This is a genomic window from Nonomuraea sp. NPDC059023 (genome assembly GCF_042740095.1).
Lineage (GTDB): Bacteria > Actinomycetota > Actinomycetes > Streptosporangiales > Streptosporangiaceae > Nonomuraea.
Genome location: NZ_JBHYIO010000024.1, coordinates 1 through 193,296 on the forward strand (window position 1 = coordinate 1; position 193,296 = coordinate 193,296).

The window sequence follows — 193,296 nt, forward strand, 5'->3', positions numbered from 1 at the left end:
ATCACCTGTCCGGTGATCCGTGAGATCGTCTCGGCCGACAACTGTGTGCCATACACCTGCTCCAGATGGTGGGTGATGTCGCGCACGCTCATGCCGTGCGCGTACAGGCTGATGATCATGTCGTCCAGGCCGCCGGAGACCCGCCCGGCCCGCTTGGGGATCAGCGCCGGCTCGAAACTCCCGGCCCGGTCTCGGGGCACGGCCACCCGGACCGGCCCGACCCCGGTCTGCACCGTTTTGCGGATCTTGCCGTTGCGGGAGTTGCCCGTCCCGTACCCGTCGAAGTCATGCTTGGTGTAGCCCAGATGCGCGCTCAGCTCGGCCTCCAGAGCCCGCTCCAGCACCGCCTTGACCAGCTCGCCCAGCATGCTGCCCTCACCGGTCAGCCGCAGCCCTCCGGCCTCGTCCCGGGAGCGGGCCAGCAGCTCATCCAGCAGCCGGTCACCCATCAACTCCCGGATCGGACGACGGGCCTTCCTCTCCGCCTCCACCCCGGTAGCCGAAAGATCACCTACAGTGGTCGACGTTGCGCCGTCGACACCCTCGATTACAGACACGTCGTTCTCCCCCCGAAGAAGCGGGCCCCCGCCCGCCGATCAATTACTTTCCAGCAAGATCACTTTCCACACCTGGAGAGATACCCCCGCGGCCCTGGACAGCGGGGGTGTCGGTGCGGACATCAGGCTGCGCGTGGCCGGGGTGGCGCGGACGTGGAGTGCGGCCTTGCGAGCCATGGGCGTGCGGGGGAGAGGCGCGGGCCGAGGGCCGGGCGGGGTCGGTGACGGGCCGGGGCGGGGTGGGGTGCCTCAGGTAGCCGTGAGGTTCTGTCGTGCTGCGCCTGCCCGCGCATGCCGTCGTGCTGCGGCCCGGACAGCGGAGGTGTCGGTGCGGGCATCAGGCTGCGCGTGGCCGGGGTGGCGCGGACGTGGAGTGCGGCCTTGCGAGGCGTGGGCGGGGAGTGCGTCGGACGTGGGGTTGGATTCCGGGTGCGGGGTGCGGGGTGCGGGGTGCGGGGTGCGGGGTGCGGGGTGCGGGGTGCCTGGGGGTGGGGCGTCTTACAGGTGGGCGCGGGGGGGGTTGGGGGGGGGGGGGGGGGGGGGGGGGGGGGGGGGGGGGGGGTGGGGGGGGGGGGGGGGGGGGGGGGGGGGGGGGGGGGGGGGGGGGGGGGGGGGGGGGTGCCTGGGGGTGGGGCGTCTTACAGGTGGGCGCGTAAAGCGGTGGTTAACGTAATTTCCGTACGTATACCGATATCGATACGGATATCCCGTCAAGCTGTCCAGTCTTAGTGTCAAGCCGCCACACCCCCCATCCTCCACGCCGGCCCGTCCACACCGGCGGGCCAGCGTGGACGGAACCCTGAAAGGACTGGCGAGTGAGACGCAGATCCGTCCTCGCGGCAGTCGCCGGGCTGGCCGTCACGGCCGCCATGGTGATCAATCCGGCCGCCGCTGCGGCGCCCCCCGGCGTCAACCCCCAAAAGAGCCTGACCGCCTCAGACCCGAAGAGCCTCGCCGCCACCGCGGCCGATCGGGCCGTTGCCAGCGGGCTGGACGAATTACGCAAGGGACCTGATGAGACGTACTGGCGCCGGGCGGTCACGCCTGGCGCCAGTGGCATGTTCTACGTGTCCTACGACCGCACCTACAAGGGCCTGCCGGTGGTCGGCGGCGACGCTGTCGTCGTGACCGACTCGCAGGGCCGGGTGCGTGACACCACCGCGGCCTCCGGCCCCGCGCCGGCCGATCTCGCGGTGCGGCCCGTGGTCAGCGCCGAGCGCGCGATCCGGGTGTCGAAGAGCCGCCTGTCGCGGGTGGACGTCACCGGTACGCCCCGCCTGGTCGTGCTGGCCTGGGGCGAGCGGCCGACGCTGGCCTGGGAGACCGTGGTGGAGGGCGTCGCCGCCCGTAAGCCGAGCAAGCAGCACGTCTTCGTGGACGCCCGCACCGGCAAGGTGGCCGACCACTACGACGAGGTCAAGGCCGGCACCGGCAACGGCTACTACTACCCGAACGTGACCATCGACACGAGCCAGTCCGGCGGCACCTACCGGATGGTCGACACCTCCCGTCCCGGCATCCAGTGCGGCGGTCAGAACGGCCAGCCGTACACCGGACCGGACGACGTCTGGGGCAACGGCTCCGGCACGAACCTGGAGACCGCCTGCGTGGACGCCCTCTACGGCGCCCAGCGCGAGTGGGACATGCTGCGTGACTGGCTCGGCCGCAACGGCATCGACGGCGCCGGCCGCGGCTTCCCGGCGCGTGTCGGCCTGGCCGACGTCAACGCGTACTGGAACGGCAGCTACACCAACTTCGGCCGCTCCCAGGACAACCAGCGCCAGGTCACCCCGATCGACGTGGTCGGCCACGAGTACGGCCACGCCATCTTCCAGACCACGCCCGGCGGCGCCGGTTCCGGCAACGAGAACGGCGGCATCAACGAGGGCACCGGCGACATCTTCGGCGCTCTGACCGAGCACTACGCCAACCACCCGAACGACCCGCCGGACTACGAGGTGGGCGAAGAGGTGAACCTGGTGGGCGACGGCCCGATCAGGTACATGTTCGACCCGTCGCGCGTCGGCGACCCGAACTGCTGGTCCACCGCGATCCCGAACACCGAGGTGCACGCGGCGGCCGGTCCGCTGAACCACTGGTTCTACCTGCTGGCCGAGGGCAACGCGCCCGGCGGCGGCAAGCCGAACAGCCCGATCTGCTCCGGCGGGCCGAGCTCGGTGACCGGCATCGGCATCCAGAAGGCCGGCAAGATCTTCATGGGCGCCCTGGCCCGCAAGACCTCGTCCTGGCGTTACGCCGGCGTCCGTTCGGCCTCGCTGGCCGCGGTGGTGGAGCTGTACGGCGCCAACAGCGTCGAGTGCGCCACGACGAAGGCGGCGTGGAACGCGGTGAGCGTGCCGGTGCAGACCGGCGAGCCGACCTGCCAGCAGCCCGGCCAGGACTTCTCCATCTCCACCAACCCGGCGACGGGGACGGTGCAGCCGGGTCAGACGGCCACGACGACGGTCGGCACCCAGACCACGTCGGGTGCCGCGCAGACGGTCAACCTGACCGCCTCCGGCGTGCCCGCCGGCGCCAACGCCAGCTTCAGCCCGGCGTCGGTGACCAGCGGCAACAACAGCACGCTGACGATCACGACCAGCTCGACGACGCCGCAGGGCGCCCACACCATCACGGTGACGGGCACCGGCCAGACCGCCACGCACACGGCCACCTACCGGCTGACCGTGGGCACCACGACGGTGGATCCGCCGGACATCAGCCTGACGAACGTCAAGGCGCACATCTCGCAGTTCCAGACGATCGCCACCAACAACGGCGGCAACCGCAGGTCGACCGGCGCCGGCTACACCGCCTCGGTCTCCTACGTGGAGCAGAAGCTCCAGGCCGCCGGCTTCGAGGTACGCCGCGTGGCGTGCGGTTCGACCTGTACCTCCGGGGCGGGCCCGAACCTGATCGCCGACTGGCCGGGCGGCGACGCCAACCAGGTCATCATGGCCGGCGCGCACCTCGACGGCGTCTCGGCGGGACCGGGCATCAACGACAACGCCTCCGGCTCGTCGGCGTTGCTGGAGGTCGCGCTGACGCTGGCGGCGACGCGGCCGAACATGCTCAAGCACGTCAGGTTCGGCTGGTGGAGCGACGAGGAGCAGGGTCTCAACGGCTCAGAGGGCTACGTGGCCACGCTGAACCAGACCGAGCGCAACAAGATCCAGGTCTACCACAACTACGACATGGTGGGCTCGCCCAACGGCGGCTACTTCATCAACAACATCAACACCACGGCCGCCCAGCACCTCAAGGCGTTCTACGACCGGCTGAACCTGCAGCCGGAGGAGAACACCGAGGGCGCCAACCGCTCCGACGACGCCACCTTCCGCAACGCGGGCATCGCGACGTCGGGTGTGGCCGCGGGTGCCAGCTACACCAAGACCCAGGCGCAGGCGGCCAAGTGGGGCGGCACGGCCGGACAGGCCTACGACCGCTGCTACCACGCGGCGTGCGACACCTCCGCCAACATCAACGACACGGTCCTCGACCGCGCCTCCGACGCGGTGGCGTGGGCCATCTGGAAGCTCGCGGTGGGCACGGACAACCCGAACCCGCGCGACTTCTCGATCGCGGCCAACCCGTCGTCCGGCACCGTTCTGGCCGGCAATGCGGCGACGACCACGATCAACACGCAGACGACGGCCGGCACCGCGCAGACGGTCAACCTGACCGCCTCGGGCCTGCCCGCCGGCGCCAACGCCACCTTCAACCCCGCCTCGGTCACCTCCGGAGCCAGCTCCACGCTGACGATCACCACCAGCGCGTCGACCCCGACGGGCAACCACTCGGTGACGATCACCGGCACCGGTGAGACCGCGACCCGCACCACGGTGTTCACGCTGAACGTGACGGGCGACACGGGCGGCCGCACGTTCCGCAACGACACCGACTACCAGATCCGCGACTTCACCTACATCCAGAGCCCGATCACCTCCACGGCGACGGGCACGGCGCAGTCCCCGGTGACGGTCACGGCCACCAGCAACCACACCTGCCTGGAGGACCTGGACATCTGGCTGCAAGGCCCCAACGGGGCGTGGCGCCAGATCAGGGCCGCCGGCGGCACCTCCTGCTCGGCCTTCGGCACCCGGACCTGGTCCGTGCCGGTGACCCAGCAGGCGAGCGGCCGGTGGGTGCTGTACATCGAGGACGTCTACGCCCAGGACCAGGGCGTTCTCGACTGGTGGAGCATCAAGGTCTGATGAGTCACCCGGGTCCCGGCCGCTCGGCGGCCGGGACCCCCTCAGCCGCGAGCGCGGACACGACCTCCGTCCGCGAGCGCACTCCGAGTTTGCGCAGGAGGGTCGCCACGTGAGTCTCGACCGTCCTGCGCGACAGGAACAGCACCTCCGCGATCTCCTTGTTGGTACGGCCCAGCGCCACCAGCCTGGCCACCTCCCGCTCCCGCGGCGACAGGACACCTTCGCTCTTGCGCCGCACGGTCGGGATGGCGACGCCGCACTCGCGCAGCGCGTGCCGGCAGCGGGCGGCGTCCCGGGTGGCCCCCAGCGCGGCGAAGCGTTCCGCGGCCTCGGCCAGCGCGGTGGCGGCGGCCGTACGGTCACCCAGGGCGAGATTGGAACCCGCTTCGGCCTCTCCGGCGCGTGCGGCGGCGTAGGGCTGCGGCATGGCGGCGTAGGCGGCGCGGGCCAGCGCGAACCTGGCGGCGGCCGCCTCGTGCCGGCCGGCGGCGGCCTCAAGGGTGCCGCGGGCCAGGTCGAGCGCGGCGGCGCTGGAGGGCGCGCGCCGGCCGACGACTCCTTCGGCGAAGCCGGCGGTCAGGTCCGCCGCCTCCTCGGCCATCCCGCCGCGCAGCAGGGCGTTGACCGCGGGGACCAGCAACTGGTCACCCCAGACCCACAGGCCCTTGCCGCGCAGCCGTTCCACCGCGCGTACCGCCTCGACCACGGCCGGGGCCTCCTCGCCGCGGGCCAGGTGCAGCTCGATGAGGCCGCCGCTGGCGGCCAGCGCGAGCGGCAGGTAGCCGGCGTGGGGTTCGTCGAGGCCGGCGGCGTGCAGGTGGGCGGCGGCCTCGGACCACTCGCCCGAGGCGAGCGCGAGGCGGCCGATGACGAAGTGCGCGTCGAGGGTCGCGACCGGGGTCTCCTCGAACTGCTCGATCGCGGTCGCCGCCCTGGCGCCCAGGCCCTCCCAGCGCCCGGTCAGCCAGGCCAGGCGCAGGTCCACCCCCTCGGCCAGGTTGGTGTGGAAGAAGGCACCGGTCTCCAGGGCGAGCGTGCGGCCCAGGCGGCCGAGGTCGTCGGCCTCGCCGTACAGGCCGAGGGTGGCGGCCAGGTCGTAGAGGTTGCAGTAGGCGCGGGCGACCTGCCTGCGTACGGCGGCCGAGGGGTCGGAGGCCGGCAGGCGGGCGATGAGCTTACTCGCATCGGGGGTGCCCATCGCCATGGCCAGCGCCGCCCTGTTGCCGAGCACGGCCGCGCTCACCTCGGGGTCGTCGGTGGTCGCGACCAGTTCCTCGGCGCGAGCCATCCACTTCTCGTGCACGGCCAGGGGTTCGGTGCCCCACCAGGGCATGGCCAGACCGGCCAGGCCCCTGGCCGCCAGCGCGGGGCGGTCGTCCAGTTCCTCCACGGCGGTCAGGATCACCGGCGGCCCGGTGACCATGTCGCCCATCTGGGCGAACAGGATGAGGCCGAGGGCCAGCCTGGCCTGGCCGCGCAGGTCGCGGGAGAGCGTGTTGTCCGTGAGCACCTGCTTGAGCAGCCGGGTCACGCGGGGCACCGACAGCCCGGCCACGGCCAGGCGGCCCATGGTCAGCACCAGCGCGACGCGTTCCGAGCCGGGCAGTCCCGGGTCGGCGACCATCTCCTCGAGGAGCTGGATCGCCAGTGCCACGTCGCCGAGGGCGGCCGCCTGCTCGGCGGCGGCGGTGCCGTAGCGCAGCCAGGCGTTGGTGTCGCCGGACCTGCGGGCGTGGAAGGTGAGCTGGACCAGCGAGGGCGGGTCCTCGCCTGACAGGGCCCGCACCGCGCGCTCGTGGGCCATTCTGCGGTCGGGGCCGGGGATGGTGTCGTAGACCGCCTCCTGGGCGAGGGCGTGGCGGAAGCCGTACCGGTTGCCGGGGTATTCGTGCAGGACGCCGAGGGCGAGCGCCTCAAGGAGGCCGCCCCCGTCACCGGCGACGGCGGCGAGCTGCGGCTCGCCCGAAGGCAGGCGGAGTACGGCGGCCGCCCGGACGGTGCCGAGCGCGGCGGGGGAGAGCCTGGCCAGCTGCTCGGTCATGGACTCGCGCAGCAGCAACGGCACTCCGGCGTGTTCCAGGGCCTCGGGGCTGCGGTCGTCGCCCAGCGAGCGCACGACCTCCTCGACCAGGAACGGGATGCCGGAGGTGCGTTCGTGCAGGCGGGTGGCGAAGGCGGAGGGCAGGTCGTCGCGGCCGAGCAGGCCCGCGGCCAGCGTGCCGACGTCGCGCGCGTCGAGCGGGCCGAGCGGGATGACGACGGTGGTGGCCTCGGGGGCGTGGCGGTAGGCGGAGCCGAGCGGCAGCCCGGCGGCGGGCAGGTCGCGCCTGCGGTAGGTCATGACCAGCGACAGCCCGTCCGGCGGCCGGCGGCGCAGGAACCGCAGCAGATCCTGGGTGCCGTCGTCGGCCCAGTGCAGGTCCTCGATGACCAGGACGGTCGGCCCGGCGGCGTCCAGCAGGCCGTGCACGGCGCGGAAGAGGCGGTGGCGCTCGGCGTCCGGGTCGGTGAGGGGCGCCGGCGCCACGGGTAACACGTCGCTCAGCTCGGGCAGATGGCCGCGCAGCGCACCCGTGACGGGATTGAGCTTGTCCGGGTACGGCAGGCGCCCCATCAGATCGCGTAACGCCTCGAAGACCGGCCCATAGGGGAACGGCTCGCGCAGCTGATGGCAGTGCCCGAGCAGCAGGCTGCGCCCGGACGCACGGGCGTGGACGGCCGCCGCGTGCACCAGCGTGGTCTTGCCGATGCCCGGCTCGCCCTCCACCAACGCCACGGACGGGGGAGCCGTCATCGCCTCGCGCAGCGACTGAAGCGCGGCGTCCCGCCCGACTAAACCTGGCCAATCGCGCATGAATGACTCCGAACGGCTAGGTGAATCCTCCCGGACGTTATCCACCGCAGCCACGTGGTTCAATCCCGGAACATAACTCCCGGGTTGCGATGCGATGTCAAGTGCCTTCTTCAGCGGTGGCGGCGCTTCCAGCGCACCTTGTGCGGCTTGCGGTGGTTGCCGCCGCCGCGATTCCAGCGCACCCGCTGGTGGCGGGCCTTGCGGTCGCGTCCCGCCTTGCGCTCGGCCGCCTGGGCCTCCTTCAGCCCCGGAGTGAATCCACCGCCGAAGCGTGACATATCCGGATGGGCAAAGCCATGGCTTCGTACCCCCCGCAACGCCGACTCCATCGACCGCACCCAGATCGGGCCCGGCAGCGAGGCTCCCTGGACCGAGCCGTAGTACTGGTCGCCGATCTGGACGCCGCGCAGCGGGTAGCGGTAGGAGCCCCGGATGTCGCCGACGCTGACCGCCGCCGCCAGGTCCGGGGTGTACCCGGCGAACCACGCCGAGGTGTAGCCGTTGTTGGTGCCGGTCTTGCCGGCGGCGGGCCGGCCGATGCTCTGGCCCTTCATCGTGCCCTTGCTGAACACCCCGCTGAGCACGTGGTTGACCGCGTCGGCCACGCGCCGGTCGAGCGCCTGCTCGCAGGAGGGCGGCACCGCGGTCCTGCCGGTGTCGCCGCCGGAGATCTCCAGGATGGCCTGCGGCTCGCAGTAGCGGCCCCTGGCGCCGAAGGCGGCGAACGAGGCGGCCACAGTCACCGGGTCCATCTCGTTGACGCCGAGCGTGAACGTCGGCACCTCGCGCAGCGCCGTCCCGTCGGCTCGGCTGACGCCGAGCGCCTGCGCGGTCCTGACCACGTTGCAGAGGCCGACCTTCTCCTCCAGCATCATGTAGAAGATGTTGACCGACTGCCAGGTGCCGGTCTCCAGGCTGTGCGGGCCGCCCTTGCCCTCGCCGCTGGCGTTGTAGACGCGGGCGTTGCGGTCGTTGACCGCGTTGCCCCGGCAGTCGCGGTAGCCGCTCGCGGGCACCAGCGCGCCGGGCGTCTGGAAGCCCTGGCCGAACCGCCAGCCCTGCTGCAGGGCGGTGGCCAGCGTGAACGCCTTGAACGTCGAGCCCGCCTGGAAGCCCTGCCCGCCGCCGTGCATGACGTCGGCGGGGAGGTTGAAGGTGGTGTTCGGGCCGTTCTTGCGGTTGCCGGGGTTGTTGCCGAAGCGCTTGCTGGCCGCCATCGCCCTGATGCGGCCGTTGCCGGGCTCGACCATGGCCTCGGCGGCCACCTCGGTGTCCTCCGGCCGTACCTGCGCGGAGATCGCGCGCTCGGCGGCGCGCTGCGCCCTCGGGTCGAGCGCGGTGCGGATCGTCAGCCCGCCCCTGGCCATGCGCCGCTGCCGTTCGGCGGGCGTGTTGCCGAAGACCGGGCTGGAGAGCAGTTCCCGCTGCACGTACACGCAGTAGAACGGGTAGGGGCTCTGGGCGCAGCCGCCCGGTTGCGGCGCCAGCTTGAGGCCGAGCCTGGCGCCTTTGGCCGCCGCGGCCTGCGGCCCGGTGATCATCCCGAGCGCGGCCATGCGGTCCAGGACGAGGTCGCGCCGCGCCTTCAGCCGCGCCTGCTGCCTGCGCCCGAGCGAGGGGTCGTTGGCGTACGGCGAGCGTACCGCCCCGGCCAGCGTGGCCGCCTGGGTGAGCGTGAGCTTGGCCGAGGAGGTGGAGAAGAAGCGCTGGGCGGCGGCCTCGACGCCGTAGGCTCCGGCGCCGAAATAGGCGATGTTGAGGTAGCGCTCCAGGATCTCGTCCTTGCGGTACTTCTCCTCCAGCGCGAGCGCGTACCGCAGCTCGGTGATCTTCCTGGCCATGCTGGGCGCCCGTGCCCGGTCGCGCTCGACCTCGCTCTGCGCGTTCTCCACCAGGATGTTCTTCACGAGCTGCTGGGTGAGGGAGGAGCCGCCCTGCCGGATGCCGCCCGCCTGGCTGTTGGTGATCAGTGCCCGGATCGTGCCCTTGACGTCCAGGCCGCCGTGCTCGTAGAAGCGGGCGTCCTCGATGGCCACGATGGCCTGGCGCATGACCGGCGCGACCCCGGCCAGCGGCACCTCGGTCCTGTTGGCGGTGTAGAACTGCGCGAAGACCTCACCGTGCCGGTCGAGGAGCCGCGTCACCTGGGAGAGCGGCTCTTCGCGGGGGGCGGGCGGCAGGTCGGTGAAGGTCGCGGCGAGGTTCTTGGCCGTGAGCCCCGCGCCGCTGACGGCGGGCACGGCCAAGGCGGCCGTGAGCACCCCTCCGAGAGCCCCCACCACCCCCAAAGCGCCGACGGATTTGAGGACAGTCACGAAGGATGATGTACGACCTGGTGATCAGCGGCAAACGCCCGCTTCCAACTCTTTACCGGCGCCTTTGGATGTTCAATCCGAGCATCTTGAACTGCTCGAAAGGCCGGTGATATCCGCGTTCGATGTGGTGTACTCCGCGCAGCGTGGACTGCCCGTCGGCCACCGCCGCCGCCAGCACCGCGGAGAAGCCGGCGCGGATGTCGGGCAGCCGCACGTCGGCGCCCTTGAGCTGCGACACGCCCCGCACGACCGCCGAGTGCTTGGCGTTGGTGTCGTGGTAGCGGCAGGCCGGGCCGCCCAGGCACTGGTCGAACACCTCGATCTCGCAGCCCATCTCCTGCAGCGCGGGCACGTAGACCAGACGGTTCTCGAAGACGGTCTCGTGAAGCACCGACATGCCCTGGCTCTGCGTGAACAGCACCATGAGCGGCGTCTGCCAGTCGGTCATGAACCCCGGATGGGTGTCGGTCTGCACCGCCGCCGAGCGCAGGCCCTCGGGCGGGGCGGTCGCGCACAGGTACTCGTCGTTGATCTGGAACTGGGCGCCCATCCTGGCCAGCGTGGTGATCGCGGTGACCAGGCGGTCCTGCGGGCAGCCGTGCACGCGTACCTCGCCGCCGGTCACCAGCCCGGCCGCCAGGTAGGAGAAGGCCTCGATACGGTCGCCGGCCAGCCACGTCTGGGCGCCGTGCAGGCGCTCGACGCCCTCGATGACGATCCTGCGGTCGGGCGAGAGCTCGATCCTGGCGCCCATCCGCTGCAGGAACAGCGCCAGCTCCACGACCTCCGGCTCCATGGCCGCGTTCTTCAGCACGGTCTTGCCCTCGGCCAGCACCGCCGACATCAGCACCGTCTCGGTGGCGCCGACGCTCGGGTAGGGCAGCACGAGGCGGGTGCCGTTGAGCCGCTTGGCCTTGGCGTAGACGCCGCCCTCCTGGATGTCGACCTCGGCGCCCATCTGGCGCAGCGCGTCGACGTGGAAGTCGATGGGCCGCCGGCCGATCGGGTCGCCGCCGACCAGCGGCACGAACGCCTCTCCGGCCAGGTGCAGCAGCGGGCCGAGCATCAGGATGGGGATGCGGTTGAGCCCGGTGTACTCCTCCGGCACCCTCGGCCGGATCTCCGGCCCCTGCTCGATGCGGATCTCGCCGTCGTCGATCTCCACGTTGATGCCGAGGGCGCGCAGCATGGCGGCGGTGATGCCGACCTCGCCGACCTCGGGCGCGTTGCCGATCGTGCTCTCCCCGGTGCCCAGCATGGCGGCCACCATGTGCTTGGAGACACCGTTCTTGGATCCCCTGACGACGACGTCCCCCCGCAGCGGTCCGGAGGGATCGATCAGCCAGACCTCTTCATCGCTCATCCGGACATTGTCCCGCGTTACCGGAGGCGCTGGTGCGATGTCCGCCTCGGCGTGTTCGGGTAGGTACCGAGATACCATCGAGCGGTTCGGGCATAGTTGCGAGGGAGAGTGGCGTGGTACGGCATGTGCGGCCTTTCGCGGTGACCGTGCTTGTCATGGCGGTCCTGGGGGTTCTGGCCGGTCTGGCCTGGTCGTACGCGGCTCCGCGCGCGGCGATGGCGGTCACCGAGAAGGGCCCCGCGCTGGCCGACCCGTCCACGCAGGCGCTCATCGCCGCCGACGGATGGTTCGCGGCGATCACCGGCGGGCTCGGCCTGCTGTGCGGGGCCGCCGCGTGGTTCCGCAACCGGCGCGAGCAGTTGCCCGTGCTCGCCGGGCTCTGCGCCGGCGGCGTGCTGGCCTCCTTCCTCACGCTGTGGGTCGGCTCCGCCGTCACCATCGGCGTGGTCACCGTGGAGGCGGCGGCGCCCGGCCTGAAGGTGGTGCCGGGGTCGCTGGAGCTCACCGCGCGCGGGGTGCTCGTTGCCTGGCCGCTGCTGGCCGTGGCGCTGTTCGGCCTGCTCGAAGGCATGCACGGCTACCGCGACTCGGCGCTGCGCAAGCCGTACGGGATCTAGAGGGTGGGGCGGCGGGAGCCGTACCCGGTGGCCTGCTCGAAGGCGCGCGCCACGCGCAGGACGCGCGCGTCGGCGAAGGGGCGGCCGACGATCTGCACGCCGACCGGCAGCCCGTCCGGCGTGAAGCCCGCGGGGACGCTGGCGGCGGGCGCGTGCAGGACGCTGATCCAGTACGCCGAGCGCATCCACGACAGGTAGTCGGGCAGCCGGACCCCGTTGATCTCGGCGACGTACGGGTCCTCGACCGGGAAGGGCGGCACCTGGCTGACGGGGGCCAGCAGGACGTCGTAGCGATCCCAGAACGCGGTCATGCGGTGGTAGAGGCCGGTGCGCAGGCGTTCGGCGCGGGCCAGGTCGGCGCCGGTGAGCAGGCGGCCCTGTTCGGCGTTCCAGCGGGTGTTGGGGCCGAGGATGTCCAGGTCGGGGAAGGCCAGCGCGTAGTACCAGGCCCGGTAGATACGGAAGGCGTCGTCGGCGTCGGACAGGTCGAGGTCGACCCGCTCGACACGGGCGCCGAGCTCTTCCAGGATCCGCGGCGCGTTCGCAGTGACCTCGGCGGTACGCGGGTCGACGGGCAGTCCGCCCAGGTCGGGGCTCCAGGCGACCCTCATGTGTTCCACGGACTCGATGGGATCGGTGCGGAAGGGCTCGGTGACCGCGAACGGCGAGCCCGGGTGGAACCCGGAGACGACCTGCAGCATCAGCACGAGGTCGTCGACGGTCCTGGCCATGGGGCCGGGGACGGCGAGAGTGTACCAGGCCGCCTTGTCGGAGATCGCCGGCACCCGGCCGGGCGTCGGCCGCAGCCCCACCACGTTGCAGAACGAGGCCGGATTGCGCAGCGAACCGCCCATGTCCGAGCCGTCGGCCAGCGGGATCATCCCGGCGGCCAGCGCCGCGGCCGCGCCGCCGCTGGAGCCGCCCGCCGACCTGGTCAGGTCGTAGGGGTTGCGGGTGGCGCCGAACACCTCGTTGACGGTGTGGGAGCCGGTGCCGTACTCGGGCGTGTTGGTCTTGCCGATCGTGACCGCCCCGGCCGCCTTGAGCCGCTGCACGATCAGGTCGTCCTTCTCCGGCACGTGGTCGGCGAAGGCGGGCGAGCCGTACGTGGTGCGCAGGCCCGCGGTGTCCACGAGGTCCTTGTGCGCGACGGGCAGCCCGTGCAGCGGCCCGGCGGGCGCGACGGAGTCCAGCGCCCGCGCGGTGTCCATGGCCTGCTCGGCGGCGAGCGTCACGATGGCGTTGACGCGGGGATTGACCTGTTCGATGCGGTCGAGGTGGGCCTGGAGCAGCTCCACGGCGCTGATGTCGCGGGCGCGCAGCAGCCGGGACATCTCGGTGGCCGTCAGATAGTGCAGATCCGTCACAGGGCGATCCTACGAATCCTCCCCCGGGGGGAGGCGCACCCGCCCGTCCGCCGGCATCGTCGGACCATGGTCAAGGCGCCGCTGAAACCCCGCTTCGTCGCGCTGGGCCTCGACTATCTCGTCATCCTGGGCTGGCTCGCCGTCCTCGCGGTGGCCGCGCCGGCCTGGTCGTGACCACCGTGGACGGCGGGCGGCCGGGGCCGGGCCGGGTGCTGGCCCGCAACGCGGTCAAGCTCCTGCCCTGGCAACTCGCCCACATGGCGGTCATCCGGACGGTCCACACCCCCGGCGAGATGGGCGTGACCGTCCTCGCGGCCCTGATCGTCTGCTACGCGATGGTGCTGCTCACGCTGGTGCTCCTGCTCGCGCGCCGTGACCGCGCCGGCCTGCACGACCTGGCCGCTGGTACGCGCGTGGTCAGCCGGTCTTAGCGATCGGAGCTGTCGTGGCCCGGGTCAGCCCGACGAGGTTGCCCGGCGCCGTCTCGATCTGCAGCCCGCGCCGCCCGGCCGAGAAGTAGATCGTCTCGAAGCCGAGCGCCGACTCGTCCACCACGGTCGGCAACTGCCTGCGCTGCCCGAGCGGGCTGATGCCGCCCACCACGTAGCCGGTGACCCGCTCGACCTTGGCCGTGTCGGCCATCGCCGCCCGCTTGCTCCGGAGCGCCGCCGCGAACGCCTTCAGGTCCAGCTTGCCCGCCACCGGCACCACCGCCACCGCCAGCCCGCTCTCCACCTCGGCCACGAGCGTCTTGAAGATCTGCTCGTACGGCAGGCCGAGCGCGTCGGCCGCCTCCTCGCCATAGGCCTGCGCGTTCGCGTCGTGCTCGTACGGATGGAGGGTGAAGTCCGCTCCCGCCTTGGCCAGCGCCACGGTGGCCGGGGTGCCCTGACCGCCGCCTTTGCTCTTCTTGCTCACAACACTTCATCGTACTCAGGATCTACAATGTAAAGGCGTCAGGAACGAAACGCGCGGCCCGGGGTGTGGCCGAAAGCGTGCCGGAAGGCGTCGATGAAGGCGCTGGCCGACGACCAGCCGCACCGGTGGGCCACGGTGGTGACCTGGAGGCCCTCCGCCAGCAGGATCAGGGCGTGGTGCAGGCGGGTCTGTGTACGCCACTGCGGGAAGGTCATGCCGAGTTCCGCACGGCAGAGCCTGGCCAGGGTGCGGTCGCTGGTGCCCGCCGCCGTGGCCAGCTCCGGCAGCGTACGGTCGCCGGCCGGATCGGCCCGGACCATCGCGCAGACCGCGGCCAGGCGGGGGTCGCGCGGCGCGGGCAGGTGCACCGGGTGCTCGGGGGCGGGGGAGCGGCGCAGCCGGTCGAGCAGGACGGCGCGCAGCAGCGGGTCCCCCGGCTCCTCGGAGCAGGCCACGATCAGCTCGCGCAGCAGCGGCGTCACGGCCAGGACAGCGGGTCGCTCCAGGCGCAGCGGGTTCTCGGTGAAGCCGATCAGGCGCAGGTCGGTACGCCCGTAGGCACGATGCTCGTGGACGGTGCCCGCCGGGATCCACAGCGCCCTGTTGCCCGGCGCCACCCAGGTGCCCGCGCCGGTGGTGATGGAGATGACGCCCTCGTAGGGATAGGCGATCTGGTGGTCGTCGTGCCGGTGCGCGTCGATCTCGCCGCCGCCGGGCAGGGGACGGGTCCCGGTGGGGGCCTCCGGCATGTGCCGCACCATCCGGGTGTCTCCTCTTCGGCTGCTTGGCGATTTTCCGGCATATGTTGGCACTTTATCGGAAGCGCGCCACGTGCCCCGGCGGCGACGATCGAGGGGTGCGGATCAACAGGATGGGCGTGCTGGCCGCCGGCCACGCCAGTGTCGACTTCTACCAGGGCGTCGTCCCGGCCATGGTGCCGTTCCTGGTGGCCGAGCGGCACTACGGCTACGTTGCCGCCTCCGGGATCGTGCTGGCCGCCACCCTCCTGTCGTCGGTCGTGCAGCCGGTGTTCGGCGCGATCGCCGACCGGTGGCGGCTGGCGTGGCTGATCCCGGTGAGCATGCTGGTGACCGGGCTCGGGGCGGGGCTGGCGGGCCCGGCCGGTTCGTACCCGCTGACGTGGCTGGCGATCGCCCTGTCCGGGCTGGGTGTGGCGGCCTACCATCCCGAGTCGGCGCGGCTGGCCAGGGCGGCCAGCCAGGGCAGCCATGTGGCGATGAGCTGGTTCTCGCTGGGCGGCAACCTCGGGTTCGCGGTGGCGCCGCTGATGGTCACGCCGTTGCTGGCCTGGGGCGGGCTGGCCGCCTCGCCGTTGCTGGTGGTGCCGGCGGTGCTGGGGTGCCTGGTCACGGTGGTGGCCATGCGGTCGGTCGGGCGGGGTGGCGGCGGGAGCCGTACCCGGGAGGGGGCGCGCGACGACTGGGCGGCCTTCGTGCGGCTGGCGCTGGTGATGGGGTTGCGGTCGGTGGGCTACATCGGGCTGAGCACGTTCGTGGCGCTGTACGTGGGCGGGGGAGCGGCGGGCGCGGTCGCGCTGTTCGTGCAGTTCGCGGGTGGTGCGGCGGGGACGATCCTGGGCGGCCGCCTGGCCACCCGCCACGGGCGGGTGCGGACGCTGCGGCTCGCCTACGCCGCCGCGGTGCCCGCCGTGGCCGGGGTGGTGCTGGTGCCGGGACCGGCCGTGTTCCTGTTCGTGGCGGCGACGGGCCTCGCCCTTTACGTCCCGTTCTCGCTGCACGTCACGCTCGGGCAGGACTACCTGCCCCGCCACGCCGGTACGGCCAGCGGCGTCACCCTGGGCCTGGCGGTCAGTGTGGGCGGCGTGGCCAGCCCGCTGATCGGCGCTCTGGCCGAGGCCACCTCGTTGCGCCTGGCGCTGGCCACGCTCATCGCGATGCCGCTGCTGGCCTGGTTCCTGTCGCGCCCCCTGAAGGAACCGGCGATCGCCCTGCCGTGAGGCGCTCCCGTCCCGCCCTTTCGGTGACGCCGCGCGCCGCTTCGACCAGCCGTGCCGATCCCGGTCATCCACGGTGCGAGTGACCTACGGCCGATCGGCTCCGTGGTGGCGCTGCGGGATGGCCGCCCGCGTGTGGTCCCAGACAGCCGTGGGAGTGGGGCGGCGAGCCTGGCGGGGTCCTGTGGGAGGTTGGGATCCCAGCCCAGGGGAAAAGCTGGGATCCCAGGCCCCCGAGAGGTCCCAGCCCCGGAGGGTGACGGGCTGGGGCCCCGGGTTCGGCGGGGTGTCAGGCTCTGACCGGGCGGCCGGGGAAGGCCGTGGTGACGATCTCGGAGTCCCTGACCACGAAGTCGCCGGCCACGACGACGTGGACGAAACCGGTTGAGCCCCGGGCGGTGTCGGTGTAGCTGGCGCGGTCGGTGACGGTCTCCGGGTCGAAGACGGTGAGGTCGGCGTCGCAGCCCACCTGGACGCGCCCCTTGCGGCGCATCGCCGGCACGCCGGAGCCGACGACGTCGGCGGGCACCAGCGTGCAGCGCCTGATGGCCTCCTGCAGGCCGAGGACGGCGTTCTCGCGCACGAGGCGGCGTAGCGTGCGCCCGTAGGTGCCGGCCGTACGCGGGTGGGTGACGGCGTCGGGGGCCAGGGGCCAGGCGAGCGGGTCGGGCGCGCCCGAGCGCCACAGCAGCGGCACGGCGTCGGTGGCGACGGCGGCGTCGGGGAAGGCGAGCGCCCGCTGGATGTAGTCGAAGGCGGCCGGGTCGTCCTCGTCGAGGAGGTGGACGAACGCGGCGGCTCCCGGGGTGTCGCGGCGGGCGGCGCGCAGGGCCTCCTCGTCGGCCAGGCGGCCTTCGGCGCCGAGCAGGCCGATGGAGTGGGCGGTCAGCCCGCGCCGGTGCAGGATCTCGGGGGCGAGGAAGGCGGCGCCGACGCCGGTCATGCCGGCGCCGTAGGGGTAGGCCTCGGTGGTGACGCGCGAGCCCTCGGCGCGGACCTTCTCCACGAGGCCGAGCACCCGGTCCACATGCCGGATGGAGGTGCTGTTGACGTGGCAGTAGTGCATGTGGGCGCCGGTCTCGGCGGCGGCGCGCACCACTTCCTCGGCGCCGTCGATGGGCGTGGTGGGGTCCTGTTCGACGAGTTCGCGGGCGTGGGTGTAGGTCGGCAGGTTGTGGCGGGCGGCCAGCGCGGCCACGGCGAGGTATTCGGAGGGGTCGACGCGCGGGGCGTAGCCGACGAGGACGCCGATGCCGAGCGCGCCGTCGGCGAGGTCGCCTTCCAGCATGGCGAGGATGCGGTCCACGACGGGGCGGGCCGCGGGGCGCTGCCAGTCCTCGTGGCCGATGTAGGCGAGGAATTCCTCGATGTCGCCACCGGCCTCCAGCCCGAGGAGTACGGCCATGCGGGCGATGCCCCAGGAGGTGGCGAAGCCGTAGTTGAGCGGCCGGCCCTGCTGGGCGGCCTTGTGGTAGGCGGCGGCGACGGGGTAGGCGCCGGCTTCGAGTTCGAGCACGGTGGTGACGCCGTCGAGGGCCTGCAGGCGGTGCCCGGCGACGTCCATGGTGTGACTGTGCAGGTCGATGAAGCCGGGGCAGACGACGAGGCCGCCGAGGTCGACGCGGGTCGTGCCGGTCAGCGGCGTCTGGGAGACGGCGCGGATGACGCCGCCGGTGATGCCGATGTCGCGCACGGCGTCGAGGCCGGTCTCGGGGTCGATGGCCCGGCCGTTGGCGAGGACGAGGTCGTACGCGGTCACGCGGTCTCCTTGGTGCCGAAGGTGAACTGTTCCGGGCGTTGCGGGACGATGACGGCGATCAGCGCGGCCAGCACCGTGGTGGCGATGAGCAGGCCGAAGGCGGCGGTGTAGGAGAACTTGTCGACGAGCAGGCCCATGAGGACGGGGGCGAGCACGCCGGCGACCTGGCCGCCGACGTTGACGACGCCCATGCCGGAGCCGACGACGGCGGGCGGCAGCGCGCGGAACGGCATGCCGAGCACGCCCATGGTGGACAGGCCCGCCACGCCCAGGGCGAGCGTCTGGTAGATGGTGAAGCCGATGGCCGTCTCGGCCCGCAGCATGACCACCAGCAGGAGCGCGGTGAGCAGCAGCAGCGGGATGACGAAGAGCCGGGCGCGGTCGTGGAAGTAGCGGTCGAACAGCCAGCCGCCGATGAACGTGGTCGCGCACATGACCAGGCTGGGAACGGCGCTCATGAAGCCGGTGCTGATGAGCGAGATGCCGCGTTCCTCCAGCAGGTAGCTGGGAACCCAGGTCATCATTCCGTAACCGAGCATGTTGGCGGCGCAGAAGAGCGCGGCGAACTTCCACACCGAGGCCGAGCGCAGCACGAGGGACAGGGGCACGCCCTGCCGTTCGGTGCGGTCGGAGCCGTTGAGGTGGGACGGCAGCGCGGGCGGCAGCATCTTCCACAGCATGAAGCCGATGATCACTCCGGCGAGGGCGGTGACCCAGAAGGTGTGGCGCCAGCCGAGCAGGAGGATGAGCGGGGCCACGATGAGCGGGGCCACGCCGGCGCCGAGCTGGTTGGCGGCCAGCATCGATCCGGCGGCGGTGGCGCGGCTCGCGGGGGTGGTGCGTTCGGCCATGGCCTTGAACGAGGCGCCGGGGAACAGTCCCTGGCCGACGCCGAACAACGCCCTGATGACCAGGAGCGCCGCCAGGCCCCAGGCCAGGCCGGTGAGCGCGGTGAAGATCGACCACAGCACGAGGGAGACCATGAGCTGACGGCGGGCGCCGAAGCGGTCGGCGAGGATGCCGCCGGGCACCTGGCACAGCAGGTACACCAGGGAGAAGACGGTGATGAGCCAGCCTTGCTCGGTCTTGCTGAGGTCGTATTCTGCACCGATGAACGGCAGGGCGACCGCCATCATGACGCGGTCGATGTAGTCGATCACCCACACGCCCATGAGCAGGCCGACGGTGAGCGCGGCGGTCTTGCGTACCTGCGCCGACGTCATGGTGGGGGTGGTCTCGGCGAGTCCCATGCCGTTGGTTCCTCCCGGGCCTCGAAATCGCTTTCCGTAACCCTCCGCCTCCCGCGTGCGTTTGTGCTTCGTGCTGAACCACCAAGTCGTCGGCCACGCGCTGTGCTGGCGTACAAACCGTCCGCATCGTGGACGATACGGGGATGGGCTGCTGGACTCCGTAGACTGGGAGGGTGATTTCCCGTATCGACATGCGCGGTTCCCTGCCGGAGAACCTGCGCGACGTGCTGCCCCGCGCCGAGCTCGACGTCGAGGCCGCCCTGGAGAAGGTGCGGCCCATCTGCGAGGACGTGCGCCATCGTGGGGCGGCAGCCGTACGGGAGCTGACCGCCAGGTTCGACGGTGTCGAGATCGCCTCCACGCGCGTGGCGAAGGAGGAGATCGACCGGGCCCTGGCCGAGCTCGACCCGAGGGTGCGGGCGGCGCTGGAGGAGTCGATCAGGCGGGCCAGGAAGGTCCACCGCGACCAGCGGCGCACCGACACCACCACCGAGGTGGTCCCGGGCGGCACGGTCACCGAGCGCTGGGTGCCGGTCGACCGGGTGGGGCTCTACGTGCCGGGCGGCCGGGCGGTCTATCCGTCGAGCGTGGTCATGAACGTGGTTCCCGCGCAGGAGGCCGGGGTCGCCTCGCTGGCGGTCACCAGCCCGGCGCAGCGTGACTTCGGCGGGCTGCCGCACCCGACGATCCTGGCGGCCTGCGCGCTGCTGGGCGTCGACGAGGTCTACAACGTGGGCGGCGCGCAGGCGGTGGCGATGTTCGCCTATGGCACCGAGGAGTGCGCGCCCGCGACGATGGTCACCGGTCCGGGCAACATCTGGGTGGCGGCGGCCAAGCGGCTGCTGAAGGGCCGCATCGGCATCGACTCCGAGGCCGGCCCGACCGAGATCGCGATCCTGGCCGACTCCACGGCCGACCCGGTGCACGTGGCCGCCGACCTGATCAGCCAGGCCGAGCACGACGTGATCGCCGCCGCCGTGCTGGTCACCGACAGCGTCGAGCTGGCCGAGGCGGTGGAGAAGGAGCTGCCGGGCCAGGTCGAGGCGACCAAGCACAGCGAGCGCATCGCCGAGGCGCTGGGCGGCCGGCAGTCGGGCATCGTGCTGGTGTCGGACGTCGAGGCCGGGCTGAAGGTGGTCGACGCCTACGCGGCCGAGCACCTGGAGATCCACACCGCCGACGCCGCCGCGGTGGCGGCGCGGGTGCGCAACGCGGGTGCCGTCTTCGTGGGCACGTACGCGCCGGTCTCGCTGGGCGACTACCTGGCCGGATCCAACCACGTGCTGCCGACCGGCGGCTGCGCCTGTCACTCCAGTGGGCTGTCGGTGCAGTCGTTCCTGCGCGGCATCCACGTGGTCGACTACACCCGGGAGGCGCTGGCGGGCGCCGCCGCGCACGTGTCGGTGCTGGCCGACGCCGAAGACCTGCCCGCACACGGCGCGGCGGTCCGCGCCCGTTTCGACTGGGAAGTGCCTAACCCGTGAGGCTGGAAGACCTGCCGCTGCGCGACGATCTCCGGGGCAAGACGCCGTACGGCGCGCCCCAGATCGACGTCCCGATCCGGCTCAACACCAACGAGAACCCCTATTCGCCCTCCAAGGCCCTGGTCGACGACCTGGCCGAGGAGGTGCGCAGGAGCGCCTCGACCCTCAACCGCTACCCCGACCGCGACGCCGTGGAGCTGCGCGCGGAGCTGGCCGCCTACCTCGGCCACGGGCTGGGCGGCGAGCAGGTGTGGGCGGCCAACGGCTCCAACGAGGTGCTCCAGCAGATCCTGCAGGCGTTCGGCGGCCACGGCCGCAGCGCGCTGGGCTTCGAGCCGTCCTACTCGATGCACCCGATCATCACCTCGGGCACGAGCACGGAGTGGGTCGACGGGTCGCGTGAGGAGGACTTCACGCTCGATCCGGGCAAGGCGGTGGCCGCGATCGAGGAGCACCGGCCCGACATCGTGTTCCTGACCTCGCCGAACAACCCGACGGGCACCTCGCTGCCGCTGGCGGCGATCCGGGCGGTGCTGGAGGCGGCGCCGGGCATGGTGGTCGTGGACGAGGCCTACGCCGAGTTCGCCCGGGAGGGCACGGCGTCGGCGCTGACGCTGCTGCCGGAGTTTCCCCGGCTGATCGTGACGCGGACGATGTCGAAGGCGTTCGCGATGGCCGGGACGCGGGTCGGGTATCTGGCCGCGCATCCCGTGGTGGTGCAGGCGTTGCTGCTGGTCCGCCTGCCGTACCACCTGTCGACGCTGACGCAGGCGGCGGCGCGTACGGCGCTGCGCCACCGCGAGGAGTTGCTCGGCGGCGTGGCGGCGCTGCGGCGCGAGCGCGATGCCACGGTGGAATGGCTGCGCGGACAGGGGTTGACGGTCGCCGATTCGGACGCCAATTTCGTGTTGTTCGGACGGTTCGCAAATCGTGAGGCGGTGTGGCGAGGGCTCCTGGAGCGGGGAGTGCTCATCCGCGAGGTCGGGCCACCGGAGTGGCTGCGGGTCTCGATCGGCACCGGCGAGGAGATGGCGGCGTTCCGCGCCGCTCTGGAGGGAGTTCTGTGAGCCGTATCGGCCGCGTGGAGAGGGCCACCAAGGAGACGACGGTGCTGGTCGAGGTGGACCTCGACGGCACGGGTCAGGTCGAGGTGTCCACCGGGGTGGGCTTCTACGACCACATGCTCAACCAGCTGGGCAAGCACGGGTTGTTCGACCTGACCGTCAAGACCGAGGGCGACCTCCACATCGACTCCCACCACACGATGGAGGACACGGCGCTGGCTCTGGGCGCGGCGTTCCGGCAGGCGTTGGGCGACAAGTCGGGCATCCGGCGGTTCGGTAACGCGTCGTGCCCGCTGGACGAGGCGCTGGCCAACGTCACGGTCGACCTGTCGGGCCGGCCGTACCTGGTGCACTCCGAGCCGGAGGGCATGGCGCCGATGATCGGCCCCGCGTACGACACGACGATGACCCGGCACATCCTGGAGTCGTTCGTGGCGCAGGCGGCGATCTGCCTGCACGTGCACGTCCCCTACGGCCGCAACGCCCACCACATCGTGGAGGCGCAGTTCAAGGCCCTGGCTCGCGCGCTGCGCGCGGCGAGCGAGCGCGACCCGCGCGCCAGCGGGGTGCCGTCCACCAAGGGCGTCCTATGAGCGAGAACATGATCGCCTATGCGATGGTGTTCATCGGGCTGTTCCTGTTCGGCGGGGTGTTCTCGCTGGTCAAGCAGGGGCTGAAGCTCGGTGCGGTGTTCTGCGCCCTCGGCGGCGTCATGGCGATCACGGCGGGGGTGCTGTGGTGGTGAGCAGGAACGTCGTGGTGCTCGACTACGGCTCGGGCAACCTGCGCTCCGCCGAGCGCGCGCTGGCCAGGACCGGCGCCCAGGTGACGGTGACCGCCGACTACGACACGGCGCTGAACGCCGAAGGGCTGGTCGTGCCCGGTGTGGGCGCGTTCGCGGCGTGCATGGCCGGGCTCAAGGGCGTGCGCGGCGACGAGATCGTCGGGCGCAGGCTCGCCGGCGGCCGTCCGGTGCTGGGCATCTGCGTCGGCATGCAGGTGCTGTTCGCGCGGGGCGTCGAGCACGGCGTGGAGACCGACGGCTGCGGCGAGTGGCCGGGCACCGTCGAGCGGCTGGAGGCTCCGGTGCTGCCGCACATGGGCTGGAACACCGTCAAGGTGCCCGACGGCAGCGTGCTGTTCGCCGGGATCGAGGAGGAGCGCTTCTACTTCGTGCACTCCTACGGCGTACGCGAGTGGGAACTGGTGCCCGGCGACGGCTTCGGCCACCCGCTGGTCACCTGGGCCGAGCACGGCGTGCCGTTCGTGGCCGCCGTGGAGAACGGGCCGCTCATGGCCGCCCAGTTCCACCCGGAGAAGTCCGGGGACGCGGGAGCCGTCCTGCTGAAGAACTGGGTCGGCACCCTGTGAACACGCGGTGAGCAAGGAACGTGCGCGGCGGCGCGCCGTGCGCGAGGCCGAGCGCGCACAGGCGATGCGGCGCAACGAGGTGCGGCAGGCGCGTGCGGCGCGCCGCCGTGCCCGCCTCGGCCGGCTGGTTCCCCGGCCGGTGCGCTTCGCCCGGCAGGGCGGGCTGCTGGCCCGCCGCCACCGCGTCCAGAACGCCGTCGTGGTCGGCGTCTTCCTGCTCGTGCAGCTGCTGGTGTGGCTGATCTGGCGGGCGCCGGCGGTGAGCTTCGGGGTGCTCGTCTTCTCGGTGTTGTTCGTCCCTGTCTTCGTGACCCTTGCCTTCAACCGGAGGATCTGAATGTCGCTTGTGTTGCTCCCGGCCGTGGACGTGGTGGACGGCCAGGCCGTACGCCTGGTCCAGGGTGAGGCGGGAACCGAAACCGGCTACGGCGACCCGCTCGCCGCCGCGCTGGCCTGGCAGGAGGCGGGCGCGGAGTGGATCCACCTGGTGGATCTCGACGCCGCCTTCGGCCGGGGCAGCAACCACGCGCAGATCGCCGAGGTCATCGCCCGGCTGGAGGTGAACGTGGAGCTGTCCGGCGGCATCCGCGACGACGACTCGCTGACGGCGGCGCTGGCCACCGGCTGCCGCCGGGTCAACATCGGCACCGCCGCGCTGGAGAACCCGGAGTGGTGCCGGAAGATCATCGCCGAGCACGGCGACAAGATCGCGGTCGGCCTTGACGTGCGCGGCACCACGATCGCCACGCGGGGCTGGACGCAGGAGGCCGGCGACCTGTGGCAGACGCTCGAACGGCTGGAGGCCGACGGCTGCCCGCGTTACGTGGTCACCGACGTGACCAAGGACGGCACGCTGCGCGGTCCGAACCTGGAGCTGCTGCGCGAGTTCTGCTCGCGCACCGAGCGGCCGGTCGTGGCCAGCGGCGGCGTCTCCAGCCTCGATGACCTGGTGGCGTTGTCCGGCCTGGTGGCGCAGGGTCTGGAGGGCGCCATCGTGGGCAGGGCGCTCTACGCTCGGGCGTTCACGCTGGAGAACGCGCTGGATGCGGTCCGCGTTTAGTTCGTTGGGAGGGGGCGTGATGGGCAGCGTGAGCATGGAAAGAACCGGGACGAGGGTGTTCTCGGGCGGAGTCTGGGAGGAGCGTTACGGCTACGCGAGAGCCGTCGTCGTAGGCGACCGGGTGGTCGTCTCCGGCTGCACGGCCACTGTCGACGGCGAGGTCCAGCACGTCGGCGATCCCTACTGGCAGAGCATGACGGCGATGGGCATCGCCCTGGAGGCGGTCGAGGCGGGTGGGCTGACCCGCGACGACGTCGTCATGGTCCGGTACTACGTGGTCGAGCACCGCCACTTCGACCAGGTCGGATCCGCGATCGCCGAGGTGTTCGGCCGGGTGCGGCCGGCGTGCACGGGCGTGCGGGTGGCCGGTCTGGTCGATCCGCGGATGCTCGTCGAGATCGAGATCGAGGCGCAGAGAGCATGACGGTCGCGGTACGAGTCATCCCGTGTCTGGACGTGGACGCGGGACGCGTGGTCAAGGGCGTCAACTTCGAGAACCTGCGCGACGCGGGCGACCCTGTCGAGCTGGCGCGGCGCTATGACGCCGAGGGCGCCGACGAGCTCACCTTCCTCGACATCACCGCCTCGTCGGGCGAGCGGGAGACGATGCTCGACGTGGTCCGCAGGACCGCCGAGCAGGTGTTCATCCCGCTGACCGTGGGCGGCGGCATCCGCGCGGTCGAGGATGTCAACCGGCTGCTGCGGGCGGGCGCGGACAAGGTGTCGCTGAACACCGCCGCGATCGCCCGTCCCGAACTGCTGACGGAGTGCTCGCGCCGCTTCGGCGCGCAGTGCGTGGTGCTGTCGGTGGACGCGCGGCGTGCTCCCGGTACGGCCAGCGGCTTCGAGGTCACCACCCACGGCGGCCGCAAGGGCACCGGGATCGACGCCGTCGAGTGGGCGGCCCGCGGCGAGGAGCTGGGCGTGGGCGAGATCCTGCTCAACTCGATGGACGGCGACGGCACCCTGGACGGATACGACCTGGAGATGATCCGGGCCGTGCGAGCCGCGGTCCGGGTCCCGGTGATCGCCAGCGGCGGCGCGGGCCGGCTGGAGCACTTCCCGCCGGCGGTCGCGGAGGGCGCCGACGCGGTGCTGGCGGCCTCGGTGTTCCACTTCGGCACGCTGAAGATCTCCGAGGTCAAGGACACTCTGCGGACGGCGGGATACCCCGTCCGGGGATAAAGGGCGGTATGACCGCTGACAATCCGGTGGTGGCGGCGTTCGTCGCCGCCATCAACGAAGGCGACAGGGCGGCGTTCGAGGCGCTTCTGGCCCCGGACGCCACCATGTCCGACGACGGCTCCGACCGCGATCTCGGCCAGTGGACCGAGCGGGAGATCTTCTCGGCCGGAGGCCGTTTCACCGTCGAGTCGCAGGAGCCGGACGGGCTGTCGATGCTCGCCCGGTTCCGCAACGACACGTGGGGCGAGATGAAGACCCGCTGGCGTTTCGTCCTCACCCCGGACGGCTCGAAGATCCAGCGCTTCGAGACCGGTCAGGCCTAGAGCGCGCGCGGGTCCCGGAGACCCGCCCGCGGCTGAAGACGCGTGCGGCGCTAGAAGGCTCGCATGTGGTTGTAGAGCTCGAAGGCGGCGTCGTGTTCGCCGAACGCCGCCGCCTCCGAGCGCTTGACCGCCAGGTACGCGCGGGCGCGCAGCTCGCCCAGGGCGGCCATCAGCACCTCGTCGGCCTCCAGCGCGTCCAGCGCCTCGGTCAGCGTGGCGGGCAGGCGCGGGTAGCGGCCCGGCTCGGTGTCGGGGTCGACGGTGACCGGCTCGCCCGGGTCGAGCTCGCGGCGGATGCCGTCCAGCCCGGCGTGGATGACCGCGCCCAGCGACAGGTACGGATTGGCCGAGGAGTCGGAGGGCTTCAGCTCCAGGTTGGTCTCGCCGCCGGCGCCGAGCGGGGAGCACACGCGGACCGCCGCCTCGCGGTTGTCCGGGCCGTGGACGGCGTAGCCGCTGGACCACATGCGCGGGCCCAGGCGGCGGAAGCTGTTGACGCTGCCGCAGGTGAGCGCGGTCAGGGCGGGCAGGTGGGCGAGCAGGCCGCCGACGAACCAGCCGCGCACGTCGTCGTCGGCGAAGAGGTTGCGGCCCTCGCGCCACAGCGACAGGTGCAGGTGGGCGCCGTTTCCGGCCTGTTCGGCCAGGGGCTTCGGGGCCAGCGAGGCCCACATGCCCATGCGCACGGCCACGCCGCGCACGGTCTCGCGGTAGATGACGTGGTTGTCGGCGGCGCGGAGGGCGGGAGCGTGGCGTACGGACAGTTCTTGCTGGCCGGGGCCGAGTTCCGGGTGGTAGTGCTCGACCTGGAGCCCCTGCTTCTCGAGGGCGTGGACCAGGGTCATCGTGTAGTCGTGGGCGGTGTCGAAGCCGGTGGCGGCGTAGCAGAGCGTGTCGTCGAGGGGGACGAGCCGGTCGGGTCCGCCGTCGGTGTCGGGCCGGCGGTGGCCGAGCGTGAACTCCGGCTCGAAGGCGGCCACCAGCGTGTAGCCCGCACGGTCGAGGGTGGCCACGGCGTCCTTGAGAAAGGTGCGCGGGCAGGCGTCCCACGGACTGCCGTCGGCCTGGCGCAGGTCCGCCATCATCGCGGCGGCGCCGGGCGCGTAGGGGAGCGGCACGAAGGTCGCGGGGTCAGGCACGAGCCTGACCTCGCCGACGGGTCCCAGCTGCTCGACCTCCTGGAGCTGGTCGAGCATGTTCATCGCCATCATGGCCACCGTGTGCCCGATCCCCGTCTCCAGCCGTTCGGCCAGCAGTGACCGCGACGCCGCCTTGCCACGGATGACACCGCCGTGGTCGGCGTAGAGGAACCGGATCAGCTCGATCCCATCGATCTCCGCGCGTTCGAGAATGCGGTTGACGGCGGGATCAGGCTGATGGACCCTGGTGACGCTCTGACGATCTTCCATCCTGTCTGCGTAGCACGAACCGGCAGCTCAAGGAAGCGACTTCCGCAGACGAAGACGTTCCTCAGTTCAGAACGTTGGTAAAGAACACGGCCAGTTGGTTCGCTCCATTGACGATTCCGTCGAACACGCCGTTCACGGCGGCGGCGGCTTGGGCCGGCCGGGTGAACAAGTAGAAGATCACGAACGCCACCGCGACGTATGTGACCACCTTCTTGACCTGCATGGGGGGCCTCCTGCAGTCCATTCCCAGCCGTATATACCCGGATCTGGGCGATCACTGGCATCTTCTGTGAAGATGTTCTTGATCATAACCGGGGGGCGTCTTTCCTACGTCATGGTACGGGCTTTGTCGCCCCGGGGTGCGCCTGCCACGCCGTAATTCCGAGTCGTGAGACGGAGTCCCAGGTAGAGGGGCAGGGCGATGGGAGAGAGCAGGATCGTGAGAAACAGCACCGGGGCCATCAGCAGCGGGTGCAGGCCCCGTTCGCGGCTGTCGAGATAGATCCAGCGGCCCACGAAAAGATCCCAGGCGATGATCTGGGCCCACAGCGCCGCCAGCGCCTCCGGCGAGGCCACCAGGGCCTGGAGCCCGGCCAGGGTGGGCCGCGTCACCACGGGCCAGAACGCGCCCAGCAGAGGCAGTAGCAGGACCAGGTTGACCGCCACCGCGGGCAGCACGATCAGCGGCGAGGCCGCCACCGCCCGGGTCACCCGCCACGCCGGCGCCACGATCATCAGGGCCCAGAACGGCGCGGCCACCACGAAGCTGAGCGTGAACAGGGTCTCGGTCATCGGGACTTCTCCAGGGTGGGCAGGCGCAGCGCGGCGAGGGCGGCGGACACGACGGCCACGGCCAGGGCGGCGGCGACGGTCAGGGTGAGGGCGTCGGGGCGGACGATCGACTGGCCGCGCAGCGCCTGCCAGGTCAGCAGCGCCAGCAGGGCCGTGTAGCCGGCGCCGCCGACGACGATCAGGCGCAGCCGTACCGTGTCGTGGAGTTTGCGGGTCAGGGGCGCGAGCAGGGGGAGGATCTGCAGGGCGTGCATGCCGACGAAATGGGGGACGCGCAGGTCGCCGGCCAGGGTGCTCCAGCCGAGCACGGGCAGGCCGGCGCCGCCGTCGGGCAGGCCGACGCTGTGGGCGCCCATGAGGTCGCCCTCCTGGCCCTCGGCGGGAAACGCCATCAGGCCGCCCAGCGCCAGGCCGATCGTGGAGACGATCAGGCCGGCGCCGATCGCCCGGGCCAGCGGCCGGTCGGCGGGGCGGTCGAGCAGGACGGCGACGGCGGCGGCGATGTTGGCCAGCAGGAGGACGGCGATGGTGACGCCCATGCCGACCCACAGGGTCAAGTCGAGCGGGGTGGCGACGTTGAAGTGGCTGTGCCTGACCCGGGCCGCCTGCGCGAGGATGACCGCCACCTCGGCGGCGCCGGTGACGGCCAGGATGGTCCCGGCCCGGTGACCCCAGCGGCCTTTGCCCTTCCGCAGGGACAGGAGCCAGGCCCAGGTGAAGGAGTAGATGGTGAAGGAGACGGCGAACTTCAGCGGCTTGGCCCACAGGGGCATGCCGTCGAGCGTGCGGTCGTCGATGAGCAGGGCGGCGCCGGTGACGAGCGAGAGCGCGGCCATGGCTAAGCCGAAGATCACGAGTGGGCGGTGCATGGAAGGTCCCCCGGAGCAAGTGGATAGTAATGCTTTCCACTATCTATAGCTAAGCTATCCAACATTGGCAAGAGGAGGATTAAGGCGTGCGGATGGCAGAGCTGAGCGAGACGACCGGGGTTCCCGTGCCGACGATCAAGTACTACCTGCGGGAGGGGCTGCTGGAGCCCGGCCGTCCGGTCGGCCGTAACCAGGCCGAGTACGGGCCGGCGCACGTGAAGCGGCTACGCCTGGTGCGCGCCCTCGTCGAGTACGGCGGGCTCGGCATCGCCGCCATCCGCGACCTCGCCGCGCACCTCGACAACCCGCGTGTCGCCCTGTTCGACCTGATGGGGGAGGCGCAGAAGACCGTCACCACCCACGACCACCCCCGCCCGGGACCTCACCGCGACAAGGCGGAGCGGATCGTGGCCGAGTTGCTGGAGCGCAAGGGGTGGCAGGACGCCGGCCGCAACCCCGCCATCGGCACCCTGGTGGGCGTGCTGGCCGCGCTGGACGAACTCGGCCGCCAGGACATGGTGGCCGCGCTCGGCGACTACGCCGACGCCGCCGAGCGCATCGCCGAGGTGGACATGCGGGTGATGGGCGACGTCGAGGACCGCGAGCAGGCGGTCGAGATCGTCGCCCTCGGCACCCGCCTGGGTGACGCCATCGTGGGCGCCCTGCGGCGGGTGGCCCAGGAGCACATGTCGTCGAAGCGGGCCCCGGGCTCCTAGACGCCGAGGGAGGCGTTGAGGAGGCGGGCCACGGCGTCCTCGTCGCCGGTCAGGTCCACACGGGCGTGCTGCTGGCGGCCGAAGCAGAACAGCAGCAGGTCGCCCGCCCGGCCGGTCACCTCGACCTTGGGCCCTTCCTGCGCCCCGCCCAGCGCGACGCCGCCGCCCAGCCGGTGCAGGACCACGCCCACGGGCGACTTGCGCAGCATGAGGCGGGCCCCCATGGCCAGCCGCTTCCAGATGAGGCGCTCGAAGTCGTCGGGCAGCGGGCGCGGCTCCCATCCGGGCTGGGCCCGGCGGATGTCCTCGTGGTGGACGAAGAACTCCAGCGTGTTGACCGTCTCGTCGAGGAACGGCAGCAGCCCGTAGAAGCCGCCGGGCTTGCGGACCATCCCGACCAGTTCGGGGAAGGGATGCTTGGCCTTCAGCCCGTTCTGCACCGAGGCGGTGTATCCGGCCAGCGGCCTGAGCGCGATGCCCGCCGCCGCGTCCGGGCGGCGTTCCCGCAGAACCAGGTGGGCGGCCAGGTCGTAGGTCGTCCACCCGGTGCACAGGGTGGGCGCGTCGGGGCCGGTCTGGTCGAGCAGATCGCAGATCGCGGAGCGTTCGGCACGGGCGTGAGTCACGGGGCCCAGCCTACCTGTGGGAATAACGGGGTGATCAGCCGTGATAGTCACTATGTAGAAATATCCCCGTTGGGAAGGAATCCCCCCGAGTGGCGAGCAAGGTCACCTCGGCCGTGATGCGTCAAGGACTGGGCGTCCTTGGGGTGGCCATCCGCACGGAGAAGGCGGTGTTCGCGATCGCCGTGCTGGCCAGCGGCCTGTACGGCGGCATGACCGTGGCCTCGGCGTGGGCCCTGGGCTGGGCGACGGAGAACGCCGTCCTGCCCGCCTTCGAGCAGGGCGACATCACCGCGGGGGTGCTCTGGTCGGCCACCCTGCTGATCATGGGCACCGCGCTGCTGAAGTCGATCGGCGTGGCGGGCCGGCGCATCTTCGCCGGTGTCGTCCAGTACCGCATGCAGGCGCGCTCGCGCCGCGACGTCACCAAGCAGTACCTGCGGTTGCCGCTGTCCTGGCACCACCAGCACCCCACCGGCCAGTTGCTGTCGAACGCCAGCGCCGACGCCGAGGCCGCCTGGGCGCCGCTTGCCCCGCTGCCGATGGCGGTGGGCGTGATCGTCATGCTGTTCACGGCCGCGATCGCCATGCTGTTCACCGACCCGGCTCTGGCGCTGGTCGGTTTCCTGATTTTTCCGGCGATAGCCGTACTGAATCTGATTTATCAGCGCAAGCTCAGCCCGCTCGCCACCCGCGCCCAGCAACTGCGCGCCGAGGTCAGCGAGATCGCGCACGAGAGCTTCGACGGCGCGCTCGTCGTCAAGACGCTCGGCCGCGAGGCGCTGGAGACCGAGCGCTTCCAGCGGCGCGCGCACGAGCTGCGCGACGCCAACATCGCGGTCGGGCGGGTGCGCGGCCTGTTCGACCCCATGCTGGAGGCGCTGCCCACGCTCGGCGTACTCGTCGTGCTGGCCGTGGGCGCGATGCGGCTGTCGTCCGGCTCGATCAACTCGGGTGAGCTGGTGCAGGTGGCCTACCTGTTCACGCTGCTGTCCTTCCCGATCAGGGCGCTCGGCTGGGTGCTGGCGGAACTGCCCCGCAGCGTGGTCGGCTGGACGCGGGTGCAGGCCGTGCTCGACGCGAGCGGCTCCATGGAGTACGGCTCCGCCGAACCCGCCGGCACGCGGCCCGCCTCCCTCCAGGTCGACGACGTCTCCTATGCCTACGGCGACAGCGAGGTGCTGCACGGGGTGAGCTTCGACGTGGCGGCCGGCCGTACCGTGGCGCTGGTGGGACCCACCGGGTCGGGCAAGTCCACGCTCACCCAGTTGCTGGTGAGGCTGGTGGACCCGGGCGACGGCGCGGTCCGGCTCGACGGCGAGGACCTGCGCGAGCTCGCCTACGGCGCGATCGCCCGCTCGGCGGCGCTGGTGCCGCAGCAGACGTTCCTGTTCGACGACACCGTGCGCGGCAACGTCGCGCTCGGCCTGGAGGTCACCGACGAGGAGGTGTGGGCGGCGCTGCGGCTGGCGCAGGCGGCCGGCTTCGTCGCGCGGCTGGCCGACGGCCTGGACACCCGCGTCGGCGAGCGCGGCACCACCCTGTCCGGCGGCCAGCGCCAGCGGATCGCGCTGGCCCGCGCGATCGTGCGCAGGCCGCGCCTGCTGATACTCGACGACGCGACCTCCAGCGTGGACCCGCAGGTCGAGGCCAAGATCCTGTACGGCCTGCGCGACTCCGCGGAATCCTCCACCACGGTCGTGGTCGCCTACCGGATGGCCACGATCGCCCTGGCCGACGAGGTGGTCTTCCTGGAGCGCGGCCGCGTCGGGGACCGGGGCACCCACGAGGAGCTCCTGGCCCGCAGCGAGGGCTACCGCAACCTCGTGACCGCCTACGAGCGCGAGGAGATCGAGCGGGCGGCGATCGAGGCCGATGAAGAAGAAGGGGTGAGCGCCTGATGGCTCTGCGGGGAGTGGAGCGCACGGCGCTGGCCACGGTACGGCGGGGGCTGTCCCTGACCCCCGAGTTCCGCAACGGCCTGATCGGCACGATGGCCCTGGCCGTCGTCGCCACCGTCGGCAAGATCATCGTGCCGATCGCGGTGCAGCAGACGATCGACACCGGCCTCAAGGGCGGCAAGCCCGATCTTTCCTACATCTTCGGGGCGGTGGCGCTCTGTGCCGTCGCGGTCATCCTGACGGCCCTGGCCGGATACCTGATGAACGTCCGGCTCTACAAGTCCACCGAGTCCTCCCTGGCGACGCTGCGCGTACGCGGGTTCCGGCACGTGCACGACTTGTCGGTCCTCACCCAGAACACCGAACGCCGCGGCGCCCTGGTCTCCCGCGTCACCAACGACGTCGACCAGATCAGCACCTTCATGCAGTGGGGCGGCCTGATGATCATCGTGGCGCTCGGGCAGTTGCTCGTGGCCACGGTGCTCATGTTCATCTACTCCTGGCAGCTCACCCTCCTGGTGTGGATCTGCTTCATCCCGCTGATGATCGCCCTGCCGCGGTTCCAGCGGCTGCTGTCGCGCGCGTACACCGTGGTGCGCGAACGCACCGGCGACATGCTCGCCGCCGTCAGCGAGTCCGTGGTCGGCGCCGCCGTGATCCGCGCCTACGCCGCCGAGAACCGCACCGCGGAACGCGTCGACACCAGCGTGGACGCCAACCGCTCCGCCCAGATCAGGGCCCAGACGATCGTCGGATTCGTCTTCCCGCTGACGGAGATCGTCGCCGCCCTGGCCATCGCCGGGATCGTCCTGCTCGGCGTCCAGCTCGGCCTGTCCGGCGGCATCTCGGCCGGCAAGCTCGTCGCCTTCCTGTTCCTCGTCACCCTGTTCGTCTCGCCGCTCCAGATCGCCACCGAGGTGCTCAACGAGGCCCAGAACGCCGTCGCCGGCTGGCGGCGCATCCTCGGCGTCCTCGACACCCCGCCCGACGTGGCCGACCCGGGCGAGAAGGGCGCCGAACTGCCCCGCGGCCCCATCTCCGTCAAGTTCGAAGACGTGCACTTCGCCTACCCCGGAGGCGAGCCCGTCCTTCGAGAGGTCACCGTCGAGATCCCGCCGCGCTCGCGCGTGGCGATCGTGGGGGAGACCGGATCGGGCAAGACGACGTTCGCCAAACTCCTGACCCGCCTCATGGACCCCGCCGCGGGCCGCGTCACCATCGACGGCCACGACCTGCGCGAGATCCGCTTCTCGTCGTTGCGCGAGCGCATCGTGATGGTGCCGCAGGACGGCTTCCTGTTCGACGGCACACTCGCCGACAACATCCGGTACGGCCGGCCGTCCGCGACCGACGCCGAGATCGCCCTCGCGCTGACCGAGCTCGGCCTGGCCGACTGGGTGGACGGCCTGCCCGCCGCCCTCGACACCCCCGTCGGGCAGCGCGGCGAGTCGCTGTCGGCCGGCGAACGCCAGCTCGTCGCCCTGGCCCGCGCCTACCTCGCCGACCCCGACCTCCTTCTGCTCGACGAGGCCACCTCCGCCGTCGACCCCGCCACCGAGGTACGGCTGGCCCGCGCCCTGGAGGGCGTCACCAGGGGCCGCACGGCCATCTCCATCGCCCACCGGCTGTCCACGGCGGAGAACGCGGACGAGGTGCTGGTGTTCGACGGGGGCCGGCTGGTGCAGAGGGGGGCGCACGACGACCTGGTCCGCGAGGAGGGCGTCTACGCCGGCCTCCACGCCTCCTGGATCTCCGCCGCCCACTCCTGACCCCCGCTCTCCACCCCCTTCCGCATGTCGACGCCTCCGCTCTCCGGGAACCCGAACTCCGTACCTCGGGATCGGGCCCGACGCGGGAGGGGTGGGGAGTGGGGGAAGAAGCAGGAGGCGGGGCTGGTTGAATGGCGGCATGTCCCTGGAACCCGACATCGCCGCGCGGCTCAAGCGCGGCCCCGACGGGCTGGTGCCCGCGATCGTCCAGCAGTACGACTCCGGCGAGGTGCTCATGCTCGCCTGGATGGACGACGAGGCGCTGCATCGCACGCTCACCACCGGCCGCGCCACCTACTGGTCGCGCAGCCGCCGGGAGTACTGGGTGAAGGGGAACACCTCCGGCCACGTCCAGCACGTGAAGGCGGTGGCGCTCGACTGCGACGGTGACACGGTCCTGCTCAAGGTGGACCAGGTGGGCGCCGCCTGCCACACGGGCGACCGTACCTGCTTCGACGCGGACGCGCTGCTGCCGTGAACAGGGAGACGTGGGTCTGGGCGGCGGCCACCGGGGCGGGCTGCCTGCTGGTGCTGCTGGCGGCGGGCCGCGTCTGGGTGCGCGCCGCGGGCTCGGCCACGGGAACGGGCGGGGTCACCGCCGCAGGGACCGGCGGCGACCTGAGCGGCGGCCTGACCGCGGTGGGGCTGGCGGCGCTGGCCGGTGTGGTGGCGGTGCTGGCCACCAAGGGGGCGATGCGCCGCGTGGTGGGCGCGCTGCTGGGGTTGTGCGGCGCGGGCCTCGGATGGATCACGTTCTCGGCGCTGTCGCAGGGGTCGATCGCCGGGTGGGCGAGGAACGTCCCGGCGCTTCATGGGGTGACGGATCCGGCGTACACGATCGAGATGCTCTGGCCGGTGGTGGCGGGCGTCGGCGCGGCGCTGGTGCTGGTGGGGGGCGTGATGGCGGTGGTACGCGGCGGGCGCTGGACGGCCATGTCCGCCCGCTACGACCGGCGACCCGCGGGGGAGCGGCCTGCGGACGACCGCTCGATGTGGGACGCTCTGGACAGAGGCGACGATCCCACGCGCTGAGTCCCGAAATCTCGGGGGCTCTCGGTGTCGATCGAGGTTCCTGACCTACGCTTCCGTGCAAGGGGCCACGATGACGAAGGGCGCGGCAGCATGACCTACGGCAACCAGGACGGCAGCGGCGGTTACGGCGCGCAGCCGCCCGGCGGGGGATACGGCCAGCAGCCGGGAAACGGCGGCGGCTACGAGCAGCAGCCCGGCAGCGGCGGCGGTTATGGCCAGCAGCCCGGTAGCGGTGGCGGTTATGGCCAGCAACCGGGTAGCGGTGGTGGTTACGGCCAGCAGCCCGGCAGTGGCGGCGGCTACGGTCAGCAGCCCGGCAGCGGGGGCGGGTACGGCCAGCCTCAGCCTGGCAGCGGCGGTTACGGCCAGCCGGATCCCTACGCGCAGCAACAGCCCGGCTACGGCTACGGCCAGCCCTCCGGCGGCTACGGCCAGGCCCAGGAGGCCTACGCCCAGCAGCCGGTCTACGCGCAGCCCGCCTACGGCCAGCCCGCGGGCTACGCCAAGCCTCCGGCCCAGACGAACGCCATGGCCATCACCTCGCTGATCCTCGGCATCGTCGGCCTGTTCCTGTGCGGCCTGACCAGCATCCCGGGCGCGATCTGCGGCCACGTCGCGCTGGCCCAGGTGAAGCGCAACGGCGGTGAGGGGCACGGTCTGGCCGTGGCCGGACTGATCACCTCCTACCTGACGATCGTGGCGTGGGTGATCGGCTGGCTGGTGTTCGGCGGCTTCATCCTGGCGATGTTCGGACTGGCGAGCGCGGCGGGCACGAGCTACTGACACCCTCCTTGCGGTCAGGTCACAAATCATCCTTATGACGGATAATTCCCCATGTGGGGCGTGGTAGGTCGCTATGCTGCGGCGGGCAACTCGCCACAAGCACCACACGAGGAGTCTCCAGTCATGAGCTACGGAAACCAGGGCGGCAGCGGCGGTTACGGTGCCCAGCCCCCCGGTGGGGGATACGGCCAGCAGCCGCCGAGCGGCGGCGGCTACGGCCAGCAGCCTCCCGGCGGAGGCTACGGCGCGCAGCCTCCGAGCGGCGGGGGCTACGGCGAGCAGCCTCCCGGCGGTGGAGGTTATGGCCAGCAACCCCCGAGCGGCGGCGGTTACGGCCAGCCCGGCGGCTACGGGGGCGGGCAGACGCCGCCGGACAACCACCTGGTGGCGGCGATCCTGACCACGATCTTCTGCTGCCTTCCTCTGGGCATCGTCTCGATCGTGAAGTCGTCGCAGGTCAACTCCAAGTGGCAGGCGGGTGACTACCAGGGCGCGATGCTGGCCTCCGAGGAGGCGAAGACCTGGTGGAAGCGCTCGCTGATCGGCGGCATCATCTACTACGTGCTGCTCATCATCGGCCTGATCATCTACTTCGTGATCATCGCGGCCGCCGTGTCCAGCAGCTACTCGTCGTACTAAAGGCGATACTTGACCTCATGAGCGTTGCGAACCTCGAGCGGCGGGCCGCGGACCGTTGGAAGGCCGTGCTCCCGCCGCTCGGCGTCGCCGCGGGCACGGCGGCGGTCTTCGCCTTCGTCGGCGCGGTCGACCCGAACGAGCCGGGGCACTATCCGACCTGCCCGTTCCTGTGGCTGACCGAGAAGGCGTTCGGCACGGGGCTGTTCTGCCCCGGCTGCGGGACCCTGCGGACCATCCACGCGCTGGCCCACCTCGACCCGGTGGCCGCGCTGGGGCTCAACCCGCTCGCCGTCGCGGTCGTGCCGTTCCTGCTGTTCTGGTGGGGCCGGTGGCTGGTGCGGTCCTGGAAGGGGTCGCCCCGGCGGACGACCCTCGCCCATCCCGGCTACATCTGGGCCTTCCTCGCGGTCGTGATCGTCTATTGGGTCGTGCGAAATCTTCCGTTTGGGGCTTTTTTGGCTCCGTAGGCGGGCCCCGATGGTGAGGTGAGCGCGACCGGGCCGATACCATCGCAAGAGCAGGCCGGGAGCGGACGCGAAGCGAACTCTCAGCCGCCCCCAACACTGCCGACCGGAGGGACCCCAGCGCGTGAGTGTGCTCGACGACATCCTCGACGGGGTGCGAGCGGACCTGGCCACACGACAGCAGGCCGTGTCGCTTGACGAGCTCAAGGAACGGGCAGGGCGGGCTCCCACCCCCAGAGACGCCTATGCGGCACTGGGCGGCGACAGGGTGTCGGTGATCGCCGAGGTCAAGCGGTCCAGCCCGTCCAAGGGCGCGCTCGCCGCGATCGCCGACCCGGCCGCGCTCGCCGCCGACTACGAAGCGGGCGGCGCGCACGTCATCAGCGTGCTGACCGAACAGCGCCGCTTCGGCGGCAGCCTCGACGACCTGGCCGCCGTGCGCGCCCGGGTCGACATCCCGATCCTGCGTAAAGACTTCATCCTCACCGCCTACCAGCTGTGGGAGGCCAGGGCCTACGGCGCCGACCTGGCGCTGCTCATGGTCGTCTCCCTGGAGCAGGAGGCGCTGGTGTCGCTGATCGAGCGGGCGGAGTCGATCGGGCTCGCGCCGCTGGTCGAGGTCCACACCGTGGAGGAGACCGAGCGCGCGATCGCGGCCGGAGCCAGGATCATCGGGATCAACGCCCGCGACCTGAAGACGCTGGAGGTCGACCGCGACGTCTTCAGCAAGATCGCGCCGATGATCCCCGACGACATCATCAAGATCGCCGAATCCGGGGTACGCGGCCCGCACGACCTGCTCGCCTACGCGCGCGGCGGCGCCGATGCCGTCCTCGTGGGTGAGAGCCTGGTCACCGGCAAGGACCCGCGCAAGGCCGTGGAGGCGCTCGTGACCGCCGGCGCCCACCCAGCGACGCGCCCCGACCACGGATCAGAGGGATAGCAGTGGCACAAGACGGCTCCATCCTCACGGCCGCCGACCTGGCCGGCAACGGCGCCTACGGCGACGACCCCGACGTGCACGGCAAGTTCGGCATCTTCGGCGGCCGCTACGTGCCCGAGGCGCTCATCCCGGCGCTCGACGAGGTGGCCTCGGTCTACGAGACGGCCAAGAACGACGTGGGGTTCCTGCGCGAGTTCGACCACCTGCTGCGCACGTACGCGGGCCGGCCCACCACGCTGACCGAGGTCCCGCGCTTCGGCGAGCAGGCCGGCGGCGCCCGGATCATCCTCAAGCGCGAGGACCTGACCCACACCGGCGCCCACAAGATCAACAACGTGCTGGGCCAGGCGCTGCTCACCAAGCGCCTGGGCAAGAAGCGGGTCATCGCCGAGACCGGAGCCGGCCAGCACGGCGTGGCCACCGCCACCGCCGCGGCCCTGCTCGGCCTGGAGTGCGTCATCTACATGGGCGCCGTCGACTGCGAGCGCCAGGCGCTCAACGTGGCCAGGATGAAGCTGCTCGGCGCCACCGTGATCCCGGTGACCAACGGCTCGCAGACGCTGAAGGACGCCATCAACGAGGCCTTCCGCGACTGGGTCACGAACGTCGACACCACCCACTACCTCTTCGGCACCGTCGCCGGCCCGCACCCCTTCCCCGAGATCGTGCGCGACTTCGCCCGCATCATCGGCGTGGAGGCGCGCCGCCAGATGCTGGAGCTGACCGGCGCCCTGCCGGACGCCGTCTGCGCCGCCGTCGGCGGCGGCAGCAACGCCATCGGCATCTTCCACGCCTTCATCGGCGACAAGGACGTCGCGCTGCACGGCTACGAGGCGGGCGGCCACGGCCTGGCCAGCGGCGAGCACGCGCTCACGCTGACCGCCGGCTCGGTCGGCGTCCTGCACGGCTCGCGCACCTACGTGCTGCAGGACGACGAGGGCCAGACGATCGAGTCCCACTCGATCTCCGCAGGTCTCGACTACCCGGGTGTCGGCCCGGAGCACGCCTGGCTGAAGGACAGCGGCCGCGCCACCTACCACGGCATCACCGACGCCGAGGCCATGGAGGCGTTCTCGCTGCTGGCCAGGACCGAGGGCATCATTCCGGCGATCGAGTCCTCCCACGCGCTCGCCGGAGCGCTCAAGCTCGGCCGTGAGCTGGGCCCGGAGGCGACCATCCTGGTCAACCTCTCCGGGCGCGGCGACAAGGACATGGGCACCGCCATGAAGTACTTCAACCTCTAGGGTTCACGATCATGACCACTCTTCAGACGGTGTTCGCCAAGGCCAAGGCGGACAACCGGGCGGCGCTCGTCGGCTACCTGCCCGCGGGGTTCCCGTCCAAGGACGGCGCCATCGCCGCCGCCGCGGCCCTGGTCGAGGCGGGCTGCGACGTCATCGAGATCGGCCTGCCGTACTCCGATCCGCTCATGGACGGTCCCACCATCCAGGACGCGGTGCACCGCTCGCTGACCAACGGCACCCGCATCGCCGACGTGTTCCGCACGGTCGAGGGGGTGGCCGCCACCGGCGCCGCCACGCTCGTCATGACCTACTGGAACCCGATCGACCGCTACGGCGCCGAGCGTTTCGCCCGCGACCTGGCCAGTGCGGGCGGGGTGGGCACGATCACGCCCGACCTCACGCCCGAGGAGTCTGGCCCGTGGCGCACCGCCTCGGCGGAGGCGGGCATCGACACCGTCTTCCTGGTGGCGCCCAGTTCCACGGAGGAGCGCATCAAGGCCGTGGTCGAGTGCTGCACCGGCTTCGTCTACGCCGCCTCGCTCATGGGCGTCACAGGCGCCCGCGAGAGCGTGAACGTGGCCGCTGAAGGCCTGGTCGAGCGTACCCGCGCGCACACCGACCTGCCCGTCTGCGTGGGCCTGGGCGTCGGCACCGGCGCGCAGGCGGCCGAGGTGGCCGCCTACGCCGACGGCGTGATCGTCGGCTCCGCCTTCATCCGCCGCCTGCTCGACGCGCCCGACGAGGCCGCGGGCCGCGCCGCCTGCGCCGAGCTGGCGCGCGACATGGCCGCGGGGGTCCGCTCCCACGCCTGATCTCCGGTACGGCGAAGCGCGGCCACCCAGGGTTTCCCAGGGGCCGCGCTTTTCGTTTGTGCGTGCTTTCACCGGAGCCAGGGCGCAAAAGTGCAACAAGGCGCATGGTTTGTCCATAGAAGCGGTCCGGTGATCGCGCCAGGGTGGCGGCACGGACCCTTCGCACGAAAGGACGCACATGCGTCGACGATCCGCCGCGTTAGCCGGGCTCCTCGCGCTCGCCACCCTCACCACCACCCCCGCCCAGGCCACCCCCGCACACCCCTCCGCGCAGACCGCTGCGCACCGAGGCTCGGAGACCACCGAGCCGCGAGGTTCAGAGGCCGGCGAGCCGCGAGGCTCAGGGACCGGCGCACAACGAGCCTCGGAGACCGGCGGGCCGCAAAAGCTCCCACCCGCGGCCTCAGCCGCCCCACCGGAGGGCGCGGGAGCGCGGGAGCCCTCGCCCACCGACGCCCCGCCGGACGTCCGCCTACCGCCCACCGCGCCTCCCACGACCTCGTCCCCCTCTGAGGCGCTGTCCAGCCCCTTGGTGCCGTCGGCGGCCGTCGCGGATCCGGTGACGATCTCCTCGCGGGAGCTGTCCGTCTCCCTGGACCCGGCCTTCCCCCGGGTGCTCGGCTACACCGACCGGGCCGGCGGCGCCACCCTGGGCGGCAGTACCACCGCCCCGGTCGTGGTCCTGAACGGCACGCCGTACCCGGTGACGGGGACGCTCACCGGCACGGACGGGAAGACCGCCCGCTACCGGCTGACCTTCGCCGCGCTCGACGGTGTGGCGCTGGAGGCGTCGGTGGGGGTGCGGGGCCGGACCACGACGTTCAGGATCGACAAGGTGAGCGACACGGCCGCCTTCCGGGTCGGGACGATCGACCTGCCCGGTCATGACCTGGTTTCGGTGGCCAGTGATCAGGCGGGGGCGGCGACGGCGTTCACCCGGCTGGATCCGAACTCGACGCGGACCGCCGACGTGTTCGCCAAGGTCACGGCGCAGACGGCGGCCGAGGCGCAGCCGGTCGGGGCGACCTACGGGATCGTCAACACCGACCGGCTGGCCGCGGCGATCGAGTCGAACTCCACCTACGACCGTCCCTCCGGCCCCACCGACGTGGACCGCGCCCGCTTCTGGCACCAGGCGCGCAAGGGCGCCGACGGTGTGGTCCGGGTGGGTGTGTGGAGCGGGCAGTGGACCTATCGGGCGGCGGGCGCGCCGTTCACGGAGGAGCTGCCCTGGGCGAAGGTGGTCGTGACGCCCGACGCGAACGGCGACGGGACGCTGGACTGGCAGGACGGCGCGATCGCCTTCCGCGGCATCGGCGTCAAGGCGCGGGGCGCCGAGCAGACCAAGGACCGGGTGGCCATCCACATCCCGTTCAACTTCGCCAGCCAGGCGACCCACCCGTTCCTGCGCACGCTGGACGACGTCAAGCGCATCGCCCTGGCCACCGACGGACTGGGCCAGCTGGCGATCCTGAAGGGCTACCAGTCGGAGGGCCACGACTCGGCGCACCCGGACTACGGCGGCAACTACAACAAGCGCGCCGGCGGGCTCAAGGACCTGAACACGCTGCTGAAGACCGGCAGGCGGTGGAACGCCGACTTCGGCGTGCACGTGAACGCCACGGAGGCCTACCCGGTGGCGAAGACGTTCAGCGAGACGCTGGTGAACAAGGACGCCAAGGGCTGGAACTGGCTCGACCAGTCGTACTACATCGACCAGCGCACCGATCTGACCAGCGGCGACCTGGCCAGGCGGTTCGGGCAACTGCGCGAGGAGACCGGCGGCGACCTCGCGCTGCTCTACGTCGACGTGTACTACAGCCACGGCTGGACCGCCGATCGCACGCTGGCCGAACTGCGCCGCCAGGGCTGGCAGGTCTCCACGGAGTGGTCGGACAAGCTGGAGCGCGCCTCGCTGTGGTCGCACTGGGCCACGGACATGAGCTACGGCGGCGCCACCAACAAGGGCCTGAACTCCCAGATCATCCGCTTCATCCGCAACCAGGAGAAGGACGTCTGGAACGCCCACCCGATCCTCGGCAACGCCAGGATCGAGGAGTTCGAGGGCTGGACCGGTGAGGTCGACTGGAACGCCTTCACCCGCAACATCTGGGAGCACAACCTTCCGGCCAAGTTCCTGCAGCACTACCCGATCCTCGACTGGAACGCCGACGAGATCGTCTTCGGCGAGGGCGTGACCGGAACGGCCAGGAACGGCAGGCGCGAGCTGTTCCTCGGCAACAGCAAGATCCTGGACGGCACCACCTACCTGCTGCCGTGGAAGGGCAGATCCTACCACTACAACCCGGCGGGCGGCCCGACCACCTGGGACGCCGACCGGCCGATGCGCCTGTACAAGCTGACCGACCAGGGCCGCGTTCCCGCGGGCACGCTCACCCCGTCCGGCGGCAAGATCACGATCACCGCCGAGCCCGGCGTGCCGTACGTGCTGTATCCCGGTAAGGCCCCCAAGCAGGACACGCCCGAGTGGGGCGAGCGCTCCGGCGTCGCCGATCCCGGCTTCAACGACGACACCCTGCGCGCGTGGGAGCGCACCGGCCAGGTCTCGATCGAGAAGAACGCCAAGGGGCAGCGGGTCGCGCTGCTGGCCGCCGGCCGGCCCGCCGCGATCGGGCAGAACCTCAAGGGCCTGACCCCCGGCCGCACCTACAGCGCCTCGGCCTGGATCGAGGTCGAGCCGGGCAAGACCCGTGAGACCACCCTGGAGGTCGGCGGTCAGGCCACGCGCATCAGCGGTTCCACGGCCAGGAACAACGTCGCGGCCGACGAGAAGCACGGCACCTACTTCCAGCGCGTCAAGGTCGTCTTCACCGCGACCGGGAGCCACGCCAAGCTCCGCCTCGGCGCGGGGAGCGGTGACGGCGCGGTCCGCGTGGACGACGTCCGCCTGGTCACGACCGTCAAGCCCGGTCCGGTCGAGGACTTCGAGAACGTCGACCAGGGCTGGGGACCGTTCGTGAAGGGCGACGCGGGCGGCAGCACCGACCCGCGCACGCACATCGCCCAGAAGCACGCCCCGTTCACGCAGGCCGGATGGAACGGCAAGACCGTGGACGACGTGATCGGCGGCGAGGAGTCGCTCAAGGTCCACGAGGAACGGCAGGGCCTGGTCTACCGGACGGTCCCGCAGACCGCCCGGTTCGAGAACGGCCACGCCTACGAGGTCTCCTTCGCCTACCAGAACGCCCAGCCGGGCACGTACGCCTGGGTGAGCGGCTATGACAAGGGCGGCAGAAGCGTCGAGACCCGGCGCACCGCGATCCCCGAACAGCGCTCCACGACCCGCTTCACCGAACGGGTGGTCGCCGGGTGCGGGGAGGTCTGGGTGGGCCTGCGCTCGCTGCGGCCCGAGCAGGCCGGGGCCGACTTCATCCTCGACGACTTCGCGGTCAAGGACCTCGGCCCCGCCCAGGAGCCGCTGGCCTGCGCCTCGCTGGAGGTCCGGCCCGGCACGGCCACGCTGGAGCCGGGGGTGGCCAACGACGTGACGACGGTCTTCACCAACCTGGAGGACACACCGGCCGGGGTGGGCGTGACGCTGGCCGTACCGGAGGGGTGGCAGGTCGGCGGGCAGGGGACCGGGACCGTGCAGCCCGGCGCCGCGCTCACCACCACCTGGAAGGTGACGCCGCCGCCCGACGCCCCCTACCGGGCCTACGACCTCAGGGCGAGCGCCGTCTACGGCGGCAAGCGGGTCGAGGCGGCGGTCAGCGTGCGGACGCTGCCGCCACCGCCCTCCGGTACGGCCTGGGCCAGCGACCACGACTGGGTCAGCGCCGGCAACGGCTGGGGCCCGGCCGAGCGGGACCAGTCCAACGGCGAGCAGGGCGAGGGCGACGGCCGGCCGCTGACCATCGGCGGCGTCGCCTACGCCAAGGGCCTGGGCGTCCACGCGCCCAGCACGATCCGCTACTACCTGGGCGGACGCTGCACCGGCTTCACCGCCGCCACCGGCGTGGACGACGCGCAGCCCACGCGGGGGTCGGTGCGGTTCACCGTGCTGGCCGACGGGGCGGTCAAGGCGCAGAGCCCGGTCCTGCGCGCCGCCGACGCCGCCCACGAACTGCGCGCCGACCTGACCGGGGCCCGGTACGTGGACCTGGTCGTGGACGACGGCGGCGACGGCAACGGCAACGACCACGGCGACTGGGGAGGGGCCCAGTTCACCTGCGGGTGAACCGCTAGGATCCCCTCCCGGCGTGGAGGAGGGCGTGAGGATGGCGCAGCCGTACCGGCAGTGGATGCACTACCTCACGCCCGGCCCGGCCCACCGCGGTCTCGGCCTGGTCTGCCTGGGCGTCGGTCACCAGGACGGCGCGCTGCCGACCGTGGGCCCGCGCACCATGCAGAACCACGTGGCGGTCGTGGTGACCGAGGGCGGCGGCTGGTTCGCCGAGGCGGGTGGCGCGCCCGTGGAGGTGGCCGCGCCCGCCGTGCTCTGGCTGCGTCCCGGCGTCCGGCACCACTACGCGCCGCACCCGCCCGGCTGGACCGAGTGGTTCGTCGACTTCACCGGCTCGGCCGTCGCCGCCTACACCGAGCTGGGGTTCCTGGGCGACGGGCGGCCGGTGACGCCGCTGACCACGTCAGAGCCGGCCGCCCGCGCCATCGGGCGCATTCTCCAGGCGTGCCGGCGCGGCAGCCCGTACCTGGAGGTGGAGACGTCGGCGGTCGTGCACGAGGTGCTGGTGGCGCTGCGGCACGCCCGCGTGGACGAGGGGCCGGACGGCGTGCTGGAGACGCTCGCCAGGGACGCCTGCCTGCCGATCCCGGTGGCCGAGCACGCCAGGCGGCTGGGGCTGCCGCTGGCCGAGCTGCGGCGGCGGGTACGGCGGCTGACCGGGTGCAGTCCCAAGGACTACGTGCTGACGGTCCGGCTCAACCAGGCCAAGGATCTGCTGGCCGGGACCGATCTACCGGTGGCGGCGGTCGCGCGGCGGGTGGGGTATGACGATCCGGCGTACTTCACCCGGTTGTTCACCCGCCGGACGGGGATGCCGCCGAGTGAATTTCGCGCCCAACGTTTCGGTTAAGTCAGGACTTTTTGTCAAATCAGAGGACAATGGGGGTTCCAGGAGGAGGATCCCTTGCGTCGCTGGTTATCAGGGCCGCTCGCCGCCGTGCTGTCCCTCGCCACGGCCGCCCCGGCCCACTCCGCTCCGCCCGACCCGCCCACGACCCCGCCCACGACCCCGCCCACGACCCCGCCCCCGCTCACGACCCCGACGACTACCCCGTTCCCGCTCAGGACGGCGCCCGATCCCGAGCCGCCGCCCGCCACACCTCGGGCGCCGACCTATGAGCTGCCCTCGCCGGAGGAGTCCGCGACCGGCGCGCCGCAACCGGGCGTTCAGCGCATCCCGCCCAGCCCCGCACAGGTCGCACGCTCCCTGACGCTCGCCTCCGGCGAGCTCGCCGTCGAGGTCGATCCGGGCTTTCCGCGCGTGCTCGGCTATACCGACCGCGCGAGCGGGGCACGACTGGGCGGCAGTACGGCGCTGCCGGCCGTCGTGCTGAACGGCCGGCCGTACCCGGTCACGGTGGCCCTCACCGGCACGGACGGGAAGTCCGCCCGCTACCGGCTGACCTTCGCTGGCCTGGGCGGCGTCGAGCTCGACGCGGCGATCAGCGTGAAACGGCGGGTGGCGACCTTCGCCGTCGTGGCCGTGCGCGACACCCCGGCCTTCCGCGTGGGCACGATCGACCTGCCCGGCCACGACCTGGTGTCGGTGGGCGGCGACCAGCCGGGCGCGGCGACGGCGTTCACCCGCCTGGATCCGAACTCGACGCGGACGGCGGACGTGTTCGCCAAGGTCACGGAGCCGGAGGCGGAACCGATCGGCGCGACCTACGGCATCGTCAACACCGACCGGCTGGCCGCCGCCGTCGAGACCAACTCCGTCTACGACCAGCCCGCCGGCGCCACCGACAAGGACGCCGCCCGCCTGTGGCACCAGGCGCGCAAGGGGGCGGACGGTGTGGTCCGGGTGGGCGTGTGGAGCGGGCAGTGGACCTACCGGGCGGCGGGCGCGCCGTTCACCGAGGAACTGCCCTGGGCGAAGGTGGTCGTGACCCCCGACGCCAACGGCGACGGCACGCTCGACTGGCAGGACGGCGCGATCGCCTTCCGCGACATCGCCGTCACCCCGCCCGGCGCGGGCGAGACGAGCGGGCGCGTGGTGACGCACATCCCGTTCAACTTCAGCAGCCAGGCGACCCACCCGTTCCTGCGCACGCTGGACGACGTCAAACGCATCGCGCTGGCCACCGACGGGCTGGGCCAGCTGGCGATCCTGAAGGGCTACCAGTCGGAGGGCCACGACTCGGCGCACCCGGACTACGGCGGCAACTACAACACCCGCGCCGGCGGCCTCAAGGACCTCAACACCCTGCTGAAGACCGGCAGGCGATGGAACGCCGGCTTCGGCGTCCACGTCAACGCCACCGAGTCCTACCCCGAGGCGAAGACGTTCAGCGAGACCCTGGTGGACAAGAACGTCAAAGGCTGGAACTGGCTCGACCAGTCCTACCGCATCGACCAGCGCCGCGACCTGACCGCGGGAACGCTCGCCGAGCGCTTCCTGCGGCTGCGCGAGGAGACCGACCGCAACCTGTCGGTCCTGTACGTGGACGTCTTCCGGCCGTTCGGCTGGGTCGCCGACCGCACGCTGGGCGAACTGCGCCGCCAGGGCTGGCAGGTGACCACGGAGTGGTCGGACAAGCTGGAACGCTCGTCGCTGTGGGCCCACTGGGCCACCGACCTCAACTACGGCGGCGTCACCAACAAGGGCCTGAACTCCCAGATCATCCGCTTCATCCGCAACCACCAGAAGGACGTCTGGAACGCCCACCCCATCCTCGGCAACGCCCGCATCGTCGAGTTCGAGGGCTGGACCGCCGAGAACGACTGGAACGCCTTCTACCGCAACATCTGGGAGCACAACCTGCCGGTCAAGTTCCTGCAGCGGCAGCCGATCACGAAGTGGACGGACGGGGAGATCCTCTTCGAGAACGGCGTGCGCGGCACCCTCACGAACGGCAGGCGCGAACTGTTCGTCAACGACCGCAAGGTCCTCGACGGAACCGCCTACCTGCTGCCGTGGGAGGGCAGGTCCTACCACTACAACCCGGCGGGCGGCCCGACCAGCTGGGCGGCCGACCGGCCGATGAAGATCTACCGGCTCACCCCGCAGGGCCGGGTCGCCGAGGGCACGCTCACCCCGTCCGGCGGCCGGATCACGATCACCGCCGAGCCCGGCGTGCCGTACGTGCTCTACCCCGGCGATCCGCCCCGGCAGCCCGAGCCCAGGTGGGGCGAGGGCAGCGGCCTGCGCGACCCCGGCTTCAACGGCGAGCGCGCCTGGACCACGACGGGCCCGGTGAGCCTGCGGGTCAACGACCTCGGCCAGCGCCACGCCCACCTCGGCGGCGGCGCGCCGGCCGCGCTGGAGCAGCGCGTCACCGGCCTGCGTCCCGGCCGCCGCTACGCCGCCGAGGCGTTCGTGGAGATCGAGCCGGGCCGCACCCGCGCCGTGACCCTGGAGATCGGCGGGCGGAAGGTCCGGCTGGACAGGTCCACGGCCAAGAACCACATCGCCTCCGACGAGAAGCACGACACCTACTTCCAGCGTGTCCGCGTGCGCTTCACCGCTCCCGCCGGGCCGGTCACGCTGCGGATCGCGGCGGCGGACGGGGAGGGGGCCGTGCTGGTGGACGACGCCCGCGTGGTCGCGACGACCGCGGGGCAGGACGGCTTCGAGGCGCCGGAGGCGGGCTGGGGACCGTTCGTCAAGGGCGACGCGGGCGGCTCCTTCGACGCCCGCACCCACCTGGCGCAGCGGCGCGAGCCGTACACACAGAAGGAGTGGAACGGCAAGGCGGTCGACGACGTGCTGGCCGGAGACTGGTCGCTGAAGGTCCACGAGGAACGGCAGGGCCTGGTCTACCGGACGGTCCCGCAGACCGCCCGGTTCGTGAACGGCCACGCCTACGAGGTCTCCTTCGCCTACCAGAACGCCCTGGCCGACGCCTACACCTGGGTGACCGGATACGACAAGGGCGGCAGAAGCGTCGAGACCCAGCGTACCCCGATCCCCGAGCAGCGCTCCACCACCCGCTTCACCGAACGGATCGTGGCCGGGTGCGGCGACGCCTGGGTGGGCCTGCGCTCGCTGCGCGCCGAGCAGCCGGGCGCCGACTTCATCCTCGACGACTTCGCCGTCAAGGACCTCGGACCCGTCGCCGAGCCCGCCGCCTGCGCCACGCTGGAGGTCAGGCCGGCCGCGCCGAGCGTGGAGCAGGGCGTCGCCAACGAGGTCACCACCGTCTTCACCAACCTGGAGGACGCGCCCGCCCGCGGCGTCGAGGTACGCCTCACCGGGCCGCCCGGCTGGAAGGTCGAGGGGGAGGGGCGCGGCGACGTCGAGCCGGGCGCGGCGCTCACCACTGTGTGGAAGGTCACCCCGCCCGCCGACGCCGCCCACGACAGCTACGAGCTGAAGGCGGTCGCCGCGTACGCGGGCAAGAGCGTGGCGGGCCTCGCGGTCGTCAGGACGCTCCCGCCGCCGCCCACGGCCGACGCCTACGCCGGCGACCTGGAGTGGGTGGCGGCCGGCAACGGCTGGGGGCCGGTCGAGCGTGACCAGTCCAACGGCGACCGGGCCCAGGGCGACGGCTCGCCGCTCACCGTCGGCGGCCGGGTCTTCGCCAAGGGCCTCGGGACGCACGCGCCTGCCAGGATCCGCTACTACCTGGGCGGACGGTGCGCCGCCTTCACCGCCGTCGTCGGCGTCGACGACTCGCAGGCGGCGCCGCGCGGCTCGGTGACCTACACCGTGCTGGCCGACGGGGCGGTCAAGGCGGAGACGCCGGTCCTGCGCGGGCCCGATCCGGCCCACGAGCTGAGCGCCGACGTGCGCGGCGCGCGGTTCGTGGAACTCGTCGCCGGCGACGGCGGCGACGGGATCGGCAACGACCACGCGGACTGGGGCGATGCCCTGTTCCGGTGCGGATGAGGAAGGATTTTGCCTTAGCCGACGCTTATCCAGCCCGTGATCGGATGTCCTGCGAGTACTGTGCGCTGTCGCAGGCGAAGACATGAAGGAGATCACCGTGGCCGCGTCGTCATCGTCACGCAACGTCAGATCGGCGATACCCTGGGTCACGACCGTCGCCCGGTTGGTCCTGGGCGTGGTGCTGATCGTGGCCGGGGGGCTGAAGATCGGCAACCCGTCCGACTCGGTGGTGGCGGTCAAGGCGTACCAGCTGCTGCCCGAGTCGCTGGCCACCATCGTGGGCTACGCGTTGCCGATCGTGGAGATCATCATCGGCATCCTGCTCGTGATCGGCCTGATGACCAGGGTGGTGGCGGTGGTCGGGGCATTGCTCATGCTCGCCTTCGTCTTCGGCATCGCCTGGGCGTGGGCGAAGGGCTACAAGATCGATTGCGGCTGCTTCGGGGGTGGCGGCGAGCTCAAGAAGGGTCAGGAGCCGACGTACCTGATCGACATCCTGCGGGATTTCGGGCTGGTGGTGCTCGGCGTCTGGGCCGCGCGTTTCCCGCCGGGGCGTTTCGCCCTCGACGGGGCCCTCGGACTGCACACGGTGGATGACAAGGAGAACGACTGATGGGCAAGGGCGACCGCGAGAAGTCGGCGCGCGACAGGATCAAGGAGCAGCAGGCCGCCGATCGCAAGCGGGAGCAGCGCCGGCGGATCATCACCTACACCACGGCGGGCGTCGTGGCGGTGGCCGCGCTGGGGGCGGGGGTCCTCTGGAACATGAACCGCTCCAAGTCGGAGGAGACGGGCGCCAACCTCGCGCCGATCACCGTCGCGGCCGACGCGGGCGTCACGATGGGCAACGCCGGGGTCGACAAGCCGGTGATCGACATCTACGAGGACTTCCAGTGCCCGGCCTGCAAGGAGCTGGAGCGGGTCAGCGGGTCCACGTTCAAGAACCTGGCCGCCGAGGGCAAGGCCAAGGTGGTCTACCACCCCATCACGATCTTCAGCGAGGAGCCGACGCGCGGCAACTCCATCCGCGCCGGGGCCGCGGCCCGCTGCGTGAAGGACGGCAAGCAGTGGATGGCCTTCCACGACACCCTCTTCGAGAAGCAGCCGAGCGAGACCGTCGAGGGCTTCAAGATCGACCAGCTCGTCGGGTGGGGCAAGGACGCCGGCATCACCGCGGCCGACTTCGAGCCGTGCGTGACCAAGCAGCAGTACGCCGGTGTCCAGCAGAGCTACAGCGACAAGGTCAACAAGGAGCAAAACTTGACCGGCACGCCCACCGTCAAGCTCAACGGCGTCGAGATGGACAACGAAGTCCTCTTCCGCCCGTCGGAGCTGCGCGAGGCCGTCCTCAACGCAGCCAAGTAGCCCGCCGGTCCGCTACCCTCACCTGACATGCCCCTTGTTGCCTCGATTCCCAGCCCTCCCCAAGGGGTCTGGTATCTCGGCCCGATTCCGATCCGGGCCTACGCACTCTGCATCGTGCTCGGCGTCATCATCGCCGTCTGGATGAGCGAGCGCCGCTGGCGCGCCCGTGGCGGCGCGCCCGGCACCATGATCGACATCGCCGTGCCCGCGGTGATCTTCGGTCTCATCGGTGGCCGGCTCTACCACGTCATCACCGACTGGCAGCTCTACTTCGGCCCCGAAGCCCCCAACGAGCCGTATGAGGCGCTGTTCATCTGGAACGGCGGGCTGGGGATCTGGGGCGCGGTCGCGCTGGGCGCGGTCGGCGTCTGGCTGACCTGCCGCAAACGCGGCATCTCACTGTCGGCCGTGGCCGACACGGTCGCGCCGGGCATCGCCATCGGCCAGGCGATCGGCCGCTGGGGCAACTGGTTCAACCAGGAGCTCTACGGCGGGCCGACCGATCTCCCGTGGGGGCTGGAGATCGACATCAACAAGGACGGCACGGTCGACGGGCTCTACCACCCGACCTTCCTGTACGAGTCCATCTGGAACCTCGTGCTCGCCTTCGTGCTCATCTGGGCGGGCAAACGCTTCACCCTGCGGCACGGGCGGCTGTTCGCGCTCTACGTGGCCGGCTACACCCTCGGGCGCTTCTGGATCGAAGGGCTGCGCATCGACCCCGTCGGCGGCGTGGACCACGCGGTGACGTTCCTGAGCCTGCGCATCAACCAGTGGACCGCGATCGTGCTGTTCGTCGCGGCGCTCGCCTTCTTCTTCGCGACGCGCGGCAAGGACACCGTGGAGTACGTGCTGCCGCGCGACGGCTCAGGGCCGCCGGGTGAGGACGCGTCGGCCGACCCGGCGCACGCGGCCGACCAGGCCGACGACGCCGACAATGCCGACACCGTCCGGGACGCGGACACCGCGGAGAAGCCGGCCGACGACGCGGAGAAGGCGGAGGACGGCGAACCCGCCAAGGCGGACGCCTCCACCACCGGCGACGGACCCGCCGCCGACGCCGCAACCGACGAGCCCGCGAAGCCCGCCGAGCCCGCGAAGACCGCTGAGCCCGCGAAGGCCGAAGAGGCCGCGAAGGCCGAAGAGGCCGAGGCGCCCGTCGCGCAGACCGACGAGCCGGTCAAGGACGACGGGGTCAAGGACGACGCCGTCAAGGATGGCGCGGAAGCCGTACGGGAAGAGGAAAAGAACCCGCGATGAATGATCGCGCGGAGCAGCACCACCAGCATCGCGATGTCACCGGCGGCTGGCTTCGGCCGTCGGTGTTCGGGGCGATGGACGGGCTGGTGTCGAACTTCGCGCTCATCGCCGGTGTCGCGGGCGGAACCGACGACACCAGGGTCATCGCCCTGGCCGGGGTCGCGGGCCTGGCGGCCGGGGCGTTCTCGATGGCCGGCGGCGAATACGTGTCGGTGGCCAGCCAGCGCGAGCTGGCCCTGGCCGAGATCGCCGTCGAACGGCGCGAGCTCGACCGCCACCCCGACGCCGAGCAGCAGGAACTCGCCGACGACTTCGTCTCCAAGGGCGTCGCGCCCGACCTGGCCGCCGAAGTGGCCAGGCAGATCTCGGCCAACCCCGAGCGCGCCCTGGAAGTGCACGCCCAGAACGAACTGGGCATCGGGCCCAAGGACCTGCCCTCGCCCAAGGTGGCGGCGCTGTCGTCGTTCGCCTCGTTCTCGGCGGGGGCGGTGCTGCCGCTGCTGCCGTACCTGCTCGGGGTGACCAGCCTGACGTTGTCGGCGCTCCTGTCCTGCGTGGCGCTGTTCGGGGCGGGCGCGCTCGTCTCGGCCGTGACCGCCCGCAGCTGGTGGTACTCGGGCCTGCGCCAGCTCGTCGTGGGAGCGGTGGCGGCGGGACTGACCTTCGCGCTCGGCAACCTGATCGGAGGAACGGGGCTGTGAGGAGCAGCAGCAGGAAGCGGCGGCGTACCCGGAGTACCCCGTCGTCGGACTGGCAGCTGCCGCTGCTCAGCGACATGGGCCTGCGGCCCGAGCAGCAGCGCCTGCTCGTGATCATCGGCTCGGCGCTCGGCGTCGTGGTCCTGGCCGTGGGGCTGGTGGCCGTCATCGGCTCGCTGGGCACCGGCTACCTGCCCGACCGCGCGGCCACCGCCGCGGCCGGCGGGCCCGGCACCGCCCGGCCGGACTCCTTCCACGGCTGGAGCTCGCCCAAGCTGTTCGAGCCGATCAGCGAGCGGGCCAAGGACGCCAAGCCGCTGACCGAGAAGGAACTGTTCGCCGGAAAGACGCTGGCCGACGAGAAGAAACTCACGCTCAAGCTGGTCGCGCACGAGCTCGGCGCCGACTGCGCGGCCGTGCTGTGGGGCCCCTCCCTGGTCGAGAAGGCCGCCGACGGCGAGTGCACCCAGGCCGCCCGCGCCCTCTACACCAGCTCCGACGGCCGCTACGTGGCCCAGTACACCCTGCTCAACCTGCGCGACGCCAAGGCCGCCGACGAACTGGTCACCGAGCTCAAGGCGGGCTACCGGGGCGGCTGGACCCACGCCCTGCAGAGCGAGAAGGCATCCTTCCCCGGCGGCGGCTACACCGAGGGCGGCGCCTACGCGCTCGGCCACTACCTGGGTGTGGTCTGGATCGGCCGCGCCGACGGCGCCGAGCCCACGCCCAAGGACGACTTCGTCTCGGCCACCCTCACCCTGCGCGGAGCGGAGAAGGCCGTCTACCGCCGCGTCGTCGCGATCACCGGGCAGCAGCCCTCGTGACCCACCGTCCCGCCGGAGCCCGCCGATGATTCCCGCTCGCGTGGCCGCGCCCGTGGCCGTGCTGATCGTGCTCGCCGCCGCCCTGGCCGCCTGGTTCCTCACCCGTGGCGGCCCGGCCCGGCCCGCGACCTTCCGCGGTGAGCCCACCTCGGCCATGTACGCCGCCATCGACTCCCGCCAGAGCGACGCCGCCCCGCTCACCACCGAGGAGGTCTTCCCCCCGGCCACCGCGAAGCTGGGCGAGCTGACCAGGGGCGCGGCCGAACAGCTCGACGACTGCGCCGACGCCCTGGCCGGACCCGAGGCCACCGGCTGCTCGCAGGCCCTGCGCGCCACCTACACCGGCCCGGCGGTCAACGGCCAGTTCGTCATCTTCAACCTGCCCGACGGCCGCGCCGCCGACGCCCTGGTCTCGGCGCTGGGCAAGGAGGGCTTCCTGGAGCAGGCGGTCGCCTTCGATACCGCCCGCAGCTGGGCGCAGGCGCGGGCGCTCGGCCACTACGTGACCGTCAGCTGGGTGGGCCCGGCCGCCGATGGCGCCAGGGTGGACCTCACCCAGTCACAGGTGACCCTGGACACTCTGGCGCGCGTCGTGCAGTCCAGGGTCCTCAAGGCCGTCTGACCCGGCCACCGCGCCCGTTCCAGCCCGGCCGGTACGGCTACCGCCCCCCGCTCCACCGCGGCCGCGTGGGGCTTGACCAGCCACGTCGACAGCCGCACCCGTGGCACCCCGAGCGCCTGGGGTTACCCGCCCACGAGCAGGCCGCGCGTGAAGTCCCCGAGCTCGTGGTCGCCGACGCACAGCAGGTGGGCGCCCGGTGACCGGAAGCGGGCGCCGAGCAGCGGCACGGTCTCGGGGTGGGGGCGACGTGACCGAGCGTGTGTCGAGCCCCGGCCTCTTCGAGCAGGCGTTCGAGCCCTTTCGCGCTCCATTGGGGCGGCATATCGGCCCTGGAATTCCGGGGTTTGGGACACAGGTGTCCGTATACCGGAACAGGTGTGATGTTCGCGATGTGGACCTGGTGGGCACCATTCGGGCAACGTGTTGTAACCTCTAACGCACAACTGCAGCAGGGCCAACGTCGTCCCTCGCCTTTGAAGCACCAAGAGCAAGCGAAGAGACGACGGGAGGGATTCAATGCCTGCTGCCCACCTCGGGTTCCCTGAACCCCAGGGCCTGTACCACCCCGCCAACGAGCATGACGCCTGCGGAGTGGCCATGGTGGCCGACGTCGCAGGGCGACGTGGTCACGGCATCGTGGAGAAGGCCTTGGAGGCGTTGTGCAACCTTGATCACCGGGGGGCCAAGGGTAGCGAGCCGGACACCGGCGACGGAGCCGGGATCCTGACGCAGATCCCCGATGCATTCCTGCGCGCGAACGTGCCGTTCGCGCTGCCCGCGGCGGGCGAGTACGCCGTGGGCACGGCCTTCCTGGCCAGCGACTCCGAGGCGCGCGAGATCGGCGTGCGCATGATCGAGGAGATCGCCGCCGAGGAGGGCCTGACCGTGCTCGGCTGGCGTGACGTGCCGGTCGACCGGGCTCTTCCCGGGCCGAGCGCCCGGGCCGTCATGCCGTTCTTCAAGCAGCTGTTCGTGGCCGGGCCCGATGGGGAGTCCGGGCTGGAGCTGGACCGGCTGGCGTACTGCCTGCGCAAGCGGGCCGAGCACGAGGTGGACGTCTACTTCCCCTCGCTGAGCGCGCGCACGATCGTCTACAAGGGCATGCTCACCCCGGACCAGGTCGAGCCGTTCTTCCCCGACCTGACCGACGAGCGCTTCGAGAGCGCGATCGCGCTGGTGCACTCGCGCTTCTCGACCAACACCTTCCCGAGCTGGCCGCTGGCCCACCCCTACCGGTACGTGGCGCACAACGGCGAGATCAACACGGTCAAGGGCAACCGCAACTGGATGCGGGCGCGCGAGGCGATGCTGGAGTCCGCGCACATCCCAGGCGATATTTCGCGACTTTTCCCCATCTGTGACCCGGACGGGTCCGACACCGCCTCCTTCGACGAGGCCCTGGAGCTCCTCCACATCGGCGGCCGCTCGCTCCCGCACGCGGTCCTCATGATGATCCCGGAGGCGTGGGAGAACCACACCGGGATGGACCCCGCCCGCCGCGCCTTCTACGAGTTCCACTCCTCGATAATGGAGGCCTGGGACGGCCCCGCCTCGATCACCTTCACCGACGGCACGCTGGCCGGAGCCGTCCTCGACCGCAACGGCCTGCGCCCAGGCCGGTTCTGGGTGACCGCCGACGGGCTCGTCGTACTCGCCTCCGAGGCGGGCGTGCTGGACTTCAAGCCCGAGGAGGTCGTCCGCAAGGGACGCCTGCAGCCGGGCCGGATGTTCCTCATCGACACCGCCCGTGGCAAGATCATCGAGGATGACGAGATCAAGGCGGAGCTCGCGGCGGCGCTGCCGTACGAGGAGTGGCTGCACGCCGGGCTCGTCCGCTTCGAGGAGCTGCGCGCCCGCCAGCGCGAGATCCCCACGCACGAGGCGCTGGTCAAGCGGCAGCAGACCTTCGGCTACACCGAGGAAGAGCTGCGGATCATCCTGTCGCCGATGGCCAGGAACGGCGCCGAGCCGATCGGGTCGATGGGCACCGACACACCCGTGGCGGTCCTGAGCGAGAAGCCCCGGCTGCTGTTCGACTACTTCACGCAGCTGTTCGCGCAGGTCACCAACCCGCCGCTGGACGCCATCAGGGAAGAGGTCGTCACCTCGATGGCCAGCGTGCTCGGCCCCGAGGGCAACCTCCTCGACCCCGGGCCGACGAGCTGCCGTCAGCTCGTGCTGCCCTACCCGGTGATCGACAACGACGAGCTCGCGAAGATCATCCACATCAACGACGAGGGCGACCTGCCCGGCTTCCACCCGCACACCATCTCGGGCCTGTACCCGGTGGCGGGCGGCGGCGAGGCGCTGCTCCAGCGGCTGGAGGAGATCCGCGCCGAGGCCTCCCAGGCCATCGAGCAGGGCGCGCGCATCCTCGTGCTGTCCGACCGAGGCTCATCGGCCGAGATGGCGCCGATCCCGTCGCTGATGCTGACCGGCGCGGTGCACCACCACCTCATCCAGGAGAAGACCCGCACCAAGATCGGCCTGGTGGTCGAGACCGGCGAGGCCCGCGAGTGCCACCACATGGCCCTGCTCGTGGGCTACGGCGCCGGCGTCATCAACCCCTACCTGGCCATCGAGACCGTCGAGGATCTGGTCGACACCGGAGTGCTGGCGCTCGACAAGCACAAGGCCGTCCGCAACCTGATCAAGGCGTACGGCAAGGGCGTCATCAAGGTCATGTCCAAGATGGGCGTGTCCACGGTCGCCTCCTACACCGGTGCGCAGATCTTCGAGGCGCTCGGCCTGGGCGCCGAGGTCGTCGACGCCTGCTTCACCGGGACCACCTCGCGGCTCGGCGGCGTCGGCTTCGCCGTACTGGCAGAAGAGGTCGCGCAGCGGCACAAGCGGGCCTACCCGCGCGCCGAGAACGCGCACCGGCGCCTGGAGGTCGGCGGCGAGTACCAGTGGCGGCGCGAGGGCGAGCCGCACCTGTTCAATCCCGAGACGGTCTTCAAGCTGCAGCACGCCACGCGCACGCGGCAGTACGAGATCTTCAAGGAGTACACGAACCTCGTCGACGCGCAGGCCGAGAAGCTGATGACGCTGCGGGGCCTGTTCCGGCTCAAGCCCGGCAACCCGATCCCGATCGAGGAGGTCGAGCCGGTCAGCGAGATCGTCAAGCGGTTCTCCACCGGCGCGATGTCCTACGGCTCCATCTCGCGCGAGGCCCACGAGACGCTCGCGATCGCGATGAACCAGCTCGGCGGCAAGTCCAACACCGGCGAGGGCGGCGAGGAGCCGGACCGGCTCTACGACATCTCCCGCCGCTCGGCGATCAAGCAGGTGGCCTCCGGCCGCTTCGGCGTGACCTCCGAGTACCTGGTCAACGCCGACGACCTGCAGATCAAGATGGCCCAGGGCGCCAAGCCCGGCGAGGGCGGCCAGCTGCCCGGCCACAAGGTCTACCCGTGGATCGCCAAGACGCGCCACTCCACCCCGGGCGTCGGCCTCATCTCGCCGCCGCCGCACCACGACATCTACTCCATCGAGGACCTGGCCCAGCTCATCCACGACCTGAAGAACGCCAACCCGGTCTCCCGGGTGCACGTGAAGCTGGTCGCGGAGGTCGGCGTCGGCACCGTCGCCGCGGGCGTGTCCAAGGCGCACGCCGACGTGGTGCTCATCTCCGGCCACGACGGCGGCACCGGCGCCTCGCCGCTCACCTCGCTGAAGCACGCGGGCGCGCCCTGGGAGCTCGGCCTGGCCGAGACCCAGCAGACGCTCCTGCTCAACGGCCTGCGCGACCGGATCGTGGTGCAGGTCGACGGCCAGCTCAAGACCGGCCGCGACGTGGTGATCGCCGCGCTGCTCGGGGCCGAGGAGTACGGCTTCGCCACCGCCCCGCTGGTCGTGTCCGGCTGCGTGATGATGCGGGTCTGCCACCTCGACACCTGCCCGGTGGGCGTGGCCACGCAGAACCCGGAGCTGCGCAAGCGCTTCACCGGCAAGCCCGAGTTCGTGGTCAACTTCTTCGAGTTCATCGCGCAGGAGATCCGCGAGTACCTGGCCGAGCTGGGCTTCCGCTCGCTCGACGAGGCGATCGGGCAGGTCGGCCTGCTCGACATCACGGCCGCCGAGGACCACTGGAAGGCGAGCGGCCTCGACCTCGCCCCGATCCTGCACCAGGTCGACGTGCCCGCGGGCGACGCCCGGCGCCGGACCAAGTTCCAGGACCACGGTCTGGAGCACGCGCTGGACAACACCCTCATCCAGCTGGCCGAGGGCGCCATCGAGTATGGCGAGCCGGTCAAGCTCGACCTGCCGATCCGCAACGTCAACCGGACCGTCGGCACCATGCTCGGCCACCACGTCACCAAGAAGTGGGGCGGCGACGGCCTGCCCGACGACACGATCGACGTGTCGTTCACCGGTTCGGCCGGGAACTCGTTCGGCGCGTTCATCCCGCGCGGCATCACGCTGCGCCTGACCGGCGACGCCAACGACTACCTGGGCAAGGGCCTGTCGGGTGGCCGCATCACGGTCCGGCCGCACGACGCGGCGCCGCTGGACGGCCACATCATTTCCGGAAATGTCGCCCTTTACGGCGCTACTTCGGGTGAGGCGTTCATCCGGGGCGTCGTGGGCGAGCGGTTCTGCGTACGCAACTCCGGCGCCACCGCGGTCGTCGAAGGCGTCGGCGACCACGGCTGCGAGTACATGACCGGCGGCCGCGCCGTCATCCTCGGCCCCACCGGGCGCAACTTCGCCGCCGGGATGTCCGGCGGCATCGCGTACCTGCTCGACCTCGACCTGAACCGGGTCAACCGGGAGATGGTCGCGATCGAGGAGCCCACCGCCGAGGACGTGGAGTTCCTGCGCGAGACGGTCGAGCGGCACTTCGCCGAGACCGGCTCGTCGGTGGCCGCCGCGCTGCTGGCCACCTGGGATCCGGGACGATTCAGCAAGATCATGCCGACCGACTACAAGCGGGTCCTGCAGGCCGCCGAGGCCGCCCGCATCGAAGGCCGGGACATCGACGAGGCGGTCATGGCCGCCGCGGTTCAGGGATAGGGGGCTTCCATGGCTGACCCGAAGGGTTTCCTCACACACGACAGGGAGCTGCCCGCGCGCCGTCCCGTGGACGTGCGCATCCAGGACTGGAAGGAGGTCTACCACGACTTCCCCGCCGCCAAGCTGAAGCAGCAGGCCGCCCGCTGCATGGACTGCGGCATCCCGTTCTGCCACAACGGCTGCCCGCTGGGCAACCTCATCCCCGAATGGAACGACCTCGTCTACCGCGAGGACTTCCAGGAGGCGATCGAACGCCTGCACGCCACGAACAACTTCCCGGAGTTCACCGGCCGCCTGTGCCCCGCCCCGTGCGAGGCCGCCTGCGTGCTCGGCATCAACTCCGACCCCGTGGCGATCAAGCGGGTCGAGGTCGAGATCATCGACCGGGCCTTCGCCGAGGGCTGGGTCCGTCCCGAGCCGGCGGCGGTGAAGACCGGCCGGCGCGTGGCCGTGGTCGGATCGGGCCCGGCCGGGCTGGCCGCCGCCCAGCAGCTCACCCGCGCCGGGCACGACGTCGTCGTGTTCGAGCGGGCCGATGCCATCGGCGGGCTGCTGCGTTACGGCATCCCCGAGTTCAAGATGGAGAAGCGCCACATCGACCGGCGCCTGGAGCAGATGCGGGCCGAGGGCACCGAGTTCCGCACCTCGGTCAACGCCGGCGTCGACATCACCGCCGCGCAGTTGCGCGCCGAGTTCGACGCCGTCGTCCTGGCCGGCGGCGCCACCCAGTGGCGCGACCTGCCCGTCGAGGGACGCGAGCTGCGCGGCGTCCACCAGGCGATGGAGTACCTGCCCCCCGCCAACCGCGCAGTATCTGATGCGCCCGAGTCCGGCGCGGATGCACACGCAAAGATCAACGCCCGAGGCAAGCACGTCGTGGTCATCGGCGGCGGCGACACCGGCGCGGACTGCATCGGCACCGCCATCCGCCAGGGCGCCGCGTCGGTGACCCAGCTGGAGATCATGCCCCGCCCGCCCGCGTCCAGGGCGGGTTCGCAGCCGTGGCCCACGTTCCCGACGCTGTTCAAGATGGAGAGCGCCCACGAGGAACTGGCCGACGGCGGCGGCGACCGCGTCTACGCCGTCTCCACCTTGGGCTTCGCCGGCGACGCGGAGGGCAACGTCCGGGCGCTGCGGCTGGTCGAGGTCGAGGGCCCGCAGAACGGCTTCAAGCCCATCCCGGGCACCGAGCGGGAGATCCCCGCCGACCTCGTCACGCTGTCCATGGGCTTCACCGGGCCCGAGAAGAGCGTGCTGCTGGAGGAACTGGGCGTCGCTTACGACAAGCGCGGCAACGTGGCGCGTGACGCCTCGTACATGACCTCGGTGGAGGGTGTGTTCTCGGCCGGGGACATCGGGCGGGGACAGTCGCTCATCGTCTGGGCCATCGCCGAGGGCCGCGCCGCCGCCTCCCGGGTGGACGCGTTCCTGACGGGGGAGACGGCGCTGCCGTACCCGATCCTCCCGACGGCCCGCTCGCTCGTCTAACCCCATCACGGTGTACGGCGGGGCGGCCCCACCCGCCCCGCCAAACCCGTCTCCGGCCCGGCCCCCGGCCCGGCCCGGCCCCCGGCCCGACCCGGCCCCGGCCCGACCGGTCCCCGGCCTGTGTCCTCGACCGCCCGGTTTGTCCCAGGCCTCAGGGCCTCGGTCGCTGCCGGGCGTCCGGGTGACACCGGCGGCCTCACCCCCGCTTCTCCGTGCCGCTGCGCGCCGGCCCACCCCGCTCCGTCGGCCGTCCGGTTCCCCGCGCGACCCATCCCGCTCCGCCGGTCCTCCGGTTCCCCGGGACGTTGTGGGCTGCCCGGGGTCAGGCGACCGTGGCCGGGGCGGCGGTCCAGGTGTTGCAGGCTGACGGGGTTTCGGCGGCGAAGCCCTTGTTGAACCAGCGGGCCCGGTTGGCGCGGCTGCCGTGGTCGTTGGTCTTGCTGCCCTTCTCGCCGCCCAGCGACCACGCGATGGCGATCAGCGCGCCCCACTCCGGCACCGAGCGCTTCTGGGCGTCCCACACGCTCCCGATGTAGACCCCGGCCAGGCAGTCGGCCTGCAGCTCGTAGCGCCGCTGGGCTTCCAGGACGTGGGCCTTGGAGGTGTACTTCTCCCGCATCGCCCCCTGCAGCACGCCGGTCAGCCGCTGGACGTGGTGACCGTACTCGTGCGCCATGACCAGCAGGAAGCCCACCTCGGGCGCGTACTCCCTGACCGGACCCGGCAGGTAGACGCCGATGACGCCGGTGGGGTTGCAGTAGGCGCCGGGCATGATGTCGGCGGCCTTGCCCTGGCAGAAGGGCGCGTTCCCGCTGGTCATGTAGGTGAACGCCGGCTTGGCCGAGGCCAGGCCGCCGGCCCGCAGGTGCTTGCCCCAGGCGGTGTTCAGGCAGGCGTAGGTCCTGGTCAGGTACGCCCGCACGGCCGCGTGCCCGCGGTCGGCCGGGGCAGGGAGGCGGCAGGCGGAGGCCGGGAACTGGCCGGTCCGGTACAGGGCGTTGTGGGTGAGGCGGCGGTCCTTGATCGGGTACGAGCCGGCCATCGCCGGGCTCGGCGCGAGGCCGGCCAGAACCGCGGCGGTGAGCGCGGTGGCGGCGACGGCGGGGAGTCTCATGCCGTTCACGGTGGCTGGAGCCTCTTGAAAGCCGGTTGCCGCTCACCTGAAAGCCACCGCATCTACCAATAGATACCGAAATATCGGCATGAAGTTGACCGATTCGATGAGTGTCGGAAAGATGCGTTTTCTGGCTGGAACAAAGGGGGAGCAATGCGGCGGATCGCCTCAGTCTTGGCGGGGTTGGCCGTCGTCACCTCACTCACCGCCTGCGCCCCGGCCGCGCAGCGCCCCACCCTTTCCCAGGCGAGCGCGGACTTCCTGGTCTTCTACGCCGACGGCAAGCGGGGCGAAGCGCTCGGCGCGATCGGGCGGGCGGGCGGCTCCGCCGTACGGACTGAGGAACGGCTTGGATACGTGCTGGCCAGAGGCGCGGGGGAGAGGTTCGCCGCCGCGCTCGACGACGACCCGGCCGTCGTGGGCGTCTCCGCCGACCGCCAGATCGGGTACGCCTCGGCGAGCCCCGCGCACCCCGGTACGGCAAGCGCCGTCCCGGACGCCTCGGCCCGCGAGGGCGCGGTCAAGGGCCGCGAACCGCTGGCCACGCGGCAGTGGGACATGCGGATGATCGGCGCGGACAAGGCCAACGCCACCCTGCCCGGCAGCAAGAAGGTGCTGGTCGGCGTCATCGACACCGGCATCGACGGCAACCACCCCGACATCGCCCCGAACTTCGAGCGCGCCCTGTCGCGCAACTTCGTCACCGACCGCCCCAGCGACAAGAACGGCGAAACGCTCGACGGCCCCTGCGAGGTCGCCGGCTGCAAGGACCCGGTCGACCGAGACGACGACGGCCACGGCACCCACGTGGCCAGCACGATCGCCTCCCCGCTGAACGGCGTCGGCGTCGCGGGCGTCGCCCCCGGCGTGCGGCTGGTCAACATCCGCGCCGGCCAGGACTCCGGCTTCTTCTTCCTCAAGCCCAGCCTCGACGCCCTCACCTACGCCGCCGACATCGGCGTCGACGTGGTCAACATGAGCTACTACGTGGACCCCTGGCTGTTCAACTGCACCGCCAACAAGGACGACAGCGCCCGCGAGCGGTCCGAGCAGCGGGCCGTCATCACCGGCATGCAGCGCGCGCTCGACTACGCCAGGGGCAAGGGCGTCACGCTCATCTCCGCCCTCGGCAACGGCGCCACCGACCTGGGCAGGCCGAAGGTGGACAAGGACAGCCCCGGCTACCCGCGCGGCGACGAGCGCGTGCGCCGTGTCGACAACTCGTGCCTGAACGTGCCGGCCGAGTCGAAGGGCGTCATCTCGATCTCGGCGGTCGGCCCGTCCGGCCGCAAGTCGATCTACAGCGACTACGGCGTCGAGCAGACCGACCTGGCCGCGCCCGGCGGCGACGCGCTCGACGGCAAGGGCGCCTCGCCCACCCGCTCCATCCTCGCCGCCGCGCCCGAGTCCGCCCTGCGCGCCGGCAACAAGATCGACAAGAACGGCAAGCCGAAGACGAACGAGGTGATCCGCGACTGCGCCAAGGGCACGTGCGCGTACTACCAGTACATGGACGGCACCTCCATGGCCGCCCCGCACGCCACCGGCGTCGCCGCCCTGCTGGTCAGCCGCTTCGGCAAGCCCGGCAAGGGCGGCCTCACGCTGTCCCCGGCGACGGTGGAGAAACTGCTCTACAAGAGCGCCACGCCCAAGGCCTGCCCGTCGCCGCGCGCGTACGTCTACGAGGTGTACGGCGAGGAGGACACGCACACCTGCGAAGGCGGCACGGCCAGGAACGGCTTCTACGGCCGCGGAATCGTCAACGCCCTGAACGCCACCACCGTCAAGCGCTGAATGTAGGGTCGGGGCATGGGGTACCGCCTCATCGCAGAAGCCGCGATGCTGGTGCACTTCGCCTTCCTCGTCTACATGGCCGTCGGCGGGTTCCTGGCCTGGCGCTGGCCGCGTACCATCTGGATCCACCTGGGCGTGGTCGCCTGGGGTGTACTGTCGATCACGACAGGTGTGGAGTGCCCGCTGACCCTGGTCGAGGACTGGGGCCGTGAGCGGGCCGGGCAGGCGGGGCTGCCGGACTCCGGGTTCATCGACCACTACATCGAGGGCGTGATCTACCCGGAGGAATACACACTCTTGGCACGCTGGGGTGTGGCCGTTCTCGTGCTGTTCTCCTATATCGGCTACGTTCTCCGACGTCGATGACGGGGTCCTCACGGTGATGGCAGCGACCGAGGATGCTCGCTTCGCTCCATCAAGTGGTCTGTACCAATTAAGGTGGGACTCGTGACTCGTCGCGCGAAAATCGTCTGCACACTTGGCCCCGCCACATCCTCCCCCGAACGACTGCGCGAGCTGATCGCCGCCGGGATGGATGTCGCCCGTTTCAACCTCTCGCATGGCAACCATGAGATGCACAAAGAGGTATTCGACCGGGTGAGGGAGGTGGCGGCCGACCTCGGCCGCGGCGTAGGCGTACTCGCCGACCTGCAAGGCCCCAAGATCCGCGTGGGAACCTTCGAGGAGGGCCCGGTCCGGCTCGGGTTCGGCGACGTCTTCACCGTCACCACCGAGGACGTGCCCGGCGACCGCGAGCAGGTCTCCACCACCTACAAGGGCCTGCCCGGCGACGTGCGCTCCGGCGACACGATCCTGGTCGACGACGGCCGCCTGGTGCTGGAGGTGACCCGCGTCGACGGCCAGCGCGTGACCACCCGCGTCGTGATCGGCGGGATGATCTCCGACAACAAGGGCCTCAACCTGCCGGGCGTCAACGTCAGCGCCCCCGCCCTCACCGACAAGGACGAGGCCGACCTGCGCTGGGCGCTGCGCACCGGCTTCGACATGATCGCGCTGTCGTTCGTGCGCCGTCCTTCGGACGCCGACGTGGTCCGCAACATCATGGAGCAGGAGGCGGTACGGCTGCCGCTGCTCGCCAAGATCGAGAAGCCGCAGGCCGTCGAACGCCTCCCGGAGATCGTCGAGGCCTTCGACGGCATCATGGTGGCCCGCGGCGACCTGGGCGTCGAGCTCCCGCTCGAAGAGGTGCCGATCGTCCAGCGGCGCATCATCGAGCTGTGCCGCGAGAAGGCCAGGCCGGTCATCGTCGCCACCCAGATGCTCGACTCGATGATGAACGCCCCGCGCCCCACCAGGGCCGAGACCTCCGACGTGGCCTACGCCGTCATGGACGGCGCCGACGCCGTCATGCTGTCCGGCGAGACCTCGGTCGGCAACTACCCCATCGAGGCCGTCTCCACGATGGACCGCATCGCCTGCGCCGCCGAGAAGGCCTCCCTGACGGCCACGCACAGCCTCGACCGGCTGCCGGAGACCACCGGCGGCGCCATCGCCCGCGCCGCCGCCGAGGTCGGCGCCATCGTGGGCGCCAAGGCACTGGTCGCCTTCACGATGTCCGGCGAGACCGCGCGCCGCCTGGCCCGCTACCGCTCGCCGATCCCGCTGCTCGCCTTCACCTCGGCGCCGCACGTACGGGGGCAGCTGTCGCTGACGTGGGGCGTGGAGACGTTCCACGTGCCGTTCGTCCACCACACCGACGACATGGTCCGCCAGGTGGAGGCGTCACTGCTGTCGCTGGGCCGGCTGGAGAAGGGCGACAAGGTCGTCATCGTCGCCGGTTCCCCTCCCGGCACCCCGGGCTCCACGAACGCGCTGCGCGTGCACACCATCGGCTCCGCCGTGTCGCACGCCCACTAGCCCTTCCCGCCGAAACCCCGCGAGCGCCGCCTACCCGGTCTCGCGGGGTTTCCTGCCGTCTGGACTCAGTTGGCGTGCAGGGTGGCGTTCAGCTCGATGCGCTGACCGGTGCGGGCGACCGCCTCGACCGCGCCCGACTGGGAGTTGCGGCGGAACAGCAGGCCGCTGGAGCCCGACAGCTCCTTGCCCTTGACCACGCGGCCGTCCGGCAGCGCGATCTTGGTGCCGGACGTGACGTACAGGCCCGCCTCCACCACGCAGTCGTCGCCCAGCGAGATCCCCACACCGGCGTTGGCACCCAGCAGGCAGCGCTCGCCGATCGCGATGACCTCCTTGCCGCCGCCCGACAGCGTGCCCATGATCGACGCGCCGCCGCCCACGTCGGAGCCGTCGCCGACGACGACGCCGGCCGAGATGCGGCCCTCGACCATCGAGGCGCCCAGCGTGCCGGCGTTGAAGTTGACGAAGCCCTCGTGCATCACGGTCGTGCCGGCGGCCAGGTGGGCGCCGAGCCGTACCCGGTCGGCGTCGGCGACGCGGACACCGGAGGGCAGCACGTAGTCGACCATCCTCGGGAACTTGTCCACGCCGTAGACCGTCACCGCCCCCGTGGCGCGCAACCGCAACCGGGTCCGCTCGAACCCGTCCACCGCGCACGGCCCCCGGTCGGTCCACACGACGTTGGCCAGCAGCCCGAACAACCCGTCCAGGCTCAGCCCGTGCGGGCGTACCAGGCGCGACGACAGCAGATGCAGGCGCAGGTACGCGTCGTGCGCGTCGGCCGGGGCCTCCGACAGCTTGGCGATGCCGGTGCGCACGGCGACGACCTCGACGCCGCGCGCCGGGTCGGGGCCGGTCAGGGCGGCCAGCTCGCCCGCCGCGTCGGCGTCGAGCCGTTCGGTGCCGGCGAAGGCGGGCTCGCCCAGCTCGGGCGCGGGGAACCAGGTGTCGAGCACGGTGCCGTCGGCGGCGATGGTGGCCAGGCCGATGCCGTGGGCGCCGGTGGTGGTGGGATCGATAGCAGTCACGGCCCCAAAATACCGGGTCAGATGGTGCCGAGGTCGGCCGACAGCCACCGCTCGGGCCGCATGTGGAAGGTGACGAGGACGGCGAGGTTCGACTGCCCGACATATCCGGCCACCGCGTCGTCGGGCAGGTAGCGGGCGACGATCCTGGTCATCTCATCCAGCGTGGTGGGATTCTTCGCCACCACCGGGCCTTCGGCGGACACGTAGCGGTAGGTGGGATGGCTCCGCTGGGCGAGCATCGACACCCGGCCCGCCTTGCCGATCAGCTGTGCCTTGACCGAATCGCCGTCGGTGAGGAACGACACCATGCCGCCCGGCTCGTAGTCGTACCAGATCGGCACGTTCAGCGGCGCCCGGCCCTCGCCCGCCTCCACCGCGACCGCCCCGATGTGCGGCTCGGCCAGGAACGCCTCCCGATCAGCAGCGCTCAGCGCCACGGCAACCCCCCGAAGATCGTCGTACTCCTGTGGCCGACCTTAACCCAGCGAAGCCCCGCCGAACGTGACGCGGACCGTCAGCCCGCCACCCGGGTTCGCCTCGGCCGCGACGACGGCGTCATGGGCACGGGCCACGGCCGCCACGATCGACAACCCGAGCCCCGCTCCCTCGCCGGGCGTGTGCTGGCGCTCGTGCAGCCGCCGGAACGGCTCGAACAGCAGCGGCACCACCTCGGCCGGAACCACCGGCCCCGTGTTCGTCACCGTCAGCTCCCCGGCACCGGTGACGATCTCCACCCTGCCGTCAGGCCGGTTGTAGCGGACCGCGTTGGCCACCAGGTTCCCCACCAGCCGCTCCAGCAGCACCGGATCGCCCTTCACCACCAGCGGGCCGCCCCGGACGAGCGCTCCGGCGTCGTCGCCCAGCGCCGCCGCGATGTGGTGGACCGCGACCGGCTCCCGCCGTTCCAGCCCCTGCTCCGACACCGACAGCAGCAGCAGTCCCTCGATCAGCCGCTCGTTGCCGTCGGCGAGGTCGATCAGCTTCTCCCGCATCCGCGACACCCGCGCCGCGTCCGGCTCGCCCGCCAGCCCGATCTCCGCCGCCGCCCGCTGCATCGCCAGCTGCGTACGCAGCTCGTGCGCGGCGTTGGCGGCGAAGCGCTGCTGCGCGCCGACCAGCCGCTCGATCCGGTCCAGCATGGCGTCGAAGGTGTCGGCCAGCTGCTTGAGCTCGCCCGACGGCGCGTCCAGGGCGATGCGCTCGTGCAGGTTCGCCCCCGACAGCCGCCGGGCGGTCCGCGTGATCACCGACACCGGCCGCAACATCCGACCCGCCATCCACCACGCCAGCACCACCGACGCCAGCGCGAACCCCGCCGCCGCCGCGATCGAGATCAACAGCAGCCGCTCCAGCGCCGTCTCCTCGACGAAGCCGAGCAACTGCACCGTGGTGGCGAAGTCCCCGCCGGACGGCACGTCGGCGCTCACCCTGGCACCCGGGAGCGCCATCGGCAGGCCCGGCTGCCTGGCCGCCGCCGAACTGATCGTGCTCACCAGGCTGTCCCGAAGCAGGAAGTAGATGAGCGCGACCAGCCCGCCGCCCGCCAGCAGCAGCAGCCCGCCGAACAACGCCGTCAGCCGGGTCCGCTCGTTCATGCGCCGATCCGGTAACCGGCCCGTGGCACCGTCTCCACCACCGGAGGGTCGCCGAGCTTGGCCCGCAGCTTGCTCAGCGTCACCCGCACCGCGTTCGTGAGGTAGCTGGTGTCCTCCTCCCACACCTGGTCGATGAGGTCCTCGTTGCTGACGACCGCGCCCTCGGCGCGCATCAGCGCCTCCAGCACCGCGAACTCCTTGCGCGACAGGTGCAGCGGGCGGCCGTCGCGGCGGGCCGTACGGCAGGCCGTGTCGAGCACCACCCCGCCGCGCTCGATGACCGGAGGCAGCGCGGGACGCGCGCGCCGCCCGAGCGCCAGCACCCGCGCCAGCAGCTCGTCATAGACGAACGGCTTCGGCAGATAGTCGTCGGCGCCCAGCCGCAGCCCGTCCACGCGCTCACGCACGCTGCCCGCGGCGGTCAGCATGAGCACCCGGGTCATCAGCCGGTACGCCACCACCCGGCGGCACACCTCGTCGCCGTGCACGCCGGGCAGGTCGCGGTCGAGCACCATCACGTCGTACTCGCCGGCCTCCAGCTTGCGCAGCGCCTCCCGGCCGTCATGGGCCACGTCCACGGCGAGCGCCTCCCGGCGCAGCCCCTCGGCGATCATCTCCGCCAGGAACGCCTCGTCCTCTACCACCAGCACACGCATGCCCCCTCTCTACCTGAGGTGCGCATTTCCTTGCCATAAAGGCGACCGTTAGAGCGGCGAAACGCGGCCTCGGGCCAGCCTGAGCAGCATGAAGACCACCATCGCCCTGGCCGCGCTCGTCCTGAGCCTGGCCGCCTGCGGCAACACCGCGCCCGAGAAGAACACGACCGTCAACTCCGGCGACCAGCGCCTCAAGACCGCCGAATGCCTGCGTGCCAAGGGCGTCAAGGTCGGCGACCCCGGCGGCCTCGGCAAGAGCCAGACGATCGACAGCGGCGGCATGGACCAGAAGGAGTTCGAGAAGCTGCTCAAGGAGTGCGGCGCGTTCGGCGGCACCGGCAAGCAGATCAGCCAGGCCGACAAGGACAAGGCCCTCGCTTTCGCCAAGTGCATGCGCGAGCAGGGCCTCGACTTCCCCGACCCCGAGTTCGACGGCGGCATGCAGGAGGCCAGGCCCGTGCCCGCCGACAAGGCCGCCTTCGAGAAGGCCAACAAGACCTGCAGCGAGAAGACCGGATGAACCGCGCCACGACGACGCTGACCGCGGGGGCCGTCCTGGCGGCGCTCGCGGGCGGTGTTGCCTTCGCCACGTTCGCCACGCCCGGCGGAGCGGAGCCGTCCGCCGCGCCCCCGGTCACCGCCGCCACCGGCACCGTCGACAAGGGTGATCTCACGCAGAGCGTCCGCGCCAAGGGCACGCTCGGCTTCGCCGGCCGCCGCACCGTCGGCACCGCCCTCGGCGGCGTCCTCACCTGGCTGCCGCGCGCGGGCTCGGCCATCGGCCGCGACGAGCGCCTCTACGAGGTCGACGGCAAACCCGTCCGTCTCATGTACGGCGCCAAGCCCATGTACCGCACCCTTTCCCAGGGCGCGAAAGGCGCCGACGTGCGCCAGCTCGAAGCCAACCTCAAGGCCCTCGGCTACGGCTCCGGCATGACCGTCGACGACGAGTACACCTGGGCCACCGCCCAAGCCGTACGCGACTGGCAGGAGGACCACGACCTGCCCGAGACCGGCACCACCGGCCCGGAGCAGATCGCGTTCGCCCCCCGCGCCCTGCGCGTGCAGAAGCTCGAGAGCGCGACGGGCGACCGCGTGGCCCCCGGCGCCCGCCTGCTCACCGCCACCGGCGCAGAACGCGTCGTCACGTTCAAGGTGGACGTCACCGAGGCCGCCCACCTCAAGACCGGCGACCGGGTCACCGTCGAACTCCCCACCGGCAAACGCGCCAAAGGCCGCGTCGCCGGCATCGGCCGCACCGCCGAAGCCGACGACCAGGGCGCCGACAAGACCCCCAAGGTCGACATCACCGTCACCTTCGACCGCCGCGCCGGCGTCAAGGGCGTCGACCAGGCCCCCGTCAGCGTCCTCATCAAGGGCGAGACCCGCAAGGACGTCCTGTCCGTCCCGGTCACCGCGCTGCTGGCCGTACCCGGGGGCGGCTACGCCGTCCGCGTCGTCGGCGCCGGACCGCCGCGTGACGTGAAGGTCGAACTCGGCCTGTTCGCCGACGGCCGCGTCGAGGTCACCGGCGACGGGCTGGGCCAGGGCACGAAGGTCGAGGTGCCCGGCACATGAGCGTCGTCGAACTCACCGGCGTCACCAAGCGCTACCCCGGCGGCGTCGACGCCCTGCGCGGCGTCGACCTGCACGTCGAACAGGGCGAACTCCTCGCCATCGTCGGCCCGTCCGGCTCCGGCAAGTCCACGCTCCTGCACATCGTCGGCACCCTCGACCTGCCCACCGACGGACACGTGCGCATCGTCGGCCACGACGTCGGCGGCCTGTCCGACCGCGCGCTGTCGGCCCTGCGCGCCCGCCACATCGGCTTCGTCTTCCAGGCCTTCCACCTCATGCCCGGCGTCACCGCCCTCGACAACGTCGCCGAAGGCCTCCTCTACACCGGCCTCTCCCCGGTACGGCGCCGCCACCGGGCCGCCGAGGCCCTGGAACGCGTCGGGCTGGCCGACCGCATGCGCCACCGGCCCCACGAACTGTCCGGCGGCCAGAAGCAGCGCGTGGCCATCGCCCGCGCCGTCGCCGGCGAACCCGACCTGCTCCTGGCCGACGAACCCACCGGCGCCCTGGACAGCGCGTCGGGCGCGGCCGTACTCGATCTCCTGCACGAGCTCAACCGCGACGGCGCGACCATCGCCGTGATCACCCACGACCCCGAGATCGCCGCCGCCCTGCCCCGCCAGGTACGCGTCAGGGACGGGCAGGTGATCGGCTGATGGCCACGCTCACCCCCGCCCGCCTGCGCCCGCGCGACATCGCCCACGTGGGCTCCGCCGGCCTGCGCGGCCGCCCGATGCGCGTGGTGCTGTCCGCCCTGGGCATCGCCATCGGCATCGCGACCATGATCGCGGTGGTCGGTATCTCGGCCTCCAGCAAGGAACAGCTGATGCGCCGGCTCGACCAGCTCGGCACCAACATGCTGGTCGTGACACCGGGCGACTCGATGTTCTCCGGCGAACGCGCCAAACTCCCCAAGGACGCCCCCGCCATGGCCGCCCGCATCGCCGGCGTGGAGCAGGTGGCGGCCCTGGGCGCCCTGCCGTACCCGGTCTACCGCAACGACCGGGTGGACGAGCTCGACACCAACGGCATCACCCTGTCCGCCGCCGCGGAGTCCTTGCTGGCCGCCCTGCGCGGCCGCATGGCGAAGGGCTCCTGGCTCAACGCCGCCAACGGCCGCTACCCCTCCGTCGTCCTCGGCCACGTCGCCGCCCGCCGCCTGGGCATCACCGAGCCCGGCAGGCAGGTCTACCTGAACGGCCGCTACTTCACCGTCGTGGGCATCCTCGCCCCGCTGCCGATGGCCGAGGAGATCGAGCGCTCGGCGCTGGTCGGCTGGAAGGCGGCGCAGGACCTGCTCGCCTTCGACGGCCACCCCACGTCCATCTACGAACGTTCGACGGACGAGTCCGTCGTCAAGGTCAGAGACCTCCTCCCGCGAACCGTCAACCCGGAGCACCCGGAAGAGGTGGAGATCACCGACCCGTCCGCCGCCCTGCAGGCGAAGGCGGCCTCTGCCGGCGCCTTCACCAACCTGCTGCTCGGCCTGGGCGCGGTCGCCTTGCTGGTCGGCGGCGTGGGAGTGGCCAACACCATGATCATCTCCGTGCTGGAGCGCCGCCACGAAATCGGCCTGCGCCGGGCGCTGGGCTCCACCCGCGGCCAGATCCGCCTGCAGTTCGTGACGGAGTCGCTCCTGCTCTCCGGCCTGGGCGGCCTGGCCGGCGTCCTCCTGGGCGCCGCCGCGACCTGGATCTACGCGACCTCGGGCGGCATGCCCTGGGTCGTACCCCCGTGGGCGATGGCAGGAGGCTTCACCGCCACCCTGGTCATAGGCACGGTCGCCGGCCTGTACCCCGCCGTAAGAGCCGCCCGCACCTCCCCAACCGTAGCCCTCCACGCCACCTGACCCCCGGCCTGGCATCCCGTCTCCCGCCGTCCGGCCGGTGCCGGGTCCTGGGTCGGCCCGACGCCCGTCAGGGCCGGGTCACGCTGGCTCCGCCGTCCCGGCGAGAGCCGCCGTGCGCCCCGCTCGCCTCGGCAGCCCGGCGGCGCTCGAGAGCACCGCGGCCATGGCCTGCGCGGCCGCCTCGACGAGACCGGGCCAGGACGCCGAGCCGGAGATCATGAGCCGGTAAGACGACTCGCCGGTGGTGGACGACATGCCCGTCGCCGAATGCCGGGCGGCCGGGCAGGGGAGGGCTGCGTGGAGTGGAGCGCGCGGTTGACGGTATCGCAGGGGTGCATGCGCTCAGTGTGTCGGTCGTCACTGACAGTTCTGGTGGGGTGATGGTGCCGGAAGCGGGATTCGAACCCGCACGCCCTCTCGAGCGGGCGCTTTTGAGGCGCCTATGTCTGCCATTCCATCATTCCGGCTGGGAAAACCGGCAAAATCCGGTTTTGTGCCGGGACGCGCCTGAGTAGATCAGGTTCGGACACCGGCGTGGATCTAATGTAGCGGACCTCGGTACTCTTCTGCTCGTGAGTACGCAGCGGCGAGTAGTGATCGCGGAAGACGAGGCGCTGATCCGCCTCGACCTCAAGGAGATGCTTGAGGAGGACGGCTACGTCGTCGTGGGTGAGGCGGGTGACGGTGAGCAGGCGATCCTGCTGGCCACCGAGCTCAAACCCGACCTCGTCATTCTCGACGTCAAGATGCCCGTGCTCGACGGCATCTCGGCGGCCGAGCGTATCGTCGCCGAACGGGTCGCCCCCTGTCTCATCCTCACCGCCTTCTCCCAGCGGGACCTGGTCGAGCGGGCCAGGGACGCGGGGGCGATGGCCTACCTGGTCAAGCCGTTCACGAAGGCGGACCTGGTGCCGGCGATCGAGATGGCGGTCAGCAGGCACGAGGAGATGGTGGCGCTGGCCACCGAGGTCTCGAGCCTGTCCGAGCGGCTGGAGACCCGCAAGCTGGTCGAGCGGGCCAAGGGGCTGCTCATGGCGGCGCACGGGTGGAGCGAGCCGCAGGCGTTCCGGTGGATCCAGAAGGCCTCGATGGACCGGCGCCTCAGCATGCGCGAAGTGGCCCAGATCGTCGTCGCGGACGCCACCAAGTCCGAATAGCCCCCCGAAAGTCCGACCAACCCCGGCCGAGGGCGCCACATGGCCCTGGGGTCTCACAGCCGCGCGCTTCGTGGGCCGCGCACCCTCATGGGGTCCGCGCCGTCCGGATGGTCAGCGCCCCTGCGGGTCCGTGTGCTCGCGGGGGCCCGTGTGTTCCTGGGGGACGTGTGTTCCTGGGGGTACGTGCGCTTCGCCCCGGCCCCGAGGCGCCCGGTGGTGTGGGGTCTACAGGCCGCAGGTCTTGCGGGCGTAGCCGAGGATGAGCTGGTCCAGGCGCAGGGAAGGCGTCTGGACGGTGTCGGAGCGGAAGACGAGGTATCGCGGTTCGCCGGTCCCCAGCGCCACCCGCGCGTTGAAGAGCATGGCGATCTTGGCCTCCGCGAACGAGTGCGGGTCGCAGCGGCCCGGGGTGATCCGGACGGGGATCTCCAACCGCGCCATTCCCGCCTTGAGCGTCATTTCCCGAGAATTCAGCTCATAGTGCACGTTGCCTGACAACTCGGTAACGGTCACATCTTGATTGCTATTGCGGCGCGTCACGATAACACTGCCGTGGAGGACCTTGTCCTTCTCGGTCCAAGCCTGACCGAACCCCACCGACACCGCCTGCTGCACGAGGAACTGCTCGCACTCCTCCCGGAAAAGCTTCGCCAGCAACGGGTCCGGATGGGGCAGTGCCCAGCTGACCTCGCGTGCGGGCTCGTCGCCTGCCTTGACGTGCGCGATCACCCGCGCCGGCCGCAGTTCCGGCACGGCTCCGGGGGCGCACTTGGCCGCGCCGTACGAGATGCGCAAAGCCACCGGAACGCTCTTGATGGCGGTGTCCATGCGCGAGAACCCGGTCTCCTGGAACGAGGGCCCGCTCACCCGCACGTCGGACACCCACACGGGGGTGCTTCCGCTGTTGGCCATGACCACGCTCAGCATGTGCTTGGGCATGTCGGATCGTCCCTGCGTGAGGGTCACGGTGAGCCCCTGGGGCGGGCTCGTGGAGGGGGCGGGCGGAGTGCCCCCGCAGGCGGAAAGGCCGAGGACCAGGACCAGGAGGGCGGCGGTGCGCTTCACATCGCCACAGTAGAGGCGGCCCGCGGCCGGGCCAGGTTAAGGAGGAGTCACGACTGCGCATCGTAAGGTCGCGGCCTCTCCCGCCGGATACTTCCGGGGTCATGCTGATCGTGGATTTCGCGAACTCCATGTCCCCCCTGCGCATCTGCAAGAAGGAGATATCGATGATTCGGCGAGCGTTGGCCGTCGCGACCGCGGCGGTCTCGGCCCTCGCACTCGCGGCCTGCGGATCCTCCGGCCAAGACGTGGCCGGTACCCCGGCGAGCGACACGGCCTCCGCGCCGGGCACCACCGCCGCCAAGGGCGACGGCACGCTGGTCCTCGGCTCCGTACTCCCTCAGACCGGGAACCTGTCCTATCTGGGCCCGCCGATGTTCGCGGGCGTCGATCTGGCGGTCAAGGAGATCAACGCGGCGGGCGGCGTGCTGGGCAAGCAGATCTCGGTCTCGCACACCGACTCCGGCGACACCACGACCCAGATCGCCGCCCAGTCCACCGACAGCCTGCTGGCCAAGAAGGTCGACGCGATCGTGGGATCGGCTTCCTCCTCGGTCTCGCTGTCCATCCTCGACAAGATCACGGGTTCCGGGGTGCTGATGTTCTCGCCGTCGGCGACGGGCATCGAGCTCACCAACGCCAAGGACAACGGCCTGTTCTGGCGTACGGCCCCGCCCGACGTCCTCCAGGGCCGGGTGCTGGGCGACCTCGCGGTCTCGGAAGGCGACGACACGGTGGCGATCGTGGCCATGCAGGACGCCTACGGTTCCGGCCTGGCCGACTCGACGGAGAAGGCCGTTCTCGCCGGCGGGGGCGAGGTCGTGGAGAAGATCCTCTACGACCCCAAGGCGGCTGACTTCTCGGCGGACGTGGCCAAGGTGAAGGCGAAGAACCCGAAGGGCATCGTGCTCATCGGGTTCGCCGAGACCAGCAAGGTCGTCCAGGAACTGGTGAAGCAGGGCCTGACCAGCGACAAGCACCACTGGTACATGGTCGACGGCAACCTGTCCAACACCAACTACCTGAAGTTCCCCAAGGGCACGATGAAGGGTGTCAAGGGCACCCTGCCGGGCTCGGAGGCGCCGGGGGCGTTCCAGAAGAAGCTGCTGGAGGTCAATCCGGACCTCGACGTCTTCGGTTACGGCCCCGAGTCCTACGACGCGGTGAACCTGATCGCGCTGGCGGCGGAGGCGGCCAGGAGCGACGTCGCCGCCGACATGGCCGCGAAGCTGGGCGAGGTCAGCAAGGGCGGCGAGAAGTGCAACGCCTTCAAGGTCTGCGCGGACCTCCTCAAGGCGGGCAAGGACATCGACTACGACGGCGTGAGCGGGCCTGTGGAGTTCAACGACGCGGGCGATCCCGCGACGGCCACGATTGGCATCTACCAATTCGGGCAGAACAACACCTTCGACGCGGCCAAGGCTCTGGAGTATCGATCGGGGAACATCGCGGGGTAACAGGGCGTCAGCGGCCGGTTTCCCAGCTAACCGGCCGCTACCTGGGGGTTTTCTTCATAAGTTGAGGAGTGATTACGACTCAGCATCCAAGTGCCGACAGTTCTTCCAGGCATCTAGCTGGAAGCGTGCTGCTTTTTGTACGTTTCGCTCATTCGATCGGGAACGTCGGCGGTGCTGACAGCCTCCCGGCCTGGATGAAGGAGACACTTCATGACCCGCATTGCCCCACTCGGGCGCGTGCTCGCCGTCGCGGCTGCGGCGAGCCTCGCTCTGACGGCCTGTGGCGGCGGCGCTGACACCGCCGGCACCAAGGCCACCGATTCGGCCGCGCCGGCGACCTCGGCCGCGGCCGGCAAGGGCGACGGCACGCTGAACCTCGGCACCCTCCTCCCGCAGACCGGCTCGCTCGCCTACCTCGGCCCGCCCGAGTTCGCGGGCGTCGACCTGGCGGTCAAGGAGATCAACGACGCGGGCGGCGTCCTCGGCAAGCAGGTCTCGGTCTCGCACACCGACTCCGGCGACACCACGACGCAGATCGCCTCGCAGTCGGTGGACAGCCTGCTGGCCAAGAAGGTGGACGCCATCATCGGCGCCGCCTCGTCCTCGGTGTCGCTGTCCGTGATCGACAAGATCACGGGTGCCGGCGTGGTGCACTTCTCGCCCGCCAACACCTCCATCGAGCTCACCACCTACAAGGACAACGGCCTGTTCTGGCGTACGGCTCCGCCGGACATCCTGCAGGGCCGCGTCCTGGGTGACCTCGCGGTGGCCGACGGCGACGACACGGTCGCCATCCTCGCGCTGCAGGACTCCTACGGCACCGGCCTGGCCGACTCCACGGAGAAGGCCGTCATCGCCGGCGGCGGCGAGGTCGTCGAGAAGATCATCTACGACCCCAAGGCCGCGGACTTCTCGGCCGACGTCGCGAAGGTCAAGGCCAAGAACCCGAAGGGCATCGTGCTCATCGGCTTCGCCGAGACCAACAAGGTCGTCCAGGAGCTCGTCAAGCAGGGCCTGACCGCCGACAAGCACCACTGGTACATGGTCGACGGCAACCTGTCCAACACGAACTTCCTGAAGTTCCCGAAGGGCACCCTGAAGGGCGTCAAGGGCACGCTGCCCGGCGCGGCCGCTCCGGACACGTTCCAGAAGAAGTTGCTCGAGATCGACCCGAAGCTCGAGGACTTCAGCTACGCGCCCGAGTCCTACGACGCCGCCAACCTCATCGCCCTGGCCGCCGAGGCCGCCAAGAGCGACGCGGGCACCGACATCGCCACGAAGCTGGGCGAGGTCAGCAAGGGCGGCGAGAAGTGCAACGACTTCAAGACCTGCGTCGACCTGCTGAAGGCCGGCAAGGACATCGACTACGACGGCATCAGCGGTCCGGTCGAGTTCAACGACGCCGGTGACCCGGCGACGGCCACCATCGGCATCTACCAGTACGGCGCGGACAACAAGTACCCCGCCAAGGCCATCGACTACCGCACCGGCAACATCGACGGTTAAGTAGTCAGGCGGGAGCCCCGGGACCTCGGTCCCGGGGCTTCTTCGCGTTCACCGGCCCTTGCAGCCCTCGACGATCCTGTCGGCGGCGGCCCGGTAGTCCTTCAGGAGCGCCACCTGGCGCTTCCTGGGGGTCTGGGCGCTGGACAGGCCTTTCGTGGCCTTCTCGACCTTCTCCGCCTCGTCCTGGAGCACCTGGGGGAGCCGGGGGCCGAACTCCTGGACCATGCCGCGCAGCTCGGCCAGCCGGCCCAGGACGGCGTTCTCGAAGTTCTGCTCGTCCTCCCTGCCCGCGGGCAGGAGCAGCAGCCCGGCGTAGCCGATGGAGGAGACGACGCGGGTGCAGGGGTCGTCGTCGGGGTCGCCGCCGGTGCTGTACTTGGCGCTTTCGCTCGCCGCCGCCTGCGTCTTCTGCGCGGGCGGGCTGTTCTGGCAGGCCACGAGCATGGGCATGAGGAGGGCGATAGCCGTAATGCGTCGCACCATGCTCATTAAACGCGGAGAAGGGGCCCCAAAGGGACCCCTTCGCGCGAACAGCGTGTTTACGCCCGTGCCAGCGTGCCCAGGTAGAGCTCGATGACCTTCGGGTCGTTGGCCAGCTGGCGGCCGGTGCCGGTGTAGGCGTTGCGGCCCTGGTCGAGCACGTAGCCGCGGTGGCAGATCTGCAGGCAGCGCCGCGCGTTCTGCTCCACCATGATCACGGTCACGCCCGCCTTGTTGATCTGCTGGGCCTGAATGAAGACCAGGTCCTGCAGCTTCGGCGACAGGCCGGCCGACGGCTCGTCGAGCAGCAGCACCGACGGCTCGGTCATGAGCGCCCTGGCCATGGCCACCATCTGCCGCTCACCGCCCGACAGGGAGCCGGCGCGCTGCTTGCGCCGCTCCTTGAGGGCGGGGAACAGCTCGGTGACGAACTCGAAGCGCTCCTTGAACTTCGTGGGCGCCTGGTAGGCGCCCATCTCGAGGTTCTCCTCGATCGTCAGGCTGGGGAAGACGTTGTTGGTCTGCGGGACGTAGCCGACCCCGCGGGCGACCAGCTGGTGCGCCTTCATGTTCGTGATGTCCTCACCCTTGAGCACGACCGTGCCGCTGCGGATGTTGACCAGTCCGAACATGGCCTTGAGCAGCGTCGACTTTCCGGCGCCGTTGGGGCCGATGATGCCGATCAGCTCGCCCTCGCCGACGTACAGGTCGGAGCCGTTGAGGATGTTGACACCGGGCAGGTAGCCGGCGATGAGCTCGTCGCAGCGGAGCACGGCGTTCTCGGCCCCCGCCACGTGGGCGCTGCGGTCGGTGACGGCCGCCTTGGAATCCGGGGTGCTGCTCACTTGCCTGCCTCCTCCTCGGCCTCGGCCTCGAGCGCGGCCTCGGCCTCCTGGAGCTGCTCTTCCAGCTCCTCCTCGGACAGCGGCGCGTCGTGGTGGGCGCCCAGATAGGCGTCGATCACCCGGGCGTCGGACATGATCGTGTCCGGCGGCCCCTCCGCGATCACGGTGCCCTGGGCCATCACGATCACCCAGTCGCTGATGTCGCGGACCATGTCCATGTCGTGCTCGACGAACAGCACGGTCATGCCCTGCTCGCGCAGGTCCTTGACGTGGCCCAGCAGCGACTGCGTCAGCGCCGGGTTGACGCCGGCCATCGGCTCGTCGAGCATGACCAGCTCCGGGCTGACCATGAGCGCGCGGGCCATCTCCAGCAGCTTGCGCTGACCGCCGGACAGGGAACCCGCGAAGTCCTCGCGCTTGGCGTCCAGCTTGAAGCGCGCGAGCAGTTCGTCGGCGCGCGCGGTGATCTCGTCCTCCTGGGCGCGCCAGGAGGACGGCACCAGCGCGCGGAAGAAGCTCTCGCCCTTCTGGTTCTGGGCGCCGAGGCGCATGTTCTCGATGACCGTCAGCTTCGACAGCGCCTTGGTCAGCTGGAACGTGCGGACCATGCCGGAGCGCGCGACCTTGTGGGCCGCGACGCCGTTCATCCTGGTGCCGTTGAACGTCCACTCGCCGGCGTCGGCGGTGTCGAAGCCGGTCAGCTGGTTGAAGAACGTGGTCTTGCCGGCGCCGTTCGGGCCGATCAGCGCGGTGATGGAGCCGCGCTGGATCTCCACGTGCTTGACGTCGACGGCGGTGAGGCCGCCGAAGCGGCGCACGACGTTGTCGACGACCAGGATCGGGTCGGGCTTGGTGACGCCGGGCTCGCGCTGCAGGTCCTTGAAAGCGGCCAGCGCGGCGGCCTTGCTGTCAGTGGGCTTGGTTTCAGCGTGCATCGAGTGCGATCTCCCTCTTATCGCCGAAGATACCCTGCGGACGGAAGACCAGCAGCAGGACCAGGCCGAGACCGACCAGCATGAAGCGGAAGGCGCCGATCTGGTTGACCGACATCCACGTGATGTACTGCGCCTCGATCAGTTCGTTGAGCAGGTTGCCGATGAAGACGAGCAGCACCCAGAAGATGATCGAGCCGACGACCGGGCCGAAGACGCGGGCCGCGCCGCCGAGGATGACGATCGTGTAGGCGTAGAAGGTCAGCTCGGTCGAGAACGCGTCCGGCTGCACCGAGGCGTAACCCAGCGCGTAGATGTAGCCGCCGAAGCTGCCGATGAGGCCGCCGAGGATCAGCGACTGCATCTTGTACGAGAACACGTTTTTGCCCAGCGCGCGCACGGCCTCCTCGTCCTCGCGGATGGCCTTGAGCACGCGGCCCCACGGGCTCTTCATGAGCATGTAGATCACCAGGCACGACAGGGCGACGAGGATCCAGCCGATGAGCAGGACCCAGGTGACGCGCTCGTTGAAGGTGAAGGGGCCGATGCCGTACTCACCCCTGGAGAAGGGGTTCATCGCGAAGAAGCCCTCGGAGAACCCGTAGCGGCCGTCGGAGCCGCCGAAGTAGTCCTTGAAGGTGACCGAGCGGAAGATCAGGCGGACGATCTCGGCCGCCGCGATCGTGACGATGGCGAGGTAGTCGGCGCGCAGCCGCAGCGTCGGGATGCCGAGCAGCAGGGCGAGCAGGATGACCGAGACGAGGCCGACGCCGATGCCCACCCAGAACGGCAGGCCGATCGTGACCACGGTGACGGCCAGGCCGTACGCCGCGACGCCGAGGAAGGCCGCCTGGCCGAAGTTGAGCAGGCCGGTGTACCCGAAGTGCAGGTTGATGCCGATCGCGGCCAGCATGTAGAAGACCGTCTCGACGCCCACCGCCGCCTCGACGGTGGTCACCATGATGTTGAACCAGTCCATGATTCCCCCCGTCAGCCGATCCGCTCGCGGCGGCCGAGGATGCCCTGCGGCCGGAAGAGCAGGACGATGATGAGTACGGCCAGCGCGCCCACACTCTTGAGCTCAGGAGAGATCCAGAGAGTGGACAGCTGGATGAACAGGCCCACGATGAGGGAGCCGACCAGCGCGCCGAACGCGGTGCCGAGGCCGCCCAGCGTGACTCCGGCGAAGATGAGCAGCAGGATGTCCTGGCCCATCGTGAACTTCACGGTCTGCGACAGGCCGAGCAGGATGCCGGCCAGCGCCGCGATGGCGCCGCCCGCGGTCCAGATGACGCGGATGACCCGGTCGACGTTGATGCCCGATGAGGCGGCGAGCGCCGGGTTGTCGGCGACGGCCCGCGCGGCCTTGCCGGTGCGGGTCTTGAGCAGCGCGATGCCGACGATGACGAGCACGGCCAGTTCGATGGCCATCATGATGAAGTTCTTGGGCGCCGCGGTGATCGGGCCGACGCTGATGCCCGCCTGGGCGTTGAACTCGGTGTACGGCTCGCTGTCACCGCCGTGCAGGAACAGGAAGAGGAAGCGCAGGAACATCGCCACGCCGATGGAGATGATCATCATGGCGATGACGCCGGTGCCCCGCCTGCGCAGCTGCCCCCAGAAGAAGCGGTCCTGGAGGTAGCCGAAGGCGCCGCCGACCAGCACCGCGATGATCGCGGACGGGATGACGCCCAGGCCGAAGCCGACGTTGAAGAGGTAGGCGATCAGCGCTCCGAACGTCACCAGCTCGCCATGGGCGAAGTTGGTGAGCTTGGTGGTGCCGAAGATGAGCGACAGGCCCATCGCGGCGAGGGCGATGATCAGGCCGAGGTTGAAGCCCTCGAAGGTGAGCTGCGCGGCCCGCGTCCAGAAACTGCTGTCGCTGGTGTCGGTGGGAGCCGGGGCTCCGGGAGTCTGCTCGCCGCCGGCCTTGGGAACCAGGGCGAACAGGACGGTGGAGCAGTTGTCCTTATAAACCGTCGGGGTGCGGACGTTGTTGCCGCCGCGAACCTCAGCGGTCTGAGGGAGCGAGCTGACATCCAGGGTGACCTTGTACTTCCCTGGTTTGTCGACCTGGACGTCCCATGTGCCTTGGGCGTTACTGGCGACCTCCTTGACGGGTTTTCCGTCTTCGGTGGTCACGACGATTTTCGCGCCGTTCACTGGCTGGCCTTGGAGTTTGAGTGTGCCCTTCACTCCCTGACAGTCGGCAGGACCCGCGGACGCGGGGCTGGCGAGCAGGAAGATCAGTCCACCCAGGAAGGCCGTGAACGCGATCACGGCTCTGCGCAATGGTGCTCCCTCTATTAGGTCAAGGCGGGGCTTGGGTTGTACCCCTCCATCTCGACACGCGGGCATCGCAGGCACAACTGGGATGCTGTGGCGGGAGCCTATTCCGGCGACGTCCGGTTCCGAACCGTTCGTCACCAATTAGTGATGCGGGTGTGTCGGTGATGTGAGCAAATAAGAAGGCAGGTCAGGGGCTAAATCGAGGTATACCCCTGGCACGGGCGCGGAGCCGTACTAAAACGAGACCATAACGATCGGTCGGAAAGCGCTGCACAGGCGGGCGACGTATGCATCAAGCCCGGAAAGGTGGGATGACCCGCTTATTGAGCGGGTAAAAAAGAGCGAGCCCGGGGGTGACCTTTGGGACCGTGTCCGGCTTCCCCGGCCCGACACGTTATCTACTCGGCCTCCCCGCGGGCTCTGTCCGGTCAACCGTAGCGACCCACGGGGGCCGTGTGCAAAGGGTGAGCCGAACTGCCTTCGCCGTCTCAGGCGTCACGCAGCATGCACGTGAGGCGCGAGGTGCACACGCGCCGGCCCTCCTCGTCGGCGACCTCGATCTCGAACGTGGCCAGCGAGCGGCCGCCGTGAATACGCGTCGCCACGCCCGTGACGTGCCCGGACGTCGCGGCCCTGTGATGCGTGGCGTTGATCTCGATGCCGACGGCGATCCGGCCCTCGCCCGCGTGGATCGCCGAGCCGATCGAGCCCAGGGTCTCCGCCAGCACGACCGACGCGCCGCCGTGCAGCAGCCCGTACGGCTGCGTGTTGCCCTCGACCGGCATGCGGCCCACCACGCGCTCCGCACTGGCCTCGACGATCTCTATGCCCATGCGCTCGGCGAGCGTGCCGCGGTGAAGGGAGTCGATGGTGACCCGGTCTATCTGCGTCAAGGAGGAGCCTCCAGTCTTCCGAGCTCAGGTTTTCTGTCGCACATGGAGACTAGGCTTCTGGTGTGCCGAAGAGTGAAGTGACCCCCAACCGCCCATGCCTGTTGCTCCTTGACGGGCATTCGCTGGCCTATCGCGCGTTCTACGCGCTCAAGGACGCCAACCTCATGACCACCGACGGTCAGCACACCGAGGCGGTCTACGGGTTCACCTCGATGCTGACCAACATCCTGCGCGATGAGCAGCCGACCCACGTGGCGGTGGCCTTCGACCGGTCGGAGCCCACGTTCCGGCACGAGGAGTACTCCGAGTACAAGGCCAACCGCAGCGAGACGCCGGAAGACTTCAAGGGCCAGATGCAGCTCATCTTCGAGCTGCTCGACACCCTGCGCGTGCCGCGGCTGTCCAAGGCCGGCTTCGAGGCCGACGACCTCATCGCCACCCTGGCCACCCGCGCCTCCGGCGAGGGCATGGACGTGCTGATCGTCACCGGCGACCGCGACGCGCTGCAGCTCGTCGACGAGCGGGTGACCGTGCTCATGACCCGCCGCGGCATCAGCGACATGACGCGCTTCACGCCGGAGGCGGTCTTCGAGAAGTACGAGCTGACGCCCCGGCAGTATCCCGACTTCGCCGCGCTGCGCGGCGACCCGAGCGACAACCTGCTGAGCATCCCCGGCGTGGGCGAGAAGACCGCCGCCAAGTGGGTGCGCGAGTTCGGCTCGCTGACCGAGCTGGTCGACCGGGTCGACGAGGTCAAGGGCAAGGTCGGCGACAAGCTGCGCGAGCACGTCGCCCAGGTGCTGATGAACCGCAGGCTCACCGAGCTGCTGCGCGACGTGCCGGTGGAGGCCGAGGTCGCCGAGCTCACCCAGGGCGTCTGGGACCGCGAGGAGATCAACAAGCTCTTCGACACCCTGCAGATCCGCGGCGAGCTGCGCGAGCGTGTGTTCAAGGTGCTCGGCAGCGGCGAGGAGGAGCCCGAGCAGGGCTTCGAGGTCGAGACGATCATCCTCGGCCCCGACCGCGTGGCCGGCTGGCTGGAGGCGATGCCCGCGGGCCGCGCCGGCCTGGCGTTCAAGGGCGCCTACGGCAGCGGCACCGGCCGCATCGACGGCATCGCGATCGCCTCGCCCGACGGCACCGCCGCCCACATCGACCCGACCAAGCTCACCGAGGCCGACTTCGCCGCGCTCGGCGCCTGGCTGGCCGCAGACGACCGGCCCAAGGCCGTCCACGACGCCAAGGGGCCGCTGCTGGCCCTGTGGACGCAGGGGCTCGACCTGCGCGGCCTCAGCGCCGACACCGCGCTTGCCGCCTACCTCGCCATGCCGGGCCAGCGCACCTTCGCCCTCGAAGACCTCGCCCGCCGCTACCTCCACCGCGACCTCAAGGTCGAGGAGGAGTCGGGCGGGCAGGCGGCGCTGTTCGGCGACGACGAGGACGCCCCGGCCAAGGACCTCGCGCTGCGCGCCCACGCGGTGCGCGAGCTGGCCGACTCGCTCGAGGCGTTCCTGTCCCAGCGCGGCGGCACCCAGTTGCTGGCCGACGTGGAGCTGCCGCTGGTGCGGGTGCTGGCCGAGCTGGAGCGGGCCGGCATCGCGGTCGACCGCGACTACCTCACCGGCATGGAGGCGCAGTTCGCCGCCGCGGTCAAGCAGGCCGTCGAGGAGGCGCACCGGGTGGTGGGCGAGCAGTTCAACCTCGGCTCGCCCAAGCAGCTGCAGGAGATCTTCTTCAACCAGCTCAACCTGCCCAAGACCAAGCGCACCAAGACCGGCTACTCCACCGACGCCGACCAGCTGGCGTGGCTGGCCACGCAGACCGACCACGAGCTGCCGGTCATCATGCTGCGCCACCGCGACCAGCAGAAGCTCCGCCAGACCGTCGAGGGCCTGATCAAGGAGATCGCCGACGACGGCCGCATCCACACCACGTTCAACCAGATCATCGCGGCCACGGGCCGGCTGTCGTCGGAGAAGCCCAACCTGCAGAACATCCCGATCCGCACCGCCGAGGGCCGCCGCATCCGGCAGGGCTTCACGGTCGGCGAGGGCTTCGAGACGCTGCTGACCGCCGACTACAGCCAGATCGAGCTGCGCATCATGGCGCACCTGTCGGGCGACGAGTCGCTGATCGCCGCGTTCGAGTCGGGCCACGACTTCCACGCCGCCACCGCCTCGCGGGTGTTCGACCTGCCGCCGGAGCAGGTCGACGGCGAGCTGCGCGCGCGCATCAAGGCGATGAACTACGGCCTGGCCTACGGCCTGTCCGACTTCGGTCTCGCCGGGCAGCTCAACATCCCGGTGGCCGAGGCGCGGGCGCTGAAGGAGGAGTACTTCGAGGAGTTCGGCGGCGTGCGCGACTTCCTCAACGCCATCGTCTCCCAGGCCCGCACCGACGGCTACACCGAGACGATCATGGGCCGCCGCCGCTATCTGCCCGACCTGACCAGCGACAACCGCCAGCGCCGCGAGATGGCCGAGCGCATGGCGCTCAACGCGCCCATCCAGGGCTCGGCGGCCGACATCATCAAGGTCGCGATGCTCAACGTGCGCCAGGCGCTGGGCGAGGAGGGGCTGCGCTCGCGGATGCTGCTGCAGGTCCACGACGAGCTCGTGTTCGAGGCGGCGCCGGGCGAGCTGGAGCGGCTGCGGCAGCTCGTGACCGACCAGATGAACGCCGCCTACCAGCTGCGGGTGCCGCTGGAGGTCTCGGTGGGCGTGGGGCGTACGTGGGAGGACGCGGGGCACTGATCTCCGCTCGGCACGGCGGGTCCGCTTCCGGGCCCGCCGTCGCTTTTTCCCGCCATCCGGTACGGCCCGCCGCGCCGCATTCCAGACATCTGTGATGTTGCACTGTGATGCGTGACATGGTCGGACACGGTGTGCCGTGGGCCTTCTGCGGAGGGCTTCTGGACTACCCTGGACCTTTGAAATCCCCCGACCGGTACGGGAGTTCTGTGCGGCCCTCACTGTCATCCACGCGTGTCATCGGTGCGGCGAACGTCGCGGTCATCCTCGTCGCGGTCGTCGCGCTGATGATCATGCCGGGCGACGATCCGGCGGCCCACGCGCCGCCGGAGGCGGTCAAGGTGGGGCAGACACAGCCGGCGCCCTCCTCGGGTCAGCCGTCCTCGCCGGTCCCGTCCGCGCAGCCGTCCGAGCCCGCCCCGATGCCCACGGCGAGCCAGCCGCCGGCGGTGGTCGCCACGCCGGAGTTCGCCAGGCAGGTGAAGGCCAACGAGGCCGGGCTGGTGCCGATCATCATGTACCACCGCATCATCAAGAAGCGGATGGCCTCGATCGACCGCACCCCCGCCCAGTTGCGGCAGGAACTGGAGAAGCTGGCCAAGCAGGGCTACGTGCCCATCACCGCGGCCGAGTTCGCCGCCGGGCGCGTCCAGGTGCCGGCCGGCAAGTTCCCCGTCGTGCTGACCTTCGACGACGGCCATCCGAGCCACTTCGCCCTGGACGACCAGGGGCGGCCCGCGAAGAACACCGCCGTCGCCATCATCTACGACGTCTTCCGCAAATACCCGTCCTTCCGGCCTGTCGCGACCTTCTGGGTCAATCACTACCCGTTCGGGCTGCAGAAGGAAGAACAGCAGGCCTCGGCCGTGCAGTGGCTGCACAAGCAGGGCTTCGAGGTGGCCAACCACACCTGGGCGCACCCCAACCTGCGGGCGATGGGCACCAAGAAGGTGCGCGAGCAGATCGCGCGGCTGGAGCGCATGCTGAAGAAGCTCGGAGTGCCGCCGTCCACGACGATGGCGCTGCCGTTCGGGAGCATGCCGCACAAGAAGAAGGCGGCCCGCAAGGGGGAGTGGGGCGGCGTGCCGTACGACTTCGACGCGGTCTTCCTGGCGGGGGCCGAGCCGTCGCTGTCGCCCTTCGCCAAGGGGTACGATCCTGGTGCCGTTCAGCGGATCCAGAGCAACGGCAAGAAGGGCGAATGCCGTAAGTGGTGCTCGCAGTACTGGCTGGAATGGCTGCAGAAGCACCCGGGGTGGCGCTATGTCTCCGACGGCGACCCCGACCGCGTCTCGGTACCGAAGAAGCTGCAGGGTAATATCGCGCCGAAGCGGAGAGACCAGGTCAACGCCTATTAGGCGCGCTGGTTCCCGAAGGTCATCGCCGTCTCGGATTGACCCCTGCCGCTAGGTCTCATATGCTGATCGCTGCGCTGTGGGCTCGCGCGCGCCTCAGACGGAGCGGGCTCGCGCTCGGTCACGTCGATGTCGTAATCCTCGGCTTGATGCGGAAGAGGGCCTGCCGCGCGCCGCCACATCGATATCTGTCCGCGTTCGGAGCAATTCCACACATGACGTCCAGCACTGAGGCCACCTCGAGCACCCCGCAGGTAGCGGTCAACGACATCGGGTCCGAGGAAGCCTTCCTCGCAGCGATCGACGAGACCATCAAGTACTTCAACGACGGCGACATCGTCGAGGGCACCGTCGTCAAGGTCGATCGAGACGAGGTTCTTCTCGACATCGGCTACAAGACCGAGGGTGTCATCCCCTCGCGAGAGCTCTCGATCAAGCACGATGTCGACCCCGCGGACGTCGTGGAAGTCGGCGAACACGTAGAGGCCCTGGTTCTCCAGAAGGAGGACAAGGAGGGTCGCCTGATCCTGTCCAAGAAGCGTGCGCAGTACGAGCGCGCCTGGGGCACGATCGAGAAGATCAAGGACGAGGACGGCATCGTCACCGGCACCGTCATCGAGGTCGTCAAGGGTGGTCTCATCCTCGACATCGGCCTCCGTGGCTTCCTCCCGGCCTCCCTGGTCGAGATGCGCCGGGTCCGTGACCTCCAGCCTTACGTCGGCCGCGAGCTCGAAGCGAAGATCATCGAGCTCGACAAGAACCGCAACAACGTGGTTCTGTCGCGTCGCGCCTGGCTTGAGCAGACGCAGTCCGAGGTCCGCCAGACCTTCCTCAACACCCTCCAGAAGGGCCAGGTCCGCAAGGGCGTCGTGTCCTCGATCGTCAACTTCGGTGCCTTCGTGGACCTGGGTGGCGTCGACGGTCTCGTCCACGTGTCGGAGCTGTCCTGGAAGCACATCGACCACCCGTCCGAGGTTGTCGAGGTCGGCCAGGAGGTCACCGTCGAGGTCCTCGACGTCGACATGGAGCGCGAGCGCGTCAGCCTCTCGCTCAAGGCGACGCAGGAAGACCCGTGGCAGCAGTTCGCCCGCACCCACCAGATCGGCCAGGTCGTTCCCGGCCGGGTCACCAAGCTGGTGCCGTTCGGCGCGTTCGTGCGGGTCGAGGAGGGCATCGAGGGCCTGGTCCACATCTCCGAGCTGGCCGAGCGCCACGTGGAGATTCCGGAGCAGGTCGTCCAGGTCGGCGACGAGATCTTCGTCAAGATCATAGACATTGACCTCGACCGCCGCCGGATCAGCCTCTCGCTGAAGCAGGCGAACGAGGGTGTCGGCACCGAGGTCGAGTTCGACCCGACCCTCTACGGCATGGCCGCCACCTACGATGACCAGGGCAACTACATCTACCCCGAGGGCTTCGACCCCGAGACGGGTGAGTGGCTGGAGGGCTTCGACCGCCAGCGCGAGGAGTGGGAGCGGCAGTACGCCGAGGCCCAGACTCGCTTCGAGGCCCACAAGAAGCAGATCGAAGAGGCCCGCAAGGCCGAGGCGGAGGCCGGCGAGGCCGCTCCTTCGTCCTACAGCGGTGAGACGCCGGCTCCGGCCAGCTCCTCCTCCTCGACCTCTTCTTCCTCCGCTCCGGCCAGCGGCGCCCTGGCCTCCGACGAAGCTCTCGCGGCTCTGCGCGAGAAGCTCGCCGGCGGACAGAGCTAACCGGCTCGGCAAGCGCGAACCGATCAAGCCCCGCACCCTCGTGGTGCGGGGCTTGACCCGTGTCCGGGGCCGGTCAGCCCGGCGTGGTCCGGGTGTAGGTGAGGCTGAAGTCGTGGGACCAGTCCGCACCGTCCTTGGAGAACTCCCAGGCCGCGGCGATCCTCCGGCCGTCCTCCTCGAAGGCCCCGGTGAAGCGCTGGTGGAAGGCGGGCGCGTCGCGCCAGACCCGCCAGACGCCGTCCGCGAGCGTCATCCGGTAGACCCGGTGCACGCCGCGGGCGTCGGAGTGCAGGTAGGAGAAGGCACCGGTGGCGTCGTCCACGCCGATGAGGCAGACGGACGGCAGGGGAGAGTCCGACTGCCACTCCTGCGGGGCGTCGCCCTCGGCGGTGCCGTACGCGCGGAAGGCGAGAAACGCTCCGCCCTCGATCCACTCGAACACCGCGCGGCCGCCCGAAACGGTGTGGCCGCCGACATGGGCCTCGACGCTCCATTCACCCACCAGGGCGTCGAGAGGGGCGAGGGCGGGGTTGCGTGCCATGGGGCTCTCCTCCGTGGTCAGGCCCTCCGGCGCCATCCGGTAGGGTCGTCGGCCGTGCGTCCTGCACTCCAAAGAGATCGAAGGAACGACCATATGCGCAAGCTCACCTACTACGTCGCCGCCACCCTGGACGGCTACATCGCCGAGCGCTCCGACGCCGACCCGTCGGGCGGGTTGTTCGCCATCGGGCAGGACTACGTCGAGTTCGTCATCGCGAACTACCCGGAGACGCTGCCGGTCAACGCCCGTCAGGCGCTCGGTGTCACGGATGCGGGTACGCGCTTCGACACGGTGGTGGAGGGGCGGCGCTCGTACCAGATCGGCCTGGACATGGGCATCAGCGACGCCTACCCGCACCTTCGCCACCTCGTCTTCTCCCGCAAGCTCGCCCAGAGCACCGACGTCGAGGTCGTCGCGAGCGACCCCGTGGAGCGGGTCAGGGAGCTGAAGGCCGAGGAGGGTCTCGGCATCTGGCTGGTCGGCGGCGCTGAGCTGGCGGGTGTGCTCTATGAGGAGATCGACGAGATCGTGGTCAAGGTCAGCCCGGTCACGGCCGGTGCTGGGGTGCCGCTGTTCGCGGGGCGGAGCGAGGCCGAGGCGCGCCGGTTCACGCTGACCGATCACGTGATCCTGGACAGCGGCGTGGCCGTCATGACCTACTCCGCCTGAGCTCGTCGGGTGATGCCCGGTTCCTCTGGGTTGCTGTGGCGCACGCCGTCGCGCCTACCCGCAAACCCGCCCAGAACACGCCGGTCAGCACCCCGAGGCCTCAAGCCGGACGATCCGTCCGCTGATCACCTGCGCGTAGACCGCCTCGGTGCGCTCGGCGACGCGCGGCCAGCTGTAGCGGCGGCGGGCCCGGCGGGCTCCCGCGGCGCCGAGCTCCTCGCGCCGCTGCGGTGAGTCCAGCAGCTCACGCAGCGCTCTGGCCAGCGCCCGCGGCCGGCGGGGCGGCACCAGCGGGCCCCAGCCGGCGACCGTGTCGAGATGTCCGCCGACGGCCGAGGCCACCACGGGCACGCCGCAGGCCATCGCCTCGATCGGGACGATCCCGAACGGCTCGTACCACGGCACCGACACCACCACGTCGGCCGAGCGCATCAGACCCGGCACGTCCGGCCGGGCCACGCTGCCGATCAGCCGTACCCGCCCGGCCAGGCCGTGCAGGGCGGCGAGGCCGCGCAACCGGGCCGGTTCCCCGTCCTCCGGGACGCCGCCCGCGATCAGCAGTTCCACGCCGGGCAGCCGGCGTAGCGCCTGGACGACGGTGTCGGCGCCCTTGCGCGGCACCAGCCGGGCGATGCAGAGGACCCGGCCGCCGGTACGCGGGCCGTACCACCAGCGGCTCGCCTCCAGGGGGTCGGGCGGCGCGGGATGAAAGCGTTCGAGATCGACACCGCACGGCACGACCGAGACCCGCTCGGACGGCACGCCCATCGCGGCCAGTTCGCGCACCTCGTCGCCGCAGGTGGCCACGATCGCGTCGGCGCGCCGCCCGATCGCGCGCTCGGCGTCCACGCGGTGCGGCGGGCTGGTGTCGGCCGCGCCCTGCCAGCGCCGCTTCACGGTGCCGAGCGCGTGGTAGGTCAGCACCACGGGGACGTCCGCCGCCGCCGCGAGCGCCGCCTGCCCGCTCATCCAGAAGTGCGCGTGGATCACGTCCGGCCGCTCGCGCCGCCAGCGCTCGCGCAGGATCCGCGCGAACTCCGGCATGTACGGCGCCAGCCCGTCCTTGGCCACCGGTTCAGGCGGCCCGGCCGGAACGTAGTCCACCGTGACGCCCGGCCCCATCGGCACCCGTTCCGCCTGGTGGGGTGAGGTGCGCCGGGTGTGGACGACGACCGTGTGCCCGCGCGCCGCCAGCGCCGAGGCCAGGGCGGCCACGTGAACGTTCTGTCCGCCGGCGTCCACTCCGCCGATCGCGGCCAGCGGGTCGGCATGCTCGGAGATCATGGCGATTCTCATGCGCTCGGCTCCTTTTCACCACGTGCTCGGCACATCCGTGCCCGGGGGCCTCGAAAGATCGCGGTAGCGCGCGCACGGCCGCGCCATGGCTGGGACGACTGGAGCGCCTCGCGGGCGCGGACCGTGGGTAAGGCTGGATCGTCCGGCGGGGAGTCGAACCCGGGACGTCTCATCTACTCTCCTCCCCGCCGGCTTCACCTTCGCTACCGAGAAACGCGGGGCTCAAACCTCACCGGCCCGCCGCATGACGCCGCGTCGCAGGGGTAGGCGCGCCGGATGAGGACATTGATCCACGACTGGACGGAACGAGCCGCCTGCCTGGAGGCCGACCCGGAGCTGTTCTTCCCCGTCTCCACCCATGGGCCGGGAGAGGAGCAGGTCATGGCGGCCAAGGCGGTGTGTGCCCGATGTCCGGTACGCGAGCAGTGCTTGGCCTACGCGCTGGACACCCGGCAGGCGGAGGGCGTCTGGGGTGGCACCGACCCGGGGCAGCGCGGGGTCAGGAGTCGCCGGTAGCGCGCTTGCCGGTGGGCGGGGTTTCCCTGACGAACAGTTCGATCAGGGTGCGTACCGGCGTGTGCGCCTCGGTCGGGTAGCGGAAGCCCTGGTCGAGGTTGAGTTCGTAGCGGTTGCGGCGGCCCACCCGGTCGCGGGTGAGGTAGCCGGCCTGCTCCAGGTCGGTCACGATGCCCTGCACCGCGCGCTCGGTGATGCCGATCGTGAACGCGATCTCGCGCAGCCGGGCATCGGGGTCACGGGCGATCTCCAGCAGCACCCGCGCGTGATGGGTCAGGAACGTCCACGACGACCGATCATCAGAGCTACCCATGTTTTCATCCTCCAGCCCCCCGACCTCAACTTCAATGACTGACGAACTCTCTTTCCGGAAAAGGTCATCGGGGTTAAGCTGATCCAGTGAGCGCTCTCGACGTCAGCTGCGAGCACACGCGCGGCGCCACGCTGATCCGCGTCACCGGTGAGGTCGACGCCACCAACTCCGCCGTCCTGGCGTCCGCGATCGAGGACGCGCGCCGTCCCGGGGTGCCGGTGGTGCTGGATCTGGCCGGGATGACGTTCCTCGACAGCAGCGGGCTGAAGGTACTGCTGAGCGCCCATCTCTTCGGCGAGCACGACGGCGGGCAGGTGCATCTGGCCGCCGTGCAGCCGATCCCGGTCCGGGTCCTGCGGATCACCGGCGTGCTGGACCGGCTGAACGTCCACGACACCCTGGAGCGAGCCTGGGCGGCCGTCTCGGCGATCGGACATCGACCCTAAAGAGTGGATTTTCCCTCCTTGTCGGGAGTGGGTGGAGTGCTTTTTTGATGGTTGATGGGGTGATTGAGGGTGTTATGCGGGCAGGGGTGAGCTGGGAAACCTGACGAGCAGGGCCCGCATTCCGGCCCTTGCGAAAGGACAAGAGCATGCCTCGGGGATCAAGCCCGAAACGGGAACGCCAGTACGAGCACATCAAGGACAGCGCCAAGAAGCGCGGCACGAGCGACAAGCGGGCCAAGGAGATCGCGGCCCGCACGGTCAACAAGGAGCGGGCGCGGGCGGGTGAGTCGAAGACGGCCAGCCGTACCTCCACGCAGGACATCTCCTCTGGCCGGCGCGGCGGGCTGCGCTCGCACTCCGGCGCCGGCGGACGCACGCGCGACCAGCTCTACGCCGAGGCCAAGCGCCGCGACATCAAGGGCCGCTCGAAGATGACGAAGGCGCAGTTGCTGAAGGCGGTCGGCTGAGCCGCTGCCCCGTTTCCCTCTCCGGGCCGCCGACCGACCGGTCGGCGGCCCGGCACGCTGTCAGCGGGATTCGAGGAGTTTGGCCAGGTTGTCCAGGGCCATGCGGGTGCCGGTCTCGTTGTCGGCGGCCGAGACGGCCTCCGGGAGGCCCTCGTGCAAGATGACGACCTCGGTGCCGCCGTCCACGTCGGTCAGCGTCGTCGTCATGGTCATCTCGCCGCCCAGCGCCGGATCCGCGCTCTCGAACTCGACGACCTCCACCACCCGCTCGTCCGGCACCAACCGCACGAACCGCCCGTGGTAGGTGTCGGTGTGGCCGCCGGACTTCCCCGCCTCGTCGGGGGAGTGGTAGGTCAGCGAGATGCGGAAGTAGCCGCCCTCCCGCGCCTCGAACGTGTGCACATGGCTGCTCATCCCGTCGGGCACCCGCCACGCCGCGATCGCGATCGGGTCCAGAAAGGCCTGGTAGACGGCCGATCGCGGGGCTCGTACCAGCCGGGAGACCTGGGTCGTGGGCATGGGCCCACCCTACGGCCCGCCGTACGCTGTCGGGAGATCGTGTTTTCGCGGCGGGAGAGGTGGGCGTGCGACTTCTAGGACCCCGAGAGACCCAGGCCGACCGGCTCGCCGCCTTCCGCGCGGCCCATCCCGCCGCCGAGGCCGCAGGATGGACCTACCACGTCGCGGGGAGCGGCCCTGACACCCTCCTGCTGCTGCCCGGCGGGCTACGGCTGGGCGAATCGCTCTTCTGCCTCATTTCTGCCTTCGAGGACGAGTACCGCGTCATCGCCCCCACCTACCCGGCCGTGAGCACCGTCGCCGGGGTCGTCACCGGGGTGGAGGCCGTTCTCGACGCGGAGGGCGTGTCCGCCGTGCACGTGGCGTGGGGCACCTCGATGGGCGGCTTCCTGCTGCAGGCGCTCCTGCGCGCGATCCCCGGCCGGATCGGGCACGCGATCCTCGCCAACACGACCACGCCCGAGGGCTGGGGGCGTGATCTGGCCGCCCGTACCGCGCGGTTGGAGCGGATGCGGGCGATGCCGGAACCCGACCTGCTCGCCCTCATCCGCGGCCAGGCCGCCGAGGCCACCTCCGCCGGACCGTTCTGGGCCGGTTTCCTCGCCGAGGCCGCCGCCCTCGACACCAAGGCGCACCAGATCGCCATGGCCGAGCTGGCCCTCGACTATTGCGCTCGTCAGTACACCCCGTCCGACCTGGACGGATGGCCGGGAAAGCTGATGATCATCGAGTCGGCCGACGACGCCGGGATGGACGCCGACGCGCGCCGGCTGCTGCGCGCCCTGTACCCGAGGGCTGCGCTGCACCGCTTCGGCGAGGGCGGGCATTCGCCGCTGGCCACGCGTCCCGACGAGTACGCGCTGGTGGTGGCGGCCTTCCTGTGCGCCTGCCGCGCATAGGCTCGGGTGAGGGCGACGAAGGGTGGACGATGTCAGCGACACGCCTGCTGATCCTGGGTGCGGTACGCCGTCGCGGCCGGGCCCATGGCTACCAGGTGCGTTGTGACCTGGAGTCGTGGGGCGCCCATGAGTGGGCCGGTATGAAGCCGGGTTCGATCTACCACGGCCTCAAGCAGATGGCGGCCCAGGGGCTGATGCTGGCCCACGACGTCGCGCCGAGCACCGCCGGTGGCCCGCCGCGTACCGAGTACGAGATCACGGCGGCCGGTGAACAGGCGTACTTCACGCTGCTGCGTGACGCGCTGACCCGCCACGACCAGCGGCTGGACGTCATCACCGCGGGCGTCGGCCTGATCGAGGACCTGTCCAGGGCCGAGGCGGTCGAGTTGCTGCTGCGGCGGGTGCAGGGGCTGGAGGAGTGGCGGGCCGCGGTGACCAAGGAGTGGACGCCCGGGGCGGATCCGGAGGTGTGGGGATCGGTGGGCGAGGTGCTCGGGATGTGGGTGCACACGGCCGACAGCGGCGCCCAGTGGACGCTGGGCCTGATCGAACGGCTGCGCCAGGGGGCGTACACGATGGCCGACGACGCGTAACTCCGGACAATCGGCTCGAAGTGGGTATATATCCCTGCATGAAGGACAATGCGGAGGATGTCGGGATGTTGCTGTTGCGGGTGCCCGCGGGACTCCTGCTCATGGGACACGGCGCGCAGAAGCTCTTCGGCTGGTTCGGCGGCGGCGGGCCCGACCAGACCGGCGAGATGATGACCGCGCTCGGCTACCCCAACGGCAAGCTCATGGCGCTGGCCGCCGGGCTCGGCGAGTTCGGGTCGGGCGCCGGGATCGCGCTCGGCGCCGCCACTCCGCTCGCCTCCGCCGGGCTCGTCTCCGTCATGACGAACGCCGTCGTCTCCGTCCACCTGCCCAAGGGGCTGTGGGCGCAGAACGGGGGCTTCGAGTACCCGATGCTCCTGGGCATCGGGGCCACCGCGCTGGCCGTGCACGGACCGGGCAGGTTCTCCGTGGACGCGCTGCTCGGGCTGGACCGCAAGGGGATCGGGTGGGGGCTGGCCGCCCTCGCGCTGGGGGCCGGGGCGGCGGCGGCCGTACTGTCGATGCGTGGCAGGGACGCGCCCGGCGAGGATGAGTAAAGTGGGCGGGTGCTGATAGAGCGGGCAGTCGTGGCCGACGCCGGGGAGATCCTCACGCTTCAGCGTGCGGCCTACGTGACCGAGGCCCAGCTCTACGGCGACCCGTTCATCGCCCCGCTCGTGGAGTCCGCCGAGCAGGTGCGCAAGGCCGTCGAGTCCGCGACGGTCCTCAAGGCCGTCGACGGCGGCCGCATCGTCGGCGCCGTACGCGGCCAGCTGTCCGGCGCCACGTGCCTGGTCGGCCGGCTCGTCATCGCGCCCGACCGCCAGGGCCAGGGCATCGGCACCGCCCTGCTGGCCGCCCTGCACGAGCAGGTGCCGCAGGCGACGGCCTTCGACCTGTTCACCGGGCACCTGTCCATGAGCCTGCGGCTGTACCACAAGCTCGGCTACCGCGAGACGCACCGCGAGCGGATGGACGACCACCTGACGCTGGTGCATCTGCGCCGCCCGGTCTCGGTACGCTGATCACGTGCTGAAGGTGGGACTGACCGGCGGGATCGGCTCCGGTAAAAGCGAAGTGTCCAAACGCCTGGCCGCCAAGGGCGCCGTGGTGATCGACGCCGACAAGATCGCCCGCGAGGTGGTCGAACCCGGCACCGTGGGCCTGGCCCGCGTCGTCGCCGCCTTCGGCCGGGAGATCCTCCGCCCTGACGGCACCCTGGACCGCGAGAAGCTCGGCGCCATCGTCTTCTCCGACGCCGACCAGCTCGCCACCCTCAACGCCATCGTCCACCCGCTGGTGGGCGAACGCGTGGCCACCCTCCAGAACCAGGCCGCCGCCGACGCCATCGTCGTCTACGACGTGCCGCTGCTGGCCGAGAACAACCTCGCCCCCATGTACGACGTGGTCATCGTCGTGGACGCCGCCGACGACACGCGTATCCGCCGCCTGGCCGACCACCGCGGCATGCCGGAGGCGGACGCGAAGGCCCGCATCGCCGCCCAGGCCACCCGCGAGGCCCGCCTGGCCATCGCCGACCTGGTCGTGCCCAACGAGGGTTCGCTGGAGGACCTGGGCGGGCGGGTGGAGGAGGCGTGGACGGAACTGCGCCGACGCGCGGGCCGCGGATAATCAGCGGCCGGACAGCTTGATATGCCGGCAGCCCATCCTCAGCCCGCACCGGAGCGGTGGCGCGCGCGTCTGCCGCCGGACGAGGTCATGGATGGCGGTGGAGCCGGCGCAGGGTGAGGGCCAGTTGCAGGCGTAGCCGGCCCTCGGGATCGCGGATGGTCCAGCCGAGCAGGTGTTCGGCGTGGGCCAGGCGGTCCTGGAGCGTGGAGTGGTGGACGGGGAGCTGGGCCGCGGCGGCTCGCAGGCTGGTGGCGTACGCGATCGCGTGCAGCGTGGCGAGCATCCAGGGAGCGGCGGAGGCGGCGTGCTCCAGGGCGTGGACGTCCGGGACGGGGTCGGCCCCCGCGGGAACCGCCGCCGCCAGCGCGGCCAGTCCGCCCAGGCTGTCGTAGAGGACGACGCGCGGGCCGGGATCCTGGTCGGTGCCGTCGGCGGCCAGGCGCAGGGCCAGCCGGGCCAGCGGCCAGGAGGCGGGCAGCTCGCGCACGGGTACGGCGGGCCCGACACCGGTCCTGCGGGCGGGAAGCGCGGAACCCGGATCGGTGCCGGCGGGCACGATCCTGGCCTCGCCGCCCGCGAAGGCCACGGCCCTGGCCTCGCCGCTCACCTCCAGGCCCAGGGACCGGGCGGCGCGCAGCCGGGCCTGCTCCGGGGCGGTGCCGTCCAGGACCAGCTCGACGAGCGCGGGGTCGTCGCGCGAGGGAGCCCGTCCCCGCGTCCGGTCGAGGACGTCCCTGGCGGCCACGGCGGCGCGTTCGAGCACCACCGCGTGCACGGGCCCGGCCGGACCCGGCATCTCCAGCCACAACCGCGCGGCCCCGCCGGGCGCGGCCCCGGCCGGCCAGCCCGGATCCACCCGCTCGTGCCAGCGGCCGGCGGCGGGGCCGCTGCGGCGGCCGTCGGCCAGCACCCGGACGCGGACGTTGCGTTCCTCGTCGACCAGGCGGACCGGGCACCCGGCCAGTACGGCCGCGCCCCGCACGATCGCCTCAAGCCCGGCCCGCGCCTCCACCAGCCGGTCGAAGTACGCGATCACCTGAAGCGCCGCCCCCGCGTCAGGATCGAGGGCGGACAGCCTGCCCGCGAGCTCCTTCACACAGCCATCATGTCTCAGCCGCCGAGCAGGCGCCGCAGCCAGCGCAGCCGCGCCTCCTTGGCGTCCTGCGAGAGCGCGGCCTGCGGGGCGAAGCCGTCGAAGCCGTGGAAGCCGCCCGGCCACACGTGCAGTTCGGCCCGGCCGCCGTCGCGCCAGATGCGCACGGCGTAGTCGACGTCCTCGTCACGGAAGGTCTCGGCCGAGCCGACGTCGATGAACGCGGGCGGCAGGCCGGACAGGTCGGTGGCGCGGGCGGGCGCGGCGTAGGGCGACACGCCGGGGCCGCCCCGCGAGGAGCCGAGCAGCGCGGTCCAGCCGGTCTCGTTCGCGGTGCGGTCCCAGATGCCCAGCCCCGCCATCTGGTGGGCGGACGGGCTGTCGTTGCGGTCGTCGAGCATGGGGCAGATGAGCAGCTGGCCCAGGATCGCCGGCCCGCCGCGGTCGCGGGCCATCAGGACGACGGCGGCGGCCAGCCCGCCGCCCGCGCTGACGCCGCCGACGATGATGCGCTCGGGGTCGATGCCCAGCTCCGCGGCGTGCTTGGCGGTCCATTCGAGCCCGGCGTAGCAGTCCTCGACGGGCGCGGGATGCGGATGCTCCGGGGCCAGGCGGTACTCGACCGAGACGATGGCGACGCCGAGCTCCAGCGCCAGCTCGGCCAGGTCGGGCAGGCTCTGGCGGCGGTTGCCGACGATCATGCCGCCGCCGTGGACGAAGTAGAGGGCGGGCACCGGGCCGACGGCGGCCGCGGGCCGGGCCACGAGCAGGATGATGTCCGGCTCGCCCGCCGGGCCCGGCGCGGTGTGGTCGGCGATGACGAGCGCGCCGCCCCGGCTGACCTCCTCGTCCGTGGGCTGCGGCAGGCCCGCGCGGGCCGCGCGCAGCGCCGGGATCATGTCCGGCGTGATCGACGAGGACAGGGCCTCGCCGAACATCTCCAGGGCCGCGGTGAGTTCGGGGTCGAACGGCGGTGGTGTGCTCATGACGTTCATGGTGCGGTACGGCTCCGCCCGCCCGCGAGCGCCACGTGGAGGACACAACCCGCCATCTGGCGGGTTCAGATGTCGGCCTCCAGCGGGATCTGCCGCACTCCCGGCAGGTACACGTCCAGCTCCCCGAGCTCGAACCTCGACATCCCCACCACGTGCCAGAACTGGCCGCCGACCTGCCCCTCCAGCTTGTACCTGCCGTCGGGAGCCAGTGCCGCCCAGCCTTCCGGCAGGCCCAGGAGCGTCGCCTTGCGTTCGGCCCCCTCCCACAGGATCACCACGCCGTCGTCGCCGGCGCTGGCCAGGAGGTCTTCCGCGGGGTTGAAGGAGACCGACCAGACGCGGCGGGCGTGGCCGTACAACGTGTGAAGGAGATGGCCGGAGGCCGTGTCCCACACCCGCACGGCGGGATCGTCGCCGCCGGTGGCCAGCTGGGAGCCGTCGCGGGAGAAGGTGACGCTCCACAGCCGCCCGACGTTCTTGGTGAGCGTGTGCAGCAGGCGCGGCTGCCACGGCTGGCCGGGGCGCAGCTCCCAGACCATGGCCTTGCCGTCGTTGCTGGCGCTGGCCAGTTGCCTGCCGTTGGGGGAGAAGACGACGGAGTAGACGCGGTCGGCGTGGCCTTCGAGGGTGGCCACGCGCCCGCCGGAGTCGACGTGCCAGATGCGCACCAGGCGGTCGTCGCAGCCGGTGGCGACGAAGCGGCCGTCGGGGCTGAAGGCGATCGAGCGGACCCGGCCGCGATGGTCGGCGAGGTTGCTGAGCAGGCGCGCGGTGGGCCGGTACCAGACGCGCACGCTGTCGTCGTCGTTGGCGGTGGCCAGCAGGGAGCCGTCGGGGCTGAACGCCTCGGCCCACACGTGGTCGGTCTCGGCGTTGAGCTCGCGCTCGTAGTCGCCGGTGGCGCCGTTCCAGAAGTGGACGCCGCCGTCGTTGCTGGAGGTGGCCAGGAGGGGTCCGGACGGGGCGAACGTGGCGGAGATCAGCCGGTCGGCGCTGCCGGTGATCTCGCGCAGCCGGCGCCCGGTGCGCGGCTCCCAGATGCGGACGATGCCGTCGTTGCCGCTGGTGGCCAGCATGGAGCCGTCGGCGCTGAACCGGGCGGAGGAGATGCGCCTGCCGTGGCCGCGCAGCACCTGCTGGCAGCGGCCGGTCGCCGGCTCCCACAGCCGGACGGTGCCGTCGTTGCTGCTGGTGGCCAGCTGCTCGCCGTCGGGGCGGAAGGCGAAGGGCCACACCGAGCTGCGGTGGCCGCTCAGCTCGGTACGGCGGCCGCCCCCGACGTCCTGCAGCCGCACGGCCCCGTTGGCGTCGCCGGTGGCCACGGTGTGCCCGTCGGGAGAGAAGGCGACCTGGTAGACGGCGGCCGAATGGCTGGTGTGAACGCCGTGCGCGGCGCCGCTGGCCGGGTCCCACAGCCGTACGACGCCCGCGGTGTCGCCGCTGGCCAGCAGGTTGCCGCCGGGGGAGAAGGCCACGCAGTAGACGCTTCTGGCGTGCCCGGTCAGGGTCTGCTCCAGGGCCCAGGTGGTGGCGTTCCAGACGCGGACGGTCCCGGCCTCGTCGCCGGTGGCCACCCACCGGCCGCCGGCCACGACCCGGTAGACGGCGCCGCGGTGCCCGCCGAGCGAGCCGATCAGGTGGCCGGTCGGCACGTCCCACACCCGCACCACGCCCCCGGCGTCGCCGGTCACCAGCGCGCCGCCGGCGAACGCGGCGGTGAACACGGGCGCCTGGTGGCCGGTCAGCTCGTGGACGAGGTCGCCGGTGGCGGTGTCCCACACGTGGATGACGCCGTCGGCGTCGCCCGCCGCGACCAGCGCGCCGTCGGGACTGAGCCGTAGCGGCCAGACGCCGTCGGGGTGGCCGACGCGGCGGTGGCGCAGCTCGCCGGTGAGCGCGTCCCACAGCAACACCTGTCCGTCGCTTGCCCCGGTGGCCAGGACGTCCCCGGCGAAGCCCACGGCGTAGACGCGGCCGTTGTGCTCCTGGAGCGTGCGGACGGGCTGGCCGTCCACGCACAGCAGCACGCCGCCGTCCTGGTTGCCGATCGCCAGCGTGGAGCCGTCGGGGCTGTAGGCGACGGGCTCGGGCAGGCGCGTGGTCTGGAAGTGGAAGCCGTACGGCACGCCGATCCCGGCCGGCGCGAGCTGCACCTCGACCGGATGCCCCGGCACGACGGCGGCGCCGTGCAGCTCGGACATCGGCGGCAGGGTGCCGGTCACGTTGATCAGCGAGGCGCGGTGCCAGCGGGTGCCCTCGGCGGCCACGTCGCTGAGGTCGGTCTTGGCCAGGCGGGCCCCTGACAGGTCGGCGCCGGACAGGTCGGCGCCGGTGAGCCGGGCCCCGTCGAGCTTGGCCCCGGCCAGCCTGGCCGCGTTCAGCCTGGCCCGCGACAGGTTCGTGCCGGCGAGGGTGGCGCCGGTCAGGTCGGCGCCGGTGAGGTCGACGCCGGTCAGGTCACGGCCGGACAGGTCCTCGCCGCGCAGGTCCGCGCCACGCAGGTCGGCCTGGGCGGGCGTACGCAGCCGCGTGCTGACCTTGATGGCGTTGGCGGTGGCCACGTCGTCGGCCGGCGGGTCGGCCAGCCAGGCCCGCAGCGCCGCGGAGTCGGCCAGGTCGCACAGGAACTCCACGGTCAGCGCCGACAGCGGGCGCCGCGACAGCGCCTCCCAGTGCCCGGCGGCGATGTGCCGGGCGATCAGCCACTCCATGACGGAGGCGTGGATGAAGCCGAACATGCCCTCGTCGGTGCGGACCATCAGGCTGCCGGTGCCCACGGCGTGCGCGGTCTGCGGGCCGGTGAGCTGCCCGTCGGCCAGGTCGGTGAGCGTCTCGGCGAGCTCGGTCAGCTCGGCCAGGCCCAGGAAGGCCTCCCCGGTGTCCCACAGCCGCAACGCCAGCGCGGTGACGGCCCGCCACAGCTCGTCCACGCTGAGCATCCCGGCCGAGCCGGGCATGCTGGTGCGCTGCTCCTCGAAGCGCAGCCACGAGCTGAGGATCTCCTCGTACAGCAGCGCCGGGCTGATCGTGTGGCGGGTCGTGGCCACGGTACGCAGCCGGTCGGCGTCCAGGTCGGCGATGAAGCTGAGCATGCGCGGGTTCTGCGCGAGGTCCAGCAGGTCCTTGATGCCCTCCATGAGCGACATGCGGGCCACGGCCTCGTCGCCGTCGGTGAACCGGTTCTCCAGGTACGTGCGGATCTGGGCGTGGGTGAAGTCCTCCACGGCGAAGACCCGCCGCTGCGGCAGCACCCCGACGCGCTCGCCGAGCGTGGTCAGCACCTGGCTCTGCGACTTGAAGTGCTGGGTACGGCTGGCCACCACGATCTTCGCCTTGTCCACGGCGGCGGCCAGCAACGTGGACAGGTGGTCGGCCGCCCGGTCGTAGGTCAGCCGGGTCACCAGCTCGTCGAACCCGTCGAACAGCAGCACGATGCGCCCCTGCGCGAGCAGGTAGCGGAACGCCTTGAGGTCGATGACCTCCTCGCGGTGGTTGGCCAGGTGCGCGGCGACGAGCGCGTCGACCGAGTGCGCCTTGTCCAGGGCCCGCAGCTCGATGAAGATCGGCGTCAGGTGAGGCAGCTCGGCCGGGATGCGCCGGGCCAGCTCGCGCAGCGCGAACGTCTTGCCGTGCCCGAACTCGCCGAGCAGCAGCAGGAAACGGCCGTGGTCTGCCGAAAGCTGGCGCATCATCTCGTCGGTCAGCCCCTGCTCGACCTTGCCGGGGCGGTCGAGCGCCCGGTAACGCTGCGGGACGTACAGGTCGGGCGGATAGCGCCGGTCGCCGACGAGCCTGGCGGTCTGCTCGGCGACGTAGCCGGACAGGTCGAGCAGGCCCTGGAACTCGGTGAAGCTGCGCAGGCGCACACCCCGGCGCATGAGGTCCTCGCGCAGGGAACGTTCCGGCGGCGGACCCTGGTAGACGAGCTCGCCCTGCAGGCCGGTGGCGTGCGCCTGCCGGACGAAGCGCTCGGCGTCCCCGGCGGCGGGCGTGCCGACGTGCGCGCCGACCATGGACAGGCGCACGAACCCGTCCTCGGGGTAGGTGACCACCAGGTGGTCGGGGAAGCGGCGGATCCTGGCCCGCTCGTGCCGTGCCTCACAGACCTCGGTGAGCCGGTCGAGCAGTAGGTCGACCGGCCGCGGCGCGGGGGGAGCGGGCTCGGGCTCGGTGTCGGGAACCGGCCCCGGCACCGTCGGGGCGTCCTGGTCGGCGCGGAAGGTCTCCTGGGCCGAGCGCCAGGCGCGCGTGTCGCGCTCGGGCTCGCCGGGGCCGTCCGGCGTCCAGGCGCGCAGGCCCTCGCGGGTGAGCTCCAGCACGCGATGGCTGCCCGGCCGCAGCTCGGGCCCGTCCAGCAGCAGGTTGACCCGGTGGGCGAGCAGGCGCTCATAGGTGGCGGCGTCGCTGAGGTCGCGCACCGGGTGGCCGATCGCGCCGAGCCGTAGCCAGCCGCGCTCCTCGTAGGGGCGCAGCCGTTCGGCGAACCAGGCCGCCTGGCCCTCGCCGAGCAGCGCGTACGCGTCGCGCTCCAGGTGGCTCATCGCCATCGTGGAGTTGAACCCGGCGAGGACGACCTTGAGATCGGGGATCTCGAACATCGACCACGGCTGCCCGCCGTCGAAGACCCGGTCGTCCAGCCCCTGGAAGACCTCGGCGAACAGCCCGGCGAAGTGCCGCCACTTCGGCCAGTACGGCGGCTGCGGGCTGACGTCGTCGGCCTCGCAGGTCAGGAAGTACGCGCTCGCGGCGGCCTTGGTGACATCGCGCGGCCCCGGCACGACGGCCAGCCGGTGCGGTTCGAGCCCGACGAGGTGGCGCAGGTCGGTGAGGAAGCGGGTGGCCTGGCCGAACTGGCCGAGGCTGCCGGACTCGGTGAGGTTGCCGCTGACCACCATCAGGTCGGGACGCGGCATGCCCCTGTCGTACATGCCGGTCAGGTCGGCCCAGATCCTCGCCTGCATGTCCTCGGGCGTGAACGGTTCGCCCGGGTCGGGCAGCGCCCGGCCGAAGCGCGGCCCGCCGACGTGCAGCACGCTGACCGACTCGCGCGAGCGGGCCGCCTCCGCCTGGGGCGGGAAGCCGGGCGCCGTCACCGGCGTGCGCCTGGCGCGTGAGCGCTCGGCGGGTTCCGGCAGCGTGGGCGCGGGGGCGGGCTCGCCCGTGCCGTCGGGGAAGGCGGGCGCGAGTTCCGGCTTGGCCCGGCCGGCCAGCGACTCGCGTACCCGGCCGAGCAGCAGCGCCCTGGCCAGGCCGGGGTCGGTCACGCCCAGCAGGTCCACCCACGTGATCGTGGACAGCAGCCCTTCGAGCTGGACGTCCTCCAGCCGGATGGTGACGAGCTTGTTGGAGGGGTTGTCCGGGTCGGCGCGCAGCGCCGCCTGCCACTCCATGCGGCCGTAGCGCGAGGTGAGGTAGTTGCGCGAGAGCACCGCCACGACCAGCTGTGCCTCGCTGACGCCGCGGTCCATGAAGTCGATGAAGTTCGTGCCCGGCACGAAGTCCCAGTCCTGGATCATCGTCCGGTATCCGGCCGCCTCCAGTTGCCAGGCGATCCATGTGGCCCACGCCGTGTCGGCGGGGGAGTAGCTGACGAAGATGTCCGTGGGCCTTCCGTCACGCGCCATCTGCCCAGTATTCCGCGTGGGATCGGCGTTTTGGAGGTGGTGTGCGATCATCTTCGGGTGTGGAGGCGACTGTCCGCGCTCGACTGGGTCAGGATCGGGCTGCTCGCGCTGGGACTGATCTTCGTGGCGACGGGCTGGCTGCCGCTGAACGTCGCGGTGGAGAAGTTCGACGAGATCGCCCCGCTGCTGCTGTTCCTCGTCGGCGTGATCGTTCTGGCCGAGCTGACGAAGGAGGCTCAGGTCTTCGACGCGATCGCGGCGAGGATGGCGGTGTTCGGCCGCGGCAGCTATCTCGCGCTGTTCTTCTTGTGTACGGCTTTCGCCTCTTTCGTCACGATATTTCTGAACCTGGACACCACGGCGGTCCTCCTCACCCCGGTCATGCTCGCCCTGGCCGCCCGCGCCGGCATCGCCGCGCTGCCCCTGGCCATGACCACGATCTGGCTGGCCAACACCGCGAGCCTCCTGCTGCCGGTCTCCAACCTGACGAACCTGCTGGGCATGAACGCCCTGCAGATGTCCAACCGGGAGTTCGCCACCCGCATGTGGGCGCCGCAGGCCGCCGCGATCGCGGTGACGATGGTGTTCCTGTGGCTGTTCTTCTGGCGCAGGGGGCGCCGCGGCGAGATCCGCTACACCCCGCCCAGCCTGGAGCCGATCGCCGACACCGTCCTGTTCTGGGCGGCTTCGGCGGCGTGTGTGCTGTTCATCGGCGCGCTCCTGCTCGACCAGCCGGTGCACGTGGCCGCGACGGTGGCCGCGCTGATCGTCGTGGCGGCGTTCCTCGTACGCGACCGCAAGCGCCTGACCTGGAACCTGATCCCCTGGCAACTGCTCATCTTCGTCACCGGCCTGTTCCTGGTCGTCCCGGCGCTCAGCCTGCACGGCCTGGCCGACGTCATGACCTGGATGATCGGCAACGGGGACAATCCCTATCGCACCGCCGCCGTGGGCGCGGGCCTGTCCAACGCCATCAACAACCTGCCCGCCTACCAGGCGCTGGAGGAGGTCGCCGGGCGCGACCAGTTGCTGGCCGTACTGATCGGCACCAACGTCGGCCCGGTCATCACCCCGTGGGCGTCGCTGGCCACCCTGCTGTGGTTCGAGTCGTGCCGCCGCCACGGCGTGAAGGTGCCGATGCGCCGCTTCCTGCTCACCGGCGCGGTCCTGGCCGTCACCGCCCTGGTCGCCGCGGTCTGGGCGCTGGGCGCGGTATGAGCTGTTCGCATGATCGCCACCTGCCCGTAATGGGATAGTTTCCTACCTTTGACACGCTCTCCGCCATGTCTCTCGCACCCTCCCGCCGCGGTTTCCTCGCCCTCGGCGCCGGCATCGCGGCCGGCTCGCTGCTGCCCCCCTCCGTCCACCGGGCCCTGGCCATGCCCGTCCCCCAGGGCGGCCTGTCGGCCATCAAGCACGTGGTCTTCCTCATGCAGGAGAACCGCTCGTTCGACCACTACTTCGGCAGCATGCGCGGGGTGCGCGGCTTCGCCGACCGCAACGCGGTCACGCTCAAGAACGGCAAGCCCGTCTACGAGCAGCCGAACGGGACAGGGAGCGTGCTGCCCTTCCCGGTACGCGAGGCGGCCGACCTGGTCGGCAAGGACCTGCAGTGGATCAGCGCCCTGGCCCACGGCTGGACCGACGGCCAGCGCGCCGCCGCCAAGGGCTGGCACGACGGCTGGATCCCGGCCAAGAGCCCGGCCACGATGACGTTCTACCGCCGCGCGGACATCCCGCTGCAGTACGAGCTGGCCGACACCTTCACCATCTGCGACAACTACCACTGCTCCGTGCTCTCCTCGACCAGCCCGAACCGCAACTACCACGTCTCTGGCCACACCGGCTACGAGCCCGGCACCACCAAGCGGGCCATCGACAACGCCGCCTACAGCGAGGACACCCACCAGGGATACACCTGGGCCAACGCGGGCGAGATCCTCCAGGCCGCCGGCCGGAGCTGGAAGGTCTACCACGAGTGGGACAACTACCAGGACAACAACCTGGAGTTCTTCGCCCGCTTCCGCCAGGTCGCCCGCAAGGCGCTCCAGGGCGACTTCAAGAGCATGGACACCTTCTACGGCCAGGTGAGCGGCGCCGCCGAGCCCAGGCGTCAGCAGCTCCTGGCCCGCCTGGAGGAGGGCGTGGCCAAGCTCGACCCGCAGGAGCGCGAGCTGTTCGAGCGCGGCCTGCGCCGCGTGCCGGCCAAGCAGCTCGCCGCCTCCTTCCGCGCCGACGTCCAGGCCGGAACCCTGCCCGAGGTCAGCTACATCGTGCCGTCGGCCGCCGACTCCGAGCACCCGAGCGCCTCCTCGCCCCTGCAGAGCGCCCGCATCACCTACGACATCCTCGACGCCATCGCCTCCCACCCCGAGACCTGGCAGTCGACCGCGCTGTTCATCACCTACGACGAGAACGACGGCTTCTTCGACCACGTCCCGCCGCCGCTCCCGCCCGCCGAGCAGACCTCCGACTGGTACGACGGCAAGCCCATCGGCCTCGGCATCCGCGTCCCGATGACGGTCGTCTCCCCCTGGACCGCCGGCGGCCACGTGGCCTCGCAGATCTTCGACCACAGCTCGACCTGCCGCTTCCTGGAGACCTGGCTGGGCGTGCGCTTCCCCGACATCACGCCCTGGCGCCGCACGGTCGCCGGCGACCTCACCTCCGCCTTCGACTTCTCCGGTACGGCCCAGCCGCCCGCCCCCGCCACCCCGGCGCCGGTCCCGGCCTTCAGCGGCCGGTGGAGGCCGGCGCCGCCGGCCAGCCAGTCGATGCCGGAGCAGGAGCCGGGGACCAAGCCGGCGCGGGCGCTGCCGTACCAGCCGAACGCCTGGGCGCGGGCGCTCGGGAAGGAGCTGGAGGTGACGCTCGCCAACACCGGCGCGGCGAGCATGCACATGACGCTCTATCCCTACAAGGGGGAGTTCGACCTGCCGCAGCACTTCGACGTGCAGGGCGTGAGCACGCGGCGCGTGGCGGTGGGCGATGCGTACCACCTGGCGGTGACCGGGCCGAACGGGTTCCGGCGCGAGTTCGCCGGGACGCTGTCGGCGGCGGCGGGCCGGGTGGAGGCGCGGGCGGTGATCGACATCGACCCGCGGCGGCTGCGCGTCGAGATCACCAACCTGGGCGAGTCGCGGGTGAAGCTGCGGGTCCGTGCGCTGGCCTACGGCGGGAAGGAGCAGGCGGTGCCGCTGCGGGCCGGGCAGTACCGGCAGGTGGTGTGGCCGCTGGAGGGCTCGCACGGCTGGTACGACCTGGAGATCACCTGCGAGGAGGACCCGTCCTACCGCCGCCGCCTGATGGGCCACGTCGAAAACGGCCGCCCCAGCGTCACGGGCTGATCTGCCCTCCCTCCGCGGGTCACCCCGGGCGGTGGTGATCCGCGCCGGGCCGGGTCGCCGAGGTGAGGAGGGGGAGGAGGGTGGGGAGGGTGTCGGGGTGGGCGGCGACGAAGCTGCGGTCCGCCGCGGTGCCGTTGACGTTCTCGTCGAACGGCGAGCCGTCCAGCGCCCGGATCTCCATCCCCGCCTCCTGGGCGATCAAAGCGCCCGCGGGCAGGTCGACCGCCTCCGCGCGGTAGCCGACCATGCCGTCGATGTCCCCCCTGGCCAGCATGACCCAGGACAGCAACGGGGCCCAGAGCTGCAGGACGCGCCGCGAGTGCAGTTCCAGGGCCGCCTTCAGCCCGAGGACGGTCGCGTCGTCGCGGGTGACCGTGTAGCCCTGGGTCCAGGCCAGCAGGGGGCCGTGGGGGAGGGGGCGGGCGGGCGGCGCCAGCCGTACACCTGAAGGGGACAGTGCCCCGTGACCGCGGATCGCCGACCACGTCTGGCGGGTCACGGGGTCGTGCACGACCCCGAGCACGGGACGGCCGGCGTGGCACAACGCCAGCCCCACCACGTAGGCGGGCAGGCCGATGGCGACGTTGTTCGTGCCGTCGAGCGGGTCGACCAGCCAGGTCCACTCCGCCCCGGCGGCGCCCAGCAGGCCGGACTCCTCGGCGATCACCGCGTGGCCGGGGTAGGCGGTCAGGATGCGTTCGACCAGCACCTTCTCCGAGGCCAGGTCGAGGTCGGTGACGACGTCACCGGCCGCGCCCTTGGCGTGCACGCCGAACGCGTCCGCCGTGCCGGCCGCCAGCAGCCGCCCGGCCGCCCGCGCGGCCTCCACGGCCAGTTCGCGCGCACGCTCCAGATCCATCACGGACCCCCAAAGTGAGTCAGGACCAGCTGGACGGCCAGCGCCCGTTCCCCGTCGTCGAGCGGGCGGCGGGCGACATGGTGGCCGGGCGCGCCGAGCGGGCCCAGCGACAGGTCGCGGCTGCCGGTACGCCCCGAGCCCAGCGCGATCGTGGCGGCCTCGCCGCCCTCGGGCACGACGCTGGAGTGGAAGCTGTCGGCGGGCAGCGTGTAGGTGTCGCCGGCGCCGAACACCTCGACCAGCCCGGTCGAGTGGCGCACGGTGCGCGGCGTGGGCGAGATGCGGTCGCCGTCGGCGCCGCTGACCACCTCGAACACCCGGTGGGTGGCCTCGGCGGCGGGCGTGTCGGTGACGACGGCGTGGACGTTGCGCACCTGGCCGTACAGGACGTGGCTGACCAGGTCCCAGCTGTGGCAGTGGATCTGCGAGGTGGTGCTGCCCGCGCCGGGCAGGCGGCGCGACCACAGGTGCAGGCAGACGCCGTCGCCGCCGGTGCGGTCGAGCGGCAGGCAGACGAATCCCAGCGGATGGTGCACACCGTGGAAGTCCCCCCGGATGGCGGTGCTCACCCATGCGCGGGCGCGCGCCGCGGTGAGTTCCTCATGTGCGCTGCGGTAGCTCATACGGATCCTTGGCCCGCAAGGCCTTGCGGGCGATGTCGACGATGTCGCGATCGTTGTACGTCCTGGGCAGCGGCAGCTCGACCCCGCGGAAGAGTTCCTGGACCTCTTCGACCGTGGGCTCGTCGCTCAGCGGTACCTGCTTGTAGGACTCCAGCGGAACCCGGCGCGCCTGCTCCAGGCTCAGCCGGAGCTCGGTGTCACAGCTCTCGTAGTAGAAGGTTCCGGCCAGGGCGGTCATCGCGCGGTTCGGGTCCTCGATCGTCATGATCACCCTGCTGGCGGACAGATCCCAGCGGAAGGTGGTCATCGTGGAGGACAGGCCCACGCCGATGTCGAGCAGGCCGTAGCGCTGGCGGTGCCAGAACGCGGCCAGGATCGTCGCGAAGGACTCCTTCCTGACCCGGTCGGTGGTCCACGTCTCGCCGGTGACGTCCGGGGCGTCGGCCAGCGAGCGGCGGTAGTGGGCGTACGCCTCGCAGACCTCGTTGTCGGTCGGATCGATGATCTCGATGCGGACGGTCAGGTGACGCTTGTCCCTGCGGGCGGCCGCCACGCACTCGGGCAGCGTGACGGCGCGCAGGAACGTCCCGGTGCCGCCCTTGAAGCTCCACCGGGTGGTGCCGGTACGCGCGTCGCCGTGCGCCTGGGCGATCTCCAGCGGGCTGGCCAGAACCCTGACCAGCTGGAGTTCGTCGAGGGCGCGCCGGGTGCCGGTGACGAGGGTCTCGATCTGCTCCAGCCGGGCCAGGCGGACCGGGAGCTCGGACAGGGCGCCAGAGGTGATGGTCGCCTCGACGGGAGCCTGGCGCAGCCGGTCGCGCAGCAGGGCGGTGGCGACCAGCGCGAGGATGACCAGCGTCGCGGCGCTGACGAGCTGGTTCTGGATCTCCTGGCCGTCCTTGCCGAAGAGCTCGTCCGGCATGATCCCCAGGATGCCCACGGTGATCGCCAAGCCGAGCGCGATCGCGCCGTCGGCGTTCTGCGCCGCCCACGGAGCGACCCGCTTCAGCGCCGCGCCGACCCGCCCCATCGTCTCGCCCCGCATCCGCAACGATCAGTCAGTTCCCCCACGTCATGGTAACGAGCCGGTCATGCGACCACCAGAGCATGATCCCGTACCTGGGGAGGAGACGAGAATCCACCCCTTTGATGAGGTACGCCGCTGACCTGGCCTTACGCTAGTTGTGGGGGTTGCAAACGGGGATGAAGTGGGTCAGGGCGGCGGGGGCCGTCGTGTGCGCTCTGGTGCTGGTCGTGTTCACGGTCTGCCCGGTGCTGCCGTGGACGATGAGACAGGTGGTGGCCGCCGAGCGGGCCGACCGCTTCGTCCAGGTCGTCGCGCACGCCGACGACGACCTGCTCTTCATGAGCCCCGACCTGTTCGGCGCGGTGGCCGGCGGCCGGGTCACCACGACGATCTACCTGACCGCCGGCGAGGGGCCGACCGGGGTGGAGGACGACCGTGACCCGCGCGCCTACGTCCGCGACCGGCAGGACGGCGTCAAGGCCGCCTACGCCTACCTCGCCGGGGTGCCGAACGTCTGGCGCTCGCGCGTCCTGAGCCTCGGCCGGCTGCCGGTCCGCGTCGACACGCTCGCCGCCAGCCCCAGGATCAGGCTCGTCTTCGCCGGACTGCCCGACGGCGGCGACCCGCGAGCCGACGGCGGGCACGACGCGCTGGCCAGGATGTGGGCCAGGGACGCCTGTGTACGCAGGTTCACCGGGCCGTGCCCGCACCCGTGCGTACGCAGGGAGGACGTGCTCGCCACGCTGCGCGCGCTCTACCAGCGCTACCGGCCGACCGTGCTGCGCACCCTCGACCCCAACCCGCCCGACGGGCACGGCGACCACACCGACCACACGGCCTCGGCCAAGTTCGCCGCCGAGGCCGCGCGGGGGATGAAGCTCAAGCTGCTGGCCTACCGCGGCTACACGATGACCGGCTGGCCGTCCAACCTCGACTGGCGGGCCAGGCGGCTGAAGGAGGCCGCGTTCCAGGTCTACCGGCGCCACGACTACCGCGCCGAGTCAGGGCCGCGCTACGCCGCCTGGCTCAAGAGGATGTACCTCGTCCGGCCCGGGATGTTCGGGCCGTGAGCCAGGCGGCGGGAGCGTTCTAGAACCAGCCGCGGCGGCGGGCCATCGCCTCAAGGCCCTGCTGGAGCGCCTGCTCGGCGGCGCCGGGGTGGTCGCCGTAGCGGACGGTGAAACGGTTGTAGGAGTCGCCGCCCGAGCTGAGGAAGCCGCCCCGGTTGTCGGCCTCCAGGATGACGTCCATCTGGGACGGGCCCGCGATGAAGGTCAGCTCCAGCTCGTTGAAGTGGCGCCGCCACTGGCCGCCGGCGTAGTACTCGATCTCCTGGAAGAACGGCATCGTCGAGCCGTACAGCGTGCCGCGTTCCAGGTCGGCCTTCTTGAAGCCGAAGCCCAGCCGGTCCAGGGCCGTGATGATGTGCTCCTGGGCAGGCAGCGGGCTGACGAACAGCGGGTCGAGGTCGCCCTTGTCCAGCGCGCCGGCCAGCGCCAGCTCGGTCTGGACGCCCAGCCGCATGCCCGGCAGCGCGTGGCCGCCGATCGCGCTGATCGGCGTCTCCCACGGCACCGGGATCTCGAACGGGTGGCTGTGCGAGGTCCCCGCCGCCAGGTGGAACGGCCCCGACACCTGCTGGCGCAGGAAGCTGTAGGTCGAGCGGTACTCGCTGTCGCCGCTCTCGATCTCGACCACGGCGGTGAACTCGATGTGGATGCCCTCGACCTTGTAGTCGGAGCCGCTGCTCTTGAAGTGCACGTCGCCGCGGAGCATCTCACCCGGACGGACGGTGGCATTGCTCAGGACGGTGTCGACCTCGACGCCGGCGCCGAACGCGGCCTTCAACTTGCGGAACACCATGGGGTTCTCCTAAGAGGTAGTGCCTGACCCGTTTCCGTGGGAGCCGGAGAGCCGGGGGAGGAGCTGGGCGAGCAGCAGGGTGGACATCGGGTCGGACTGGCCGCCGGCCGTACGAACCACGAGGGGCTGAGGAGCGCTCTCGGCCAGTTTGGCACCGACGTCGAGGCGGCGGCGAGCCAGTTCATACTGCAGGACGGCGCGGTTGTCGCGGTAGGACTCCGCCAGCCTGCGCAGCGCCTTCGCCTCGTTCTCCGCGGCGGTGAGGTCGGCGCGGCCGCGGGCCTCGATCTCCCAGCGCACGCGCTGCGCCTCGGTCTCCTGCTCCTCCAGCATGCGGGCGACGTCCTTGCGGGCCGTGTTGTGCGCGGCCTTGACCTCGACGACGCGGGCGTCGCGGGTCTTCTTGGAGCGCTCGATCTCCATGAGCAGCGTGTCGATACGGCGCTTGCGCGTCAGCTCCCACTCGCGCTCGTAGGCGGACAGCTCCTTGGCGACCTTCTCGCGGGTGGCCAGGTGCTGCTGGTACTGGTCGGGCAGCTGGACGTCGGGGATGTTGGCGCCGATGATGCGCACGCCGTACCGGCCGAGCTGGCGGCTGAGCGCGTCCTGCATGTCGCCCACGTCGGAGCCGCGCAGGTCGTAGGCGCGCTCGGTGTTGACGCGGCGGCTGCGCTGGCGGATGGCGTCCTGGACGGCGCTGGACAGCACGAGGTCGAAGTTGCCAGCGCCGATGGTACGCACGAAGGCGACCGGGTCGACGATGCGGAACTTCAGGAAGAACTCGATCGACTTCAGCGGCACGTTCTCGGCCGTCGGGCAGGCCACGATCGGCGCCGAGTAGGGGATCTCGGTGGAGGTGTCGACGACGGCGTCGACACGGTCCCACGGCAGCCAGAGGTAGTGGCGGCCCGGCGGGAGCGTTCCGGTGATCGCGCCCCACCTGCTGCGGACCCCGGTGGTGCCCTCCTCGATCTCGATGATGGCCTTGCGCCACATCCACACGGCCGCGATCACCACCAGCGCCGCGGCCGACAGAGCCGCCCAGAGCCAGCCGGAGAAGATCGCCAGCCCGGCGAAGTACAGGGCCAGGAAGATCAGGGCCATCCACGCGAAGCCGCGCCGGTCCTTGGGAATCACGACCGGCACCAGCTGGCCCTGCTCACCGCCGCGCAGCAGCTGCCTGATGTCCGACCAGGAGGCCAGCGACTCCTTGATCTTCGAGAACTCGCGCGCCATCAGAGCTCACCCTCCTTCTGTACGGCAGGCAGCGGACGCTCCACGGTCTTGTCCGCGTCGCCGGGCGGATCGGCCGCGATCTCCGGCAGCTCGGTGGCGTCGGCCGGCTGGGCGACCTTCTTCAGCAGCGCGGCGATCTCGACCTCGCGGCCGGCCACCCGCTGCCCGATCTCGGAAAGCCTGCTCCTGATGGCGGCCATGTCCTCGGGCGAGAACAGCGCCGCCCCCTTGCCGCCGATCAGCTGCTGGGCCAGCGCGAGGAAGTCGATGTCGGTCTCCTCGCCCACCTGCACCACCTGGGGCAGCTTCGCGGCCACGGACTCCAGCTTGGTCAGCAGGTCCTGCTGGAAGCGGTAGTCGAGGATCTCCGGCGCCTCGGCGGCGCTCAGCGCCCTGATGTCCAGCGCCTGCGCCTCCAGGAGGGCGGCGTTGGCGTTGGCGGTGGACTCCGCCTCGACCAGGCGCTGCCCGGCCTGCGCCTTGGCCTGGTGGCTGGCCCGCTCAAGGGCGGTGTCCATCCTGGCCTGGTAGCCGGCGATCTCGGCCTGGATGGCGCTGAGCGTCTCCTGCAGCCCGGCCAGCTCCTTGATCAGGTCGCCCTCGTTCTGCTCCTTGCGCAGCTGGAGCTCGTATTCGTAGGTGTAGGCCTCCTTGGCCACCCGTACCATCTCGGGGGCCGCGAGGTCCATGCGGTACTCCTGGCTGGAGGGCTCGGCGTGGGTGATGTTCACGTCGGTCAGCCGTACGGCCGGCAGGAACTGCTGGTTGAGGCTTTCCAGGATGCCCTGGGTGCTCTCGCCCACCAGGTCGTAGATGTCCTCGGCGCGCTGGGCGTAGATGAGGGAGCGGGTGACCTCGCTGACGGAGTTCTGCAGCTTGGACTGGAAGCCGCTGACCGAGCCGAGCACGAAGATGAACTCCGCCGGGTTCTCGATCCTGAACTGCAGGAACAGGTCGACGCTCGCCTTGACGCCCTGCTGCGTCGGCGCCTCGCTGATCGGGGCGTTGAACGGGTACTCGCGGGTGGTGTTGACGATGTAGCTGACCCGCTTCCACGGGTTGAGCAGCGTCACCCGGCCGGGATCGGCGATCTGCACCAGCTTGCCGAACTTGGTGATCAGGGCCTTGCAGCCCTCGGGCACCATGACGACGCTGCGCCGCCACCACAGGAACACCGCGGCCAGCACCAGCACGAGCCAGTAGTGGGGGCCGAAGAACAGATCGGTGTTCGGGATGATGCCGCCGAGCGCGCCGATGAGGCCGAGCACCACGAGGATGCCGAGCGGCACCACCACCTTGGCCGTCGTCCCCTTGGGGATCACGACGGGGGAGATGACGTGCATGCCGTTCTCGCTGAAGCTGCGGTTGACGATCTCGCCGGCTTCGTTGAGCGAGGCGCTCCTGGCCTCGATGACCGTGCCCGTCGACACGCCGCCGTCCCGGGCGGCCGCGAAGTCATGCGGGTTGAGGGCGAACCCAGGAGCTTGGGCGGCGAGTTGCTGCCCGGCCTGGTCCACCGCCTGGCCGACCGCCTGCCGCAGGTCGCCACCTTGAACCACCGCCTGGGCTATCCCCTGGCCTGCCTGGATCAGGGCCTCTCTGGGTCGTGACATCGCACCTCTCTTTTCCTGTTCAGGCCGCTCTTGACCGTATCGGGTGCGACTTACTGTTCGCTTGCAATGCCCTGTCACAGATGTATTGCGGTGCATAGCAGGTGTGCTATCAATGTAGTAGTCCTACTATCGGGAGGGATGATGGAGGCTCTGAGCGAGCTCCCGCTGAACGCGGAACCCGCCCGCGACGACGCCGTCATCGAGGTCAGCGGCCTGCGGATGAACTACGGTCCGCGCGAGGTGCTGAACGGTGTCGGCTTCACCGTGGAGGCGGGAGAGGTGATCGCCCTGCTGGGTCCCAACGGGGCGGGCAAGACGACCACGATCGAGATCCTCGGAGGGTTCCGGGGGCGCTCCGCCGGGCACGTCCGCGTGCTCGGCCAGGACCCCGCCCAGGGCGGGGAGGCGTGGCGGGCCAGGATCGGCGTCGTGCTGCAGTCGTGGCGCGACCACGGGCGGTGGCGGGTCAGGGAACTGCTGCGGCACGTCGGGCGCTATTACGAGCCGTACCGCACGCCGTACCCCACGGACGAGCTCATCGAGGCGGTCGGGCTCGCCGAGCACGCGGGCAAGCGCGTCAACCGGCTGTCCGGCGGGCAGCGGCGCAGGCTCGACGTCGCGATCGGCATCGTCGGCCGGCCGGAACTGCTCTTCCTCGACGAGCCGACCGCGGGCTTCGACCCGCAGGCCAGGCGCGACTTCCACGACCTGGTGCACCGGCTGTCCGACCTGGACTCCACCACCATCCTGCTGACCACCCACGACCTCGACGAGGCCGAGAAGCTCGCCGCCCGCATCCTCATCCTGTCGGGCGGCCGCATCGTCGCCGACGGCAGCCCCGACCAGCTCGCCCGTGGCGTCTCGCGCGACGCCCAGGTCCGCTGGAGCCGCGAAGGCGAGCTGTTCGTGCACGCCACCGACGACGCCACCCGCTTCGTGCAGGGCCTTTTCGCGCAGTACGGCGACGCGATCGAGGACCTGGAGGTACGGCGGGCCACCCTGGAGGACACCTACATGGCCATCGTGCGGAAGGAGGAGCGGTGAACGCCACCACTAACGCGGTGAAACTCGGCCTGGCCAGGGGCTGGATCGAGTTCCGGCACAGCCTGACCAGCTCCACCGACATGTACTTCAACGCCCTCATCTCCCTGGCGTTCGTCGTCGTGCTGTACTTCCAGCGCGAGGTGAAACTGCCCGGCACGAACCTGTCGCTGGCGGCGGCCACGCTGCCCAGCATGCTCGCCCTGCTCGTGGCCGTGGGCGGCCTGGTCGGCACCGTCGGCACGCTGGCGGTCGAGCGCGAGGACGGCACGCTGCTACGGGCCAAGGCCATGCCGCACGGCATGACCGGCTACCTCATCGGCAGGATCGTCAGCACCTCCACGGCCGGGCTGGTCACCCTGCTGATCGTGCTGGCGGCGGGGCTGATCCTGGTGCCCTCGATGCTCGGCACCGGGCCGGGCGGCTGGCTCATGTTCGCCTGGGTGATCGTGCTCGGACTGCTGGCCACGCTCCCGCTGGGCGCCGTCGTCGGCTCGCTGACCAGCAACCCGCAGGCCGCCGCCGGCTTCTCCATGCTGACCATCGGCGCCCTCACCTCGGCCTCCGGCATCTTCTACCCGATCACCTCCATGCCGGAGTGGCTCCAGACGGTCAGCCAGATCTTCCCCCTGTACTGGCTCGGCCTCGGCATGCGCTCGGCCTTCCTGCCCGACTCGGCGGTCACCGCGGAGATCGGCCAGTCGTGGCGGTTCTTCGAGACCACGGGCGTGCTGGGCCTGTGGGCGGTGGCCGGGCTGCTGCTCGCGCCGCCCATCCTGCGCAGAATGGCCAAGCGTGAGTCCGGCTCGCTGGTGCAGGAGCGCCGCGAGCGGGCGATGCAACGGGTGAGCTGAGAAGATAGGCGGCGATGAGCGAGATCGTCTACAACCGCATCGCCCTGCTGCGGGCCGAGCGCGGCGTCACCCGCAGGCAACTGGCCGACGCGCTCGGCGTCCACTACCAGACAGTCGGCTACCTGGAGCGGGGGGAGTACAGTCCCAGCCTGTACCTGGCGCTGCGCATCGCCGCCCACTTCGAGGTGCCGGTCGAGGTCGTCTTCTCCACCACGCCGTTCCCGCGCATCGGCGAGCGTACGGCGTGAACTGTCGGTGCGGTTGCCTACAGTGGCAGCATGCGACCGGTCACAGATTTGCAGCGCAAGGTGGCGCCCTTCGAGGTGATCACCGAGATGACTCCCTCGGGCGACCAGCCCACGGCCATCGCCGAGCTGGAGCGCCGCGTCACGGCCGGTGAGAAGGACAACGTGCTGCTGGGCGCCACGGGCACCGGCAAGACCGCCTCCATCGCCTGGCTCATCGAGCGCCTCCAGCGGCCGACGCTGGTCATGCAGCCCAACAAGACCCTGGCCGCGCAGTTCGCCAACGAGCTGCGCGAGATGCTGCCCAACAACGCGGTCGAGTATTTCGTCTCCTACTACGACTACTACCAGCCCGAGGCGTATGTCCCGCAGAGCGACACCTACATCGAGAAGGACTCCTCGATCAACGACGAGGTGGAGCGGCTGCGCCACTCGGCGACGAACTCACTGCTGACCCGCCGCGACACCGTCGTGGTCGCCTCGGTCTCGTGCATCTACGGCCTGGGCACGCCGCAGGAGTACGTCGACCGCATGGCCAGGCTCAAGGTCGGCATGGAGGTCGAGCGCGACCAGCTCCTGCGCCGCCTGGTCGACATGCAGTACACGCGCAACGACCTGGCCTTCACCCGGGGCACGTTCCGGGTCAGGGGCGACACGATCGAGATCATCCCGAAGTACGAGGAGCTGGCCGTACGCATCGAGATGTTCGGCGACGAGGTCGAGAAGCTCGCCACGATGCACCCGCTGACCGGCGAGGTCATCACCGAGGACGACGAGCTCTACATCTTCCCCGCCTCCCACTACGTGGCGGGCGAGGAGCGCATGGCCAAGGCCGTGGCCGGCATCGAGGCCGAGCTGACCGGCCGCCTGGAGGAGCTGGAGCGCCAGGGCAAGCTCCTGGAGGCCCAGCGCCTGCGCATGCGCACCACCTACGACATCGAGATGATGCGCCAGATCGGCACCTGCTCCGGCATCGAGAACTACTCGCGCCACATGGACGGCCGCGAGGCGGGCAGCGCCCCCAACACGCTGCTCGACTACTTCCCCGAGGACTTCCTGCTGGTCCTGGACGAGTCCCACCAGACGGTCCCGCAGATCGGCGCCATGTACGAGGGCGACGCCTCCCGCAAGCGCACCCTCGTCGACCACGGCTTCCGCCTGCCCTCCGCCCTGGACAACCGCCCGCTGAAGTGGGAGGAGTTCCTGGAGCGCATCGGCCAGACGGTCTACCTGTCGGCCACGCCCGGCTCCTACGAGCTGGGCCGGGTCAAGGGCGACGTCGTCGAGCAGGTCATCCGCCCGACCGGCCTGGTCGACCCCGAGGTCGTGGTGAAGCCCACCAAGGGCCAGATCGACGACCTGGTCCACGAGATCCGCGAGCGGGCCGACCGCGACGAGCGCGTCCTGGTCACCACGCTCACCAAGAAGATGTCGGAAGACCTCACCGACTACCTGCTGGAGCTGGGCATCCGCGTCCGCTACCTGCACAGCGAGGTCGACACCCTGCGCCGGATCGAGCTCCTGCGCGAGCTGCGCAGCGGCGAGTTCGACGTCCTGGTCGGCATCAACCTGCTGCGCGAGGGCCTCGACCTGCCCGAGGTGTCCCTGGTGGCCATCCTCGACGCCGACAAGGAAGGCTTCCTGCGCTCGGAGACCTCCCTCATCCAGACCATCGGCCGCGCCGCCAGAAACGTCTCCGGCCAGGTCCACATGTACGCCGACAAGATCACCCCCTCGATGGAGCGGGCGATCGACGAGACCAACCGGCGCCGGGCCAAGCAGATCGCCTACAACGAGGCCAAGGGCATCGACCCCCAGCCGCTGCGCAAGAAGATCGCCGACATCCTCGACTCGCTGCAGCGCGAGGACGCCGACACCGAGCAGCTCATGGGCAGCGGCCGCCAGCAGTCACGCGGCAAGGCGCCCGTACCCGGGTTCGCGGCCAAGGCGGCGGGGCAGCACGCCAAGGCGATCGCGGGAGAGATGCCGCGGGCGCAGATGGAGTCGCTGATCGAGTCGCTGACCGAGCAGATGCACCAGTCCGCGGCCGACCTGCAGTTCGAGGTCGCGGCCCGGCTGCGCGACGAGATCAAGGAACTGAAGCGGGAACTGCGTGACATGCGGGAGGCAGGCGTCAAGTAGGGCGTGGTCCCTCGCTGTCGCCCGGGGCTGTGACAACGGGGCTCTGCCTCACACCCCGGGCGAGGGAGAACCCTCGCGCTCCCCGCGTGGTTGCGGCTGGGTGACGTGCGCTGGGTGGTTCGCGGGCTGAGGGCCGTCACGTCGTGGCCGGGTGCTTGTCGGCGCCAACGTCACAGGTTCGCTGTGGTCCACCACGGACCGGCCACGGTCGTCGGTGTGAGGGGTGGTGGTTCTTTGGCGACAGGTGGCAGGTGGCAGGTGGTGAGTGTCTGCCAGGGGGCGGTGCCCGGGGTCATGGCTCTGAGCTGCGGTTCGGGTGGTGGGTTGGAGGGTGTGACGAAGGCCACGGCCAACTCGGGTCATCACAAGAATCGATTGCCCCACCGGCCACGGTAAACACAGCGTAATCTGACGGTCACCCTTTGAAAGGAGTCCGCTGTGTCCGGACCGCAGGTGTACGAGATGCCGCTGGAGATGGTCAGGCGGCATCCGAGTCTCGTCCTGGAGTTGATGTCGGTCGCTCAGGGTGGGCTGCCGACCGGGTATCGGGATGCGCGGCTTGTCGCGGATGAGCCGGAGGCGCCGATGGTGGAGGTCACGGCGGTCAACGGCGGGCGGATCAATGTGTGTCTGCGGTTTCCGTTGGCACTGGTTGGCGGGCGGGTGGATGACACAGGGCTGCTGATGGTCGTCTGTTTTGACGAAGAGGTGGCCGACCAGTTCCGGCATGGGCTGGAGACCGTGGTGGTCGGGCCGCGGGACCTGCGGCGCTGGTACGCGTTGGACAAGATCGCGGAGTCGCCCGAACTGGCCACACTGTGGGCTATCGCCAGTGGTGACCCGGATGTCCGTGCGTGTGTGGCCAAGGCGCTGCTGGTGTTGAAGGATGAGCGCGGCGCCCACTACTACTCGTACTTGAGCTCCCGGCTTTCCGCCCAGGACCGGGCGGAGCTGGAGAACCTGATGATGGGCGAGCGTTACCTGCTGATCGAGAACGCCGTCACCGGGCCCTTCTGGGAGGCCGGGCGCTGGCACGGGCGGCGCGAGACGTTGCGGTGGCTGCTGGAGCATCGGCGGCTCAAGGTGGACCGGGTTCAGGACGAGGCCATCGACTCCTGCCGGCGTCAGTCGACGGTGCGGGAGTGGATGCTGCGCGCCCTGACCGCCGCCACCGCCGAGGACGTCTTCACCAAAACTCCTTGAGCTGTTTCGCCGCGACAAGACGCATCCAGGACGTCAACGCTGCCGAGAAGGAGACTCTCCCTCGTTGACCACGGGAGGATGGATTCTGGTGGCCACCCACGGGGCCAGGTCGTCGTAGCCGGCGCCCTTGTTGATGCGGGCCCGCAGGTTCTGGGCCTGGGCGGTGGTGAACATTCCGCCCGCCAGCACAAGCGGGAAGCCGAGGCGCCAGCTCAGCAGGGCCTTCTCGCTGTGCCGGTGCGCGTTGCGGAGGACGGCCGCGCCCACGCGGACCGCGTGCTCGTTCAAGGGCGGCACGCCGGGACGGTCGGGCTCCCTGGCCGAGTAGCGGAAACCCTCGTCCAGATCGCACGGCGGGCACCCGGCCGGGCCCCTGCCCCGGCGGCTGCCGCAGGCGGGGCAGGTCAGGCGGTCGAAGGCGGCGTCCACGACCCGCCACGCGTAGGGCTTGATCTCGCTGACGATCATCTCGGCGAGGTCCGGGTCGTCGGGCAGCGACTCCTCCTTCAGGAAGGCCTGGTAGCCGTCCTCCACGAGGGTGTCCAGGAGGCCGCGGCAGCGGGCGCAGGAGGGGGCGCCGCCGTACTCGAAACAGCCGCATCGCGGGCACCGGTGCATCCGCCCAGCGTAGCGAGGGGTAATTCGGTTGCGGGTGGTCGGCGGGGTGGGCATACTCGTCGGAGCTTCGAGAGCGAGGAGGTCGAGACCATGGCGAATGTCTTCCGCGTGCCTTTTTCCGCGTCCTCAGACCTCCCCACCGGTCAGCCGCTGACCTGATCGCCGCGCCGGTGGGCCTTCACTCTGGAGCCTTTCACCGTGCCGAAGCAGTACCGCAAGCGTGGCAAGAACGCCCTCGACGCCGACGACATCGAGTGGCTTGAGAACAATCACCGCGACGAAGCCGACGAAGACGGTCCGCCCGAGGGGGATCGCTGGTCCACCTGGGACCTCAGCGTGCCGACCGAGCGCGGGCCCCGGCCGTACCCCGGCTGGCTGGTCACCGAGCTGGCCGCGGTCGACACCGAGCTGGGCGTGCTCAAGACCGGCAAGGAAGCCGACGTGCACCTCATCTCGCGCGGCGTGCCCGGCACCGACCGCCAGTGCCTGCTGGCCGCCAAGCGCTACCGCTCGGGCGAGCACCGCCTCTTCCACCGCGACGCCGGGTACCTGGAGGGGCGCCGCATGCGCGACAGCCGCATGTCGCGGGCCATGGCGGGGCGCACGGCGTTCGGCAAGCAGGTGATCGCCGGGCAGTGGGCGGGCGCGGAGTTCGCGGCGCTGACCCGGCTGTTCGAGCTGGGGCTGCCGGTTCCCTACCCGGTTCAGATCGTGGGGACGGAGGTGCTGGAGGAGTTCATCGGCACGCCCGACGGCTACGCGGCGCCGCGCCTGGCCAACGTCTCGGACGACCTGCCCGGCCTCTGGGAGCAGCTCGTCGACGCGATGGTACGGCTGGCGCACGAAGGCCTGGCCCACGGCGACCTGTCGCCCTACAACATCCTGGTCCACAAGGGCCGCCTGGTCATCATCGACCTGCCCCAGATCGTGGACGTGATCTCCCACCCCGCCGGGCCCGAGTTCCTGGACCGGGACGCCCGCAACGTGGCCACCTGGTTCGCCGGAAAGGGCCTGTCCCGGGCCGACCCCGACGGACTGGCCGCCCTCCTGCGCGCGGAGGCCCGGGTGAGGTGAACCGGGGTCGTTCAGAGCACGGCGGTGCCCATGACGTGGAACGCCCACGGCGTTCGCCCGCCGGGGAACAGGAACCGGTCGAGCCGCCCCACCCGCAACCCGGCGCGCTCCACGGCCGCGACCGTGTCCCGCCCGCAATGGCAGCCGCCGAGCAGGCGCGGGCCCACGGTCGCGTCGATGACCCGCTGGGCCCGCCGGATCCCGGCGGTGTCGGCGCGTACGTGCTCCAGGAACCGGAACCGGCCACCTGGCGCCAGCACGCGGCGCACCTCGCGCAGCGCCGCGGCCTGGTCGTGCACCGAGCACATCACCAGGCACGACACCACGCCGTCGAACTCCCCGTCGGCCGCGGGCAGCCGCTCAGCCAGTCCGTCGACGACCTCGACGGGCACCGGCGCCTCCTTGGCGGCGTGCCGGGCGGCCGCGCGCAGGCTGGGCTCGGGTTCGACGGCGAGCACCTGGGTGACCTCGCGCGGGTAGTGGCGGAAGTTCATGCCGTTGCCCGCGCCGATCTCCAGCACGTGGCCGTGGAGCGGGGCGAGCAGCGCCTGGCGTTTCTCGCGCATGCCGCCGCGCTCCATGGCGTGGCTCAGCCGGATGTAGAGGCGGGCGAAGATCGGGTGCTTGACGTCCACCCCTCCATCACATCACCCGAGGGCGGGTTCTTCGACGAGGGCGACGCGCACGTCCGCGGGGGCGCCGCCGTACAGGGGGATGGAGAAGACCGCGGTACGGCCCCGCGCCGCATAACTCGCAAACCGCAGCCCGTCCTCATCCCAGAAGTCCTGGATGTCCGAGGACAGGTGGGCGGCGGCCGTGCAGTAGGCGGGGCTGCGATAGAGCAGCCTTAGCGAGGTCTCCAGCGGGATCAGCCCCGGCTCGCGTACGGCCAGCGGACGCGTCAGCCGTACCAGGAGCTGCCGTGACGGTGTGAGCCAGTGACGGTCGAGTTCGGGGGAGAGGGCCAGCAGGGCGAGGGCCTCGGCGCCGGCTATCACGAGCGCGAGCGGCTCGACCGGGTACGGCCCGGCCGTCACCGCCAGCACGCTCATGGCCAGCAGAAGCCCGGCGCGGGCGAACGAACGCCACTCGACCGGCCGGCCGTGGGCGCCCAGGCAGCCGCAGGACGAATCGGGGACGGCGATCGCGGAGTAGGCCAGGTAGGCGAGGAAGCCGGTGGACAGGGCGGCGGCGGCCGTACCCTCCCAGGGAGAGGACGGCGGCGCGAGCAGGACGCCCGCCACCGCGAGCTCGGCCACCGCCACCAGACGGAGCAGAGGGACCGCGCGCGCCGGGCCGGACAACCGGGCCAGCGCCGTCCGCCCGGCCTGCGACCGCATCCGACGGCTGAGCAGTTTCATCAGGGCCGCCCAGACCAGGAAGGCGGCGATCACGTAAGGCTGCAGCGCGGCGATCCCTTGCATCACACGCTCCTAGTGCGGGGAGAAGACGGTGGCGATGTCGACTTCGTTGGTGTCGGGCCGCCAGGCGCCCAGGACCTGGACGTGCTGGCCGACGCGCAGGAGCGACAGGTCGGCCGACGGCGGCGCGTCGGAGTGGACGGCCACGGACCTGCCGGGTACGACGTGGCAGAGCACGTCCTTGCCGTTGTGGTCGAGGTGGATCTTCTCGCTGGTGATGTTCCTGACGTGGCCCTTGATGTTGACGATGTTGAGCCACACGGACTCGGCGGCGAGCATGCCGTCGGGCATGCGGACGCCTCTGGCGTAGAGGCCGTCGCCGGGCCTGGCCTGGTCGAAGCCGACCGGGCCGAGCTTCCACAGGCTCGTCCCGTCGACGACCCTGATCTGGTGGAAGACCATGTTCGAGCCGAGCACGATCAGGGTGTTGTCCTTGACGGCCCGGATGCGGCCTTCGGCGAAGTCGGGGTCGGGGACGCCGGGTTCCGGCTGATCCGGTGCGGCGGCGAAGGCCGCCTCGGGGCCGAGCGAACCCATCGCGGTGGCGGCCACGACCGTGGCGCCGCCGCCCAGGAGCGCGGATTTGAGCATCTGCCTGCGCGTGGTCATCCTCAGCTCCCTCAGGCCGTCGAGATCTCGCACGGGCGCAGGCCCGTGGACAGGCTGGCGATCCTGGAGTAGGCCGCCGGGGTGAGGTCGATCAGCCGGTTGCTGGCGCAGGTGGCGCCGCAGCAGCTGCGCTCACCGCAGAACAGGTCGGTCTGCGGGCCGCAGTCGGCGATGGTGGTGACGATGCTGCCGCCGCCGCACAAGGACGTGGTCCGGTGGCGGAACCCGCAGGTCCGGCGGGACAGGGCGTCGCCGCAGCGGTCGGGACGGGTGATGTTCCAGCAGGCGTCGGAGGTGTTGGGCCAGGCGTGCTGCAGGCTGCCGGAGTTGCAGGTGCCGCAGGCACCCTTGCCGGTGGAACTGCAGGGTCCCCAGGCGTTCCCGCAGCAGAACCACGAGACTTCGCCTTGGACCGGGCCGAGTAAGTCGATGGGGTCAGTGGGCGTGCTGCGCACCATGCGCGTCCTCCTTGGGGGGTGGATGGGGGAGGCGGTGCAGCGCTGCGTTGAAACTTTCCGACTCGATCTATCAATAGCATGTAAGGAAGTTTCGTCAACGCCCAAAAATGCGGGTGCGCTTCAGATGAGCTTGGTGTAGTCGAGATGGATGCCCGTCGGGACATAGGCCTTCACGGCCGGTTCGAGCTCGAAGGTGTAGGCGACCGCTGCGCCGTCTTCCTCTTCGATGCGCCAGAAGAACCTGATCCCGGCGTCGGCGTACTTGCTCGGCTTGGTGGTCCGGTCCAGTTCCTCGGACGCTTTGGAAACGACTTGTGGACCTCGTCGGGCGAGTAGGACGTCCGGTGTGGCTGCGATGCGGCCGTTCGTGACACCGCCATGACGTCGGCCTCGGGGCGTTGCCGCTCGCCCAGTGTCACGGTCATCTCGCGTGCGACTGCCAGGTGGTGCGGCGGCCTGATGCCCGAGGCTCGGTCGATCAAGAGATTGACCACGTAGGCGTGGAAGTTGGTCTGCGGTGACCTCGTGAAGTGGGATCCGTCGATCAGATCGACATGCTTGGGCGCGTCGGGAGGGAGGTGGTCGAGCATGTCGGCGGTCCAGCCCTCCCGAGGGCCCGGATGGAACCAGTCGGGCAGCACGGTGGCCATGATCTCACGGAGAGTGATGTCAGGAGGGCTCTTGGCGGTTCTGGATGGTCTTGCGGTAGAGGTCGTCGATCTCGTCCAGCGGGTCGGTGAAGGGGGCCGGGCGGCGGGCCTCGATCTCCAGGTCGGTGCGGGAGGAGAGGTCGTCGATGCCGCCCGAGGCGTGTTGCACCTGCGTGCGCATGAGGTCGGCGCGGATGCGGGCGCACATGGCCGTGAGCTTGGCCTGGTGTTCGCGCAGGCGTTCGGCCGTGACGTGGTCGACGACCGAGGAGATGCGCAGCTGCTGGGCGTAGATGCCCAGTTGCTGGTCCTGGACCTCGGCCTGCTTGGCCAGCTCGGCCATCAGGTGGGGAAGGTCGCCCAGGCCCCAGCCCGACGCGTGCGCCTGGTCGATCGCCTGGCGGGTCAGCCCGACCTCGCGGCGCAGGTCGAGGCGGAGGCGCTCGATCTCGGCCGCCTCGCCGGTGCCCATCGCGTTGACGTGGGCGCTGAGCCGGGTCGTCGCCTTCTTGGCGGATTTGGCCGCCTTCTTGCCCAGCTTGACCATGAAAAAGATCGCCACCCCGCCGAGCACCAGGATCAGCAGGAAGACGACAAGCAGAATCGCGAAGATCGTTTCGATCGGAGGCACCTCCCGTGCACTGAGCATAGTCCGCCGAATCGGCCGGCATGAGGCTCAGCCAGATCGCGTTCCGCTGCGTTCTTATCGCTCTGACCAACGCCGGATGGGGCTCAGGTAGTTCCATCCCGAGCGGATTCGGCACAGGACAGTGAACCGAGCAAGCTCTTGATTGTGTCAGGGGCCTGTGGTTCAGTGCGTCCATTGTCCCGGGCCGCTTGAGGAGCCGCGCATGCTCGACGGGAAGGTCGTCGTCGTCACCGGGGGAGCGCGCGGCATGGGCGCCGCCACCGCCCGCCGTTGCGCCGCCGCGGGCGCTCGCGTGATCGTCACGGACGTCCTTGCCGAGGAGGGTACGGCTACCGCCAAGGAAATCGGCGGCCGCTTCCTGCCCCACGACGTCACCAGCGAGGCCGACTGGGCCCGCGTCATGGACGAGACCGGCCCCTTCCACGGCCTGGTGAACAACGCCGGAATCGTCTCCACCCAGCCGATCGAGCAGACGACGCTGGACGACTTCGAGCGGGTGCTGAACGTCAACCTGACCGGGGTCTTCCTCGGCCTGCGGGCCGCCGTCGGGCCCATGCGGGCGGCGGGCGGCGGCGCCATCGTCAACCTGTCGTCGGTGGCGGGACTGTTCGCGTTGCCCGGTACCTCCGGGTACGGCGCCTCCAAATGGGGCGTACGCGGGCTCACGAAGATCGCGGCGCTGGAGTTCTCGCCCGCCCGGATCCGGGTCAACTCCGTGCATCCCGGGATGATCGTCACGCCCATGACCGAGCAGTTCGGGGCCACGCCGGCGGAGGGCGCGTTCCCGCTGGCGGCCAGCGGGCGGTGGGGCACGCCCGAGGAGGTGGCCGAGGCCGTCGCGTTCCTGCTGTCGGACGCGGCCTCCTACATCACCGGCGCCGAACTCGCCGTGGACGGCGGCTGGACCGCCGGAGAAGTCGCCCTGATCACCCGGCCGCCCATCCCCACGCCACCGGCGGCATCCACGACGTTCGCGACACCTCCAGAGCCGGGCCCCGCCGCGCCGCCGGGGGTCTGACGTGGGTGAAGGGCCGCGCGGGTGCCGGGTGCGGGGATCCGACGTGCCGAAAGCCCCGCCTTCGCGACCTCTGGCACACGGAGCCGGTGATCCCGCCGCCGCTGTGGTGATCAGGCAGGGGGTCTGGCGTGGTGACAGATGCGGTGGTGGCCCCGGGGCGGCGGTCGCGGGGCTGGTGTGGTGAGGCTTGAGGAGGTACGGCGTGGCCGTTGACGAGAGCACGCGGGTGGTCATCGACGTGCTGACCGGCGTCTTTCCGAAGATCGGCACCGAGGTGTTCGACGCCGCCGAAGCCCGGCGCATCCTGGCCCGTGCGCCCGCCATGGCGGCGGAGCCGTACCCGGTCGGCGGGGTTGAGGATCGGATGGCGGGTGAGGTGCCCGTGCGGGTCTACCGGCCCGAGGGGGACGGGCCGCATCCCGTGGTCGTGTACTTCCACGGCGGTGGTTTCACGCTGTGCACGCTCGACACCCACGACGGCGTCTGCCGGACGCTCTGCGCGGGCGCGCGGGCGGTCGTGGTGTCGGTGGACTACCGGCTCGCGCCCGAGCATCCCTATCCGGCCGCCGTGGAGGACGCCTACGCGGCGACCGCCTGGGTGCATGAGCACGCGGCGGAGCTGGGCGGGGACGCGGCGCGGATCGCGGTGGCCGGTGACAGCGCGGGCGGGAACCTGGCCGCGGTCACCTGCCTCAAGGCGCGTGACTCGGGGCAGGGGCCGCCGATCCGGTTCCAGTTGCTCGTGTATCCGGTGACCGACTCGGCGATGGACACGCCGTCGCACGACGAGAACGGTGAGGGATATTTCCTGACCAATGCGCATATGCGGTGGTACTGGGACAACTACCAGCCGGACCTGGCCCGCCGGGCCGAGCCGTATTGCTCGCCCATCAGGGCTGACGCGCACGGGCTGCCGCCCGCGATGGTGATCACCGCCGAGCACGACCCGCTGCGCGACGAGGGCGAGGCCTACGCCGACAAGCTGCGCGCGGCCGGTGGCGAGGCGCGGACGTTGCGGTTCGAGGGCATGTTCCACGGCTTCTTCGGCATGGACGCCTTCCTGCCGGCCGCCAAGTCCGCCTCCGAGCACGCCTGCGCGGCGCTGCGCGAAGGCCTGAGGTAGGGAGGCGCATGCCGTACGCGCGGGTCGCCGAGGACGTCCGGCTCTTCTACACCGACGACGGCGCCGGAGAGGCGACGCCGTTGCTCCTGGTGCACGGCTGGGGCGCCGACTCGCACCAATGGTCCTGGCACCTCGACGCCCTGGCCGCCGGGCGCCGGGTGATCGCCGTTGACCTGCGCGGCCACGGCTACTCCTCCGTGCCCGCCGAGGACAACACGCCCCGCCGCATGGCCGAAGACCTCGCCGCGCTGCTGGCCGCGCTCGGCGTCGCGAAGGTCGTCGCGATCGGCCACTCGATGGGCGGCCAGATCGTCTCCATCCTCGCCGTCGAGCATCCCGGCCTGGTCGAGCGGCTGGTCGCGGTCGATCCGGGGTACGGCATCGCGCCCGAGGTGGCCGGGATGTTCCCCCGGACGATCGCCGCCCTGCGCTCGGAACACGCACACGAGGCGGCCGTCGAGATCGACCGCTGGTGCACGAACCGGCGTACCCCCGCGCTCATCCGCCGCTGGCACCGGCGCCGCCTGTACGGCATGCCGCCGCACGTGCTGGCCCAGGCGTTCGAGGCGATGTTCGCGCTGGAGGACTCGATCGGCGTACGGCCCGCCTCCGACGCCTACCTGGCGCGAAGGGCCTGCCCGGTGCTGTCGCTGTGGTGCGACCCGAACCAGGCGGCCTGGGAGGAGGGGCTGCTCAAGCACCCGGACTCGAAGGTCGTCGTCTGGGAGGGCGCCGGCCACCGCCTGCACGAGGAGCGGCCTGACGACTTCGTCGCGCTCGTGCTCGGCTGGCTAGCCGGGTGAGCGGTTGCGGCGGCGGCGCCGTACCTTTCTGATCACCCACCACGCGAGCAGGGCCAGCCCGATGAGCAGGACGATCACCAGCAGCGGGATGAAGATCGCCACGAGGCTCACGCCGAGCGAGCCGGCGTCCTCGACGGTGCTCATCACGGGCGCGCCGACCCCGCCGGTGCCGACGTTGACGACCGGGCGGGCCGTGGCCTTCAGCGCGTGTACGGCCAGCGCCACCAGGATGCCGAGCACCCAGCTGAGCCACGGGTTCTCGGTGAGCCAGGTGGAGTTGTCGAGCTCGGCCGCGGCCGAGGTGGCGCTGAACACCACGCCGCCGGAGGCCGGCCGGACCGCCGTCTGGATCATGTCGTTGACGCTGTCCACGGCCGGGATCTTGTCGAGCACCACCTCGGCCAGCAGCAGCACGGCAAGCACCGCCAGCACGCCCCAGTTCGACAGCCACGCGTAGCCGTCGGGCAGCTTCACGCGGTCGGTGAAGTTGGCCAGCACCCCGACCACGAGCAGCGGGATGTAGGCGTTGAGCCCGGCGGCCGTCGACAGACCCAGGCCGGTGAGCGTGGCGAACATGACACCAACCTAGCCCGCCCGCCCGGCGTCAGGTCACCTCGGCGACACCTCCGTGTATCCGCAGGTCGATCAGGGGCTCCGCCTCCTGCGGCCGCGCCCGGACCACCTCGCCGCCGAGGGCGGCTACGGTCGCGGCCGGATCGCGCACGTCGCCCGCCACGATGCGGAAGGGGCCACCCTGGTCGTAGGCGAGCACGACCGGGTCGTTGCCGACGCCGCCACCACCGCGTCCGGCCGCACCCGGCGGGCGACGGCGCCGACGTCGGGCGGGGTGGGATGCCGGTGCCGAGGTCGACGATCTGGGCGACGTGGCGGGCGCAGTGGGTCACGGCGCGGCGCATGAACCTGCGGTTGGCCCAGGCCAGGTCCCTGCCTTCGGGGAAGACCCGCATGACGTGCTCGGCGGCCCGGCGGTCGGCCTCGTAGTCGTCCTTGCCGCCGAGCACGTGGTCGCAGACCCGCGCGGGCGAGGGCAGAGCCGGCTCATCGCCGCATGGTCAGTCGGGGCGGGTGGCCTCGTCCAGGAGTGTGGGCAGGGCGGGGCCGGTGAACTCGGCCATCGCGCGCTCGTACTTCTCCATGCCCCACGACCAGAAGTCGAAGTCGATGGACTCGTTGGCGCCGTCCTGGATGGCGGCCCACAGCGTCCAGCCGTACTTGGACATGAGGCCGAGCAGCCGCGCCCGTGCGATGCGGTTGCGCAGGCGGCGGCCGTAGTAGGCGGTGACGAGCTCCTCCAGCTGCTCCAGCGACAGGTCGGACTCGCTCCAGATGTTGCCCAGCTCGAAGCAGGCGTCGTTGTTGCCCGAGTACTCGTAGTCGATGAGCCACAGGCGCTCGCCGTCGTCGATGAAGTTGCCGGGCAGGAGATCGTTGTTGCAGGGGACGGTCCCCTCGTCACGGACCTTCAACGCTTCACGGATCTGCGCCACATGAGGCTCGAAATCCCGATATTTCGCAGGGAGGCGGAAATTTCGGGATTGGACGATCTTCAGGTATCCCTTCTGGATCTCGAACATGTCGAAGTCCCGGGAGAAGCGCGGCCCGGTGTGCAGCCTCTGGCACGCCTCGGCCACTCGCGGCAGGTTCGCCGAGTCCCGCAGGTCCGCCTCGGTGAACGTCCGCCCCGGCAGGTACCCCACCACCAGCACCCCGAGCTCCCGCAGATAGGCGTGGACCGGCGCCCCGACCCCCGCCCGCTCGGCCGCGATCGAGTTGGCGTGCTCGGCGTCCCTGTCGATGCCCAGCAGCCCGCCCTCGCTGGCCGGCACCCTGACCACGTACGCCGCGCCCGGCACGCTCACCTTGTAGTTGCGGTTGGTGAGCCCCCCGGGAAGCTCTTCGACGGTACGCGGCAGGCCCGCCAGCAGGGGAATACGGTCGAGAACCTCGTCCATGGGCGCTCTCCTCGTCAAGATTGACCGGCGATGCTAGCACCGTGCCCCCACCTCCGATCGTGCCTCACGCACCCGCGACACGCGCTCGATCGACCAGGAAACGGTCTAGACCTTTTACGGCCAGCCGGTTAGCGTCGCGAGCATGAGCGACTCGGCCCGGATCGTGATCATCGGCGGTGGCGTCGGCGGCGCCAGCGTGGCCTACCACCTGACCGAACTCGGCGAACGCGACGTCCTGGTCCTCGACCGCGACGAACTGACCAGCGGCTCCACCTTCCACTCCGCCGGACTCGTCGGCCAGTTGCGCGCCGACCCCACCCTGACCCGCATGAACCAGTACTCGGTCGAGCTCTACCGCAAGCTCGACGTCTGGACCGAGTGCGGCGGCATCAAGCTCGCCTCCAGCCCCGAGCGCATGGAGGAGATCCGCCGCCAGATCGGCTGGGCCCGCACGTACGGCCTGCCGCTGGAGGAGATCTCGGTGGCCGAGGCGGCCGGGTTGTTCCCCCTCATGGACCCCGAGGGCGTGGTCGGCGCCGCGTACCTGCCGACCGACGGCCAGATCGACCCCTCCCAGCTCTGCTACGCGCTGGCCGGCCTGGCCCGCGAGGGCGGCGCCACGATCCGCACCCACACCCGGGTCCTCGGCATAGACGTCGAGCGGGGCCGGGTCCGCCGGGTCCGTACCGATCGGGGCGACGTCGACTGCGAGATCGTGGTGAACTGCGGCGGAATGTTCGCCCCGGAGATCGGCCGCATGGCCGGGGTACGCGTGCCGATCATCCCGATGTCGCACCAGTACGTGGTGACGGAAGGCTTCCACGAGCACACCGGCCTGCCCACGCTGCGCGACCCGGACCTGCTCGTCTACTACCGCCAGGACGTCCAGGGCCTGGTCATGGGCGGTTACGAGCGCACCTCGGCCCCCTGGCTGGACCCGGTCCCACCGGACTTCAACGGCCGCCTGCTGCCGGAGGACTGGGACCGATTCACCGAAATTTCCGACAATGCCGCCATTCGCGTCCCCGCCCTGGGCGACGTCGGCATCCGCAAGATGATCAACGGGCCGGAGGCGTTCACCCCGGACAACGAGTTCTGCCTGGGCGAGACCGAGGTCGGCGGCTTCTACGTGGCGGCCGGCTTCTGCGCGCACGGCATCGCCGGGGCGGGCGGCATCGGCATGGTCATGGCCGAGTGGATCGTCGAGGGCGAGCCGTCCATGGACCTGTGGCACATGGACATCCGCCGCTTCGGCCGCCAGTACCGCTCACCCTCCTACACGCGCAAACGCGTCGTGGAGAACTACGAGACCTACTACGACATCCGCTACCCCGGCCACGAGCGCGCCGCCGGCCGCCCGCTGCGCACCTCGCCGGCCTACGCCTGGCACGCCGCCCACGGCGCCGTCTTCGGCGAGAAGTCGGGGTGGGAGCGGGTCAACTACTACGCGCCGAACGCGGCGGAGCCGTACCGGAAGGAAGAGGAGCCGCGCGGGTGGGCGGCGCGCGGCTGGCATCCCGCGATCGGCGCCGAGCACCGCGCCACCCGCACCGGCGCGGGACTGTTCGACGAGAGCTCGTTCGCCAAGATCGAGGTGAGCGGCCCCGACGCGGCCGGGCTGCTGGAGTGGGTCTGCGCCAACCGCGTCGCCCGCGAGCCCGGACAGGTCACCTACACACAGGCGCTCAACCGGCGCGGCGGCATCGAGTGCGACTTCACCGTCACCCGGCGCGGCGAGGAGGACTTCCTCATCGTCACCGGCACCGCGTTCGGCTCCCACGACCTCGGCTGGCTGCGCAAGCAGGCCAGGCTGCGCGGCTCGGGGGCGCGGATCACCGACGTGACCGGGCAGTACGCCTGCTTCGCCCTGTGGGGCCCGAAGGCGCGCGACATCATGGCGACGCTCACCGCCGACCCGCTGGACGCGCCGTTCATGTCCGCGCGCGAGCTGACCGTGGGCGACGTGCCGGTGCTGGCGCTGCGGGTGACGTTCGTGGGCGAGTTCGGGTGGGAGCTCTACTGCTCCAGCGAGTACGGCAGGGCGCTCTGGGACACCCTGTGGGCCGCCGGTGAGCCGTACGGGCTGATGGCCTGCGGCTACAAGGCCATCGACAGCCTGCGCCTGGAGAAGGGCTACCGGGTCTGGGGCGCCGACCTCGGCCCGGAGACGACGCCGTACGAGGCGGGCCTGGGCTTCTGCGTCAAGATGGACAAGGAGTTCCTGGGCCGCGCGGCGCTCGACCCGTCGCCGCCGCGGCGGCTGCGCCGCATCACGCTGGACGACCCGCGTGCGGTCGTGCTCGGCAACGAGCCGGTGCGCGTCGAGGGCCGGGTGGAGGGGCGCGTCACCTCGGGCGGCTACGGCTACACGCTGGGCGCCTCGCTGGCCTACGCCTACTTGAACGCCGAGCCGGGCACCGCCGTGGAGGTCGAGCTGTTCGGCGAACGCGTCACCGGCACGGTCGGCTAGGTCCGCACCGTCAGGCGGACCCGGTCGGGACGGTAGAGATCGCGGGCGTGCTCCACCGGCACGCCCGCGACCGCGTAGGCGGTGCGCTCGATGCGCATGAGCGGCGTGCCCGGCGCCACGTCCAGCTCGGCGGCCTGCTCGGGGGTGGCCACGACCGGATCCAGGTGCTCGACCGCGCGGCTGGGCGCCAGCCCGTAGCGGGCGGCCAGCAGGTCGTACAGGGAGCCGCCGAGGTCCTCCCTCAGCAAGCCCGGCAGGAGCGCCGCGGGGAAGAACGACAACTCCAGCGCCACCGGCGAGCCGCCCGCCGAGCGCACCCGGGCGATCTCGTGCACCGGCGCCGCGGGCTCCAGTTCCAGCGCCGCCGCGACCTCAGGCGGCGCCCGGCGCGTACGCGCCCGCAGCAGCCTGGCCTCGGCGGTCAGGTGGGCCCTGCGCATCCGCTCGGTGAACCCGGCCAGCCCCGTCAGGTCGCACTCGACCCGGGGCTCGGCCACGAACGCCCCGCCGCCGCGCCCCTGCGTACGGACCAGGACACCGCGCGCCTCCAGCGTCGCCAGCGCCTGCCGCAGCGTCATCCGCGACACGCCGAGCCGCGCCGCCAGGTCGCGCTCGCCCGGCAGCCGGTCGCCCGGAGCGATCTCGCCGCGCGCGATCGACTCCAGCAGCCAGCGCTCGATCTGGACGTGCGCGGGCACCCCGCCGCCCCTGGCCAGCTCGACGAACTCCACCGTTCTACTCTGACAGGCGCCGCAGCCGCTCCACCGCGTCGGCGAACTCGCTCACCATCGCGTAGACCACCTCGCGGGCCGGCCTGACCTGGTCGAGCTGGCCCACGACCTGGCCGACGAAGTAGTTGGCCAGCTCCACGGCGCCCGGCTCGCCGCGCTCGGCCGCCGCGCCGATGCGGGCCATCGCGCCCTCGGCCACCAGCATCTGCAACGGCATCCCCAGCGGACCCGGGCTCTCGGGTGCGGCGTCCCACTCCTCGGTCCACGCCGACTTCAGCTGCCTGGCCGGCTTGCCGGTGCGCGAGCGCGAACGGACGGTGTCGAGCGAGGAGGCGGCCAGCATCTTGCGCTTGACCGCCGGGGCCGTCTCGGCCTCCTCGGTGGTCAGCCAGACCGACCCGCACCACACGCCCTGCGCGCCGAGCGCCATCGCCGCGGCCATCTGGCGCCCGCCGGCGATGCCGCCGGCCGCCAGCACGGGGACCTGGCCCACGGCGTCCACGACCTGCGGCACCAGCACCATCGTGGAGATCTCGCCGGTGTGCCCGCCGGCCTCGGTGCCCTGGGCGACGATGACGTCCGCGCCCGCCGCCACCTGCCTGCGCGCGTGCTCCACGGTGCCGACCAGGGCGGCCACCGGGATGCCGTGCTCGCGGGCTCTGGCCACCATCTCGGGCGGCGGCGGTCCCAGGGCGCTGGCGATGAGGCCGATCGGGTGCTTCAGCGCCACGTCGATCAGCCCGGTCGCGCCGGCCGCCGTCACCCGGCCCGCGAACTCGTCGGCCGAGCGGATCTCCCGGCCGGAGGCGGCGGCGACGCCGTACTTGCGGAAGAGGTGCGCGACGAAGTCGCGGTGCCGTTCGGGGATGAAGGCCGCGACGTCCACGCGCGGCCCCTCGATCTTCCCGGGAACGAGCACGTCCACCCCGTACGGCCGGCCGCCCACCCGCTCGTCGATCCAGGACAGCTCGGCGTCCAGCTCGGCGGGGGAGTAGGCGATGGCGCCCAGGACGCCGAACCCGCCCGCGTTGGTGACCGCGGCCACCACGTCCCTGCAATGGCTGAAGGCGAACAACGGGAACTCCACGCCGAGCCTGTCGGCCAGTTCGGTGCGCATGCCGCGACGCTAACCCCCAGAACCTTGTTCGGTCTAGGACTCGTCCTCGTCGTCGTCATCCTCGCCCTCGACCGTCCACGACACCGACGTCACCGAGGGCTCCAGGCTGAGCCGGCTCGTGGCCGACTCGAACAGGTTCTCGTCGCGGCGCAGGCTGTCCACGATCGCGATCACCTCCACCTGGCCGCGCCGGTCCGCCTCCTGCCCCTGGAGGCTGCGCAGCCGCAGCTCAGGCCGGGTCAGCGCGTTGACGACCAGCTTGCGCACATGCGCCTGGTCGTCGTCCCAGCAGCGCACCTCGAACCGGTAGCGGGTACGGCGGGCCGCCCGCCGCCGGTCGAGGAAGCGGCCCAGCGGGCGCATCGCCGTGTTCGCGCCCACGATCAGGAAGGTCCCCGCCGTGGCCATCAGGTACATTCCCGCCCCCGCCAGCGAGCCGACCGCCGCCGCGCACCACAGGGTCGCCGCGGTGTTGAGGCCGCGGATGTTGAACCCCTCGCGCAGGATCACGCCCGCGCCGAGGAAGCCGATGCCCGAGACGATCTGCGCGGCCACGCGGGTCGGGTCGGCGGTGGCACCCTGGAAGCCGTACGCGCTGAGCAGCACGAACAGGGCCGCGCCGACGGCGACGAGCAGGTTCGTGCGCAGGCCCGCCATCCGGGCCCGCCACTGCCGCTCGATGCCGATGACGGCGCCGAGCACCGCGGCCGCGACCAGGCGCAGCAGCAGATCGATCTCCACGCCCGGTATGTCCCCCGCCGGGACGGGCGCGAGGCCGCCTTTGCCGGGTTATGAACGGTCCATGGGTGCTTCGGGCGGCCCGTGGTGGTTCAGGCGGTCGCCTGGCGGTCCAGCGAGGTGATCGCGGAGGTGCCGGGGGAGTGCCAGCCCAGCGCCGGATCGTAGCGGCGCACCAGCTTGGCCGGGATGCCCGCCACCACGCTGTGGTCGGGGAACTCGCCCCGCACCACCGCGCCGCCCGCCACCACGCACTGCCGCCCCAGCCGGGTGCCCGGCAGGATGATCGCGCCGGCGCCCAGCCACGAGCCCGAGCCGATCGAGACCGGGCTGTTCCTCGGCCACTGCCGCCCGATGGGCACCTCGGGGTCGTCGTAGACGTGGTTCTGGTCGGTGATGTACACGTACGGGCCGGTGAACACGTGGTCGCCGATGTCGATCGACTGGTGCGCCACGACGTGGCTGCCGCGCCCGATCGAGCAGCTTCCGCCGATCCGCAGGATCGAGTCCGGGCCCAGGTCCACGCCCGGACCCATGCCGCACGACAGCGAGACCCGCTCCCCGACGAGCGTTCCCTCGCCGATCTCGATCCACTGCTCGCCGAAGATCGCCCCGGGCGGGAACGCGATCGACACCCCTTGGCCCAGATGGCGGAAGCGATAGCCTGCCGGACTGGACGGGCTGATCGCGCCGGCTCTGCGCAAAGCGGCGTAGGCGCGGTGAATCAGCGCGCCCGCCGCCCGCCGTACGTGTGACATAGGGCCCAAAGTTACCGCTTGGTCATGCCGTTCGGGCATGTCGGGGGCGTTCTTTGATATCCTGAGAGCCCGTGGACACATCGACCACACCTCGAGCCACGGGAGCCCCTTTGCGCAGCGCATCGCAAACCAAGCATCTGTTCGTCACCGGCGGTGTCGCCTCCAGTCTCGGCAAGGGGCTCACGGCTTCCAGCCTCGGCCGTCTGCTCAAGGCACGCGGGCTACGGGTCACGATGCAGAAGCTCGACCCCTACCTCAACGTCGACCCCGGCACGATGAACCCGTTCCAGCACGGCGAGGTCTTCGTCACCGACGACGGCGCGGAGACCGACCTCGACGTCGGGCACTACGAGCGTTTCCTCGACACCGACCTGCACGGCTCGGCCAACGTCACCACCGGCCAGGTCTACTCCAACGTCATCGCCAAGGAGCGGCGCGGGGAGTACCTCGGCGACACCGTCCAGGTCATCCCGCACATCACCAACGAGATCAAGGACCGCATCCGCGGCATGGCCGGTCCCGACGTGGACGTGGTCATCACCGAGGTCGGCGGCACCGTGGGCGACATCGAGTCGCTGCCGTTCCTGGAGGCCGTGCGCCAGATCCGCCACGAGGTGGGCCGTGACAACGTCTTCTTCCTGCACGTCTCGCTGCTGCCGTACATCGGTCCCTCCGGCGAGCTGAAGACCAAGCCCACCCAGCACTCCGTCGCGGCGCTGCGCAGCATCGGCATCCAGCCCGACGCGATCGTGCTGCGCTCCGACCGGCCCGTGCAGACCTCCATCAAGCGCAAGATCAGCCTGATGTGCGACGTCGACGAGGACGCCGTCGTCAGCGCGGTCGACGCCGCCTCCATCTACGACATCCCCAAGGTGCTCCACACCGAGGGCCTCGACGCCTACGTCGTGCGCCGGCTCGGCCTGCCGTTCCGCGACGTGGACTGGAAGGAGTGGGAGCAGTTGCTGCGGCGCGTGCACCGCCCGGCCAAGGAGGTCACGATCGCGCTGGTCGGCAAGTACATCGACCTGCCCGACGCCTACCTGTCGGTCACCGAGGCACTGCGCGCCGGCGGCTTCGCCAACGACGCCCGCGTCAACATCCGCTGGGTCAAGTCCGACGACTGCGAGACCGACGAGGGCGCCTCCCGCGAGCTCGACGGCGTCGACGGCGTGCTCATCCCGGGCGGCTTCGGCGTACGCGGCATCGAAGGCAAGATCGGCGCCATCAAGCACGCCCGCGAGAACAAGGTGCCGCTGCTCGGCATCTGCCTCGGCATGCAGGGCATGGTCATCGAGGCCGCGCGCAACCTGGCCGGGGTCGTCGACGCCAACTCCGCCGAGTTCGACCCCGACACCAAGCACCCCGTCATCTCCACCATGGCCGACCAGGAGGACGTCGTCGCCGGCGAGCGCGACATGGGCGGCACCATGCGCCTGGGCGCCTACACCGCCAAGCTCGGCGAAGGCAGCCTGGCCAGGCAGCTCTACGGCAAGGCCAAGGCCGACGAGCGCCACCGCCACCGCTACGAGGTCAACAACTCCTACCGCGAGCAGCTGGAGAAGGTCGGCCTGGTCTTCTCCGGCCTGTCGCCCGACGGCCGCCTGGTCGAGTACACCGAGCTGCCCGCCGAGACCCACCCGTTCTTCATCGGCACCCAGGCGCACCCCGAGTTCAAGTCGCGCCCGACCCGGGCCAACCCGCTGTTCAAGGGCCTCATCGCCGCGGCCCTCGCCTTCGCCGACGGCCGCGTCTCCGCCAAGGTCGCCAAGTGAGGGACACCGCGCAGCAGTGGGACGTCGTCGCCTCCAAGAACCACTTCCAGGGCCGGGTGATCGGCCTGCGCACCGACTCCGTGCGCATGCCGGGTGACGACGTCGCCGACCGCGACTACGTCGTCCACCCCGGCTCGGTCGCCGTCCTCGCGCTCGACGAGGACAACCGGGTGCTGCTGCTGCGCCAGTACCGGCACCCGGTGCGCCACCTGTTGTGGGAGCTGCCCGCCGGCATCCGCGACGTCGAGGGCGAGCCGCTGGTCACCACCGCGGCGCGTGAGCTGGCCGAGGAGGCCGGGTACGCCGCCGACACCTGGTACACGCTGGTCGACCTGATGAGCTCGCCGGGCATGACCGACGAGCGCATCCGGGTGTTCCTGGCGCGGGGGCTGCGCCGTACCGAGATCGACTTCGAGCGCAAGCACGAAGAGACCGACATGCCGGTCGAATGGGTACCCCTCGCCGACGCCGTCGAGAAAGCGCTCATGGGAATGATCCACAATTCCCCGGCCGTGGCCGGTATCCTCGCCGCGTACGCGGCATCGGTCGAAGGGTTCGGGCTGTTGCGGCCCGCCGACGCACCTGAGGAGTGAGCTTTCGTGGAGGCGGTGCTCTCCAGCTACCTCGCCCATCTGGCGGTGGAGCGGGGTCTGGCTGTCAACACGCTCGCCTCCTACAAGCGTGACCTGCGCCGCTACGTCGACCATCTCCAGGCGCGCGGGCGCCTGGAGCTCGACCAGGTGGCCGAGGCCGACGTCCTGGCTTTTCTGTCCGCGCTGCGCGAAGGCGACGGCGAGCACCCCGCCCTCGTGGCCAGCTCGGCCGCGCGGGCGGTCTCGGCGGTACGCGGCCTGCACCGCTTCGCCCTGCGCGAGGGCGTCACCGGCCACGACCCCGCCCACCAGGTGCGCCCGCCCCGCCAGTTGCGCCGCCTGCCGAAGCCGATCACCGTCGACGAGGTCGAGCTCCTCATCGCCGCTTCCGGCCCCGAGAGCGCGCCGCTGACCCTCCGCAACCGCGCCCTCCTGGAGGTCCTGTACGGCACCGGCGCCCGCATCTCAGAAGCCGTCGGCCTGGCCGTCGACGACCTCGAAGCCGAGCAGGTACGGCTGCGCGGCAAGGGCGGCCGCACGCGCGTCGTCCCGCTGGGCCGCTATGCCCGCGAAGCCCTCGACGCCTACCTCGTCCGGGCCCGCCCCGGTCTGGTGGCCCATGGGCGGGGCACGCCCGCGTTGTTCCTGAACGCCCGGGGCGGCCGGCTGACCCGGCAGGGCGCCTGGGAGGTCCTCCAGGCCGCCGCGGAACGAGCCGGACTTGCCGGGATTTCCCCCCACGTGTTGCGCCATTCCTTCGCAACCCACCTCATCGACGGCGGCGCCGACGTTAGGGTGGTCCAGGAGCTACTCGGTCACGCCTCGGTGACCACCACCCAGGTCTACACGCTGGTGACGGTCGACAGGCTCCGCGAGGTCTACGCCGCGGCGCATCCGCGTGCCCGGCAGTGATCTATAGTCTTTGCGACGTGCGGCGAGTACGGCGTGCCGCCTTGCCGCGTTAAGTGCTGACGCCATAGTGTCCGTCCGGACGGTCCGGTTCGGGATCGTCAGGGAGGTTCGAGCTGGTGACTGTGACGACCAACGGATCGACCCAGGGGAACCCCGAAAACCCCTGGGGTGACACGAAGACGGCCACGCCCACCGCCGGCGTGAACCTGGGCCCCACCCGAAGGCCGCGTCCAGTGTTCCCGGAACCAGCCCGGCGCGAGATCCACGGGCCCGCCCGCGTGGTCGCGATGGTCAACCAGAAGGGTGGCGTCGGCAAGACGACCACCACCATCAACCTGGGCGCCGCGCTCGTCGAATACGGGCTGAAGGTCCTGCTCGTCGACTTCGACCCGCAGGGCGCGCTCTCCGTCGGCCTCGGCATCAACCCCCATCAGCTCGACCTCACCGTCTACAACCTGCTGATGGACCGCAACGTCTCCGCCGAGGACGTGCTGCTGGAGACCGGCGTCGACGACCTCGACCTGCTGCCCAGCAACATCGACCTGTCCGCGGCCGAAGTCCAGCTCGTCACCGAGGTGGCCCGCGAGCAGGTGCTCGGCCGCGTGCTCAAGCCGCTGCTGCCGCACTACGACGTCTGCCTCATCGACTGCCAGCCGTCCCTGGGCCTGCTCACCGTCAACGCGCTGACCTGCGCCCACGGCGTCATGGTGCCGCTGGAGTGCGAGTTCTTCGCGCTGCGCGGCGTCGCCCTGCTCATGGACACCATCGCCAAGGTGCAGGAACGCCTCAACGACGAGCTGGAGATCGAAGGCCTGCTCGCCACCATGTACGACGCGCGTACCCTGCACGGCCGCGAGGTCCTCGCCCGGGTCGTCGAGGCCTTCGGCGACAAGGTGTTCCACACCGTGATCAACCGCACCGTCCGCTTCCCCGACGCCACCGTCGCCGGGGAGCCCATCACCACCTTCGACCCGTCCTCGCTCGGTGCCAACGCGTACCGGGAGCTCGCCCGCGAAGTGCTGTCGCGCTGGCCCGCTCCTGCGACAATGGCCAGGTGACATCGACCTCGACCGAGCAAGGCGGCTTCCAGGTCCATCTGGACGTCTTCGAGGGCCCCTTCGACCTGCTGCTCGGCCTGATCTCCAAGCACAAGCTGGACATCACCGAGGTCTCCCTGTCGAAGGTCACCGACGAGTTCATCGCTTACATCAAGTCGCGCGGGCCCGAATGGGACCTCGACCAGACCAGCCACTTCCTCCTCGTGGCGGCGACCCTGCTCGACCTCAAGGCGGCCAGACTGCTGCCGTCCGGCGAGGTGGAGGACGAAGAGGACCTCGCGCTCCTGGAAGCGCGTGACCTGCTGTTCGCCCGGTTGCTGCAGTACAAGGCGTACAAACAGGTGGCGAAGATCTTCGCCGGCAGGATGGCGGAGGAGGCGTTGCGCTTCCCGCGCATCGTGCCCATGGAGCGGGAGTTCGCCGACCTGCTGCCCGAGCTGATCCTGGGGATCGGGCCCGACCAGCTCGCCAGGATCGCGGCCAAGGCCTTCACCCCGAAGCTGCCGCCGACGGTGAGTGTCGGTCACATCTACCAACCGCTCGCCAGCGTCCGCGAGCAGGCGGCTATCCTGGTGCTTCGCCTGCGGCGGATGCGCAAGGCCACGTTCCGCGCCCTGGTCGCCGACTGCGAGGGCACGTTCGAGGTGATCGCCCGGTTCCTGGCGGTGCTGGAGTTGTTCAGGGAGTCGGCCGTGACGTTCGACCAGGTCGAACCGCTCGGCGACCTCCACGTAACCTGGACCGGAACCGACGACGGCGACATCTCGGTCGGCGACGACTACGAAGAACCCGCGGAGAAGAAGACCGATGCCTGAGCACGACACCCCGCCCGCCCCCCGCCGCTCCGCGGACCCGGACCTGCCCGCCTGGATGACGCTCCCCGGCGCCCTGTCCACCACCCCGCCCACCCCGGCACCCCGCCTGCCCGCCGACTCCGAGGACGACCGCCTCGCGACGGACCTCCCCACCGAAACGCCCACCGCCGACGACGACCCGGCCCCCGTGTCTCCGGAAGACACCACGGATCCGGCTGACGAGGCTCCGGTCCCGTCGGACTCCGGTGGTGTGGCGCCCGCCACCTCGGGCCGGGCCTCGGATCCGGAGGTTCCTGTCTCGTCGGTGTCGGACTCCGTTGGTGCCGCCTCGGATGCGGAGACCGCGGCACCTTCTGGCCGGGTTGATGAGGCTCCGGTCCAGTCGGCCGATGTGGCTTCGGGTGTGTCGGACTCGGAGTTCAGGCCGTCTTCTGGGGAGATTCCGGGGACGGGTGGCGAGGCGGGGCTGGGGTTGAAGGCTTCGCTGGAGGCGATTCTGCTGGTGGTGGATGAGCCGGTGGCCGAGGTGACGCTGGCTCAGGTGCTGGAGAGGCCGACGCAGGAGGTCGGACGGGCGCTTTCGGAACTGGCGGCGGAATACACGGCCGATCGGCGGGGTTTTGATCTGAGAGAGGTGGCGGGCGGCTGGCGTTTCTACACGCGGGCCGAGTGCGCGCCTCTGGTCGAGCGCTTCGTGCGCGACGGGCAGCAGACGCGGCTCACGCAAGCTGCTCTGGAGACTCTCGCGGTCGTGGCTTACCGGCAACCGGTGAGCCGTGCCCGCGTGGCCGCGGTACGCGGTGTGAACAGCGACGGCGTCATGCGTACGCTCGTCGCCAGGGGGCTGGTCGAAGAGGCCGGCACCGACCCGGAGAGCCAGGCAGTGCTCTACCGGACAAGCTCATACTTCCTGGAGCGTCTGGGACTGAAGGACATCGGCGAGCTACCTGAGCTTGCGCCGCTCCTCCCGGACGACGTGGAGAACCTCGAGGAGACAACGAAGTGATCAACAGGCGAAGCACCCCGTCCGGTGATGGACGCGGTCGAGGACGTTCGGGCGGCCACGCGGGCCGCGGCGGGCGTCCCGCCTTCCGCTCCGACGACCGACGCGGCGGCGGGGACCGAGACTCCCTGCGCGCCGACCGGGGCGGCTCCCGGACCCGCCCCACCAAGCCCACCGACCGCCGCGACGACCGCCGAGACGACCGCGGCGGCTACCAGGGCCGTGACGACCGTGACCGTGGCGGTTACCAGGGTCGCAGCGACGACCGTGGTGGGTATCAGCGGCGCGATGATCGTGACCGTGGCGGCTATCAGGGTCGTAGTGATGACCGTGGTGGCTTCCAGCGGCGCGATGACCGTGACCGCGGTGGGTTCCAGCGGCGTGATGACCGTGACCGTGGCGGCTACCAGCCCCGCGACGACCGGGCGGAGCGGCCGGAGCGTTCCGGGGGCGACGGGTTCCGGGCCGCTCGGGGTGGGTGGCGTGACTCCGCCCCCGGCCCCACCAGGGCACGGTACGGCAAGCGCGACGACGTCCAGACGATCGGCGGCAGCCGTACCGGCGGCAAGGCTCCCAGCGGCAGAGGGCCGCGGCGTGACGAGCGGCCGAGCAGGGGCGACAGGCCGGCGGACCGGTTCAAGACCGCCCGCCAGCCCATTCGCGACACCGCGTTCTTCGAGCCCGGCTACACCGACGAGCGGGACACCACCGAGGTCCCCGGCGGCGTCAGGCTGCAGAAGGTGCTCGCCCAGGCGGGCGTGGCCAGCCGGCGTGCCTGCGAGGAGATGATCGGCGCCGGTCGCGTGACCGTCAACGGCCAGATCGTCCGCCGCTTCGGCGCGAAGGTGGACCCAGCGGCGCAGGTCATCCATGTGGACGGCAAGCGCATCCCCACCGCCCCCGACCTCGTCTACTACGCGCTGAACAAGCCGATCGGCGTCGTGTCCACGATGGAGGACCCGCAGGGACGTCCGTGCCTGGCCGACTACGTGCAGGAGCTGGCGCCGCGGCTGTTCCACGTGGGCCGGCTGGACACCGAGACCGAGGGCCTGCTGCTGCTCACCAACGACGGCGAACTGGCCAACCGGCTGACGCACCCGAGCTACGGGGTGCAGAAGAAGTACTGGGCGAAGGTGCCGGGGCCGATCCCGCGCGACCTGGGCCGCAGGCTGCGTGAGGGCATCGAGCTGGAGGACGGCCTCGCCCGCGCCGACTCGTTCTCGATCGTGCAGGAGCACGGCCAGCAGGCGCTGGTCGAGGTGGTGCTGCACGAGGGCCGCAAGCACATCGTGCGCCGCATGCTGGAGGAGTCGGGTCACCGCGTGATCGACCTGGCGCGGATCGAGTTCGGGCCGGTCAAGCTGGGCCGGACGAAGGCGGGCACGCTCAGGGCGCTGTCGCTGGCGGAAGTCGGCGAGCTGTACGCCGCCGTCAAGATGTAACCTGGCAGCCCATACCAAGGAGCCCGTACCGCCGTGTACGGGCTCCATGCCTTATGAAGGGGACGAGCACCATGGTCCGGGCGATTCGCGGGGCGATCCAGGTCGGCGCCAACACCCGCGACGCGATCATCGAGGCGACGACGGAGCTGGTGAGCACGCTCATGGAGCGCAACCGGCTGTCGACCGACGACGTGATCAGCGTGTTGTTCACCGCGACGCCCGACCTGACGGCGGAGTTCCCCGCTCTGGCCGCGCGCAAGCTGGGCTTCCACGACGTGCCGCTCATCTGCTGCACGGAGATCGACGTGCCGGGCGCGCTGCCGCGCGTGGTACGGCTGATGGCGCACGTGGAGACCGACCGGCCACGCGGCGAGATCAGCCACGTCTACCTGCGCGGCGCCGTCGCGTTGCGTGAGGACATCGCCCAATGAAGCTCGAGACCGTCCTCATCCTCGGCACCGGCCTGGTCGGCACCTCGATCGGGCTGGCGCTGCGCCAGCGCGGCGTGAGCGTCCTGCTGGCCGACCGCGATCTCGGCGCGGTACGCCTGGCCAGGGAGATGGGCGCCGGCCAGGAATGGCATTCCGGCGAACAGGCCGACCTGGCGATCGTCGCGGTCCCCCCGGACCACGTGGCGACCGAGCTGCGCGGCCTGCAGCGGCGCGACGCCGCCCGCTTCTACACCGACGTGTCGAGCGTGAAGGCCATGCCGATCGCCAGGGCCGTCGAGCTGGGCTGCGACATGGGCCTCTACGTGGCCTCGCACCCGATGGCCGGCCGCGAGAAGGCGGGGCCGGGCGCGGCCAGGGCGGATCTGTTCCTGGGGCGGCCGTGGGCGCTGTGCCCGACGGAGGCGGCGCGGCCCGAGGCGAAGCGGGCGGTGCTGGAGCTGATCGAGCTGTGCGGCGCCAACCCGGTCGAGGTGAGCGCCGAGGAGCACGATCGCGCGGTCGCGCTGGTCTCGCACGCGCCGCACGTGGCCGCCTCGGCGGTGGCGGCCCGGCTGTCGGAGGCCTCCGACGTGGCGCTGGGCCTGGCCGGTCAGGGCGTACGGGACGTGACCAGGATCGCCGGCAGCGACCCCGGCCTGTGGCTGGGCATCCTGTCGGGCAACGCCGCGCCCGTCGCCGAAGTGCTGGAGGCGGTCTCGCGTGACCTGACCGAGGCCGCGGCGGCGCTGCGCGCGCTGGCCGGAGGCGACCAGAGCGCGGGCCCCGACGTCACGCAACTGCTCAAGCGCGGCGTCGCCGGGCACGGGCGCATCCCGGGCAAGCACGGCGGCCCGGCCGCCGCCTACGGCATCGTCCAGGTGGTCATCGGTGACCGGCCGGGGCAGCTGGCCCGGTTGTTCCAGGTGTGTGATGAGGTCGGGGTCAACGTCGAGGACGTCCGGCTGGAGCACGCTCCCGGCCTGCCCCTGGGCCTGGCGGAGGTGTCGGTGCAGCCGGACGCGGTGGCCGTCCTGCAGGAGGCTCTGCACGAGCGTGGCTGGCAGGTGCCGTAGCGCCCGCGCGGGTGCCTTACGCCCGCGCGGGTTTACGTCCGCTCAAGTGTCTCTTACGCCCGCGCAGGTGCCTCGGCGCCGGCGGATGTCACGTTCTGAGGCGGTGGATCCGTCTTCCCGGCATGACACACATCATGGTTCTGGGAGCCGGATACACCGGGATGATGGCGGCGATCCGGGTCGCGGTGAAGACCCGCCGCCACGGCGTCAGGGTGACGCTGGTCAACGCCTCGCCGCGCTTCACCGAGCGGCTGCGCATGCACCAGACGGCCGCGGGCCAGCGGCTGACCGGCCACGCCATCGACAAGGTGATCGCCGGGACGGGCATCACCTTCCTGCGTGACCGGGTCACCGGGCTCGATCCGGGACGGCGCGAGGTCACGCTCCAGAGCGGCCGCGTCGCCCGGTACGACACGCTCGTCTACGCGCTCGGCACCGTCACCGACCGCTCCACCCCCGGCGTGCGCGAGCACGCCCACGTCTTCGACGACCACGACGGCGCGGTACGGCTGGCCGACGCGCTGAAACGCCTCACCGAGGGCACGGTCGTGGTCGCCGGCGGCGGCCTGACCGGCGTCGAGTCGGCCACCGAGATCGCCGAAGCCCACCCCCACCTGCGCGTGGTCCTGCTCAGCCGGGGCGCCCCGGCCTCGATGATGGGCGACCGGGCCCGCGCCTACGTACGGCGGGCGATGGACCGCCTCGGCATCGAGGTGCGCGCGGGCGTCGAGGTGGAGAAGGTGCTGCCCGACGCGGTGGAGCTGGCCGGGGGCGAGCTCGTCGCGTCCTCGGCCACGCTGTGGACCGCGGGCACCACCGGGCTGCCGCCGGCACGGGAGTCGGGGCTGGCCGTCGACGGCCGCGGGCGCGTGGTCGTCGACGCGACGCTGCGCTCGGTCTCGCATCCCGACGTGTACGCGGTCGGGGACGCGGCGGCCGTCAGCCAGCCGTACGGGGTCATCCACGGCACCTGCCAGAGCGGCATCCCCACGGCTCTGCACGCGGCCGACGTGATCGCCGCGCGGCTGCGGGGCCGGCGGGCCAGGCCGTTCCGGTTCGGGTACTTCCACCAGCCGCTCAGCCTGGGGCGGGCCGACGGGGTCATCCAGTTCACGCGGGGCGACGACAGCCCGCGACGGGCGTACCTGACCGGGCGCTTGGCCGTCCTGTACAAGGAGACGGTCAGCAGCAGCCCGTTGCCGGGTTTCGCGCTGCTGAAGCGGGGCCTGGTGCCCGCCCGCGCGTTCCGTCTGAGCAGCGGCTGAGAAGCGAAGCTGGATCGGCGAGTGACGCGGAGGCGGTAGCCTCTTCAGGTTGAGGTAAAGCCGTGAAGAGGGAGAGACCGTGGCCGGTCTGGTCGTCGCCATGGACGGCCCTTCGGGGTCGGGCAAGTCGAGCGTGTCGCGCGGGGTGGCCCGTGCGCTGCGTCTGCGCTACCTGGACACCGGGGCGATGTACCGGGCGATGACCTGGTGGATGCTCGAACAGGGCGTCGACGTGGCCGATCCGGCCGCCGTCGCGGCGCGCTGCGGCGAGCCCGAGATCGTCAGCGGCACCGACCCGGACGGCCCGACCATCCACGTGGGCGCCACCGACGTGGCCGGGCCGATCCGCACCGGCGAGGTCACCGGCTCCGTCTCGGCGGTGGCCGCGGTGCCCGAGGTGCGGACCCGTCTGGTCGCCCTTCAGCGGGAGATCATCGGTGCCGGCGGCATCGTGGTCGAGGGCCGCGACATCGGCACGGTCGTCTGGCCGGAGGCGGCCGTCAAGATCTACCTCACCGCCAGCGCGGAGGCGCGCGCCCTGCGGCGCACCGCGGAGCTGTCGGGCACCACGGTGGAGGCGCAGCAGGCCGCCATGGCCAGGCGTGACACCCTGGACTCGACACGCAAGGCAGATCCACTGTCGATGGCGGATGGCGCCATCGAGCTCGACACCACGCCGCTGACCCTGCAAGAGGTCATCGACGCGGTGCTGAGTGTGGTCGCGCGGCACGAGGGCCCGGGCGGGCTCCGCAGCGAGCGCGACCGGGTAAACGAGCGCGCCTGACCTTCAGGTGCGGTACTCACGCGAAGGACGAGAACATCGTGAACACGGGGGACTGGGTCGAGGCTGAGTTCGACGACCTGCAGATCAGTGACCATGACGACGACAGCGGGCCGCTGCCCGTCGTGGCCATCGTCGGACGCCCGAACGTCGGCAAGTCCACGCTGGTCAACCGCATAATCGGCCGCCGCGAGGCGGTCGTGGAAGACGTGCCGGGCGTCACCCGCGACCGCGTCGCCTACGACGCCAACTGGCGCGGGCGCCGCTTCACCGTGGTCGACACCGGCGGCTGGGACCCCGACGCCACCGGCATGAACCTGCGCATCGCCGAGCAGGCCCAGGTGGCCGTTCAGCTCGCCGACGTGATCCTGTTCGTGGTCGACGCCACCGTGGGCGCCACCGACGCCGACGAGATCGTCGGCAACGTGCTGCGCCAGTCCGGCAAGCCGGTCATCCTGGCCGCCAACAAGGTCGACAACCAGCAGCTCGAGCTGGAGGCCTCCGGGTTGTGGGCGCTGGGGCTCGGCGAGCCGTACCCCGTCTCGGCTCTGCACGGGCGCTCCAGCGGCGACCTCCTCGACATCGTGCTGGACGCGCTGCCGGAGACGCCCGAGCTGAAGTTCGGCGAGCAGGGCGGCCCGCACCGGGTGGCGCTGCTCGGCAAGCCCAACGTCGGCAAGTCCTCCCTGCTCAACAAGCTCGCGGGGGAGGATCGGGTGCTGGTCGACCCGATGGCGGGCACCACCCGTGACCCGGTCGACGAGCTGATCGAGCTCGGCGGCAAGCCGTGGCGCTTCGTCGACACCGCCGGCATCCGCCGCCGCGACCGCGAGCTGCAGGGCGCCGACTTCTACGCCGCCATGCGCACCCGCGCCGCGCTGGAAAAGGCCGAGGTGGCGGTCGTGCTCATCGACGCCTCCGAGCCGCTCACCGAGCAGGACCTGCGCATCATCGGGCTGGTCATCGAGTCCGGCCGGGCCATGGTCGTGGCCTTCAACAAGTGGGACCTGGTCGACGAGGACCGGCGCTACTACCTGGAGAAGGAGATCGACCGGCAGCTCGTGCGGACCCCGTGGGCGCTGCGCGTCAACATCTCCGCCAAGACCGGCCGGCACGTCGACCGGCTCGTCCCGGCGCTGGAGAAGGCGCTCGACTCCTGGTCCACCCGGGTGCCGACGTCGCGGCTCAACGCCTTCCTCACCGAGCTGGTCCAGGCGACGCCCCCGCCCGTGCGCGGCGGCAAGCAGCCCAAGATCCTGTTCGCGACGCAGGCGTCCACCGAGCCGCCGAAGTTCGTGCTGTTCACCTCGGGCTGGCTGGAGGACACCTACCGGCGCTTCATCGAACGCCGGCTGCGCGAGGAGTTCGGCTTCGCCGGCTCACCCCTTGAGGTGACGATGAAGATCCGAGAGAAGCGCAAGAGCGGCGGGGCCCCGGCCAAGAAATGATAAGTTGACCGGCAACGCGTAGACGGAGATGAGTAGTCCGGGGACCACGCGGGTCCAGAGAGCCGCCGGCAGCTGAGAAGGCGGTCCCGCGCCCCGGGCGAAGACACTCCCGAGTGCGGGGAGGAAATGCCCCGCCGGTCTGACCCCCGTCATCGGGTCGTGGAGGCCGCCTCCTCGCGGGGCGGCGAAAGTGCGGTGGCACCGGGAGCTCCCTTCTCCCCCGCACTCCCAAGGGGTCATGCATCTTCCCTGAGGAGTTGTGATGATCTCTCGTGTCCTGTCGGCGGAGCTCGCTGAGCACGCCGGGCAACGAGTCAAGATCGCCGGATGGGTTCATCGCCGCCGGCAGCTGAAGTCCGTGTCGTTCCTCGTCGTACGCGACCGTGCGGGCCTGGCCCAGGCGGTCACGGCCAGCCCGGATCTGCCGGGTGAGGAGAGCGTCGTCGAGATCACCGGGATCGCCACGCCCAGCGCGCGGGCGCCCGGCGGCGTGGAGATCACCGAACCCGAGATCACCGTGCTGGGCGAGGCCGCCCGGCCGCCGTTCGAGCTGTTCCGTCCCGAGGTGGGCGCGGCGCTGCCGACCGTGCTCGACCACGCGCCGCTGGCCCTTCGCCATCCCGCGCTCCGCCTGCCGCTGGAGATCTCCGCGGCCAGCGTGGCGGGGTTCCGGGAGACACTGGACCGGCTGGCGTTCACCGAGATCCACACGCCCAAGCTGGTCGAGTCGGCCACCGAGTCCGGCGCGAACGTCTTCTCCGTCGACTACTTCGGCCGCCGCGCCTACCTGGCCCAGTCGCCGCAGTTCTACAAGCAGATGATGGTCGGCGTCTTCGAGCGCGTCTACGAGGTCGGGCCCGTCTTCCGCGCCGAGCCGCACGACACCGCCCGCCACCTGGCGCAGTACACCAGCCTCGACGCCGAGCTCGGCTTCGTCGCCGACCACCGCGACGTCATGGCGGTCCTGCGCGAGGCCGTCGCGGGCATGGTCGAGTCGGTACGGCGCCGCGTCCCGCAGGCCCGCGACCTGCTGCCCGAGGTGCCCGCCGAGATCCCGGCGGTGCGCTTCTCCGACGTCAGCGACGAGCCCGACCTGTCACCGGCGCGCGAGCGCGAGCTGTCGGAGTGGGCGCGGCGCGAGCACGGCTCGGACTTCCTGTTCGTCACCGGCTACCCGATGGCCAAGCGTCCCTTCTACACCCATCCCGACCCGGCGCGGCCCGGCTACTCCAACGGCTTCGACCTGCTGTTCCGGGGGCTGGAGCTGGTCACGGGCGGGCAGCGGCTGCACCGGCACGCCGACTACCTCGCCGCGCTGGCCGAGCGGGGGGAGGCGGCGGAGCCGTACCGGGGATATCTGCAGGCCTTCGCGTACGGCATGCCGCCGCACGGCGGCTTCGCCATCGGCCTGGAGCGCTGGACAGCCCGGCTGACCGGCGCGGCGAACATCAGGCAGGCGACTCTGTTCCCGCGCGACCTGCATCGCCTCTCGCCGTAGGCATCCAGAGGGCCACCACGGCGCCCAGCAGGCAGAGCACGGCGGTCACGAGGAACATCTCGGTGTACTCCACGTGCAGGGCCGCCTTCACCTTCGCGGTGTAGACGGCCAGCTGCTGGGCGTAGGTGGCCGCGTCGACGCCGACGGGCAGCGGGGTGTCGAGGTCGGCGGTGAGCGACTGGAAGCGGTAGAAGCCCCAGGCGGACACGCCCGCGATGCCGATGAGCATGCCCATCATCCTGGCCACGACGACGGCGGCCGAGGCGACGCCGTGCTGGACCGCCGGGGTCACGCGCAGCACCGCGGCCGAGATCGGCGCGATGACCAGACCCAGGCCGAGGCCGGCGACGATGAGCGCGAGGTCGATCGGGTGCCCGGTCAGGTCGAGCGGCCAGCGGTTCATCAGCACGTATCCCACGGTGGCGACGAGCAGGCCGGCGACCGTGACGGGGCGGTCGCCGAGCCTGCGGGCCAGCACGCCGCCGAGCACGGCGCCGACCGGCAGCGCGATGAGGAAGCGGCCCAGCACCAGCGAGGCCTCCAACGCCTCCAGGTCCAGCAGCGTCTGCGCGGTGAACTGCACGAACACCATGGTGACCAGGAGCGCGGCGCCGGCGAGGAAGCTGACGCCGAGCGTGGCCAGCAGCGGGCCCTTGCGGGTGCCGGCCAGGTCGAGCAGGCGTACCGGCGAGCGGATCTCCCACCAGACGAACACCGCCCCGACGACGAGGCCGGCGGCGATCGCCGGCAGGCCCCACGGCGGCAGGATCGCCTTGGCCGGGTCGTTGTTGTAGAAGCCGACGACCAGCAGGGCCAGCGCGAGCGCGAGCAGCACGCCGCCCACGGTGTCGATCCTGGCTCCCGCCGGGGCGACCGGGACCGCCGGGCGGCCGGGGACCGTGCGGTGGACCGCGATCGCGGCCAGCGCGGCCAGCGGGAGGTTGATCCAGAAGATGGCGTGCCAGCCGCCCAGCTCCACCCCGAACACCTGGAAGGCCGGGACCAGCGCCAGCACGCCGCCGTAGAGCGGGCCCAGGGCGCTGCCGAGCTCCTGTGCGGCGCCGACCGCGCCCAGGGCGACGGGGCGCTCGCGCTCGTCCCACAGGTCGCCGATGAGCGCCATCGTGATCGGCAGCAGCGCGCCGCCCGCGATGCCCTGCAGGGCGCGCCCGCCCACGACCATGGGCAGCGATCCGGCCAGCGCGGTCAGCAGGGAGCCCAGCGCGAACGCGGCCAGGCAGGCGTGGATGAGGGGACGCCGGCCGTACCGGTCGGACAGTTGCCCGAGCAGCGGCATCGCGGCGATGTAGCCGAGCAGGAAGCCGGTCACCACCGGCGTGGCCCGCTCCAGGTGGTTCAGCGGTACGCCGACCTCGGTGGCGATGTCGATCAGGACGGTCACCACGACGTAGGCGTCGAGCGCGGCCAGCAGCACCACCGTCCCACCCACGCCGAGGGCGACCCGGCGCGCCGCCCTCATCCCGCGGGCGGGGTGATCGTGACCGGGGCGTCGTAGTCGCTGAACGAGACGATCACCGAGCCGTCCTGCAGCGGCAGGGTGGCCTTGGTCAGGCGGGAGGAGGCCTTGTCGACGAGGAGCTGTCCGTTGACGCCCTGGGAGACGCCGGGGATCAGCTTGCCCAGAACCTCGGGCGAGAAGGTGGCCGCGACCTTGTACGCCGCGCCCTCCTCGCCCTCGACCCGCGGGTCCGTGGCGGTCGACAGGAGCTTGGCGATGCCCTCGGCGGGCGACAGGATCAGCGACGGGTCGTAGATCTGGGCCAGGTCCTTCTTCGACATCTTCTGGAAGCCGCCGGTGGGGCCCTTGAAGTGGACGGTGTCGCCGACCACGAAGAAGCTGATCTCCTGCAGGCTGCCGAGCACCTCGATGGTGAGCGTGCCGTCGGCGTCGCCGGCGGAGGTCAGCCGGCCGTCGGCCTTGCGGATCTGCACCTTGGGCTTGCCCTCGGTGGCGATCGCGAACGAGGCGGACTTGACCGACTTCATCGCCTCGGCGGACTTCTTCATCAGGTCGGGACCGCTGGGCAGCGCCGCCCCGCCGCCGGACGAGCAGGCCGCGGCCAGCGCTAGAGCAAGGACGATCAGCAGCTTTCTCAGCATGTCCGGATCGTAGCGAGCGTGCGGGAGCCGACGGGCCGGTCGCCGGTATCGGTTGGGTGTCAGCGCAACTTCTTGAGATGCTCCACGATCGGCGTGTACGCGGCGTCGAGCTCGTCGAGCTGGTCGTCGGTGAGCCGGTCCACGAAGTGCTCGCGGACGCTGGCCACGTGGTGGGGCGCCACCCGCTGGATCGTCTCCCAGCCCTGCCCGGTGAGCACTGCGAACGTTCCACGACGGTCGTCGCGGCAGTCCTCCCTGACCACCAGGCCCTTGGCCTCCATGCGGGAGATCTGGTGCGACAGGCGGCTGCGTGACTGGATCGTGGCGTCGGCCAGGTCGCTCATCCGCATCCTGCGCTCCGGGCTCTCGGAGAGGTTGACCAGGATCTCGTAGTCGTTGAGCGACAACTCGAACTCCTGCAACTCCCGATCGAGGCGGTGCATCAGCAGCTTGTGCAGAGCGAGATGAGCACGCCATGCGCGCTGCTCGGTGTCGGTCAGCCAACGAGGGGCGTTCATGATCTCAATCTACCTCTCGCGAGCGCCTGCTCCCCTCCCCAAACCCTGCCGGACCTGTGTCGAAACCCGCATACCCATGTGTTCCCGGAGCCGCTTCGCGCTTTGGTGCGCGCTTTCATGGGCGCTTCGTTGCGGAGTCACCTGATTTCGAAGGTGCCCAAGATCGCTCACGTAGAGTGATGGCCATGGCGGAGGGTGCGGGGGAGAGCTTCTGGACGGTGCTGGTCGCGGGCCTGGCCAACCTGGCCATCGCCGTGGCCAAGCTGGTCGCGGGCCTGATCAGCGGATCCGCCGCGATGTTGTCGGAGGCGGCCCACTCGGCCGCCGACACGGTGACGGAGGTCCTGCTCCTGGTCGCGGTCCGGCAGACGGGCAGGCCGGCCGATCGGCGCCATCCTTTCGGATACGGCAAGGCCGGGTTCTTCTGGGCGATGATGGCGGCCGTGGCCACGCTGGTGGGCGGCGCCGGGTTCTCCATCACGCACGGAGTTCACACGATCGTCCACGGCGAGTCGCTGGGCGACTTCACCATCTCCTACGTGGTGCTCGGGGTGTCGTTCGCCATCGAGGGCGTCTCGTTCCTGAAGGGGTTCTCCCAGGCGCGCCGCGAGGCGCGGCGGTGGGGGATCGGGCCGGTGCGGCTGGTCGCCCGCACCTCCGACACCTCGCTCAAGGCGGTCATGCTGGAGGACGCCGCCGCGCTGGCCGGGCTGGTCATCGCCGCGGGCGGGCTGCTGGGTGCGCAGCTCAGCGGGTCGGCGCTGTGGGACGGGGCGGCGTCGGTCGCGATCGGGGTGCTGCTGCTGGTCGTGGCGCTGGCGTTGATCGCGGCCAACGTCTCGCTGCTGATCGGGCAGGCGGCGCCGCGGCCGGTGGAGACGGAGATCCGGGCCCTGTTGCTGGCCCAGCCGGAGGTGGCCGACGTGGTCGAGCTGCTGACCATGTATCTGGGGCCGGGGCGGCTGCTGGTCGCGGCCAAGATCGATTTCGACGACGCGGCGAGCGCGGCCGGGGTGGAGATCGCCTGTGACCAGGTGGACCGGCGGCTGCGTGCGCACGTGCCCACGATCTCCCAGGTCTTCCTCGACCCGACCCCCACCCGCCGCTAAGGGCCACAACATCAGCGGTCCACCACGGCGCCTTCTTCGGAGTCGGATCCACGGTGGTAACGGGGTTGTCACATTTCGTGGTGGGCTGACAACAGGTGAGCCGGGTCTCATAGCTTTTGCGCAAATTCAGCAGAAAGCATCGACCTACTGGACAACTCGTCAGTAAGGTGACTGCTCCGGAGTCGCCCCGGTTCACGAGGTGGTCATGACGGTAACCAAGGCGGAGCGCTGATGGCCGGTTACGTCGGCCGGAAGGCCGGGTCGGCCCTGGGACAGGTGGGTGAGCTTTTCGTCATCGTCCTGGAGGGCCTGCGGCGTACCTGGGACGTCAGAAGCTGGTGGTGGGAGTTCGTCGAGCAGTGCTGGTTCCTGGCCCGGGTGACGAGTGTGCCCGTGCTCCTGGTCTCGCTGCCGCTCGGCGCCACCGTCGCCCTCCAGGTGGGCGAGCTGGCCTGGCAGCTCGGCGCCGCCTCCGCCACCGGCAGCGCCGTCTTCGTCGGCCTCATCCGGGAGGTCGCCCCGCTGGCCAGCGCCCTGCTCATCGCCGGCGCCGGGGGCAGCGCCATGACCTCCGACATCGGCGCCCGCCACATCCGCGACGAGCTGAGCGCCATGGAGGTCATGTCCGTCAACCCCATCCACCGGCTGGTCACGCCGCGCATGTGGGCGGCCAGCACGGTCGCCGTGTGCCTGTGCCCGCTGGTCATCCTGGCCGGCGCCTCGGGCGGCTACTTCTTCAACGTCGTCGTCCAGGGCGTCACCCCCGGCGCGTACTTCGACGGCGCGCTCTCGCTCGTCGTCGGCTCCGACCTCTACGTCACCCTCTTCAAGGCGTGGGTGTTCGGCTTCATCGCCGCGGCCGTCGCCTGCTACAAGGGCATGACCTGCGCGACCAGCCCGGTCGGCGTCGGGCGGGCGGTCAACCAGTCCACCGTGGTCACGTTCATGCTGGTCTTCGCGTTCAACTACGTGATCTCCGCCGTCTACTTCCTCGCCTACCCGCCCAAGGCGCTGTGATGGCCACCCGTACGGCGGGCCTCAGGTTCGCCCGGCAGGGCCGGGAGGTCGGCGAGAAGTTCGCCACGCTCGCCGACTGGCCGTTGTTCGTCTGGCGGGTGCTGTTCTACTCCGTACGCGACATCGTCCTGCGCCTGCGCTACTTCAAGGTCGTCATGCGGCAGGTCAGCGACGTCGTGATCGGCGTGGGCGCAACGGTCATCGGCGGCGGCATGATCTTCGTGGTGTTCACGATGGCCTTCGTGGTGGGCGCCACCGTCGGGCTCCAGGGCTACCAGGGGCTCCAGGCGATCGGCGCCGAGTCGTTCATGGGCCTGGTGGGCAGCTTCGCCAACGTCCGCGAGATCACGCCGATCATCGCCGCCACGGCGCTGGCCGCGCAGGTCGGCTCGGCGTTCACGGCGGAGCTGGGCGCGATGCGGATCTCGGAGGAGATCGACGCGCTGGAGGTGATGGGCATCAACGCCTTCACCTACCTGATCTGCACCCGTGTGGTGGCGGCGCTGCTGGCGCTGATGCCGATCTACCTGATCGCGTTGTTCGCCAGCTTCTTCGCCACCCGGCTGATGAGCACGGTGCTGTTCGGCCTGGCGCCGGGCGTCTACGACTACTACTTCTACCTGTACCTCCCGGTCAGCGACATCGTCTTCAGCGTCGCCAAGGTCGGGGTGTTCGCGTTCACGGTCATCGTCATCCACTGCTACCACGGCTTCTACGCCACCGGCGGCCCGGTCGGCGTGGGCGTCGCGGCCGGGCGCGCGATCCGCCAGTCGATCGTCACGATCGTCCTGCTCAACCTGCTGTTGTCGTACCTGTTCTGGGGTGGCGGCGGCAGCGTGAAGCTGACGGGGTGAGGGGCATGGGACGCAAGGAACTCACCCTGCCCGCCCGGATGGCGATCGCCGCCCTGGTGCTCGTGACGCTGGTGGCGGCGACGGTCTTCATCGTGCGCAACGCCACCCAGGTGAGCGGGACCCGGATCGACGCGGTCTTCGGCCGCGCCGGGCAGGGCATGGACACGAACTCGCCGGTCAAGATCCGCGGCATCACGGTGGGCGACGTGACCGGCGTCGCGCTCAACGCCAAGGGGCAGGCGGTGGTGACCATGCACGTGCAGGCGGGCGTGCGGGTGCCGCAGTCGGCGGTCGCCTCGATCGAGCCGGCCTCGGTCTTCGGGCCCAAGTACGTCAACCTGAAGCTCGGCTCGGGGGAGGGGGCGGGGCCGTACCTGGGCAGCGGGGCGGTCATCACGAAGACCGAGGACCCGCTGGACCTGTCCGACACGCTCGGCGACGCCTACCGCGGCCTGGACGCGGTCGACCCGCGCGAGGTCACGGTCATCGTGCACACGCTCGCCAAGGGCCTGGAGGGACAGGGCGAGGACCTGCGCGAGCTGATCGACGACGCGGGCACGGTCGTCGGCGTCGCGCACAAGCACCGCGGGCTGGCCCAGCGCTTCCTGCGCGACACGGCGGCCCTGTCCGGCGCGCTGGCCGACAAGGGCGACGAGCTCGTGGCCATCAGCGAGGACCTCAACACGATCACCCCCGACCTGCTGAAACGGGCCGACAAGGTACGCGCCCTGCTCAAGGAGATGACCGACATCTCCGATCTGAGCGCGCACGGCCTGCGCAAGCACCGGCAGAACCTGCGCGCCGGCGTGCACTCCGGTGAGCGGGTGGCCGCGCTCATCTACGCCCAGCTCGGCCTGGCCGGAGACGGCGTACGCGGGCTGCGCACGCTCGTGGACCTGCTCAACGAGCTGATCGAGGCGCCGGGCCCGGACGGCGCCCGGCAGATCCAGGTGGAGGCGTTCGTCTCGACCGACATCTGCGAGCTGATCGTCGGCGCCTGCGGCCCGACCGACGGGAGGCGCTGAGGTGGCCGCCCCCGCCAGGACCTCGCCGCAGATCGTGCGGCGCCGCTGGACCCTGGCGAAGTTCGCGCTGTTCTTCGGCGTCGCGATGGGCCTGATCGGGCTGATCACCGTCCAGATCGCCCGGGTCTCCACCGGCGGCGGCTACAGCCTCGTCGCGACCTTCGACGACGTCTCCGGCCTGGTGGAGGGCGACCAGGTCAAGATCGCGGGCGCGCCGGTCGGGCAGGTCGGCACCATCAAGGTGGTGAACGGCAGAGCCGAGGTCACCATGGAGGTGCAGGAGGGCATCACCGTGCCCTCCGACACCGAGGCGGCGATCCGCTGGCGCAACGCCGTGGGCCAGCGCGTGGTCTACCTGCTGCCCGGCACCGCCAAGGACCGCCTGCCGCCCGGCGCGCGCATCGCCCGCACCGCCTCGGTCGTGGACATCGGCGAGCTGGTCAGCGACCTCGGCCCGCTGACCAGGAGCCTGGACCCCGAGCAGATCAACCAGCTGCTCACCGCCGCCGCCAAGGCGCTCAAGGGCAACGACAAGAACATCCCGAGACTGCTCGACAACGTCAACGCCATCACCGGCACGCTCACCGAGCGCAGGCAGACGATCCGCGGCCTGCTGAAGGACTACGCGACCGTCAGCGGCGTGGTCGCCAAACGCGACGAGCAGATCTCCCAGCTGGTCGACAACCTGGTGGTGCTGTCGGAGGCGTTCGCGGACAACAGGAAGCTCATCGACGACTCGATCGTGGAGCTCAGCGCGACCCTGCACACCTCCAACGAGGTGCTCGGCAAGAACGCCGGCGAGCTGGGCGCGCTCGTGGAGAACCTGTCGCGCCTGACCGGCGGCATCCGGCGCAACGTGGGCACCATCGAGAAGACGGTCAACACCTTCCGCCCGCTGTTCGAGCGCGCCTACTCCAGCGTCAACCGCGGCCACTACTTCATCTCCGCGGTCCCGTGCGTGGCCCTGGGCCCGTCGCCGTGCCCGTACCCGATGACCACGCCGCCCCCGCTGCGCGGCAGCAAGAAGATCGCCAGCACCAAGGACCTGCGGAAGCTCATGGTGGGTGACTGATGGCCCTGAAGTCCTTCCGCGACCGCAACAAGATCGTCGTCGGCCTCGTGTCGATGGCCGTGCTCGGCTCGCTGCTGGTCGCCACGTTCCTGGTGGGCAGCCTGGGCCTGCTGGAGGGCGGCTACACGATGTCGGGCACGTTCACCGACTCCGGCGGCCTGCGCGGTGGGCAGGACGTGCGGGTGGCGGGCGTGCGCGTCGGCGAGGTGACGGAGGTCCGCGCGGACTACGCGCAGGGTCACGTCGTGGTCACCTGGCGCGTCGACTCCGACGTACGGCTCGGCCGCACCACCCGGGCCGACATCGCCCTGTCCAACCTCCTCGGCGGCCGCTACCTCAGGCTGACCGGCCCGGTCGCCGCTCCCTTCATGGACCAGCTCCCCGAGGGGCAGCGCCGCATCCCGGTGGAGCGTACCGGCACCCCCACGCTGATCAACGACGCGGTCAAGGACGCCACCCGCCTGGTCAAGGCCCTGGACACCGACGCCGTGGACGACCTGCTCACCGAACTCGGCAAGATCGACACCAGCAAGCGCGGCCGTATCACCCGCCTGCTGAAGAACATCGGCGACCTGTCCGACACCATCAGCGAGAGCGAGCCCCAGCTGCAGAAGCTCCTCGACAACGGCACCCGGATCATGGACCTGCTGGAGAAGAAGGACAAGCAACTGGCCCGCCTGATCGACGCCATCGAGATCATGCTGAACGAGCTGCGCGGCCGCAGGAACGAGCTGCGCACGCTGCTGGGCGACGGCAGCGACCTGGTCCAGAGCACCACCAAACTGATCAACGAGCACGAGAAGGCGCTGGTCCAGGTCCTCGACGACAACGGCGCGATCACCACGCGGCTCAATACCAGCAACCAGGAGTTCAACAAGCTCGTGGCCTGGATCGGCCCGACGTTCTCCGGCCTGGCGACCATGGGCGGCCAGGGGCCCTGGATCGAGGCGATCGCCACCGGGCTCGGCCCGATCAACCCGGAGGTGCTGGGCGCCATCGCCAAGGACAGGAAGAACGACCGATGAGAGTGCTGAAGCTGCTCGTGGCGACGCTCCTGCTGGTCTCCTCCGGCGGGTGCGGGCTGGTGGGCGGGGCGGCGCCGTACACGATCACCGCGATCTTCTCGAGCGCGCCCTCCCTGTACGAGCAGGCGCGCGTGAAGGTGATGGGCCTGGACGCCGGGTACGTGGAGCGGATCGCGATCGAGGGCGACAAGGTCCGGGTGACGATGTCGGTGGACGCGCGGGTGCCGCTGCCGGAGCAGGTGAAGGCGGTGGTCGCGCCGCAGAACACGCTCGGCGAGCGCAACGTGGTGCTGTATCCGCCGTGGAAGCCGGGCGAGCGGCGGGCCGGGCCGGGCACGGTCATCCCGCTGGGGCGTACGGACCTGCCGGTGGAGATCGACGACGCGCTGGACGCCTTCACGAAGCTGACCGACGCCCTGGACGACGAGAAGCTCGGCGACGTCGCGGGCAACCTGGCCGACGGCGTACGCGGGCGGGGCAAGACGATCAACAACGCGCTCTCCGACACCGCGGAGCTGACCGGCACGCTCGCCAAGCAGGACCAGCAGCTCATCGACCTGGCCAAGGGCCTGAACCGGCTGGCCACCAGCCTCAACGACCGCCAGGGTCAGGTGACCAGGGCCATCGACGCCTTCTCCGAGGCGAGCGCGATCCTGGCCGAGGAACGCCGCAGGCTGCGCGGCTTCATCTCGGGCATGGCGGACTTCGTCCGGCGCGGCGACGTGATCATCGAGGAGTACTCCGAGCGCCTGCCCCGAGCCGCGGGGACGCTGGCCGAGCTGGTGCTGACCGTGCGGGCCAACAGCGAGTCGCTGGCCGCGGGCATCAAGGGCGCGGCCGACTTCGCCGACGTGCTGGTCGAGGCGTGGGACAGGAAGAACCACCTGCTGAAGATCCGCGTCGTGCTCAACGCGATGACCAGGGCGTGGCTGCAGCCGTTGTTCGACGCGCTGAACCTGGGCAAGGTGCCGTGCCTGCCCGGTCAGCTCAGCAACTGCCCGTTCCAGAAGAAGAAGGGCGGACGATGACAGCGCGCGCCCTGACCGGCCTGCTCGCCCTGGCGATCACCACCTCGTGCTCGCTCCAGACGCTCGGCGGGACGAGCGGCGACCTGACGCTCCACGCGACCTTCGACGACGTGCAGAGCCTGGTCACCGGCCACAGCGTGCAGGTCTCCGACGTCAAGGTGGGCTCGGTCACCGAGATCCGGCTGCAGGGCTACCGGGCCAGGGTCACCATGGAGATCGACGGCGCGCACCGGGTCCCGCAGGGGACGACCGCGACGGTGGCCAAGACCTCGGTGCTGGGCGAGAACTACGTCGCGCTCATCCCGCCGCCGGGCAAGGACCTGTCCACCGGTCCTTACCTGCCCGCGGGCGCGACGATCACCGACACCTCGGTGGAGCCCGACATCGAGCAGGTCACCGAGAAGGCCGGCCCGCTCATCGAGGCCATCGGCGCGCAGGACGTCAACGCCATCCTGGACGCCGCCTCGACCGCCTTCGCCGGCAAGGGCGGCGACGTCAACAAGCTCATCAGGCAGACCACCGAGGTCACCGACAGTTATGCCGCCGCCCGCACCGAACTGGCGGCCACCGTGGACTACCTGGCGCGGCTCGGTGACGACCTGGCCAAAGGCGAGAAGGAACTGGACAAGCTGCCCGGCACGCTGGCCGCGGCGACCGCCAGGATCGCGCACGGCCGCAAGCACGTGAAGAAGGCCATCGTCGCGCTGACCGGCCTGGCCAAGGAGGCCAACACCACCGTCTACCCGCGCCACGCGGCCCGCCTGCGCACGATCATGCGCGAGCTGGACGGCGTCACCGGCGCGATGGTGCGCGGCAAGGAGGACCTCAAGCGCCTCATGGCCAGGATCCAGTACTTCATCGACACGCCGCCGATCACCGTCAACGGCCAGGTGCTCATCTACGTCTGGCTGAAGGGCCTGCTGGTCAACGACAACAGGGGCGTCATCCCGAACGACATCAAGGTCGAGCCGCCGGCGCTGCCGAACCAGCTCAAGGACTTCCAGCTGCTGTGGGAGCCGCCGCGATGAAGAACCTGCGCATCTACGTCAACCTGGGCTTCTTCGCGCTGCTGGGCATCGTGATGACGATCTGGGCGTTCACCACGATCATCAAGCTGGACGCGATCGAGCAGCCGTACCGGGTCTCGGCCGAGTTCGAGTCCTCGCCCGGCCTGATCCGCGGCTTCGACGTCGCCTACCTGGGCGTGCGGGTCGGGCGGATCGGCGACGTACGGCTGGCGCCCGGCAAGATCGTCGTGGGCCTCGACATCGAGCGGGAGGTCCGGCTGCCCAAGGCGCTGACGGCCGAGGTCCGGCGCAAGTCGGCGATCGGCGAGCCGTACGTGGAGCTGTCGCCGCCCAAGACGATGACCGGCCAGAACCTCGCGCCCGGCGACACGATCCCGCTGCGTAAGACGTCGGTGCCGCTGGACTACAAGAAGTTGTTCGAGGGCGTGGGCAAGCTGCTGAACGCGGTCCCGCCCAAGGACGCCAAGACGATCACCCACGAGCTGGCCGTGGCGCTGGAAGGGCGCTCGCCGGCGATCAGGAGCATCGTCGACGACGCCCACGGCCTGACCGACACGCTGGCCGACAACTCCGCGGTACTCGACGAGCTGTCGGTGCAGCTCACCGAGCTGACCCACACGCTGGCCGGGAAGAGGAACGAGCTGGCCTCGGGGATCGGGAACACCGAGCTGGTGACCTCCTCGCTGGTGGAGTCGCGGCAGGACCTCAACGCGTTCCTGGACCAGGGGCCGGGGGTGTTCGCGCAGATCGACGGGCTGCTCCAGCGGGCCAGGCCGGGCTTCTCCTGCCTGCTGTCGGCGGCCGGGTCACCGCACAAGCCGATCTTCTCCCCGGATTCCGAGCGGAACATCCATCACCTGCTGAGCACGATGCCGACGGCGCTCAGCCTGGCCGACGACATCAGCGATCGCCGCGACGGCACCGTCTACGGGCGCAACATGTTCGTCTTCAGCGTGCCGGGCGGGCCGAAGGTGGCCGAGGAGTACGCCGAGCCGCTGGGGCCCCCGGCCATCCCGGGCCTGCGCGCCTGCCCGAAGCGGGCGCCCGCCGCTCCCGAGGCCGCCGCGGAGCGCCCTCGCGAGGAGGACGCGCGCGCGGCCCGGCCCGTGACCTCGGAGAAGAAACCGGAGCCCACGGAGAAGAAGCCCGAGCCCACGGAGAAGGCGGAACCCACGGCAGAAGCGACACCGACCCCGGAGAAGGACGTCCCCGCCAGGACGGCCTCGGCCGACACCCCACTCGACCACACGCCGCTGATTGCCGCGATTTTCCTCGCGGTCGTCGCGGGCGGTGGCATCGTGGGCTGGATCGCGGTGGGCCGTGCCGCCCGCCGGCGCGAAACGGAGCTTTCATGACCACCGACCAGGAAACCCCCGCGAAGGCTGAGTCTGAAGTAGAGGTTGAGACCGAGGCTCAGGCGAAGGTCGACTCCGGGTTCCGCATGAAGATCATGGGCGCCGTGGCCGCCATGCTCGTCGCCGCGCTCGCCGCGACGGCCGTGCTCCAGTGGATCTCCGCCGGCCGGGCCCAGGACGCCCGCGCCGCGCTGGAGGCCGACCGGGCGCTGCGCCTGGAGGTCTCGCAGGCCGCGCACACCTTCGGCCAGTCGCTGCTCAGCTACGACTACCAGAGCCTGCAGGCGACCAGGACCAAGCTCATGGCCATGGCCACCGGCGACTTCCTCAACACCTACGACGACGCCTTCGGCGGCGTGATGGAACAGGTCATCGTCAAGCTGCAGGCCGTCTCCGTCGCCACCGTCCGCGACGTCTACCTCGCCGATGTCGACCAGTCCTCCGCTCATGCCATTGTGGTGGTGGACCAACAGGTGACGACCGCCAAGGCGATCAGAAGCGTCAAGGACTCGCACCTGAAGATCGCTCTGGTGCGGGAGAAGGGGTCATGGAAGGTTCGCGAGGTCACGGTGCTCGGCGCGGCCCAGGAGAACCAGTACAACAAGGACGGCACGCCCCTGGCCGACCCGAGCCCCACACCCACCAGGAAGAAGTAGCCGCCACGGCTGTCGTCATGGGCGCGCCTCCCGAGCAGGTGCTCGCCCCCGCCGCCTGGCTCACCGACGTCGAGCGCGCCCGCTCGGCCCGCTTCGTGCACGAGGCCGACCGCCGCGCGTTCGTCGCCGCCCATCTCCTGGTACGGCTCAGCGCCGCGGCCTGCCTGGACGCCGACCCGGCCACGCTCACCCTGCTGCAGTACTGCGAGATCCATGGGGAGGGGCACGGCCGGCCGTACCTGAAGGAGTTCCCCGGCCTCGGCGTCAGCCTGAGCCACACGCGCGGCTACGTCGCGGCGGCGGCGGGGCCGGGAAAGGTGGGCGTCGACGCGGAGCGGGTCCCCCCGGGCGCCTTCGACACCACGCTGGCGGCCCAGATCGCCGCGCCCACGAGCGTCACCGACAACACGGAGCTGATCCGCCTGTGGGCGCGCAAGGAAGCGCTCATCAAACGCGGCGAACTGTCCCTGGACACGGTCCGCACCCCGATCGCGTGGGACGGTCACCACGTGCTCGAATGGCAGGAGCCGCCGGACGTCGTGGTGGTGGCGGTCACCGACGTGAAGGCCGAGCGGGTGCCTCATGGCCGGGAGCCGTCGTGGTAGTGCGGGAGGTCGAGCGGCGGCACCGGGAAGCCGCCGGCCGCGGGCACGCGGGACAGCTCCGCCTGCCGCGCCTCCTCGCGCCGCTGTCTCACGGTGTCGAACCGTAGCCAGACGGCCAGCGTTCCCACCACGATGACCACGCCGAGGCCGATGCCCAGCGGCTCGGCGCCGTTCACCACAAGGTTGCGCACCGCCGCCACCACCATGATCCAGGCCAGGCCGGCCGGGATCAGCACCTTCCACCCCAGCGCCATCAGCTGGTCGTAACGGACGCGGGGCAACGAGGCGCGTACCCACACGACGAAGCAGAAGACCAGCACGAACTTGACCAAGAACCAGAGCGGTCCCCACCAGCCTTCGTCCGGCAGGCCGAACGGCGCCCGCCAGCCGCCCAGGAACAGCGTGATCGCCATCGCCGACGCGGTGAACGTGTGCAGGTACTCGCCCATCATGATCAGGGCGAACTTCAGCGACGAGGAGTACTCGGTCTGGAACCCGCCGACCAGCTCGCCCTCACCCTCGGGCAGGTCGAACGGGATGCGCGCGGCCTCGCCGAACATGCAGACCACATAGATCAGGAATGACGGCAGCAGCAGCAACGCGAACCAGGTCCGCTCCTGCGCCCCGACGATCTCCGAGGTGGACAGCGTCCCGGCGACCAGGAACACGCCGACGAACGACAGTCCCATGGCGATCTCGTAGGAGACCACCTGCGCCGCGCTCCGCAAACCACCCAGCAGCGCGTACGGCGAGCGCGACGACCACCCCGCCAGCACCACCCCGTACACCGACACCGCCCCCATGGCCAGCGTGAACAGCACCGCCACCGGCAGGTCCACGAGCTGCAGCGGCGTCCGCACCCCGAACAGGCTCACCACCGGCCCGAACGGCACGATCGAGAAGGCCAGGAACGCCGGCACCACCATGATGACCGGCGCCAGGAGGTACAGCACCCGGTCCACCGCGCGCGGGAACAGGTCCTCCTTCAGGCCCATCTTGATCGCGTCCGCGACCGACTGCAGGATGCCGGACGGTCCGGCCCGGCTGGGCCCGCGGCGGTGCTGCATGCGCGCGATCAGCTTACGCTCGAACCAGACCCCGAAGACGACCCCCAGCGCCAGAAAGAGGAAGAGCATCACCGCCTTCACGATGATGATCCACAACGGGTCCGCGCCGAAGTCGGCGAGGGTCGGATCGGCCATGACGTGGTGCCCCTTCCGCAGAGGAAGGTCACGCTAACCGGCGAGCCGATCGTTGTATTGAACGAATGCGAACAGCTGTTTCGGCGTCATCTCCGCCATCGCCCTGATCTCCCGGGCGAGGTGGGACTGGTCGGCGTAACCGCAGGCGAGGGCGGTGTCCAGCCGGGCTCGCGGCCGTCTCCACGTGTCGACGGTCCGCTGGAACCGGGCGATCCTGGCCACCGTTTTGGGCGACAACCCCACCACCCGGCGGAACCCGAGCTCGACATGGCGACGGCTGACGCCCAGCTCAGCGGCGAGGGCGGCGATCGTGGGTGGCCCGGCCGGATCCTGCAGCCGTGACCAGGCGCGCATGACCAGCTCGTCGCGGCCGGTGCCGGGACGCAGCCACGCCGTCAGCCGCTCCTCCAGCACGCCGAAGCGCTCCGCCCAGCCCGCCGCCGCCGTCAACCGCCCGGTCAGCTCCTCGGCCCGTGCGCCGAGCAGATCCTCCAGCCGCACGGTCGTCCCGGTCACCTCGCGCAGCGGCACGCCCGTCAGCGCCGACATCCCGGCGGGGGTGAGCCCGAGCGCGACCCCGTGCCGCCACGGCGAACGGGCCGAGAACGTCACGGCGGCACGCGGGCCGGTGACGATCGTGTCCATGCCGGTGAAGTCGACGATCAGCGTGGCCGCGTTGAGCGGCAGCATCCGGCTGGGCAGGTCGGCCTCGCCCGCGCGAAACCCGGCCCATCCCAGCACGTACGGACGCAGCCACGGCGGCGGCAGCCGGGCGGTCATCTCGTACGGCTCCGCCTGCGGCCGCGTGGGCAGCGAATGAATCGCCATCACCCCGCCCAGCCTGCCCTAACCCGCCCGGCCCCCGGCATCCGGGCCGCCTCCTACGGGGAAACCGCATGGTCGAGTCGTGCGTTCCGCATCTGCCCTTTGACGGCCGGCGGGCCGAGGTTTGAGTCATGACATCGACAACACTCCTGTGGCTCAGGAACCGCTGGCCCACCGCCCTCGCGCTGGCCATGTCAGCCCTCACCGCCGGTGGCGGCCAATCGGACGCGGCGGTGGGCTCGCTCGCGGGCACGCTGCTGATCCTGCCGCTGCTCTACCTCGTCGTCGCCAAGCTCGGCCGCCGGGAGGCCACCTGGCCGGGGCTCGTGATCGGGCTCGCGCTCGTCGTCGGGCTGCGGATGCTGGACGTGGTCGAGCCGGCGTTCGTGTACGCGGGGATGGCGCTGGTCGTCCTCGTCTGGGGCGCGGTCGACGGGCAGCTCAGGAGCTCCGGGACGCTGCGGGTCCAGGCGGTGGGGATGCTGGCGTTCGGGGTGCTGGCCTTCGCCGGTCTGATCGTCGATCCGGAGATCGGGCGGTATCTGGTGGCGGCGGGGTGGTTCTTCCACGGGGTCTGGGACTTCGTGCACCTCAAGCTCGACAAGGTCGTGGCCCGCAGCTACGCCGAGTGGTGCGGGGTCGTGGACGTGGTCATCGCCGTCCAGCTCGTCTTCATGCTCTAACGCCGGAAGTTCAGGACGAAGCGGATGCGGTCGCCCTGGATGCGGCGCCGTACGAACAGGACGGGCGCGCCGCCGGGGTCGCAGCTGACGCCCTCGCGGACCAGCAGCGGGCTGCCGATGGCCACGCCCAGGTGCTCGGCGTCGCCGATGTCGGCGGCGGTCGCGCTGAAGGCCCGCCAGTCGTACTGCAGGGCCACGCCCAGGGAACGGACCACGTTGCCCTCCGGCGGCAGGCGGCCGGGCAGCAGGTGCTTGGGCAGCCAGTACGTGCTGATGGCCCAGGGCTCCGACTCGATCCAGATGAGCGTGTCGATGCGGGCCAGCTCGCCGGGGCCGCGTCCCAGGTGGGCGGCGGCCTCGCGGTCCTCGGGGGCGTTCGCGGCGGTGGCGGTGGCGACGATGCGCTCGATGGCGCCGTCCACGCCTTCCGCGGGCAGGCCGGCGTGCATGCTGCCCAGGTCGACCCGCTGGCTGAGGGGGTCGACGTCGATGGAGACCCGGGTGACGGGGGAGCGGACGAAGGTTCCGATGCCGCGGCGGATCTCGACGGAGCCGGCCCGGTCGAGTTCCGCGATGGCCTGGCGGATCGTCAGCCGGTTGACGCCGAACTCCGCCGACAGCTCGGGCTCGCTGGGCAGCCGGGATCCGGCGGGCAGGGCGCCCGAGTCGATCCGTTCCTGGAGCGTGCGGGCGAGCCGGAGGTAGACCGGGATGGAGGAACGCATGTTCACCAGCTTGCCATCGGCAGTATTGACCCGCGTCAACTTCAACATCTAGACATCTAGATGTGTCTCTCATGAACTTCCGTGAACCGCTTCCCGGGGCTCTGTTCCGCTCCGCGCAGCCGTTCGCCTCCTGCTGGCCCGGAGCGCTTGAGCAGCTCCGCGGCGTGCGCTCGATCGTGGACTTCCGTGGCGCGGCCGAGCGTGTGCCCGGCGAGTGGGACCGCGTGCCCGGGTGCGTCGTGCACCACCTGCCCCTGGACGTCACCGGGGTGATTCCGCCCATGGAGACCGGTGCCGACCTGGGCGCCTTCTACGTGCGGATGGCGGAGGGCGCGCCCGGCGTCATCGCCGCGGCGGCGGAGATCGTCGCCTTCCAGGGGCCCGTCCTCGTGCACTGCGCGGCGGGCAAGGACCGGACCGGGCTGTTCGTGGCGTTGCTGCTCGACCTGCGGGGCGTGCCCAGGCAGGAGATCGTGGCCGACTACGTGGCGACCGCGGCGGCCCTTCCGGACATCTTCCGGGAACTGGCCGCGGGGCACGCGAGTGTCACCGCGCTGAACGAAGGCGCCGCCGGGCAGGCGGGGGTCGAGGCGCTCCGTGAGCGGCTCGCCAAGATCCCGCCACCGCTGCTCCATGCTCCCGCGGAGGCGATCACCGCCTTCCTCGCCACGATCGGGTCCAGGCACGGCGGCGCGGAGAAGTTCCTGCTGCGCTGTGGCGTCTCACCGGCGGCGATCGCGGCCATCCGTGGCTGAGCTCGTCCTGGTGCGCGCGCCCCGCCGTACCGTCACGGCGCTGCTCGTCACCGAGTTGCTGCTCACCTTCGCCCTTGCCACCCCGCTCATCGCCACCCTCGGGCTCAAGGCCAACGAGATCGACCCGGCCGCCAAGGAGAGCCTGCTCGGCGTGGTCACGGCCGTCGGCGCGCTGGCCGCGTTCCTGCTCAATCCGGTTTTCGGCCACCTGTCCGACCGCACCCGCAGCCGTTACGGCCGCCGCCGCCCCTGGATCGTGGCCGGGCTGGCCGGCGGCGTGCCCGCGGCCGTGGTGATGGCCACCGCGACCGGGACCGCCCAGCTCCTGATCGGCTGGCTGCTGGCCCAGGCGTCCTACAACGCCGCGCTGGCCGCGCTGTCGGCCGTGATCGCCGACCGGGTGCCGCCCGAGCAGCAGGCGACGGTCTCCGGGTTGTTCGGCGCCGCCGGGTTCGCCGGTGTCACGCCGGGGCTGGTCCTCGTGGGCCTGCTGCCGGGCAACGTCGCCGCCCTCTTCCTCATCCCCGCGGGGGCCGGGGCGCTCGGCGGGCTGCTGGCCTGGCGGATGCTGCGCGACGACACCATCCTGCCCGAGGCCGCGCCGGTCAACCTGCGCAGCGTGCTGTCCAGCATGGTCTTCGACCCGCGGCTCTCGCCCAGCTTCACGGTGGTCTGGGTCCAGCGCTTCCTGCTGCAGTTCGCCAACGCGCTCATCGGCACCTTCGGGCTCTTCTACCTGATGAGCCGGCTGGAGATGAGCACCGCCGCGGCGGCCGCGCTGGTCTCGGCCACGGGCCTGCTCTCCCTGCTGCTGAACGTGGCCGCCGCGGGCGTCTCCGGCAAGCTCGCCTCGCGTACGCGGGCGTACCGGGCCTTCATCGTCGTGGCCGGGCTGCTGCTGACCGCCTCGATGCTGGTCAAGATGGTCGCCGACACCGTCTGGCCGATCTACCTGGCCACCGGCCTGGCCGGGATCGGGCTCGGCGTCTTCTACGCCGTCGACCTCGCGCTCGTCATCCGGGTGATGCCCGGCAGCGCGGACTCGGCCCGCTACCTCGGCGTGTTCAACATCGCCAAGGCCCTGCCGCAGTCGATCGCCCCGGCCGTCGCGCCGCTGCTGCTGGCCGTGGGCGGTGACCCGGTCGCGCCGGCGGCGGACAAGAACTACTTCCTGCTCTTCTGCGGTGGCGCCGTCGCGGCCCTGCTCGCCACCGCCCTGACCCCCTTGATCCGGAAATGACGCCTGATTCGGAAATGACGCCTTACAAGAACCCCGCGCTGCCCGTGGAGGACCGGGTCACCGACCTGCTCGGCCGCATGACCCTGGAGGAGAAGGCCGGGCTGATGTGCCACGGCCGCATGTTCCCGGGCTCCGGCGCCGAGCTCGTCACCGAGCGGCACCTCACCCACTTCGCGATGATGCACGTGCCCTCCCCGGCCGAGATGGCCGAGTGGAACAACACGGTCCAGGACCTGGCCGCCGGCACCCGGCTCGGCATCCCCGTCACCTTCTCCTCCGACCCGCGCCACGGCTTCGCCGGCAACCCGGCGACCGCGCACACCGGCGGCGGCTTCAGCCCGGGGCCCGAGCCGATCGGCCTGGCCGCGAGCGACGACCCCGGCCTGGTGGAGCGCTTCGCCGCGATGGCCGGGCGGGAACTGCGCGCGGTGGGCATCCGGCTGGCCCTGCACCCGATGGCCGACCTGGCCACCGAGCCGCGCTGGGCGCGTATCAGCGGAACCTTCGGCGAGGACGCCGGGCGCGCCGCGCGCATGGTCGCCGCCTACATCCGCGGCATGCAGGGCGCGGGCGTCGCCTGCATGGTCAAGCACTTCCCCGGCGGCGGCCCGCAGGCCGCCGGTGAGGACCCGCACTTCTCGTACGGCAGGCACCAGGCCTACCCGGGCGCCAACCTCGACTACCACCTGCGCCCGTTCGCCGCCGCCTTCGCGGCCGGGGTGAGCCAGCTGATGCCGTGCTACGCCATCCCCACCGGCAGCGGCCTGGCCGAGGTCGGCGCCAACTTCAATCACGACGTGATCACCGGCCTGGCCCGCGGCCGGTTCGGCTTCGACGGCGTGGTCTGCACCGACTTCAACGCGCTGACCGGCTTCGAGATCCCGGGCGTGCTCTCCCTGCCGCCGCGCAACTGGGGCGTCGAGCACCTGCCGGTCCCGGACCAGCTGGCGATGATGCTGGAGGCCGGCGTGGACCAGCTCGGCGGCGAAACCCGCCCGGAGCTGCTCACCGAGCTCGTCGGCGCCGGCCGCGTGCCGGAGTCCCGCCTCGACGTCTCCGCGCGCCGGCTCCTGCGCGAGAAGTTCCGGCTCGGGCTCTTCGAGAACCCGTACGCCGACCCGGACGCGGCGAAGCGGCTGGTGGGCGGGCCCGAGCACCGGAGCCTGGGCCGGGAGGCGCAGCGCCGTTCGCTGGTGTGGCTGACCGGCGGCCCGCGCGGCGCGCGGACCCTCTACGTGGAGAACGTCGACCCGGACGTCGCCGCCCGCTACGGGCGGGTGGCCGACCGGCCGGAGGACGCCGACCTGGCGGTGATCCGCCTGACCGCTCCCTACGAGCCGCGGGAGGGACTGCTGGAGTCCCACTTCCACGCGGGCTCGCTGGAGTTCCCCGCCGCCGAGCTCGACCGGCTGCGCGCGGTGGCCGCGAAGGTCCCGGCGGCCTTCTGCGTCCACCTGGATCGCCCGGCAGTCCTGACCGGGCTTGTGCCCGTCGCCGACCGGATGCTGGCCGACTTCGGCGCGGCCGACGAGGTGGTGCTGGACGCGCTGCTAGGCCGGGCGCCGGTGGACGGAGTGCTGCCCTTCGATCTGCCCTCGTCCATGCGGGCGGTGCGCGAGTCGCGCGAGGACGTGCCGTTCGACACCCGCGACCCGCTCTTCACCGCCGGTCACCCCGGCGCGTCGGCCAGGAAGTCGAGCACCAGCGGTCCCGCCTCCTCGCGGAACTCCTCGAAGTAGGCGTGCCGCGCGCCCCTGATCAGGTGCATCCTGGCCCCCGGGATGCGCTCGGTCAGCAGGGGCGCGTTGGCCGCCGGGTTGAACAGGTCGTCGGTGCCGTGCACGACGAGCGTCGGCGCGATGATGCGGGGCAGCGCGTCCCACGCGTCGTGCCGGGCGCTGGCGGTCAGGTGGCGGCGGCGGGCGTAGGAGGGCACATGCCGGGGTCCCCGACCGTGTGGTACGGCCCGGCGTGCCCGGCCAGCCACTCCGGGGTGTACATCAGCTCCAGCGTGTACCGCCCGGCCCCGGGCGCGGCCAGTGCCCTGCGCACCTCCTGCGAGCGCTCCACGCCGTGGGCGCCGCCCGGCGAGGTGCACCCGAGCACCAGCGCGCGTACCCGGCCGGGGTGGTCGGCCGCGACCCACTGCGCGACCCGGCCGCCCATGGAGGTGCCGTAGACGGCGGCGCGCTCGATGCCGAGCTCGTCGAGCACCCGCACCACGTCGGCGGCGAAGCCCCGCGTCGAGTAGCGGATGTCGGGCTTGTCGCTGTCGCCGGTGCCGGGCCAGTCGAGCGTGATCGTGGTGTGCCGGGTCTCGAAGTCCTCCCGGACGCTCTCCCACCACAGGTGCGAGTTGGCCTGCCCGGCCAGCAGCACCAGGGGCTCGCCGCCGCCGCGTACCTGATGAGCGATGTACACCACGGAACTCTAGCTCCTTCACCGTGCGTCGAACCGGCGCGCCAGGACCGCCAGCAGCCCCGCGCCGGTGGCCAGCGCGGCCGAGACCATGATCACGCTGGACCAGCCGCCGCTCTCCCACCGCTGGGCGGCCAGCGCCCCGAACACCGAGCTGCCCGCGTAGTACGCCAGCAGGTACAGGCCCGCCGCCTGCCCCACACCCACGCCCACCCGCTGCGCGCGGTCCGAGACCCAGCCGCTGACCAGCGAGTGCGTGCCGAGGAAGGCGAAGGTCAGCACCGCCACCCCGGCCGCGATCGCGGGCAGCTGGGGCGCGGCGGTGAGCAGCGTCCCGGCCAGCAGCAGCGCCACGCCGAGCAGGACCGTCGCGCCCCGGCCCCGGCGCAGCGCGAGCCGTCCGGCCGCGATGGGCGCCGGCACGCCGAAGGGGTAGGCGAGGAAGACCAGCACCCCCGCCCCGCCCAGCAGGTACGGCGCCGCCTCCAGCCGGAAGGTGAGCGCGTTCCACAACCCCACGAACGCGCCCATGGTCGCCGCCCCGACCAGGCACAACGCCACCAATGCAGGGTCGCGGAGCGTCAGCGCGGTGTTGCGGGCCAGGCCGCGCAGGCTCGGCGTGGACCGGGTGAAGCCGCGCGAGGGCGGCAGCAGTACCCACAGACCGGCCGCGCAGACGAGCATGACGCCGCCGACGGCCAGCGTGGCGCCCTGCCAGCCCCACAGCGCGTGCACGGGGCCGGGCAGCAGCCGCGCGGCGGCGCCGCCGACGGCGGTGCCCATGACGAAGGTGGCGTTGGCGCGCACGTGTGCCTGCGGCGGGGTCTCCTCGCGCAGGTAGGCCAGCGCCACGGCGGGCAGCCCGGCCAGCGTGATCCCCTCAAGGCCGCGCAGCACGAGCAGCGCGTGCCAGGTCGGCGCGAACGCGCCGGCGATCCCGAGCACCGCGGAGCCGAGCAGGGAGGCGCGCATGATGGCCACGCGGCCGGTCATGTCGGAGATCGGGCCGACGAACAGCAGCGCGAGCGCCATCGTGATCGTGGTCAGCGACAGCGCCGCCGTGGACTCGGCGGGGGAGACGCCGAAGCGGGCGGCGATCCCGGGCAGCAGGGGCTGGACGTAGTAGAGGGCCAGGAAGTTCGCCAGGCCGCCGAACATCAACGCATATCTCACGCGGCGGATCACGGCCACGATGCTGCCCGGTCTCGCCTGATGCTCAAAATGCACTGGTTGACGCTGCTGATGCGTCTGGCGCATCATCGCTGGATGGACGTGCAGACGCTGCGCTGGTTCCTGTCGTTGTGCGAGACCGAGAACATGCGCGACACCGCGGCGCTGGAGCGCGTCAACCAGTCGACGCTCTCGCGGGCGCTGGCCAGGCTGGAGGCCGACCTCGGGGCCGAGTTGTTCCACCGGCACGGGCGGCGGCTGGCCGTGAACCGGTTCGGCACCCTGTTTCGCGAGCACGCGGCGCGCGCGGTCGCCGAGCTGACCGAGGCGCGCGCCCGGATCGAGGCCCTGACCGATCCGGGCACCGGCCTGATCCGGCTCGGGTTCCTGCACTCGGTGGGGCGCTGGCTGGTGCCCGAGGTGCTGCGCGAGCACCGGGACCGGACGCCGGGCATCCGCTTCGAGCTGCGGCAGGGGTTCGGCAGGGAACTGTACGCGTGGCTTCAGCAGGGCGACATCGACGCCGCCCTGGTGACGCCGCCGCCGCAGGCGCACCCGGCCCGCTGGCACGGGCTGCGCGAGCAGCAGTTGTGCATCGCGCTGCCGGTCGAGCACCCGCTGGCCGTACCGGGGCTGCGGCTGCGTGAGGTACGGCGGGAGCCGTTCATCGCGTTCGCGCCCACGACGGACCTGCGGCACGTCATCGACCGGCTGTGCCGGGCGGCCGGGTTCCAGCCGGTGATCGCCTTCGAGAGCGAGGAGATCGCGACCGTGCGCGGCCTCATCGCCGCCGGGCTGGGCGTCGGCATCCTGCCCGGACCGGCGGTGCCGGAGCACGACGACCCCGTCTACCTGCCGCTCGTGCCCGCCCAGCAGCGGCCCATCGGCGTCGCCTGGGACGCCCGCGCCACCCCCACACCGGCGGTGGCGCGCTTCCTGACCACCCTGGGCGCCTAGGACAGCAGGGTGGCCATCCAGCCCTCGATCTCGTCCGGGTGGCGGGGGAGGGCGGCGGACATGAGGCGGGCTCCGTCACGGGTGATGACGAGGTCGTCCTCGATGCGCACCCCGATGCCCCTGAACTCCGCGGGCAGCGTGAGGTCGTCGGGCTGCAGGTAGAGGCCGGGCTCGACGGTGAGCACCTGGCCCTCCTCCAGCACGCCGTCCAGGTAGACCTCGGAGCGGGCTCTGGCGCAGTCGTGCACGTCCAGGCCGAGCATGTGGCCGCTGCTGCACAGTGTGTAGCGGCGGTAGAGACCGCTGTCCATGAGCTCGTCGGCCGAGCCCCTCAGCAGGCCCCAGTCCCGCAGGCCCTCGGCGATCACCCGCATGGCGGCCAGGTGGAAGTCACGGAAGCGGGCGCCGGGACGCAGCGCGGCGATCCCGGCGTTCTGCGCCTCGTACACCAGCGTGTACACCTGGCGCTGCACCGGGCTGAAGCGGCCCGACAGCGGCAGCGTGCGGGTGATGTCGGCGGTGTAGAGGCTGTCGGCCTCGACTCCGGCGTCCATGAGCAGCAGCTCACTCGGGTCGAGGCGGCCGTCGTTGCGGATCCAGTGGAGCACGCAGGCGTGCGCGCCGGAGGCCACGATGCTGTCGTAGCCGACCGCGTTGCCCTCCAGCCGCGAGCGCAGCCCGAAGATGCCCTCCAGGTAGCGCTCGCCGCGGGTGTGCCGCAGGGCCTCGGGCAGGGCGCGGACCACGTCCTCGAAGCCGCGTACGCTGGCGTCCACGGCCCCCTGCAGCTCGCCGATCTCCCACTCGTCCTTGACCAGCCGCATCTCCGACAGGAAGGTCGCGAGGTCCGCGTCGCCCTCGCCGGGCGCGACGGCCGCGTCCACCACCGGGTCCACGCCGCGCAGCACGCGCGCCGGTCCGGCCGGGCGGAAGTCGTGGATGTCCGCGCACTCCACCTGGTAGAGCCGCTCGGCCTCGGCCAGGTCGGGGCGGCGGCCCACCCAGAACTCGCCGTAGCGCCGGTCGCGGTAGAACGCCTCCGAGCCCTCCTCGCGCGGCGAGCGCGGGCGCAGATACAGCCTGGCCTGCCCGTCGGGCTCGATCACCAGCACGTCGTCCGGCTCGCTCGCGCCGGTCAGATAGGAGTACGCGCTGTGCGGCCGGAACCGGTGGTCGCTGTCGTTGCTGCGTACCCGGAGCACCCCCGCCGGCACGATCAGCCGCTCGCCCGGGAATCGGGCGGCCAGGGCGGCCCTGCGCTTGGCCGCCCAGGGCGCGATGGGCAGCGCGCTCAGGTCGGTACGCCGGGTGTCGGCCCAGCCGGTGCGCATGAAGGCGGCCAGTTCTTCGGTGATGGGCAGGTCGTGGCTACCGGTGTTCAGCTGCTCGTTCATCGCTTCCCTGCGCTGCGGTCGGAGAGTGGTATTTCACATATTAATAGGGCATCGGCGCGGCAAGCCAGCCTACTTGCCGACGGATGAGGGCACGGAGTGCTTAACCCAGGCGTTGAGCGGGGAAAGACCCTCCTACGAGAGCCGAGGTGGTGCAGATGCTCATTGGAACTATCTTGCGCAACAAGGGCAACGACGTGATGACGGTGGCACCCGGAGCCACGGTCAGGGACCTGCTGGCACAGCTCGCCGAACACAACATCGGCGCCGTCGTCGTCTCAGCCGACGGCGAGACGATCGACGGCATCGTCTCGGAACGCGACGTCGTCCGCCGCCTGCACGACCAGGGCGCCGCCGTCCTGGAGGCCGAGGTCGCGACGATCATGACGACGGAGGTCCGCACCGTCGGGCCCAACGCCAACGTCGACGAGCTGCGCCGGATCATGACGACTCACCGCTTCCGCCACATGCCCGTCGTCGACCAGGGCCGCCTGGTCGGCATCGTGAGCATCGGCGACGTGGTCAAGAGCGCGATAGAGGAGCTGGAGACGGAGAAGGCGTCCCTGGTGGACTACCTGCACCGGTGAGCTCGGCCCGGCTGCCGGCCCAGCGGTCCAGCAGGACCTCGTCGTGGCTGATGGCCAGCACGCCGGCTCCCGTCCTGTCGCGGTAGGCGTTGACCACCGCGACCAGATGAGCCTGCGTGGAAGCGTCCAGCATCGTGGTCATCTCATCACAGATCAGGTAGCCGGGATCCAGCGTCAGCGCCCGCGCCAGGCAGGCCCGCTGCAGCTGGCCGTCCGACACCTCGTGCGGGCGGCGGGTCAGCAGGTCGCCGGTCAGCCCCACCTCGGCGGCCAGCGCGCTCACCCGCGACTCGTCGGTACGCCCCATGGCCGCCAGCGGCTCGGCGACGATCTCGCGCAGCCGCAGCTTCGGATCCACCGCCAGCCGGGGCTGCTGGTAGAGCAGCGCAACCCGGGTCCGCAGCTCGCGCGGCGCCCGCTGCCGCCAGCCGCGCACCGGCGTGCCGTCCACGCTCAGCGCGCCGCCCGCCGGGCGCAGCATCATCGCCAGCACCCTGGCCAGCGTCGACTTGCCGCAGCCGCTCGGGCCGCCCAGCCCCACCACCTCGCCGGGCGGCAGGTCGAACGAGACCCGGTCCAGGACCGTCCGCCGGCCGTACCTCACGGTGATCTCATGCGCGCGCAACATGTCCGGCCCTCCAGCAGGCGACGCCGTCCTCCAGCGCGGGGACGGTACGGCAGGCGTCGGCGGCCCGCGGGCAGCGGGGCGCGAACGCGCAGCCGTCGGGCAGAGCGGTCAGCTCGGGCGGCAGCCCGGCAATCGGGACGAACGCCCGGTCGGGCTGCGCGTCGACCAGCCCGGCCGTGTAGGGGTGGCGCGGACGTTCCAGGATCTGCTCGGCAGGGCCGGCCTCGACCAGGCGGCTGGCGTACATGACCGCGATGTCGTCGGCCACCCGCTCGGCCGCGCGCAGGTCGTGCGTGATCAGCAGCACCGCGCGGCCCTCGTCACACAGCTCGCGCAGCACGTCCATGGCCCGCTCCACCAGGGGGCGGTCCAGGCCGGTCGTGGGCTCGTCGGCCAGCAGCAGCCCAGGGTCGCCGGCCAGCGCGATCGCGTTGGCGACCCGCTGAGCCATCCCGCCGGACAGCTCGTGCGGGTAACGGTCGAGGTCCCTGGCGCTCAGGCCGAAGCGCTCGGCCAGCTCGTCGGCGGTGTGCCGGGCGCCGAGCTCCCTACAGGCCTCGGCGAGCTGCGCCCGCGCGGTCCGCACGGGGGTCAGGTGCGTGGCCGGGCTCTGCGGGATCAGCCCGATCATGCGCCCGCGCACCCTTTTCGCCAGTACGGCCGGCGCCGCCGACAGCAGGTCGAGCGGCTCGCCTCCGGCGTGGAGACGGGCGGAGCCGGTGATGGTGGCGTTGGCCGGCAGCAGGCCCAGCAGCGCGTGCGCGAGCACGGACTTGCCGCAGCCCGACTCACCGACCAGGGCCAGGCAGCGGCCGGGCCGTACCTCGAAGGAGGCCTCTGTGACGGCCCGCACCACCGCGCCCGGGACGCGGAAGCGGACCGACAGGCCGGACACGTCGAGCTTCACAGTGACAGCTCCGATCGGGTGCGCGGGTTGAGACGGTCGCGCCAGTGCTGGGTGAGCACCGAGACCGCCAGCGTCGGCACGAGGATGAACAGGCCGGGCGCGAAGCTCGACCACCAGTCGCCCGACAACAGCGAGCGCTGGCCGTCGTTGATCATGTTGCCCAGCGAGGCCAGATGCGGCGGCAGGCCCAGGCCCAGGAAGCTGAGCGCGGTCTCGTGCCAGATCGCGTGCGGCACCATCAGCACGGTGGCCAGCAGCAGGTGCGGCGCCAGGTGGGGCAGCAGGTGCCGCCTGACCACCCGGGCGCGGCTCGCGCCCCCGGAGATCGCCGCCTCCACGAACGGGCGCTCGCGCAGCGACAGCACCTCCGAGCGCACGATCCGCGCGGCGGTCGTCCAGTGGGTCACGCCCACCGAGACGATCACCGCGTACGGGCTCGGCGCGAACATCGCCACGATGAAGATGCCGAGCAGCAGATGGGGCAGCGCGGAGAAGCCGTCCACCACCCGCATGAGCAGGCGGTCGGGCAGACCCCCGAGACTGCCCGCCGCCAGTCCGAGCAGGCCGCCGATGACCATGCTGACCAGCGCGGCCACCAAGCCGACCAGGAACGAGACGCGCAGCCCGTACAGCGAGCGCAGCAGCACGTCGCGGCCCATCTCGTCGGTCCCGAGCGGGTGCGTGAGCGACGGCGCCAGGCCCGCCGAGCGCAGGTCGACCAGTTGCTGGTCGAGCTGGACGATCGGCGGCACCACCAGCACGGCCAGCGCGAGCACGCCCAGCGTGATCGCGGCCGCCCACACGCCCTTGCGGCGGACCTTCACCACCGCCACGTCCGCCGTCGTGTCCGCCGCCGCCATGTTCGCCGTGCTCATGAAGTCGCCACCCTCGGGTCGGCCAGCCGGTAGGCCAGGTCGGCCACGAGGTTGCCGGTCAGCACCGCGACGGTGCCGAGCAGCGTCAGCACCGCCAGCAGCGGGAAGTCCACCGCCAGCGCCGCCTGCACCGAGGTCGAGGCCACCCCCGGCCAGGAGAAGACGGTCTCCACCAGGATCGCGCCGGTGACGAGCTCGGGGATGCGGGCGCCCAGCAGCGTCAGGAACGGCAGCAGCGCCGAGCGCAGCGCGTGCCGGATCAGCACCGTGCGTTCCTTGAGCCCGCGGGCCCTGGCGCCGGTGACGAAGTCCTCGCGCAGGGTGCCGATCACCGACTCGCGCACGTACAGCACCAGCCACGACGACTGCGAGACCGCCAGCACCGTCACCGGCAGCACCATGTGCCTGGCCACGTCGAGCGGGTCCACGGTGGTCGAGGCGGCGTCGGTGAGGCCGCCCGCCGGCAGCCAGCCGAGCTTGACGGAGAAGACGTAGACGACCAGCAGCGCCAGCCAGAACACCGGCGCGGACTCGTTGGCGAACGCGGCGCCGGTGATCACCCGGTCCAGGGCGCCGCCCTGCCGCCAGGCGGCCAGCGTGCCCACGACCAGGCTGCCGGCCAGCATCAGCACGATCGCCGAGCCGGTCGCCAGCAGCGTCCACGGCAGGCGCTCGGTCACCACGTCCAGGACCGGGCGGTGGAAGGAGCGCGACTCGCCCAGGTCGCCCTGGACGAGGTTGCCGAGCCAGGTGGCGTACTGCTCCATGATCGGCCGGTCGAGCGCCCAGTTGGCCCGGATCTGGGCGACGACCTCGGGAGAGGTGGTCATCGCCCGATCACCCAGATACTGCCGGACCGGGTCGAACGGCGAGGCGCTGGCCAGCGCGAACATCCCGATCGTGACCATGATCAGGACGGGCACGGCGAACGCCAGCCGCCACAGGACGAGGCGGAGCATCAGGCGCCGGGCTTCCAGGTGTGGATGTCACGGAACAGTCCGCCGGTCGCGTGCTCGTGGGCGTCGACGCTCTGCTGAATGCCCTGGTAGGAGCCGCGCACCACGTAGACGTGCTTGAGGAAGGCCAGGTAGGTCCAGGCCTCGTCCTCGCGGATGAGCTTCTGGAACTCGTCGTAGGCCTGCTTGCGCACCGCCGGGTCGGCCGACTCGCGGCCCTTCTCCAGGAGCTTGTCCACGGCCGGGTTGTCGTAGTGGCCGGGGTTGAAGAAGCCCTTGCCCGCCTGGGAGGAGTGGAACAGGTCGTAGTTGATGTAGTCGGGGTCGTACGGCGAGCCGTACCCCATCATGAGGGCGTCCTGGGCCATGCGGGGCTCGATGGCGTCCCAGTCGAGACCGGCCAGCTTCACCTCGATGCCCGCCTTCTTGGCGTCGGAGGCGGCGGCCAGGGAGAGCTCCTTGCGCAGCGAGTCGCCAGCCGGGTACATGAGCGTGAAGCTCGCCTTGGTGCCGCCCTTGGCGCGGATGCCGTCGGCGCCGGGCTTCCATCCGGCGTCGTCGAGCAGCTTCGAGGCCTGCGGGAGGTCGGCGGCCGGGTTGCCGGTGATCTCCTTGTTGTGCCAGGCGATGTCGTGCGGCACCGGGCCGAAGGCGGGCTCGCCGGCGCCGGCGAGGATGGAGTCGACCATCGCCTGCCGGTCCACGGCCAGGCTGAACGCCTTCCTGATCGCCTTGTCGCCGGTCACCGCGGGCTTCGACGGGAACATGATGCCCCGGTAGTCCGCGCTGTGCTGCTTGTACACGGTCAGGCCCTGCTGGCCCTCGAAGCGCTTGGCCGCCTTCGGCGGGAGCACGGTCGCGTCGAACTCGCCGGCCGCCAGGCGCGTGGAACGCACGTTGTCGTCCGGGGCGAAGGCGACCACGACCTTCTTGATGGCCGGGGCGCCGCCCCAGTACTTCTCGTTGGCGGCCAGCGAGATCTTGTCGCCGGGGGTCCACTGGGTGAAGGTGTACGGGCCGGTGCCCACGGGCTTGGCCGGGTCGATGCCGCCGTCGGGCACGATGCCGAGCGTGGTGCGCTGGGTGAGCGGCGCGTAGGGGTACTTGAGCGTGAACTCGACCGTCCTGGCGTCCGGCGCGGCGACCTTGTCGATGGCCGCGTAGTCGCCGGAGATCGGGGAGCTCGCCTTGGGGTCCAGGACGGTGGTGTAGGTGTAGACGACGTCCTTGCTGGTGAGAGCGCGGCCGTCGTGGAAGGTGACGCCGTCGCGCAGCTTGAAGGTGACCTTCTTGCCGTCGGGCGAGGTGACCGGGGGCTCGGCCGCCAGCGCCGGCTTCAGCGAGAGGTCGGGGGACCTGGACATGAGGCCGTCGAACATCAGCGAGCCGCCGTCGGCCGCGTAGCCGAGGATCGGGCTGAGGTTCTCGAACTCCGAGCTGATGCCGATGACGAAGGTGTCGTCGCCCTTGTTCTGGGCGCCTGGCTGTGCCGGGCCGGCCGGCGCGGAACAGGCGGTGAGCGCGGCGATGGACAGCACGGCGGCGGGCCGGGCCAGCCTCATGGGGAACCTCCGGGGAAGGGTAGGACTCCGGCGAGCATAATCTGCACCTGCGAACTTGTCGCAATAAGGGGGGTTGTTACGGGGTAGGTGAGGCGTGGGAGTCTTGTCCGGTGACGTACGGGCCTCCCGAACCACCCCGCGCGACGAGCAGTCCGTCGGTGATCCTTCTCGTCGCGGGACTGACGGCCGCGCTGGGGTTCCTGATCGGGTACTTCGCCGGGCTGGGCGAGGGGGAGCCGATCACCTCGCCGGGGCCGACGGTGACGGTCACGATGGACGAGCCGTTACCGGACGAGAGCGCCCCGCCCTCTGCTCAGCCCTCCTCTCAGGTTTCTGCTCAGCCGTCGGGTCTGCCCTCGTCGCTGCCGTCCGGTCTGCCCTCGGGGCTGCCTTCCGGGCTGACGTCCGGGCTCGCGGGCGGGACCAAGACGCTGGCCGTCCCGCAGGAGATGCCGCCCGGCACCTACCGCACCACCGGCCCCGCGCCCGGCCAGGGCACCTGCTACTGGGCCCGCCTCAAGGGCGTCAGCGGGATCGGCGACGTGATCGCCGCCGACATGGTCACCGGCCCCGCTAGCGTCACCATCCAGCCGGCCGACAAGGCGTTCCAGACCGGCGGCTGCGCCGACTGGGTCAGGGCATCCTGAACCCCCGGCGGGGGAATCTACAACCAAACGTCCCGAGGAGGATGCCATGTCCGTACTGCGCAGCCTGGTGGAGTCCGTCCGCAGCGGCGCGATCGAGGTCGTCGACCTGACCGCGCCGCTGTCGTCCGAGACCCCGATCCTGCAGCTGCCCGAGCCGTTCGGGAACACCATCCCCTTCCGGCTGGAGGAGATCAGCCGCTACGACGACCGCGGCCCCGCCTGGTACTGGAACGACATCCACACCGGAGAGCACACCGGAACCCACTTCGACGCCCCCGTCCACTGGGTGAGCGGGCGCGACGGCCACGACGTCGCCCAGGTGCCGACCGGTCACCTGCTCGCGCCCGCCGTCGTACTCGACGTGGCCGCCGAGGCGGAGAAGGACCCCGACTTCCTGCTGCGGGTCGAGCACGTCCAGGAGTGGGAGCGGGCCAACGGCGCGCTGCCCGAGGGCGGCTGGCTGCTGTACCGCACCGGCTGGGACGCCCGCTCCCACGACCAGGCCGCCTTCCTCAACGCCGACGAGACCGGCCCGCACAGCCCCGGCATCTCCGTCGAGTGCGCCCGCTGGCTGGCCGAGCAGACGCCCATCCTCGGCGTCGGCGTCGAGACCGTCGGCACCGACGCCGGCGCCGCCCACTCCTTCGACCCCCCGTTCCCCTGCCACTCCTTCCTGCTCGGCGCCGGCAAGTACGGCCTCACCCAGCTCCGCAACCTCGACCGCCTGCCCGTCACCGGCGCCGTCGTCCTGGCCCCGCCGCTGCCGATCGTGGGCGGCTCCGGCAGCCCCGTGCGCGTCCTGGCGCTGGTCGAGCATGCCACCCCCGAGGCCGCGCGGTGATCGTCGCGGAGGCCGTCGGGCGGCTGCTGGCCGCCGCGGGGGTGGACACCGCGTTCGGGGTGGTCGGCAGCGGCAACTTCCACCTCACCAATGCCCTGGTACGGCACGGCGCCCGCTTCGTCGCCGCCCGGCACGAGGGCGGCGCCGCCACCATGGCCGACGCCTACTCCCGCATGAGCGGCCGGGTCGCCGTGCTCTCGGTCCACCAGGGCCCCGGCCTCACGAACGCGATGACCGGCATCGCCGAGGCCGCCAAGAGCCGCACACCCCTGCTCGTCCTGGCCGCCGACGTCACCGAGCCGCACTCCAACTTCCACCTCGACCAGGCGGCGCTGGCCAGGGCGGTGGGGGCGGTGCCGATGCGGCTGACCTGCGCGCAGGACGCGCTGGAGGCGCTGCGGGTGGCCCGCGAGGACCGGCGCACGGTCGTCCTGAGCCTCCCGCTGGACGTCCAGTCCACCCCGGCCCCGGACTGGCCCACCCTGGAACCCTTCGTCACCCAGGCACCCACGGCCCCCCTTCCGTCCGGCCCGCACCCCCTTTCCTCCAGCACGGACATGCCTTCCCCCGGCCCGGGCACGCCGTCCCCGGTGCCGGACGGGCCCTCACCCCAGCAGGGCGTGCTCTCACCGGCGGAGGAGACCGGTGCGGCGGGGTTGGGCGCGGGTTCGCCCTGGGCTGCCGGGGCCGAGGCGCTTGGCGGCGGCCGTGGGGCTCATGAGGAGCTTTCCGGCGTGCCTGAAGCGGATCGCGGGGCCGGGCCTGGGGTGGGGGAGTTGGCGCGGTTGCTGGGGGAGGCTCGGCGGCCGGTGTTCGTGGCCGGGCGGGGTGCGCGGCACGTGCGGCGGGAGCTGGAGGATCTGGCCGACCTGACCGGCGCGCTGCTCGCGACCTCCGCCGTGGCCAAGGGCCTGTTCCGCGGCAGCCCGTGGGACCTGGACGTCAGCGGCGGCTTCAGCACCCCGCTGACCGCCGAGCTCATCAGCGGCGCCGACCTCGTGGTCGCCTGGGGCTGCGCGCTCAACATGTGGACCACCCGGCACGGCTCCCTGATCTCCCCGGGCACCCGCGTCGCCCAGGTCGACCTCGAACACCCGGTCGCCGCCCGCCACGTCCCGGTGGATCTGCCGGTGACCGGCGAGGTCGCCCAGGTGGCCGCCGCCGTGCGGGAACTCCTGCCGCCGCCGGAACTCCTGCCCACGCCGCCGGAGGGCCCGCCCGCCGGACATCGCCCGCCCGCCGAGTCTCGCTCCCCTGCCGGGTATCGCCTGCCCGCCGGGTATCGCTCGGCCGAGCTGGCCGGGCGGATCGTGGCGGAAGGGCGGTGGCGGGCGGTGCCGTTTGAGGACGAGACGGGGGGAGGGCGCATCGATCCGCGGACCCTCACCGTCGCACTGGACGACATCCTCCCGGCCGAGCGCGTCGTCGCCCCTGATTCCGGAAATTTCATGGGATATCCGTCAATGTGGATGGATGTCCCGGATGAGCGGGGCTTCTGCTTCACCCAAGCTTTCCAGTCGATCGGGCTCGGGCTGGCCACGGCGATAGGCGCCGCGCTGGCCCTGCCCGACCGGCTGCCCGTCGCCGCCCTCGGGGACGGCGGCGCGCTCATGGGCATCTCCGAGCTCGAAACCGTCGCCCGGCTCGGCCTGCCCATGGTGATCGTGGTCTACGACGACGAGGCGTACGGCGCGGAAGTCCACCACTTCACGGGCCAGCCGCACGACACCGTGACCTTCCCGCCCACCGACCTCGCGGCCGTCGCGCGAGCCCTGGGCATGGCCGCCGTCACGGTCACCGAAACCGCCGACCTGCGAGCCGTGTCCGACTGGCTGGACGGCCCCAGGGACCGCGCGATCCTCGTCCACGCGAAGATCACGAGAGAGCGGCCGTCCTGGTGGCTGGAGGAGGCGTTCAAAGGCCACTAGCCCTTGCGGAACGTGCGCGCCTCCTCGGCCGCGGCCACCACCTGGGCCAGCGGCGCCCCCGCGCCCGAGGTGACGGCGGCGGCCACCGCGCCCTCCACGAACGGCACGTCGGCCAGCACCACCCGCCCCGGATCCACCAGCAGCCGGGCGGTCAGCACCGAACTGCCCAGATCCGGGATGAGCACCACCCCGTCGCCCTGCTCGACCGCGCCGACGGCGGCCTCGATCAGGTCGAAGCTGGTACCGAGCCCGCCGCCGTCCGTCCCGCCCGCCGCGGCCATCGGCACCTGCTCGCCCGCGATGCCGCGCGCCAGCGCCACCGCCTCGGCGGCCAGCCCGGCGCTGTGCGAGACCAGCACGATCCCCACCATCACGCCTCCCCGCCCGCCGTGACCAGCGCGCCCACGATCAGCGCGGACGAGGCCGCGCCCGGGTCCTCGTGTCCCGCGCTGCGATCGCCCAGGTAGCTCGCCCGCCCCTTGCGCGCGACCAGCGGCACCGTCGCCAGCGCGCCCGCCCGCGCCGCCTCCGCCGCCCGCTCGAACGCCGCGCGCGGCTCCGCCCCATCCCGTACGGCTCCCGCCAGCGCCCTGGCCGCGGGCCCGAGCGCGTCCAGCATCGTCTTGTCCCCTTCCACGGCCTTGCCGAGCCGCGCCACCTCCTCCACCCCCGCCTGGAAGGCCGCCGCGAACTCGGCCAGGGTGAACGACTCGCCGAGCGCCTTGCCCATGGCCCGCAGCAGGGAGCCGTAGAGCGGTCCCGAGGCCCCGCCGACCTTCCTGATCAGCGTCACCCCGGCCACGGCCAGCGGCTGGCCGGGTTCGCCCGCCGCCAGGGCCTGCCGTACCTCGGAGAAGCCGCGGTCGAGGTTGGCTCCGTGGTCGGCGTCGCCGATCGCGGCGTCGAGGTCGGTCAGCCGTTCGCGCTCCGCCGTGACCGCCAGCGCGGCGGCCTCCAGCCACGCGGCGCAGAACGCGGCGTCCATCAGCGGCCCCATCGCAGTCCCGGCGTCTCGACCGGCGCGTCCCACAGCCGGGTCAGCTCGTCGTCCAGCCGGCACACGGTGACCGAGAAGCCCTGCATGTCCAGGCTCGTCACGTAGTTGCCGACCAGCGAGCGCGCCACCCGCGCGCCCTTCGCCCGTACGTACGCCTCCACCTCGGCGAAGACCACGTAGAGCTCGATCAGCGGCGTCCCGCCCATGCCGTTGACCATGACGAGCAGGTCGCCGTAGAGGGGCAGGTCGCCGTGGACGGCGTCCATCGCGACCTCGGCCAGCTCCCGCGCGGGGGCGTGCGGGACCCGGCGGCGGCCCGGCTCGCCGTGGATGCCGATGCCCAGCTCCACCTGGTCGTCGGGCAGGTCAAACGTCGGCTTGCCGGCCGCGGGCGTCGTGCACGAGGTCAGCGCGATGCCGAACGAGCGGCTGCGCCCGTCCACCTCGGCCGCCACCCTGGCCACCTGGGCCAGCGGCGCGCCCTGCTCGGCCAGCGCCCCGGCCATCTTCTCCACGAACAACGTGGCGCCGGTGCCGCGCCGGCCGGCGGTGTACAGCGAGTCCTGGACCGCCACGTCGTCGTCGACCAGCACGGCGGCCACCTCGACGCCCTCGGTCAGGTCGGCGGCCAGCTCGAAGTTGAGCGTGTCGCCGGTGTAGTTCTTGACGATGTGGAGCACGCCGGCGCCGCCGTCGACGGCCCGCGTGGCGGCGATGATCTGGTCGGGCACCGGTGAGGTGAAGACCTCTCCGGGACAGGCCGCGTCGAGCATGCCGTACCCGACGAAACCGGCGTGCAGGGGCTCGTGCCCCGAGCCGCCGCCGGAGACCAGCCCGACCTTGCCCGCGCGCGGCCCCGCCGCGCGGTAGACGACCTGGTCGGCCACCCGCAGCGACGGATGCGCTGCCGCCATGCCCTTCAGCGCGTCGCCGACCACGTCGCCGGGCGAATTGATGAGCTTCTTCATGGTCACTAACCAATGCCCGTTCTCACCGGAGAGCAAGCGGAATAGCGTGGTCCGGGTGGAGCTTGTCTACAGTCCTTACGATCCCGCGGTCATCGAGGACCCGTTCCCGGTCTACGCCAGGATGCGCCGCGAGGCGCCGCTCTACCGCAACGACGCGCTCGGCTTCTGGGCGCTGTCCCGGCACGCCGACGTCGCCGCCGCGCTGCCCGACAGCGACCTGTACTCCAGCGACCACGGGCCCATGATCGATCCCGGCGCGTGGGGGCCGAAGGCGCGTACCTACCTGTCGTTCGTCGCCATGGACCCGCCCGACCACACCCGGATGCGGGCGATCGTGGCCCGCGGCTTCACCCAGCGCCGCGTCGCCGCCCTCGAACCCATGGTCAGGCGGATGGCCCGCGCGTACGTGGCCGCCGCGGTGGACAAGGGGAGCTTCGACTTCGCCACGGAGCTGTCGGCCCGCCTCCCGCTCGACGTCATCTCCGAGCTCATCGGCGTGCCGCCCGCAGACCGGGCCGAGATCCGCGGCCGCTCCGACGCCCTGCTCCGCTACGACCCGGACGGCGAGATGGGCGAGGACGGGCTCAAGAGCATCATCGGGCTCGGCGACTACTACCTCTCCATCGTCACCGAGCGCCGCGCGTCGCCGCGTGACGACCTCGTCTCCGTCCTCGTCGCCGACGACGGGCTGAGCGACAGGGAGATCGTCGCCTTCCTCATGCTCCTGATCGGCGCGGGCGCGGAGACGACCACCCACCTGCTCAACGCCGCCTGGTACCACGCCTGGCGCCACCCCGCGCAGCGCGCCGCCGCGTTCGCGGGCGCGATCGGGGAATGGGCCGCCGAGACGCTGCGCTACGACACCCCCGCGCACGGCATCGCCCGCCGCCTCACCAGGCAGATCAAGCTGTACGGCGAGCGTCTCCCGCCCGGCGCCAAGATCTGGCTCCTCATCGGCTCGGCCAACCGCGACGAGAGCGCCTTCCCCGAGGCCGGCGCCTACGACCTGACCCGCGACACCTCCCGCGCGATCAGCTTCGGCGCCGGCCGCCACCACTGTCTCGGCGCCGCCCTGGCCAGGCTCGAAGCCCGCGTCACGCTGGAAGAACTCGTCCAGGCCGTGGAGCCGGGCTACGACGTGGACCCGTCCGGAATCCGGCGCGCCAGCCACGGCAACGTCCGGGGAATGGTCACTCTCCCGACCACCGTCCAACCTAGGCTACGGTTCGGGCATGGCTGAGATCGTGTACCCGCCGGTGATCGCGCTGGCGCGGACCCTCTTCAAGGTGATGGACTACCGCTTCCACATGGAGGGGACCGAGCACGTGCCGAGGACGGGCGGCGCGGTGCTGGTCAGCAACCACATCAGCTATCTCGACTTCATCTTCGCCGGGTTCGGGGCGCTGCCGTCCAAGCGGCTGGTGCGGTTCATGGCCAAGCAGGACGTCTTCGACCACAAGATCTCCGGGCCGTTGATGCGCGGCATGAAGCACATCCCGGTCGACCGGGGCGCCGGCGCGGGCAGTTACGCCACCGCGTTGCGCATGCTGAAGGCGGGCGAGGTCGTCGGCGTCTTCGCCGAGGCCACGATCAGCCGTTCGTTCACCGTCAAGGAGATCAAGAGCGGCGCCATCCGGATGGCCCAGGCCACCAACGTGCCCCTGATCCCGGTCGCCCTCTGGGGCAGCCAGCGGCTGTGGACCAAGGGCCGCTCCAAGCAGCTGACCCAGCGGCACGTGCCCATCAGCATCCTGGTGGGGGAGCCGATGCACCCCAAGCGCGGCGAGAACGTCAACGAGCACACCGCCACCCTGCAGACCCGCCTGACGGAGCTGGTCGACCGGGCGCAGCGCACGTACCCGGAGATCCCGCAGGGCGTCTGGTGGCAGCCCGCGCACCTCGGCGGCACCGCGCCGACGCCCGAGGAGGCGGCGGCCATGGACGCCGAGGAGGCCGAGCTGCGCGCCAAGAAGGACTGATCAGGGGCTGACGAGGCAGAACTCGTTGCCCTCCGGGTCGGCCATCGTCTGGAAGGCGCCCACCGCGTCCACCTGGAGTTCGCCGACGGCGCGCCCGCCCAGCGCGAGCACCGCCCGCGCGGCCCCGGCGGGGGAGGCGACGGCCAGGTCCAGGTGGAGGCGGTTCTTGACCGTCTTTCCCTCGGGCACCCGCTGGAAGGCCAGGCGCAGCCCGTCCGGCGGATGGACCGACGACCAGCCGGCGTCGCGGTGCACGGGCTCCGCGCCGAGGACGGCGGCCCAGAACTCGGCCAGGCGGGCCGGGTCGGCGCAGTCGAGGACGAGCTGGCTCTGACGGGCGATCACGCCGCACACCCTATCTCCCCCAGAAGGCGGATCTTCCCGGCGCCCGCGCATCTTAGGTTGCCTCCGGTCCAGTCGCCGCCCGGGGCTCGTTTACGCTGGCCAGACCGATGACGACCCTACGCCAGCTCCTCGCCGCGCACCCGCGCGCCGCCGACACGCTGTTCGCTTGCGCGGTGACGCTGCTCGGCGTGCTGCTGCGGCTGAGCGAGGGCCTGCCGGGCGATCCGGCGACCGCCGCGACGCTGCTGGCGCTGATCCTGGCCCAGGGACTGCCGCTGGTGTGGCGGCGTAGCCACCCGTGGCCGGTGATGGCCGTGGCCGGTCTGGCCTACGTGGTGTACGAGCTGGCCGATCCGGTCGTCGGCTACAACGACGGGGTGTTCGTGGCCCTCGCCGGGTACGCGGTGGCCCGCTACGCCCGGCCGCCGGGCAGCGCGGCGATGATCGTGGTGGTGACGGCCGCGGTGCTGGGGCCCGAGGTGCTGCGGCCGGTGCTGGGACGGCCCGCGCCGCCGGGACTGTCGCTCGGGCCGCTGGAGTGGGTGCTCGTGGGGAGCCTGGCGTGGGGATTGTGGCTGCTGGGCAGTGCGCAGCGGCGCGTACGGGATGATGCCCGGCGCCTGCGCGAGCTCACCGACCGGCTGCGCGCGGAACAGGAGCTCAGCGCCCGCCGCGCGGTCACGGCCGAGCGCGCCCGCGTCGCCCGCGACCTGCACGACCTGGTCGCCCACCACGTCAGCGCGATCGCCATGCAGGCGCGCGCCAGCGCCGAGGCGCTCCCCGGCGATCCCGGCGTGCGCGCGATCGGCTCGGCCGCCGACACCGCGCTGGAGGAGATGCGCCGCCTGCTGGGCCTGCTCGCCGACGGCGGCCCCGGCGACACCGGGCCGAGCGCCTCCCTCGGCCACCTCGACCGGCTGGCCGCCGCCGCGGAGTCGGCCGGCTGCCGGGTCGAGCTCACGTTCACCGGCCGGGAGGCGGCCCCGGTGCCGCAGGCCGCGCAGGTCTCGGCCTACCGCATCGTCCAGGAGGCCCTCACGAACGTCCTGAAGCACGCCGGCCCCGTGGCCGTCCGCGTCGACGTGCGCCAGGCTCCCGGCGGCCTGTCCGTCGTGGTCGCCAACGGCCCGCCCGCTCCGGGCCACAGCCCGCTGCCCGGCTCCGGTCTCGGCCTCATCGGCATGCGCGAGCGCGCCGCCCTGTTCGACGGCGACCTGCGCGCCGGCCCGCACCACGGCGGCTGGCGCGTCGAGGCCAGGCTGCGATGGGCGGCACCGGGATGATCCGCGTGCTGATCGCCGACGACCAGGCACTGGTCCGCGCCGCGCTCAAGGCCATGCTGGTACGGCGGGCCGACCTCGACGTCGTCGGCGAGGCGGCCGACGGCAGGCAGGCCGTGGCCATGGCCGCCCGCCTGTGCCCCGACGTCATCGTCATGGACGTGCGCATGCCCGGCCTGACCGGCGTCGAGGCCACCGCAAGCATCCTGTCCGGCTGGCCGCACCGCGACCGGCCGCGCCCGCGCGTGCTGGTCCTGACCACGTTCGACCTCGACGAGTACGTGCACGCCGCCCTGCGCGCCGGAGCCGGCGGCTTCATGCTGAAGAACTCCTCGCCCGAGCAGCTCGCCGAGGCGATCAGGGTGGTCGCGGCCGGTGACTCCATGCTGGCCCCGAGCGTGACCAGGCGGCTGATCGGCGCGTTCGCCGCGGTGCCCGCCGCCCTCCTGGACCCGCCGGAACGCCCCCGGGCGCCAGGACCGCTCACCCGGCGCGAGCTGGACGTCCTGATCCTGGTGGCCAAGGGCCTGTCCAACGCCCAGATCGCCGCCGAACTCGACCTGTCCGAGGCCGGGGTGAAGAGCCGTGTCAACCGCATCCTGACGAGGCTCGGGCTGGAGAACCGGGTCCAGGCCGCGATCTTCGCCTATGACAGCGGCCTGCTGCGGCTGCCCGGCGGGTGAGGATCACTCCTCGATGGCGCCGCCCACCGCGCGCAGGTACTCGCGGAAGGTGAGGCCGGGTGCGGCCTGCCGTTCGGCCAGATAGTCGCCGAACCGCAGCTGCTCGCGCAGGGAGCGGCCGGCGCGGATGCGGTCGGCCTGCGCGCGTTCGGCGTCTCGGATCCCCTCCGCCAGGCCGAGCACCTCCGCGGCCCGCTCGGCCGGCACGAACAGCACGCCGTCCTCGTCGCCCGCCACGAGGTCGCCGCGCCCCACCGTCCATTCGCCCACGCGGGCGCTGCCGAGCGCGTCGGCGGGCCGCGCGTCCAGCCGCAGCGGGCCGGTCGGCAGCGCGCCCATGCTGAACACCGGCAGCCCGATCGCCCTGATGTCCGCGGTGTCCCGGTGCAGGCCCCAGATGACGACCCCGGCCACGCCGGCCGCCCGCGCCTCCAGCACGGCCAGGTCGCCGACGCAGGCCTCGTCGGTGCGGCCGTCGTTGTCGACCACGAGGACGTCGCCCGGTTCTGCCGACTCGTACGCCTCCAGGAACACGTCGACGCTGCCGGCATGCCGGGCGGGCAGGACGCGTCCGATCACGCGGGAGCCGGGGACCACGGCGCGTACCGCCGAGGGTGCGCAGCGGACCTGGACTCCGGCGCGGATGCACCCGTCGGCCAGGTGCGCGGTGGTCAGGGTCGCGAACCGCTCAAGATCCTGCATGCTCCGACCTTACTTGGCCGTCTTGCGCGCGTCCGGATATGTCCGGCCTTGGGGCGGGGGGTGGCGTAGACATGGGGTATGACGGTGTATTCGGCGGTGGTGACGACGGGTATCTACTGTCGTCCTGGGTGTGGGTCGCGGCCGCTCGCGGAAAATATCCGGCTTTATGGGCATGCGGGGGCGGCGGAGGCGGATGGGTTCCGGGCGTGCCTGCGATGCCGGCCGTACCGGGTGGCGGGGCCGGTGTCGGCGGACGTGCCCCGGCTGGTGTGCGCCGCCTGGCAACTGATCATCTCCGGTGTTCTGGACGGCGGGACCGAGGCGGTGCTGGCCGAGCGGGTGGGCGTGTCGTCGCGGCATCTGCGCCGGTTGTTCCTGAAACATCTGGGGGCCAGTCCTGACCAGCTCGCGCGGTCGCGGCGGGCCCACTTCGCCCGACGGCTCCTGGACGACACCGATCTCACCGTGCTGGACATCGCCTTCGCGTCGGGGTTCGGGAGCCTGCGGCAGTTCAACAGGACCATGCGGGAGATCTTCCACGCCGCGCCCGGCGAACTGCGTGAACGCCGGCACCGGGCCGATCGGCTGGTCGCGGACGGCGGGCTGGCGCTGCGGCTGCCGGTTCTGCCGGGGTACGACTGGCCGGCCGTCCGGTCCTACCTGGGGGCTCGTGCCATCCCGGGGGTGGAGGAGGTGCGCGACGGTGCGTACCGGCGGACCGTGAGCCTGGACGGGGCGCCCGGCGTGCTCGAAGTGCGGGCCGGGAGCGATCCCGGCCACCTGGTGCTGACCGCGCACCTGCCCTACTGGGAGGGGCTCATCCACGTCGTGGACCAGGTCGGCCGGCTGCTGGGCCTCGACACCGATCCGGCGCCCGGGGCCGCCGTGCTGGAGGCTGATCCCGTTCTGGGGCCTTTGGTGGCGTCCCGTCCGGGGCTGACGGTTCCCGGCGCGTGGAGTCCGCTGGAGATCGTTGTGGCGGGCGTGGCGGGTGACGGGCTCGCGACCTTGGTGCGCGGCCTGGGTACGGCCGTGCCCGGGTTGCCCGGCGGGCTGACCCATGTCTTCCCCGATGCCGCGGCGCTCACGGAGGCCAACCTGGAGGCGCTGGGGCTGCCGGTCGAACTCGCCAAGGCGGCCACCCTAACCTCTCAGGCTGGTTCCGGCCTGGCCTTCCGGAGCGGAGATTCCGAGGGGTGGCCCGCGTCCGACCCCGCACTGCGCGCCGCGGTGGCCGAACTGTTCCCCGGAGGCGTCGACCCCGAGCGGTGGCGGCCCTGGCAGGCGCTGGCCGCCATGCACCTGATCACCCGCTGAACCGGGTCGTCAGATGGCGGCCTGGAAGCTGCTCGCCCGCACGCCCGCCAGCAGACCGGCCGTGTGCTCGTTGGTGAAGCGGCGGGCCGGGTCGTGGTGCAGCAGGCCCTCCAGCAGCGGGCGGAGGATTCCGGCGCGGCGGGGGGTCGGGAAGCTGCCGGTACGGGCCATGGCGAGGACGGTCGCGGCGTCCTGGCCCGGGTAGGGCGGCTGGCCCTCCAGGGCGCTGTACAGGGTCGCGCCGAAGGACCACATGTCGGCCTCTTTGGTGGCGGCGCCGCCGTACAGGCGCTCGGGAGCCATGAACGCGGGCGTGCCGCGCAGGCGGCGGGACGTCGTCGTGCGGATGTCGCCCTCGGCCGTCGCGATGCCGAAGTCCGTGAGCACCACCCGGTCGCCGGTGAGCATCACGTTCGCCGGTTTGATGTCGCGATGCAGAACGCCCGCCTGGTGCGCGGTACGCAGGGCGGCGAGCAGGTGCTGCCCGATCGCGGCGACGCTCTGGGCGGGCAGCGTGCCCACCTGGGAGAGAAGCTGGTGCAGGGAGAGGCCGTCGAGGTACTCCATGACGATCCAGAGCTTGCCGCTCTTCTCGATCAGGTCGTGGACCGTGACGATGTTGGGGTGCGTCAGTCCGGCGGCCATGCGGGCTTCCCGCAGCACTCGCCTGCGCACCACCTCGGCCTCACCGGCCAGCGTCAGCTCCTTGAGGGCAACCTCTCGATGGAGGAGCTGATCGAAGGCCCGCCAGACGACTCCCATACCCCCACGACCGGCCTCCTCGCTGAGGAGGTACCGTCCGCCGATCTCCCGCATGCCATCCCCTCGTTGCTCCGGGGCAATCATGTCATCTCAGCGCAAGCCATAGGGTACCTAACGTGATCTGGTTATGTCGGGAATAGTCAAGGTCCAGCTCAACGCCCCGGAAATTAGATCCCCACCCCTGCACGCGACCGGCCCCCAGAGCCTCGCAACTCGGCACCCCACCCCCCAAACCCCTACCCACAAGCACTTAACGCCGTTCTCCCACGCCCGTCACCCGCCCGCGCTTAAGGCCGTTCCCCACGCCTGCCACCCGCCCGCGCTTAACGCCGTTCCCACACGCGCTGCTCGCCGCCACCCCTGCCGTGCCGCCGCCGCGGTCTTCACCACGAGGTCTCGCCGCAGAGGCCGTTCCGACGCCGTGCCGGCATCTGCGCTGTGGCGCTTGCTGTGCCGTCACCACGCGGTCCGGCGTGACGCCGATGGCCCCGCCTTGCGAGGCGTCAGCCAGCGCGTCAGCGGCGATCCTGGTGGCGCCTCTTCCAGGGTTGTCGACCACTGGGCTCGTTGGTGTCCTGCGCGCTGGCGAGGGGCGAGGGGCGAGGGGCGAGGGGCGAGGGGCGAGGGGCGAGGGGCGAGGGGCGAGGGGCGAGGGGCGAGGGGCGAGGGGCGAGGGGCGAGGGGCG

The 193,296-nt window shown here is 71.3% G+C and carries 184 protein-coding genes, 1 tRNA gene and 2 pseudogenes; 110 read left to right on the forward strand and 77 right to left on the reverse strand.

Translation table 11 applies throughout. The features are described from left to right. On the reverse strand, nt 1–449 hold a 449-nt coding region (locus tag ACFWYW_RS34480; protein ID WP_379627565.1), incomplete at its 3' end, for a transposase. 923 nt (nt 450–1,372) lie between these two features. Here ACFWYW_RS34480 and ACFWYW_RS34485 point away from each other — a divergent pair. After that, nucleotides 1,373–4,771, forward strand: a complete 3,399-nt coding sequence (locus ACFWYW_RS34485; RefSeq protein ID WP_379624023.1) for a M28 family peptidase — start codon at nt 1,373–1,375, stop codon at nt 4,769–4,771. Between the two features lie 4 nt (nt 4,772–4,775). On the opposite strand, the gene ACFWYW_RS34490 is transcribed toward ACFWYW_RS34485, so the two are convergent. The 3 genes from ACFWYW_RS34490 to murA form a co-directional block, all read right to left on the reverse strand. After that, nucleotides 4,776–7,625, reverse strand: a complete 2,850-nt coding sequence (locus ACFWYW_RS34490; protein WP_379624025.1) for an ATP-binding protein — start codon at nt 7,623–7,625, stop codon at nt 4,776–4,778. A 110-nt stretch (nt 7,626–7,735) separates the two neighbouring features. Further along, nucleotides 7,736–9,940 carry a transglycosylase domain-containing protein gene (locus tag ACFWYW_RS34495; RefSeq protein ID WP_379624027.1) on the reverse strand — a complete coding sequence of 735 codons (2,205 nt, stop codon included), beginning with the start codon at nt 9,938–9,940 and terminating at the stop codon, nt 7,736–7,738. A gap of 52 nt (nt 9,941–9,992) precedes the next feature. Next, nucleotides 9,993–11,303, reverse strand: a complete 1,311-nt coding sequence (gene murA / locus ACFWYW_RS34500) for a UDP-N-acetylglucosamine 1-carboxyvinyltransferase (RefSeq protein WP_184960780.1) — start codon at nt 11,301–11,303, stop codon at nt 9,993–9,995. Nucleotides 11,304–11,443: 140 nt separating this feature from the next. Here murA and ACFWYW_RS34505 point away from each other — a divergent pair, with 140 nt between their 5' ends. Beyond that, nucleotides 11,444–11,920 (forward strand): hypothetical protein, encoded by a 477-nt coding sequence (locus tag ACFWYW_RS34505; protein WP_379624029.1) that lies wholly within the window; start codon nt 11,444–11,446, stop codon nt 11,918–11,920. Here the strand turns inward: ACFWYW_RS34505 and ACFWYW_RS34510 are convergent. Next, a complete protein-coding gene (locus ACFWYW_RS34510) occupies nt 11,917–13,287 on the reverse strand; it encodes an amidase (RefSeq protein WP_379624031.1) in 1,371 nt (456 codons plus the stop codon). The genes ACFWYW_RS34505 and ACFWYW_RS34510 overlap by 4 nt on opposite strands. Before the next feature lie 170 nt (nt 13,288–13,457). Here ACFWYW_RS34510 and ACFWYW_RS34515 point away from each other — a divergent pair, with 170 nt between their 5' ends. Then, a complete protein-coding gene (locus ACFWYW_RS34515) occupies nt 13,458–13,718 on the forward strand; it encodes an RDD family protein (protein ID WP_379624033.1) in 261 nt (86 codons plus the stop codon). Here the strand turns inward: ACFWYW_RS34515 and ybaK are convergent. Both ybaK and ACFWYW_RS34525 read right to left on the reverse strand, forming a co-directional pair. Beyond that, nucleotides 13,705–14,205 (reverse strand): Cys-tRNA(Pro) deacylase, encoded by a 501-nt coding sequence (gene ybaK / locus ACFWYW_RS34520; protein WP_379624035.1) that lies wholly within the window; start codon nt 14,203–14,205, stop codon nt 13,705–13,707. The genes ACFWYW_RS34515 and ybaK overlap by 14 nt on opposite strands. A gap of 38 nt (nt 14,206–14,243) precedes the next feature. After that, entirely contained in the window at nt 14,244–14,954 is a 711-nt protein-coding gene (locus tag ACFWYW_RS34525) for an AraC family transcriptional regulator (protein ID WP_379624037.1), read from the reverse strand. Nucleotides 14,955–15,061: 107 nt separating this feature from the next. Here ACFWYW_RS34525 and ACFWYW_RS34530 point away from each other — a divergent pair, with 107 nt between their 5' ends. Next, on the forward strand, nt 15,062–16,183 hold the full coding sequence (locus ACFWYW_RS34530) for an MFS transporter (RefSeq protein WP_379624039.1): 1,122 nt from the start codon (nt 15,062–15,064) through the stop codon (nt 16,181–16,183). Between the two features lie 286 nt (nt 16,184–16,469). Here ACFWYW_RS34530 and ACFWYW_RS34535 read toward each other — a convergent pair whose 3' ends face one another. Next, nucleotides 16,470–17,939, reverse strand: coding sequence for an amidohydrolase family protein (locus ACFWYW_RS34535; RefSeq protein WP_379624041.1), 1,470 nt, complete (start codon nt 17,937–17,939; stop codon nt 16,470–16,472). Next, a complete protein-coding gene (locus ACFWYW_RS34540; protein WP_379624043.1) occupies nt 17,936–19,189 on the reverse strand; it encodes an MFS transporter in 1,254 nt (417 codons plus the stop codon). The genes ACFWYW_RS34535 and ACFWYW_RS34540 overlap by 4 nt, the downstream gene beginning before the upstream one ends. A 173-nt stretch (nt 19,190–19,362) precedes the next feature. Between ACFWYW_RS34540 and hisD the strand changes: the two genes are divergently transcribed. From hisD to ACFWYW_RS34590, 10 genes are read left to right on the forward strand one after another with little or no spacing between them, the layout of a single operon-like run. Beyond that, complete coding sequence (hisD, locus tag ACFWYW_RS34545) at nt 19,363–20,673, forward strand: histidinol dehydrogenase (protein WP_379624045.1); 1,311 nt, start codon at nt 19,363–19,365, stop codon at nt 20,671–20,673. Further along, a complete protein-coding gene (locus tag ACFWYW_RS34550; protein WP_379624047.1) occupies nt 20,670–21,740 on the forward strand; it encodes a histidinol-phosphate transaminase in 1,071 nt (356 codons plus the stop codon). The genes hisD and ACFWYW_RS34550 overlap by 4 nt, the downstream gene beginning before the upstream one ends. Then, entirely contained in the window at nt 21,737–22,330 is a 594-nt protein-coding gene (hisB, locus tag ACFWYW_RS34555) for an imidazoleglycerol-phosphate dehydratase HisB (protein WP_379624049.1), read from the forward strand. Before ACFWYW_RS34550 ends, hisB begins: the two co-directional genes overlap by 4 nt. Next, nucleotides 22,327–22,482, forward strand: a complete 156-nt coding sequence (locus ACFWYW_RS34560) for a hypothetical protein (RefSeq protein ID WP_379624051.1) — start codon at nt 22,327–22,329, stop codon at nt 22,480–22,482. Before hisB ends, ACFWYW_RS34560 begins: the two co-directional genes overlap by 4 nt. Continuing rightward, complete coding sequence (gene hisH, locus ACFWYW_RS34565; protein ID WP_379624053.1) at nt 22,479–23,108, forward strand: imidazole glycerol phosphate synthase subunit HisH; 630 nt, start codon at nt 22,479–22,481, stop codon at nt 23,106–23,108. The genes ACFWYW_RS34560 and hisH overlap by 4 nt, the downstream gene beginning before the upstream one ends. 7 nt (nt 23,109–23,115) lie before the next feature. Further along, entirely contained in the window at nt 23,116–23,445 is a 330-nt protein-coding gene (locus ACFWYW_RS34570; RefSeq protein WP_379624055.1) for a hypothetical protein, read from the forward strand. Beyond that, complete coding sequence (gene priA, locus ACFWYW_RS34575; protein WP_379624057.1) at nt 23,446–24,168, forward strand: bifunctional 1-(5-phosphoribosyl)-5-((5-phosphoribosylamino)methylideneamino)imidazole-4-carboxamide isomerase/phosphoribosylanthranilate isomerase PriA; 723 nt, start codon at nt 23,446–23,448, stop codon at nt 24,166–24,168. Between the two features lie 34 nt (nt 24,169–24,202). Next, nucleotides 24,203–24,592, forward strand: a complete 390-nt coding sequence (locus ACFWYW_RS34580; RefSeq protein ID WP_379624109.1) for a Rid family hydrolase — start codon at nt 24,203–24,205, stop codon at nt 24,590–24,592. Further along, nucleotides 24,589–25,353: an imidazole glycerol phosphate synthase subunit HisF gene (hisF, locus tag ACFWYW_RS34585; RefSeq protein WP_379624059.1), complete on the forward strand. Its 765-nt coding sequence runs from the start codon at nt 24,589–24,591 to the stop codon at nt 25,351–25,353. Before ACFWYW_RS34580 ends, hisF begins: the two co-directional genes overlap by 4 nt. 8 nt (nt 25,354–25,361) lie before the next feature. Next, nucleotides 25,362–25,676 carry a nuclear transport factor 2 family protein gene (locus ACFWYW_RS34590; protein ID WP_379624061.1) on the forward strand — a complete coding sequence of 105 codons (315 nt, stop codon included), beginning with the start codon at nt 25,362–25,364 and terminating at the stop codon, nt 25,674–25,676. A 50-nt stretch (nt 25,677–25,726) separates the two neighbouring features. On the opposite strand, the gene ACFWYW_RS34595 is transcribed toward ACFWYW_RS34590, so the two are convergent. From ACFWYW_RS34595 to ACFWYW_RS34610, 4 genes are all read right to left on the reverse strand, one after another. Further along, nucleotides 25,727–27,085, reverse strand: coding sequence for a glutamine synthetase family protein (locus ACFWYW_RS34595; protein ID WP_379624063.1), 1,359 nt, complete (start codon nt 27,083–27,085; stop codon nt 25,727–25,729). Between the two features lie 61 nt (nt 27,086–27,146). Further along, nucleotides 27,147–27,308 (reverse strand): hypothetical protein, encoded by a 162-nt coding sequence (locus ACFWYW_RS34600; protein WP_184960810.1) that lies wholly within the window; start codon nt 27,306–27,308, stop codon nt 27,147–27,149. Nucleotides 27,309–27,412: 104 nt separating this feature from the next. Then, entirely contained in the window at nt 27,413–27,877 is a 465-nt protein-coding gene (locus ACFWYW_RS34605) for an ABA4-like family protein (protein ID WP_379624065.1), read from the reverse strand. Further along, the gene (locus ACFWYW_RS34610; RefSeq protein WP_379624067.1) at nt 27,874–28,746 is read right to left on the reverse strand and encodes a hypothetical protein; all 873 of its coding nucleotides are present in this window, start codon (nt 28,744–28,746) and stop codon (nt 27,874–27,876) included. Before ACFWYW_RS34610 ends, ACFWYW_RS34605 begins: the two co-directional genes overlap by 4 nt. A gap of 92 nt (nt 28,747–28,838) precedes the next feature. On the opposite strand from ACFWYW_RS34610, the gene ACFWYW_RS34615 reads away from it, so the two are divergent. Beyond that, nucleotides 28,839–29,462 (forward strand): MerR family transcriptional regulator, encoded by a 624-nt coding sequence (locus ACFWYW_RS34615; RefSeq protein WP_379624069.1) that lies wholly within the window; start codon nt 28,839–28,841, stop codon nt 29,460–29,462. Here ACFWYW_RS34615 and ACFWYW_RS34620 read toward each other — a convergent pair. Next, nucleotides 29,459–30,088, reverse strand: coding sequence for a TIGR03085 family metal-binding protein (locus tag ACFWYW_RS34620; RefSeq protein ID WP_379624071.1), 630 nt, complete (start codon nt 30,086–30,088; stop codon nt 29,459–29,461). The genes ACFWYW_RS34615 and ACFWYW_RS34620 overlap by 4 nt on opposite strands. A 116-nt stretch (nt 30,089–30,204) precedes the next feature. Between ACFWYW_RS34620 and ACFWYW_RS34625 the strand changes: the two genes are divergently transcribed. The 21 genes from ACFWYW_RS34625 (at nt 30,205) to ACFWYW_RS34725 (ending at nt 59,980) form a co-directional block, all read left to right on the forward strand. After that, a complete protein-coding gene (locus ACFWYW_RS34625; RefSeq protein WP_379624111.1) occupies nt 30,205–31,986 on the forward strand; it encodes an ABC transporter ATP-binding protein in 1,782 nt (593 codons plus the stop codon). Continuing rightward, entirely contained in the window at nt 31,986–33,755 is a 1,770-nt protein-coding gene (locus tag ACFWYW_RS34630; RefSeq protein WP_379624073.1) for an ABC transporter ATP-binding protein, read from the forward strand. The genes ACFWYW_RS34625 and ACFWYW_RS34630 overlap by 1 nt, the downstream gene beginning before the upstream one ends. A 139-nt stretch (nt 33,756–33,894) precedes the next feature. Then, entirely contained in the window at nt 33,895–34,233 is a 339-nt protein-coding gene (gene hisI / locus ACFWYW_RS34635; protein ID WP_379624075.1) for a phosphoribosyl-AMP cyclohydrolase, read from the forward strand. Continuing rightward, entirely contained in the window at nt 34,230–34,787 is a 558-nt protein-coding gene (locus ACFWYW_RS34640) for a Trp biosynthesis-associated membrane protein (RefSeq protein WP_379624077.1), read from the forward strand. Before hisI ends, ACFWYW_RS34640 begins: the two co-directional genes overlap by 4 nt. A gap of 90 nt (nt 34,788–34,877) precedes the next feature. Beyond that, nucleotides 34,878–35,570: a DUF4190 domain-containing protein gene (locus ACFWYW_RS34645; protein WP_379624079.1), complete on the forward strand. Its 693-nt coding sequence runs from the start codon at nt 34,878–34,880 to the stop codon at nt 35,568–35,570. 123 nt (nt 35,571–35,693) lie between these two features. Continuing rightward, complete coding sequence (locus tag ACFWYW_RS34650) at nt 35,694–36,209, forward strand: CD225/dispanin family protein (protein WP_379624081.1); 516 nt, start codon at nt 35,694–35,696, stop codon at nt 36,207–36,209. Between the two features lie 17 nt (nt 36,210–36,226). Then, nucleotides 36,227–36,676: a DUF2752 domain-containing protein gene (locus tag ACFWYW_RS34655; RefSeq protein WP_379624083.1), complete on the forward strand. Its 450-nt coding sequence runs from the start codon at nt 36,227–36,229 to the stop codon at nt 36,674–36,676. A gap of 121 nt (nt 36,677–36,797) precedes the next feature. Beyond that, on the forward strand, nt 36,798–37,616 hold the full coding sequence (trpC, locus tag ACFWYW_RS34660) for an indole-3-glycerol phosphate synthase TrpC (protein ID WP_379624085.1): 819 nt from the start codon (nt 36,798–36,800) through the stop codon (nt 37,614–37,616). Nucleotides 37,617–37,654: 38 nt separating this feature from the next. Then, the gene (gene trpB / locus ACFWYW_RS34665) at nt 37,655–38,860 is read left to right on the forward strand and encodes a tryptophan synthase subunit beta (protein WP_379624113.1); all 1,206 of its coding nucleotides are present in this window, start codon (nt 37,655–37,657) and stop codon (nt 38,858–38,860) included. Between the two features lie 11 nt (nt 38,861–38,871). After that, complete coding sequence (gene trpA / locus ACFWYW_RS34670) at nt 38,872–39,672, forward strand: tryptophan synthase subunit alpha (RefSeq protein WP_379624087.1); 801 nt, start codon at nt 38,872–38,874, stop codon at nt 39,670–39,672. Nucleotides 39,673–39,850: 178 nt separating this feature from the next. After that, on the forward strand, nt 39,851–43,870 hold the full coding sequence (locus tag ACFWYW_RS34675; RefSeq protein WP_379624089.1) for an endo-alpha-N-acetylgalactosaminidase family protein: 4,020 nt from the start codon (nt 39,851–39,853) through the stop codon (nt 43,868–43,870). 40 nt (nt 43,871–43,910) lie between these two features. Continuing rightward, on the forward strand, nt 43,911–44,726 hold the full coding sequence (locus ACFWYW_RS34680) for an AraC family transcriptional regulator (RefSeq protein ID WP_379641168.1): 816 nt from the start codon (nt 43,911–43,913) through the stop codon (nt 44,724–44,726). A 54-nt stretch (nt 44,727–44,780) separates the two neighbouring features. Next, nucleotides 44,781–48,707 (forward strand): endo-alpha-N-acetylgalactosaminidase family protein, encoded by a 3,927-nt coding sequence (locus ACFWYW_RS34685; protein WP_379641163.1) that lies wholly within the window; start codon nt 44,781–44,783, stop codon nt 48,705–48,707. Between the two features lie 82 nt (nt 48,708–48,789). Then, nucleotides 48,790–49,320: a MauE/DoxX family redox-associated membrane protein gene (locus ACFWYW_RS34690; protein ID WP_379624095.1), complete on the forward strand. Its 531-nt coding sequence runs from the start codon at nt 48,790–48,792 to the stop codon at nt 49,318–49,320. Continuing rightward, complete coding sequence (locus ACFWYW_RS34695) at nt 49,320–50,072, forward strand: thioredoxin domain-containing protein (RefSeq protein ID WP_379624097.1); 753 nt, start codon at nt 49,320–49,322, stop codon at nt 50,070–50,072. The genes ACFWYW_RS34690 and ACFWYW_RS34695 overlap by 1 nt, the downstream gene beginning before the upstream one ends. Before the next feature lie 27 nt (nt 50,073–50,099). Beyond that, complete coding sequence (gene lgt / locus ACFWYW_RS34700) at nt 50,100–51,332, forward strand: prolipoprotein diacylglyceryl transferase (protein WP_379624099.1); 1,233 nt, start codon at nt 50,100–50,102, stop codon at nt 51,330–51,332. Further along, on the forward strand, nt 51,329–52,033 hold the full coding sequence (locus ACFWYW_RS34705) for a VIT1/CCC1 transporter family protein (protein ID WP_379624101.1): 705 nt from the start codon (nt 51,329–51,331) through the stop codon (nt 52,031–52,033). Before lgt ends, ACFWYW_RS34705 begins: the two co-directional genes overlap by 4 nt. Continuing rightward, the gene (locus ACFWYW_RS34710) at nt 52,030–52,854 is read left to right on the forward strand and encodes a hypothetical protein (RefSeq protein WP_379624103.1); all 825 of its coding nucleotides are present in this window, start codon (nt 52,030–52,032) and stop codon (nt 52,852–52,854) included. The genes ACFWYW_RS34705 and ACFWYW_RS34710 overlap by 4 nt, the downstream gene beginning before the upstream one ends. Nucleotides 52,855–52,879: 25 nt before the next feature. After that, the gene (locus ACFWYW_RS34715; RefSeq protein ID WP_379624105.1) at nt 52,880–53,476 is read left to right on the forward strand and encodes a hypothetical protein; all 597 of its coding nucleotides are present in this window, start codon (nt 52,880–52,882) and stop codon (nt 53,474–53,476) included. A 516-nt stretch (nt 53,477–53,992) separates the two neighbouring features. After that, on the forward strand, nt 53,993–58,492 hold the full coding sequence (gene gltB, locus ACFWYW_RS34720; protein ID WP_379641165.1) for a glutamate synthase large subunit: 4,500 nt from the start codon (nt 53,993–53,995) through the stop codon (nt 58,490–58,492). A 9-nt stretch (nt 58,493–58,501) separates the two neighbouring features. Beyond that, a complete protein-coding gene (locus tag ACFWYW_RS34725) occupies nt 58,502–59,980 on the forward strand; it encodes a glutamate synthase subunit beta (RefSeq protein ID WP_379612986.1) in 1,479 nt (492 codons plus the stop codon). A gap of 322 nt (nt 59,981–60,302) precedes the next feature. Here the strand turns inward: ACFWYW_RS34725 and ACFWYW_RS34730 are convergent, their stop codons facing one another. Beyond that, nucleotides 60,303–61,094 (reverse strand): neutral zinc metallopeptidase, encoded by a 792-nt coding sequence (locus ACFWYW_RS34730; protein ID WP_379612985.1) that lies wholly within the window; start codon nt 61,092–61,094, stop codon nt 60,303–60,305. Nucleotides 61,095–61,247: 153 nt separating this feature from the next. Here ACFWYW_RS34730 and ACFWYW_RS34735 point away from each other — a divergent pair, with 153 nt between their 5' ends. The 3 genes from ACFWYW_RS34735 (at nt 61,248) to pyk (ending at nt 64,766) form a co-directional block, all read left to right on the forward strand. Then, entirely contained in the window at nt 61,248–62,888 is a 1,641-nt protein-coding gene (locus ACFWYW_RS34735; RefSeq protein WP_379612984.1) for a S8 family serine peptidase, read from the forward strand. Nucleotides 62,889–62,903: 15 nt separating this feature from the next. Continuing rightward, nucleotides 62,904–63,254 (forward strand): DUF2784 domain-containing protein, encoded by a 351-nt coding sequence (locus ACFWYW_RS34740; protein ID WP_379612983.1) that lies wholly within the window; start codon nt 62,904–62,906, stop codon nt 63,252–63,254. Between the two features lie 81 nt (nt 63,255–63,335). Then, the gene (gene pyk / locus ACFWYW_RS34745; protein WP_184960860.1) at nt 63,336–64,766 is read left to right on the forward strand and encodes a pyruvate kinase; all 1,431 of its coding nucleotides are present in this window, start codon (nt 63,336–63,338) and stop codon (nt 64,764–64,766) included. 65 nt (nt 64,767–64,831) lie between these two features. Here the strand turns inward: pyk and dapD are convergent, their stop codons facing one another. From dapD to ACFWYW_RS34765, 4 genes are read right to left on the reverse strand one after another with little or no spacing between them, the layout of a single operon-like run. Next, nucleotides 64,832–65,794, reverse strand: coding sequence for a 2,3,4,5-tetrahydropyridine-2,6-dicarboxylate N-succinyltransferase (gene dapD / locus ACFWYW_RS34750; RefSeq protein ID WP_379612982.1), 963 nt, complete (start codon nt 65,792–65,794; stop codon nt 64,832–64,834). A 17-nt stretch (nt 65,795–65,811) separates the two neighbouring features. Beyond that, the gene (locus ACFWYW_RS34755; RefSeq protein ID WP_379612981.1) at nt 65,812–66,231 is read right to left on the reverse strand and encodes a pyridoxamine 5'-phosphate oxidase family protein; all 420 of its coding nucleotides are present in this window, start codon (nt 66,229–66,231) and stop codon (nt 65,812–65,814) included. 39 nt (nt 66,232–66,270) lie between these two features. Then, nucleotides 66,271–67,389 carry a sensor histidine kinase gene (locus ACFWYW_RS34760; RefSeq protein ID WP_379612980.1) on the reverse strand — a complete coding sequence of 373 codons (1,119 nt, stop codon included), beginning with the start codon at nt 67,387–67,389 and terminating at the stop codon, nt 66,271–66,273. Beyond that, complete coding sequence (locus ACFWYW_RS34765; RefSeq protein WP_379612979.1) at nt 67,386–68,045, reverse strand: response regulator transcription factor; 660 nt, start codon at nt 68,043–68,045, stop codon at nt 67,386–67,388. Before ACFWYW_RS34765 ends, ACFWYW_RS34760 begins: the two co-directional genes overlap by 4 nt. A gap of 88 nt (nt 68,046–68,133) precedes the next feature. Here ACFWYW_RS34765 and ACFWYW_RS34770 point away from each other — a divergent pair, with 88 nt between their 5' ends. From ACFWYW_RS34770 to ACFWYW_RS34785, 4 genes are read left to right on the forward strand one after another with little or no spacing between them, the layout of a single operon-like run. Further along, nucleotides 68,134–68,565: a hypothetical protein gene (locus ACFWYW_RS34770; protein WP_379612978.1), complete on the forward strand. Its 432-nt coding sequence runs from the start codon at nt 68,134–68,136 to the stop codon at nt 68,563–68,565. Continuing rightward, nucleotides 68,562–69,623 (forward strand): peptidoglycan-binding protein, encoded by a 1,062-nt coding sequence (locus tag ACFWYW_RS34775; protein ID WP_379612977.1) that lies wholly within the window; start codon nt 68,562–68,564, stop codon nt 69,621–69,623. The genes ACFWYW_RS34770 and ACFWYW_RS34775 overlap by 4 nt, the downstream gene beginning before the upstream one ends. Next, nucleotides 69,620–70,279, forward strand: a complete 660-nt coding sequence (locus ACFWYW_RS34780; protein ID WP_379612976.1) for an ABC transporter ATP-binding protein — start codon at nt 69,620–69,622, stop codon at nt 70,277–70,279. Before ACFWYW_RS34775 ends, ACFWYW_RS34780 begins: the two co-directional genes overlap by 4 nt. Further along, the gene (locus ACFWYW_RS34785; RefSeq protein ID WP_379612975.1) at nt 70,279–71,472 is read left to right on the forward strand and encodes an ABC transporter permease; all 1,194 of its coding nucleotides are present in this window, start codon (nt 70,279–70,281) and stop codon (nt 71,470–71,472) included. The genes ACFWYW_RS34780 and ACFWYW_RS34785 overlap by 1 nt, the downstream gene beginning before the upstream one ends. Before the next feature lie 78 nt (nt 71,473–71,550). Here the strand turns inward: ACFWYW_RS34785 and ACFWYW_RS34790 are convergent, their stop codons facing one another. Both ACFWYW_RS34790 and ACFWYW_RS34795 read right to left on the reverse strand, forming a co-directional pair. Continuing rightward, entirely contained in the window at nt 71,551–71,727 is a 177-nt protein-coding gene (locus ACFWYW_RS34790) for a hypothetical protein (protein ID WP_379612974.1), read from the reverse strand. 126 nt (nt 71,728–71,853) lie between these two features. Then, nucleotides 71,854–71,939 (reverse strand) — tRNA-Leu (locus ACFWYW_RS34795). A 105-nt stretch (nt 71,940–72,044) separates the two neighbouring features. On the opposite strand from ACFWYW_RS34795, the gene ACFWYW_RS34800 reads away from it, so the two are divergent. Beyond that, complete coding sequence (locus ACFWYW_RS34800) at nt 72,045–72,629, forward strand: response regulator (protein ID WP_312896323.1); 585 nt, start codon at nt 72,045–72,047, stop codon at nt 72,627–72,629. Nucleotides 72,630–72,854: 225 nt separating this feature from the next. On the opposite strand, the gene ACFWYW_RS34805 is transcribed toward ACFWYW_RS34800, so the two are convergent. After that, the gene (locus ACFWYW_RS34805) at nt 72,855–73,694 is read right to left on the reverse strand and encodes a hypothetical protein (protein WP_379612973.1); all 840 of its coding nucleotides are present in this window, start codon (nt 73,692–73,694) and stop codon (nt 72,855–72,857) included. A gap of 164 nt (nt 73,695–73,858) precedes the next feature. Here ACFWYW_RS34805 and ACFWYW_RS34810 point away from each other — a divergent pair, with 164 nt between their 5' ends. Both ACFWYW_RS34810 and ACFWYW_RS34815 read left to right on the forward strand, forming a co-directional pair. Beyond that, nucleotides 73,859–75,148 (forward strand): ABC transporter substrate-binding protein, encoded by a 1,290-nt coding sequence (locus ACFWYW_RS34810; RefSeq protein WP_379612972.1) that lies wholly within the window; start codon nt 73,859–73,861, stop codon nt 75,146–75,148. A gap of 210 nt (nt 75,149–75,358) precedes the next feature. After that, a complete protein-coding gene (locus ACFWYW_RS34815) occupies nt 75,359–76,654 on the forward strand; it encodes an ABC transporter substrate-binding protein (protein WP_379612971.1) in 1,296 nt (431 codons plus the stop codon). A gap of 48 nt (nt 76,655–76,702) precedes the next feature. Here ACFWYW_RS34815 and ACFWYW_RS34820 read toward each other — a convergent pair whose 3' ends face one another. From ACFWYW_RS34820 to ACFWYW_RS34845, 6 genes are all read right to left on the reverse strand, one after another. After that, on the reverse strand, nt 76,703–77,104 hold the full coding sequence (locus tag ACFWYW_RS34820) for a hypothetical protein (protein WP_379612970.1): 402 nt from the start codon (nt 77,102–77,104) through the stop codon (nt 76,703–76,705). Nucleotides 77,105–77,193: 89 nt separating this feature from the next. Continuing rightward, on the reverse strand, nt 77,194–77,979 hold the full coding sequence (locus tag ACFWYW_RS34825) for an ABC transporter ATP-binding protein (RefSeq protein ID WP_379612969.1): 786 nt from the start codon (nt 77,977–77,979) through the stop codon (nt 77,194–77,196). Further along, complete coding sequence (locus ACFWYW_RS34830) at nt 77,976–78,914, reverse strand: ABC transporter ATP-binding protein (protein ID WP_379612968.1); 939 nt, start codon at nt 78,912–78,914, stop codon at nt 77,976–77,978. Before ACFWYW_RS34830 ends, ACFWYW_RS34825 begins: the two co-directional genes overlap by 4 nt. Continuing rightward, entirely contained in the window at nt 78,904–79,890 is a 987-nt protein-coding gene (locus ACFWYW_RS34835; RefSeq protein ID WP_379612967.1) for a branched-chain amino acid ABC transporter permease, read from the reverse strand. Before ACFWYW_RS34835 ends, ACFWYW_RS34830 begins: the two co-directional genes overlap by 11 nt. An 11-nt stretch (nt 79,891–79,901) precedes the next feature. Further along, nucleotides 79,902–81,203, reverse strand: a complete 1,302-nt coding sequence (locus tag ACFWYW_RS34840) for a branched-chain amino acid ABC transporter permease (protein ID WP_379612966.1) — start codon at nt 81,201–81,203, stop codon at nt 79,902–79,904. A gap of 485 nt (nt 81,204–81,688) precedes the next feature. Next, the gene (locus tag ACFWYW_RS34845; protein ID WP_379612998.1) at nt 81,689–82,033 is read right to left on the reverse strand and encodes a PaaI family thioesterase; all 345 of its coding nucleotides are present in this window, start codon (nt 82,031–82,033) and stop codon (nt 81,689–81,691) included. Between the two features lie 122 nt (nt 82,034–82,155). On the opposite strand from ACFWYW_RS34845, the gene polA reads away from it, so the two are divergent. From polA to rpsA, 3 genes are all read left to right on the forward strand, one after another. Beyond that, nucleotides 82,156–84,846, forward strand: a complete 2,691-nt coding sequence (gene polA, locus ACFWYW_RS34850; protein ID WP_379612965.1) for a DNA polymerase I — start codon at nt 82,156–82,158, stop codon at nt 84,844–84,846. 206 nt (nt 84,847–85,052) lie between these two features. Further along, entirely contained in the window at nt 85,053–86,201 is a 1,149-nt protein-coding gene (locus tag ACFWYW_RS34855) for a polysaccharide deacetylase family protein (RefSeq protein ID WP_379612964.1), read from the forward strand. Nucleotides 86,202–86,413: 212 nt separating this feature from the next. Continuing rightward, nucleotides 86,414–87,910 carry a 30S ribosomal protein S1 gene (gene rpsA, locus ACFWYW_RS34860; protein ID WP_184960885.1) on the forward strand — a complete coding sequence of 499 codons (1,497 nt, stop codon included), beginning with the start codon at nt 86,414–86,416 and terminating at the stop codon, nt 87,908–87,910. Between the two features lie 73 nt (nt 87,911–87,983). Here rpsA and ACFWYW_RS34865 read toward each other — a convergent pair whose 3' ends face one another. Beyond that, on the reverse strand, nt 87,984–88,451 hold the full coding sequence (locus ACFWYW_RS34865) for a hypothetical protein (protein ID WP_379612963.1): 468 nt from the start codon (nt 88,449–88,451) through the stop codon (nt 87,984–87,986). Between the two features lie 93 nt (nt 88,452–88,544). Here ACFWYW_RS34865 and ACFWYW_RS34870 point away from each other — a divergent pair, with 93 nt between their 5' ends. Further along, a complete protein-coding gene (locus ACFWYW_RS34870; protein WP_379612962.1) occupies nt 88,545–89,120 on the forward strand; it encodes a dihydrofolate reductase family protein in 576 nt (191 codons plus the stop codon). An 84-nt stretch (nt 89,121–89,204) separates the two neighbouring features. Here ACFWYW_RS34870 and ACFWYW_RS34875 read toward each other — a convergent pair whose 3' ends face one another. Further along, on the reverse strand, nt 89,205–90,416 hold the full coding sequence (locus tag ACFWYW_RS34875; RefSeq protein ID WP_379612961.1) for a glycosyltransferase: 1,212 nt from the start codon (nt 90,414–90,416) through the stop codon (nt 89,205–89,207). A 276-nt stretch (nt 90,417–90,692) separates the two neighbouring features. On the opposite strand from ACFWYW_RS34875, the gene ACFWYW_RS34880 reads away from it, so the two are divergent. Beyond that, nucleotides 90,693–90,932, forward strand: a complete 240-nt coding sequence (locus ACFWYW_RS34880; protein WP_379612960.1) for a WhiB family transcriptional regulator — start codon at nt 90,693–90,695, stop codon at nt 90,930–90,932. Here ACFWYW_RS34880 and ACFWYW_RS34885 read toward each other — a convergent pair. Further along, entirely contained in the window at nt 90,916–91,245 is a 330-nt protein-coding gene (locus ACFWYW_RS34885; RefSeq protein WP_379612959.1) for a helix-turn-helix transcriptional regulator, read from the reverse strand. The two genes, ACFWYW_RS34880 and ACFWYW_RS34885, sit on opposite strands and share 17 nt — an antisense overlap. 86 nt (nt 91,246–91,331) lie before the next feature. Between ACFWYW_RS34885 and ACFWYW_RS34890 the strand changes: the two genes are divergently transcribed. Both ACFWYW_RS34890 and ACFWYW_RS34895 read left to right on the forward strand, forming a co-directional pair. Continuing rightward, the gene (locus ACFWYW_RS34890; protein ID WP_379612958.1) at nt 91,332–91,691 is read left to right on the forward strand and encodes an STAS domain-containing protein; all 360 of its coding nucleotides are present in this window, start codon (nt 91,332–91,334) and stop codon (nt 91,689–91,691) included. 146 nt (nt 91,692–91,837) lie between these two features. After that, nucleotides 91,838–92,158, forward strand: a complete 321-nt coding sequence (locus ACFWYW_RS34895) for a plasmid stabilization protein (protein WP_379612957.1) — start codon at nt 91,838–91,840, stop codon at nt 92,156–92,158. Between the two features lie 60 nt (nt 92,159–92,218). Here the strand turns inward: ACFWYW_RS34895 and ACFWYW_RS34900 are convergent, their stop codons facing one another. Beyond that, nucleotides 92,219–92,677 (reverse strand): SRPBCC domain-containing protein, encoded by a 459-nt coding sequence (locus tag ACFWYW_RS34900; RefSeq protein WP_379612956.1) that lies wholly within the window; start codon nt 92,675–92,677, stop codon nt 92,219–92,221. A 65-nt stretch (nt 92,678–92,742) separates the two neighbouring features. Between ACFWYW_RS34900 and ACFWYW_RS34905 the strand changes: the two genes are divergently transcribed. From ACFWYW_RS34905 to coaE, 5 genes are read left to right on the forward strand one after another with little or no spacing between them, the layout of a single operon-like run. After that, entirely contained in the window at nt 92,743–93,576 is an 834-nt protein-coding gene (locus ACFWYW_RS34905) for an alpha/beta fold hydrolase (protein WP_379612955.1), read from the forward strand. A gap of 29 nt (nt 93,577–93,605) precedes the next feature. Beyond that, nucleotides 93,606–94,169: a PadR family transcriptional regulator gene (locus tag ACFWYW_RS34910; RefSeq protein WP_379612954.1), complete on the forward strand. Its 564-nt coding sequence runs from the start codon at nt 93,606–93,608 to the stop codon at nt 94,167–94,169. A 38-nt stretch (nt 94,170–94,207) separates the two neighbouring features. Continuing rightward, on the forward strand, nt 94,208–94,726 hold the full coding sequence (locus ACFWYW_RS34915) for a DoxX family protein (protein WP_379612953.1): 519 nt from the start codon (nt 94,208–94,210) through the stop codon (nt 94,724–94,726). Nucleotides 94,727–94,738: 12 nt separating this feature from the next. Then, nucleotides 94,739–95,194, forward strand: coding sequence for a GNAT family N-acetyltransferase (locus tag ACFWYW_RS34920; protein WP_379612997.1), 456 nt, complete (start codon nt 94,739–94,741; stop codon nt 95,192–95,194). A 4-nt stretch (nt 95,195–95,198) separates the two neighbouring features. Then, nucleotides 95,199–95,801 (forward strand): dephospho-CoA kinase, encoded by a 603-nt coding sequence (gene coaE, locus ACFWYW_RS34925; protein ID WP_379612952.1) that lies wholly within the window; start codon nt 95,199–95,201, stop codon nt 95,799–95,801. Between the two features lie 85 nt (nt 95,802–95,886). On the opposite strand, the gene ACFWYW_RS34930 is transcribed toward coaE, so the two are convergent. From ACFWYW_RS34930 to ACFWYW_RS34940, 3 genes are all read right to left on the reverse strand, one after another. Then, nucleotides 95,887–96,897, reverse strand: a complete 1,011-nt coding sequence (locus ACFWYW_RS34930) for a helix-turn-helix domain-containing protein (RefSeq protein ID WP_379612951.1) — start codon at nt 96,895–96,897, stop codon at nt 95,887–95,889. A 14-nt stretch (nt 96,898–96,911) separates the two neighbouring features. Further along, nucleotides 96,912–97,880 (reverse strand): alpha/beta hydrolase, encoded by a 969-nt coding sequence (locus tag ACFWYW_RS34935; RefSeq protein WP_379612950.1) that lies wholly within the window; start codon nt 97,878–97,880, stop codon nt 96,912–96,914. Between the two features lie 74 nt (nt 97,881–97,954). Beyond that, nucleotides 97,955–103,513: a TIR domain-containing protein gene (locus ACFWYW_RS34940; RefSeq protein WP_379612949.1), complete on the reverse strand. Its 5,559-nt coding sequence runs from the start codon at nt 103,511–103,513 to the stop codon at nt 97,955–97,957. Nucleotides 103,514–103,570: 57 nt separating this feature from the next. Here ACFWYW_RS34940 and ACFWYW_RS34945 point away from each other — a divergent pair, with 57 nt between their 5' ends. Then, a complete protein-coding gene (locus ACFWYW_RS34945) occupies nt 103,571–104,731 on the forward strand; it encodes an SLC13 family permease (protein WP_379612948.1) in 1,161 nt (386 codons plus the stop codon). A gap of 65 nt (nt 104,732–104,796) precedes the next feature. Further along, complete coding sequence (locus ACFWYW_RS34950) at nt 104,797–106,860, forward strand: phosphocholine-specific phospholipase C (protein ID WP_379612947.1); 2,064 nt, start codon at nt 104,797–104,799, stop codon at nt 106,858–106,860. 19 nt (nt 106,861–106,879) lie between these two features. Here ACFWYW_RS34950 and ACFWYW_RS34955 read toward each other — a convergent pair whose 3' ends face one another. The 3 genes from ACFWYW_RS34955 to ACFWYW_RS34965 are packed head-to-tail and all read right to left on the reverse strand — an operon-like array spanning nt 106,880 to nt 109,387. Then, the gene (locus ACFWYW_RS34955; RefSeq protein ID WP_379612946.1) at nt 106,880–107,719 is read right to left on the reverse strand and encodes an inositol monophosphatase family protein; all 840 of its coding nucleotides are present in this window, start codon (nt 107,717–107,719) and stop codon (nt 106,880–106,882) included. Beyond that, nucleotides 107,719–108,342 carry a hypothetical protein gene (locus tag ACFWYW_RS34960; RefSeq protein WP_379612945.1) on the reverse strand — a complete coding sequence of 208 codons (624 nt, stop codon included), beginning with the start codon at nt 108,340–108,342 and terminating at the stop codon, nt 107,719–107,721. The genes ACFWYW_RS34955 and ACFWYW_RS34960 overlap by 1 nt, the downstream gene beginning before the upstream one ends. Beyond that, a complete protein-coding gene (locus ACFWYW_RS34965; RefSeq protein WP_379612944.1) occupies nt 108,320–109,387 on the reverse strand; it encodes a hypothetical protein in 1,068 nt (355 codons plus the stop codon). Before ACFWYW_RS34965 ends, ACFWYW_RS34960 begins: the two co-directional genes overlap by 23 nt. 158 nt (nt 109,388–109,545) lie before the next feature. Between ACFWYW_RS34965 and ACFWYW_RS34970 the strand changes: the two genes are divergently transcribed. Further along, nucleotides 109,546–110,439 carry a PIG-L family deacetylase gene (locus tag ACFWYW_RS34970; RefSeq protein ID WP_379612943.1) on the forward strand — a complete coding sequence of 298 codons (894 nt, stop codon included), beginning with the start codon at nt 109,546–109,548 and terminating at the stop codon, nt 110,437–110,439. A 19-nt stretch (nt 110,440–110,458) separates the two neighbouring features. Here ACFWYW_RS34970 and ACFWYW_RS34975 read toward each other — a convergent pair whose 3' ends face one another. The 3 genes from ACFWYW_RS34975 to ACFWYW_RS34985 are packed head-to-tail and all read right to left on the reverse strand — an operon-like array spanning nt 110,459 to nt 114,081. After that, nucleotides 110,459–111,232, reverse strand: a complete 774-nt coding sequence (locus ACFWYW_RS34975; RefSeq protein ID WP_379612942.1) for a sporulation protein — start codon at nt 111,230–111,232, stop codon at nt 110,459–110,461. A 9-nt stretch (nt 111,233–111,241) separates the two neighbouring features. Continuing rightward, nucleotides 111,242–112,468 carry an SPFH domain-containing protein gene (locus ACFWYW_RS34980; protein WP_379612941.1) on the reverse strand — a complete coding sequence of 409 codons (1,227 nt, stop codon included), beginning with the start codon at nt 112,466–112,468 and terminating at the stop codon, nt 111,242–111,244. After that, the gene (locus ACFWYW_RS34985) at nt 112,468–114,081 is read right to left on the reverse strand and encodes an SPFH domain-containing protein (RefSeq protein WP_379612940.1); all 1,614 of its coding nucleotides are present in this window, start codon (nt 114,079–114,081) and stop codon (nt 112,468–112,470) included. Before ACFWYW_RS34985 ends, ACFWYW_RS34980 begins: the two co-directional genes overlap by 1 nt. Before the next feature lie 138 nt (nt 114,082–114,219). Between ACFWYW_RS34985 and ACFWYW_RS34990 the strand changes: the two genes are divergently transcribed. From ACFWYW_RS34990 to ACFWYW_RS35010, 5 genes are all read left to right on the forward strand, one after another. Then, a complete protein-coding gene (locus tag ACFWYW_RS34990) occupies nt 114,220–115,125 on the forward strand; it encodes an ABC transporter ATP-binding protein (protein WP_379612939.1) in 906 nt (301 codons plus the stop codon). Next, a complete protein-coding gene (locus ACFWYW_RS34995; protein WP_379612938.1) occupies nt 115,122–115,976 on the forward strand; it encodes an ABC transporter permease in 855 nt (284 codons plus the stop codon). The genes ACFWYW_RS34990 and ACFWYW_RS34995 overlap by 4 nt, the downstream gene beginning before the upstream one ends. Before the next feature lie 14 nt (nt 115,977–115,990). After that, the gene (locus ACFWYW_RS35000) at nt 115,991–116,224 is read left to right on the forward strand and encodes a helix-turn-helix transcriptional regulator (protein WP_184960935.1); all 234 of its coding nucleotides are present in this window, start codon (nt 115,991–115,993) and stop codon (nt 116,222–116,224) included. A 30-nt stretch (nt 116,225–116,254) separates the two neighbouring features. Beyond that, a complete protein-coding gene (gene uvrB / locus ACFWYW_RS35005; protein ID WP_379612937.1) occupies nt 116,255–118,363 on the forward strand; it encodes an excinuclease ABC subunit UvrB in 2,109 nt (702 codons plus the stop codon). A 462-nt stretch (nt 118,364–118,825) separates the two neighbouring features. Further along, nucleotides 118,826–119,566 (forward strand): hypothetical protein, encoded by a 741-nt coding sequence (locus tag ACFWYW_RS35010; protein WP_379612936.1) that lies wholly within the window; start codon nt 118,826–118,828, stop codon nt 119,564–119,566. 33 nt (nt 119,567–119,599) lie between these two features. On the opposite strand, the gene ACFWYW_RS35015 is transcribed toward ACFWYW_RS35010, so the two are convergent. Continuing rightward, nucleotides 119,600–120,184: a hypothetical protein gene (locus ACFWYW_RS35015; protein ID WP_379612935.1), complete on the reverse strand. Its 585-nt coding sequence runs from the start codon at nt 120,182–120,184 to the stop codon at nt 119,600–119,602. A 198-nt stretch (nt 120,185–120,382) separates the two neighbouring features. Between ACFWYW_RS35015 and ACFWYW_RS35020 the strand changes: the two genes are divergently transcribed. After that, a complete protein-coding gene (locus tag ACFWYW_RS35020) occupies nt 120,383–121,258 on the forward strand; it encodes a serine protein kinase RIO (protein ID WP_379612934.1) in 876 nt (291 codons plus the stop codon). 11 nt (nt 121,259–121,269) lie between these two features. On the opposite strand, the gene ACFWYW_RS35025 is transcribed toward ACFWYW_RS35020, so the two are convergent. The 6 genes from ACFWYW_RS35025 to ACFWYW_RS35050 all read right to left on the reverse strand — a co-directional run bounded on the left by ACFWYW_RS35025 (nt 121,270) and on the right by ACFWYW_RS35050 (nt 125,027). Then, nucleotides 121,270–121,893 carry a class I SAM-dependent methyltransferase gene (locus ACFWYW_RS35025; RefSeq protein ID WP_379612933.1) on the reverse strand — a complete coding sequence of 208 codons (624 nt, stop codon included), beginning with the start codon at nt 121,891–121,893 and terminating at the stop codon, nt 121,270–121,272. A 12-nt stretch (nt 121,894–121,905) separates the two neighbouring features. Further along, the gene (locus ACFWYW_RS35030) at nt 121,906–122,682 is read right to left on the reverse strand and encodes a MauE/DoxX family redox-associated membrane protein (protein ID WP_379612932.1); all 777 of its coding nucleotides are present in this window, start codon (nt 122,680–122,682) and stop codon (nt 121,906–121,908) included. 9 nt (nt 122,683–122,691) lie between these two features. After that, complete coding sequence (locus ACFWYW_RS35035; protein WP_379612931.1) at nt 122,692–123,288, reverse strand: cell wall protein; 597 nt, start codon at nt 123,286–123,288, stop codon at nt 122,692–122,694. Between the two features lie 11 nt (nt 123,289–123,299). Next, nucleotides 123,300–123,746: a hypothetical protein gene (locus tag ACFWYW_RS35040; RefSeq protein ID WP_379612930.1), complete on the reverse strand. Its 447-nt coding sequence runs from the start codon at nt 123,744–123,746 to the stop codon at nt 123,300–123,302. Nucleotides 123,747–123,916: 170 nt separating this feature from the next. Next, nucleotides 123,917–124,396 carry a Uma2 family endonuclease gene (locus tag ACFWYW_RS35045; protein WP_379612929.1) on the reverse strand — a complete coding sequence of 160 codons (480 nt, stop codon included), beginning with the start codon at nt 124,394–124,396 and terminating at the stop codon, nt 123,917–123,919. 19 nt (nt 124,397–124,415) lie between these two features. After that, a complete protein-coding gene (locus ACFWYW_RS35050) occupies nt 124,416–125,027 on the reverse strand; it encodes a hypothetical protein (protein WP_379612928.1) in 612 nt (203 codons plus the stop codon). A gap of 220 nt (nt 125,028–125,247) precedes the next feature. On the opposite strand from ACFWYW_RS35050, the gene ACFWYW_RS35055 reads away from it, so the two are divergent. From ACFWYW_RS35055 to ACFWYW_RS35065, 3 genes are all read left to right on the forward strand, one after another. Then, nucleotides 125,248–126,063, forward strand: a complete 816-nt coding sequence (locus tag ACFWYW_RS35055; RefSeq protein ID WP_379612927.1) for a glucose 1-dehydrogenase — start codon at nt 125,248–125,250, stop codon at nt 126,061–126,063. A 202-nt stretch (nt 126,064–126,265) separates the two neighbouring features. After that, nucleotides 126,266–127,186, forward strand: coding sequence for an alpha/beta hydrolase (locus ACFWYW_RS35060; protein WP_379612926.1), 921 nt, complete (start codon nt 126,266–126,268; stop codon nt 127,184–127,186). 8 nt (nt 127,187–127,194) lie between these two features. Then, entirely contained in the window at nt 127,195–127,989 is a 795-nt protein-coding gene (locus ACFWYW_RS35065) for an alpha/beta fold hydrolase (RefSeq protein ID WP_379612925.1), read from the forward strand. Here the strand turns inward: ACFWYW_RS35065 and ACFWYW_RS35070 are convergent. The 4 genes and pseudogenes from ACFWYW_RS35070 to ACFWYW_RS35085 all read right to left on the reverse strand — a co-directional run bounded on the left by ACFWYW_RS35070 (nt 127,978) and on the right by ACFWYW_RS35085 (nt 129,962). Continuing rightward, nucleotides 127,978–128,565 carry a DUF4126 domain-containing protein gene (locus ACFWYW_RS35070; RefSeq protein WP_379612924.1) on the reverse strand — a complete coding sequence of 196 codons (588 nt, stop codon included), beginning with the start codon at nt 128,563–128,565 and terminating at the stop codon, nt 127,978–127,980. The two genes, ACFWYW_RS35065 and ACFWYW_RS35070, sit on opposite strands and share 12 nt — an antisense overlap. 28 nt (nt 128,566–128,593) lie before the next feature. Then, on the reverse strand, nt 128,594–128,761 hold the full coding sequence (locus ACFWYW_RS35075) for a hypothetical protein (RefSeq protein ID WP_379612923.1): 168 nt from the start codon (nt 128,759–128,761) through the stop codon (nt 128,594–128,596). 79 nt (nt 128,762–128,840) lie between these two features. After that, nucleotides 128,841–129,041 (reverse strand): annotated as a pseudogene (locus ACFWYW_RS35080) (SAM-dependent methyltransferase); the annotation flags it as partial. Nucleotides 129,042–129,062: 21 nt separating this feature from the next. Continuing rightward, nucleotides 129,063–129,962 carry a phosphotransferase gene (locus tag ACFWYW_RS35085; RefSeq protein WP_379612922.1) on the reverse strand — a complete coding sequence of 300 codons (900 nt, stop codon included), beginning with the start codon at nt 129,960–129,962 and terminating at the stop codon, nt 129,063–129,065. A gap of 142 nt (nt 129,963–130,104) precedes the next feature. Between ACFWYW_RS35085 and ACFWYW_RS35090 the strand changes: the two genes are divergently transcribed. Further along, nucleotides 130,105–132,432 carry an FAD-dependent oxidoreductase gene (locus ACFWYW_RS35090; RefSeq protein WP_379612921.1) on the forward strand — a complete coding sequence of 776 codons (2,328 nt, stop codon included), beginning with the start codon at nt 130,105–130,107 and terminating at the stop codon, nt 132,430–132,432. Here ACFWYW_RS35090 and ACFWYW_RS35095 read toward each other — a convergent pair. The 4 genes from ACFWYW_RS35095 to ACFWYW_RS35110 form a co-directional block, all read right to left on the reverse strand. Then, nucleotides 132,429–133,163, reverse strand: a complete 735-nt coding sequence (locus ACFWYW_RS35095; protein ID WP_379612920.1) for a GntR family transcriptional regulator — start codon at nt 133,161–133,163, stop codon at nt 132,429–132,431. The two genes, ACFWYW_RS35090 and ACFWYW_RS35095, sit on opposite strands and share 4 nt — an antisense overlap. A 4-nt stretch (nt 133,164–133,167) precedes the next feature. After that, nucleotides 133,168–134,280, reverse strand: a complete 1,113-nt coding sequence (locus ACFWYW_RS35100) for an NAD(P)H-dependent flavin oxidoreductase (protein ID WP_379612919.1) — start codon at nt 134,278–134,280, stop codon at nt 133,168–133,170. A gap of 33 nt (nt 134,281–134,313) precedes the next feature. Next, nucleotides 134,314–135,021: an MgtC/SapB family protein gene (locus ACFWYW_RS35105; protein WP_379612918.1), complete on the reverse strand. Its 708-nt coding sequence runs from the start codon at nt 135,019–135,021 to the stop codon at nt 134,314–134,316. Nucleotides 135,022–135,110: 89 nt separating this feature from the next. Next, on the reverse strand, nt 135,111–135,776 hold the full coding sequence (locus ACFWYW_RS35110) for an acyltransferase (RefSeq protein WP_379612917.1): 666 nt from the start codon (nt 135,774–135,776) through the stop codon (nt 135,111–135,113). A gap of 110 nt (nt 135,777–135,886) precedes the next feature. Here ACFWYW_RS35110 and ACFWYW_RS35115 point away from each other — a divergent pair, with 110 nt between their 5' ends. From ACFWYW_RS35115 to aspS, 13 genes are all read left to right on the forward strand, one after another. Beyond that, nucleotides 135,887–137,548, forward strand: coding sequence for a CTP synthase (locus ACFWYW_RS35115; protein ID WP_379612916.1), 1,662 nt, complete (start codon nt 135,887–135,889; stop codon nt 137,546–137,548). Then, nucleotides 137,545–138,141, forward strand: coding sequence for an NUDIX domain-containing protein (locus ACFWYW_RS35120; RefSeq protein ID WP_379612915.1), 597 nt, complete (start codon nt 137,545–137,547; stop codon nt 138,139–138,141). The genes ACFWYW_RS35115 and ACFWYW_RS35120 overlap by 4 nt, the downstream gene beginning before the upstream one ends. Before the next feature lie 6 nt (nt 138,142–138,147). After that, entirely contained in the window at nt 138,148–139,053 is a 906-nt protein-coding gene (locus tag ACFWYW_RS35125) for a site-specific tyrosine recombinase XerD (protein WP_379612914.1), read from the forward strand. 116 nt (nt 139,054–139,169) lie between these two features. Next, on the forward strand, nt 139,170–140,111 hold the full coding sequence (locus ACFWYW_RS35130) for a ParA family protein (protein ID WP_379612913.1): 942 nt from the start codon (nt 139,170–139,172) through the stop codon (nt 140,109–140,111). Then, a complete protein-coding gene (locus ACFWYW_RS35135) occupies nt 140,108–140,926 on the forward strand; it encodes a segregation and condensation protein A (RefSeq protein WP_379612912.1) in 819 nt (272 codons plus the stop codon). The genes ACFWYW_RS35130 and ACFWYW_RS35135 overlap by 4 nt, the downstream gene beginning before the upstream one ends. Before the next feature lie 439 nt (nt 140,927–141,365). Then, entirely contained in the window at nt 141,366–141,932 is a 567-nt protein-coding gene (gene scpB / locus ACFWYW_RS35140; RefSeq protein WP_379612996.1) for an SMC-Scp complex subunit ScpB, read from the forward strand. Beyond that, nucleotides 141,929–143,371, forward strand: coding sequence for a pseudouridine synthase (locus ACFWYW_RS35145; RefSeq protein ID WP_379641167.1), 1,443 nt, complete (start codon nt 141,929–141,931; stop codon nt 143,369–143,371). The genes scpB and ACFWYW_RS35145 overlap by 4 nt, the downstream gene beginning before the upstream one ends. A 71-nt stretch (nt 143,372–143,442) precedes the next feature. After that, nucleotides 143,443–143,802 (forward strand): chorismate mutase, encoded by a 360-nt coding sequence (gene aroH / locus ACFWYW_RS35150; protein ID WP_379612910.1) that lies wholly within the window; start codon nt 143,443–143,445, stop codon nt 143,800–143,802. Further along, complete coding sequence (locus ACFWYW_RS35155; RefSeq protein WP_379612909.1) at nt 143,799–144,875, forward strand: prephenate dehydrogenase; 1,077 nt, start codon at nt 143,799–143,801, stop codon at nt 144,873–144,875. Before aroH ends, ACFWYW_RS35155 begins: the two co-directional genes overlap by 4 nt. A 122-nt stretch (nt 144,876–144,997) precedes the next feature. Then, nucleotides 144,998–146,140 (forward strand): NAD(P)/FAD-dependent oxidoreductase, encoded by a 1,143-nt coding sequence (locus ACFWYW_RS35160; RefSeq protein WP_379612908.1) that lies wholly within the window; start codon nt 144,998–145,000, stop codon nt 146,138–146,140. A 100-nt stretch (nt 146,141–146,240) separates the two neighbouring features. Continuing rightward, nucleotides 146,241–146,924: a (d)CMP kinase gene (cmk, locus tag ACFWYW_RS35165; protein WP_379612995.1), complete on the forward strand. Its 684-nt coding sequence runs from the start codon at nt 146,241–146,243 to the stop codon at nt 146,922–146,924. 38 nt (nt 146,925–146,962) lie between these two features. Continuing rightward, entirely contained in the window at nt 146,963–148,369 is a 1,407-nt protein-coding gene (gene der, locus ACFWYW_RS35170; RefSeq protein WP_379612907.1) for a ribosome biogenesis GTPase Der, read from the forward strand. A 262-nt stretch (nt 148,370–148,631) separates the two neighbouring features. Beyond that, a complete protein-coding gene (gene aspS / locus ACFWYW_RS35175) occupies nt 148,632–149,867 on the forward strand; it encodes an aspartate--tRNA(Asn) ligase (protein ID WP_379612906.1) in 1,236 nt (411 codons plus the stop codon). Here the strand turns inward: aspS and ACFWYW_RS35180 are convergent. From ACFWYW_RS35180 to ACFWYW_RS35190, 3 genes are read right to left on the reverse strand one after another with little or no spacing between them, the layout of a single operon-like run. Then, nucleotides 149,818–151,347 (reverse strand): MFS transporter, encoded by a 1,530-nt coding sequence (locus ACFWYW_RS35180; RefSeq protein WP_379612905.1) that lies wholly within the window; start codon nt 151,345–151,347, stop codon nt 149,818–149,820. The genes aspS and ACFWYW_RS35180 overlap by 50 nt on opposite strands. Next, on the reverse strand, nt 151,344–151,988 hold the full coding sequence (locus tag ACFWYW_RS35185; RefSeq protein ID WP_379612904.1) for an LppX_LprAFG lipoprotein: 645 nt from the start codon (nt 151,986–151,988) through the stop codon (nt 151,344–151,346). Before ACFWYW_RS35185 ends, ACFWYW_RS35180 begins: the two co-directional genes overlap by 4 nt. Nucleotides 151,989–152,047: 59 nt before the next feature. Next, complete coding sequence (locus tag ACFWYW_RS35190) at nt 152,048–152,506, reverse strand: MarR family winged helix-turn-helix transcriptional regulator (protein ID WP_379612903.1); 459 nt, start codon at nt 152,504–152,506, stop codon at nt 152,048–152,050. Between the two features lie 185 nt (nt 152,507–152,691). Between ACFWYW_RS35190 and ACFWYW_RS35195 the strand changes: the two genes are divergently transcribed. The 11 genes from ACFWYW_RS35195 (at nt 152,692) to ACFWYW_RS35245 (ending at nt 163,280) form a co-directional block, all read left to right on the forward strand. Further along, nucleotides 152,692–153,615 carry a cation diffusion facilitator family transporter gene (locus ACFWYW_RS35195; RefSeq protein WP_379612902.1) on the forward strand — a complete coding sequence of 308 codons (924 nt, stop codon included), beginning with the start codon at nt 152,692–152,694 and terminating at the stop codon, nt 153,613–153,615. A gap of 231 nt (nt 153,616–153,846) precedes the next feature. Continuing rightward, complete coding sequence (locus ACFWYW_RS35200; RefSeq protein ID WP_379612901.1) at nt 153,847–154,632, forward strand: MlaE family ABC transporter permease; 786 nt, start codon at nt 153,847–153,849, stop codon at nt 154,630–154,632. Next, on the forward strand, nt 154,632–155,486 hold the full coding sequence (locus ACFWYW_RS35205; protein ID WP_379612900.1) for an MlaE family ABC transporter permease: 855 nt from the start codon (nt 154,632–154,634) through the stop codon (nt 155,484–155,486). Before ACFWYW_RS35200 ends, ACFWYW_RS35205 begins: the two co-directional genes overlap by 1 nt. 5 nt (nt 155,487–155,491) lie before the next feature. Further along, a complete protein-coding gene (locus ACFWYW_RS35210; RefSeq protein WP_379612899.1) occupies nt 155,492–156,511 on the forward strand; it encodes an MlaD family protein in 1,020 nt (339 codons plus the stop codon). Nucleotide 156,512: 1 nt separating this feature from the next. Continuing rightward, nucleotides 156,513–157,583, forward strand: coding sequence for an MCE family protein (locus tag ACFWYW_RS35215; protein ID WP_379612898.1), 1,071 nt, complete (start codon nt 156,513–156,515; stop codon nt 157,581–157,583). Beyond that, nucleotides 157,583–158,608, forward strand: a complete 1,026-nt coding sequence (locus ACFWYW_RS35220; protein ID WP_379612897.1) for an MlaD family protein — start codon at nt 157,583–157,585, stop codon at nt 158,606–158,608. The genes ACFWYW_RS35215 and ACFWYW_RS35220 overlap by 1 nt, the downstream gene beginning before the upstream one ends. Further along, a complete protein-coding gene (locus tag ACFWYW_RS35225) occupies nt 158,605–159,636 on the forward strand; it encodes an MCE family protein (RefSeq protein WP_379612896.1) in 1,032 nt (343 codons plus the stop codon). Before ACFWYW_RS35220 ends, ACFWYW_RS35225 begins: the two co-directional genes overlap by 4 nt. Then, complete coding sequence (locus tag ACFWYW_RS35230; RefSeq protein WP_379612895.1) at nt 159,633–160,664, forward strand: MCE family protein; 1,032 nt, start codon at nt 159,633–159,635, stop codon at nt 160,662–160,664. The genes ACFWYW_RS35225 and ACFWYW_RS35230 overlap by 4 nt, the downstream gene beginning before the upstream one ends. Beyond that, complete coding sequence (locus ACFWYW_RS35235) at nt 160,661–162,019, forward strand: MlaD family protein (protein ID WP_379612894.1); 1,359 nt, start codon at nt 160,661–160,663, stop codon at nt 162,017–162,019. The genes ACFWYW_RS35230 and ACFWYW_RS35235 overlap by 4 nt, the downstream gene beginning before the upstream one ends. Beyond that, a complete protein-coding gene (locus ACFWYW_RS35240; protein WP_379612893.1) occupies nt 162,016–162,675 on the forward strand; it encodes a hypothetical protein in 660 nt (219 codons plus the stop codon). The genes ACFWYW_RS35235 and ACFWYW_RS35240 overlap by 4 nt, the downstream gene beginning before the upstream one ends. Nucleotides 162,676–162,692: 17 nt before the next feature. Beyond that, nucleotides 162,693–163,280, forward strand: coding sequence for a 4'-phosphopantetheinyl transferase family protein (locus ACFWYW_RS35245; RefSeq protein ID WP_379612892.1), 588 nt, complete (start codon nt 162,693–162,695; stop codon nt 163,278–163,280). Here ACFWYW_RS35245 and nuoH read toward each other — a convergent pair. Both nuoH and ACFWYW_RS35255 read right to left on the reverse strand, forming a co-directional pair. Continuing rightward, complete coding sequence (nuoH, locus tag ACFWYW_RS35250; RefSeq protein WP_379612891.1) at nt 163,256–164,482, reverse strand: NADH-quinone oxidoreductase subunit NuoH; 1,227 nt, start codon at nt 164,480–164,482, stop codon at nt 163,256–163,258. The genes ACFWYW_RS35245 and nuoH overlap by 25 nt on opposite strands. 33 nt (nt 164,483–164,515) lie before the next feature. After that, complete coding sequence (locus tag ACFWYW_RS35255; protein ID WP_379612994.1) at nt 164,516–165,310, reverse strand: helix-turn-helix transcriptional regulator; 795 nt, start codon at nt 165,308–165,310, stop codon at nt 164,516–164,518. Nucleotides 165,311–165,438: 128 nt separating this feature from the next. On the opposite strand from ACFWYW_RS35255, the gene ACFWYW_RS35260 reads away from it, so the two are divergent. Beyond that, nucleotides 165,439–165,990: a hypothetical protein gene (locus ACFWYW_RS35260; protein ID WP_379612890.1), complete on the forward strand. Its 552-nt coding sequence runs from the start codon at nt 165,439–165,441 to the stop codon at nt 165,988–165,990. Here the strand turns inward: ACFWYW_RS35260 and ACFWYW_RS35265 are convergent. Further along, a complete protein-coding gene (locus ACFWYW_RS35265; RefSeq protein WP_379612889.1) occupies nt 165,987–166,715 on the reverse strand; it encodes a GntR family transcriptional regulator in 729 nt (242 codons plus the stop codon). The genes ACFWYW_RS35260 and ACFWYW_RS35265 overlap by 4 nt on opposite strands. 71 nt (nt 166,716–166,786) lie before the next feature. Here ACFWYW_RS35265 and ACFWYW_RS35270 point away from each other — a divergent pair, with 71 nt between their 5' ends. Genes ACFWYW_RS35270 through ACFWYW_RS35280 form a run of 3 tightly spaced genes read left to right on the forward strand, consistent with a single transcriptional unit; the run spans nt 166,787 to nt 170,449 of the window. Further along, entirely contained in the window at nt 166,787–167,470 is a 684-nt protein-coding gene (locus ACFWYW_RS35270) for a tyrosine-protein phosphatase (RefSeq protein ID WP_379612888.1), read from the forward strand. Next, the gene (locus ACFWYW_RS35275) at nt 167,463–168,710 is read left to right on the forward strand and encodes an MFS transporter (RefSeq protein WP_379612887.1); all 1,248 of its coding nucleotides are present in this window, start codon (nt 167,463–167,465) and stop codon (nt 168,708–168,710) included. Before ACFWYW_RS35270 ends, ACFWYW_RS35275 begins: the two co-directional genes overlap by 8 nt. A 14-nt stretch (nt 168,711–168,724) precedes the next feature. Continuing rightward, nucleotides 168,725–170,449 (forward strand): glycoside hydrolase family 3 protein, encoded by a 1,725-nt coding sequence (locus ACFWYW_RS35280; RefSeq protein WP_379612886.1) that lies wholly within the window; start codon nt 168,725–168,727, stop codon nt 170,447–170,449. On the opposite strand, the gene ACFWYW_RS35285 is transcribed toward ACFWYW_RS35280, so the two are convergent. Genes ACFWYW_RS35285 through ACFWYW_RS35295 form a run of 3 tightly spaced genes read right to left on the reverse strand, consistent with a single transcriptional unit; the run spans nt 170,380 to nt 172,313 of the window. Further along, nucleotides 170,380–170,646 carry an alpha/beta fold hydrolase gene (locus ACFWYW_RS35285; protein ID WP_379612885.1) on the reverse strand — a complete coding sequence of 89 codons (267 nt, stop codon included), beginning with the start codon at nt 170,644–170,646 and terminating at the stop codon, nt 170,380–170,382. The genes ACFWYW_RS35280 and ACFWYW_RS35285 overlap by 70 nt on opposite strands. After that, complete coding sequence (locus tag ACFWYW_RS35290) at nt 170,616–171,131, reverse strand: alpha/beta fold hydrolase (RefSeq protein ID WP_379612884.1); 516 nt, start codon at nt 171,129–171,131, stop codon at nt 170,616–170,618. The genes ACFWYW_RS35285 and ACFWYW_RS35290 overlap by 31 nt, the downstream gene beginning before the upstream one ends. Before the next feature lie 18 nt (nt 171,132–171,149). Continuing rightward, complete coding sequence (locus ACFWYW_RS35295) at nt 171,150–172,313, reverse strand: MFS transporter (RefSeq protein WP_379612883.1); 1,164 nt, start codon at nt 172,311–172,313, stop codon at nt 171,150–171,152. Nucleotides 172,314–172,394: 81 nt separating this feature from the next. Between ACFWYW_RS35295 and ACFWYW_RS35300 the strand changes: the two genes are divergently transcribed. Next, nucleotides 172,395–173,255 (forward strand): LysR substrate-binding domain-containing protein, encoded by an 861-nt coding sequence (locus tag ACFWYW_RS35300; protein ID WP_379612882.1) that lies wholly within the window; start codon nt 172,395–172,397, stop codon nt 173,253–173,255. On the opposite strand, the gene ACFWYW_RS35305 is transcribed toward ACFWYW_RS35300, so the two are convergent. After that, nucleotides 173,252–174,649 (reverse strand): aminopeptidase P family protein, encoded by a 1,398-nt coding sequence (locus ACFWYW_RS35305; RefSeq protein WP_379612881.1) that lies wholly within the window; start codon nt 174,647–174,649, stop codon nt 173,252–173,254. The genes ACFWYW_RS35300 and ACFWYW_RS35305 overlap by 4 nt on opposite strands. Before the next feature lie 155 nt (nt 174,650–174,804). On the opposite strand from ACFWYW_RS35305, the gene ACFWYW_RS35310 reads away from it, so the two are divergent. Then, on the forward strand, nt 174,805–175,233 hold the full coding sequence (locus ACFWYW_RS35310) for a CBS domain-containing protein (protein WP_379612880.1): 429 nt from the start codon (nt 174,805–174,807) through the stop codon (nt 175,231–175,233). Here ACFWYW_RS35310 and ACFWYW_RS35315 read toward each other — a convergent pair. Genes ACFWYW_RS35315 through ACFWYW_RS35335 form a run of 5 tightly spaced genes read right to left on the reverse strand, consistent with a single transcriptional unit; the run spans nt 175,169 to nt 180,161 of the window. Beyond that, nucleotides 175,169–175,861, reverse strand: coding sequence for an ABC transporter ATP-binding protein (locus tag ACFWYW_RS35315; protein ID WP_379612879.1), 693 nt, complete (start codon nt 175,859–175,861; stop codon nt 175,169–175,171). The genes ACFWYW_RS35310 and ACFWYW_RS35315 overlap by 65 nt on opposite strands. Next, nucleotides 175,845–176,768, reverse strand: a complete 924-nt coding sequence (locus tag ACFWYW_RS35320; protein ID WP_379612878.1) for an ABC transporter ATP-binding protein — start codon at nt 176,766–176,768, stop codon at nt 175,845–175,847. The genes ACFWYW_RS35315 and ACFWYW_RS35320 overlap by 17 nt, the downstream gene beginning before the upstream one ends. After that, on the reverse strand, nt 176,765–177,643 hold the full coding sequence (locus ACFWYW_RS35325) for an ABC transporter permease (protein WP_379612877.1): 879 nt from the start codon (nt 177,641–177,643) through the stop codon (nt 176,765–176,767). The genes ACFWYW_RS35320 and ACFWYW_RS35325 overlap by 4 nt, the downstream gene beginning before the upstream one ends. Then, the gene (locus tag ACFWYW_RS35330; protein WP_379612876.1) at nt 177,640–178,602 is read right to left on the reverse strand and encodes an ABC transporter permease; all 963 of its coding nucleotides are present in this window, start codon (nt 178,600–178,602) and stop codon (nt 177,640–177,642) included. The genes ACFWYW_RS35325 and ACFWYW_RS35330 overlap by 4 nt, the downstream gene beginning before the upstream one ends. Continuing rightward, entirely contained in the window at nt 178,602–180,161 is a 1,560-nt protein-coding gene (locus tag ACFWYW_RS35335; RefSeq protein WP_379612875.1) for an ABC transporter substrate-binding protein, read from the reverse strand. The genes ACFWYW_RS35330 and ACFWYW_RS35335 overlap by 1 nt, the downstream gene beginning before the upstream one ends. A gap of 158 nt (nt 180,162–180,319) precedes the next feature. Between ACFWYW_RS35335 and ACFWYW_RS35340 the strand changes: the two genes are divergently transcribed. From ACFWYW_RS35340 to ACFWYW_RS35350, 3 genes are read left to right on the forward strand one after another with little or no spacing between them, the layout of a single operon-like run. Continuing rightward, complete coding sequence (locus ACFWYW_RS35340; protein WP_379612874.1) at nt 180,320–180,808, forward strand: hypothetical protein; 489 nt, start codon at nt 180,320–180,322, stop codon at nt 180,806–180,808. 46 nt (nt 180,809–180,854) lie between these two features. Continuing rightward, nucleotides 180,855–181,649 (forward strand): cyclase family protein, encoded by a 795-nt coding sequence (locus ACFWYW_RS35345; RefSeq protein WP_379612873.1) that lies wholly within the window; start codon nt 180,855–180,857, stop codon nt 181,647–181,649. Continuing rightward, nucleotides 181,646–183,577, forward strand: coding sequence for a thiamine pyrophosphate-binding protein (locus tag ACFWYW_RS35350; protein ID WP_379612872.1), 1,932 nt, complete (start codon nt 181,646–181,648; stop codon nt 183,575–183,577). Before ACFWYW_RS35345 ends, ACFWYW_RS35350 begins: the two co-directional genes overlap by 4 nt. Here ACFWYW_RS35350 and ACFWYW_RS35355 read toward each other — a convergent pair. Genes ACFWYW_RS35355 through dhaK form a run of 3 tightly spaced genes read right to left on the reverse strand, consistent with a single transcriptional unit; the run spans nt 183,574 to nt 185,542 of the window. After that, nucleotides 183,574–183,948, reverse strand: a complete 375-nt coding sequence (locus ACFWYW_RS35355) for a PTS-dependent dihydroxyacetone kinase phosphotransferase subunit DhaM (RefSeq protein WP_379612871.1) — start codon at nt 183,946–183,948, stop codon at nt 183,574–183,576. The two genes, ACFWYW_RS35350 and ACFWYW_RS35355, sit on opposite strands and share 4 nt — an antisense overlap. Further along, a complete protein-coding gene (gene dhaL, locus ACFWYW_RS35360) occupies nt 183,948–184,562 on the reverse strand; it encodes a dihydroxyacetone kinase subunit DhaL (RefSeq protein ID WP_379612870.1) in 615 nt (204 codons plus the stop codon). The genes ACFWYW_RS35355 and dhaL overlap by 1 nt, the downstream gene beginning before the upstream one ends. After that, complete coding sequence (dhaK, locus tag ACFWYW_RS35365) at nt 184,562–185,542, reverse strand: dihydroxyacetone kinase subunit DhaK (RefSeq protein WP_379612869.1); 981 nt, start codon at nt 185,540–185,542, stop codon at nt 184,562–184,564. The genes dhaL and dhaK overlap by 1 nt, the downstream gene beginning before the upstream one ends. Before the next feature lie 55 nt (nt 185,543–185,597). Here dhaK and ACFWYW_RS35370 point away from each other — a divergent pair, with 55 nt between their 5' ends. Both ACFWYW_RS35370 and ACFWYW_RS35375 read left to right on the forward strand, forming a co-directional pair. Continuing rightward, complete coding sequence (locus ACFWYW_RS35370; protein WP_379612868.1) at nt 185,598–186,782, forward strand: cytochrome P450; 1,185 nt, start codon at nt 185,598–185,600, stop codon at nt 186,780–186,782. After that, nucleotides 186,775–187,521, forward strand: a complete 747-nt coding sequence (locus ACFWYW_RS35375; RefSeq protein WP_379612867.1) for a lysophospholipid acyltransferase family protein — start codon at nt 186,775–186,777, stop codon at nt 187,519–187,521. The genes ACFWYW_RS35370 and ACFWYW_RS35375 overlap by 8 nt, the downstream gene beginning before the upstream one ends. On the opposite strand, the gene ACFWYW_RS35380 is transcribed toward ACFWYW_RS35375, so the two are convergent. Then, nucleotides 187,522–187,866 (reverse strand): VOC family protein, encoded by a 345-nt coding sequence (locus ACFWYW_RS35380; RefSeq protein WP_379612866.1) that lies wholly within the window; start codon nt 187,864–187,866, stop codon nt 187,522–187,524. 107 nt (nt 187,867–187,973) lie between these two features. Here ACFWYW_RS35380 and ACFWYW_RS35385 point away from each other — a divergent pair, with 107 nt between their 5' ends. Both ACFWYW_RS35385 and ACFWYW_RS35390 read left to right on the forward strand, forming a co-directional pair. Further along, on the forward strand, nt 187,974–189,149 hold the full coding sequence (locus ACFWYW_RS35385) for a sensor histidine kinase (protein WP_379612865.1): 1,176 nt from the start codon (nt 187,974–187,976) through the stop codon (nt 189,147–189,149). Beyond that, a complete protein-coding gene (locus ACFWYW_RS35390) occupies nt 189,146–189,829 on the forward strand; it encodes a response regulator (protein WP_379612864.1) in 684 nt (227 codons plus the stop codon). Before ACFWYW_RS35385 ends, ACFWYW_RS35390 begins: the two co-directional genes overlap by 4 nt. Nucleotides 189,830–189,832: 3 nt before the next feature. Here ACFWYW_RS35390 and ACFWYW_RS35395 read toward each other — a convergent pair whose 3' ends face one another. Then, the gene (locus tag ACFWYW_RS35395) at nt 189,833–190,531 is read right to left on the reverse strand and encodes an RraA family protein (RefSeq protein ID WP_379612863.1); all 699 of its coding nucleotides are present in this window, start codon (nt 190,529–190,531) and stop codon (nt 189,833–189,835) included. Nucleotides 190,532–190,609: 78 nt separating this feature from the next. On the opposite strand from ACFWYW_RS35395, the pseudogene ACFWYW_RS35400 reads away from it, so the two are divergent. After that, a pseudogene (locus ACFWYW_RS35400) lies at nt 190,610–190,744 on the forward strand (Ada metal-binding domain-containing protein); the annotation flags it as partial. A 30-nt stretch (nt 190,745–190,774) separates the two neighbouring features. After that, nucleotides 190,775–191,848: an AlkA N-terminal domain-containing protein gene (locus ACFWYW_RS35405; protein WP_379612993.1), complete on the forward strand. Its 1,074-nt coding sequence runs from the start codon at nt 190,775–190,777 to the stop codon at nt 191,846–191,848. A 9-nt stretch (nt 191,849–191,857) separates the two neighbouring features. Here the strand turns inward: ACFWYW_RS35405 and ACFWYW_RS35410 are convergent, their stop codons facing one another. Continuing rightward, nucleotides 191,858–192,664, reverse strand: a complete 807-nt coding sequence (locus tag ACFWYW_RS35410) for a serine/threonine-protein kinase (RefSeq protein ID WP_379612862.1) — start codon at nt 192,662–192,664, stop codon at nt 191,858–191,860. Nucleotides 192,665–193,296: the final 632 nt, after the last annotated feature.

Excerpts from the sequence above, each read along its gene's own strand:
- ACFWYW_RS34835 (WP_379612967.1), bottom strand. The coding sequence starts at position 79,890 with ATGGACTGGTTCAACATCATGGTGACCACCGTCGAGGCGGCGGTGGGC.
- ACFWYW_RS34615 (WP_379624069.1), top strand. The coding sequence starts at position 28,839 with ATGGCAGAGCTGAGCGAGACGACCGGGGTTCCCGTGCCGACGATCAAG.
- ACFWYW_RS35155 (WP_379612909.1), top strand. The coding sequence starts at position 143,799 with ATGAAGCTCGAGACCGTCCTCATCCTCGGCACCGGCCTGGTCGGCACC.
- ACFWYW_RS35245 (WP_379612892.1), top strand. The coding sequence starts at position 162,693 with ATGGGCGCGCCTCCCGAGCAGGTGCTCGCCCCCGCCGCCTGGCTCACC.
- ACFWYW_RS34705 (WP_379624101.1), top strand. The coding sequence starts at position 51,329 with ATGAATGATCGCGCGGAGCAGCACCACCAGCATCGCGATGTCACCGGC.
- ACFWYW_RS34790 (WP_379612974.1), bottom strand. The coding sequence starts at position 71,727 with ATGTCGTCCACCACCGGCGAGTCGTCTTACCGGCTCATGATCTCCGGC.
- ACFWYW_RS35385 (WP_379612865.1), top strand. The coding sequence starts at position 187,974 with ATGACGACCCTACGCCAGCTCCTCGCCGCGCACCCGCGCGCCGCCGAC.
- ACFWYW_RS35035 (WP_379612931.1), bottom strand. The coding sequence starts at position 123,288 with ATGACCACGCGCAGGCAGATGCTCAAATCCGCGCTCCTGGGCGGCGGC.
- ACFWYW_RS34870 (WP_379612962.1), top strand. The coding sequence starts at position 88,545 with ATGCGCAAGCTCACCTACTACGTCGCCGCCACCCTGGACGGCTACATC.
- trpA (WP_379624087.1), top strand. The coding sequence starts at position 38,872 with ATGACCACTCTTCAGACGGTGTTCGCCAAGGCCAAGGCGGACAACCGG.
- uvrB (WP_379612937.1), top strand. The coding sequence starts at position 116,255 with ATGCGACCGGTCACAGATTTGCAGCGCAAGGTGGCGCCCTTCGAGGTG.
- ACFWYW_RS34600 (WP_184960810.1), bottom strand. The coding sequence starts at position 27,308 with ATGCAGGTCAAGAAGGTGGTCACATACGTCGCGGTGGCGTTCGTGATC.
- ACFWYW_RS34990 (WP_379612939.1), top strand. The coding sequence starts at position 114,220 with ATGATGGAGGCTCTGAGCGAGCTCCCGCTGAACGCGGAACCCGCCCGC.
- ACFWYW_RS34970 (WP_379612943.1), top strand. The coding sequence starts at position 109,546 with ATGAAGTGGGTCAGGGCGGCGGGGGCCGTCGTGTGCGCTCTGGTGCTG.
- ACFWYW_RS34815 (WP_379612971.1), top strand. The coding sequence starts at position 75,359 with ATGACCCGCATTGCCCCACTCGGGCGCGTGCTCGCCGTCGCGGCTGCG.
- ACFWYW_RS34560 (WP_379624051.1), top strand. The coding sequence starts at position 22,327 with ATGAGCGAGAACATGATCGCCTATGCGATGGTGTTCATCGGGCTGTTC.
- ACFWYW_RS34735 (WP_379612984.1), top strand. The coding sequence starts at position 61,248 with ATGCGGCGGATCGCCTCAGTCTTGGCGGGGTTGGCCGTCGTCACCTCA.
- ACFWYW_RS34820 (WP_379612970.1), bottom strand. The coding sequence starts at position 77,104 with ATGCCCATGCTCGTGGCCTGCCAGAACAGCCCGCCCGCGCAGAAGACG.
- ACFWYW_RS34740 (WP_379612983.1), top strand. The coding sequence starts at position 62,904 with ATGGGGTACCGCCTCATCGCAGAAGCCGCGATGCTGGTGCACTTCGCC.
- nuoH (WP_379612891.1), bottom strand. The coding sequence starts at position 164,482 with ATGGCCGATCCGACCCTCGCCGACTTCGGCGCGGACCCGTTGTGGATC.
- lgt (WP_379624099.1), top strand. The coding sequence starts at position 50,100 with ATGCCCCTTGTTGCCTCGATTCCCAGCCCTCCCCAAGGGGTCTGGTAT.
- ACFWYW_RS34715 (WP_379624105.1), top strand. The coding sequence starts at position 52,880 with ATGATTCCCGCTCGCGTGGCCGCGCCCGTGGCCGTGCTGATCGTGCTC.
- ACFWYW_RS35190 (WP_379612903.1), bottom strand. The coding sequence starts at position 152,506 with ATGAACGCCCCTCGTTGGCTGACCGACACCGAGCAGCGCGCATGGCGT.
- murA (WP_184960780.1), bottom strand. The coding sequence starts at position 11,303 with ATGAGCGATGAAGAGGTCTGGCTGATCGATCCCTCCGGACCGCTGCGG.
- ACFWYW_RS35085 (WP_379612922.1), bottom strand. The coding sequence starts at position 129,962 with ATGGACGAGGTTCTCGACCGTATTCCCCTGCTGGCGGGCCTGCCGCGT.
- ACFWYW_RS34830 (WP_379612968.1), bottom strand. The coding sequence starts at position 78,914 with ATGCACGCTGAAACCAAGCCCACTGACAGCAAGGCCGCCGCGCTGGCC.
- ACFWYW_RS34985 (WP_379612940.1), bottom strand. The coding sequence starts at position 114,081 with ATGTCACGACCCAGAGAGGCCCTGATCCAGGCAGGCCAGGGGATAGCC.
- ACFWYW_RS34490 (WP_379624025.1), bottom strand. The coding sequence starts at position 7,625 with ATGCGCGATTGGCCAGGTTTAGTCGGGCGGGACGCCGCGCTTCAGTCG.
- ACFWYW_RS34595 (WP_379624063.1), bottom strand. The coding sequence starts at position 27,085 with ATGGAAGATCGTCAGAGCGTCACCAGGGTCCATCAGCCTGATCCCGCC.
- ACFWYW_RS34780 (WP_379612976.1), top strand. The coding sequence starts at position 69,620 with ATGAGCGTCGTCGAACTCACCGGCGTCACCAAGCGCTACCCCGGCGGC.
- ACFWYW_RS34760 (WP_379612980.1), bottom strand. The coding sequence starts at position 67,389 with ATGAACGAGCGGACCCGGCTGACGGCGTTGTTCGGCGGGCTGCTGCTG.
- ACFWYW_RS35110 (WP_379612917.1), bottom strand. The coding sequence starts at position 135,776 with ATGTCACACGTACGGCGGGCGGCGGGCGCGCTGATTCACCGCGCCTAC.
- ACFWYW_RS34845 (WP_379612998.1), bottom strand. The coding sequence starts at position 82,033 with ATGGGCATAGAGATCGTCGAGGCCAGTGCGGAGCGCGTGGTGGGCCGC.
- ACFWYW_RS35265 (WP_379612889.1), bottom strand. The coding sequence starts at position 166,715 with ATGCGTTCCTCCATCCCGGTCTACCTCCGGCTCGCCCGCACGCTCCAG.
- aroH (WP_379612910.1), top strand. The coding sequence starts at position 143,443 with ATGGTCCGGGCGATTCGCGGGGCGATCCAGGTCGGCGCCAACACCCGC.
- ACFWYW_RS35225 (WP_379612896.1), top strand. The coding sequence starts at position 158,605 with ATGAGAGTGCTGAAGCTGCTCGTGGCGACGCTCCTGCTGGTCTCCTCC.
- ACFWYW_RS34730 (WP_379612985.1), bottom strand. The coding sequence starts at position 61,094 with ATGAGACTCCCCGCCGTCGCCGCCACCGCGCTCACCGCCGCGGTTCTG.
- ACFWYW_RS34630 (WP_379624073.1), top strand. The coding sequence starts at position 31,986 with ATGGCTCTGCGGGGAGTGGAGCGCACGGCGCTGGCCACGGTACGGCGG.
- ACFWYW_RS34540 (WP_379624043.1), bottom strand. The coding sequence starts at position 19,189 with ATGGGACTCGCCGAGACCACCCCCACCATGACGTCGGCGCAGGTACGC.
- ACFWYW_RS35065 (WP_379612925.1), top strand. The coding sequence starts at position 127,195 with ATGCCGTACGCGCGGGTCGCCGAGGACGTCCGGCTCTTCTACACCGAC.
- rpsA (WP_184960885.1), top strand. The coding sequence starts at position 86,414 with ATGACGTCCAGCACTGAGGCCACCTCGAGCACCCCGCAGGTAGCGGTC.
- ACFWYW_RS35390 (WP_379612864.1), top strand. The coding sequence starts at position 189,146 with ATGATCCGCGTGCTGATCGCCGACGACCAGGCACTGGTCCGCGCCGCG.
- ACFWYW_RS35040 (WP_379612930.1), bottom strand. The coding sequence starts at position 123,746 with ATGGTGCGCAGCACGCCCACTGACCCCATCGACTTACTCGGCCCGGTC.
- ACFWYW_RS34695 (WP_379624097.1), top strand. The coding sequence starts at position 49,320 with ATGGGCAAGGGCGACCGCGAGAAGTCGGCGCGCGACAGGATCAAGGAG.
- ACFWYW_RS35210 (WP_379612899.1), top strand. The coding sequence starts at position 155,492 with ATGGGACGCAAGGAACTCACCCTGCCCGCCCGGATGGCGATCGCCGCC.
- ACFWYW_RS35055 (WP_379612927.1), top strand. The coding sequence starts at position 125,248 with ATGCTCGACGGGAAGGTCGTCGTCGTCACCGGGGGAGCGCGCGGCATG.
- ACFWYW_RS35235 (WP_379612894.1), top strand. The coding sequence starts at position 160,661 with ATGAAGAACCTGCGCATCTACGTCAACCTGGGCTTCTTCGCGCTGCTG.
- hisF (WP_379624059.1), top strand. The coding sequence starts at position 24,589 with ATGACGGTCGCGGTACGAGTCATCCCGTGTCTGGACGTGGACGCGGGA.
- ACFWYW_RS35160 (WP_379612908.1), top strand. The coding sequence starts at position 144,998 with ATGACACACATCATGGTTCTGGGAGCCGGATACACCGGGATGATGGCG.
- ACFWYW_RS35010 (WP_379612936.1), top strand. The coding sequence starts at position 118,826 with ATGCCGCTGGAGATGGTCAGGCGGCATCCGAGTCTCGTCCTGGAGTTG.
- gltB (WP_379641165.1), top strand. The coding sequence starts at position 53,993 with ATGCCTGCTGCCCACCTCGGGTTCCCTGAACCCCAGGGCCTGTACCAC.
- ACFWYW_RS34875 (WP_379612961.1), bottom strand. The coding sequence starts at position 90,416 with ATGAGAATCGCCATGATCTCCGAGCATGCCGACCCGCTGGCCGCGATC.
- ACFWYW_RS35230 (WP_379612895.1), top strand. The coding sequence starts at position 159,633 with ATGACAGCGCGCGCCCTGACCGGCCTGCTCGCCCTGGCGATCACCACC.
- dhaL (WP_379612870.1), bottom strand. The coding sequence starts at position 184,562 with ATGGACGCCGCGTTCTGCGCCGCGTGGCTGGAGGCCGCCGCGCTGGCG.
- ACFWYW_RS34975 (WP_379612942.1), bottom strand. The coding sequence starts at position 111,232 with ATGGTGTTCCGCAAGTTGAAGGCCGCGTTCGGCGCCGGCGTCGAGGTC.
- ACFWYW_RS35345 (WP_379612873.1), top strand. The coding sequence starts at position 180,855 with ATGTCCGTACTGCGCAGCCTGGTGGAGTCCGTCCGCAGCGGCGCGATC.
- ACFWYW_RS34675 (WP_379624089.1), top strand. The coding sequence starts at position 39,851 with ATGCGTCGACGATCCGCCGCGTTAGCCGGGCTCCTCGCGCTCGCCACC.
- ACFWYW_RS34810 (WP_379612972.1), top strand. The coding sequence starts at position 73,859 with ATGATTCGGCGAGCGTTGGCCGTCGCGACCGCGGCGGTCTCGGCCCTC.
- ACFWYW_RS34680 (WP_379641168.1), top strand. The coding sequence starts at position 43,911 with ATGGCGCAGCCGTACCGGCAGTGGATGCACTACCTCACGCCCGGCCCG.
- ACFWYW_RS34940 (WP_379612949.1), bottom strand. The coding sequence starts at position 103,513 with ATGGCGCGTGACGGAAGGCCCACGGACATCTTCGTCAGCTACTCCCCC.
- ACFWYW_RS35015 (WP_379612935.1), bottom strand. The coding sequence starts at position 120,184 with ATGCACCGGTGCCCGCGATGCGGCTGTTTCGAGTACGGCGGCGCCCCC.
- ACFWYW_RS34900 (WP_379612956.1), bottom strand. The coding sequence starts at position 92,677 with ATGCCCACGACCCAGGTCTCCCGGCTGGTACGAGCCCCGCGATCGGCC.
- ACFWYW_RS35090 (WP_379612921.1), top strand. The coding sequence starts at position 130,105 with ATGAGCGACTCGGCCCGGATCGTGATCATCGGCGGTGGCGTCGGCGGC.
- ACFWYW_RS34785 (WP_379612975.1), top strand. The coding sequence starts at position 70,279 with ATGGCCACGCTCACCCCCGCCCGCCTGCGCCCGCGCGACATCGCCCAC.
- ACFWYW_RS34690 (WP_379624095.1), top strand. The coding sequence starts at position 48,790 with ATGAAGGAGATCACCGTGGCCGCGTCGTCATCGTCACGCAACGTCAGA.
- ACFWYW_RS34770 (WP_379612978.1), top strand. The coding sequence starts at position 68,134 with ATGAAGACCACCATCGCCCTGGCCGCGCTCGTCCTGAGCCTGGCCGCC.
- ACFWYW_RS35300 (WP_379612882.1), top strand. The coding sequence starts at position 172,395 with ATGGACGTGCAGACGCTGCGCTGGTTCCTGTCGTTGTGCGAGACCGAG.
- dhaK (WP_379612869.1), bottom strand. The coding sequence starts at position 185,542 with ATGAAGAAGCTCATCAATTCGCCCGGCGACGTGGTCGGCGACGCGCTG.
- ACFWYW_RS34865 (WP_379612963.1), bottom strand. The coding sequence starts at position 88,451 with ATGGCACGCAACCCCGCCCTCGCCCCTCTCGACGCCCTGGTGGGTGAA.
- ACFWYW_RS34960 (WP_379612945.1), bottom strand. The coding sequence starts at position 108,342 with ATGAGCTACCGCAGCGCACATGAGGAACTCACCGCGGCGCGCGCCCGC.
- priA (WP_379624057.1), top strand. The coding sequence starts at position 23,446 with ATGTCGCTTGTGTTGCTCCCGGCCGTGGACGTGGTGGACGGCCAGGCC.
- ACFWYW_RS34885 (WP_379612959.1), bottom strand. The coding sequence starts at position 91,245 with ATGGGTAGCTCTGATGATCGGTCGTCGTGGACGTTCCTGACCCATCAC.
- ACFWYW_RS34895 (WP_379612957.1), top strand. The coding sequence starts at position 91,838 with ATGCCTCGGGGATCAAGCCCGAAACGGGAACGCCAGTACGAGCACATC.
- ACFWYW_RS34955 (WP_379612946.1), bottom strand. The coding sequence starts at position 107,719 with ATGGATCTGGAGCGTGCGCGCGAACTGGCCGTGGAGGCCGCGCGGGCG.
- ACFWYW_RS35240 (WP_379612893.1), top strand. The coding sequence starts at position 162,016 with ATGACCACCGACCAGGAAACCCCCGCGAAGGCTGAGTCTGAAGTAGAG.
- cmk (WP_379612995.1), top strand. The coding sequence starts at position 146,241 with ATGGACGGCCCTTCGGGGTCGGGCAAGTCGAGCGTGTCGCGCGGGGTG.
- ACFWYW_RS35045 (WP_379612929.1), bottom strand. The coding sequence starts at position 124,396 with ATGGCCACCGTGCTGCCCGACTGGTTCCATCCGGGCCCTCGGGAGGGC.
- ACFWYW_RS35410 (WP_379612862.1), bottom strand. The coding sequence starts at position 192,664 with ATGCGGGAGATCGGCGGACGGTACCTCCTCAGCGAGGAGGCCGGTCGT.
- ACFWYW_RS34910 (WP_379612954.1), top strand. The coding sequence starts at position 93,606 with ATGTCAGCGACACGCCTGCTGATCCTGGGTGCGGTACGCCGTCGCGGC.
- ACFWYW_RS35180 (WP_379612905.1), bottom strand. The coding sequence starts at position 151,347 with ATGAGGGCGGCGCGCCGGGTCGCCCTCGGCGTGGGTGGGACGGTGGTG.
- ACFWYW_RS35260 (WP_379612890.1), top strand. The coding sequence starts at position 165,439 with ATGACATCGACAACACTCCTGTGGCTCAGGAACCGCTGGCCCACCGCC.
- ACFWYW_RS34605 (WP_379624065.1), bottom strand. The coding sequence starts at position 27,877 with ATGACCGAGACCCTGTTCACGCTCAGCTTCGTGGTGGCCGCGCCGTTC.
- ACFWYW_RS35310 (WP_379612880.1), top strand. The coding sequence starts at position 174,805 with ATGCTCATTGGAACTATCTTGCGCAACAAGGGCAACGACGTGATGACG.
- ACFWYW_RS35315 (WP_379612879.1), bottom strand. The coding sequence starts at position 175,861 with ATGTTGCGCGCGCATGAGATCACCGTGAGGTACGGCCGGCGGACGGTC.
- ACFWYW_RS35030 (WP_379612932.1), bottom strand. The coding sequence starts at position 122,682 with ATGCAAGGGATCGCCGCGCTGCAGCCTTACGTGATCGCCGCCTTCCTG.
- ACFWYW_RS34950 (WP_379612947.1), top strand. The coding sequence starts at position 104,797 with ATGTCTCTCGCACCCTCCCGCCGCGGTTTCCTCGCCCTCGGCGCCGGC.
- ACFWYW_RS34915 (WP_379612953.1), top strand. The coding sequence starts at position 94,208 with ATGAAGGACAATGCGGAGGATGTCGGGATGTTGCTGTTGCGGGTGCCC.
- aspS (WP_379612906.1), top strand. The coding sequence starts at position 148,632 with ATGATCTCTCGTGTCCTGTCGGCGGAGCTCGCTGAGCACGCCGGGCAA.
- ACFWYW_RS34625 (WP_379624111.1), top strand. The coding sequence starts at position 30,205 with ATGCGTCAAGGACTGGGCGTCCTTGGGGTGGCCATCCGCACGGAGAAG.
- ACFWYW_RS34645 (WP_379624079.1), top strand. The coding sequence starts at position 34,878 with ATGACCTACGGCAACCAGGACGGCAGCGGCGGTTACGGCGCGCAGCCG.
- ACFWYW_RS35375 (WP_379612867.1), top strand. The coding sequence starts at position 186,775 with ATGGCTGAGATCGTGTACCCGCCGGTGATCGCGCTGGCGCGGACCCTC.
- ACFWYW_RS34980 (WP_379612941.1), bottom strand. The coding sequence starts at position 112,468 with ATGGCGCGCGAGTTCTCGAAGATCAAGGAGTCGCTGGCCTCCTGGTCG.
- ACFWYW_RS35325 (WP_379612877.1), bottom strand. The coding sequence starts at position 177,643 with ATGAGCACGGCGAACATGGCGGCGGCGGACACGACGGCGGACGTGGCG.
- ACFWYW_RS34590 (WP_379624061.1), top strand. The coding sequence starts at position 25,362 with ATGACCGCTGACAATCCGGTGGTGGCGGCGTTCGTCGCCGCCATCAAC.
- ACFWYW_RS34775 (WP_379612977.1), top strand. The coding sequence starts at position 68,562 with ATGAACCGCGCCACGACGACGCTGACCGCGGGGGCCGTCCTGGCGGCG.
- ACFWYW_RS34650 (WP_379624081.1), top strand. The coding sequence starts at position 35,694 with ATGAGCTACGGAAACCAGGGCGGCAGCGGCGGTTACGGTGCCCAGCCC.
- ACFWYW_RS35200 (WP_379612901.1), top strand. The coding sequence starts at position 153,847 with ATGGCCGGTTACGTCGGCCGGAAGGCCGGGTCGGCCCTGGGACAGGTG.
- ACFWYW_RS35280 (WP_379612886.1), top strand. The coding sequence starts at position 168,725 with ATGACGCCTTACAAGAACCCCGCGCTGCCCGTGGAGGACCGGGTCACC.
- ACFWYW_RS34610 (WP_379624067.1), bottom strand. The coding sequence starts at position 28,746 with ATGCACCGCCCACTCGTGATCTTCGGCTTAGCCATGGCCGCGCTCTCG.
- ACFWYW_RS34580 (WP_379624109.1), top strand. The coding sequence starts at position 24,203 with ATGGAAAGAACCGGGACGAGGGTGTTCTCGGGCGGAGTCTGGGAGGAG.
- hisI (WP_379624075.1), top strand. The coding sequence starts at position 33,895 with ATGTCCCTGGAACCCGACATCGCCGCGCGGCTCAAGCGCGGCCCCGAC.
- ACFWYW_RS34725 (WP_379612986.1), top strand. The coding sequence starts at position 58,502 with ATGGCTGACCCGAAGGGTTTCCTCACACACGACAGGGAGCTGCCCGCG.
- ACFWYW_RS34935 (WP_379612950.1), bottom strand. The coding sequence starts at position 97,880 with ATGAGCACACCACCGCCGTTCGACCCCGAACTCACCGCGGCCCTGGAG.
- ACFWYW_RS35305 (WP_379612881.1), bottom strand. The coding sequence starts at position 174,649 with ATGAACGAGCAGCTGAACACCGGTAGCCACGACCTGCCCATCACCGAA.
- ACFWYW_RS34965 (WP_379612944.1), bottom strand. The coding sequence starts at position 109,387 with ATGCGGGGCGAGACGATGGGGCGGGTCGGCGCGGCGCTGAAGCGGGTC.
- ACFWYW_RS34525 (WP_379624037.1), bottom strand. The coding sequence starts at position 14,954 with ATGCCGGAGGCCCCCACCGGGACCCGTCCCCTGCCCGGCGGCGGCGAG.
- ACFWYW_RS35220 (WP_379612897.1), top strand. The coding sequence starts at position 157,583 with ATGGCCCTGAAGTCCTTCCGCGACCGCAACAAGATCGTCGTCGGCCTC.
- ACFWYW_RS35000 (WP_184960935.1), top strand. The coding sequence starts at position 115,991 with ATGAGCGAGATCGTCTACAACCGCATCGCCCTGCTGCGGGCCGAGCGC.
- ACFWYW_RS34765 (WP_379612979.1), bottom strand. The coding sequence starts at position 68,045 with ATGCGTGTGCTGGTGGTAGAGGACGAGGCGTTCCTGGCGGAGATGATC.
- ACFWYW_RS35270 (WP_379612888.1), top strand. The coding sequence starts at position 166,787 with ATGAACTTCCGTGAACCGCTTCCCGGGGCTCTGTTCCGCTCCGCGCAG.
- ACFWYW_RS35355 (WP_379612871.1), bottom strand. The coding sequence starts at position 183,948 with ATGGTGGGGATCGTGCTGGTCTCGCACAGCGCCGGGCTGGCCGCCGAG.
- ACFWYW_RS35330 (WP_379612876.1), bottom strand. The coding sequence starts at position 178,602 with ATGCTCCGCCTCGTCCTGTGGCGGCTGGCGTTCGCCGTGCCCGTCCTG.
- ACFWYW_RS35335 (WP_379612875.1), bottom strand. The coding sequence starts at position 180,161 with ATGAGGCTGGCCCGGCCCGCCGCCGTGCTGTCCATCGCCGCGCTCACC.
- ACFWYW_RS34880 (WP_379612960.1), top strand. The coding sequence starts at position 90,693 with ATGAGGACATTGATCCACGACTGGACGGAACGAGCCGCCTGCCTGGAG.
- ACFWYW_RS35205 (WP_379612900.1), top strand. The coding sequence starts at position 154,632 with ATGGCCACCCGTACGGCGGGCCTCAGGTTCGCCCGGCAGGGCCGGGAG.
- ACFWYW_RS35100 (WP_379612919.1), bottom strand. The coding sequence starts at position 134,280 with ATGCGCACCGAACTGGCCGACAGGCTCGGCGTGGAGTTCCCGTTGTTC.
- ACFWYW_RS34655 (WP_379624083.1), top strand. The coding sequence starts at position 36,227 with ATGAGCGTTGCGAACCTCGAGCGGCGGGCCGCGGACCGTTGGAAGGCC.
- ACFWYW_RS35070 (WP_379612924.1), bottom strand. The coding sequence starts at position 128,565 with ATGTTCGCCACGCTCACCGGCCTGGGTCTGTCGACGGCCGCCGGGCTC.
- ACFWYW_RS35255 (WP_379612994.1), bottom strand. The coding sequence starts at position 165,310 with ATGGCGATTCATTCGCTGCCCACGCGGCCGCAGGCGGAGCCGTACGAG.
- ACFWYW_RS35185 (WP_379612904.1), bottom strand. The coding sequence starts at position 151,988 with ATGCTGAGAAAGCTGCTGATCGTCCTTGCTCTAGCGCTGGCCGCGGCC.
- ACFWYW_RS35395 (WP_379612863.1), bottom strand. The coding sequence starts at position 190,531 with ATGCAGGATCTTGAGCGGTTCGCGACCCTGACCACCGCGCACCTGGCC.
- ACFWYW_RS35195 (WP_379612902.1), top strand. The coding sequence starts at position 152,692 with ATGGCGGAGGGTGCGGGGGAGAGCTTCTGGACGGTGCTGGTCGCGGGC.